At 59.6% G+C, this 161,709-nt stretch carries 139 protein-coding genes, 6 tRNA genes and 1 pseudogene (1 of these 146 cut by a window edge); 95 read left to right on the top strand and 51 right to left on the bottom strand.

All coding sequences use genetic code 11. The features are described from left to right. Positions 1-122: 122 nt before the first annotated feature. From HMPREF2651_RS11220 to HMPREF2651_RS05575, 4 genes are all read right to left on the bottom strand, one after another. Positions 123-266, bottom strand: coding sequence for a hypothetical protein (locus tag HMPREF2651_RS11220; protein WP_153246014.1), 144 nt, complete (start codon positions 264-266; stop codon positions 123-125). A 200-nt stretch (positions 267-466) separates the two neighbouring features. After that, positions 467-820: a hypothetical protein gene (locus HMPREF2651_RS05590; RefSeq protein ID WP_049180713.1), complete on the bottom strand. Its 354-nt coding sequence runs from the start codon at positions 818-820 to the stop codon at positions 467-469. A 758-nt stretch (positions 821-1,578) separates the two neighbouring features. After that, positions 1,579-1,655 (bottom strand) — tRNA-Pro (locus HMPREF2651_RS05580). A gap of 203 nt (positions 1,656-1,858) precedes the next feature. Beyond that, positions 1,859-2,794 (bottom strand): metallophosphoesterase, encoded by a 936-nt coding sequence (locus HMPREF2651_RS05575; protein ID WP_049180715.1) that lies wholly within the window; start codon positions 2,792-2,794, stop codon positions 1,859-1,861. Positions 2,795-2,833: 39 nt separating this feature from the next. Here HMPREF2651_RS05575 and HMPREF2651_RS05570 point away from each other — a divergent pair, with 39 nt between their 5' ends. After that, entirely contained in the window at positions 2,834-3,295 is a 462-nt protein-coding gene (locus HMPREF2651_RS05570; protein ID WP_005511696.1) for a GatB/YqeY domain-containing protein, read from the top strand. A 116-nt stretch (positions 3,296-3,411) separates the two neighbouring features. On the opposite strand, the gene HMPREF2651_RS05565 is transcribed toward HMPREF2651_RS05570, so the two are convergent. After that, positions 3,412-5,820, bottom strand: a complete 2,409-nt coding sequence (locus HMPREF2651_RS05565; RefSeq protein ID WP_049180716.1) for a transglycosylase domain-containing protein — start codon at positions 5,818-5,820, stop codon at positions 3,412-3,414. A 369-nt stretch (positions 5,821-6,189) separates the two neighbouring features. Here HMPREF2651_RS05565 and HMPREF2651_RS05560 point away from each other — a divergent pair, with 369 nt between their 5' ends. The 4 genes from HMPREF2651_RS05560 (at position 6,190) to HMPREF2651_RS05550 (ending at position 8,257) form a co-directional block, all read left to right on the top strand. Then, the gene (locus HMPREF2651_RS05560) at positions 6,190-6,552 is read left to right on the top strand and encodes a WhiB family transcriptional regulator (RefSeq protein ID WP_038627417.1); all 363 of its coding nucleotides are present in this window, start codon (positions 6,190-6,192) and stop codon (positions 6,550-6,552) included. Between the two features lie 71 nt (positions 6,553-6,623). Further along, positions 6,624-6,785, top strand: a complete 162-nt coding sequence (locus HMPREF2651_RS10900) for a Sp36 family protein (protein ID WP_005511670.1) — start codon at positions 6,624-6,626, stop codon at positions 6,783-6,785. A gap of 44 nt (positions 6,786-6,829) precedes the next feature. Continuing rightward, positions 6,830-7,306 carry a RidA family protein gene (locus HMPREF2651_RS05555; protein WP_049180717.1) on the top strand — a complete coding sequence of 159 codons (477 nt, stop codon included), beginning with the start codon at positions 6,830-6,832 and terminating at the stop codon, positions 7,304-7,306. A 135-nt stretch (positions 7,307-7,441) separates the two neighbouring features. After that, positions 7,442-8,257: an MBL fold metallo-hydrolase gene (locus HMPREF2651_RS05550; protein ID WP_038627422.1), complete on the top strand. Its 816-nt coding sequence runs from the start codon at positions 7,442-7,444 to the stop codon at positions 8,255-8,257. 591 nt (positions 8,258-8,848) lie between these two features. On the opposite strand, the gene glxR is transcribed toward HMPREF2651_RS05550, so the two are convergent. Beyond that, entirely contained in the window at positions 8,849-9,532 is a 684-nt protein-coding gene (gene glxR, locus HMPREF2651_RS05545) for a CRP-like cAMP-activated global transcriptional regulator GlxR (RefSeq protein ID WP_005511668.1), read from the bottom strand. Between the two features lie 637 nt (positions 9,533-10,169). Between glxR and nth the strand changes: the two genes are divergently transcribed. Genes nth through HMPREF2651_RS05525 form a run of 4 tightly spaced genes read left to right on the top strand, consistent with a single transcriptional unit; the run spans position 10,170 to position 13,816 of the window. Beyond that, positions 10,170-10,997, top strand: coding sequence for an endonuclease III (nth, locus tag HMPREF2651_RS05540; RefSeq protein WP_371325850.1), 828 nt, complete (start codon positions 10,170-10,172; stop codon positions 10,995-10,997). Positions 10,998-11,013: 16 nt separating this feature from the next. Then, complete coding sequence (locus tag HMPREF2651_RS05535) at positions 11,014-11,772, top strand: redoxin domain-containing protein (RefSeq protein WP_049180719.1); 759 nt, start codon at positions 11,014-11,016, stop codon at positions 11,770-11,772. Further along, positions 11,769-12,623, top strand: a complete 855-nt coding sequence (locus tag HMPREF2651_RS05530) for an NUDIX hydrolase (RefSeq protein WP_049180720.1) — start codon at positions 11,769-11,771, stop codon at positions 12,621-12,623. Before HMPREF2651_RS05535 ends, HMPREF2651_RS05530 begins: the two co-directional genes overlap by 4 nt. Beyond that, positions 12,620-13,816, top strand: a complete 1,197-nt coding sequence (locus tag HMPREF2651_RS05525) for a MarP family serine protease (RefSeq protein ID WP_049180721.1) — start codon at positions 12,620-12,622, stop codon at positions 13,814-13,816. The genes HMPREF2651_RS05530 and HMPREF2651_RS05525 overlap by 4 nt, the downstream gene beginning before the upstream one ends. Before the next feature lie 83 nt (positions 13,817-13,899). Here HMPREF2651_RS05525 and HMPREF2651_RS05520 read toward each other — a convergent pair whose 3' ends face one another. After that, positions 13,900-14,877, bottom strand: a complete 978-nt coding sequence (locus HMPREF2651_RS05520; protein WP_049180722.1) for an alpha/beta fold hydrolase — start codon at positions 14,875-14,877, stop codon at positions 13,900-13,902. 93 nt (positions 14,878-14,970) lie between these two features. Next, positions 14,971-15,471 carry a phage holin family protein gene (locus HMPREF2651_RS05515; RefSeq protein WP_038627432.1) on the bottom strand — a complete coding sequence of 167 codons (501 nt, stop codon included), beginning with the start codon at positions 15,469-15,471 and terminating at the stop codon, positions 14,971-14,973. Positions 15,472-15,675: 204 nt separating this feature from the next. Between HMPREF2651_RS05515 and HMPREF2651_RS05510 the strand changes: the two genes are divergently transcribed. Then, a complete protein-coding gene (locus tag HMPREF2651_RS05510) occupies positions 15,676-16,683 on the top strand; it encodes a Fic family protein (protein WP_080972794.1) in 1,008 nt (335 codons plus the stop codon). Between the two features lie 37 nt (positions 16,684-16,720). On the opposite strand, the gene HMPREF2651_RS05505 is transcribed toward HMPREF2651_RS05510, so the two are convergent. Then, positions 16,721-17,602 (bottom strand): HAD family hydrolase, encoded by an 882-nt coding sequence (locus HMPREF2651_RS05505; RefSeq protein WP_049180723.1) that lies wholly within the window; start codon positions 17,600-17,602, stop codon positions 16,721-16,723. 519 nt (positions 17,603-18,121) lie between these two features. Here HMPREF2651_RS05505 and HMPREF2651_RS05500 point away from each other — a divergent pair. The 7 genes from HMPREF2651_RS05500 to HMPREF2651_RS05470 all read left to right on the top strand — a co-directional run bounded on the left by HMPREF2651_RS05500 (position 18,122) and on the right by HMPREF2651_RS05470 (position 23,458). Further along, positions 18,122-19,525 carry a CpaE-like family protein gene (locus HMPREF2651_RS05500; RefSeq protein ID WP_239663035.1) on the top strand — a complete coding sequence of 468 codons (1,404 nt, stop codon included), beginning with the start codon at positions 18,122-18,124 and terminating at the stop codon, positions 19,523-19,525. Next, positions 19,518-20,675: a TadA family conjugal transfer-associated ATPase gene (locus HMPREF2651_RS05495; RefSeq protein ID WP_080972796.1), complete on the top strand. Its 1,158-nt coding sequence runs from the start codon at positions 19,518-19,520 to the stop codon at positions 20,673-20,675. The genes HMPREF2651_RS05500 and HMPREF2651_RS05495 overlap by 8 nt, the downstream gene beginning before the upstream one ends. A 73-nt stretch (positions 20,676-20,748) precedes the next feature. Then, the gene (locus tag HMPREF2651_RS05490; protein WP_224792298.1) at positions 20,749-21,621 is read left to right on the top strand and encodes a type II secretion system F family protein; all 873 of its coding nucleotides are present in this window, start codon (positions 20,749-20,751) and stop codon (positions 21,619-21,621) included. Continuing rightward, a complete protein-coding gene (locus HMPREF2651_RS05485) occupies positions 21,618-22,268 on the top strand; it encodes a type II secretion system F family protein (protein ID WP_049180727.1) in 651 nt (216 codons plus the stop codon). The genes HMPREF2651_RS05490 and HMPREF2651_RS05485 overlap by 4 nt, the downstream gene beginning before the upstream one ends. 290 nt (positions 22,269-22,558) lie before the next feature. Then, the gene (locus tag HMPREF2651_RS05480; RefSeq protein ID WP_275042050.1) at positions 22,559-22,750 is read left to right on the top strand and encodes a DUF4244 domain-containing protein; all 192 of its coding nucleotides are present in this window, start codon (positions 22,559-22,561) and stop codon (positions 22,748-22,750) included. Further along, complete coding sequence (locus HMPREF2651_RS05475) at positions 22,743-23,096, top strand: TadE family type IV pilus minor pilin (RefSeq protein WP_016421936.1); 354 nt, start codon at positions 22,743-22,745, stop codon at positions 23,094-23,096. Before HMPREF2651_RS05480 ends, HMPREF2651_RS05475 begins: the two co-directional genes overlap by 8 nt. Then, positions 23,093-23,458, top strand: coding sequence for an Rv3654c family TadE-like protein (locus tag HMPREF2651_RS05470; RefSeq protein WP_049180729.1), 366 nt, complete (start codon positions 23,093-23,095; stop codon positions 23,456-23,458). Before HMPREF2651_RS05475 ends, HMPREF2651_RS05470 begins: the two co-directional genes overlap by 4 nt. On the opposite strand, the gene HMPREF2651_RS05465 is transcribed toward HMPREF2651_RS05470, so the two are convergent. Further along, on the bottom strand, positions 23,442-25,778 hold the full coding sequence (locus HMPREF2651_RS05465) for a DEAD/DEAH box helicase (protein WP_049180789.1): 2,337 nt from the start codon (positions 25,776-25,778) through the stop codon (positions 23,442-23,444). The two genes, HMPREF2651_RS05470 and HMPREF2651_RS05465, sit on opposite strands and share 17 nt — an antisense overlap. 315 nt (positions 25,779-26,093) lie before the next feature. Between HMPREF2651_RS05465 and HMPREF2651_RS05460 the strand changes: the two genes are divergently transcribed. Next, positions 26,094-26,297 (top strand): cold-shock protein, encoded by a 204-nt coding sequence (locus tag HMPREF2651_RS05460; protein ID WP_005511370.1) that lies wholly within the window; start codon positions 26,094-26,096, stop codon positions 26,295-26,297. Between the two features lie 182 nt (positions 26,298-26,479). On the opposite strand, the gene HMPREF2651_RS05455 is transcribed toward HMPREF2651_RS05460, so the two are convergent. Both HMPREF2651_RS05455 and HMPREF2651_RS10960 read right to left on the bottom strand, forming a co-directional pair. Then, positions 26,480-27,658 (bottom strand): IS1249 family transposase, encoded by a 1,179-nt coding sequence (locus HMPREF2651_RS05455; RefSeq protein WP_048732261.1) that lies wholly within the window; start codon positions 27,656-27,658, stop codon positions 26,480-26,482. 288 nt (positions 27,659-27,946) lie between these two features. Then, on the bottom strand, positions 27,947-28,129 hold the full coding sequence (locus HMPREF2651_RS10960; RefSeq protein ID WP_141765244.1) for a hypothetical protein: 183 nt from the start codon (positions 28,127-28,129) through the stop codon (positions 27,947-27,949). 237 nt (positions 28,130-28,366) lie between these two features. Between HMPREF2651_RS10960 and topA the strand changes: the two genes are divergently transcribed. Then, complete coding sequence (gene topA / locus HMPREF2651_RS05450; protein WP_070585993.1) at positions 28,367-31,339, top strand: type I DNA topoisomerase; 2,973 nt, start codon at positions 28,367-28,369, stop codon at positions 31,337-31,339. A gap of 64 nt (positions 31,340-31,403) precedes the next feature. On the opposite strand, the gene HMPREF2651_RS05445 is transcribed toward topA, so the two are convergent. Together HMPREF2651_RS05445 and HMPREF2651_RS05440 are read right to left on the bottom strand one after the other, a co-directional pair. After that, positions 31,404-32,735 carry a DUF418 domain-containing protein gene (locus HMPREF2651_RS05445; RefSeq protein WP_371325849.1) on the bottom strand — a complete coding sequence of 444 codons (1,332 nt, stop codon included), beginning with the start codon at positions 32,733-32,735 and terminating at the stop codon, positions 31,404-31,406. 65 nt (positions 32,736-32,800) lie between these two features. Next, on the bottom strand, positions 32,801-34,327 hold the full coding sequence (locus HMPREF2651_RS05440; protein WP_180950665.1) for an adenylate/guanylate cyclase domain-containing protein: 1,527 nt from the start codon (positions 34,325-34,327) through the stop codon (positions 32,801-32,803). An 82-nt stretch (positions 34,328-34,409) separates the two neighbouring features. Here HMPREF2651_RS05440 and HMPREF2651_RS05435 point away from each other — a divergent pair, with 82 nt between their 5' ends. Beyond that, the gene (locus HMPREF2651_RS05435; RefSeq protein WP_049180732.1) at positions 34,410-35,783 is read left to right on the top strand and encodes a DNA polymerase III subunit delta'; all 1,374 of its coding nucleotides are present in this window, start codon (positions 34,410-34,412) and stop codon (positions 35,781-35,783) included. Between the two features lie 134 nt (positions 35,784-35,917). Further along, positions 35,918-35,990 (top strand) — tRNA-Thr (locus HMPREF2651_RS05430). A 38-nt stretch (positions 35,991-36,028) separates the two neighbouring features. Here HMPREF2651_RS05430 and HMPREF2651_RS05425 read toward each other — a convergent pair. Continuing rightward, entirely contained in the window at positions 36,029-36,997 is a 969-nt protein-coding gene (locus HMPREF2651_RS05425) for a hypothetical protein (protein ID WP_049180733.1), read from the bottom strand. Positions 36,998-37,072: 75 nt separating this feature from the next. On the opposite strand from HMPREF2651_RS05425, the gene HMPREF2651_RS05420 reads away from it, so the two are divergent. Both HMPREF2651_RS05420 and HMPREF2651_RS05415 read left to right on the top strand, forming a co-directional pair. After that, positions 37,073-37,672, top strand: coding sequence for a TetR/AcrR family transcriptional regulator (locus tag HMPREF2651_RS05420; protein WP_193393884.1), 600 nt, complete (start codon positions 37,073-37,075; stop codon positions 37,670-37,672). Positions 37,673-37,833: 161 nt separating this feature from the next. Then, entirely contained in the window at positions 37,834-38,805 is a 972-nt protein-coding gene (locus HMPREF2651_RS05415) for an N-acetylmuramoyl-L-alanine amidase (protein ID WP_049180734.1), read from the top strand. Positions 38,806-38,886: 81 nt separating this feature from the next. Here the strand turns inward: HMPREF2651_RS05415 and HMPREF2651_RS05410 are convergent, their stop codons facing one another. Further along, positions 38,887-40,938 (bottom strand): acyl-CoA dehydrogenase family protein, encoded by a 2,052-nt coding sequence (locus tag HMPREF2651_RS05410; protein ID WP_049180735.1) that lies wholly within the window; start codon positions 40,936-40,938, stop codon positions 38,887-38,889. Positions 40,939-41,153: 215 nt separating this feature from the next. After that, complete coding sequence (locus HMPREF2651_RS05405) at positions 41,154-42,497, bottom strand: MFS transporter (protein WP_049180736.1); 1,344 nt, start codon at positions 42,495-42,497, stop codon at positions 41,154-41,156. A gap of 832 nt (positions 42,498-43,329) precedes the next feature. Here HMPREF2651_RS05405 and HMPREF2651_RS05400 point away from each other — a divergent pair. Together HMPREF2651_RS05400 and HMPREF2651_RS05395 are read left to right on the top strand one after the other, a co-directional pair. Then, the gene (locus tag HMPREF2651_RS05400) at positions 43,330-44,619 is read left to right on the top strand and encodes an MFS transporter (protein ID WP_049180737.1); all 1,290 of its coding nucleotides are present in this window, start codon (positions 43,330-43,332) and stop codon (positions 44,617-44,619) included. Positions 44,620-44,748: 129 nt separating this feature from the next. After that, on the top strand, positions 44,749-45,714 hold the full coding sequence (locus HMPREF2651_RS05395) for a GDP-mannose 4,6-dehydratase (protein ID WP_038629306.1): 966 nt from the start codon (positions 44,749-44,751) through the stop codon (positions 45,712-45,714). Positions 45,715-45,775: 61 nt separating this feature from the next. Here HMPREF2651_RS05395 and HMPREF2651_RS05390 read toward each other — a convergent pair whose 3' ends face one another. From HMPREF2651_RS05390 to HMPREF2651_RS05360, 7 genes are all read right to left on the bottom strand, one after another. Next, entirely contained in the window at positions 45,776-46,771 is a 996-nt protein-coding gene (locus HMPREF2651_RS05390; protein ID WP_049180738.1) for a DsbA family protein, read from the bottom strand. Positions 46,772-46,820: 49 nt separating this feature from the next. Further along, positions 46,821-47,243 (bottom strand): DUF2304 domain-containing protein, encoded by a 423-nt coding sequence (locus tag HMPREF2651_RS05385; protein WP_038627495.1) that lies wholly within the window; start codon positions 47,241-47,243, stop codon positions 46,821-46,823. Beyond that, positions 47,240-47,932 (bottom strand): glycosyltransferase family 2 protein, encoded by a 693-nt coding sequence (locus tag HMPREF2651_RS05380; protein WP_038629309.1) that lies wholly within the window; start codon positions 47,930-47,932, stop codon positions 47,240-47,242. The genes HMPREF2651_RS05385 and HMPREF2651_RS05380 overlap by 4 nt, the downstream gene beginning before the upstream one ends. Positions 47,933-47,955: 23 nt before the next feature. Continuing rightward, positions 47,956-48,777, bottom strand: a complete 822-nt coding sequence (locus HMPREF2651_RS05375; protein ID WP_049180739.1) for a glycosyltransferase — start codon at positions 48,775-48,777, stop codon at positions 47,956-47,958. 81 nt (positions 48,778-48,858) lie between these two features. Next, entirely contained in the window at positions 48,859-50,208 is a 1,350-nt protein-coding gene (locus HMPREF2651_RS05370; protein ID WP_049180740.1) for a polysaccharide biosynthesis protein, read from the bottom strand. 18 nt (positions 50,209-50,226) lie between these two features. Next, positions 50,227-51,687, bottom strand: a complete 1,461-nt coding sequence (locus HMPREF2651_RS05365; RefSeq protein WP_049180741.1) for a M1 family metallopeptidase — start codon at positions 51,685-51,687, stop codon at positions 50,227-50,229. Between the two features lie 10 nt (positions 51,688-51,697). After that, positions 51,698-53,848: a prolyl oligopeptidase family serine peptidase gene (locus HMPREF2651_RS05360; RefSeq protein ID WP_080972798.1), complete on the bottom strand. Its 2,151-nt coding sequence runs from the start codon at positions 53,846-53,848 to the stop codon at positions 51,698-51,700. Positions 53,849-53,930: 82 nt separating this feature from the next. On the opposite strand from HMPREF2651_RS05360, the gene lpdA reads away from it, so the two are divergent. Then, complete coding sequence (gene lpdA / locus HMPREF2651_RS05355; RefSeq protein ID WP_038629314.1) at positions 53,931-55,346, top strand: dihydrolipoyl dehydrogenase; 1,416 nt, start codon at positions 53,931-53,933, stop codon at positions 55,344-55,346. 200 nt (positions 55,347-55,546) lie between these two features. Here the strand turns inward: lpdA and ramB are convergent, their stop codons facing one another. Together ramB and aceA are read right to left on the bottom strand one after the other, a co-directional pair. Next, positions 55,547-56,971: an acetate metabolism transcriptional regulator RamB gene (ramB, locus tag HMPREF2651_RS05350; protein ID WP_038629316.1), complete on the bottom strand. Its 1,425-nt coding sequence runs from the start codon at positions 56,969-56,971 to the stop codon at positions 55,547-55,549. A 215-nt stretch (positions 56,972-57,186) separates the two neighbouring features. Further along, a complete protein-coding gene (gene aceA / locus HMPREF2651_RS05345) occupies positions 57,187-58,479 on the bottom strand; it encodes an isocitrate lyase (protein ID WP_038627503.1) in 1,293 nt (430 codons plus the stop codon). 1,018 nt (positions 58,480-59,497) lie between these two features. Here aceA and HMPREF2651_RS05340 point away from each other — a divergent pair. The 9 genes and pseudogenes from HMPREF2651_RS05340 (at position 59,498) to HMPREF2651_RS05300 (ending at position 71,831) form a co-directional block, all read left to right on the top strand. After that, positions 59,498-61,708, top strand: a complete 2,211-nt coding sequence (locus HMPREF2651_RS05340; RefSeq protein WP_049180742.1) for a malate synthase G — start codon at positions 59,498-59,500, stop codon at positions 61,706-61,708. A gap of 357 nt (positions 61,709-62,065) precedes the next feature. Then, on the top strand, positions 62,066-62,839 hold the full coding sequence (locus HMPREF2651_RS05335) for an HAD family hydrolase (protein ID WP_193393885.1): 774 nt from the start codon (positions 62,066-62,068) through the stop codon (positions 62,837-62,839). A 15-nt stretch (positions 62,840-62,854) separates the two neighbouring features. Further along, entirely contained in the window at positions 62,855-65,470 is a 2,616-nt protein-coding gene (locus HMPREF2651_RS05330) for a glycoside hydrolase family 65 protein (RefSeq protein WP_049180743.1), read from the top strand. 417 nt (positions 65,471-65,887) lie between these two features. Then, positions 65,888-66,628, top strand: a complete 741-nt coding sequence (locus tag HMPREF2651_RS05325; protein WP_038627511.1) for a succinate dehydrogenase cytochrome b subunit — start codon at positions 65,888-65,890, stop codon at positions 66,626-66,628. A gap of 19 nt (positions 66,629-66,647) precedes the next feature. Beyond that, entirely contained in the window at positions 66,648-68,666 is a 2,019-nt protein-coding gene (locus HMPREF2651_RS05320) for a fumarate reductase/succinate dehydrogenase flavoprotein subunit (RefSeq protein WP_038627513.1), read from the top strand. Further along, the gene (locus tag HMPREF2651_RS05315; protein WP_016421966.1) at positions 68,666-69,415 is read left to right on the top strand and encodes a succinate dehydrogenase/fumarate reductase iron-sulfur subunit; all 750 of its coding nucleotides are present in this window, start codon (positions 68,666-68,668) and stop codon (positions 69,413-69,415) included. Before HMPREF2651_RS05320 ends, HMPREF2651_RS05315 begins: the two co-directional genes overlap by 1 nt. A 40-nt stretch (positions 69,416-69,455) precedes the next feature. Beyond that, complete coding sequence (locus tag HMPREF2651_RS05310) at positions 69,456-69,854, top strand: hypothetical protein (protein ID WP_038627515.1); 399 nt, start codon at positions 69,456-69,458, stop codon at positions 69,852-69,854. Between the two features lie 190 nt (positions 69,855-70,044). Further along, positions 70,045-71,395: pseudogene (locus HMPREF2651_RS05305) on the top strand (DUF445 domain-containing protein). 124 nt (positions 71,396-71,519) lie between these two features. Then, on the top strand, positions 71,520-71,831 hold the full coding sequence (locus tag HMPREF2651_RS05300) for a DUF2516 family protein (RefSeq protein ID WP_042388363.1): 312 nt from the start codon (positions 71,520-71,522) through the stop codon (positions 71,829-71,831). A 131-nt stretch (positions 71,832-71,962) separates the two neighbouring features. Here HMPREF2651_RS05300 and purU read toward each other — a convergent pair whose 3' ends face one another. From purU to HMPREF2651_RS05285, 3 genes are all read right to left on the bottom strand, one after another. Beyond that, the gene (gene purU, locus HMPREF2651_RS05295) at positions 71,963-72,868 is read right to left on the bottom strand and encodes a formyltetrahydrofolate deformylase (RefSeq protein ID WP_038627519.1); all 906 of its coding nucleotides are present in this window, start codon (positions 72,866-72,868) and stop codon (positions 71,963-71,965) included. Between the two features lie 17 nt (positions 72,869-72,885). Then, entirely contained in the window at positions 72,886-73,656 is a 771-nt protein-coding gene (locus tag HMPREF2651_RS05290; RefSeq protein ID WP_049180745.1) for an LmeA family phospholipid-binding protein, read from the bottom strand. Between the two features lie 125 nt (positions 73,657-73,781). Further along, positions 73,782-74,279: a DUF2505 domain-containing protein gene (locus tag HMPREF2651_RS05285; protein ID WP_070585992.1), complete on the bottom strand. Its 498-nt coding sequence runs from the start codon at positions 74,277-74,279 to the stop codon at positions 73,782-73,784. A gap of 85 nt (positions 74,280-74,364) precedes the next feature. Here HMPREF2651_RS05285 and HMPREF2651_RS05280 point away from each other — a divergent pair, with 85 nt between their 5' ends. After that, on the top strand, positions 74,365-75,540 hold the full coding sequence (locus HMPREF2651_RS05280; RefSeq protein ID WP_070585998.1) for a UDP-N-acetylmuramate dehydrogenase: 1,176 nt from the start codon (positions 74,365-74,367) through the stop codon (positions 75,538-75,540). Positions 75,541-75,839: 299 nt separating this feature from the next. Here the strand turns inward: HMPREF2651_RS05280 and HMPREF2651_RS05275 are convergent, their stop codons facing one another. Further along, entirely contained in the window at positions 75,840-77,675 is a 1,836-nt protein-coding gene (locus tag HMPREF2651_RS05275) for a long-chain-fatty-acid--CoA ligase (RefSeq protein WP_080972799.1), read from the bottom strand. 270 nt (positions 77,676-77,945) lie between these two features. Here HMPREF2651_RS05275 and mshA point away from each other — a divergent pair, with 270 nt between their 5' ends. The 5 genes from mshA (at position 77,946) to HMPREF2651_RS05250 (ending at position 82,708) form a co-directional block, all read left to right on the top strand. Then, complete coding sequence (mshA, locus tag HMPREF2651_RS05270) at positions 77,946-79,208, top strand: D-inositol-3-phosphate glycosyltransferase (protein WP_187402558.1); 1,263 nt, start codon at positions 77,946-77,948, stop codon at positions 79,206-79,208. A 59-nt stretch (positions 79,209-79,267) separates the two neighbouring features. Beyond that, positions 79,268-79,753: a type III secretion system chaperone family protein gene (locus HMPREF2651_RS05265; protein ID WP_038627527.1), complete on the top strand. Its 486-nt coding sequence runs from the start codon at positions 79,268-79,270 to the stop codon at positions 79,751-79,753. Positions 79,754-79,823: 70 nt separating this feature from the next. After that, entirely contained in the window at positions 79,824-80,570 is a 747-nt protein-coding gene (locus HMPREF2651_RS05260) for a phosphoglyceromutase (protein ID WP_038627529.1), read from the top strand. Positions 80,571-80,701: 131 nt separating this feature from the next. Beyond that, a complete protein-coding gene (locus tag HMPREF2651_RS05255; protein WP_070585991.1) occupies positions 80,702-82,009 on the top strand; it encodes a sensor histidine kinase in 1,308 nt (435 codons plus the stop codon). A gap of 3 nt (positions 82,010-82,012) precedes the next feature. Next, complete coding sequence (locus tag HMPREF2651_RS05250) at positions 82,013-82,708, top strand: response regulator transcription factor (protein ID WP_038627533.1); 696 nt, start codon at positions 82,013-82,015, stop codon at positions 82,706-82,708. Positions 82,709-82,761: 53 nt separating this feature from the next. On the opposite strand, the gene HMPREF2651_RS05245 is transcribed toward HMPREF2651_RS05250, so the two are convergent. After that, entirely contained in the window at positions 82,762-83,694 is a 933-nt protein-coding gene (locus HMPREF2651_RS05245) for a DUF3109 family protein (RefSeq protein ID WP_070585990.1), read from the bottom strand. Positions 83,695-83,728: 34 nt separating this feature from the next. Between HMPREF2651_RS05245 and HMPREF2651_RS05240 the strand changes: the two genes are divergently transcribed. From HMPREF2651_RS05240 to HMPREF2651_RS10780, 5 genes are all read left to right on the top strand, one after another. Further along, positions 83,729-84,667, top strand: coding sequence for a Ppx/GppA family phosphatase (locus tag HMPREF2651_RS05240; protein WP_161798944.1), 939 nt, complete (start codon positions 83,729-83,731; stop codon positions 84,665-84,667). 1 nt (position 84,668) lies between these two features. Beyond that, positions 84,669-86,117 (top strand): membrane protein, encoded by a 1,449-nt coding sequence (locus HMPREF2651_RS05235; RefSeq protein WP_038627539.1) that lies wholly within the window; start codon positions 84,669-84,671, stop codon positions 86,115-86,117. A gap of 102 nt (positions 86,118-86,219) precedes the next feature. Next, entirely contained in the window at positions 86,220-87,029 is an 810-nt protein-coding gene (gene proC, locus HMPREF2651_RS05230; protein ID WP_038629324.1) for a pyrroline-5-carboxylate reductase, read from the top strand. Positions 87,030-87,292: 263 nt separating this feature from the next. Beyond that, on the top strand, positions 87,293-87,484 hold the full coding sequence (locus HMPREF2651_RS05225; RefSeq protein ID WP_005509751.1) for a helix-turn-helix domain-containing protein: 192 nt from the start codon (positions 87,293-87,295) through the stop codon (positions 87,482-87,484). A gap of 243 nt (positions 87,485-87,727) precedes the next feature. Next, on the top strand, positions 87,728-87,829 hold the full coding sequence (locus HMPREF2651_RS10780; RefSeq protein ID WP_003855542.1) for a 30S ribosomal protein bS22: 102 nt from the start codon (positions 87,728-87,730) through the stop codon (positions 87,827-87,829). Between the two features lie 256 nt (positions 87,830-88,085). On the opposite strand, the gene HMPREF2651_RS05220 is transcribed toward HMPREF2651_RS10780, so the two are convergent. Beyond that, on the bottom strand, positions 88,086-89,210 hold the full coding sequence (locus tag HMPREF2651_RS05220) for an HAD family hydrolase (RefSeq protein WP_038627542.1): 1,125 nt from the start codon (positions 89,208-89,210) through the stop codon (positions 88,086-88,088). Between the two features lie 165 nt (positions 89,211-89,375). On the opposite strand from HMPREF2651_RS05220, the gene HMPREF2651_RS05215 reads away from it, so the two are divergent. The 17 genes from HMPREF2651_RS05215 to rfbA all read left to right on the top strand — a co-directional run bounded on the left by HMPREF2651_RS05215 (position 89,376) and on the right by rfbA (position 108,640). Next, positions 89,376-89,618, top strand: a complete 243-nt coding sequence (locus tag HMPREF2651_RS05215; protein WP_038627544.1) for a glutaredoxin family protein — start codon at positions 89,376-89,378, stop codon at positions 89,616-89,618. Between the two features lie 223 nt (positions 89,619-89,841). After that, positions 89,842-91,284, top strand: coding sequence for a glutamyl-tRNA reductase (locus tag HMPREF2651_RS05210; protein ID WP_049180749.1), 1,443 nt, complete (start codon positions 89,842-89,844; stop codon positions 91,282-91,284). Positions 91,285-91,299: 15 nt separating this feature from the next. Continuing rightward, entirely contained in the window at positions 91,300-92,232 is a 933-nt protein-coding gene (gene hemC / locus HMPREF2651_RS05205; RefSeq protein WP_038627547.1) for a hydroxymethylbilane synthase, read from the top strand. A gap of 204 nt (positions 92,233-92,436) precedes the next feature. Continuing rightward, on the top strand, positions 92,437-94,104 hold the full coding sequence (locus tag HMPREF2651_RS05200) for a bifunctional uroporphyrinogen-III C-methyltransferase/uroporphyrinogen-III synthase (protein WP_049180750.1): 1,668 nt from the start codon (positions 92,437-92,439) through the stop codon (positions 94,102-94,104). Between the two features lie 47 nt (positions 94,105-94,151). Next, the gene (gene hemB, locus HMPREF2651_RS05195) at positions 94,152-95,210 is read left to right on the top strand and encodes a porphobilinogen synthase (protein ID WP_070438168.1); all 1,059 of its coding nucleotides are present in this window, start codon (positions 94,152-94,154) and stop codon (positions 95,208-95,210) included. A 45-nt stretch (positions 95,211-95,255) separates the two neighbouring features. Next, positions 95,256-95,900 (top strand): hypothetical protein, encoded by a 645-nt coding sequence (locus tag HMPREF2651_RS05190; protein WP_049180752.1) that lies wholly within the window; start codon positions 95,256-95,258, stop codon positions 95,898-95,900. Then, positions 95,897-96,277 (top strand): hypothetical protein, encoded by a 381-nt coding sequence (locus tag HMPREF2651_RS05185; RefSeq protein WP_038627555.1) that lies wholly within the window; start codon positions 95,897-95,899, stop codon positions 96,275-96,277. Before HMPREF2651_RS05190 ends, HMPREF2651_RS05185 begins: the two co-directional genes overlap by 4 nt. Positions 96,278-96,296: 19 nt before the next feature. Continuing rightward, positions 96,297-98,888: a heavy metal translocating P-type ATPase gene (locus HMPREF2651_RS05180; RefSeq protein WP_038627557.1), complete on the top strand. Its 2,592-nt coding sequence runs from the start codon at positions 96,297-96,299 to the stop codon at positions 98,886-98,888. Between the two features lie 35 nt (positions 98,889-98,923). Continuing rightward, entirely contained in the window at positions 98,924-100,270 is a 1,347-nt protein-coding gene (gene hemL, locus HMPREF2651_RS05175) for a glutamate-1-semialdehyde 2,1-aminomutase (RefSeq protein ID WP_049180753.1), read from the top strand. Positions 100,271-100,277: 7 nt separating this feature from the next. Further along, positions 100,278-101,000, top strand: coding sequence for a histidine phosphatase family protein (locus tag HMPREF2651_RS05170; protein ID WP_246817331.1), 723 nt, complete (start codon positions 100,278-100,280; stop codon positions 100,998-101,000). 53 nt (positions 101,001-101,053) lie between these two features. After that, entirely contained in the window at positions 101,054-101,668 is a 615-nt protein-coding gene (locus HMPREF2651_RS05165) for a TlpA disulfide reductase family protein (RefSeq protein ID WP_038627561.1), read from the top strand. A 23-nt stretch (positions 101,669-101,691) separates the two neighbouring features. Then, the gene (locus HMPREF2651_RS05160) at positions 101,692-102,552 is read left to right on the top strand and encodes a cytochrome c biogenesis CcdA family protein (protein WP_049180797.1); all 861 of its coding nucleotides are present in this window, start codon (positions 101,692-101,694) and stop codon (positions 102,550-102,552) included. Positions 102,553-102,567: 15 nt separating this feature from the next. Beyond that, positions 102,568-104,256, top strand: coding sequence for a cytochrome c biogenesis protein ResB (locus HMPREF2651_RS05155; RefSeq protein WP_070585989.1), 1,689 nt, complete (start codon positions 102,568-102,570; stop codon positions 104,254-104,256). Between the two features lie 175 nt (positions 104,257-104,431). Beyond that, positions 104,432-105,442, top strand: a complete 1,011-nt coding sequence (gene ccsB / locus HMPREF2651_RS05150) for a c-type cytochrome biogenesis protein CcsB (protein WP_049180755.1) — start codon at positions 104,432-104,434, stop codon at positions 105,440-105,442. A gap of 51 nt (positions 105,443-105,493) precedes the next feature. Beyond that, the gene (gene rfbB, locus HMPREF2651_RS05145) at positions 105,494-106,486 is read left to right on the top strand and encodes a dTDP-glucose 4,6-dehydratase (protein WP_038627567.1); all 993 of its coding nucleotides are present in this window, start codon (positions 105,494-105,496) and stop codon (positions 106,484-106,486) included. A 568-nt stretch (positions 106,487-107,054) separates the two neighbouring features. Continuing rightward, positions 107,055-107,744 (top strand): dTDP-4-dehydrorhamnose 3,5-epimerase family protein, encoded by a 690-nt coding sequence (locus tag HMPREF2651_RS05140; RefSeq protein WP_049180756.1) that lies wholly within the window; start codon positions 107,055-107,057, stop codon positions 107,742-107,744. Between the two features lie 20 nt (positions 107,745-107,764). After that, the gene (gene rfbA, locus HMPREF2651_RS05135) at positions 107,765-108,640 is read left to right on the top strand and encodes a glucose-1-phosphate thymidylyltransferase RfbA (protein WP_049180757.1); all 876 of its coding nucleotides are present in this window, start codon (positions 107,765-107,767) and stop codon (positions 108,638-108,640) included. On the opposite strand, the gene HMPREF2651_RS05130 is transcribed toward rfbA, so the two are convergent. Continuing rightward, positions 108,637-108,939 carry a hypothetical protein gene (locus HMPREF2651_RS05130; protein WP_049180758.1) on the bottom strand — a complete coding sequence of 101 codons (303 nt, stop codon included), beginning with the start codon at positions 108,937-108,939 and terminating at the stop codon, positions 108,637-108,639. The two genes, rfbA and HMPREF2651_RS05130, sit on opposite strands and share 4 nt — an antisense overlap. Positions 108,940-109,133: 194 nt before the next feature. Between HMPREF2651_RS05130 and HMPREF2651_RS05125 the strand changes: the two genes are divergently transcribed. After that, the gene (locus HMPREF2651_RS05125; protein ID WP_049180759.1) at positions 109,134-109,493 is read left to right on the top strand and encodes a DUF4229 domain-containing protein; all 360 of its coding nucleotides are present in this window, start codon (positions 109,134-109,136) and stop codon (positions 109,491-109,493) included. A gap of 9 nt (positions 109,494-109,502) precedes the next feature. Here the strand turns inward: HMPREF2651_RS05125 and HMPREF2651_RS05120 are convergent, their stop codons facing one another. From HMPREF2651_RS05120 to menE, 3 genes are all read right to left on the bottom strand, one after another. Beyond that, positions 109,503-110,672: an alpha/beta fold hydrolase gene (locus tag HMPREF2651_RS05120; RefSeq protein WP_049180760.1), complete on the bottom strand. Its 1,170-nt coding sequence runs from the start codon at positions 110,670-110,672 to the stop codon at positions 109,503-109,505. Between the two features lie 9 nt (positions 110,673-110,681). Beyond that, positions 110,682-111,578 carry a 1,4-dihydroxy-2-naphthoate polyprenyltransferase gene (locus HMPREF2651_RS05115; RefSeq protein ID WP_038627576.1) on the bottom strand — a complete coding sequence of 299 codons (897 nt, stop codon included), beginning with the start codon at positions 111,576-111,578 and terminating at the stop codon, positions 110,682-110,684. An 85-nt stretch (positions 111,579-111,663) separates the two neighbouring features. Continuing rightward, on the bottom strand, positions 111,664-112,824 hold the full coding sequence (menE, locus tag HMPREF2651_RS05110; RefSeq protein WP_049180761.1) for an o-succinylbenzoate--CoA ligase: 1,161 nt from the start codon (positions 112,822-112,824) through the stop codon (positions 111,664-111,666). Positions 112,825-112,958: 134 nt separating this feature from the next. Here menE and msrA point away from each other — a divergent pair, with 134 nt between their 5' ends. Then, on the top strand, positions 112,959-113,615 hold the full coding sequence (msrA, locus tag HMPREF2651_RS05105; RefSeq protein ID WP_038627581.1) for a peptide-methionine (S)-S-oxide reductase MsrA: 657 nt from the start codon (positions 112,959-112,961) through the stop codon (positions 113,613-113,615). A gap of 99 nt (positions 113,616-113,714) precedes the next feature. Beyond that, complete coding sequence (locus tag HMPREF2651_RS05100) at positions 113,715-114,896, top strand: YkvI family membrane protein (RefSeq protein WP_049180762.1); 1,182 nt, start codon at positions 113,715-113,717, stop codon at positions 114,894-114,896. A gap of 33 nt (positions 114,897-114,929) precedes the next feature. Here the strand turns inward: HMPREF2651_RS05100 and HMPREF2651_RS05095 are convergent, their stop codons facing one another. The 6 genes from HMPREF2651_RS05095 to HMPREF2651_RS05070 all read right to left on the bottom strand — a co-directional run bounded on the left by HMPREF2651_RS05095 (position 114,930) and on the right by HMPREF2651_RS05070 (position 120,746). Continuing rightward, positions 114,930-116,363, bottom strand: coding sequence for an ABC-2 family transporter permease (locus HMPREF2651_RS05095; protein WP_049180763.1), 1,434 nt, complete (start codon positions 116,361-116,363; stop codon positions 114,930-114,932). After that, positions 116,360-117,103 (bottom strand): ABC transporter ATP-binding protein, encoded by a 744-nt coding sequence (locus HMPREF2651_RS05090; protein ID WP_049180764.1) that lies wholly within the window; start codon positions 117,101-117,103, stop codon positions 116,360-116,362. The genes HMPREF2651_RS05095 and HMPREF2651_RS05090 overlap by 4 nt, the downstream gene beginning before the upstream one ends. Before the next feature lie 116 nt (positions 117,104-117,219). Next, positions 117,220-117,927 (bottom strand): response regulator, encoded by a 708-nt coding sequence (locus HMPREF2651_RS05085; RefSeq protein ID WP_038627590.1) that lies wholly within the window; start codon positions 117,925-117,927, stop codon positions 117,220-117,222. 52 nt (positions 117,928-117,979) lie between these two features. Continuing rightward, positions 117,980-119,233 (bottom strand): sensor histidine kinase, encoded by a 1,254-nt coding sequence (locus HMPREF2651_RS05080; protein WP_222867120.1) that lies wholly within the window; start codon positions 119,231-119,233, stop codon positions 117,980-117,982. A gap of 33 nt (positions 119,234-119,266) precedes the next feature. Further along, entirely contained in the window at positions 119,267-119,947 is a 681-nt protein-coding gene (locus HMPREF2651_RS05075; protein WP_038627592.1) for an alpha-ketoglutarate-dependent dioxygenase AlkB family protein, read from the bottom strand. Positions 119,948-119,963: 16 nt separating this feature from the next. Continuing rightward, on the bottom strand, positions 119,964-120,746 hold the full coding sequence (locus HMPREF2651_RS05070; RefSeq protein ID WP_049180765.1) for an SDR family oxidoreductase: 783 nt from the start codon (positions 120,744-120,746) through the stop codon (positions 119,964-119,966). Positions 120,747-120,885: 139 nt separating this feature from the next. Here HMPREF2651_RS05070 and arfB point away from each other — a divergent pair, with 139 nt between their 5' ends. Both arfB and pdxY read left to right on the top strand, forming a co-directional pair. Next, on the top strand, positions 120,886-121,329 hold the full coding sequence (arfB, locus tag HMPREF2651_RS05065) for an alternative ribosome rescue aminoacyl-tRNA hydrolase ArfB (protein ID WP_049180766.1): 444 nt from the start codon (positions 120,886-120,888) through the stop codon (positions 121,327-121,329). Positions 121,330-121,370: 41 nt separating this feature from the next. Then, positions 121,371-122,297, top strand: a complete 927-nt coding sequence (gene pdxY / locus HMPREF2651_RS05060) for a pyridoxal kinase PdxY (RefSeq protein WP_236658469.1) — start codon at positions 121,371-121,373, stop codon at positions 122,295-122,297. 48 nt (positions 122,298-122,345) lie between these two features. Here the strand turns inward: pdxY and HMPREF2651_RS05055 are convergent, their stop codons facing one another. After that, positions 122,346-123,326: a 1,4-dihydroxy-2-naphthoyl-CoA synthase gene (locus tag HMPREF2651_RS05055; RefSeq protein WP_016422029.1), complete on the bottom strand. Its 981-nt coding sequence runs from the start codon at positions 123,324-123,326 to the stop codon at positions 122,346-122,348. A gap of 13 nt (positions 123,327-123,339) precedes the next feature. On the opposite strand from HMPREF2651_RS05055, the gene HMPREF2651_RS05050 reads away from it, so the two are divergent. From HMPREF2651_RS05050 to HMPREF2651_RS05030, 5 genes are all read left to right on the top strand, one after another. Continuing rightward, complete coding sequence (locus HMPREF2651_RS05050) at positions 123,340-124,365, top strand: o-succinylbenzoate synthase (RefSeq protein ID WP_038627598.1); 1,026 nt, start codon at positions 123,340-123,342, stop codon at positions 124,363-124,365. Between the two features lie 334 nt (positions 124,366-124,699). Beyond that, positions 124,700-126,448, top strand: coding sequence for a 2-succinyl-5-enolpyruvyl-6-hydroxy-3-cyclohexene-1-carboxylic-acid synthase (menD, locus tag HMPREF2651_RS05045; RefSeq protein WP_168162260.1), 1,749 nt, complete (start codon positions 124,700-124,702; stop codon positions 126,446-126,448). Positions 126,449-126,560: 112 nt separating this feature from the next. After that, positions 126,561-127,052, top strand: coding sequence for a DUF3592 domain-containing protein (locus tag HMPREF2651_RS05040; RefSeq protein ID WP_038627602.1), 492 nt, complete (start codon positions 126,561-126,563; stop codon positions 127,050-127,052). Between the two features lie 4 nt (positions 127,053-127,056). Beyond that, a complete protein-coding gene (locus tag HMPREF2651_RS05035; protein WP_038627604.1) occupies positions 127,057-128,265 on the top strand; it encodes a glycosyltransferase family 4 protein in 1,209 nt (402 codons plus the stop codon). Positions 128,266-128,275: 10 nt separating this feature from the next. After that, on the top strand, positions 128,276-128,968 hold the full coding sequence (locus HMPREF2651_RS05030) for a demethylmenaquinone methyltransferase (protein ID WP_070585988.1): 693 nt from the start codon (positions 128,276-128,278) through the stop codon (positions 128,966-128,968). Between the two features lie 51 nt (positions 128,969-129,019). Here the strand turns inward: HMPREF2651_RS05030 and HMPREF2651_RS05025 are convergent, their stop codons facing one another. Beyond that, on the bottom strand, positions 129,020-130,372 hold the full coding sequence (locus HMPREF2651_RS05025) for a geranylgeranyl reductase family protein (protein ID WP_224792234.1): 1,353 nt from the start codon (positions 130,370-130,372) through the stop codon (positions 129,020-129,022). Positions 130,373-130,490: 118 nt separating this feature from the next. On the opposite strand from HMPREF2651_RS05025, the gene HMPREF2651_RS05020 reads away from it, so the two are divergent. From HMPREF2651_RS05020 to HMPREF2651_RS04945, 16 genes are all read left to right on the top strand, one after another. Continuing rightward, positions 130,491-131,546 (top strand): polyprenyl synthetase family protein, encoded by a 1,056-nt coding sequence (locus HMPREF2651_RS05020; RefSeq protein WP_049180768.1) that lies wholly within the window; start codon positions 130,491-130,493, stop codon positions 131,544-131,546. Positions 131,547-131,725: 179 nt separating this feature from the next. After that, positions 131,726-131,807: transfer RNA gene (locus HMPREF2651_RS05015), tRNA-Tyr, on the top strand. A gap of 335 nt (positions 131,808-132,142) precedes the next feature. After that, positions 132,143-132,215 (top strand) — tRNA-Thr (locus tag HMPREF2651_RS05010). 39 nt (positions 132,216-132,254) lie between these two features. After that, a tRNA-Met gene (locus HMPREF2651_RS05005) sits at positions 132,255-132,328 on the top strand. 103 nt (positions 132,329-132,431) lie between these two features. Further along, a tRNA-Trp gene (locus tag HMPREF2651_RS05000) sits at positions 132,432-132,504 on the top strand. A 513-nt stretch (positions 132,505-133,017) separates the two neighbouring features. Continuing rightward, the gene (gene secE, locus HMPREF2651_RS04995) at positions 133,018-133,326 is read left to right on the top strand and encodes a preprotein translocase subunit SecE (protein ID WP_016422041.1); all 309 of its coding nucleotides are present in this window, start codon (positions 133,018-133,020) and stop codon (positions 133,324-133,326) included. Between the two features lie 191 nt (positions 133,327-133,517). Further along, entirely contained in the window at positions 133,518-134,366 is an 849-nt protein-coding gene (nusG, locus tag HMPREF2651_RS04990) for a transcription termination/antitermination protein NusG (RefSeq protein WP_049180769.1), read from the top strand. 333 nt (positions 134,367-134,699) lie between these two features. Then, positions 134,700-135,137: a 50S ribosomal protein L11 gene (rplK, locus tag HMPREF2651_RS04985; RefSeq protein ID WP_016422043.1), complete on the top strand. Its 438-nt coding sequence runs from the start codon at positions 134,700-134,702 to the stop codon at positions 135,135-135,137. 101 nt (positions 135,138-135,238) lie between these two features. Next, on the top strand, positions 135,239-135,943 hold the full coding sequence (rplA, locus tag HMPREF2651_RS04980; protein ID WP_016422044.1) for a 50S ribosomal protein L1: 705 nt from the start codon (positions 135,239-135,241) through the stop codon (positions 135,941-135,943). Between the two features lie 254 nt (positions 135,944-136,197). Further along, positions 136,198-136,830, top strand: a complete 633-nt coding sequence (locus HMPREF2651_RS04975; RefSeq protein ID WP_049180770.1) for a hypothetical protein — start codon at positions 136,198-136,200, stop codon at positions 136,828-136,830. 387 nt (positions 136,831-137,217) lie between these two features. Then, entirely contained in the window at positions 137,218-137,730 is a 513-nt protein-coding gene (rplJ, locus tag HMPREF2651_RS04970) for a 50S ribosomal protein L10 (RefSeq protein ID WP_005509856.1), read from the top strand. 124 nt (positions 137,731-137,854) lie between these two features. Next, positions 137,855-138,238 (top strand): 50S ribosomal protein L7/L12, encoded by a 384-nt coding sequence (gene rplL / locus HMPREF2651_RS04965; RefSeq protein WP_038627619.1) that lies wholly within the window; start codon positions 137,855-137,857, stop codon positions 138,236-138,238. Positions 138,239-138,461: 223 nt separating this feature from the next. Further along, positions 138,462-139,427: a cell envelope lipid trafficking protein PgfA gene (locus HMPREF2651_RS04960; protein ID WP_049180771.1), complete on the top strand. Its 966-nt coding sequence runs from the start codon at positions 138,462-138,464 to the stop codon at positions 139,425-139,427. A 435-nt stretch (positions 139,428-139,862) separates the two neighbouring features. Continuing rightward, a complete protein-coding gene (locus HMPREF2651_RS04955) occupies positions 139,863-143,351 on the top strand; it encodes a DNA-directed RNA polymerase subunit beta (protein ID WP_038627624.1) in 3,489 nt (1,162 codons plus the stop codon). A gap of 148 nt (positions 143,352-143,499) precedes the next feature. After that, positions 143,500-147,471, top strand: a complete 3,972-nt coding sequence (locus tag HMPREF2651_RS04950) for a DNA-directed RNA polymerase subunit beta' (RefSeq protein WP_005509745.1) — start codon at positions 143,500-143,502, stop codon at positions 147,469-147,471. Between the two features lie 316 nt (positions 147,472-147,787). Then, on the top strand, positions 147,788-148,513 hold the full coding sequence (locus tag HMPREF2651_RS04945; protein ID WP_049180772.1) for a type 1 glutamine amidotransferase: 726 nt from the start codon (positions 147,788-147,790) through the stop codon (positions 148,511-148,513). An 86-nt stretch (positions 148,514-148,599) separates the two neighbouring features. Here the strand turns inward: HMPREF2651_RS04945 and HMPREF2651_RS04940 are convergent, their stop codons facing one another. The 6 genes from HMPREF2651_RS04940 to HMPREF2651_RS04915 form a co-directional block, all read right to left on the bottom strand. Continuing rightward, positions 148,600-149,427 carry an urease accessory protein UreD gene (locus HMPREF2651_RS04940; protein WP_049180773.1) on the bottom strand — a complete coding sequence of 276 codons (828 nt, stop codon included), beginning with the start codon at positions 149,425-149,427 and terminating at the stop codon, positions 148,600-148,602. 2 nt (positions 149,428-149,429) lie between these two features. Next, positions 149,430-150,065 carry an urease accessory protein UreG gene (gene ureG, locus HMPREF2651_RS04935; RefSeq protein WP_141737478.1) on the bottom strand — a complete coding sequence of 212 codons (636 nt, stop codon included), beginning with the start codon at positions 150,063-150,065 and terminating at the stop codon, positions 149,430-149,432. A 63-nt stretch (positions 150,066-150,128) separates the two neighbouring features. Continuing rightward, positions 150,129-150,836, bottom strand: coding sequence for an urease accessory protein UreF (locus HMPREF2651_RS04930; RefSeq protein ID WP_038627626.1), 708 nt, complete (start codon positions 150,834-150,836; stop codon positions 150,129-150,131). A gap of 9 nt (positions 150,837-150,845) precedes the next feature. Continuing rightward, positions 150,846-152,972 (bottom strand): urease subunit alpha, encoded by a 2,127-nt coding sequence (gene ureC / locus HMPREF2651_RS04925; protein WP_080972809.1) that lies wholly within the window; start codon positions 152,970-152,972, stop codon positions 150,846-150,848. Continuing rightward, on the bottom strand, positions 152,959-153,888 hold the full coding sequence (locus tag HMPREF2651_RS04920) for a hypothetical protein (protein ID WP_049180775.1): 930 nt from the start codon (positions 153,886-153,888) through the stop codon (positions 152,959-152,961). Before HMPREF2651_RS04920 ends, ureC begins: the two co-directional genes overlap by 14 nt. Beyond that, positions 153,889-154,197, bottom strand: a complete 309-nt coding sequence (locus tag HMPREF2651_RS04915; protein ID WP_038627628.1) for an urease subunit gamma — start codon at positions 154,195-154,197, stop codon at positions 153,889-153,891. Positions 154,198-154,464: 267 nt separating this feature from the next. Here HMPREF2651_RS04915 and HMPREF2651_RS04910 point away from each other — a divergent pair, with 267 nt between their 5' ends. Further along, positions 154,465-156,159, top strand: coding sequence for a purine-cytosine permease family protein (locus HMPREF2651_RS04910; RefSeq protein WP_049180776.1), 1,695 nt, complete (start codon positions 154,465-154,467; stop codon positions 156,157-156,159). Between the two features lie 9 nt (positions 156,160-156,168). Here the strand turns inward: HMPREF2651_RS04910 and HMPREF2651_RS04905 are convergent, their stop codons facing one another. Continuing rightward, the gene (locus tag HMPREF2651_RS04905) at positions 156,169-156,816 is read right to left on the bottom strand and encodes an SDR family oxidoreductase (protein WP_038627630.1); all 648 of its coding nucleotides are present in this window, start codon (positions 156,814-156,816) and stop codon (positions 156,169-156,171) included. Positions 156,817-157,132: 316 nt separating this feature from the next. Between HMPREF2651_RS04905 and HMPREF2651_RS04900 the strand changes: the two genes are divergently transcribed. From HMPREF2651_RS04900 to rpsG, 5 genes are all read left to right on the top strand, one after another. Further along, positions 157,133-158,671: an FAD-binding oxidoreductase gene (locus HMPREF2651_RS04900; protein WP_080972800.1), complete on the top strand. Its 1,539-nt coding sequence runs from the start codon at positions 157,133-157,135 to the stop codon at positions 158,669-158,671. Between the two features lie 72 nt (positions 158,672-158,743). Then, positions 158,744-160,048 carry an SAM-dependent methyltransferase gene (locus HMPREF2651_RS04895; RefSeq protein WP_049180778.1) on the top strand — a complete coding sequence of 435 codons (1,305 nt, stop codon included), beginning with the start codon at positions 158,744-158,746 and terminating at the stop codon, positions 160,046-160,048. A gap of 50 nt (positions 160,049-160,098) precedes the next feature. Further along, on the top strand, positions 160,099-160,587 hold the full coding sequence (locus HMPREF2651_RS04890) for a hypothetical protein (protein ID WP_038627634.1): 489 nt from the start codon (positions 160,099-160,101) through the stop codon (positions 160,585-160,587). Positions 160,588-161,034: 447 nt separating this feature from the next. Then, positions 161,035-161,406: a 30S ribosomal protein S12 gene (gene rpsL, locus HMPREF2651_RS04885; protein WP_038627636.1), complete on the top strand. Its 372-nt coding sequence runs from the start codon at positions 161,035-161,037 to the stop codon at positions 161,404-161,406. A gap of 3 nt (positions 161,407-161,409) precedes the next feature. Next, positions 161,410-161,709, top strand: the 5' portion of a protein-coding gene (gene rpsG, locus HMPREF2651_RS04880; protein WP_016422052.1) for a 30S ribosomal protein S7. It continues 171 nt past the right edge of the window; only the first 300 of its 471 coding nucleotides appear in the window; the start codon lies at positions 161,410-161,412; its stop codon lies off the right edge, out of view.

Genomic DNA, 161,709 nt, shown 5'->3' with positions numbered 1-161,709 from the left:
GGGGGGGGGGGCACCCTTCTCCCCCGCAGCACAGCGAACCCTAAGTGCACCAACAAAGCCCAGAGCGAGGAATGCGGTGGCGGCGAAGAGCGACCACTGCGCGGCGTTGGCCATGCCTTCGCTTAAGGCCCGCACCGCTGCCCCAGGAGCACGGTGCTTTGCGTTGCGGAGGCTTGCCCGGAGTCATCGACGGGAATATCCCGCAGCACCGTGCCTGTCAGCTGCGCGGAGGCGAACCAGAGGTCCAAACCCAGGAAGGCACTCAAACCACCCGGTCCTAAAAACTAGCCCGGCCCAGATGCTGGTTAATTTCGATCCTGTATAAAATCACCGATTCTCCGTGCGATGGATTCGAGCGTCCCATTTCCAGACGGCGAAATGTTCTCCATTCTTCCTTTGCCTTCGCTAGGTGAGGCTAAATCTAACCTAACGGTATCAGCTGCGAAAACCCGTTGATTGATGAGGCCTACTGCTTTTTAATTGCATGTTCGATCGCCAATTCAATTCGAGTCCAATTTATGAGTTTTATCGCTTGAGGCTGTACCCATTCTTCGACGCAGGCTGGGAATTCCAGCGTGGTGCAGCGACGGTCTGTTAATAGACCATCTTTGGCTTCGTGTAGTAGGTGCTTGACGGTATTATGCGCTTGCTTGAGTAACTCTAGCTTTTTAGCAGCATCAGGTAGCTCAGTGGCAAAGAGCTGTTCTTCCAAATCCGGAGGCCAAAGTGACTGGGAGTTGTTCTCGAAATCATCGAAGTATGTAAATGGATCGAATCCGATCCATTGTGAAACCTCATCAATGAATGAAGTGATTGCCACCTGAATCGGAATTTGAACCCCTTTAAGTGCTTCATTCGTGAGTTTTTAATAAGTCTTTGGGGTGGGGGATTTCGCTAGTTCGTTGAGTGCGGTGGGGGCACTGGACATCAAGGTGCTGGTAGCACCTTCAAGCGAGGATCCGTCTCGTGTGATGACGTCTGGATATGTGGGGTAATTGCCATGGAACAACCACTTCTGGATGTTCCCTTCGGAACTGTTCCGATCGGCTCCGGACGGTAGTGGGCGCTTTTCCATTCCCAAGGATTCCCACGGTGTGACGATTGCCTGAATTGGTACTTGGTAGGCAACGGACAGCTGAACGAGTTCCTCAATGGTGATTGCTCTATCGTCGTTCTCGATTTTTTCGAGGATGCTGACAGCGAGTCGAGAGGTCCGAGCCGTGCAATGGCTCAATCTTGGGGCAGACCTCGAATTTCTCGAAGACGTCGAAGCTTGATGCGGACGACAAAGGAGCTCGAAACTTGGGAGTCGTGACGGCCGGTTCGTTGTGCACGATCTGCGGCATAGTGCGGCTTGTAACTGGCTCGGAAGGGAAGTGCCGGTAAATACCGTCCGATATTGGCCTGGACATGCAAATCTTGAAACTACTGCGATTCACGCCACTTATTCGGGGATGGGAATCGACCTGGCAGCATACGAACGGATGAATAGGTGACAAACGGGTGACAGGATGCGCATAGAAAAACAGGCTGGCAATCCACACTTCTGAAAAGTGCAAATCACCAACCTGTTCTAAATGGTCGGGGTAGCGGGATTTGAACCCACGGCCTCTTCGTCCCGAACGAAGCGCGCTACCAAGCTGCGCCATACCCCGAGGCCACAGACACAAGCTAGAGCATAGCTCCAGCGCTGTGCTTGCGAGGACTTACTTTAGCCCGACGCTGAGTCAGAATGCAAAACGCCTGCTTAACAGGCTGCGGGGCCAAGTCGCGGTCTCTGTCGCACCCGACGAACTACGGACTACGGACTACGAACTACGAACCGGACCCGTACGAACTACGAACTACGAACTGGAAACTACGAATCCCGCTCCACAATCTCAATCAAGGTCGCGGATGGGCGGCAGAACAGGCGCACCGGGGCGTAGGGGGAAGTGCCAAGGCCATTGGAGACGTGCAGCCACGTCTTCTCGGTCCAGCGCGACAATCCCGAGGCCCGCGAGCGGTCGATACCGCAGTTGGTCACAATGGCCTTCCCTCCGGGCAGGCACACCTGGCCACCGTGGGTATGACCAGAAAGCACCAGGTCGTAGCCATCGTCCGCAAAAGCATCCAACACGTGGGGCTCCGGCGAGTGCGACAGGCCGATAGCGATGTCGGCATCCGCATTCGGGGCACCGGCGATCTGCGAATAATCCTCCAACTCGTGATGAGGGTCATCCACACCGGACAGTGCCACCTTCACTCCGCCCGCGACAAACTCCAGTCGGGCATGGGTGGCATCCTGCCAGCCGTGCTCGATAAACGCAGCGCGCATGCCGCGCCACGGTAGTTCGACACGTGAGGGCTTGCGCTTCTTGCCCGTCAGGTACTTCAGCGGATTTACGGGCCGCGGCGCGAAGTAGTCATTGGTGCCAAACACGAAGGCACCCGGACGGTTCAGTAGGGGGCCGAGCGCTGCGAGGACACTGGGAACGGCCTTGTCGCTGCCCAGGTTGTCGCCGGTATTAATCACCAGGTCAGGGTTCAGAGCATCGAGGCTGGCAACCCACTTCTGCTTCAACTTCTGGTCGGGGAGCATGTGGAAGTCGGAGACATGCAGAATCCGGAAAGACTCGCCCTCGCGCTTTCCCGCCCGGGCGAGTGTGCCGGGTGTCAGCACGGGAACTTGAACGCGGTGGAGTTTAAATGCGCGCAATTCGATTTGGTTCGCGTAGATGAACGTCGTCAAGCCGAGCGTGGCGATAGCTGCGGCAGACCGCAGAATTCGGTTGGAAAAAGCGCGCGATGTCATGACAGAGACACTATCAACTACAGCGGTAATCTAGGGCGTATGAGTGAACTGAAGAACACAATTGTCTCCGATATGACCGCCGCAATGAAGGCCCGCGACAAGGAAACCGTTGCGGCGCTGCGCATGCTGAAGGCCGCCATCCAGACCGAGGAGGTCTCCGGCTCCAAGCACGAGCTCACCGATGAAGAAGTGCTGCGTGTGATTGAGCGGGAGGTCAAGAAGCGTCGCGAGTCCGCTGAGATGTACGCCGAGAACGGCCGCCAGGAACTTGCCGACGCCGAGCTCGCCGAAGCAGAGGTTTTCGCCCGTTACCAGCCGGAACAGCTTGACGACGACGCTGTGAAGAACCTCGTCGCAGAATCCGTGGCCGAGGTTGCTGGCGATGACGCGCCGAGCATGAAGATTATGGGGCAGGTTATGAAGGTGGCAAAGGAAAAGGCCGCTGGCCAGGTCGATGGCAAGCGGCTCTCCGAGGCCGTTAAGGCTGCCCTGCAGGGCTAGCGCGACCTCTCGGGGTTCCTTCAGTGTTTCAGTGCCGCGGTGACTTTTAGCAAGTTGCCGCGGCCATTTTTTTAAACCGGCAGCTTCTAGAACCGTAGCTTCGATAACGGCAGCTTTTAGAACGGCAGCAGCGGAATCAAATCCCGCAAGCTCGGCGCCGGTGGAGTGTTCGGGCGAGGGAACTGCGGTAGTGGATCCGGCCGGGGCGTCGTCGACTCCGGTCGCGGCGACGGCGCTGGTGGCGGGGTCGGACGACGGGTGCCATCGGCCACGCGGATTGTGACGGTGCCCCCCTTAAGAAGTAGTGGCGGCTGATCCAGCCCGACCACGATTCCGCGCGACTCACCCGTGCGGGACACCGTGCGTTCCTCTACCTTGTAGCCAGCCTTCTTAAGGGTCTCCCGAGCCTCGGCCTTCTGCATGCCCACCACATTCGGCATTTGGGTGATAGAGGTGCCCAGGCCGTAGTCCGAATCCAATGGGGGGAGGTTCTTTCCGCCATAGTCCTCGATAACCGGGCCGACTGCACCAAACCATGTCCGCGCGGGCTCACGACCACCAAAGAGGTTGCCGCTTGGGCACTGCCGCAGCGGTGACGTGCACAGCTCCGTGACAGTCGGGGTGTCGTTGTAGGCGTACACCGATCCGGCCAGACCGCCGGTGAAGCCCAGGAATGCCGCGGACTGGTTCGACTCGGTGGTACCGGTCTTAGCCGCGACTGGGCCGTCCCAATTCAGCTCTTTCGCGGCATCCTTCGCAGTGCCATCGGTGGCATCATTGCTGAGCGCATTAGCGATTGCGTGCGCAACCCCCGGCTCCACCGCCTGCTCGCACGGTGGCACATTCAGCTTGACCGCATTGCCCTTGGAGTCCGTGATCGACTCAATTGGAGAGGGCTCGCACCAGCGGCCATTACTGGCCAGGGTGGCAGCGACATTGGACAGCTCAAGGTTATTCACCGACGTTGGACCCAGCACGAACGAGCCGAGCTTGTGCTCCGAGACATAGTCCGCCACCGAGGACTCACCATCGAAACTGCCCGGCTCCGTGTATGAGCGCATGCCCAGGCGTACTGCCATGTCCATCACGCCATCAACGCCGACCAGCTCCGAAATCTGAATAAAAGGAGTATTCGGTGATCGCGCGAGCGTCTCACGCAGTGACATCGACTGCGGGAAACTGCCTACGTTCTCCACGCAGTACAGGCCCGGCGGGCAGCCCTCTGCGCCACCGGTGCCCAGCCCGGAGGCCTCATAACGACGCGGCACCGGGAAGTGGGTATCAATACCCAGCCCCTTTTCCACCGCCGACGTTGCCGCGAAAATCTTAAAAATCGAGCCCGCGCCATTGCCTACCGGCGTAAATGGCTGCGGCTGCACGGTCTGCATTTGCTCCGCATCGAGGCCGTATACGCGTGACGACGCCATCGCGAGCAACCTCCTGGAGTCATCCCCAGGCTCAAGCAAACTCATAACCTCAGCTGCGCCATCCGCAGTCGGTGACGCCTGCTGACGCAGAGACTCCTGCACGCTGTCCTGCACACGCGGGTCCAGTGTGGTCTTCACATGGAAGCCACCGCGCTTCAGCTTTTCGGCATCAATACCGTGGTTCTCCAGGTAAGAGACCACATAGTCACAGAAGAAACCGCGATCGCCCGCCGCGATGCAACCCTGCGGCAGGCGCTGAGGCTCCGGAAGAATACCGAGATCAGCTGCCTTGGCGTCCTGAGCCTCCTGCGGGCCAATTGCCCCCGTGGATTCCATAGCCGCAAGCACGTCGTTACGCCGTGCATGCGCACCTTCCGGATTTGTATACGGATCGAGCCCGGAAGACTGCTGAACCATGCCCGCGAGCAGAGCGGCCTGCGGAACATTCAGATCGGACGCGGGAATGCCGAAGTAGGTCTGAGCTGCAGCTTCCACGCCGAAAGCGCCATTGCCGAAGGGGACCAAGTTTAAATACTTGGTCAGAATCTCGTCTTTCGTCAGCTCATCTTCCAGATCCAACGCGATGCGAATCTCGCGGATCTTGCGGCCATAATCCGTGGCAGTAGCAGCGCGGCGCTCCGACTCCGACTGCGCGTCCACGAGCAGCGTGTGGTTCTTAATCAACTGCTGCTCAATCGTGGAGGCGCCTTCCTGCACCGACTGAGACATGAAGTTCTTTACCGCCGCACGAGCAGTACCCTTCCAGTCCACACCAGAGTGCTCATAAAAGCGCCTATCCTCCACGCTGACCAGTGCGTCCTTCATAGCTGGCGAGATGCGTTCCGACGGCACATTAACCCGCCTCTGATCATAGAGCCACGCAATTGGCTGATCATTACGATCCGTAATAGTGGTGACCCCTGGTGCGTCCTTAGAAATCACCGACCGCGACGCCGACGCGAATTCATCAGCCGTGCGCGCAACGAGGTAGGCCGAGCCGCCCACAAGAGGAAAGAGGGCGCTGGCCATAATCAACGCTGCCAACACAGTGGCAACGGAGAGCTTGAACAGCGTCGAACCTTTATTCACAGCAATCACACTACAAGGTAGGGCGGATTGAGCCGAAGTAGGTTTTCGAAAATCCACCTAGTGACATGCCCGGGGAGTCCAGTAAAACGCCTGGCGAGCGGGGAGGGGCGCTACGAATGCCTTTACAACACCGCGCAACTCGTCGTGTAGTAGTTTCCGGAAAAAGATTTTCATAGTGACGCAAATCACCCCCGTGCTTTTGTTGGAAAAAGTTGCCCCACCTGCATCGTTATATTTAGAGCTGCGCCACGTCCACCCTCCTAGTGTGACCCAATCGACATTATTTGGGTGGTGTGAATAGACTTACAACAAAATTTCAGCACTATTTAGTTGAAACTATTTCGAAATAACGAAAATCGCAGGCACGAGGAGGCTACAATGACCGCCACGATTCCAGATCGCAACCGCACTGCTACTACGCCAGAATACGAGCTCGGTGTAGAGAGCTTCCGCGATCGCCAGGAGTGGGTCCCGCGCGCTAAGTGTCGCGATATTGACCCGGATAAGTTGTTCGTTCGCGGCGCCGCACAGCGCGAAGCCGCCGTTATCTGCCGCCACTGCCCAGTGGTTCTGCAGTGCCGTGCCGACGCTCTGGATAACCGCGTCGAGTTCGGCGTCTGGGGTGGTCTGACCGAGCGTCAGCGCCGCGCAATGCTGCGCGAGCACCCGGAAATTACTTCGTGGGCCGACTTCTACGCTGAGCAGTACGCAGCTCAGCGCAAGGCAAAGCTGGCTAAGTAAAAACCCAACTTAGACCGAAGTAAAACTGAACCCCCAGCGCGCGAGGCTGGGGGACAGATAAAGTAGCTCCCATGACTACTAAATGGGAATACTTCACCGCACCGCTGCTCATTCACAACACCAAGGCCATCCTGGACAACTTTGGTGAGGACGGCTGGGAACTCGTCACCGTTCTCCCCGGCCCGACCGGCGAAAACCACGTTGGTTACTTCAAGCGCCCAAAGGCTGACTAACTTTATTCGTCCGGCCCTAGTCGCCGTGGAAAGGCTTAATTTAAATGAGCAACTCTGAATCTCGCACTCCTTCCCAGGCCCTCGAGGACCTGGGGCTTACCCTGCCTGCCGTTGCCGCGCCAGTTGCGGCCTACGTACCCGCAACGCGCACGGGCAACCTTGTTTTCACTTCCGGTCAGCTCCCATTCGTTAACGGCGAGCTCACCCACGTCGGCCACGTCGGCGCAGAGGTCACTGCTGAGGGGGCTAAGGAGGCCGCACGCACCTGCGCCCTTAACGCTTTGGCCGCAGTCGATGCCGAGGTTGGTCTCGACAATGTCACCCGCATCGTGAAGGTCGTCGGCTTCGTCAATTCCGCCGCCGGATTCACTGGTCAGCCGGGCGTTATCAACGGAGCCTCGGAGCTCTTCGGCGACGTCTTCGGAGAGCGCGGCCAGCACGCTCGCTCGGCAGTGGGTGTAAATCAGCTTCCGCTGGACGCTCCCGTGGAAGTAGAAATCATCGTTGAAGTAGCTCAGTAGCTGCTGTATTTGCTGCTGCAAGCAGCGAGGATGTTGCGTTCTCCGGGGCGTCGTGAAGCGTGCTTACACCCAAATGAGTCGATTTGGAGGACGTGGCGCGCTCCCCGGATTGCGCAACCACGTAGGATAGAGGACATGGAGCATCCTGCGTATAGCCAACTGCGTCAGATTTCTCAGTCTGTGGGCGTCGTTCTGTGCCCGAATCCCAGCTACTCTTCGCTGGAAGGTACGAACTCCTACGTTATTAAGGCTGAGGGGGATAGCCGCAGCATTGTCATCGATCCGGGTCCGGAGGACGAGGGACACCTGAACGTCCTCCAGCGTTATGCCGGTGACGTCGCGTTGATTCTGCTGACGCACCGTCATGGCGACCATGCTGATGGCGCCGCGCGTTTCCGCCAGCTCACCGGCGCGCCGATTCGAGAGCTGGAGTCTCAGTACTGTGCGGGAGGTCAGGATCCGCTTGTCGACGGCGAACGTATCGTCCTCGACGGAGTGACTCCGCAGATTGAGGTCGTGGCAACCCCTGGTCACACCGCTGATTCTGTCTGCTACTTCATCCATACTGGTGATGGCGAGGACGATGTTGAAGGCATCGTTACCGGTGACACTATCGCTGGCCGCCACACGACTATGATCTCTGAGACCGACGGCGACCTGGGTAAGTACATGGAAACCCTGGAAATGCTGGATACGCGCGGCAAGGGCGTACGTCTGCTGCCCGGTCATGGTGCTGACCTGCCGGACATCACTGTAATGACGCAGAAGTACATTGAGCGTCGTAAGCTGCGCCTGCAGCAGGTGAAGGACGCCGTTGCCAAGCTGGGCGACGAGGCTACGGTCGACCAGATTGTGGATGAGATTTACACCGATGTTGATCCGGTGCTGCGTCATGCTGCTGAGCAGTCGACTCGTGTGACCCTGCGCTACCTGCGCGATCACGGGGAGTAGTTGCTGGGCTTTGGCTTCGGCTGCGGCTTCGGCCGGTTGCTGGGCTGGGGTGGTCTCAGGTTGAGCTTGGGTTGGTCCTAGGTAGAGCTTGGGCTTGGGTTGTCGCTTGAAAAAGGGCGTGTGACCTGCAGTTGTGCAGGTTGCGCGCTTTTTGTTTGGGCGGGGGCGGTTTTGGGGTGGGTTGTCCTCGTCGGGGGTCAGCTCAATCACTTATCGATGAGGTATCCACTTGTCGATGAGCTATAGCGCACGCATAAGTGAACAGCGCATCGACAAGTGATTGATGCGGGGAGAAATCGGTGAATGGTGCATCGATAGGTGCCGGGAATGCGTCGATGAGTGGCAGAAAAGCGGGAAGCATCGACGGGAAGCATCGATAAGTGCGCCAAAATTGGCCATAATTCGGCCGGTGGGGTGGGGCTGGCATGCCAGGCCAGCATGCCAGGCCAAGCGGGGAAGACAACAAAAATCCCGCGAGCCTCATGCGTTTTATGTGCTCCTACGGGAACCGAGGAACCAAAAGCAGAGGCTGCGGGATGTGAGTCGTTTGGGCAGCTCCGCAAACGCCGCAAACGCCACAAGCGCAACTAGCTAGCGTGCGCGTCGAGCCAAACGCTCTGTATCGGAGATGAGCACGGACTTGCCCTCAAGACGGATCCAGCCGCGGTGGGCGAACTCTGCAAGAGCCTTGTTAACGGTCTCTCGGGAGGCGCCGACGAGCTGTGCGATTTCCTCCTGGGTCAGGTCATGGTTCACACGGAGAGCAGAACCCTCCTGAACGCCGAAGCGATTAGCGAGCTGAAGCAGGGACTTAGCCACGCGACCTGGGACGTCGGTGAAGATGAGATCAGCCAGCGAATTGTTGGTGCGACGCAGACGGCGGGCCAGCATGCGCAGCAGCTGGGCCGGAACATCCGGGTGTGACCCGACCCATTCCTGCAGCTGGTCAGCGCTCATGGATGCGGCGGAAACCTCGGTGACACAGACCGCCGAAGAGGTGCGCGGGCCCGGGTCGAAGATGGAGAGCTCACCGAACATGTCGGACGGGCCCATGATGGTCAACAGGTTTTCGCGACCGTCAGCTGAGCGACGAGCCAGCTTCACCTTGCCATCAATAATGATGTAGAGCCGATCGCCCGGCTCACCCTCATTGAAGATGGTGGTTCCACGCGGGAAGCGAACCGTCTCGAGCTCACCGAGCAAGGCCTGCACAGCCTCCTGGTCGACTCCCTGAAATACACCGGCCCGGGAGAGAATCTCCTTGACGTCATCCACGGTAAAATTCTCCTGTCTTGGGCCACTAACCACCGTAAATACAGGCCAGCGGCCACCAAATTAACACTCGACTACAGATTGCAGTGGTCAAACGGGAAGAGAAGCTGCCCCGTCCCACTAGTCCCACTACTTTCGGTCTTTCCCGGTAACGCCGCTGCCAGCTTTCAAGGCAGGTTCATCCCTGGACGAATTTCACGACAAAATCGCCTCTATAGATGCATCCCAAAAACTACGCCGTCACCAAGATGTGATAAACACCACTGTAGCAAAAGAGCCACTGCGTCTGTGGGGAATTCTGGTGAAAAGCCGCTGAACTGTGTATTTCTAAATAGCAATGAGCTAACGGTGTTCTAAGTTGTGGTTGGACGTGACCTTTTCGACTTTTCTGACCGATTGCGCCCGAGCTTCAACTGATTGCATCCGCATCTCTGGTGAACCTAAGGATCCCGTCCGCGAAAGGTATGACGAAAAGGTGCGCACGCGAATTGCAATCCGGGGTAGCCGATACACTACGACCATGGATACGACCGGCAAGGCATCGTCGATAAGCAAGCACCAGATAAGCAAGCACCAGGCGACGAGCAAACTCCAACCCACACACCCGGAGGGATCCCTGACGTCGAAGAAGCGTCGGGCGGTGGGGGCGCATCCGGCGGCGCGGGGGAAAGAGACGCGTCTGGGCATGGTGCGGCGTGCGCGGCGGATTAACCGCACGCTGGCGGTGGCGTACCCGAATGCGCACTGTGAGCTGGACTTTCGTAATCCGTATGAGCTCGCGGTGGCGACGATTCTGTCGGCGCAGTGCACGGATGCGCGGGTGAATATGACTACGCCGGCGCTGTTCGCTAGGTACCCCAGCCCGGCCGAATTGGCGGTTGCGAATCAGGAGGAGGTCGAGGAGCTCGTTCGGCCGACGGGTTTCTATAGGAATAAGGCCGCGAACATCATCGGTTTTGCGCAGGGCGTGATGGAGCAGCACGGCGGCGAGGTCCCGGGCACGTTGGAGGAGCTGGTGAAGCTGCCGGGCGTAGGGCGAAAGACAGCAAATGTGGTGCTGGGGAATGCTTTTGGGGTGCCGGGGTTGACCGTCGATACGCATTTTGGGCGTCTGGTGCGGCGCATGGGCCTCACGGAGCAGGAAGATCCGGTGCGCGTGGAGCACGAGATGATGGAGGTGCTGCCGCGCGCGGAGTGGACGTGGTTTTCGCACCGGCTGATTTTCCACGGGCGCCGGGTGTGCCATTCGCGCCGGGCGGCGTGCGGGGCGTGCTTCTTGGCGGCGGATTGCCCGTCGTATGGCGTCGCGGGTCCGGCGGAGCCGGAGACTGCGGAGAAGTTGATTAAGTCAGACGACAGAGAATGGCTTCTCTACCTGGCCGGTCTTAATGACGGCTACAGTGGGGAGGAACTTTCCGCGCTTGACGACGGGCACAGCGCGCGCAACACCACAGCGACACAGGACTAGTCGAGGAGCACTTTTCGTGAATGAGCAGGGCGGTCGTAGTCACAATGGTGGCCACATTGGGGATCGGCAGGCGGACGTTAACCGTTCGGCATCACTGATTACGCTGCTCATCGCGGGGATTAGCATTGTGGGGCTGGTGGTTTTCGCGATTGTGAATACCACTGGTGGCAATGACGAGGCCGACGGTGGTGGGACTGGAGCTGGTGTGAGTGCCGGTGCGAATGGTGCTGATAATGGTGGCACCGGCAGTGATGATGAGGTGGATAGCGCATCGGCGGCGCCAGCGATGTCGAAGGACGAGATCGCGGCGGTAGCGGGTAGTGGCTCGCTGGCCGGTGTGCGCTTGCCGCTGTTGGCAGAGTCGGGAGACTCAGCGGATCAGAGCAACGAGGTCGGCCAAGCGGAACTGGTAGACATGGGCCAGGTCGTCGAGGGCAAGCCAACCGTGCTTAATGTCTGGGCATGGAACTGTGCGCCGTGTCGCCAAGAGCTGCCGCTTATCGAGCAATGGGGCAAGGACAACCCAGATGTGCAGGTGGTGACGGTGCATGCGGCTCGCGAGGCGGGGCGTGGCCAGGCCCTCCTGCAGGAAATCGGAGTGAATCTACCGACCTACTCGGACACGGTCGATGTGGTCGGACCAGCGTTGAATCTACCGCGAGTTGTGCCCATTACCGTGGTGTTTAAGGCCGATGGCACGGTGGCGACCATTCATCCCGGTGAATTCATCGATGCGCAGCAGATTACTGATCTCGTGCGAGGTGCGTTGAAGTGACTAAGGGACAGTCGTGGAATCGCGACGCAAGCTCGGGGCTGTATCTGCCGAAGTGGTTGACCAATAGTTTGCCGCCGCATCTAGTCAGCGCTGATCATGACGCGGCGGGCCACACCAGCACCAGCCAAGACGCGGCAGGTCACTCGGAGCAACAGGTGGCCGGTCGCTCCGCTTCGTCGTCAAGCGTGAAGCGCGCGTTTGCGAAGTTGCGGCGAGACTCCTCGACGCAGGAGAAACCATTGCGGAACCCTGCGCGGTCGGCGGTGTTGGTGCTGATCAGCGGTGATGCGGAGGCGCACCAACGGCCGGAGGATGCCAGCGTGGTACTTACGCACAGGGCGACAACCCTGCGTAAACATGCAGGCCAGATGGCTTTTCCGGGCGGTCGTGTCGATCCCGAGGACGTGGATGAAATCGATACCGCGCTGCGTGAAGCCGAGGAAGAAACCGGCCTGAACCGAGAGACGGTGACGCCGGTGCGGGTGCTGGACTCGATTGACATTTCGCGGACTGGCTTCGCGGTCAATCCGGTGTTGGCGTATTGGCATGCACCGCATCCGCTGCGTGTAGTCGACCCTGCAGAGACGGAATCGGTGCTCAATGTGCCAATCAGCCACCTGACGAATCCGGACAACCGCATGATGCTGGGCTATCACGGCTGGACAGGGCCGGCATTTAAGGTTGGTGACTTCGTCGTTTGGGGCTTTACCGGCGGCGTGCTGTCCTACTTGCTGGATGTGGCCGGCTGGTCGGAACCGTGGGACGAGACCAACGTGCAGAAACTTTTGCCGGTGCTCGCGCGTTCCGCTAATGGTGAAAAACTGTCCGTACTGAAGGGAGGCCGACGATGATGCCTGCAATCGCTGTGTTTGACGTTGCGCTGCTGGCGATTTTTATTTTCACGCTTGTCGTCGGCTGGCAGCAGGGCGCCGTCTCGTCGATTATGGCTATTTTGGGCGTTGTCCTGGGCTTGGTTATTGGTGTGCCCTTGGCGCCGCTAGCTATGGCACAAGTCGAGAACCAGTCGGGAAAGGTTCTTCTGGGCCTCGGCACGGTGATCCTGTTCGCCCTGATTGGTCACGCGGTGGGAACAGTGGCGGGGCAGTCGCTGCGGAATACCATTCGCTCGCCGTTGGCAGTCGGCCTGGATTCGAGTCTCGGCGCCATCGTGCAGTCGGTGACTGCGCTGGTAGTGACATGGATGATCGCCGTACCCCTGGCCACCGCCGTGCCCGGACAATTCGCCGACTGGGTGCGTGAGTCCAAGGGCATGAACCTCATTGACCAGGTCGCGCCCGACGAATGGAGTGACGGCTTCAGTGGCATCCTCCGCCAGCTCCGCGATGATGGAATGCCTGCCATCGCTCCGCCATTCGGCTACAAGCAGAACGTCCCCGATGAACCCGCCGACCCCAATGTGATTTCACAAGGGGTCGTCGACAGTATTCGACCGTCCATCGTCCGCGTCTTGGGCGAGGCCCCGCAGTGCGAACGCTTGCTGCAGGGCACGGGCTTTGTCATCGCACCGGATCTGATTCTCACCAACGCGCACGTGGTCGCCGGCGCCACCACTGTTCGGCTGGAAACTGTGGTCGGCATGGCTGACGCAAACGTCGTGCACTACGATCCGCTTGACGACGTCGCCTTGCTCCGGACCACCGACCTACCCCTGGAGCCCATGCAGTGGGCGGACCAGGAAGCTCGTCCGGGCGATGACGCGGTAGTGCTGGGCTTTCCCGAGTCCGGCCCCTTTAAAGCCACGCCTGCGCGCGTGACGGAGAACATTATTATTCGAGGCCCGGATATTTATTCGTCGACTCGACACGAGCGTCAGTCCTATGTTCTGAAGGCAGATGTGCGCCACGGCAACTCGGGCGGCCCACTGATTACGCCGCAGGGCCAGATCCTGGGCTTGGTCTTCGGTGCCGGTGTGAACAATGACCAGACTGGTTACGCGCTGACGCACGCCGAGGTCCAGCCACACATTGATGAGGCGATGGATCACTACGGGGCCATCAGCACGCAAGAGTGCGTGGCGGGGTAAGCGGCAAGTTGTGTGTCTGTGGGCAGGGCAGCCCCCAGCCCCAGCCGCAGGAGAGTTCTGGCTAGCTTCAGCCGTGCCGGAGCCTAAGATCCCTCCGGCAACCAGTGCAGGTGATCTCTGATTGCCTGCACCACCGCCTGCGGTTTTTCTACCGGCAGGAAGTGCCCACAGCCCGGGATGACGCGCACGTGGGTGGAGCTGAGCTCCACGAGCGCAGGTGGGGTACGAGTGTCCTGCTCGCCGACGAGCAGCACCGTGTGCTCATCGCTTTTCGACGAGCCCTCCATCGCACTCAACCACTTGCGGAAAGCGACCGGAGCCGGTCGCGTCCACCAATTCATGTGAGCCAGTGCAGGGCGGAGTGTGCCACTGGCCAGACTGTCAGCCATGAGTTCCGCGGTCTGTTTCCCTTCAGGGGTCTCGGCGAACCCCTCCCCGGCGGTGGACATGGACTCGCGCACGATGCGGTCAATGAGCCGCTGCTGGCGAGCCTCAGCTGCCTGTGTGCTGAACTTATTGCGGCGCAACCGCGGTACCCGTGGCCGTGAGTCCCACCACGAACGGCGCAACAGTGGGGCAAGGCTATTGCGGAAGTCCTCCGACCACGGGCTCTTCAACTGGTTGAGCCACACCTTCGGATGCGCAGCACCACAACCAATGATTCCAGCGACAAGGTTCGGCTGCCGCGAAGCCAACGTCCACGCCACCCACGTACCAAACCCCTGACAGACCAGCAGCGCGGTCGAGTGCCCCAATGAGCGAATCGACGAGGCAATGTCCTGGGCCGCCTCAAACGGGTCGTAGCCATTCGGGGTGCGATCGGACTGATCGTAGCCACGCATAGAGATAGCCACCGCGTGAACGGGGAGGGGGTCGCCCGAGTCGTCGTTAAGCAGTGGCAAAACCTCGCGCCATTCAAACCAACCGCCAGTCGAGCCGTGAATAAACAACACGAGCGGATCGGAGGGGCGGCCGCACTCGGCGATGTGTAGGCGCTGGCCGCGGACGTGAATGAGACGATGACGCCAGGGGCCAGTGAGAGAATCGCTAAGGGAGGTCATGAGAGGAAATACCTTATCCGAAGGGCTTAAACCGGGACTGAATAAGACAAAAGGGCGAGACCAACAAGTCCCGCCCAATTTCTTTTTAAGCCTTTAGGTGTACATACCGTTCGACTGCGAAGACTTCTTCGCCGACCCCGACGGCACGACCCCCTTCAGTTCCTGCATCGACTCGATGGTCTTCTCCGGCTTGCGAATCGACTTGACCTTCTTCAGACCCAGCAGCGCCGCGACACCGGCGATGACCAGCATCAGAACGAAAACGATGAGGAATGCAGCCCAGGTCGGCAGCCAAAGATCCAGCAGCCAGCCGAGGAAGAAGAAAAAGAAGAACGAGGAGTACAGCGCGACGACGCCGGCAACCGCGAAGAAGCCACCGCCAACTGCACCCTTCTTAGCCTCGCCAGCAATTTCAGCCTTGGCCAGCTCAATCTCAGAGCGAACCAGAGCGGAAATCTGCGTAGAAGCATTAGACACGAGCTGGCCGATGCTGGCATCGCCCGAAGCGTTGCTATCCACATCACTCAGCGGGATAGCGGTAACACGCGGTTCGGTGCCGTCGGTAAAGAGACCCTTCGTATCGTCGTTGCTCACGTGTACTTCCTCCTACGCAGATGGTTGGAAAAGATGGTTTGAAACTTTAAAACTGCAGTTACAAACTGCCATACTACCTCTCATTGTGGGGAGAGCGCGCCACAAGGGCGAAAAAGCCAAGAACTCGTTGAAGTTTTTCTCATCTTTGACCATTTCTATATAAGTTTGTCACTTACTTAGCGGTGAAGAATTAGGGTGTGGGATATGAACAATCAGCCTGAGAACGTGCGTGGAGCCGATGGAATTGGTGCCGATGCTGGCAATGGTGTTGGCAATGGCGCTGGTGCCGGAAAGGGTGGCCTGGCTGGCATGAGCTTGGGGGTATCCTCCGTGTCGGCGAAGAAGCGCGCAGAGCGTGAGGCAGCGCGGGCGAAGGCATCTGAATCGGGTGCCGATGGAGCTGACAGCGCTCCCGCCGCTGCTATCCCGCAGCTTGACCCCAAGGACCCCCTTGCGCCCCTGTGGCAGCTCGACGGCGTTGCACATGCCGCTGATGTCTCGGCCAAGGCCATCCAGGCCGTCCACCGGCACAAGGCCAACCTGCGCAAGCACAACGTCACCGGCTCCGAGTCGGTCCTTCGTGGCGCTCGGGCATCGGCGTGGCTAGAAGGCGGCGAGCCATCGCTTCCCGACGACGGCAACATCACCGATCCCGTACTCGCAGCAGCCCTTCGGGTTGCCGACACCATTTCCCCGGAGTCAATTGGTGAGACCACCCGCGTGTGGCAGCGCGCTCCGCAGCAGGTGCTGGCCAAGTTTGCGTTGAACGCATCGCCCGCAGGTGAGACTGAAGACGGTTCCGAGGCACGGATGAAAGCCGGGCGTCCAGTCGGTGACGACAAGCTCTCGTCTGCGATGAAGGAGCAGCGTCTGCACGTGCTCGGTGACTTCATCACTGGCCGCAGCCAGATCCATGCTGGTGTGCTCTCGGCGATTGTGCACGGTGAACTGCTGACTCTGCGCCCCTTTGAGTACCACAACGGCATCATCGCCCGCGCCGCCTCGCGGCTGACGACTGTCGCAACCGGCCTGGATCCGCGTGGCTTGGCCGTGCCCGAGGTCTACTGGACCCGCCACCGCCAGGAGTATTTCGAGGCCGCAGAGGGATTCGCGTCGGGAAGCGCCGATGGCCTGCGTGCGTGGATTCTCCTGCACCTGGAGGGGCTGAAGGCCGGTGCCGTGGAAGCGCGCGGTATCGCCGAAGCGGTGTAGACGGGCCGGGTGGACGGTCTGCCTGCCGGATGGTGGGTTAGTCGGCCTTTGGCTCGTCGTCGTTTTTGCGCAGTGCCAACAGCGTCGCACCCGCGCCAAGCGCCAGTGTGACGCCGGCAAGAATTGCAGCATTGCGTTTCGACGGCGCGCGAAACAGCGGGACGGGATTCCGGAATTGGCGCATAGGCCACTCACGCTCCGCCGCAATCTTGCGCAGAGCGCGATCGGGATTGACCACAACGGGATGGCCGACTGCAGCCAGCATGGGCTCATCAGTGATGGAATCCGAGTACGCAAAGCATTCGGCCAGGTTGAACTGGCGCTTTTCCGCTATCCGACGCATCTGCACAGCCTTGTTTTCGCCTCGGCAGAAGAACTCCGTTTCACCCGTGAAGAGCCCATCGCGGACCTCCAGCTCGGTGGCCACCACGTTGTAGACACCGAGTGCCTGCGCAATGGGCTCAACAATCTGCCGAGCCGATGCCGAGATAATGAACACCTGATGCCCCCGTGCGCGGTGTTCACGAATGAGCTCCAAGGCCTCGGCGTAGATGTACGGCGTGATGTTCTGCTCTAGGGTTTCGATCGCGACCTGGCGCAGTTCCCTGGCGCTGTGACCAGCGATAAGAGCGGAAAACTGCTCGCGCGTGGCCTCCATTTGCGCCTCATCGTGTCCCTGTGACATGTACAGGGCGTGACTGAGTGCCATTTGCAACATGTCCGTCGGCGAAATGATGCCGCGCTCGAGGAATTGCTTGTTGAACGCATATGCCGAGCTCTTGGCAATAATGGTTTTATCCAGGTCAAAGAACGCAGCGACGCGAGAGTTAGCGGTGGCGGGGGCATCTTCCGTGATGCGTGTGTCCGTAGAAACGTGCGGCTGCGGCGTTGTTGAAGCCCTGTTCTCGCCGGTGTTCATAGACTCTGAGCTTACCCATGGATGTCGGGCTCGGGGAGACGTGACATCGAATATCGTGACATCGAACATATTGGGCATTAAATCCTTTAAAAGGTATTTGCAGATTCCTCGGGATATGTAATACTTGGACGTGGCTGGCCCCTTCTAGTTCTTTTTAGAAACAGACTGCGAGGCCGCCCCGGCTCAATCCCCCCCCGAGCCGGTTAAAGACGCCTCGCGCCAATCCCCCCCCGGCGCGGGGCGTCGCCCCTTTTTTGGCCCAATGTTGAGGGGCATGTAGTAAAAATGCGGGCTGCACATGTGAAACTGTGCGAGTTTATGACACTTTCAGGCCTTTTTCGTGCCATTTTTGACATAAACGCAGCCACTAACTTGTATTGGTGAGGCCGCGCAGCAGTCATAAGACCAGGGCAACGTAGCGTTCTGCAGTTATCCACAGTCTGAAAATTATCCACAGACAGCGAGGTTTTGGCCCCTTGCGAGCATCATTGAATCCGCCTTTTAGTGCACGCTATGGCCATGGCAATCAAGAAACTGTCCATGGCTCAGCGAACCGAGGCTCCAGCAAATCCAGTAGTCAACGCTGTCGATGATGAAGCGCTGCGTGAAGAGGTTGCACTCATAGTCGCTGCTACCGGTCGTGACTGTGTGCAAGAGACCGTGCCACCTGTGGCTGCAGCGCCAGTGGCCGCACAAGCATTGACATCGTCGCCAGCATCACCACCAGTATCAGCCACAGCGTCAGTGCCCGCATCGACCGGAGCGGGAGTTTCATCGGCCCTGTGGCGTCGGGCACCAGCGGTGTTCGTTGATGCGTCGGCAGCCCGAAGATTAGCCGGGCGGCCTCATTGCGAGGGAGCGATTTTCCTGGTCCGCAGCGATACTGAGGCGGAAGATGTACAGGTAGCGAAGGTTTTAGCTCCTGTTTACAGCGCCAGTTTGCCCGCGGATAACGTCGATATTGTCGAACTGCTCGGCCGAGCCGAGGTACGTCCGGATGGTCCGAGGCTCTCCGATTTCCAACACAGCTCGAGCCTCCTGAACCGCCAACACACCCCAGCGTCACCTGCGAGCGCAGACGTGATTACAGCACCAGGTACAGAACCCGCACCGAACGTGCCAGCAACTACAACCGATTCCACGGCAACGTGCCTGATGTTGGTTCCTGCGGTCGGCGGTGCTGGTGCTTCCATTACGGCGGCAGCGAGTGCATTGGTTCTTTCCCGCGAAAGGCCCATCTGCTTGGTGGACGCAGATGCGCTGGCGGGAGGTATTGATCTGGTGCTCGGGATGGAAACGGAACCGGGACTGAGGTGGCAAGACTTCTCGGCTGCTGATGGCCGTCTCGACGGGGCGGCACTCTACGAAGCACTGCCATCCTGCCCGCGATCACCCGCGCTGAAAGTGTTGACGTGGACTCGCAGTCGCACGCCCGAGACGGCTTACAACCACGCCTCGGCGGCCACCAAATTCGACAGTGCCGACAGACTCGGCAGAACCGACAGACCCGACGATGTTCGGCACATTGCCAGCACCATTAGCTGCCTTATTCATGCCGGAATTACGGTCATCGTGGACTGCCCGAAGCAGGTGGAGTACATCACCACTCTTGGCGCGCTTGCCGATCACACCGGCATAGTCCTGCCCACCTCCGTCCGAGCGATCGCAGCCGCTGGGCACTTGGCGAGCATCTGTGCACAGGCGGGATTCACACCAAATCTTGTAGTTCGGTGCCAGCAGCACCGCGATATCAGTGTCGAAGAGGTTGAGTACGCGCTCGATCTGCCCATTGCTGGTGAGATTGAGTACTGCAAGAAAGTAGCTCACGAGATAGATGTGGGCGGGCTCGCTGGGACCGTCGGCAAGCTGACGCGGGGATTGGAAGCGATGTTTGCCCTTGTCGGCGGTGGTGGCGATGGATGATGTAAGGCTATTGGCGGCGGTGCGGACGGCGCTTGCGGAGCGGCCTGGGGTGGCATCGCATAGCGAGGTCGCCGACATCATTCGCGCGGAGACCGCGGGAGTTGTCTCCGATGTGAAGGTGTTGGAGATTCTGCGCACGATTCGTGAGGAAACAGTGGGCGCGGGCGTGTTGGATGCGCTGTTGCGCCGCCCGGGTGTCAGCGATGTGCTGGTCACCGCGCCCGGCGAGGTCTGGGTCGACGCCGGCAACGGACTGGAGCGGGCCGAGATTTCCTTCGCGGACGAGGGCGAGGTGCGCGCGTATGCGGTGCGGCTCGCGTCGCGGTGCGGACGAAGGCTTGACGACGCGCAACCTTGGGCCGACGGCCATATTCCTGGTGGTGTCGGCGGCTGTGGTGTGCGAGTTCATGCGGTGCTTTCCCCACCGTCAGCGACCGGCACTCAGATTAGCCTGCGAGTGCTGCGTCCGGCTCGTCGCGGGCTTGCGGAGTTGTGCGATATCGGGCTGTTTCCACCGGAGATTCTGCCGGTGTTGCGGGGAATCGTGGCGGGACAGCTGTCGTTTATTGTCGCCGGAGGCACGGGTGCGGGAAAGACGACGCTATTGGCGGCGATGCTCTCAGAAGTTAATCCTGATCAGCGCATTGTGTGCATCGAGGACACTCCGGAGTTGCAACCGCAGCATCCGCATGTGGTGAAGCTGGTGACCAGAGCCGCCAACTTGGAGGGGGCCGGTGCGATTGGGCAGCAGGAGTTGCTGAAGCAGGCGTTGCGCATGCGTCCCGACCGCATTGTCGTCGGTGAGATTCGTGGCGCCGAAGTGGTGGATCTGCTGGCTGCGTTGAACACGGGGCATCGCGGTGGGGCAGGGACAATTCACGCCAACCGGATTGGGGATGTCGTCGCGCGCTTTGAGGCTTTGGGGTTGATCGGTGGCCTTAGTCGCGCCGGGCTGCATGCGCAGTTGGTCTCTGCGGTGCAGGTGGTGTTGGTAGTCGAACGCGCTGATGTTCGCCGGCTGGCGCAGATCGGGCTGCTGCGCGGTAACCCACCGGAGGTGGTGGAGGTTTGGACTGCTCGGGACGGGCCGGGGCCGGGGTGGGAAACGTTGCAGAAATTGCTGGTCGGCAGGGAACAGTCGGTGGAATAACCGGTGGAATAACCCGGGGGAAAAGTCAGGGGATTAGACGGGGAGATTAACAGCTATGGGGGAGGGATTTAGCGTGACCGTACTCATTGGGGGCGCGGCTGCGGCAGTCGCTATCTGGCCGGACAGCTCGGCGGCGGTGCGCTCGCGAGCGCTGGCAGGCCGTGCCCGTGAGGTGTCCTGTGGACTGAAGTGGTTGCAGCGCATGATTGGACTTGGTGCTGGTTCCACGGGGTCGAGCGCCGCAAGCACTGGCAGTGCGAATAGAGCTGCAGGGCTATCGATTCTCATCGTTGCCGGTCCGGCACTTGTGTTGCTGTGGCTCGCTGGGATTCCAGGTGTCATAGCCGGGCTATTGCTGGGCCGCACCGCAGGGGCCGTAGTGCGCGCTGTGGGGGAGAGGCGCTGTGAACGTCGGGAAGCGGACAGCGCTGCGGTAGCGCTGGAAACCTTGACCGCGCAGTTGCGCGCAGGTGCGGCGGCCTCAAGAGCGCTCAACGCGGCAGCAGCGGAATTGCGCAGGGCAGAGGACATGACTGTGTTGGCCGATCATCTTGCGCACGCGGCACACCGTGCGAACTTCGCCGACCCGTGGGAGACCGAAGAGTCTTCGGAACAACTGCGTCGGATTGGGCGTATGTGGACGGTGGCGCAGCAACATGGTCTGAGTTTGGCCGGGTTACTGGACTGCGCGCGGGGTGATCTGCAGGCTCGTCAGGCGCATCGCTCACAGACGTCTGCTGCGCTGGCGGGACCACGCATGACGATTGCCATTTTGGCTTCGCTCCCAGTCTTCGGGCTGATTATGGGGCAAGCTTTCGGAGCGTCCCCCTTCGAGTTCCTCAGTCGCGGTATTGGAGGAATTGTGCTGGTCATTGGTGTCGGGCTGGTGTGCGCGGGCATTGAATGGGCCGTCGCCATCATCGATCGTGCGGAGGCCGGACAATGATCGCTGCCGCACTTCTCATCGCCGTCTACCTCTGCTTGCCGACGTTCAATCCCGTCCGCAGCCGACTGCCCGAATTGGTAGCGGAGTCGGATGCTCGTACGCGAGGAGGCGTGTGGAGGCAGGTGACCAGTCGGGTGTCGCGGATTGTCGCACAGGTGCGGGAACGTGTGCGAACTGTCATTGGCGGGGAGCGCCTCAGCCCGGCTGTGCTTCTCGATGCCGCGGCGGCCCTCGACATCATCGGCGCTTGTTTGAGCTCTGGTATGCCATTGGCGCAGGCCATGGCCGCAGCTGCCGATGGCGCAAACCCGGAGTTGGCCGAGCCACTTCGACAGTGTTCCGCCAGGTTGTCTGTGGGCGCGCACTCCGCTTGGGAGAGCCTTGCTGCCACACCCGCGCTCGTGCCCCTGGCGACTGCTGGGCGTCGCGCAAGCGAATCCGGCACCGGCCTGGCGCAGGCAATGGAGGACACCGCTGCCACGTACCGCAGCCAAGCGCACGACGCGGCGCAAGCCGTCGCCGAAAAGGCCGGTGTCCTCATCGCCGGGCCGCTGGCGTTGTGCTTTCTACCCGCGTTTGTGGTGCTGGGTTTGGTGCCCACCATCGCCGGGCTTGCCGACGAAATGTTTGCAGGGCTGATGCCGTGATGATGCTTGGACACCTCTGCGCCCAGCCTCGCGCGCTGGCACGCGCCAGACGCAGAGTTGGTTGCGCTTTCGATTGCGATCTCGTTTGTGCGCGTGGGCCGCCGGCCACTCCGCAATCCACCATGCGTCAGCGCGGGTCAACGCGCGTCAATGCACATCACATCTCACAACTGACCTATCACTCGACTTCCACATAGGGGGAGACACTCATGACCACTCAAAACTCCAGCCGTCCGGCCAACCGTCCAACTAGCCTTCCAACCAATCCATTGACCACTGCACAGTCCCAGCTGCGCTCGTATTTGCACAAACGCCTGCGTGCTCTGGCAACTGAGGAAAATGGCATGTCAACCGTGGAATATGCTCTCGGAACTATTGCGGCCGCCGCTTTCGGAGCCCTGCTCTACACCGTCGTGACCGGCGGCGATATCACCCAGGCGCTCACCGACATCATCGAAAGGGCGCTCAACACCGATGTCTAGCCGCATCCGCTCTACGCTTCATCGCCTGTGCGTCGGCGACGAAGGCCAAACCACGGTAGAAACCGCTTTCGGTCTCGCGGCACTGGTCACGGTCATGGCCACGGCTCTGTCCGGGCTGGTCACCATCGCAATGTACCTAGGGCTTACCGACGCAGCCGGAGCCATCGCACGGGCTGAGGCACGGGGCGATGCGGAGACAGTAGCCGAGCTCCGCGCCGACGCGGATGGGCAGGTCGCGATATCGGAAACCTCCGGTACCGTGCGCGTGACCATTCGGCGCTCAGCGGGGCCATTTTCGCTGGAAGCACGCGCGGTTGCACTGCGGGAGAGAGCGGCATCGTCATGAGAAACGTGACAGCCCGCCTTCTCCGCGAAGAAGAAGGTTCCACCACAGTCGCAGCCGCACTGTTCATCGCCGCTTTCGTCGTTCTGACTTTGGTCGGAGTTACGGCCGGGGTGAGGGTGGTGCAGGTTCGGCAGGCAGCGGTAGCAGCGGACCTGGCCGCGGTGGCCGGCGCCGTGGCTGCGCAAGAGAGCGACGACGCCTGCAAAGCTGCGGGGTCAATCGCAAAAGCTAACCACGCACGCCTTGTGACCTGTGAGATTGATGGGGAGGATGTGCAGGTCAGCGTCCAACGAAAGGAGAGAAAAGCCACGTCCAGAGCAGGGCCGGTAGCGGTGGAGGATGCTGCTACTGGCCGTCGTTAAGCGCGCGCGACACCCCACTGAGCACCTTGATTGCGCCGGCCTTGTCCAACGGATCGTTGCCATTGCCGCACTTGGGCGACTGGATGCACGATGGGCAGCCGGATTCGCACTCGCAGGCGGCGACGGCATCGCGGGTCGCGCGAATCCACCGAGCGAAGGCCTCGTAGCCACGATCAGCAAAGCCCGCACCACCAGGGTGCCCGTCGTAAACAAAAACGGTGGGCTGCTGGGTATCGGCGTGCATGACCGTGGAAACACCGCCGATGTCCCAGCGGTCGCAGGTGGCAATCAGCGGCAGCATGCCGATAGCTGCGTGTTCCGCCGCGTGGAGAGCCCCCGGCGCGATGTCGGAGCCCACACCCCACGAGCGCAGGGTGGACTCGGGCATTGTGTAGGCCACGGCGCGCGTGACCAAGCGCTGCGGAGGGTAGTCAAGTTCAACACTGTCGAGAATCTCGCCGGTATCCAGGCGACGAAGATAGGAGGTGACCTGGTGAAAGACCTCGACCTGGCAGGAGGCGACCTGTAAGCCCTGGTAGTGGCGCATATCGTCAACATCGAGGATGCGGATGGTGGTGTCCATGCGCGAGCTGGTGGAATAGCGTGGCTGCTCGGGGTGGACCAGGGCGACGAGGCTGTCGAAGTCCAGCTGGTCGACAAGGTAGGACTCGCCGCGGTGCAAGTAGACGGCACCGTCGTGGACCTGCTGCATCGCACGGCCAAGATCGATGGTGCCAAGCAGTCGGCCATCGGTCTGGTCGACGATAGCCACTTCCTGACCATCGCCGCCACGGACGTTCACGGCATCGTGGGCAGTGGCAATGCGCGGTCCCTCATCGCGGTCGGTCGGGTAGTAGACGGGTTCTTGTCCTTCCCAGGTGCGCTTGCGCAACCAGCCTGCGGACACCATGTCTTCGGCTACGGGTAGGGTTCCCCATGTCTGAAGCTGGCTGGTGGTGACGGGTTTCTCCACAGCCGCGCAGTAGAGGTGTGACCACACCACATGTGGGTTGCGGGGATCGAAGACGGTCTTTTCCACCGGCCTGCCCAGCAGTGCGGACGGGTTGTGGACCAAGTAAGTGTCCATGGGGTCATCGCGAGCCACCAACACCACCAGCGCTCCCTGGCCACGACGGCCCGCGCGGCCGGCCTGCTGCCAGAACGAAGCGACCGTGCCCGGGAAACCGGCCTGTACCACCGCGTCGAGGCCGCCGACGTCAATGCCCAGCTCCAATGCATTGGTGGTGGCCACACCTAGCAGAGTGCCATCATCGAGCATGCGCTCGATGTCGCGGCGTTCTTCGGCTAGGTAGCCGGCGCGGTAAGATTCGATGCGCTCAGCGATATCGCTGCGGCGACGCTTCTCCAGGCGCTCGCGCACGCCGAGCGCTACCTTCTCAGCACTGCTTCGCGAACGGGTGAAGGTCAGGGTGCGGGCGCCCTCGACAAGCAGGTCGGCCATGATATCCGCGGCCTCGGTCGGGGCGGGGCGGCGCACGGGTGCGCCGTTCTCGCCTTGGAGGTCGGGGAGCAGGCCGGGTTCCCACAGGGCGATAGTTCGCTCGCCGACCGGGGCGCCGTCTTCGGTGATGGCCTCGACAGGCTCGCCGATGAGGCGACGAGCCTGGTCAGCGGGGTCGTTGGTCGTCGCAGAGGCAAAAATCACGGTCGGCGAGGCACCGTACTCGCGGGATAGCCGCAGGAGGCGACGCAAAATCTGAGAGACGTTGGCGCCGAACACGCCTCGATAGGCATGGCATTCGTCGACGACGATATAGCGCAGGTTGCGCAGCATCCGCGTCCACCGAACATGGTTGCCGAGCACCGAAACATGCAGCATATCGGGGTTGGTAAACACCCAACGGGCGTGGTCGCGGATGGCGCGCCGGGCGTCTTGTGGGGTGTCGCCGTCGTAAAGCGAAATCAGCGAACTCAGTGACGCCGGTGCCATCGCGCGTGCAGTGTCCAGCTGATCGGCGCCCAGCGCCTTGGTCGGAGAGAGGTACAGCGCGGTGGCCGCGGGGGTGGCGGACAGTTCTGTGAGCACGGGCAGCAGGTAGCCGAGCGATTTACCCGACGCCGTGCCCGTCGCGACGACGCAGTGCACGCCCTCGCGGGCGAGGTTCGCGGTTGTCGCCTGATGAGTCCACAGGTTTTCAATTCCGCGATCTACCAGCACTTCTTTCAGCCAACTTGGCACCCACTCAGGCCAAGGCGCGGTCACGCCAGCACGCGCAGGAAGATCCGCAATGTGCGTCACCGTCGCCCGCGGATGCGCACGAATAACCGGCCCCAGCAGCTCCCGCCCAAACGACTCCACCGACACCACCCTTTCCTGTAAACGCGCACTTCATATGTTTGACGACGCTTCCTATCAGCCACATTCTCGCTATTCGACACCCCAGTTTCTCCGGACTCCGAACACGGGTTTACGGGGGTGGCAAGAAGCTGTTCCTAATCGGCGCTCGCGCCCCAAACGTGGCAGACTTTTTGAGTGTATCGCCCGCCAACGGGCACCCAGCAAAAACTCGCACGAGGCGAAAGGGTGCTTTGGCCGTGTTTACCCCATCGTGTGTGGCCGGATGTGCGTGGCGAATACTTGTTTTATCGAATCCTGAAGTTGGGAAGTTTTGTAATGGCACAGGGTACTGTGAAGTGGTTCAACTCGGAGAAGGGCTTCGGGTTTATCGCCCCAGCTGACGGTGGCAACGACGTGTTCGTTCACTACTCCGAGATCCAGGGCACTGGTTTCAAGACGCTGGAAGAGAACCAGGCAGTCGAGTTTGAGATTGGTGAGGGCCAGAAGGGTCCGCAGGCTCTGGACGTGAAGCCTCTGTAAGTCAACCGTTTCCGGGGTGAACTGGGCGTTTGTTCAGTTTGGTTCGCGGAATTTTTGGCTTTTCAAGGCCCATGTTGTGTTCATGGGGTAAGCCTTGATTCTCCCACGCGGAAAGTAATTTCTGCGTGGGATTTTGGGTTAAACGACAAAATGTGTGTCTGGCTCGGCGTGTCGCGCGGGGGTTAGATTTGGCCTTTCTGGATGCCGATTGAGTGGGTGTAGTCGGTGTCGATAGCGTTGTCGTAGAGGGCTGGTCGTCCTGTTTCGTGGTCGGCTTGGTTCTCGTGTTGGGTCAGGGTGGAAACTTTGGCGAGTTGGTCCTGGCCCCAGTTGGACTGCCTGGCGATTCGTGCTGGATCGTCGGGCAGTTCGGTTTTTAAGTAGAGCCACCAATCCAGCATTCGGCGTTGTCGTTCGCCTGATCTGCCGCGGTGTGTTCTGGCAAGTAGTTTGATCTGGGAGTTGATGCCGCCTTCAAGGCTGTTGGTGGTGGATTTAATCCGGTTTTTCTCCAGCACACCTTCTGGTGGGGTGAGGTAGACAAACAGCAGTTCGGAGCGCCAGAGGTGGTTGAGGCTGTTGTAGGCCTTGCGCACGTTGTGATGTGTCCACGTGCGGGTCCATGTACCTGTTTTAGGGTCTTTGACCGTGGTTTTCTCGTCCATCCAGGAACGGTAGATCGTGGAGAATTCGTGCAGTTGTGCACCCCATGCTGCTGCTTGGTCCAGGGTGGTGATCCGGGTCAGTTTCAGCGCCAGTCGGTAGATGGTGCGCCCGGCATCAGTCCGGGGCCGTGAGGTGGTGTAGCGGCGTACAACGCGTTGGGCGTGGACGAGGCAACGCTGGATTTTCGTGGTGGGCCAGCACTTTTTGATCGCGCTAAACGCTCCCTGGCCGCCATCGATAACGGCGATAAGTGGGGCTTCGATGCGCTCGAGAAGTCGTTGGTAGTCGCGCGTGGTTTCGTGTTTGCACCAGTGCCAGGCGATGACATGGTCGATAGTTGCGGCAATGATCAAACAGCCGCCGGCGGTATATGTGCCGTCTAGAAACACCTGGTCGTAAACCCGCCCGATATGTCCGATGGTGGGATCTGGTACGTCAACGAGCCAGAAGGGTTCGAAGCGGCGTTGCAGTGTGCGCGGTGAGCATCCCACACGACTGGCAACGGTATCGAGGCTGGCGCCAGTGGTCAGGTGGTCAATGAAGGCGGCAAAAACCGTGGAATTGGTGATGTCGCTGCGGCGCTTCACACTCGACGCGCCGCAGTGTTTGCATCGCCACCTCGTAGTTCCTTTGCTGGTAGTGCCGTTGCGTTTCATCTCATCGCCGCAGTGGCAGCGTGGTTGGTTCTTTGACATTGCGACACCACACCACGCCGCGTGTAGCACATCACTGCTGCCACACCGCGGATTTACCGTCCCGGAGCCAAATATATGCTCCCGGAGCATATATTTCTCTGAAACCTAGAGGTCAACCACTACAAATCACCGAATCCAGACACACTTTCTGTCGTTTAACCCGGGATTTTTGCATTTCTGGGGGCAGTGGGTCAATCCGAGTTACTGACTACGTTTATGACAAAAATGGCCCGAAAAATGGCTTGAAAGTGTCATAAACTCATACAGTTTCACATTTGCAGCCCGCGATCACGCGGCCGCTGCGGCGGCTGCGCCCGCTGCGGCCTGTTGTGACCAGCCACTGACAGCCACGGGGATGATCATGGCCAGCCGCACAGCAGTCGTCGGGTCGGCAACTGCCGGCCACCGGGGATCCCCCACAGCAGCCCCTTCAGTCACACCCAAAATCCGCCCGATACTTGAGGAATCCACGCGACAAACTAGATTGTGTGTACGGTATTCCTTATATTCTTCATATTCTTTCCAGATAATCTTCCGGGGAGAACGCGGCCGGGAACTGATTTGCACTGATCGGAACCGGTTGGAACCGATTGCGGGCCTCTCACAGCTGAAGCCCAGCCAGAGTCCGGCCAAGAACCCCAAGATTTAAACGAAAACAAGAATCTAAACAGTCAAAAACATTCAACGTTGCAGGATAGAAAAACTTCTATGGCGAATTCAGACGGCCTCAAGCGCCTTGTAATTGTCGAGTCGGCGACGAAAGCTCGCAAGATTCAGCCGTATCTCGGCGATGATTACATCGTGGAGGCGTCGGTGGGCCACATTCGCGACTTGCCCCGTGGCGCAGCCGACGTTCCGGCTCGTTACAAGAAGGAGCCCTGGGCTCGTCTGGGTGTGAATGTCGACAACGGATTCGCTCCGTTGTATGTCGTCAGCGCTGATAAGAAGAAGAAAGTCGCTGACCTGAAGGCCAAGCTCAAGGAAGTCGACGAACTCTATCTCGCAACTGACCCCGACCGTGAGGGCGAGGCTATTGCCTGGCACTTGCTGGAGGTTCTGAAGCCCAAGGTGCCGGTGCGCCGCATGGTGTTCCATGAGATCACCAAGCAGGCCATCTTGGAGGCCGCGGCCAACACTCGTGAGCTGGACCAGAACCTGGTTGATGCCCAGGAAGGTCGCCGTATCCTCGACCGTCTTTACGGCTACGAGGTCTCCCCGGTGCTGTGGAAGAAGGTCATGCCGCGCCTGTCGGCAGGTCGTGTGCAGTCGGTGGCAACGCGGGTCATCGTCGAGCGTGAGCGCGAGCGCATGGCGTTTATCTCCGCTGAGTACTGGGATGTCGCCGCAACTTTGGACACCGGTTCGGCTTCTGCTGATGCCAACCAGCCGAAGGAATTTGTCGCAACCCTGACCAGCGTTGATGGTCAGCGCGTAGCGCAGGGCCGGGACTTCGATGACCGTGGCCAGCTGAAGAAGTCTGAGGGCATTCGGGTCGTCGATAAGCAGCTCGCCGAAACTCTGGCGGCGGACCTCGCGGGCTCTGAGCTCAAGGTCGCGTCGGTGGAGGAGAAGCCGTACACCCGCCGGCCGTACCCGCCGTTTATGACGTCCACGCTGCAGCAGGAGGCGGGCCGAAAGCTGCATTACACCTCTGAGCGCACGATGCGTGTGGCGCAGCGTCTGTACGAAAACGGTCACATTACCTACATGCGTACCGACTCCACGACGCTGTCCAAGGCCGGCATCGACGCCGCGCGTAAGCAGGCGCTGGAGCTCTACGGCTCGGAATACGTCGCCGATGCGCCGCGCCAGTACTCGCGCAAGGTGAAGAACTCGCAGGAGGCGCACGAGGCGATTCGTCCGGCTGGCGAGACGTTCGCAACGCCAGGTCAGCTGGCTGGCTCACTGGATGCCGAGGAGTTCAAACTCTACGAACTGATCTGGCAGCGCACCGTCGCCTCGCAGATGGCCGACGCACGCGGCACGTCCATGAAGGTCACTATCGCCGGTGCCACCGACACGCACGCCGTCGAGTTCGCCTCCACCGGACGCACGATTCGTTTCCCGGGCTTCCTCAAGGCATACGTTGAGGTCTCCGCGCTTTCCGACGGCCGCAAGGTCGCCGACAACGCTGAGAAGCGTCTGCCACAGTTGACTGAAGGCCAGGGCCTGACGGCCACGGACTTCAGTGCCGACAGCCACTCCACCAACCCGCCTGCGCGCTTCACCGAGGCCAGCTTGGTGAAGAAGATGGAGGACTTGGGAATTGGTCGTCCGTCGACATACGCGTCGATTATCAAGACCATTCAGGATCGCGGCTACGTCTACCCTCGCGGTAACGCACTGGTGCCCTCGTGGGTGGCCTTTGCCGTGGTGGGGCTGATGGAGGAAGCGTTCTCCGATCTGGTCAACTACGACTTCACCTCCGAGCTGGAGGATGAGCTCGACGGCATTGCTGCGGGCAATAAGGATCGCACGACCTGGCTGACCGGTTTCTACTTCGGTGATGACAAGGATCACCGCCACAAGGGAGCCGACGCCATTGCGACCCACGGTGGCCTGAAGAACATCATCGACGTGAACCTGGAATCGATTGATGCTCGGAAGGTCAATTCTCTCCACCTTTTCGACGATGCCGAGGGTAACCCAATCATCGTTCGCGTTGGCCGCTATGGGCCGTACCTGGAGCGCACTCGCCCGGGTACCGGTGAAAACGGTGCCGACGAGGTGCAGCGCGCCAACATCCCGGAGGCCATGACTCCGGACGAGCTGGATCTGGCCGCCGCCGAGAAGCTGCTGGCGATGCCGCAGGGCGGCCGTGAGCTGGGCATTAACCCGGCCAATGGTCGCATGATTGTGGCTCGTGATGGTCGCTACGGTCCCTACGTCACCGAGCTGGTCACCGATGAAGAGCGTGAAGGTGTCGTAGCCAAGGCTGAGGAGATCATCGCAGCTGAGCGCGCCGAAGAGGACGCTCAGCGCGCTGCGGAGGGCAAGCGAAAGAAGAACTGGGAAACCAAGACCGCTGCCAAGCAGAAGGAAAAGCGCACCGCGGAAATCATCGAGGAAACTCTGAAGCCGAAGACGGCCTCGCTGTTTTCCTCCATGGAGCCGTCGACTGTCACGTTGGAAGAGGCTCTGAAGCTGATGAGCCTGCCGCGTGAGGTCGGTGTCGACCCGGTCGATAACGAGGTTATTACTGCTCAGAATGGCCGTTACGGCCCGTACCTGAAGAAGGGCACGGACTCGCGTTCACTGGCTAACGAAGAGCAGATTTTCACCGTGACATTAGACGAGGCTCGTCGTATCTACGCTGAGCCGAAGCGCCGCGGTCGCGCTGCTGCGAAGCCGCCGCTGAAGCAGCTGGGCGACAACGATGTCTCCGGTCGCCCGATGTCGGTGAAGGATGGCCGCTTCGGTCCGTACGTCACCGATGGCGTCACCAATGCTTCGCTGCGCAAGGGGGATACGCCTGAGACTCTGACCGATGCCCGCGCCTGCGAGCTGCTGTCTGAGCGCCGCGCGAAGGAAGCCGCAAACGGTGGCACTAAGAAGGCTGCGAAGAAGTCGACTCGCAAGACCACGAAGAAGGCTGCGAAGAAGACCTCAAAAAAGACCGCTAAGAAGACGGTCAAGCGCACCACCAAGCGAGTGGTGAAGGCAACGCGTAAGGGCAAGTAGCGCATTGACCGTTAGCCGCGGCAGGGGCTAACTGGGTGCAGAGCACTTAAGCTGCCGCCGCGCCTTAAGCGCCCGCCGCGTCCGCCGCACCCGGCGCACCCGGCGCACCCGCTGAGACCAGTGCCCCTCGCGGAGCAGTCTTGGGGCCACCGAACCCGGCCAACTCCGCACGCATCGTCGGCCCGTACGACAGCCGCCGATGCACCTTCTCAAACGGTCCCTGCATCCCGCGTCGCTCCATCGCCCACGCGGCCAACAGGGTCACCAACCAGACGCCTACAGCGATGAGGGTTTGCACGAACGCGCCCATGTCTCGCGGGATGTCCAGCATAAACGGGTACACCAGCACAAAGAAGATCACCGACTGCATCAGGTAGCCCGTCATTGAACGCTTGCCGAGCGCCACAATCGGCACCAGCCAACCAGGCACAGCGGCGTCCTCGTTCAGGCGCCGCTGGAGCGGCTGCAGCGCTAACGCCAGCCCGGCTAAGATGCCAGGACCGGTAAAGGCTCCGGCAAAGCTATTGATGACTAGGAAGGCCATGTGCTGTCCGGCTGGAAGAACACCAATCGCGGTCAGCCCCATAGGGATACCGACACCGAAAGCCACGACCACAGCCACCACGAGCCACCGAATAAGCAGGGGGCGGTGCGCGTCGACGTCGTCAAGCACGCCCTTGCGAGCCCACACGAAGCCAATCATCATCACCGGCAGGTAGAGGAACAGCTGCAGCGGCAGGGTAGTGATGCTCATTGTCAGGACCTGGAGATTCGCGGCGAGCATATCCAGGTAACTCGCTTCAATCGCGCCGCCGTTGACGAGCTCGGTCATGTCGGAACCGTCCAACCCGACGTCGGGCATCACAATTGTGAAAACCAAAAACAGCAGGCTCAATACCGCATTAATTGTCAACGCAATCCACGCGAGAATCGTCAGCACTTTGTTGCTAAGCCCCATAAGCAGCCCCAGGATGATGCCGCAGATGCCATAGAGAAACATGATGTCGCCAAAGAACAGAAACAGCATGTGCGCGATGCCGAACAGCCCCAGGAACGCATAACGCTTTACGACGACCACTCGCGCCCGCGACCGTGGAAAGTTTCTCCTGGCCAAACTGCGGACGATGAGTCCCACACCGAAGCCGAGCAGCGTTGCGAACATCGGCAGCCCGCGATTGTGTGCGGTCACAGCGGTAAAAAGCACGGTGGCTTTGTCGGCGATGCTGTCGTTTATGACGCCGCCGAAGAATGCTCCGGGCAGCTCGGGGCTTGCAACCAGCCAGGCAGTGGCAATGTTCGCGATAGCGATGCCGAGAAGAGCGAATCCGCGCGCAGCGTCGGGGACGAGCATGCGAGGTCTGGGGTTGGTGCTAGAGCTGGAGCGGCTGTCAGTCATTCCTCCAACGTAAAGGATTTGTGGGAGGGTACGCAGGTTGGCGAGACCGACGAGTCCGCTGCCCCCTAGGCCTCGTCGGCAAGCGTCGGGCGCACCGGGCGCGCAAGCTGCGTCATGTGCGTACGGCCGCGCAGCTCCACAGACTTCAGAGTGGTCCAGCGAGCCTGCTCGTCCTCGTTGGCCAGGCGGATAGTGGAAGCTGTAGCGAGCACGCGGCCCGGGGTGTCCTTAGCCAACTCAGTCAGACGGGCAGCCTGGTTAACCGCGTCACCAATAACCGTGTATTCAAAACGGTCACGAGCACCGATGTGGCCGGCGACGACATGACCGGCGGAGACGCCAATGCCAGCGCTGAGTTGGAGATCGAGCAGTTCCTCGCGCAGTTCACGGGCTGCGGTGAGGGCGTGACCAGCCGTGTCGTCGAGGGGCAGGGGAGCGCCGAAGACAGCCAGAGCTGCGTCACCCTGGAACTTGTTGATAATGCCCTTATTGCGGTGCACACAGTCAACAACGTGGTCGAAGAAGGCATTGAGTTCGCGGACAACGACCTCTGGCGAGTTCTTCTCCGCGAAGTTGGTTGAACCAATCACGTCCACGAATAGCACTGCGACGAGGCGATTCTCGCCGCCTAGAGTCGGCTTTTCTTCCAGGGCCTTACGAGCGACTTCAGAGCCGACGTAGCGGCCGAAGAGGTCACGCACCCGCTGACGCTCCTGCAAGCCGCGCATCATTTCATTGAAGCCTGCCTGGAGAACGCCCATCTCGGAGCCGTCGTAAATAGGCACGCGCGTATCCACCTGGCCCTGGCGGACCTTGTTAATTGCGCCCGTGAGATCCCGAATCGGGTCAACGATGGACATGCTGGCCAGCATCGTGCCGAAATAGCCGGTAATCAGAGCCAGAATTGCCAGCGCGGTGATGGTGGGCAGCAAATCTGCCGCATCATCTGTGAATAGGCCACGGCGCTGACCAATCAGCACAAGCAGGATTGCCACCACTGGAACACCACTGGTCAACACCCATGTCTGGCGCAGGCGGTGACCAATCGGTGGCTCCAGCGAGGAATCCGGAGCCCTACGCGCCAGCGCCTCCACAGCAACCGGACGCACCATGCGCTCCGCAATCAGATAGGTCAACAGCGCCACCATTGCGCCACCGAGTACCGAGGTGAGCAGCACCATCATGCCAATCTTGCTGTCATAGGCGAACGCGACTCCGCTGAAGACAATCACGCCCAAAGACCAGATGACGGTACCCAAAAGTGCCTGGTAGACGGGCACGCGCATGACCAGATATCGCACCCGCCGCGGATCGTGCATATCCGGATGACGCTGCCACTTCACCAGCGGTTTGAACAGGATCCAGGTAGTGCCGATACCCGCGATAATCGCCAGAACCAGGTACCCAGCCAGGGCATAAATGACACCATTAGCCAACCGTGGCAAGTGAGTTTCTTGGTTCAGTGGCAACAGCATGCCGAGGAACAAGCCGACAATCATGGCTCCGACAAGGTTGCAGACGAAGATAAATGAGGCATAAGCAGGCCACATTGTCCCGCTTAGCCATTTCAGATTTCGCCAGAGCCGTTGCATGACTACTACCTTAGTGGCAACCCCGGATTGCAGGGAGTAGTTACCTCACAAGAGTCTTGTGGGGCGCGCTAGAGTTGTGGCCATGACAGAGCCCATGACAGAGCGCAGCGTGTTTTCTCGTATGCCCGAAACCGGTGGGGTTCGCCAGCGACTGCAGGCTGCTGTGCGCGCTGCGCATTATCGCTTTGCCAATGGTCAACCGCTGGCAGGCGATGGGGCGGAGGTTTCGCCGGAAGGTGGGGACGCGGGGTCGTCGTTAAGCGATGTGCCACGCGACTCGGACATGACGCACGCCTGGCTGTTCACTGGCCCTGCGGGGTCGGGGCGGTCGGTGACGGCGACGGCGTTTGCGGCGACACTGCTGTGCACGCGGCATGACAACCCCGGATGCGGCGAGTGCGAGGGCTGCCGGACGGCGCTGGCGGGAACGCATGGCGACATCAAAATCGTGCGCCCGGAGGGAACCATTATCTCGGTGGCGACGGTGAGGGACGAGCTGCGGCCCTGGGCTTACAAGATGCCCACGACGGCGGATTGCCGCGTGCTGATCATCGAAGACGCCGACCGGCTCAACGAATCCGCCTCAAATGCGCTGCTCAAGGTGGTGGAAGAGCCGCCTCTGCGCACCGTCATCATCATGTGCGCACCAACGACGAACGCGGAGGATTTCTCCGTTACGCTCCGTTCGCGCTGCCGCCATGTCTATGTGCCGACGCCGCATATCGACGACGTCACAAACCTCCTGCGCGCCGAGCGGCCAGAGCTTACCGACGAGCAAGCGGTCTGGGCCGCGATGGTGTCCAATGGTCACATTGGGCGTGCGCGTGGCTTTGTCTCCGATGAGGGCTCGCGTGCCTGGCGGGGCAAGGCTCTGGATTTCGTGGAGGCCGTGTTCGACCCGGCGAAGTCGTATTTGGCGGCGCGAGAGCTAGCCAACGAAGTGGCTGGCGAGGTGAAGCGGCGGATGGAGCCACTGGAGGCTGAGGAGCTGGAGAACCTCGAGCGTTCGCTGGGCGTCGGGGCGTCTGGAAAGGGTGCGCAGGCGGCACTGCGCGGCTCTAAAGGTGTGATTAAGGACCTGGAGGATAATCAGAAGCGTCGGCGTAGGCGTGCGGAGTCGGATCTGATTGACCTATCGTTGACCGACATTATGGGGCTTTACCGTGATGCTTTGGTGCTGGCGTTTGGGGCTGAACGTGCTGGTGGGACTGCTTCGGGGGATTTGAGCTCTGCCGCTGATTCCGAGTTTGGGGATGGCTCCGTCTACCTCATAAATCCAGACCGTCGCCGGACAGCCACGGAGCTAGCCCGACGCCTTCCGCCAGAGGCGATACTGGCCTCCATTGATGCTGTCACCGAGGTGCGCGGCATGCTCGTGACTGCAGTGAAGTTGACGGTCTTGATGGATGAATTGATGGCTAAATTGCAGATTGCAGGGCAGGTTGGCCGCAGGTAATCCGGGAGAAGCTCCCAATTTAGCGGCCTGTAGGCTCCATTTTGGTAGCGATGGGGGCAGTGCAGTAGTATTACCGCTTGTACATTTTGTGCAGGGTTATTTCTGCTTGCTTGAAAGCTCGGCGCAATGTGCGTGCCGCCTTAGCTCAGTCGGTAGAGCGTCTCACTCGTAATGAGAAGGTCGCGAGTTCGATTCTCGCAGGCGGCTCGGTGTGAAACGGGATCCTTTTAAAGGGGTCCCGTTTTTTATTTTTTGGAACGATCAAACATGAGTAGAGCAAATCCAGCGGCAACCCAGACGATGAGAACCCACCACGCTGCCCCAGCACCGTTGCCATCGAAAAATGACAGTGACCTGACTAGGTAGCCAGTCGCCCCAATGGGCATCCACTGGCCAAGGGTGGACCAACCGGCCGGAAGCAGCCAGGGGCCGGTGGACAGTCCAGAGAGCGGGTTCGCCAAGAAAATCGTCAAAATGGCGCCGATGCCCACACCGGGAGTGCCAATAATGGCCGCGAGCCCGGCGGTAAGCATTGAGGTAGCCAGGATTCCCAGAGAAATTGCCAGCCATTCCATGCCGAAGCTGCCCGAAAGCGTGCCGTAGACAGAGTGGAGCATCCACGTTGCCACGAGAGCCCCGAAGACTGCGATGCCAGTGAGGACGCTCAGTTTCGTCCACTTCTTACCGCGGAAAAGGAAGGTGGCTATAACTGCTGAAATGATACCGCCGAAAGCCAGCGGCAAGCCGAGGAGCGCGACACCGGAAGCTTGTGGGTCATCCTGGGTGGTTGGAGCCAAATCCTCCCGCTCTACAGGGATGTTTTGAGACTCGAGGGTCGTCGCAATGCCGTCGATAAGCTGCGAGTAAGGTGCGCCGTTGCCTGAAGCGGTGTAGGCGGTAGCGCCCGTCGGGGAAATGACGATGCCGCCAACAGTTTCGCGATTGAGGATTGACTCGCGTACGGCATCAGGAGTGTCCATCACCTGGATGTCAGGAGCATTGTCGCCAGCTTTGTGCTCGATGGCTTGGGTGATTTGTTCGGACATTGGGGCGGGGGCAGTCAGCGCAATGGGGACATCCTTCGGGCCGGAGGCAAATGTCGGTGCCAGGAACGCGAAGAGCATGAGCCCGATGACGAGCGGAATACCGAAGATCACGGCTACTGCTTTGGGGGCGGGTGAGGCTTTTTTCGTCTCAGTCGTAGCTGTTGACATGGCCTATCTCCTAACTAGAGCAGAGTGTTTCACTTACAAAGTGGAGCATAGTGTTCCGTTTGTTAGGATGCAAGTGTGAGACAAGATGCAGTGATGAACAGTGATGCCATCGTGGAAGCAGCGCGAAAACTCTTGATAGAGCAAGGAGCCGGTGTATCCATGCGTGCGATTGCCAGGGAGGCCGGTGCCGGTGTAGCTACGGTAAGCAGGCACTTTCCCAGCAGGATTGAGCTTCTCGGCGCAGTCGGTGCTCGTGTTGCAGCTGATATCGACAGGATTACTGAGGCAGCCGTAGCTCAGTTTGACGACGATCCGGACGGCGCTTGGCACGAAGCAGTCCACGCGATCGCGGAATTAAGTGTTGCGGCACTTGCCCAGGCATTATTCAGCGATTTCAGTACCAGTTTGGGGAGCGAGGCGAAAAAGATTGATGGCATTATCGAAAAGCGAATGACGGAGTTGCGTCAGAGCTATACGCGACTGCTGGATAAGGCAAAAGCAGCTGGGCTATGCCCGGAGGGCGTTGCACCGATTGATTTCCACCTTGGGCTCGCTGTGGTGTCGCGTCCCCTTCCTAACTCTGCAGCGGTCGAGCAGTACTTTCCCGGTGTGCAAGAAAAGCTTGTGGACTTAATGCTTACGGGTTTGGCAGCACAGGCGAAGGGGAATCACTAAACCCCTCGGTGATAAGTGCTGAAAAATCCTGCACACGTCCCGACGTGCGGTGATTCCCCGAAACGAAGGGGGAGGAAATCTCGGAGACGGCGACTCTCAATCGAGTGTTTGCTACTGTTATTCAACACATGGCAGGTATGCGGAAACTAGGAGAACGCACTATGCGGCAGCCCGGACACCAGGGACTAGCAGTGCAGCGATTAGCAAGACGACTAGCTGTGGCTTTGGTGGCTGCGGCAATCTTGCCAGCCGGTCTTGTAGCTTGCACCATCGACACGGAGGCTTCCAACGCAGGAAGCGCTCAGCAGGCTGCGTCTACGGAAACGCAAACGTCGTTGGCAGCTGAAGAAGAGGCCATGCAGATGCCGAATCCCACTCCGCCGAATGAGGAGTCTGCAATGTCTGATTCTGCTAACCCCGACGCGGTCGCTCCGGGCGATGCACCACAACAGCAAGCTAATCGCGCTACTTCGCGTGCCGACGGTTCCAGCGCTGTAGCTGGCAAGGTCATCTACCTCGATCCGGGACACGCCGGCACCCCACCACCTGCCGACTTGATGGTCACTGACGGCCGCGGTGGCCAGAAGCCATGTAATACCTCCGGTACCGCTTCCAACGACGGCTTCCCGGAGCACGAGTTCAATTGGCTGATGGCGCAGGAAATCAAGCAGCTGCTCGAACAGCGCGGTGCTCAGGTGCTGCTCAGCCGCGAGGATGACACCGGTCGTGCAGATTGCATCGATGCCCGTGCAGAGAAGGAAAATGCCTCCAACGCCGATGCCGTGGTGAGTCTCCACGCTGACGGCGCTGGAGAGGGCAACCGTGGATTCCATGTGTCTGCGATTTCGCAGCCGCTCGCCAATAATGACGAGCAGGGATCTACCGCGCTGGCAACCGCCCTGCGCGATGCTTTCGTCGCAGCCGGTTTTGCTCCATCCAACTATCTCGGCAGCGAAGGACTGAATCCACGCGCAGACCTCACCGGACTCAACCTATCGACGAAGTCAAAGGCACTGGTCGAATACGGCAACATGCGTGATAGCAGCGACATTGCCCTCTTGACCTCCAACGAAGGCCGTCAGCGCTTGGCAGAGGCCACTGTGGCTGGGCTGGAAGGTTTCTTGGCGCAGTAGCCAACCTGCTCATCCAGGCCGTAGCTACCTCACACCAGTCACCGCCACAGCAGCCACCACAGCGGCCAACCGGCCAACCCGCTAACTAGCCGGGTTTGCCTTAGCTTTCGGTGTCATCGCGTCGTAAGGCTCCATCATTGGGATATCCAGCATCGTGCTGGGGGTGCCAAAGGCGTCGACAAGCACCTCAGACCAGGGGCCAAGAGAATCAACAAGATCGGCCAAGCCCGCCCGCGCGCCCTTGGTGCGAGTACCGGTGAGCAGCGACTGCTCCAAGAACCAGCCGGCGTTATCGCAGACCACCGACAGGAAGAACACATCACGAACCTGCTCGAGCACCTCTTGAGAGCGCTCATCTGTGAGTGTGGATTCAGCTTCAAAGAACGCTTCCAAAATCATGCGATCGATATGCGCCCACGCGCAGGAAATCATGTGGTCCTGGACCTTGTCCACCAGCTTCGCGGCCTTTTCCACAGGCAGTTTCCGCGCCGGGCGCAGCCTGCGAGCAAGGGACTTGAGAAGTCGGTTCTCGCGCTCGATGAGCAATTGCATCTGGCTGGCGGGGTCAAAGAGCGAGGACTCATCAGCGTCGGTCAGCGCATCCAAGAGGTTCTGAACGACGGCATCCGCACCAGTGCGACGGCGCAAAATGCCACTGAAATTGTCGAGGCCGAAGCGCACCATTTCCAGATTGGAAAAACTCTGTACCTCCCGGGCAAAACCACCTAAGAGTTCCTTGGTGACCAGCTGCAACATCACCACGTTGTCGCCCTCAAAGGTAGTGAATACGTCGGAGTCCTCTTTGAGAATGGTCAACAGGTTCTCTGCCATGTAGCCAGCTCCACCGGTGGCCTCACGCATCTCCTGGATGGCATCGGTGGCATGCGCGGTGTTCGCGACCTTCAATGCGGCAGCATGCGCCTCCGCTTCACGCAGATCGCGAGCCTGCTCCGGGGTTAGATTCGCACGGTCCAGCCCTTCCGCTTCGAGGTCGTGAATCCGCTTGATTAGCAGGTTGGTGGCAAATTGCAGACCGTAAGAACGCGCAATGCGGGGGAGTAGCCGGATTCGGTGCTGGCGGTGCTCAATGAGTTTCTTTTCCGGCAGCGAATCGTCGGGAGCAAATTGGCGACGCAAGTGGGCATACTTGGTGCCGATGGTCAGTGCGGTGCGGGTTGCCGCACCAGCGGCCGCACCGACTGTCACGCGGCCGCGCACGAGGGCACCGAGCATCGTGAAAAACCGTGCATTGGGGCTGTCAATATCGCTGGTGTACTCGCCAGCGGCCGAGACATCTGCGAAACGGTTAAGCAGGTTCTCCCGCGGCACGCGGTAATGGTCGAACATGAGAGTGCCGTTGTCCACGCCCAAGAGGCCACCCTTGGTGCCGTGGTCGCCAATCGCAACCCCGTCGACAGGCGAACCGTCATCACTGCGGATCCGGGCAACAATGCAGTGCACACCATGGGATTCTTCTTGTTCTGGTGTGTAGAGCTGGCAGAAAACCGCCGCCCAGCGCCCATCGCGCGCGGCGTTGCCCAAAAACCATTTCTCAGAGGAAGCTGTCGGCGAATTGAGGATGAATTCTTCCGTCTCGGGGTCGTAATGTGCCGTGGTTTCGAGTGATTGCACGTCCGAGCCGTGGCCGCGTTCGGTCATCGCAAAGCAGCCGAGAGCCCGCAGCTCAATGAGGTCACGCACCAACTCGCCGTGACGCGCAGTCCCCAGATTGCTGACAGCGCCGCCGAAAAGGCCCCACTGCACTCCGGACTTCACCATCAACGACAAGTCGGTGTGGCCGAGCATTTCAATCCCGGAGAGTGTCCCGCCGGTATCTCCTGTGCCTCCCTGGTCAGTGCGGAAAGCACCATAGGGCATGCCGGTCTTAAGCACCTTGGACAACGCCTCGGTGGTGTGCTGCCTGGCCTCCTCCACGGTCAGCCCAGAGGTGGGCCGCAGGGTGGGGTCTTCTAAAAGGGCGCGGACATCAGCGCGCGCCTCGGGGAAATAGCCGTCCAGGACCTTTTGCAGTGCGCGTGCCACTTCCGGTTCCGGACGGGAGGGGAGTGTCTTCGGAGCGTCGGTCGAGCGCCGGCGGGGGATTCGCGTGGAGCTGGAAGAATTCTGTGCCATAACCCAACGTTAATGGGATATCTGGGGCTTGTCAGTCGCTTTCGACTGAGAAACTCATGAGGAAATCGGGACCGAGGAAAGAGAAAACGGGTTACCGGGAGAAAAAGAAGGTGGAAACGCGAAAGCCGTCGTCAAGCAAATGCTGCATTGTGCAGTGCTTAACGACGGCTTGCGTAATCAGACCCTCGGTGGGGCAGATCCCTTAGCTGTGGGAACTAGACGCGCGACTTAACTTCGTCGAGGTTAGTTTCCGGGTGCTCGATCAGGTCTCGGTCTTCGAGGCCCTTCGGCAGCAGGAACAGGGCGATCAGTGCCGGGATAGCCATGGCCATCAGGTAGACGGAGATGTAGAACGGGTTGCCGGTGGCGTCCATGATCATCTGGGCAATCATCGGAGCGAATGCGCCACCGAGGACGGCGCCGATGGCGTAAGCGATGGAAGCGCCGGAGTAGCGGACCTCAGCCGGGAACATCTCGGAGTACATGGCCGGCTGCGGGCCGAAGGTCAGGGCCAGCGGCAGGGTGAGAACTGCGACGGTCATGATGTACAGGAACGGACCCTTATCCAAGAGGTTCCACATGACGGCCTCCCAAATCATAATCACGACGTAGCCGATGATGAAGGTCTTAGCGCGGCCGATACGGTCGGACCAAGCGCCAGCAAGGAACATGAAGATGGTCCAGCAGATACCGGCGACGAGAGTACCGGTCCATGCAACGGTTGCCGGGTAGCCCAGTGTCTTCTGTGCGTAAGCGCCTAAGAATGCAATCACGAGGTAACCGGTAGCCTGCTGAGCAGCGAAGATCAGGGCACCCTGGATGACCTTGCCCCAGTGGTTGCGGAAGAGCTCTGGCAGTGGAGCGGAGCGCTCGGCGGACTCAGCCTGCATAGCCTGGAAGACCGGGGACTCGTCGACGCTGCGGCGAATCATGTAACCAATCAGAACCAGGATGAAGGACAGCAGGAACGGCACACGCCAGCCCCACTCCATGTAGGCTTCCTCGCCGACGATTGCCATAACAATCAGCATGGTGCCGGTAGCCAGGGTCAGACCCAGCGGAACACCGGCCTGCGGGAATGCGCCGTAGAGACCGCGCTTTTCCTTCGGTGCGTACTCCACGGACATCAGGGCTGCGCCGCCCCATTCGCCACCCGCGGAAAGTCCCTGGAAGATACGGAGCAGAACCAGCAGGATAGGTGCTGCGATGCCGATTGACTCATAAGTCGGCAGCAGACCGATACAGAAAGTAGCTGCACCCATGCCGATGAGGGTGAAGACCAGAATCATCTTGCGGCCGTAGCGGTCACCGATATGGCCGGCGACGATAGCGCCAAGCGGGCGGAAGAGGAAGGAAATACCCAGGGTTGCCCAGGCGAGCACCTGAGCGACCTGTGGGTTCGACTTCGCAGCCGGCTCGATGAAGTGCGGAGCGAGCACGATAGCTGCGGCCTGAGCGTAAATCAGGAAGTCATAAAACTCGATGGTCGTACCCACGAGAGTTCCCGTGAGCACCTTGCGGCGCTGCTTGGGATCATTCGCGATGATCGAAGTAGTCATAAATAACAAGACTTTCTTTACATACCCGTCCGCACGGCCATCGAGGACCTTGGCGATCTCAGCGGTCGTGCAGAAATCGCCCCAGGTTTTTCTCAGCCAGCGTTTGGGGAATGGACAGATTGTTTGACGGTGTCGAATTCTTACACAGCCAGACCGGTAGCGACCAGCGTTTGAACTTCAGCGAGCGATGACAAAAAGTGGGCAACGGGGGTAATGGGGGTTGGTGAATGGCGGTAGATTTCCTTTGTTTGTGACCGAATTCATTTTCTAGATGTCTGAAAAAGGTGGAATCGGGGGTATGTAAAGGGTGTGGAATGGATGCTACTTAACGATGGGCCGTTTCCGGCCTGATGTGCGCGAGCTGAGGGCCGTTCGTGTGTGAGACAGTCTTAAATAGGTGAAATCTGCGTTTTATGGCTGTTCGGCTACCCCCACATTGAACTAATTTGTAATTATATAATCAGAAATTGTGTGAATAGTGTGGCGAAAGTGACGCAAGATACGAAAGAAGTAACGGAACAATAACGATGTAGTGTCGAAAAGGTCATTGCCCCCGGATGGGGCGGGGATGCAAGGTCGGCAACATGCCACCCCGAGACGGGGGTGTGAGCCCCAGGTTTCAGGGGCATTTGTGCCGAGACCAACCCGAGGTGACCAAACTGGGCACGCCACCGCATTAGCCACCACTCCACTAGCCGCCACAGCACTAACCGACTCAGTTGCCCCGCCCCGCCTGCTCAACTATCTCGGCACACCTCTTGTGGTTAGCTCCGGTGGCTTAAATCTGCACCATTGTGCGTAAGGCGCTGGGGACCGTCGTAAAGTAAACGACATGTCTTCTCACGCAGGAACTAACGGCAATGAAAATGAGGTACCTCACGGCAGGGCCAAATCCAATAAGGGCACGCCGTTGTGGTTGCTTGCCGCAATTGCAGTTTTCGCCGTCGCGTGGGGTGGCAACGAATTCACGCCGCTGATGGTGATGTACCGCGAAAATGCCGACCTGGCGCCGGTGTTTATTGACCTTCTATTGCTGGTCTACGCCCTCGGTATCGCGCCGGCACTGCTGATTTCCGGCCCAATCTCGGACCGTATCGGCCGTAAGCCGGTGATGCTCGCCGCGCCGGTTCTCTCGATTTTGGGGTCGACTCTTATTGCGTTGGGCGAGACTACCGCCCCGCTTATCCTTACCGGTCGCTTTATCTCTGGCTTGGCAGTCGGCATTGTCATGGCCGTGGGCGGCTCGTGGGTAAAGGAGCTCTCTGATTCGCGCTTTGACCCCAAGGCCAAGTCAACCTCAGGCGCGAAGCGTCAGTCCATGGCGCTGACCTTGGGCTTTGGTCTGGGTGCGGGAATTGCCGGCACGCTAGCGCAGTTCGCACCGCTGCCGGGGCAGTTGGCTTATATCATCCACATCCTGATTTCTATCCCGACAATCTTCGGTCTGGTGGCTGTGCCGGAGACCCGCCAGTCTCCGCACCTGGGCGGCAGCAACGCCCCGCACGAAAGCGTCTGGGAGTCCCTGCGTACCCCTTCGGTAACTAACCGTCGCTTCCTGCTCGTCGCCGCGATGGGAGCGCCGTGGGTCTTCGGTGCAGCCGGTGTTGCCTACGCAATCATTCCGTCGTTGCTGCAGGACCACGTCTCCCAGCCAGTGTTCTACTCCGCGATGGTCACACTGTTCGCGCTACTCTGCGGTTTCGGTATTCAGCAGATTGGTCCACGCTTTGTGACCGAGCACAACGCCCGCGGTTCGCTAATCGCAATTGGCATCGTGGTTATCGGCATGGGAATGGCCGCATGGATGTCCGCCAACCCCACCGCAGTGACGGCGTTCATTGCAGCGCTGGTGTTGGGCGCCGGCTACGGTCTGTCCATGTTTACCGGCCTCAACGAGGTACAGCGCATCGCTGGCCCACGCGATATGGCTGGTCTGACCGGTATCTTCTACTGCCTGACCTACATTGGCTTCGCATTCCCGGCAATTCTGACCAAGCTCTCCGAGTCCATCTCCTGGATGACCTACCCGGTCATGCTCGGTGGCGGTATGGTCATCGCCATCCTGATGGGCTTGGTTATTTTCTTCAATTCCACTGTCAACCTGCCACAGCGCGCTGAGTAATCTCGCATTCCTCGGAAGACTAATCAACCCCGTCAATGTGAGGTTGGCACACGTATAAGCGGTTTTCCTTACTAAGCGCCTATAGTTCTTCCTATGGAGAAGCACAAGAACGAATCACCGGCCACCGCGATGACAGAATCGTCGGCAAGCGCGAAACCGCGCGCGCTGGTGACGGGTGGTGCGGGATTTATCGGTTCGACGCTGGTTGACCGGCTACTGGCTGAAGGGTACGCGGTCACGGCGCTGGACGATCTCTCCCACGGAAAGCTGGAAAACCTCCAGCAGGCATCGCTTAACGACGATTTTGAGTTCATAACCGCCGATGTGCTGGAGGTGGACTGGGACGAGCTGCTCGAGCAAAGCGGCCCGGAGGTTATTTTCCACCTCGCAGCGCAGATTGATGTGCGGATTTCCGTGGCCGACCCGGTGCGAGATGCGACGCTGAACATCATTGGCACAATCAAACTTGCCGATGCGGCCCGAAAGCACGGTGTCCGCAAGGTTGTGTTTACATCGTCGGGCGGTTCCATCTACGGCACGCCGGAGGAGCTTCCGGTGACGGAAAATGTGCCGGTCAATCCGATGAGCCCCTATGCCGCCTCAAAGGCAACGGGCGAACTGTACTTGAATATGTTCCGCAATCTTTACGGGCTCGAATGCTCGCACATCGCGCCGGCGAATGTGTACGGCCCGCGGCAGGATCCGCACGGCGAGGCCGGTGTGGTGGCTATTTTCGCTCAGCGACTGCTGGCGGGAGAGCCAACCAAGGTATTCGGTGACGGAGGAAATACCCGCGACTATGTCTATGTCGACGATGTGGTGGATGCTTTCTACCGCGCATCCGGCGAGGTCGGTGGTGGAATGCGCTTTAATATTGGCACCGGCGTAGAAACCTCGGATCGGCAGCTGCACTCGTTGGTGGCGCAGGCTGCGGATGCCGAGGATAATCCAGAGTTTGCACCGCCGCGCACTGGTGATGTGGCGCGGTCGGCGTTGGATCCCACGCGGGCGCGTGAGGTACTCGGCTGGGAGCCAGCTATGAGTATTCAGGAGGGCGTTGCCCGTACTGTGGAGTACTTCCGGAATCAGGGCTAGCGCAACTTGCGCGGGTGGCTTCGTGCACTCGCCCGCGTAAGTTAGCAGCGAGTCAGCCAGGTTACTTGCCAGCTTCCTCCGTGCGCTTGGCGTGGATGAGAGCCAGCTCGATATTGTCCTCGAACACATCGACAGGCTGTGCGCCCGAGACGAACTGAGTACCAACGAGGAAGCCTGGAGTACCGGAAATGCCCAGCATGGAACCGAACTGGGTGGCATTCTCGACCGCCTCGGTCCACTTGCCGTCCTTAAGCTCCTTTTCAAAGCGCTTCACGTCCGGCACACCGGCCTCACGAGCGACGGCAATCAGTTCCTTTTCAGTGAACTCCGGGTGGCCCTGGCCCTTCTCGCCGGCCTTCTTAAACAGCGCACGGGAGAATTCCCAGAACTTGCCCTGAGCTGCTGCGGCACGGCCGGCCTCAGCGTCCTTGATGGCCTTCTCGCCATTGATGGCCATGTCGTTCCACTCCAGGCGGACCAGTCCCTCATTGACGTACTTTTCCACGAGGGCAGGCTCGGTTTCGTTTGTGAACTTCGCGCAGAACGGGCATTCGAAGTCCGAGTAGATCGAGATTACGACCGGCGCATCCACTGCACCGAGAGCAAAAGGATCATTTTCATTGCGGCGGTGGACATTGTCCATATCCTCCGGGGACTTTAGCTGCGCTCCCGCCTTTGGGCCGTAGATGCTGGCGTCGAAAGAGCCATTCGGGCCAGGTACAGGCGCAATTTCCCCCTTGCCTGGTGCAACGCCCGCCATGTTGACGGTGCTCACGCCGTTGAAGCTAGCCGAACGCGAGCCAGCGAAGAAGCCCGCTGCGCCGACAACAATCAATGCGACGACAGCTAGCGCCCATGCGGCGTTCGGAATCGAGTACCACGACTTGGTTTTTCCATCACTGTCGGCAGACCAGGACTCCAAGTCCTGCTCAGTGGGTACCGGCTGAGAAGCCTGCTGGGGTTCCTGCTGTGTCCCCTGCGGCGCTGCGTCTGCCGAGGGCTGCTGCGAATCGCTGCTGTTGTCAGCGGCGATGTTGTCCTTATTTTCTTCGCTCATGGCTTCTATGGAACCACAGCCTCAGATTCACATGCGCTTAGCGTGCCGATTAGTCGGACGGAGCGTTGTTCTCGACGTTTGTCGCGCTGTCTTTTTGGCTGCTGTTCTGGCTGCCCGAAATCACAATTTCTTCTTCCGGACGCACAGCGGTCTTCAAGGCCACTGCACGAGCCAGTCGTGCGTAGCGCAGCTCCTGTTCGCGGAAGCGGATGTAGGACGACACCGTGGTAAACACGAACGCCAACACCAGTACGTAGAGCAGCAAATCGGTGCCTCGGTTCACACCAATCCAGTTGGCCACCACGGTCAGATCGTCGGGACGCACGATTGCCCACAGGCACGCGATGACGAAAACGACGAATCCCAGTTTCACGCCCGCCTTGGCGCGCGCTTTACGACGGTTAGCGACGAAGTAAGCCACCAGGCCCACCATCGCCAGCAGCAAAATAATTTGAACGATGGATGCGGTCATGGCAGCCTCTTCGAAATCAGGGAGTCGGCAAGGATATTGACACCGTTGAACAAGGATTGCCCTTTGGACATGGAGTATTCCGTGTAGAGGATATCCACCGGCTGCTCAGCGGTACGCCAGCCTCTGCTGTCCATGACCTCGACAAATTCGGAGGCATGGCTCATGCCGTTCATGCGCAGGTTCAGTTGCTCTGCCACCGTGCGGTTGAAGGCGCGCAGGCCGTTGTGGGCGTCGGTAAGCCCGAGTCGGCGCGTGCGTGGTGACAACATGACTACCGTCTTGAGGACAATTCGCTTAATCAGCGGCACCTGGTCATCCTCGGCGCGAGGGCGGCCGAAACGGGTTCCCACAATGATGTCGATTGGTTCGGTGCGTAGTCGCTGCACCATAGCGACGACGTCCTTGACCTGGTGCTGGCCATCGGCGTCGAAGGTGACAAAGTACTTCGATCCAGCCTGCGCGCGAGCGTATTCCACGCCGGTCTGGATAGCGGCACCTTGACCCAAATTGACAGGGTGGTTGACCAGGTGAGCGCCGGCCCTGTGGATCTCCAGGCTGGAGTTATCCGAAGAGCCGTCGTTGACCGCGACAATGTTGGGGAAGGTCTCGCGAGCGTGCTCGAGAACCTCACGAATAACCTGGCCCTCGTTGTAGCACGGCACAATCAGCCAGGTGTCCGAGAAATCCATGTTGTCAGTCATCGCTCCGAAGCCTACCGCACAAACAATCGTCGATATGCGCGTGACATGAGCTGAGTTGGCAAAAGTCGGAAAAGTGTCCGCACCGCCAAGTTAAACACCGCCCGCGGCCGGGAAATCAGTCCCTCAGCTACCAGCGTGCGCTGGAGCTGGCGTTCACCGCGGATGATGCCGCGCGAGGTCCGCCGCTCGAACATGCCGTCGGCGCGGAAGTACACCAGCGGCTCGGGCAGATTCTCAAACTTCGCGCCGGCGGCCCTGAGGCGCACCCAGAGGTCATAGTCTTCCATCAGACGGATGTCGCGATACCCGCCGACCTCACGCACCTTCGCCGTGCGCAGCATCGAGGAGGGGTTATTTACAGGCGAATTGATCTTGATATAACGCGCAATTTCGGCGTGCGTCTGCGGCAGAGTCCGCACGCGCACCACATTGTTCGGCGTGCCCTCGAACTCCGCCATTGCACTGCCCAATACATCCAACTCCGGGTCAGCGGTCAGCGCGTCCCACTGCTTTTCAAATCGGTCCGCACGCGCAATATCGTCTGCATCCAGCCGCGCCACCCATGGTGTTTCCACCAGCTGAAGACCCGCCTGCGAAGCCACTCCCGAGCCACCATTTTCCGCACACCGCAGCACTGTCATCTCCGAATGCGCCTGTTCATGCTTGACGACGACCCGGTCGAGTTCCTGCCCAATCGGGCCATCGATGACCACAATGACGTGCGCGGCCGGACGCGTCTGGCCCCACAGCGACTGCAGCGCAGTATCAAGCTGGTTGGGGGCGACGCGGTGGTAAACGGTCATGAGAACCGTGAGGTTAGTGATGGTAGACATGTGAGTCTCGAGCCTCGGGTTTTACAGGGGGATTTGGACGGTTTTTTTTGGGGGGGGGGACGGTATTGGACGCGGATGGTGCTATTCCACCGCAAAAGCTTCCGACACAGCTGACCTGGCAGCACGCGGGGAAAGCTTGCGCAGCGCAAGCAGATGAATGACAACACCTACCGCAGAGCCTACGGCGATAGCCGCGACCGTGCGTACCGACAGGTGCACAGGGAGGAAAAGAATGGCAACGGCAATCGTGGTCGCTGCCAACCAACCGAACAGATACATGTGATGCTTCTCCACGGCCAAGGTGACCGAGCCGGTGACCATCAACATGGCGGTCAAAGTCGCACCGAGCGTCAGCGCTGCGAGGACCGGCCCGGACACGTGATAGCTCTCGTCCAGGATCAGAGTCATAATCCACGGCCCGATGAGCCATGCCAGGCCGGCCCCGAAGGCGCCGAAAGCAGCCAGCGCTCCCAGCGGCTTGGCCAACGCTGCCAGCACGCCCTCGGAGCGATGCCGGACAAAGCTCACAATGATGGCGTTTTGGAACTTCTCCAGGGGCATGAGCAGCGGAGCGCGGGTTAGCGTTACGGCGTAGGCGATCCCCGCAATGGTCACCGCTGCGGTGAAGTTGTCGGCATGGGGTGGGGTGAGCGACTCGGCTATCCCGGCACCAGTGGTGACCGCTTCGCCGGCGATCTTGACGATTGTCGGAAAACCTGTAACCAGCACAGCAGATGCGCCGGATGCGCCCATGGCCGTGACCATAAGAGTGATGAAGCGGCGTACCGGGACGTCGGCACGCGCGAACATGACAGAACGGGTTGCTGAGGAAAACACTGCGAGAATAAGCCAACTGACAGTGCCGAACACCGTGATAATCAACCAGGCCAGCAGGCCCCAGCCGAAGTACCAGGCGATGAGTGCCAGCGCCACGCGCACGAGAATGTCGATCATGATTAGCGCAGCGTAAGGGCCCCACAGTTGGCGGCCGCTGAGCAGACCCGAGGTGGTTGCCTGCATGGAGTACAGCGCCAGACCAAAAGCCATAAGCAGAATTGCAGTGCCGGCGTCATCCTGCACGACTAGTGGGGCCCACAGCGGACCCGTCACTGCCATGGTGATGAAAGTAACTGCGGCGACGCCCAGGGAAACTGTGATGGGACGAGCGCCGAGAGTTTGACCCGCTTCCGAGGCTTCCCGCTCCCGCCCCTGATCGTGCTCTCGCTCCCGTGATTCCGCAGCACCGATTGCGCGCGTCGTCTCCTGCATCAGCCCGCCGAGAACACCCGTGAGCGCGAAGAACAGTCCCCAAAACGCCACGAACTGCAGATTTACTGCATTGGGAAGTGCGCGGGCCGAGATAATCAGCACCGCGAAGCTGCCTATCGCCGCGACAATCGTGGCCAGCGACAACCATTTGAAACCGGACATTGACGTGCCTCTAGCTCTCTAGTCCTTGGCCTTCGAGTAGCCGAGCTTTTCAAACTGAGCGGCCAGTTCCTCATCCACGATTGGAGCACCATTATCGTCGATGCCCTGGTCAGCAGGGGAGCGCGTCGGATCAGTGGGGAAGTCCGGCAAGGAGCTGCGTGACAGCCAAGAGTCAAAGATGACATCCAGGTGCGAGGTGGTGATGCCACGCTCACGGCATACGCGGTTGGCCAGTGCGCGGAAGTCCACTGCATCGACCACACTGTGGCGGTTGGTGGTGGTCCACTTGCGCACCAGGTCGAAGAACACCTCGTCTCCCAGCAGCAGACGCAGAGCGTGCACAGTCAGCGCGCCGCGCTTGTACAGACGGTCGTCGAACATCAGCTTGGGCCCTGGGTTGGCGATGACGATGTCCTGATCATCTTCAAGCAGGTCCAGGTAGTGCTTGCGGGCGTGCACATCCGCGCTGGCACCGCCGCTGACCTCGGACCACACCCACTCGGAATAGCAGGCAAAACCCTCGTTGAGCCAGATATCGCGCCACTGCGAAATGCCGACACTGTTGCCGAACCACTGGTGTGACAACTCGTGGGCAATCAGTCGATTCCACGTGTCCTTGCCGTCGGCGTGGTTGGCTCCGAAGATGGACAGACCCTGTGCCTCGATGGGGATCTCCAGGTCGTCTTCACAAATGACCACCTGGTAGGCACGGAAGGGGTAAGGGCCAAAGAGCTTGGCGAATTCATCGAGCATGCGTCCCTGGTCGCGGAAGTCGTGGCGGGCATTTGCCACCAACTCAGAGGGCACCCAGGCCACTACGGTCGAGGTCTGGCACGGCAGCTCCACCTTCTTAAACTGGCCGACATTGATGGTGGCCAAGTAGGAGGCCATGGGCTCCTCGGTGACAAACCGCCAGCGGCGGCGCGATCCGCCCACGTTCACCGGAGCGTCGGCAAGCCCTGGTGCGACGACCTCGTAGGGAGCGTCGGTGACCATCGTGAACTCGTAGAACGCCTTGACCTCGGGATCGTCATCGCAGGGGTACCACGACGCCGCGCCCACCGGCTGCGATGCCACGAGTGCGCCGTTTTCCAGTTCCTCCCAGCCAATTTCGCCCCACTTCGAGCGCACCGGACGTGGCGTGCCCGAGTAAGTGACAATCAGCCGCAGCGTTTCGTCGGGAGCCAACTCGCGGTCAAAGGTGACGCGCAGCTTGCGTCCCGAATGGCGCCAGCGCTTTACATCGATTGAGTGTGCCTGCGAATCGGAAATCGCATCCACCGAATCGGCCCCCAGCGCATCCGCAAAGTCGAGCGTGATGTGTGAGGTCCAAGCATTGATTTCGATATGCAGAGTCGCCGTCGCCTTCAGACGATTCGGCCCGACCCGATAATCGAGGTCCAGCTCGTATTTGTTCACCCGGAAACCCAGGTTGAACGCAATACCGGTATAAGGATTATTGAAATCAGCGCTACTCACGGCTGTTACCTTACTTGAGCTTGTTCCACAGCCACGTAGATATGAGTGCCTCGACGAACGCGACCTGCGAATTATCCGCCGCACCGGCGTGGCCTCCTTCGGTATTTTCGTGATAATCCACCGGCTGTCCCGCTTCCTCCAGCAGCCACGCCAGGCTCCTCGCATGTGCCGGGTGGACACGGTCATCCCTGGTAGACGTCGTAATCAACGCTGGTGGGTAGGCGCGCTGCTCTCGCTTGACGACGCGCTGGACCGGCGAATACTGCGCAATCGCAGCCCGCTCGGTGGGGTCGTCCGGGTTTCCATATTCGGCCATCCAGGAGGCTCCCGCGGACAGCTTGTGATAGCGCATCATGTCCGCCAGTGGCACCTGGGACACCACTGCGCCCACCAACTCCGGGTAGGAGGTTAGGCAGACAGCGGTCAGCAGCCCGCCGTTGGAACCACCGCGCACGCCCAGCTGCTCGCGCGTGCAGTAGCCGCGTTCAACCAGGTCGCGCAGCACGGCCTGATGATCCTCATAGACCCTCATCCGCTCAGTCTTGACCACCGAGGAGTGCCAGGTCGGGCCGAATTCGCCACCGCCACGCAGGTTGGCCTCCACGAAGTACCCGCCCCGCTCGAGCCAGGTCAGGCCACGAATCGCCGAGTACTGCGGGACCAGTGAGACCTCGAAACCGCCGTAGGCGTGCACGAGGGTAGGGGCTGGGTTCGGAGTGGGTGTGGCTGTGGTTGTCTCTGCACTAGCGCCTGCGTCGAAGCGGCCGGTGATGCGATACGGAATCCGCGTGCCATCGGCCGAGGTCGCCCAGTGCTGCCGCGTCTCCATCCCCTCACTGTCGAAGAGCGCCGGAGCACGCCGCACTTCCGTGAGCGGGTTGCCGACTTGCCCGTACCAGAGAGTTGCCGGCTGCGTTGCCGAGGTCGACACCAACCAGATTTCATCGTCGCGTTCAGAGGCCGTATCAATCACGCTCACAGTGGCCTGTGCCGGTAACTCGCCGAAAGCCTCCACCGGCTCCCACGAGCCCTCCCGCAACACGACCAACTTCGTCGCGACATCCTCCAACAGCGTCAACACCAGGAAGTTCTTCGTCCACGCCAGCTGCTGGAACGAGGTGTGCGCATCAGGGGTGAAAATCACCTCCACCTCACGCGAGCCCGCCAGCCACTTATCGAGCTCCACAACGGCCACGCCACCAGCCGGAATGCCATTGAACTCCGTGCGGGGCATCAGCACCAACCACTGCCGATGGACACTCGTGCGACAGTCCTGCGGCACCTCCAGGATCTGCAGGGAAAAGTCCCCATTCTGCTGCGCCGCCAACTTGCCCGGACGCTCCGCTGCCACGAACCGCTGCGAATTATAAAAATCATGCGCACGCTCGACAAACAGCCGCTCAAAACCCTCCGTCGCGTCGAACCAGCCGCCCACGGCCACATCATCACTGTGGCCCGAGAAAACCACATCCGCGCTTGACGACGGCGTGCCGCGCCGCCACCTACGCACCTGCCGCGGGTAGCCCGAATCCGTCAGTGACCCCGGACCAAAGTCACTGCCAACGAGAATTTCGTCACGACCCAACCAACAGACATCGGACTTCGCCTCCGGGAGGTAGAACGACTCATCCTCGACAAAAGTGCAGTTGACGAGGTCAAACTCCCGCACCACGGTGGCATCGGCGCCGCCGCGAGAGAGCAGAATTAACGCGCGGTCGTAATCCGGATAACGGCACACCGTGCCTTTCCAGACCCAGTTTTCTCCCTCGGCTTTCGCCAGCGCATCGAGGTCAATCAGTACTTCCCACTCGGTCGCCTGCGGATCTTCCTGGCCAGCCAGATAGCTCTGCAACGAGGTGCGCCGCCACAGGCCCCGCGGATGCCCGGCATCCCGCCAGAAGTTATAGAGGTACTCGCCGCGCCGCACCGGATACGCGATCCGGGCATCGGTGTTGAGCGCAGTCAGGATGCGTTGTTCCAGGTTGGTGCGGTCGCTGGTGTCGTCGGCAAGCGAATCGACGCCTGCGACGGTGGCCTCCGACTGCGCGCGAGCCCACGTCAGCGCCTGGGAGCCGTCGATATCGTCCAGCCAATCGGGGACAAGGTCAGTGGAGAGGAAGGAGAAATCGTTGCCCAAGTCGGTGTCCGTGTCGGTGCCCATGCCCACCACCGTAGCCGACCGCAGTAGGTAAAACCGGGACTCGCGCGTGAAGTAAAGACAAGTCGTGCGTAGACTTGTGCACGTGGCTGAACATTTTGATCTTGTAGTACTCGGCGGCGGTCCTGGCGGATACGTCGCAGCAATCCGTGCATCCCAGCTGGGTCTGAAGACCGCTGTGGTGGAGAAGCAATACTGGGGCGGTGTCTGCCTCAATGTTGGCTGTATTCCATCCAAGTCTCTGTTGAAGAACGCCGAGGTGGCGCACATTTTCAACCATGAGGCTAAGACCTTCGGTATCTCCGGCGATGTCTCCTTTGACTTCGGTGCCGCACACGCGCGTTCGCGCAAGGTGTCCGCGGGCATTGTCAAGGGTGTTCATTTCCTGATGAAGAAGAACAAGATCACCGAAATCAACGGTTTCGGTGAATTCACTGGCCCGACCTCCATGGCCATCACTGATGGCGATGACGAAGGCAAGGAAATTACCTTCGATAAGGCGATTATTGCGACCGGCTCTGTCGTCCGTTCCCTGCCGGGCGTTGAGGTCGGCGGCAACATCGTTTCCTACGAAGAGCAGATTCTCTCCGACGAGCTGCCGGACTCCATGGTTATCGTCGGCGCTGGCGCCATCGGTATGGAGTTCGCATACGTCTTGGCCAACTACGGCGTGGATGTCACCATCGTCGAGTTCATGGACAACGTTCTACCGAACGAGGACGCAGACGTCTCCAAGGTTATTGCCAAGGAATACAAGAAGCTGGGCGTCAAGCTCATGACTGGACACAAGACCACCTCCATCGTGGACAATGGTGACTCGGTTGAGGTCAAGGTCGAGGCCAAGGATGGCGGCGACGAGCAGACTCTGACCGTCGACCGCGTTATGGTCTCCATCGGCTTCGCACCGCGCACCGAGGGTATCGGCCTGGACAAGGCTGGTGTTGAGTTGGGCGAGCGCGGCGAGATTGTCATCGACGAGTACATGCGCACCAACGTCGATAACATCTACGCCATCGGTGATGTCACCATGAAGCTGCAGCTGGCACATGTCGCTGAGGCACAGGGCGTTATTGCAGCTGAGCACATGGCGGGTCACGAGACCGAGACTATCCCGGACTACAACATGATGCCGCGCGCAACCTTCTGTAACCCACAGGTTGGTTCCTTCGGTAAGACCGAGGCACAGGCCAAGAAGTGGGCAGAGGAGAACGGTCGCGAGATTAAGGTCTCCACCTTCCCGTTCTCTGCCAACGGTAAGGCGCAGGGTCTGGCGGAGCCGGTTGGTTTCGTGAAGCTCATTGCAGATGCCGAATACGGCGAGCTGCTGGGTGGCCACATGGTGGGCGCCAACGTTTCCGAGCTCATGCCGCAGCTGGTTCTGGCGGAGAAGTACGAGCTGACCACTGAGGAAATCGGCCGCGCCGTCCACATCCACCCGACCATGTCCGAGGCCATGAAGGAAGCAGCCGAGGGCGTTATGGGCAAGATGATTAACCTGTAAGAGGTTGTGGCTTTGGCCTAGGGCCAGTTTTCGCTGGTCCCGGCTCAGGTAGATACGAGTTAGTGCTTAAGTTTATGACAGTTTGACCGTGAAAATCGGTGCGAAAGTGTCATAAACTTAAGCACTTCCTTTTTTGGGGTCTTCCCCCGCAAACCAAGCCCCCCGCAAACAGGCCGACCCTGCGCCCGTCGTAAAGCGAATTAGTACGGTGAGACGGTGGAGCGGTGCATGTTGATGTCGATATCCCGATGAATCGGCGGGAACGCGCGCTGCGGACATGCCTCGCGGGAGCAGACCCTGCAGCCGGCGCCAATCGGGGTGGCGGCATCGAGGTCCGCGAGATCGAGACCATCGGCGTACACGGTGCGCTCGGCGTGACGGGCCTCGCAGCCCAAACCGATGGCAAAAACCTTACCTGGCTTGCCGAAACGCGCCGCATGATGCTCCACGGTACGGGAGATCCACATGTACGGCCGACCATCCGGCATGAGCGCGACCTGCCGCATGACCTTGCCGGGATAGGAGAAGGTCTCGTAGACGTTCCACAGCGGGCAGGTACCGCCCGAATGCGTGAAGTGGAAGCCCGTGGCGGATTGGCGTTTGGACATGTTGCCCGCGCGGTCGACGCGCACGAATGTCCACGGGATGCCGCGCAAGCTGGGACGTTGCATCGTGGATAGTCGGTGGCAGATGGTCTCGTAGCCGACTCCATACGTGCGCGACAACAGCTCGATGTCGTAGCGTTTCGACTCAGCCATCGCATGGAACGACTCATACGGCAGAATTAGCGCCGCAGCGTAGTATGTCGCGACACCGCGCTGTGCCAGTTTCCTCGACTCCTCCGACATGAAATGCCCGGACGCGACAGCCTCGGAAATGGTCTCGCCCTGCTCCAAAAACCCCAGCTCCGTGGCCATGCGGAAGGCCCGCTGCCCCGGCGAGAGGTGCCGCGCGAGGTAGAGCGTCTTCGTCCGCCGATCAAGGCTGTGCTGCACATCGCCTAACGACGATTCCAGCGCAATCCGAATCCCATGGTCGTTGGACAGCCTGTCGGCCAGCACAGAGACCACATCGGTGGTCTCGTCGGTGATGCGCAGCTCGCGGGCCAGTTCCTCGGCGGCCGTGTCGACCGAAGCGATGTAGTTCTGGCGGGCATAGAAGTAGTCGCGGACTTCCTCGTGTGGCATGGTCAGCGCCTGTGAGCCGGAGGCGGTGTCGGTGCTGTTGCCGAAGTTACGCTCCTCGGTGGCCAGGGAGAGTTTGTCGGTGACGTTGCGGTAGCGGCGGTGGATGTCCACCATGATGCGGGCGATATCAGGGTGGTCGCGAACCATTTCCGAGATCTCCTGCAGATCCATAGGGGACTTGGCGATCTCCTTGTCCATCACCACGTCCTGGACCTCAGCGAGGAGGCGGGAGTCGTCATCGCGGGAGAAGAAAGTCGCATCAACGCCGAATGTGTCTGTGATGCGAAGTAGCACGGGCACGGTTAGTGGGCGGACATCGTGCTCGATTTGGTTGACGTAACTAGCCGAGAGGCCCAACGCCTGCGCGAGCGCGGCCTGGCTGAGGTCGCGCTCGCGGCGGAGCTGGCGGAGGCGAGATCCGACATAGGTTTTCGACATACTGCCCAGCATATCGCGGGCTTTGCTGAATTTGTGTAGAAAGCCGTTGCAACCTTTGCTTAGGTGCGTAGGCGCTCAGGTTCTCTGGCACGCTTCACGACGGCCCGGAGTCGACACGTCGATGAACGCACAAAAAACACCCAGCGAAAGCTGCAGGTGCAGCCCTCGCTGGGTGTTGAAGTTAGGTTCTGGACCTAAGCCCTAAGCCGGGTGGCTTAGAACTGACCCTCCTCGGTGGAGCCCTTCAGAGCGGTGGTGGAGGAGTTCGGGTCGACGGTGGTGGCGATGCGGTCGAAGTAGCCAGCGCCAACCTCGCGCTGGTGCTTGACAGCGGTGAAGCCGCGCTTCTCGGCAGCCTCGAACTCGCGGTTCTGCAGGTCGACGAATGCGGACATCTGCTCGCGAGCGTAGCCGTAAGCCAGGTCGAACATGCCGTAGTTCAGGGCGTGGAAGCCAGCCAGGGTGATGAACTGGAACTTGAAGCCCATCTTGCCCAGCTCGTTCTGGAACTTGGCAATCTCGTCCTTCTCGAGGTGTGCGGACCAGTTGAAGGACGGGGAGCAGTTGTAAGCCAGGAGCTGATCCGGGTACTCAGCCTTGACGCCCTCAGCGAACTTCTTAGCCAGCTCGAGGTCCGGAGTACCGGTCTCCATCCAAATCATGTCAGCGTACGGAGCGTAGGACTTCGCACGATCGATGCACGGCTCCAGGCCGTTCTGGACGTGGTAGAAGCCCTCGGAGGTGCGGTCGCCGGTGATGAACTTCTGGTCGCGCTCATCAACATCGGAGGTGATGAGGGTGGCGGCCTCAGCGTCGGTGCGGGCGATGATGACGGTCGGGGTGTTGGAGACGTCAGCAGCCAGGCGAGCAGAGGTCAGGGTACGGATGTGCTGCTGGGTCGGGATCAGGACCTTGCCGCCCAGGTGGCCACACTTCTTCTCGGAAGCGAGCTGGTCCTCCCAGTGGGTACCAGCGGCACCAGCGTTGATCATGGCCTTCTGCAGCTCGTAGACGTTCAGAGCGCCACCGAAGCCAGCCTCACCGTCAGCGACGATCGGCAGCAGCCAGTTGTCGACGGAGTCGTCGCCCTCGATGCGAGCAATCTCGTCTGCACGGAGCAGAGCGTTGTTGATGCGGCGAACGACGTTCGGCACGGAGTTAGCCGGGTACAGGGACTGGTCCGGGTAGGTGTGGCCGGAGAGGTTAGCGTCACCAGCAACCTGCCAACCGGAGAGGTAGACAGCCTTCAGGCCAGCGCGAGCCTGCTGAACGGCCATGTTGCCGGTCAGTGCACCCAGAGCGTTGATGTAGGAGTCGTCCTTAACGTTGACGCCTTCCCACAGGATCTCGGCGCCACGGCGAGCGAGGGTGTTCTCCTCGACGACGGTGCCCTGGAGCTCAGCAACCTGCTCAGCGGTGTAGTCGCGGGTGATACCTTCCCAGCGCGGGTTCTCGTCCCAATCCTTCTGGATTTCGGCGGCGGTACGTGCCTTACCAACGTTAGACATAAACGGAGTCACTTCCTTTTGCTTGCTTTTCGAACTCCGGGTGCTGACTTAAGAACAATTCCGACAGAACCGATCTACATGCTGACCCGATAGTGACCGCGGTGTCACGTGAATGCAGGGGGTGCTAGCAAAATGCCGTACCCCTGCACACAAACACGCGAACAAAAACAATGTCCGCTTCCGCGTGCCATGTCTCACATTTTGGGGCATAGCGCTAAGTTCGTCAAGCAACTCTGGATGTGAATTCAAGTATGTAACCCGGATAACACTTGTGAAGTTTGCAAACATTGCAATGTGTAGCTTGGCTTTAGCTATTTTTGCCTGTGACCGGGCGGTACATTCGTACTGTTATTTTCCTGTGATGGCCCCGTTAATAATGTTCCCCCCACTTTGGGGTGATTTATATTTTGGTAATTATCAAAGCTGGTCGTTAACAGTGTTTGGGGTTTAGGGGGTGATTCGCTACCCCCGAAATCGCGGCCATAAAGGTAGAAACGGGCTTCTAAATACACTGCCGTTACACCGTCAATACCCCGCCGGAGCGTTCGTGGATGGTGGCCAGAGCTTCGGTTGCCATCTCGCTTTTATGGTCTGGTTTGAAGGTGGAGGCTGTCGCGACACGATTGGTTGGTGGCCGTTGATGTGCAGGTCGCAATAGTAAATGCCTGTGAGGCGCGACACTTTCCCATTGCGTGTGTTGTTTCGTGGCTGGAGGAAAGAGTGCGAGGGATGCTGCGGTCAAGGTGGGTGGGGGAGAGCTGGTTGTGGAGTCGGGATTGAATGCCCGAATGGTCATCGGGGAGGGGTAGGGCCTGTTCGCGGGGTGCTCGTCGTAAAGCGAATGAAATAGCAAATGTGAGCGGCGCTATACCGGGCTGGCGGTTGGGGGTTATGAAAAAAGACGGTCCATAAGTGCGCCGAATCACATACAGTAGGGGAACAACGCATCCAGTGCGTGAGCCGCTGACGTGGCTGTGGCTGGATGGGCAAATTGCAATCAATAGTTTTGAGGAGAGCAATGGCACAGCGTATTTCGGCAGGTGGAATGCAGGTTGCGAAGGTTCTTTACGACTTCGTTAATGACACCGCACTCCCCGCCGCCGGCATTGAGGACAAGGACGCGTTCTGGAACGGCTTCGGTGACATTGTCGCTAAGTACACTCCGCGCAACCGCGAGCTGCTGGCCAAGCGCGATGAGCTGCAGGAAAAGCTCGACGCTTGGTACAAGGAACACCCAGGTAAGCAGAACCAGGACGAGTACGTCGCATTCCTGAAGGAAATCGGCTACCTCGTTGATAACCCGGGCGACTTCCAGGTCACCACCAAGGGTGTCGACACCGAGATCACTTCCACCGCTGGCCCGCAGCTGGTTGTGCCGGTCCTCAACGCCCGTTTCGCCATCAACGCTGCGAACGCACGCTGGGGCTCGCTTTACGATGCGCTGTATGGCACCAACGCTATTGCTGAAGATGGCGGTGCGGAGAAGGACACCCCGGGCTACAACAAGGTCCGCGGTGACCGCGTTATCGCATGGGGTCGTGACTTCCTGGACAAGGCTCTGCCGCTGGTCGACGGTTCCCATGCGGACGTCACCTCTTATGACATTGTCGACGGTCACCTGCAGGCAACCCTGGAAGGTGGCGCTACCTCCGGTCTGCGCGAGCCGGAGACCCTGGTCGGCTACACCGGCGACAAGGACGCACCGGAGTCCATTTACTTCAAGCACAACGGTCTGCACATTCAGCTGCTGATTGACCCGGAGTCCCCGGTTGGCAAGACCGACAAGGCTGGTGTCAAGGACATCATCCTGGAAGCCGCTGTCACCAACATCATGGACCTCGAGGACTCTGTCGCCGCAGTCGACGCTGCCGACAAGACCCTGGGTTACACCAACTGGCTGGGCCTGAACGTCGGTGACCTCGCAGTAGAGTTCACCCGTGGTGGCAAGAAGCTGTCCCGTACCATCAACGACGACCGCACCTACACCGCTCTTGACGGTTCCGAGGTCACCCTGCACGGTCGTTCCCTGAACCTGGTCCGTAACGTCGGCCACCTGATGCAGAACCCAGCCATCCTCGACCGCGATGGCGAGGAGATTTTCGAGGGCATCATGGATGCCGTCATCAGCGCTGCTTGTGCAATCCCGGGCCTGGACCAGGATAACGCACGTAAGAACTCCCGTACCGGCTCCATCTACATCGTGAAGCCGAAGCAGCACGGCCCGGACGAGGCTGCGTTCACCAACGAGTTGTTCGCAGACGTTGAGAAGCTGCTGGGTCTGCCGCACAACACCCTGAAGGTCGGCCTGATGGACGAGGAGCGTCGTACCTCCGTCAACCTGGACGCCGCCATCAAGGCTGTTTCCGAGCGTGTCGTTTTCATTAACACCGGCTTCATGGACCGCACTGGTGATGAGATCCACACCTCCATCCAGGCTGGTCCGATGTTCCGCAAGGCTGTTCAGAAGACCGCTCCGTGGATGCTGGCTTACGAGGACAACAACGTCGACTCCGGTCTGGCACACGGCCTGCAGGGCAAGGCTCAGATCGGTAAGGGCATGTGGGCTATGACCGAGCAGATGGCCGAGCTGCTGGAGCAGAAGATTGGTCAGCCGAAGCAGGGTGCTTCCACCGCGTGGGTTCCGTCCCCGACCGGTGGTGTGCTGCACGCTACCCACTACCACGAGGTTGACGTCTTCGGCGTTCAGGACAAGCTGCTTACCGACGGTCGCCGCGACACCTTCGGTGATCTGCTCACCATCCCGGTAGCGGCAGCTAAGGCTGGCGAGCCGGGCGCTGACTGGTCCGATGAGGACAAGGCTAACGAGCTGGACAACAACTGCCAGTCCATCCTGGGCTACGTTATCCGCTGGGTTGAGCAGGGCGTTGGCTGCTCCAAGGTGCCGGACATCAACGATGTTGACCTGATGGAGGACCGCGCTACCCTGCGTATTTCCTCCCAGACTCTGGCTAACTGGCTGCTGCACGGTGTTGTCACCGAGGAGCAGATTATCGATTCGCTTCAGCGTATGGCCGAGGTTGTTGACCGCCAGAACGAGGGCGATGAGGCGTACCTGCCGATGGCCCCGGACTTCGACAAGTCCATTGGTTTCCAGGCTGCCAAGGAGCTCATCCTCGACGGTGTCAACCAGCCGTCCGGTTACACCGAGCCGATCCTGCACCGCCGTCGCCTGGAGTTCAAGAAGCGCGAGGGCATCGACCAGGATTAATTCTGGGTCAGGCTAGGGTTAGCAGGCGACTGCCGAGCCGAACTAACTAAATAACCACCAAACTGCCGGTGTGTATGTGTTGTTGGCTGATTTCTAAAGCCAATTCCGTATATACCCGGCAGTTTGTTTTGCTGTGGTGGTTGCGCGTGCTTAGAGGGCGTGCGTTGGAACTACCCGAGTTGGAAGCACCCGCGGTGTGTGCACTGAGAGCCCCAACCGTTGCCAGTGTGTGGCACCTGCGCGCTCAGAATTTGAGATACCCGGGTTCACAAGCGGGCTAGGGGCAACGTTGCTAGCGTTGATTGAGAAGTTAATTGCGAATATGCAGTCTGCAACGTCCAAGGAGCTGCGACCCCCATGACTAATTCCACGACCGACAGTGCTACCAACCTTGCCAAGGCCAAAGAATTCCTCCATAGCGCGGGCGCAATCCTCTTTGACCTCGACGGAGTGATTACCCCTACCGCCGATGTTCACGAGCAGGCGTGGGCGGACATGTTTAGCGACTACTTTGAGCACAAGGGTGTCTCGGCCTACACAGAGGAGGACTACTTCACCTACCTCGATGGCCGCCGCCGCGATGAGGGCATCGCAGCAATCCTGGAATCTCGCGGCATCTCGCTGCCACACGGTAGCGATGAGGATACAGCGAAAGACGAGACGATTGTGGGGCTCGGGAAGCGCAAGAACGATGACTTCTTGGCGCGAGTCGAGAAGGGAATTGAGGCCTACCCGGGCTCGGTTGCGCTGCTCGACGCGTTACAGGACGCGGGGGACTCGTCGGCAAGCGAAAAACCGCAGTTGGCGGTGGTCAGCTCGTCGAAGAACGCGGTGCCGGTGCTGACGGCCGCTGGGCTGCGTGAGCGGTTCGTGGAGATTGTTGACGGCGTGGTGGCGCACGAGAACAACCTGCCGGGTAAGCCAGCCGCCGATACTTTCGTGTACGCGGCGGAGAATCTGGGGGTGGCACCGCGCGATGCTGTGGTGGTTGAGGATGCCATCAGCGGTGTGCAAGCGGGTGCAGCCGGCGCATTTGGTCTGGTCATTGGTGTTGACCGCGGTGCTGGCGCAGAAGCGCTGCGCCGAGCGGGTGCCGACATTGTGGTCAGTGACTTGGCGGAACTCGTCTAGGCTGGCTCGTGACAAATGGCTGAGAGAAAACCGGAAGGCATCATGGCCAACGATTCGACCACGGCAGCAGTCGACGAGACCGAGCGTGTGATTCCGCAGGGGCAGGGTCACGACGCGGAGACCGCCGAGGCTGAAAAACAGGAGGAGACGGTGTCCCCAGTCCGTCGTAAGCAGCGTCGCAACTTCCCGGCGGGTCGTGCGGATAAGCACCACCACCTGGTGAATGCCGAGGGACTCATGGACCGAGACATCACTCCGGTCGATGAGTGGCGTCTGATTGAGACGAAGCCGAACGGCCTCCCGCTCGGTTTGGGCGAGACGCTGTTTGCGCTGTCGAACGGGTACATCGGCATGCGTGGCAATCCGCCGGAGGGTCGTGACTCCAGTGAACACGGCACTTATATCAACGGTCTGCATGAGACATGGCCGATTAGGCACGCCGAGGACGCCTACGGTCTAGCCCGCCAGGGGCAGACGATTGTCAACGCTCCGGACGCCAAGGCAATGCGTCTCTACATTGACGATGAGCCCCTGCGTCTCGGCAATGCTGAGGTCAGCGACTACGAACGTAGCCTGGATTTCCGTGAGGGGGTGCTGCGTCGTCGGTTCATTTGGCGCACCCCGGGTGGCAAGCACGTTCGCGTCACCTCTGAGCGCATGGTGTCTTTCCAGGAAAAGCATGTCGCCGCGATGAGTCTGGAAGTCGAGCTGCTGGATGCGGATGCTGCGGTGATGATCAACTCGCAGATCCTCAACCGCCAGGACGGCGAGGACGAGTACCACGATGCCGCCAAGGCGCAGGGCACCGAACTGGATCCCCGTCGCGCCGAGGCGCTGGAAGACCGCGTGCTCATTCCAGCATTTCAGTCGGAATCGGCGCACGGGCAGCGCTCGACGCTGGGCTACCGCTGCGCAAACTCCGGTATGACCGTGGCCACTTCCATGGACCACACCTTTACTGTCCGCACTCCCGACGGCACGGAGCCGTTCGTAGAGGTTTCGCAGTCGACCGAGCCGGATGTGGCCAGCTCCCTGTTCAACCTGGATGCGCCGGTCGGCACTGTCATCCGCCTGGAGAAGCTGGTCGCGTACCACTCATCCCGCAAGGTGCGTGCCGAAGAGCTGGCATTCCGCTGTGAGCGCACCCTGAACCGCGTCGGACGCATCGGCATGCTGAGGCTGATGGAGAACCAGGAGGAGTGGCTCGAACGCTTCTGGGAGCGCTCTGACGTGGTTATTTACAATCAGCCGGAGATTCAGCAGGCAGTGCGCTGGAACATTTGGCAGATTATCCAGGCCGCCGCCCGCGCCGAATTCCAAGGTGTGCCGGCCAAGGGAATGACCGGCACCGGCTACGGAGGCCACTACTTCTGGGACACGGAAATCTACGTGACCCCATTCCTTACTTATACGTCGCCGCAATTCTCACGCAATGCCATGCGCTTCCGCTGGGACATGCTCGAAGCCGCGTGGGCGCGTGCCGACGAACTGGCGCACGACGGTGCCCTCTTCCCGTGGCGCACTATCAATGGTCAGGAGTCCTCAGCCTACTTTGAGGCCGGCACGGCGCAGTACCACATCGATGCGGACATCGTGTACGCAATGATGAAGTACGTCTATGCCTCCGGCGATGAGGAGTTCCTGCTCAAGGAGGGCACGGACTTGCTGCTCGGCACAGCCAGATTTTGGATGTCGCTGGGATTCTTCGATGCCGAGCATCGCGAATTCCAGATTCACAGCGTCACCGGCCCAGATGAGTACAACACGGTGGTGAACAACAACCTGTACACCAACGTGATGGCGCAGTATAACCTGCGGGTTGCTGCGGACGTCGTCAGGCAGATGAAGCGTGATCGCCCTGCTGCCTATCGTGAACTGACCAACCGCTTCGACCTTACCGAGCGCGAGATTGAAGAGTGGGAGCAGGCCGCTGAGGCGATGTACATCCCGTTCGATGAGAAGCTCGGCATTCACCCTCAGGATGACCAGTTCCTACTGCGTAAGCGCTGGAATCTCGACAATCCCGAGGTCGGCCCCCTGCGCCCGTTACTGCTGCATTACCACCCGCTGACGATTTATCGTCACCAAGTCATTAAGCAGGCGGACGTCGTCCTTGCACTGTTCCTCATGGGCAATCGCTTTACGACGGAACAAAAGCGCGCAGACTACATGTATTACGATCCGCTCACCACTGGTGATTCCTCGCTGTCCGCTGTTGTGCAGTCCATTGTTGCGGCCGAGTTGGGCTTGCAGGAGCAGGCAATGGACTTCTTCCTACGCGGACTCTATGTGGACCTGGCGAACCTGCATGGCAACGCTGCCGATGGTGTCCACGTCGCATCTGCCGGTGGAGTATGGCAGTCCCTGGTCTATGGCTTCGGTGGTTTCCGTGACCACGATGGCCGCTACAGTATCGATCCGCGTCTGCCTGAAGACTGGAGTGGTCTGACGTACCGAGTCACTATTCATGGTTGTCGTATCCGGGTGACGGTGCGTGGCCGCACGGTGGAAGTCGCCCTGGAGGAGGGCGACCACCAGGTTGGACCGATTATGGTCGCGAGCCATGAGGTGATCATTGGTCCGGAGCCGTTGACCGTGGTGATGGCGAACTCGGATCAGAGCGAGGATTAGTCGGACGGCTTCGGCTGTGCACGGTGCCAATGGGGGGGGGGATTGCCTGTTGGGGGTGGCTGTTTGGGTTCTTTGGGGAATTCGGCAGGGGTAAAAATAAAGAATTTCGCAACATAATTATTGAGTATTAAAACCGTCCACCTGAGAAAAGTGGGCGGTTTTTTATTTTCGTGCTATTTATGTTGCGTTATTAGCTGGTTTGGGCGGGTGAAAAATCGGCAAAAGTCGGGGTAGGGGCGTTTTTATGGTGGGGAAGGGGATTTATACAGCGCCGACATCAGAAGTGGCTAAAATGCGATAACCTGAGAAAAGGCGGAGAAAAGCCCTAGGTAACCTGTGAAAATCCCCACCCAAAAGGGGGAAAAATGTTTACCAGGCGCTGTGTGACTTTAGAGTGAATATGACACTGGAGGTGCCATGACTGTTAAAAGTTCAAACCGTGACGCAATCGCGCACGGCAAAATTAATGTAGAACCGCTGCGCGAGCAGCCTAAATACCCCTCATGGGCTCTGAAGCTGACCATGGCCGTCACTGGCGTGCTGTTTGGCCTCTTCGTTATTGTCCACATGCTGGGTAACCTGAAAATTTTCGCTGGCGCGGAAGATTTCAACGCATACGCGACCTTCCTGCGCACTGTCGGTGCTCCGGCAGTTCCGAACGAGGGCATTCTGTGGATTTTCCGCATTGTCCTGCTGGTAGCTATTGTCCTGCACATTTTCGGTGGCCTCACCCTGGCTGCACGTGCTAAGCAGTCCCGCGGCAAGTTCCGCCGTCAGGGCATGGTGTCCAGCTGGAACACCTTTACTGCACGTTCGATGGTGATCACCGGCATCGTGCTGCTGGCCTTCATCATCTTCCACCTGCTGGACCTGACCATCGGTGCTGGCGTTGCTCCGTCTTCTTTCGAGCACGGTGAGGCGTACCAGAACGTGATTGCGTCCTTCTCGCGTCCGGGTGTTGTTGTTTGGTACATCATTGCGCAGCTCGCTCTGCTGCTGCACCTGTCCCACGGTCTGTGGACTGCTACTTCCGACCTCGGTATCACCGGTAAGCGCTGGCGCAAGGTTCTGCTGTTCCTGTCCGGCCTGCTGCCGCTGCTGGTTGTTGTCGGCAACATCTTCATCCCAGTCGCCGTCCTGACCGGTCTGGTCTCGTAGGTCGAGGAGGAAATTTACTATGACTAACACTGAAGCAACCGTCGCTGCGGACTTCCGCGCGCCGGAAAGCGTTGTCGACGGGGTCAAGATCGGCAAGGTTCTGTCCGATAACTCCCCGGGTGACAAGGTCTCCATGAAGGACCACTGGCAGTACCAGAAGGATCACGCCAACCTGGTTTCGCCGCTGAACCGTCGTAAGTTCCGCGTCATGGTCGTCGGTACCGGCCTGGCTGGTGGCGCTGCCGCAGCTGCCCTCGGTGAGCTCGGTTACGACGTGCAGGTTTTCACCTACCACGACGCTCCGCGCCGTGCGCACTCCATTGCTGCACAGGGTGGTGTCAACTCCGCTCGCGGTAAGAAGGTCGACAACGACGGCGCTTACCGCCACGTCAAGGACACCGTTAAGGGCGGCGACTACCGCTGCCGCGAGAACGACTGCTGGCGTCTGGCTGTCGAGTCCGTCCGCGTCATCGACCACCTGAATGCAATTGGTGCTCCGTTCGCTCGCGAGTACGGCGGTACCCTGGCAACCCGTTCCTTCGGTGGTGTGCAGGTCTCCCGTACGTACTACACCCGTGGTCAGACGGGTCAGCAGCTGCAGCTGTCGACTACCTCGGCTCTGCAGCGCCAGATTGGTCTCGGCAACGTCGAGATCTTCACCCACAACGAGCTGGTTGACATCATCGTCGCCGACGGCCGTTGCCAGGGTGCCATCATGCGTAACCTCATCAATGGTGAGCTGACCGTTCACACTGCTCACGCAGTTATTCTGGCTACCGGCGGTTACGGCAACGTCTACCACATGTCCACGCTGGCCAAGAACTCCAACGCTTCGGCCATCATGCGTGCATACGACCAGGGTGCTTACTTCGCATCCCCGTCCTTCATCCAGTTCCACCCGACCGGTCTTCCGGTCAACGCGCACTGGCAGTCGAAGACCATTCTGATGTCCGAGTCCCTGCGTAACGACGCACGTATTTGGACCCCGAAGAAGAAGGGCGACGAGCGCCCGGCCAACGACATCCCGGAGGACGAGCGCGACTACTTCCTGGAGCGTCGCTACCCGGCATTCGGTAACCTCGTCCCGCGTGACGTCGCTTCCCGTGCCAACTCTCAGCAGATTAACGCCGGCTACGGTGTTGGTCCGCTGAAGAACTCCGTCTACCTGGATCTGCGTGACGCAATTGAGCGCCTGGGCCAGCCGGTCATCAAGGAACGCTACTCGAACCTGATTCAGATGTACGAAGAGGCAATCGGTGAGGACCCGTACAAGGTTCCGATGCGCATTGCTCCGACCTGCCACTTCACCATGGGTGGTCTGTGGTCTGACTTCAACCAGATGACCTCCATCCCGGGTCTGTTCACCGGTGGCGAGGCATCCTGGACCTACCACGGTGCAAACCGCCTGGGTGCAAACTCCCTGCTGTCCGGTTCGGTCGACGGTTGGTTCACCCTGCCGTTCACCATTCCGAACTACCTTGGCCCGCTGCTCGGTACCGACCGCCTGGCTGAGGATGCCCCGGAGGCCAAGGAAGCACTGGACCGCGCTCAGGCTCGCCTGGACAAGCTGATGAGCATCCAGGGTAAGCACGGCGCTGAGTACTTCCACCGCCAGCTCGGTGAGATTCTCTACCGCGACTGTGGTGTGGCCCGTAACAAGGAAGACCTGGCTCGTGGTATCGAGGAGATCCGCGAACTGCGTAAGGCATTCTGGTCTGACCTGTTCATCCCGGGTGAGCCGAATGAGATGAACCAGCAGCTCGAGTACGCTAACCGTGTTGCTGACTACATCGACCTCGGTGAGCTCATGTGTGTCGACGCCCTCGACCGCGATGAGTCCTGCGGTGCTCACTACCGCGATGACCACATCTCCGAAGATGGCGAGGCAGAGCGCGATGACGCTAACTGGTGCTTCGTTTCCGCATGGGAGCGAGGCAACAATGGTCCTGCATGGGATCAGTCCGGTCACGAATTCATTCGCCACGCCGAGCCGCTCACCTTCGAAGCCGTCCCGCTCATGACAAGGAACTACAAGTAATGAAACTGCACCTTGAAATCTGGCGCCAAGCAGGTCCGAACGTCGAGGGACACTTTGAATCCGTTGACGTTGACGACGCCGTCGCAGAGATGTCGATCCTGGAGCTGCTTGACCACGTCAACTCCAAGTATGTCGAGTCCGGCAAGGAGCCGTTCGCGTTCGCATCTGACTGCCGTGAGGGTATCTGTGGTACCTGTGGTCTGAACGTCAACGGTCGTCCGCACGGCCCGGGCCAGAACACCCCGACCTGTCAGCAGCGCCTGCACCAGTTCAGCGATGGTGACACCCTGAAGATCGAGCCGATGCGCTCCGCCGCATACCCGGTCATCAAGGACATGGTCGTTGACCGCTCCGCTCTGGACCGTGTCCTCGAGCAGGGTGGCTACGTCTCCATCAACGCTGGTACCGCTCCGGATGCAGATACTCTGCACCTGAACCACGAGACCGCTGAGTTCGCACTTGACCACGCAGCCTGCATCGGCTGTGGTGCTTGTGTCGCAGCTTGCCCGAACGGTGCTGCACACCTGTTCACCGGCGCAAAGCTGGTTCACCTTTCCCTGGTCCCGCTGGGTAAGGAAGAGCGTGGCAAGCGTGCCCGCAAGATGGTTGACGAGGTCGAAGGCACCTTCGGTCCGTGCTCCCTCTATGGTGAATGTGCTGACGTCTGCCCGGCAGGTATCCCGCTGACTGCGGTTGCCGCCGTCACCAAGGAACGAGCTCGTTCGTTCTTCCGCGGTAAGGACGACTAGACTCTTTCTCGATTAGAGTTTTCCAGAAGGGACATAGATTATGGCGAATGCAGTCAAGCGTTACCAGGGCGAAGAGCACTTCGTCGACGGTTACGTGCCTCAGAGCATGAATGCCGAATACTCCTCGCTTCACAAGAGCATTACCTGGATTGGCATGGGTCTCATTCTCGCCTCTCTGGCGGCTTGGGGTACCTTCATTTTCGGTCTTGCAACGACCGTTTTTGCCGACCAGACTGCTGCCTCTCACAGCAATGGTTTCCTGGCTAAGGATGCCGCCAACTACACCGACTACACCGGTGGTTGGAACTTCGACGGCAGCGTGTTCATGTGGGCTGGCCTGGTAGTCGCACTGGTTATGGTTATTGCGGGTGTGGCCTGCATCTCCATCGGTCGTCGTGACTACAAGGCTTACCGAAAGGAATTCGGCACTCACCACTAAAGGCTTGCCCCAGTTTAAAGGGGCTCGCCTCTAGGCGGATGCAACGCTAGCCTTTTGAACTAGCACCTCCACAGTTGATGCCACTGTGCACAGTGTGCTGGGGTAGGGAAGTACTGAGAAGTACCTCTCTCACCAACAGCGGACTGCGGCGCGGTGGCATTTTCGCGTTTTCGGCGCCTAATCTATACACATGGATAACAACCCCGCTAAGCTCTCGGCAGCTGTAGATACGGTCTCGGACCGTCTTGAAGTTCCCGGGCCATCACCTGAGGTTGAAGCGGAAAAACGTGCGCAACTGCGTAAGGCCAAGGCTTTCGCTACAATGCTGCTGGTCATCGCAACCGCTGTGTATTTCACATGCCGCGGTATTGAGTCTTCACACTTATCCGCAGGCGAAGTTGTGCCCGCGTGGGTGGGCTACGTTCGCGCTGCTTCTGAGGCCGGCATGGTCGGTGCCCTCGCCGACTGGTTCGCGGTCGTAGCTCTGTTCCGCCACCCGCTCGGCATTCCTATCCCCACACACCGCTATCGTCCGCCGTAAGAAGGACCAGGTCGGTGAGTCCCTGGCGCAGTTCGTCGGAGACAACTTCCTGAACCCCGCTTTGATTGTGGACAAGGTGCGTAAGGCCGAGCTCCCTGAGCGTATCGGCGAATGGCTGGTAGCGCCGGGAAACGCCGACAAAGTGTCAGCAGAGGTCGGTAAGTTCACCGGAAATGTGCTGGAGGCGATTAATCCCGACGATGCCGCCGCAGTGCTGAAGTCAGCAGTCATCGACGAAGTTGCAGCTCCGGAGTGGGGGCCACCAGCGGGTAAGGTTCTCGAGCAGCTGATTGAAGAGGGGCGCACCGAGCCCATCGTCCAGCAGATGGCTGAGTGGCTGCACCGGAAGTCGCTGGGCTCGCAGAATCTTATCGACCGCCTCGTCGGAGAGCGCGCCCCATCCTGGGCGCCGAGCTTTGTCAACGATCTCATCGGCGACAAGGTCTATCGCGAGTTGGTTGATTGGACCTGGCAGGTGCAGCATGACTCTAAGCACGACGCGCGCCTGGCACTCCACCGCTTCCTCACGCAGCTCGCCATAGACTTGCAGAACGACGAGAAGACCATCGCCAAGGTCGAAGAAATTAAGACTGACATTCTTTCGTCCGCCGCCGTCACACAGGCGCCGGCGAAGATTTGGGCATCAACATCCGCAAAGCTTGTCGACGCTGCCCGCGACCCGGACTCCCTGCTCCGTCGGAAGGTCTCGGAAACGGCCGCCCGCTACGGCGACCGGATCCAGTCTGATCCTGAGTTGCGCAAACGAATGGACCGCCGTTTGGAAGCGGCTGTCGTCTTCATCGCTGAGAATTACGCGGGCGAGATTACCTCGATCATTTCCGAGACCGTCGAGCGTTGGGATGCCGATGAAGCTTCCGACAAGATTGAACTGATGGTCGGTCGCGATCTGCAGTTCATTCGCGTTAACGGCACAGTTGTCGGATCGCTGGCCGGTTTGGCCATTTACACCCTGTCGACCTTGGTGTTTGGGGCTATTTAGCAGCACAACCCAGCACATCAGACGGTGTGCGTTAGCATGTAAAAAGCAATGCATCCCTGTTAAAGGAGTTGTTCCCCCGGTGCGCCTGTTACCATCTTTGCCCAGTCTTGCGGACTCGCCGCTAATGGCGATTTCCGTCTATGTGGACGTCCTGTTTCAGTTCGCCATTCCGTTTGTCATCGGCATCTTGGCGCTAATCGGTGCGGTGCTTGTCATCACCACCCGCGCGGATGCCTTTGACGCTGCAGACCGCAAGAGCCGCAACGTCTGGGCCGGCATGCTGGTCGGTTCGGCTATCTTCCTGCTCCTGCCGTGGCTGGGCTGGGCAATGCTGGGCATCCCGCTGATTGCCGGGCTAGTCATCACGGGTATTTACTGGTTGGATGTCCGCCCACAGATCAAGGACATTTTGTCGAACGCTCAGGGCGGTTATTAGTCCCGGGCGGGTGCTAGGCTGCACTACTGAGAAAGTGTCTGGGTTTATGACAGTTTCTGGGTGAAAAACCCGGTTATTTTGTCATAAACCCAGACACTTTCTTTTTTTGGGGGGGCTGGTTCCTTGAAAACCTACTGGAACACCACGGTGCGGTTGCCGTAAACCTGCACACGGTCCTCCAGGTGCCAGCGCAAACCGCGGGCGAGGACCTGCTTCTCCGCATCGCGCCCCTCACGCTGCATGTCCGCAGCGGTGTACTTGTGGGAGACACGCATGACGTCCTGCTCAATAATCGGACCATCGTCGAGGTCCTCAGTGGCGTAGTGGCAGGTGGCACCGATGAGCTTCACACCACGTCGATAAGCCTGCAGGTACGGGCGCGCGCCCATGAACGACGGCAGGAAGCTGTGGTGGATATTGATCGCGCGGCCTTCCCACTTCTCGCACAGATCCGGCGGCAGAATCTGCATGAAACGTGCGAGCACGATGGCATCCGGGTTTTCGGCGTCGACAATCTCGGCGACCTCATCGAATGCCTTACGCTTGCCGACGGCATCCTTGGGGAAGGGCACGTGGTGGAAAGGAATGTCATACGCTGCGACCAGTGGCTCCAGATCGCGGTGGTTGCCAACTACTGCAGCGATTTCCATCGGGTAGTCCGACTGTGCGACGCGGCCGAGCAGATCCTGCAGGCAGTGGCCTTCCTTGGTCACCAGGATGACAGCGCGCTTCGGGACAGCGTTGTCGGTGACCTTCCAGCGGACCTCAGGGCCCCAATCGCCGATGAGCTCAGCGAACTTCTCGCGCAGCTCTTCTACAGTCAGGTCGAGCGCGTCGGCGCGGACCGCCTGGCGAGTGAAAAACCATCCGGTCTCCGGGTCGGAGAAAAAGTCCGCCTCGGTAATCCACGCACCAATGTCGGACAGGAAGGTCGACAGGGTGGAAACGATACCGGTACGGTCTGGACAGCCGAGCGAGAAGATGTACTGGCGCTCGGTGGGAGTACCGCTTTTTGCGGTGATGAGAGAGCGAGTCATTCTCGGTATCTTACCTGCTAGCTAAAGGTAAGTTCGCTCACGGTCGACAAAGGAAGATTTGCGCCCGTCAGGGTCAACGCCAGGCCCTTCCCGGTGACGTGCGCTTCCTCCACCTGCATGCCGTGGCCGATGTCGTAGCTCAACAGCGTACCGCTCGCTTCTCCCAGCCAGCCGGCCAGGCCATCGAGGTTTAAGCCGAGGATTGAGCCGCCCTCCAGGTTGATTTCGATATGACCGCCGTTGGCAATCGGGCGGAACTTGGAGGTCGCAAATCCGGAGGCGAATTCAATATTGAACAGGCCTTCGTCCGGCAGCGGCGTGATTGTGGAAGCGCGTACATCGCTTTCCCGGTTAATCAGCGCCTGCAGCAGCTGAGGTGGGATCGTGACATCTACTCGCAGCGACTCTGCCGTCGGATCCGCGCGATTGCTCAGATCCACGTTTTCCAGGTGCACTTCCGCTGCCGGGTCACCGTTGATCTCCGGTGCGCCACCCAGCGCCTCCGGGTTCTTGACCTCCAGTGTGTTCGGAGTGGACAGATCCATCGAGGGCACCGACTTCGTGGCCAAGGCGAGCAGCATCGGGCGGGTGCCGAAAGAAATCTTGGGGTCCTCAGTGACCGTCGCACCACGCTCCTCGGCGGAGGTGCGGTAACCGTCGGAAATCTCCTTGCTCACGAACATCCGGACGCCGATTTCGCCGGCAATCGCAATAAGCGCCACCACGATGATGACACCGAGGACGGTGGGCAGGACTTTGACGCTCGAAGAGCGTTTAGCAGAACTCATAGTTCCCAGTCTTGCTTAACGACGGCTCCGTCGCTACCACCTTTCTTCGCCAGGTATCCGCCGGGGAGCCCGGCAAGCCTGGCAAACCCTTTCCCGGTGCCACCCGGTGCCCCCCGGTGCGCAACCTACTTAGCGACGTAGTCCGCCAGTACCGCGGTCTCAGCGTTGAGGACGCGCTCCAGGTACGGAGCTGCCTTCTCCTCGAGCTTGCCACCGAGCAGTGGCACGTTGATGGCGAACTCGGAGTTGGTGGTCAGCACTGCACCTTCGCCCTGGGCGGTGAGCTTCTGGGACGCACTGAAGGACGCCGGTACGCCCGAGGCTTCTGTGGTCACGGTGGAGGTCGCGCCGTCGTCGTTAAGCGGGCTGATGACGAACGTGCGCGTCATGCCGACCCCGGACTTAACGAACTTCTGCGCCTGCGCCGGAATCTTGTCGGCAGCGACGGTCTGGCGAATCACGACGGTGGTGCCAGCGTCGGTGGTCTCGAACTTTTCCACCTTGCCGTCAACTGCCGAGAAACGGTTTGCGACCTTCTCCCAGAAACCGGCGTCGGTGAGGGCCTCGTAAACCCTCTCAATCGGCTGGTCGAAGTTGACGGTGTGCGTGTTAGTCGTAGTCATGCGCTTGATGATACGTAATTTGCACTACGCTAGGGGCGTGGAAAATCTCGACCAATCGCCGAACCCAATTCACCTGACCTCCGACATGGAAGAAGCCATCGATGGGCTTGCGGGGCTAGAGGGGGTGGAGCTCAGCACGCGTACCGCTTTCTCGGATCTGACGACGCTCCGCCTCGGCGGGGTGCCGCGTGCCGTCGTCCGGTGTAGCACGACGGACGCTGTGGTCGATGTTGTACGCACGCTTGACGACGCTAACGTGCCCCTCCTCATCGTGGGAGGCGGATCCAACCTGGTGGTAGCCGATGAACTCGAGCCGCTGGTGGCTGTGGTGATTGAGGCTGACAACGTGACCATGAGCACTCGCGGACACGGGTTGGAGTCCGTGTCGGCAATCGTGGAGGCCGAGGCCGGTGCAGTCTGGGACGAGGTCGTGGAGATGAGTGTCGACGCCGGTTTTGGCGGCCTGGAATGCCTGTCGGGTATTCCGGGATCGGCCGGAGCCACGCCGGTGCAAAACGTTGGTGCCTACGGTGCTGAGGTATCGCAGGTTCTGGACGCGGTGCAGCTTTACGATCGCGCAACCGGCTCGGTCGAGTGGGTGGAACCGGAGTCCCTCGACCTTTCCTACCGCTACTCGAACCTGAAGTTCACCGCACGGGCAGTGGTGCTGGCCGTGCGGTTCGAGCTCAGCGTGGATGGGATGTCCGCGCCACTTCGCTATGGCGAACTGGCGCGGCGCCTGGGCGTCGATGAGGCCGAGGCTGCGGCTGGCGAGATTCGCAGGCCGGCTGAGCTGGTGCGCGAAAAGGGGCTTGAGCTGCGCCGGGGTAAGGGCATGGTGCTCGAGGATGCTGACCGCGATACCTGGTCGGCGGGTTCTTTCTTTACCAACCCGATCATTCCGGAGAACTCGGTGGAGGCCGTGCGCGAAAAGGTTGCCGCGCTGCGTGGGACCGATGAGGCCGCGAATATGCCCGCTTTCCCCGCTGGCCCCGGCCACGAGGGGGCCGTGAAGCTCTCGGCGGCGTGGCTTATCGAGCGCGCCGGGTTCCCCAAGGGCTACCCCGGGGACGGTGCGCCCGCACGACTGTCGACTAAGCACACTCTTGCCCTGACCAACCGCGGGATGTCCGGGGATGGTACGCCCACGACCGCCGCCGACTTGGTGGCTTTGGCGCGCGATGTGCGCGCTGGTGTGGAAAAGGCATTCGGCGTGACCCTGGTGCCCGAGCCGGTGTGGGTCGGCGTGAGCATTGATTAGGCCCGCGGCGGGTGGCTGATGGCCAGGGGGCGGGCTGGAGAGGTTGGCGTGACTGATGGGGCCGCTGGGGCTGACAGAACCACTGAGTAGTCCTCAGCTTGCGCTCCCGGGCCTTCTCTCAATGGGCGGGGATAGAGAAAGTGACTAGGTTTATGACGCGTGAATTGCATTTACCCGCAGTTTTTTGCCATAAACCTAGTCACTAAGTCTGGGGGGGAGGGAGCCGGGAATCCGCCTTAAGGGGAAGGGAGGAGCCAGCTCTACCCAGGCTCCTATCCCGGCTATAAACCCACCGTGAACTAATGGTGCTTGCGGTGGGAAAGCGAATCCACGCTCTGGCCCTTCTGCTCCAGCTGCGTGAGCAGCACGTCGCGGACATCGCGGCGGCGGACCTTGCCCATCTGGTCGTGAGGTAGTTCCTCCAGGTGGAAGAATGCGCGCGGCACCTTGTACCGGGTCAGGTTTTCGTAGCAGTGGTCGCGGTAGGCGTCGGAATCCAGTCGGGCGTAGTCAGCAAGGGTGATCGCGGCCACGACCATCTCGGAACCGTCGCTCTTTGGCAGACCGACGACCGTGGCATCGGTGATATCCGGGTGGGAGAGCAGTACTTCCTCGACCTCGGCCGGGTAGACATTGAAGCCACCGGTGATGATGACTTCCTTGATGCGGGCAACCAACTTGATGAAGCCGTCCGACTCCATGACTCCGACATCGCCGGTGCGGTACCAACGGTCGCCAGCGGGTAGCTCAGCAGGCCCATCGGTAAAGGACTTCTCCGTTGCCTCGGGGAGGTTGAGATAACCGGCGAAAACCTGTGGGCCTCGGACGATGACCTCGCCCTCCTCGCCGTCAGCGCGGAGTCTGGTGGGATCATCGGGGTCAACGATGGCGACCTCGGTGTCAGGGAACGGCAGGCCAACGTATCCCGGGCGGCGGTTACCGTCCATCGGGTTGCCGACGATAATCGGAGAGGTTTCGGTGAGGCCGTAGCCTTCGACAAGGCGACCACCAGTGAGCTTCTCCCACTTCTGCACGAGGGAAACCGGCAGGGTAGCGGCGCCACAGAAGGCGAACTTCACGCCGGAGAGGTCGACATTATCCAGCTCGGCCGCTTCGACAATTTTCTCGTAGAGGGTCGGCACACCAGGAACCCATGTTGGGCGATTGTTCTTCATCACCTTCATGATCAGCGGAATCTCCGGTGACGGCACCAGCACCAGTTCAGCGCCAATCAGCATGGACAAGTTAGTGACAATGGTCAGGCCGTAGGCGTGGAACATCGGCAGGATGCCAAGGGAGATTTCCCGCTCCTTGCCAAGGCCCGGTACCCAGGCCTTACCCTGCAGAATGTTGGCGACCAGCCCGCGGTGGCTCAGCTGCGCGCCCTTCGGCGAGCCCGTGGTGCCAGAGGTGTACATCATCACTGCAGTGTCATCGGCAGTGATGGACTCATCGGCCTGGAGGTCGTGGCCGTCTCCGCCGACGGCGTCGTGAAGCAAAGCATCAAAACCCATGACCTGCGGTGCGGAAGAGTGCAGCTTAGCGCGGGCGGCGCGGAGTTTCGGCAGCGGGATCGACAGGGCGGTGCGCATGACAAACGGCAGGTCCTGCAGCATGTTGACCGCAATGATGGTCTCGAGCGGGGTGTTGCTGCGAAGGTCTTCAAGTACGGGGACGATCTTGTCCCAGCAGATGGCAAAGCGGGCACCGTGGTCGTTGAACGGATGGCGCAGCTCGTGGGCGGTGTAGAGGGGGTTGTGCTCTACGGCAACAGCGCCGAGGTGCAGAACTGCCCAGTAGGCGATGACGTGCTGCGGGCAGTTCGGCATGAGCAGTGCCACGCGATCGCCTTTGCGTACACCGAGTGCGCGCAGGCCGGCGGCAACGCTGCGAACCTTGGCATCCAGCTCGGCATAGGAGGTGGAGCGACCGAAGAAGGTCAGTGCCTTGCGGCGCGGGTGGTTGCTCAGAGTGTGGCGGTAGACATCTAGGAGGGTGTCGAAGTTGTAGGCGATGTGGGGTGGGGTCCACTCCGGATACAGGTTCAGCCAGGCTTTGGAAACCGCAGCGTTGGGTGTGGAACCGTGAGCTGGGGCAGAGTCATTTTCAGCGCGCGAGCTGGATGTATCGGCCATGGGGTCCTCCTAGTTTTTGTGTGTGACCTGACCACGTCGTGAGGTGATAATAACTTACGACGTAGTAGGTATCGACCCCTATTGTGCCGTACGTCGCACTGCATTGTCAGGATTTCTATACACGTATTTGAGGTACTCATTTGCGGGGTTGCCCTTGGAATAGGCACTCTGGGCAGTATGACCGAAACATTTCCGTCGGCAACGGCGGGCGCAGATGCCGCCACCCCAAGCACCACCTCTAATACCCCGGCGTGGCCGAACCGCATCGCGATGATCTCCATGCATACCTCTCCGCTGGAGCAACCGGGCATCGGTGACGCTGGCGGCATGAATGTCTACGTGCTGCGCACCTGCGAGGAGTTGGCGCGACGCGGTGTGAAGGTGGATGTTTTCACTCGCGCCACGCGTTCCAGCGATGGACCGGTGATTCAGGTCAGTGAGAATTTCCGTGTCATCAACATAGTGGCTGGCCCATATGAGGGGCTGGAGAAGTCAGACCTGGCTACGCAGATGCCGGCTTTTGCTGGCGGGGTTATTGAGTTCGCCCGCAAACAGGGGATTGAATACGACCTGATTCATTCGCACTACTGGCTCTCTGGCCAGGTGGGGTGGTTGCTGTCGGATTTGCTTGATATTCCGTTTGTGCACACGGCGCACACGCTGGCGGCGGTGAAGAACCTCCATCTAGCAGAGGGGGATACGCCAGAGCCTGAATCGCGTCGTATTTGTGAGCAGCAGATTGTGGACAATGCATGCCGGCTCATCGTCAATACAGATGCCGAAGCTAAGCAGCTCGCGGATCTCCACGATGCCGACCCGTGGCGCATCAATGTCGTGCCGCCCGGGGTGGACGTGGAGCTCTTTTCGCCGGGCAGCGATCGTGCCACCGAGCGATCCCGTCGTGAGCTGGGCATCCCGTTGCACACTAAGGTCATTTTGTTCGTTGGTAGGCTGCAGCGGCTGAAGGGGCCGCAGGTATTGCTGCGCGGTGTTGGCGAGCTCATGCGTCGCTATCCCGCCACTAATGTCCGAGTGATTATCTGCGGTGGCCTGTCCGGTTCTGGGGTGCACGCGCCCGACGAGTTCACCAATCTCGCCGCGGAAGAGGGGATCGATCACCTAGTCCGTTTCATGCCCCCACGCCCGCCGCAGGACCTGGCGAAGCTCTACCAGGCCGCAGACATCGTCGCCGTGCCCAGCTACAACGAAACTTTCGGGTTGGTGGCGATGGAGGCTCAGGCCACCGGCACTCCCGTTGTCGCGGCGAATGTTGGCGGGCTCTCCATCGCTGTCGACGATGGGGTCAGCGGTTTGCTTGTCGACGGTCACGAGCCCGCAGCCTGGGCCGATGCCCTCGGTCGCCTGGTGGAGGACGACGAGCTGCGCATTAAGTTGGCCACCCAGGCGCGCGAGCACTCCTTGGAGTTTTCCTGGCAAAAGACCGTGGATCGGTTGGCCGATGTCTATCATCGAACCGAACTCCAAAAGGAAAATTGTCCCGGCTCTATCCGGGATGCGGGTGGCTCTCGGTAGGTTTCGTTAGCTTCAGAATCGCCAGGGCCGTAGCCACATAAACAGGGAGATGATTCACGATGAGCACGGACATCCAAGGACTGCTGAAATTCCTCGGTGAGCAGCTAGAACGTCTCGGTGTTGAGCATGGCATTGCCGACAATGCCGCCGTGGTGGTTCTGCCTGGTAAGAAGAAGCTAAAGACCGTCGTTGGTCTCATCCCGGCGCCTGACTCCCTGCGTGTCGAAGCCTTCGTTTGTCGCGCTGTCGAAGAAAACCACGAGGCCGTCTACAAGTGGTTGCTGCAGCGCAATCGTCGTCTGTTCGGCATCGGTTACACCATTGACGCCGCAGGCGACATCTACCTGGTTGGTCAACTGCCGGCTCAGCTTTCCGACGATGACCTCGATCGCCTCCTTGGTCAGCTGCTGGAGACGGCCGATGGGGACTTCAACCAGATCCTCGAACGCGGCTTTGCATCGGCCATTAAGCGCGAGTGGGAGTGGCGGGTTGACCGCGGGGAAAACCTGGCCAATCTGGAGCAGTTCCGCCACATGGTTGAGTAGCCGGGGGTAGTAACCCACATAGCGGGGCAACGAACGGCGGGCTGTCCAGTTTTGGGGCACAATTGGGGGTATGAGCAATGGAAAACTGATTCTTGTCCGTCATGGCCAGAGTGAGTGGAACGCATCCAACCAGTTCACGGGCTGGGTCGACGTTGCACTGACCGACAAGGGCCGCGCTGAGGCAGTACGTGCCGGTGAGCTGCTCGTAGAGGCAGACCTGAAGCCGCAGGTGCTCTACACGTCGCTGCTGCGTCGCGCAATTAACACCGCACACATTGCCCTGGATACCGCTGACCTGGTGTGGATTCCGGTTATCCGTGACTGGCGTCTGAACGAGCGCCACTACGGTGCTCTGCAGGGTCTGAACAAGGCAGAGACCAAGGAGAAGTACGGCGAGGACCAGTTCATGTCCTGGCGTCGCTCTTACGACACTCCGCCGCCGGAGCTGTCGGATGACAGCGAGTTCTCGCAGGCTAATGACCCGCGTTATGCCAACCTGGATGAGGTTCCGCGCACGGAGTGCCTCCTGGACGTCGTCAAGCGTTTCATTCCTTACTTTGAAGAGGAAATCCTGCCGCGTCTGAAGGCCGGTGAGACTGTCATGGTGGCAGCTCACGGTAACTCGCTGCGTGCACTGGTCAAGCACCTGGACAACATCTCGGACGAGGACATTGCCGCTCTGAACATCCCGACCGGTATCCCGCTGGTTTACGATTTTGATGCTGAGGGCAAGGTTTTGAACCCGGGTGGCACCTACCTGGATCCGGAAGCTGCAGCTGCAGGTGCTGCTGCTGTTGCCGCTCAGGGCAACAAGTAAATATGTAGGTGATTGATAGGCCGATAAGGGGCGCAGCCAAGTGAGGCTGTGCTCCTTGGTTTATTTAGGGCTAGCGAGCGCAATAGTTTTTCAGCGCGCGCGGATTGTGAAAAGAGCTTAGGGTAAGACCCGTGTCAAAAATCATTATCGCTGCTCTACTAGGTGCTGCGGTTATGGCAGCTGTGCTGATTCTTGGTGGAGTTGTCTCAGGTGCCTATAACGCCGCTCGGCGCCAGAGGAGCGACGAGGAAAGTACAATAACCACCATGGCGCAGGTCATGCACCTGGCCATTCAGAAGTCTCCGACGGGGGTGGTGGTCGTTGACATCTCCCGTGATTTGATTTTGTCCAACTCCATGGCGCACAAGTTGGGGCTGGTTTATGAGCGCCGCCTGAATGATGTGGGCTGGGAAGCTGCAGAAAAGGTTTTTGACTCGCAGGAGGACCAGGAGCTGACACTGGTGTTGCCGTCGCGCCGGGCAGGGGCGCCGGACACGATCGTCCGTTGCCAGCTGACTCCGCTGTCACTGGTGGATGACCGTTTTGTGGTGATTTACGCGGCGGATGTCTCCGAACAGGCTCGCATGGAAGCCGCACGACGTGACTTTGTGGCCAACGTTTCCCATGAGCTTAAGACTCCCGTGGGGGCTATCAGTCTGTTGGTTGAGGCGTTGAATGAAGCTACCGACGACCCGGTGGCAGTGCGTCACTTTAGTGAGAGTCTGACGCAGGAGTCCAAGCGGATGTCGACGATGATTACGGAGCTCATCTCGCTGTCGAAGCTGCAGGGGGCGGAGCCGCTGCCGGACATGTCGCCCGTGAAGGTTGAAGAGATCGTCCAGGCAGCGGTGCGTCGTAATCAGATGCTCGCGGAGCAAGCGGGTATTGAAATCACCGTTGACTGTGAGCCGGAGTTGGTCGTTGAAGGTGATCGCAGCCTGCTGATCACTGCGGTGGCCAACCTGATTTCAAACGCCATCAACTACTCGCCAGAGGCCACGCCTGTGTCCGTGACTGCAGTCACGGAGGATAACGACACCGTCGCTATCCGTGTAACTGACCGCGGTATTGGCATTTCTCAGGCGAACCAGAAGCGCATCTTCGAGCGCTTCTTCCGTGCGGATAAGGCACGCTCGCGGGCGACAGGTGGTACAGGTCTGGGCTTGGCAATTGTTAAGCACGTCGCAGCGAACCACAAGGGAACCGTCAAGCTGTGGAGTCGACTGGGCACTGGATCGACCTTCACCATTGAGCTACCGCTGATGGACAAGACCGGTTCCGCGTCGAATGACGGCGATGTATCTGCACGTTTGCCAATCGGGCACACTCCGCCTGCGGGTAAACTTGTGGCTAAGAAAAGCGCGCAGCGTGGTACGGGCAAAACCCGCGGCAAGGATAAGGATTCCCAGAACAAGGATTCCAAGGAAGGAATGAAGTAATCCGTGACTGAGGTACTTATTGTCGAAGACGAGACGGCTTTGGCGGAGCCGCTAGCGTTTCTGCTGCAGCGCGAGGGATTCGAGGTGCGGATGGCCGCTGACGGCCAGGAAGCACTTGCAGAATTTTCCAAAGCAGAACCGGACATTGTGCTGTTGGATCTCATGCTGCCAGGTATGAGTGGCACCGAGGTCTGCAAAAACATCCGCTTAAAGTCCTCTGTCCCAGTGATTATGGTCACCGCCCGTGACACTGAGATTGACAAGGTCGTCGGCCTCGAAATTGGTGCGGATGACTATGTGACCAAGCCTTATTCCTCTCGGGAGCTTATTGCCCGTATCCGGGCTGTGCTGCGACGCGGTCGTCACGACGACTCCGACGATGTCGAGGAGATCTACGAGGAGGTCTTGCGCGGCGGCCCGGTCGTGCTGGATGTCGAGCGCCACGTTGTCACCGTTGACGGCGATGATGTCGCAATGCCGCTCAAGGAGTTCGACCTGCTGGAGTACTTGCTGCGCAACCGTGGTCGTGTGCTGACCCGCGGCCAGCTCATCGATCGCGTCTGGGGCTCCGACTACGTCGGCGACACCAAGACGCTGGACGTACACATCAAGCGCCTGCGCTCCAAGATTGAGCGCAATCCTTCCTCGCCTGAGTTCCTGGTCACCGTTCGCGGCTTGGGTTACAAGTTCGAGGACTAACGCAGCTAACTGCTGCCGATGCTCTCCGCCGGCGATCTGATGAATCCTCGACGTTAAACCTCGTCCGGTGCCAGCCCCTCGGCCGCTGCGCGTGTGGCCGGGTGAATCGCCAGCAGTGGGTAGCCGCTCGGCCCGAAGGCCTTGGCCGCGCCCGCTGCCTCTCGAGCCCGGCAGTGCTCCGCCAGAATTTCGTAGCACTCTTCGCCGATGAGCTCGATTAGCTCAGACTTGTGCGTGCGCCACATCGGTTCGCCACTGGCATGTGTGGCCGGCGCGCCCGTGCAGAACCATTCAAAGTCCTCGCCGCCATCGCCCCAGCCGCGACGGTCGTACTCAGTAATAGTCGTGCGCAGAATCTCCTGGCCGTCTGGGCGTTCCTCCCAGTCCTCCAGTCGACGTAGCGGCACCTGCCAGCACACATCCGGCTTGACCTTCACTGGGTCAATGTCGTTGGCCATCGCCCACTGGTGGATGGCACAGCCCGCACCATTTCGCCACCCCTCACGGTTGGCAAAAATGCAGGCATTCTTCACGACCTTCGTTTTCAGAGCAGGCTCAGGATCTCCGTTTTCGTCGTCAAGCTCGTCCCACACTAACCACGGTTCCAACGGCTCGGAGGGATCGGTTTCGTAGGTTTCGAGCCACTTCAGCGTTTGTTTGGGGCGGTTCTGCCACCACTGGGGGTCTGCGGAGTCGCCTTCCATCCGCTTTACGACGTCAATAACCCTCTCGCGGTCTTTGTCGTCGGTGATAAAGGCGCCATGGCCGCAGCATCCGACATCCGCGTTCGCGGAGTCGATGCCCAGGCAAGCGGAGGTGCCGAAGGCGCATTGATAGGAGCTCATCAACCAGGTTAGGTCGCAGGTGATGATGTGTTCTGGGTCCTCTGGGTGGGCGAACTCGAACCACTCTCGGGGAAAATCATAGGCGACTTCAGCGGGAGATGGTTGTGGTCCGCGACCGGGGCGGGGGTGGGGTTGATTCACACCAATACACCGTAGACCGTCTAACCTACTAAGAGTGAGATTAGGTGTATTAGATGTAGGTAGTAATACCGTCCACTTGGTGATGGTGGACGCCCGCCGGGGCGGACATCCGACTCCGATGAGCGATTCCAAGTCGACGATGAAGCTGGTCGAGTACCTGGATAAGGACAACAACCTGTCCAAGAAGGGCATTGACAAGCTGACGGGCTACGTCGCTGAATCCAAGGAATTGGTTGAGCAGATGAAGTGCGAAGAGATGATTAGCTTCGCCACTTCGGCTGTTCGCGATGCCGCCAACGCGGACGAAGTACTCGCTCACGTCGAGAAGGAAACTGGCATTAAGCTGCAGATTCTCTCCGGTGAGGACGAGGCTCGTCTGACCTTTTTGGCAGTACGGCGCTGGTACGGCTGGTCTGCTGGTCGTCTAATCAACCTGGATATCGGTGGCGGCTCTCTCGAGCTGACGTCGGGTACCGATGAGGATCCGGAGGCCGCGTACTCACTGCTGCTCGGTGCGGGCCGTTTGACCCACGAGTGGTTCGAGACCGACCCGCCGGAGCGTAAGAAGATTGACCTGCTGCGCGACTACATTGATGCTGAGCTCGCTGAGCCAGCTCGTCATCTGCGTACGCTTGGTGAGCCGGACTTGGCTGTCGCCACGTCGAAGACTTTCCGCACTCTCGCCCGCCTGACTGGTGCGGCGCCTTCCGCCGCTGGTCCGAGGGTTAAGCGCACTCTGACTGCGGCTGGTTTGCGTCAGTTGATTGCGTTTATTTCACGCATGACGGCGGCTGACCGTGCTGAACTTGAGGGTGTTAGTGCAAATCGTTCTCACCAAATTGTCGCAGGTGCTCTCGTTGCGGAGGCTAGTATGCGAGCATTGGGATTAGAGAAGGTCGAGATTTGTCCTTGGGCTCTGCGCGAGGGCATTATCTTCCGACGACTGGACAGTGACCTATACGGAAAGGGTTGAGATGAGCGAGGAAAAGCTCACCGTTGCCGAACTGCTGGCGCGGCGGCAGAAGGAGGGAGCCCCCTCTGAACCACCGCGGCGCCGCCGTCGACGCAGCCTTGAAGAAGGCGGTGTGTCCGTTCAGGAACTCACTGGCTCAATCCCTCGCGTTAAGGCCGGCGAACCACGACGCGGTGCGCACGCTCTTTCCAACGCAGACGACGGTCAGACGACCACGAGCGATCTGCTTGCCGACGAAGCTGCGACCAACGGCACCGAAGAAGCACGGGCATCCGAACCGGAGGCAGAAGCTCCGGAGCACTCGGAGGCCGTTGCTGAGTCAGTGATAGTTGCTGAAGAGGCGGATTCTTCGGAGCATGAGGTTCAAGCTGAGGCCGAGGCTGAAGCTGCTGCTCCGGAAGAGGACGAGCCGGAATTAATTGAGGCTGACACCGAGGTCGCTGATGCCGAAGTAGCTGACGCCGAGGTCGCTGACGTCGAAGCTGACGAAGTTGCCGAAGAACCGGCTGCTCCGGCTGTTCCGGTTGCTCCGGCAACTCCGCAGCAGGAACAAGCTGCGCCGAGCACGCCAACTACGCAGCCAGCAGCCACTGCAGTGCCATTGGCAATTCCGATGGAACCCCGTCCGGTCATGGTCAACTCCGAGCGTTCGGAGATTACCTACACCTTCACCGAACTGCGTGACATGGCAGACGAGTCGCAGCAGATTGGGGAACCGGGGCCAGTCGCTCGTGCAGTACTCACCGGTTCCAACGCTTACGACGACCGTCCGACTGCCTCCATTCCGGTTGTCCAGGGCAGTGTCGACGAAGAGGCTGCGGCATCCGCGGAATCGGATGACGTCGACGGTGAACAGCTTGCTGAGGCCGAAACAACAGAAGCTCCGGAAGAACAAACCCGTGTGCTGCAGCAGGCGGAAGAGGCAGACGCAGTCGGTGAGACTGAAGCTGCTCAGGAAACGGATACCTTCGAGGCTGCCGACGCTGACGCCGATACCGGGGCCGCTTCCGAGGCAGCAGTGGCAGCCGCTGTCACTCCTGAAGTAGCACAGCCAGAAGACGTACAGGCCGAGACCACACCGACCCAGGTCGCAGCTGACGAGAAGCAGTCGGAGCCCCGGGACGTCGTTAAGCGTGAGGAACCCAAGAGCTCCAAGGGCAAGGTCGCCGCGCGTGATGGCTACGCCGAGGACAATTCCCTCTCGGTGCCGTTGCTGCTGATTCAGGTCTTCGTGGGTCTGATTGCTGGTGCATTGGTGTTCCTGGGCTTCACCATGGCCTGGTCGTCGTTGCCAAAAATCGTGGTTGTCATCATGGCTCTCGTGGTCTCTGGTGGCTTCGCGGGAATGGCTAACTACCTGCGCCGTGAGAAGGACAAACTGACACCGATTCTCGCGGGGCTTGTCGGTTTGGCACTGACATTTGGCCCCTGGATTCTCTTTCAGTTGTAGTGGGGCCAACAAAATAATCATCACCTGATGCAGGGGCCGGAAGCGAAGTTTTCCGGTCCCTGCATTCGCATGTGTGGGCCAGTTTTGGCACACTTAGCGTCCATGACAAGAATTGCTGTAATTGGTGGCGGAAAGATTGGTAGTGCACTCGTCGGTGGTCTCATCGACGGTGGTGTCTCGCCCTCCTCGATTTATGTGGTGGGGCGCACCAAGGAGAGCCTGGCTGGTCTGAAAGAGACCTACGGCATTGTCGATACCGACGACCCGGTAGGGGCAGTCGACGGTGCCGACGTGGTGTTCTTGTGCGTGAAGCCGTACTTGATTGTCGACATGCTCGAGAAGATTGCTGACGTGTTGGATGACTCTGAGGTCGACACTATCGTGGTGTCGATGGCGGCTGGCATCACGCTGGACAAGATGGAAAGCGTCTGTGCTGTCGGCACCCCGGTGATCCGCGTTATGCCGAATACTCCGATGCTGGTGGGCAAGGGAGTCTGTGCAGTCGCGCCGGGTCGCTTTGTCACGGAGAGCCAGACCGACGAGGTTGTCGGACTACTGGAGAAGGTCGGCAGCGTTGAGGTTGTCGATGAGTCGCTGATGTCTGCAGTCACTGCAGTCTCGGGCTCTGGTCCGGCTTACTTCTTCCAGTTTGTCGAGGCGATGACCGATGCGGGTGTGAATCTGGGCCTCAAACGTGATCAGGCTAAGCGTCTGGCGTCGGCTACGGCTGCTGGTGCGGCCGAGATGATGATGCAGGAAGGTGCGGACCCGACTGCGCTGCGTGCTGATGTCACTTCGCCGGGCGGTACAACGGCAGCGGCCACCCGAGTTTTCGAGGAAGAGGGTATTCGCCGCGCGGTGCATCGCGCGCTGCAGGCTTGCTATGACAAGGCCAATGAGATGGGTAAATAAGTATTTCGCCGAGTGGTCGCGGGTGTACAAGTAACCCCAATATTTGGGGCATTGGAAATGGCCAGGGGCAGTAGCTAATCCGATACGCAGGGACGATGGGCTAGTCACAACTGTCACACCATTCGCCAATGCCCCTATTTTTTATCAAAAATCGCACCGGTACCTTGCCTACCGGTAGGATATGAAAAGCACGTGCGTGTCACGATTTTCTGCAGGAGGGGAAGCCTGCAGCGCGTCGCGTGCGCTGAAGGGAATATTAACTAATGCAGAATGCAGATAAAGGCACCTTTCTGACCGTTGCGGAAGTTGCTGACATCATGCGCGTATCCAAGATGACCGTCTACCGCCTGGTTCACGCTGGCGAGCTGCCGGCAGTGCGCGTTGGCCGTTCTTTCCGCGTCCATGAGTCCGCAGTCAAGGAATACCTGGACTCCTCTTTCTACAACGCGGGTTAATTTTTTCTGCCTTTTAAGCGGGGCTGTTTGACCTGAACGCATATGTCCCCGCTATGATTAATCCGATTAGTACATGGTGCTGTGCTGCGCCCCTGTTTCCTATCGTCTTCAAGTCATGAAGTATCTAGCTGTGAAGGCGGAAGGAAAAAGGGCGTGACATCTCGGCGGTTGTAAGGCCGCATTGAGTACGCCGCCATTGTGCAAGAAAAGAAATTTCCGTCAACGAATAGCGAGGTCGAGCCGATGGGTTCCGTCATTAAGAAGCGTCGCAAGCGCATGTCGAAGAAGAAGCACCGCAAGATGCTTCGCCGTACCCGCGTGCAGCGTCGTAAGCTCGGCAAGTAAGCCAGCATTCCTGCCTTTATCGCAGGAGCGCGCGTGCTGCGTCGCGTACACGTTTTAAAAGCAAAACCCGCCCGGTCTCGTTGAGATAGGGCGGGTTTTGTCGTTTTTTTGGGGGGAGCTGCTGAGTACGGATTAAGTAGCAAAAGATCGCGGGCTGCAAATGTGAAACTGTGCGAGTTTATGGCACTTTCAGGCCATTTTTCGAGCCATTTTTGTCATAAACGCGGTCACTACTCTCGAGTACTTCTAGCAGCGCTTAGCTTTCCTTGTTCGCGTCCCACAGTCGCTTGCCGACGAGTCCCGCGCCCCCAGCAACTCCTGCCAGTAGTGCTCCGATCGAGAGCCACCGCATCGTGGCGAAGGTTACGGAGCGGAAGTGACGGTAGTCGTAGATCGTCCAACCCATCTTCTGGGCGTAATTCCGCAATTTGCGATCCGGGTTGATGGCCACGGCGGTGCCCACCATGGACAGCATGGGAATGTCGTTGGCGGAATCTGAGTATGCCGTGCAGCGAGACATGTCCAACCCGGAGGAGGCCGCCAGAGCTGCTACCGCGTGCTTCTTACCCGGGCCGTGGAGGATATCGCCTACCAGGCGGCCGGTGAACTTTCCATCTTTGACCTCGGCGACTGTGCCGAGGGCGCCGGTCAGCCCGATGTGCTTAGCGATAACCTGGGCCAGCTGCACCGGGGTGGCGGTGACCAGCCAGACCTCTTGGCCAGCCTGGATATGCAATTCCGCCAGATCGCGGGTGCCCTGGTAAACGCGGTCGCTGATCTTTTCTTCAAAGATCTCTTCGCCGAGTTTGACCATTTCATCCACATCGTGGCCGGCGAAAAACTCCAATGCCTGTTCGCGGGCCTTAGCTACGTCGGCGGCGTTTTCCGCGCCCGAGATTCGGAATTTAAGCTGTTTCCAAATCATCCCGGCCAAATCGCGCTTCTTGATGAACCCGCGCTCGACCAACCCCATGGCAAAGAGGAAGATTGATGCGCCCTGGACAAGCGTGTTGTCCACGTCGAAGAAAGCGGCTGCGCCTTGATCTCGTTCGACACCCGGAATGGGCTGCGAGAGCACACGTGCACCGCCAGCGGCATCTTCGGCACCCGCTACACTGCGAAATCCCGTAGCCAGTTCTTCGCCGCCGACGTCGTAGACCTCGCCGAGAGCTTCCAGCGCATTGGCAGCTGCTGCAGTACCAGCTTCCTCCTGTGCTTCATCATTGAGCGGAGCGAGAACTATCTGCTCGAGGAAGTTGCGGACGTTCCCCTGCGAGGAAGCAAGGTCGCCCAGCATGTCGATGGGGAAGGGGGAGCGGTTGTTGGCACTGAACTCACTCACGGTACGAAAATCTCTTTCCACGGTGTATGCAACTGATATCCGTTATCGGAAGCTCTTGTTGAATAGTATCCGCTCTTTAGGCAAAGCTGCGCGCTGAGATTCAAGGAGCGGATAGGGGCAAAGATAAGAAGGGTCACTTTTGCAAGGGAATTGTGGGGAGGGGGACGTCGTAAAGCGAAACAGTCGACCTTTAGACTGACCGTTATGGTGACTGTGACGGTGATGAGTAGGAAGACGTGCGGTTCGTGCGCTCGCGTGATTGCGCAGATCGAGCCGCTGGTTCGGGACCAAAATGCGCAGTTCCAGGTGGAAGACGTGGATACCGATCCGAACTTGGCCATGGAATTTGGCGATCGCGTGCCGGTGATTTTGGTCAATGATGAGGAAATCGCTTGCTGGGAAATCGATGACGATGAGCTCCTGGAAGCGATAGCGGAGGTCGAATAAGTTCCCGAGACAGCTCTGCCGAACTGCTAGGAGCTGGGGGAACATGGCAGAATGTGGAGTAGCGGCAAAGAAGCAGTAGAGCGCTGCGAACACCGAGGTAGAGGCTAAGTAAAGTATGCCTTTGTTGTGGCGAGATGGCAGAGTTGTCTAGCGTTAACAGTCATAGCTGTGTGAAAAACCCGTAGCGGGGACTGTGAAGGAGCAATAGAGCGGTGATTGAGCGGTGAGTGTGCTTCTCGTCGGAATGTCGTACCGGTCTGCACCGGTGACCCTTCTTGAAAAGGTCTCTGTCGGTGAAACTGAGCGAGAGGCCATTTTGGCCCGTCTGGTCGCGGATGAAGCAATCAGTGAAGCGATGCTGTTGTCGACCTGTAACCGCGTTGAGTACTACGTGGTGGCCAACGGCTTCCACTCTGGGCTATCGGCTGTGGTCCGTGAAATTGTCGGTCGTACTGGGCTCGAACTCGATGAACTGACGCCGCACCTCTATGTGCGGTATGCACAGGCTGCGGCGGAGCATGCTTTTTCGGTGTGTGCTGGTCTCGACTCGATGGTGCTGGGCGAACAGCAGATTATCGGTCAGATTCGCAATACCTACCAGGAAGCGGACGAAGCCGGCACAGTCGGTCGCATGCTGCATGACTTGGCACAGAAGGCGCTGCACACAGGCAAGCGAGTCCACAGCGAAACGCTGATTGATAACGCGGGCGCATCGATGGTCTCCGTGGCCATCGACGAGGCGGTTGCTGCACTGCAACCCGGATTCAACTCTGGTGTTGACGTCGCTGAGGGTACCGATATCCTGGCCGGACGTTCGGCTCTGATCCTCGGCGCCGGTGCGATGAGTTCGCTGGCCGCTAGCTACCTGGGGCGCTGCGGTATTGACCGTCTGATTATTGCCAACCGCACCGTTGACAGGGCGCAGAACCTGGCCAACCACTCCATCGAAGCAGGCATCCCCGCTACTGCTATTGCGTTGCATGATTTCGCCGATGTCCTCGATGATGTGGACATTCTCGTCAGCGCCACTGGGGCCATGACTCCCGTCGTTTCAGCTGCTGATGTCATCGACCACGGCCCGCTCGCCATCGTCGACCTGTCTATGCCTCGCGACGTTGCGGAGGATGTCTCCGGGCTTGAGGGGATTGCACTATTCAACATCGAATTGCTGCAGATGACTCGCACGGAGGTCCCGGGCCGTGATGATGAGGCTGCAGCGCGCGACATTGTGGCCGAAGAGTTGGAGTCCTACCTCACGGCGCAGCGTGCAAGCGAGGTAGCACCGACTGTTCGCGCTCTGCGTGAGCGTGCGGCAGATGTGGCGGCGGCTGAGCTCGCTCGCCTGGAGGCGAAGACACCAGGTCTTACGCAAAAGGAACGTCGCGAAGTCGAGTCCACGGTTCGCCGCGTCGTCGATAAGCTCTTGCACGCGCCAACGGTGCAGGTCAAGAAGCTTTCTAGCCAGCAGGGTGGCGGCAACTACGCGCTTGCGCTGCAGAAGCTCTTCGACCTGCCTCTATCTACGCCCTCTGGCCTGTATGCTGACACCGATATCCCCGCAGATCTCATGGTTGAGGGCCGAATTGGGCGGATGCAGGGATTTGAGCAGTATGGTCTTGACAGTAGTGCCATCATTGAAGGCGTTGCTGAAACCACCAAAAATTAACACCCGGAGGGAAACATGCCTGACCCAGCGACTATTCGTATCGGTACCAGGGGCTCGGAACTGGCCACGACACAGGCCGGCCACGTCCGTGATGCACTGATTGAGCTGGGGCAGCCTGCAGAGCTGGTGATTGTAAAGACCGCCGGTGACCATAACCGCCACGACCCGGTGGAAAAGATTGGTATCGGTGTCTTTACCCAGGCGCTGCGTCATGCACTCCGCGAGGGGGTGTGCGACATTATCGTGCACTCGTTTAAAGATCTGCCCACGTTGCCGGAAGACGACATGATGGTCGCAGCCGTGCCGGAGCGCGTCGACCCGCGAGAGGCGCTGATTTCCCGCGATGCCACGCCGCTGATGGACCTGCCTGAGGGGGCTCGAGTGGGTACCTCCGCGCCGCGTCGTGTCTCTCAGCTGCGTGCGCTGCGCTCCGACCTGGAACTTGTACCACTGCGTGGAAACATCGAAACCCGCATGGGGCGCGTCTCTGAGGACTTGGACGCTGTCATTCTGGCTCGCGCCGGACTGGAGCGTACGGGGCGTCTCGGAGAGATTGCGGAATCCCTGGACGTGGACGTCCTCATGCCGGCCCCGGCGCAGGGCGCCCTGGCGCTGGAGTGCCGCACTGCTGACCGCGAAATTGTGGATATTCTGCGGAAGATTGACCACCCGGTGTCCCATGCCCGCGCTGTCGCTGAGCGCGCTGTACTCAATGAGCTGGAAGCGGGCTGCACCGCCCCGGTTGCGGCCTACGCAACCGTGAGCGATAGCGGTGAACTCACCCTGCGGGCGGGGGTGTTCGCAGTCGACGGATCGCGCCAGTTGCTCGAGACCGCTACCGCAACCGTGGATAAGGCCGATGAGCTTGGCCGGAAGGTTGCGGCGGCCCTGCTTGAACAGGGTGCTCATGAGGTAATGGGCGATACCCTGCGGGAATCTCAAAAGTAGCCGGTTAGTTAATTTGGCTCAAACCCTTTATGCTAATAGGCCTGTATGCATGCCGTTGGGATAAGGGTTTCCTTCGTGTGCTCGCATGTGAGATTCAGGTGTCTACCTGCCCCTCACATGTGTTGGCGCATGTCCGCTTTCTTCCTTAGTGACTCATCGGCACGAAAAGTGAACAACCAATAGAAAAGAAATCACTCCGCAACGATGAACACCTCCCTCCCCGCAGCAACGGGACGCATCCTGTTCGTCGGCGCTGGTCCTGGAAATCCCGACCTGCTGACGCTTCGCGCCCGTGAGATTCTCGCAGACACCGCTATCGCCTACGTCGACGCCGATGTCATGCCGGGGGTTCGAGAACTCGTCGCAACCGATGTGCCTGTTCCTCCCAAGCTGCTGAAGGAAGCCGAGGAAGAGTACGAGCGCATGTGCGCCGCAGCCAAGGCCAAGGGATCTCGTCGTAAGCCACCGCGTCCGGCACCGCCGACCGCCGCAGATTTGCGCGAGCCTATCGACGATCCCAAGAAGATGGCCGCCCTGCTCGTCGAAGAAGCAGCCAAAGGCAATGACGTAGTGCGTTTGGTGGCCGGAAATCCGCTGACCAACGATTCGCTGCTGGCCGAAATCAACGAGGTCTCGCACGCCGAGGTTGAGTTCCAGATCGTCCCTGGTATGTCCGTGCCCTCCACCGTCCCGGCATTTGCCGGTATCGCGTTGGGTTCGACGTACACGGAGACCGATCTCGGTCGCGCCGATGTGGACTGGGACGAGTTGGCGCAGGCACCGCAGCCGCTGGTGCTGCAGGCCGTGCAGGATGACCTGTCCGCGATTGCCTCCAAACTCGGTGAACGCGGTCTGCCGTCGGCGTTGCCGGTGTCGGTGACTGTCAACGGTACTACTCGTCTGCAGCGCACCTACGACGTCACGCTGGGCACCTTGGCGCAGCTTTCGGGTGACCTGACCGGTCCGCTGGTGGTTACGCTTGGCAAGGGTGTGGACAATCGCTCGAAGTACTCGTGGTGGGAAAACCAGGCCCTCTACGGATGGAAGGTGCTGGTCCCACGCGCCAAGGCGCAGGCAGGGCCGATGAGTGCTCGTCTCGTTGGGCACGGCGCCATCCCGATTGAGGTCCCGACCATCTCAATCGAGCCACCACGTAGCCCAGCGCAGATGGAACGCGCCATCAAGGGGCTTGTCGACGGCCGTTACCAGTGGGTTGTCTTCACTTCCGTCAACGCTGTCACCGCAGTGTGGGAGAAGTTCCAGGCATTCGGCTTGGACGCGCGCTCGTTCGCTGGAGTCCGCATCGCAGCCGTCGGGCATCGCACCGCTGCTGCCATCCGTGATCTCGGCATTACCCCGGAGCTGCTTCCGGACGACACTCGTCAGAACGCCGCGGGCATCGTCGACGTGTTCCCGGAGTACATCGAGGATCTCGATCCGGTCAACCGCGTATTGCTGCCACGCGCCGACATCGGCACCGACGTGCTTGTCGACGGTCTGATTGACCTGGGCTGGGAAGTCGATGATGTGGTCGCTTACCGTACCGTGCGGGCAGCGCCACCGAGTGCGGACATCCGCGACATGATTAAGTCCGGTGGCTTCGACGCAGTGTGCTTTACCTCGGGGTCGACGGTGAAGAACCTGGTCGGCATCGCGGGTAAGCCGCATGCTCGCACCATCATTGCCTGCATCGGGCCGATGGCCGCAGCTACGGCTCGCGAGTACGGTCTGCGTGTAGATGTCGTGCCGGAGCGGGCAAGCATCCCGGAGCTGGTGGACGCGCTGGCAGAGCATGTTGCGCAATTGCGGGCTGCAGGGCAACTGCCACCGCCGCGCAAAAAGCGTCGTCGTTCGCGTAAAACCAAGGCCTAAACCAGGGCGAATCGGGGCGAGTTCGCGTTTTGATTAAGGTTGTCTTTATGACTACATCTGGAGCTTCTGAATCATCCCGCGAAATCGATCTCGAACAGTTTGGATTTCCTCTCCCGATTCGTCGCCCACGCAGGCTGCGCACCAACCCGGTGATGCGTGCGATGACGGCAGAGACGACACTGACTCCGAAGAATCTCATCCTTCCCATGTTTGTTGCAGATGGGATTGATGAGCCGAAGCCAATCAGCTCCCTGCCCGGGGTAGTGCAGCACACCGAAGACTCCCTGGTGGAAGCTGTGCGCGAGGCTGTTGAGGCAGGTATCTCGGCGGTTGACCTCTTCGGTGTCCCGCTCGATGCGGATAAGGACGGCGAGGGCTCTGAATCCTGGAATCCGGAGGGCGTTCTCAACCGCGCTCTGCGTCGTCTCCGCGACGAGTTCGGGAATGACATTCTGATCATGGCCGACACCTGTCTGGATGAGTTCACTGACCACGGCCACTGTGGCGTACTGGGCACGGATCGCTTCGGCAACACGGTCGTTGAGAATGACCGCACGCTGATTAACTACGTCAAGATGGCCGTTGCCCAAGCCGACGCCGGTGCACATATCGTGTCCCCGTCGGGCATGATGGACGGCCAGATTGCCGCTATTCGTGAGGGGCTGGACGCCGCTGGCCATGAGGATGTCTCCATCATGGCGTACTCGGCAAAGTACGCCTCCGCCTTCTATGGTCCATTCCGTGAAGCCGTGGGCAGCTCGCTGCAGGGTGATCGCCGTACCTACCAGCAGGATCCTGCAAATCGTCGTGAGTCCCTGCTCGAAGTGCAGCTCGACGTTGACGAGGGCGCAGACATGGTGATGGTAAAGCCGGCCATGAGCTACCTGGACATTCTGCGTGAGGTCGCGGATATGTCGCCGGTGCCGGTTGCTGCCTACCAGGTCTCTGGTGAGTACGCGATGATTCACGCCGCTGCCGCCAACGGGTGGATTGACCTGGATGCTGCGATGATGGAAGCAGTACTGAGCATTCGCCGTGCCGGTGCGGAGCAGATTTTGACCTACGCAGCGGTGGACTTGGCGAAGAAGCTGCGTGCCCAGTTCTAATCCGCTGGGGTGAACGTGCAGTAATAAGTATCGAGAAGTGGACGGATGACTAAAGAAGAGAAGAAACCCGCAATTCCCGAGCAGGTCGAGGGAGCTAGGCAGGCGTGGCGGGTTACGGCCGTGATGCAGCTGCTCCTCGCTGCAGTAGCCACGGTGACCTACTGGCTGCATCCGGAAATGCTGATGAGCCCCTCAACCGCTAAGGAGAATTTCCCGGGTTTCAGCGAGGGCCAGATTGATGCCGCCATGAAGGCGAGTATCGTTATCGCGTTCTTTTTCGCAGTGGGGCTTTGCATCGCGTTCTTCGCCATCATCGAGCGAATGCGCAAGGGGAGCGAAGGTGCTCGCACCGTGCTGGTTATCGGCTCGCTTTACCTGGCACTGTCGGCGCTGATGTCCTTCTTCTCTTCTACGGCTTCAGAATCGGGAGTGCCATCATCCCTTGTTCTTATCAGCGGAATTGTGCGAATCGCCTCTGCCACTGCCGCGGTAGCTGGCCTGGTGCTCGCCGCCTCGAAGGAGTCCAAGGACTACTTCAATCATCAGCGCCCCTCGAAACCGTGGACTCCGTCCGCGCCGAAATCGCATCTGCCGGGAGCGTCGAAGCATGGCGCTGATACAAAGCAGCAACAGCAGCTGGACCAGTCACAGCCCAAGCAGCCCAAGCAGCCTGAGGAGTCCAAGCAATGATGTCCCTGCCGAGTCGGCCCTGGCAGTGGGTGCTCTTCGTCGCGCTCATCGCCCAGATTGTCCTGAGCTTGATACTGGTCACCGGAGATTACTCGCAGGCTCCCGCTGCCGTTGGCCGCGATATCTACATCGTCGCCGGTGTGACGCTGGTCTGCTCGCTCATTGGTAGCGGCTGCTTGCCGACGGCCACTGAGTTCAAACTCTCCCGGAACTGCCTGCTCATCATGGTGATTGTCACGGCTCTCGCCATGTTCTTTGCCATTATGGCCGGTGCGCTGACTGTATGGGTTATCGTGCCCAGCCTGGCGATGGCGTGTGGACTACTGTTGCTCTATCGTGAATTAGCGCTCACGCGCGCCAATCAGCCACAGGATTAGACGGAAAGTTTCAAAGGCCATGAGTGACACCGGTGAGTTTGATTTCTCTCTGGACAATCGCGTTGAACAGGCGATTGTGGATGCCAAGGTCGCTGCTCGTAAGGCATTGCCACGAAGCCGTCAGGATATCGACGAAGAAAGTGCCCATCAGCGGCTTGCACACCGCAGAGGCCAGTCCAACACAGCTTTCGCACTCATCCTGGAAAACTTGGAAAACGCCGAGAGCGCTGAGCGTGCTGAGCATGTTTTGGAATCCTTTCCAGATGTGACAGCCTCTGTGGTTTACAAGCCCGGACGCGCGTGGATTACAGCGCCCGATACCATCGATCCGAATCAGTTCATCGAAGCTCTCCGCGAAATCGGGGTCGAGTCGTACCTCACGCGCAGCACGCTTCGTCGTCGTGCAACTCGGCTGGATGTGTCACAACATCGCCGTCCCGCTGTTCCGGCTGCCGCTCAACAGAATGAGGAGGAGCGCATTCGCCGTCGTGAAGCGGCCTTGCGCCGAAGCGGCGGCGGTGCGGAGGTACTGTTCACGGCGCGTGAACTGGTGACCAAGCAGCGCTTTTGGGGCAGCCTGTTCCTATCGATTCCGGTGCTGGTGACGTCGTTGAACGTCAACTGGCAGTTCCCGGGCTGGCAGTGGATGTGCCTTGTGCTGACCACGATTGTGGTGTGGTGGGGTGGCTGGCCGTTCCACCGGGCAATGGCGGCGTCCCTGCGTCGGCGGATGTCGGCGCTGGATGGGGCGAGCTCCATTGCCATTCTGCTGGCGTGGCTGTGGTCGCTGGCGCAGCTTATCTTTGGTCCCGCGGGACAGATTGGATATACCACTGCGCCCACGTGGTTTGCTTTCAACTACCGGGAAAGCGCCTCGGCAGAGGTGTTTTTCGACGTTGCTTGCGGCCTGACCGTGCTGTTGCTAACAGGCCGTATGTTTACGCGCTACAACAAGGTGCGTACTGGACAGATTTTGCGCAACCTGCGCATTCCAGCTGAGCGAAATGTGACGGTCGTGCGCAAGAGCGCCAAATCCGCGGAGCCGAAACGAGTGGAGGTAACGGTCGCCGAGCTCAATATCGGTGATGACATCGTGGTTCCACCGCACTCGGTGATTCCGGTCGATGGCTCAGTCATCGGTGGTGCGTCCACGATGGATGCACAGCTACTCGGTATTGGCGTTGAACCGCAGAAGGTCAAGGTCAACTCCAAGGTTTGGGCCGGCGCAATCAACCTGGATTCGGAGCTCAAGGTGCGCGTGGAGCGCACCGGTTTCAAGACCCGGGCGTCATCGATAGCGCGCTGGCTGCGTCAAGCGGTTCGAGAAGAAACGGTGATGCACCAGACCGCAGTGCACTCGGCATCAGAGCTGGTGCCGTGGACGCTGTCATTGGCAGGCGTGGCATTTTGCGGCTGGTGGCTGGCGACGGGCACGATGAGCGGTGCCCTCGCGGTGGCGCTGGCCATACTCTCGGGCATCGCGCCAGTGGCATTGGCAATGTCTACGTCGACCGTGCAGCGCATCGGGATTCTGGCCGGTGCTAGTAACGGAATTTTGATTCGTGGCAATGAGACTTTCCGGAAGTTGGCTACCGCCAATGTGGTGATTTTTAACCGAGTTGGAACCCTGACCGAGGGTGACACCCACGTGCTCGGTGTCGCCGCAGAGCGCAATGAAAATCCGGATTTGGTTCTGCGTGTGGCGGGCGCTCTCATGATGGAGAGCAACCACCCGGCATCGGCGGCCATCGTGCGCGCGTGCCGTGCATCCCGCGACGCCGGTTCCGGCGGTGGCGAGGTGCCGCACTGGATTGAGACCGTGCATGTCGCAATTGCGGAAGACGGTGCGTTCGTTGGCCAGGTAGAGATTCCGGTGAAGGACTCCGACGACAAGTTGGAGATGCGCTTTGTTGAGGGGCGTGTTTGGCGTCCACGTGATCTCACTGCACTCAGCGAGAAAATGGCCGTGGCTGCGCTCAGTGGCGGTACACCGATGGTGGTGTCGTGGCGTGGCAAGGTCCGTGGTGTTATCACCATTGGTGAGGACATTAAGCCCGATGCGGTCGAGAGCATTGACCAGCTGGAGGATATGGGCGTGGACACCATGATGATCACGCGAGATCCGTACCCAGTAGCTCGTCGTTTCGCTGACCGGCTGAATATCTCGCGAGTATTCGCGGGCATCATTGCCTCCCGCAAGGCCATTGCGGTGCGTTCGGTCCACAGTGACGGTGAGACAGTCGTGATGGTTGGCGACAAGGACATCCGGGACTCTCTGCGTGCCGCTGATGTGGGTGTTTTGATGGACAACACCGAAGGCAACCAGAATCTTGATGTCGATTACGCCGATGTCGTGGCACTGCGCAACAACGTGTTGTCGATTCCGGAGGCCATTGAAATCGCACGTGCTGTGGTGCGGATGATGGACTCCAACATCTACTTTGCGTGGTTCTACAACGTTGCAGTCATCCTGCTGGGTATGACCGGTATGATTCACCCGCTCCTGGCATCGCTATTGATGATTTTCTCCAGCTTGTGGATCGACTGGCGTTCCCGTCGAGTGTCGTCCCGCAGGAAGCATCTATTCAGGGTGAAGCTGGGACGTTGGTAGGGCAGGGTAGCCCTTAATCCAAGTGGCCGTCTACGATGGTCACCGTGACTCAAGACATTAATGCTCCTCATGTCCCAGAAAACGTTGAGCTCACCGAGCGTTCGGCAGAGTTCTTTACGCAGGCTCAGGCAGTGACGCCGGGTGGCGTGAACTCGCCGGTCCGCGCCTTCGGTTCCGTCGGTGGCACCCCACGTTTCATTGACCACGCCGCGGGCTCTCGTCTCGTGGATGTTGATGGCAACGAATATGTGGACTTGGTCTGCTCGTGGGGTCCAATGATTCTGGGCCACGCCCACCCGGCAGTGGTGGAGGCCGTTCAGAGTGCCGCCACTCGCGGGTTGTCTTTCGGCGCTCCGACGACGGCTGAGACCGATCTGGCTCGTCACATCGTTGAGCGCACGTCGGTAGATGAGGTGCGTCTGGTCAACTCCGGCACTGAGGCCACCATGTCCGCAGTTCGCCTGGCTCGCGGTTTCACTGGCCGTTCCAAGATCATCAAGTTCGCCGGCTGCTACCACGGTCACGTGGACGCGCTGCTGGCATCGGCCGGTTCTGGTGTCGCTACTTTCGGTCTGCCGGATTCGCCGGGTGTCACCGGTGCATCGGCTGCCGACACCATTGTTGTTCCTTACAACGACATTGAGGCGGTCAAGGCCGCATTTGCTGAGAACCCGGGCGAGATTGCCTGTGTCATCACTGAGGCGGCAGCGGGCAACATGGGTACCGTCACACCGCAGGACAACTTCAACGCGAAGCTGAAGGAAGTCTGCCACGCAGACGGCGCTCTGCTGATCCTCGATGAGGTTATGACTGGCTTCCGCGCTTCCTACAACGGCTGGTACGGCATTGATGGTGTGGCCGGTGACCTGACCACCTTCGGCAAGGTCGTCTCCGGTGGTTTGCCGGCCGCTGCCTTCGGCGGTCGCCGCGACATCATGGAGTACCTGGCTCCGAACGGTCCGGTGTACCAGGCAGGCACACTCTCCGGTAACCCGGTCGCTATGGCAGCTGGCCTGGCCAACCTGGAAAACGCCACGAGGGATGTCTATGACACCGTTGCGGCCAACGCAGATCGCCTGGCCACGATTCTGTCCGATGCCCTGACCAAGCAGGGCGTGGCCCACCACATTCAGCGTGCGGGCACGATGCTATCGCCGCGCTTCGCCGAGGGTGAGGGGCACAACTTTGAGCAGATGCAGGCAGCGGATACTTTCCGCTACCCGGCCTTCTTCCACGCACTGCTGGCCAATGGTGTCTACCCGCCGGCTTCTTGCTACGAGACCTGGTTCGTCTCCGCCGCACTCACCGACGCCGACTTCGAAATCATCGAGCGTGCAGCAGCCCGCGCGGCCGAGGCGGCGGCAGCCGCCAAGCCGGAGTAGGTGACACGTGTCGAACAAGACCGATTCGCAGGCCGAGCAGCAGGCAGCACAGCAAGCCACACCGCAGGCCGCGCAGCCGGTACAGCCGGAGAATCAGGCAGCTAAGCGTGCGACAAAGCACGCCAAGACCACGGTTGTGCATCTCGTCCGCCACGGCGAGGTTTATAACCCGGATAAGATTCTCTACGGACGTCTGCCCGGCTGGCACCTGTCAGAGCGTGGTCAGCGCCAGGCAGCGGCCACGGCCTCGTCCTTCGAAGGCCACGACATCCGCTACTTCGCCTGCTCTCCACTGCAGCGCACGCAGGAAACATCACGGCCATTCACCGAGGTAATCGGCACGAAGCCGACCCTGGATGAAGATTTGCTAGAGGCGGGTAACTCCTTTGAGGGGGTGCACATCAAGGGCATTGACTCCGCACTGTGGAATCCGAAGTACTGGCCACGGCTGCGTCGTCCGAGCGTGCCCAGCTGGGGCGAGCCCTACGAGGAGATTGCGGACCGCATGTTCCATGCCATCGAGCGAGCCCGCGAGGCCGCCGAGGGAGCGGAAGCGGTGCTGGTGACCCACCAGCTGTGCATCATTGCCGCTCAGCGTCGTGCGCGGTACTTGAAGCTCGCGCACAACCCGGCAAACAGGCAGTGTGATCTGGCGAGCGTGACCTCCTTAATCTTCGTCGGAGACACCATTGTCGACGTGCGCTACAGTGAGCCGGCAAGTCACCTGTAAGGTGAATAAATAGTTTTGTTGAAGTTTCACTGACCCCGGAAGGTGGCACCCAGGTGGCCAAGGTCTCATCGTCCCGAATTGCAGCAACGCTGGTGGCAGCAACTCTGTCTCTGTCGCTCGCGGCATGTAACCCCGGAGAGTCGGTGGGACACGACGCCGTCGCCGTTGGCGGTCAGTTCGAGTTTGTTTCTCCGGGTGGTCAGCAAATCATTGACTACGCACCAGAGGAGCGCAAGCCGGTCGGCAATGTCTTCGGTCCTTCTCTCGAGGACGATGACAAGGAAATCTCTCTTGATGACTTCAAAGACCAGATTGTGGTTCTGAACGCCTGGGGCCAGTGGTGCGCACCGTGCCGCTCCGAGTCTGATGACCTGCAGTACGTTCAGGAACAGATGGAAGAGCAGGGAATCGGCACCGTCCTCGGCATTAACGTCCGCGACAACGTCCGCCAAGCTCCAATCGACTTTGTGAAGGACAACGGCATCACCTACCCGTCGATCTATGACCCGGCTTTCGTCAACGCCGGTGCACTCGGCGGCATCCCGGCGTCGGTGATTCCGACGACCATCATCCTGGACAAGCAGCACCGCCCGGCGAAGGTATTCCTCCGCGAGGTCGATCACACGATGCTGATGAAGGCTGTCGATGAAGTGAAGGCGGAGGGCTAGGCCCCGGCATGGGAACTTTTGCCATGGACACGATCTATTTTGCCGATGGCATCGGCCAGCAGTTCGCCGACGTCGCCACCGGCGGTCCCATTGTGTTGGGGCTGCTCGCCGCTGCACTGGCCGGTCTCGTCTCCTTCGCTAGCCCGTGCGTTATCCCGCTTGTGCCAGGTTATGTCTCCTATCTCACCGGTATTTCCGGAGCATCGGGGGCGCAGGGCAACGGCGTGACGACGGGAGTTGCGGACGCAACCTCCGTCGATAAGCATGACGGCGATGGAGGTCGTGGCCAGCGTTCCTCAACAGCCCGCGTCGGCCTGGCCGCGTTGCTGTTCGTGTTGGGTTTTACTGTCATTTTCGTGCTGGGGTCGGCCTCGATTTTCGGGCTCGTGTCCACGTTGCGTCTGCAGGCGCGCACGCTGACGATTGTCGGTGGCGTGGTGACCATCGTGATGGGGCTTGCCTTCATGGGCATGGTGCCAGCGCTGCAGAAAGACACCCGCATGGCGCCGAAGCGCTGGACCACCTGGCTGGGAGCGCCACTGCTCGGCGCGGTGTTCGCGCTGGGGTGGACGCCGTGTCTGGGCCCGACGCTGACTGCAATTATTTCGGTGTCCGCAGGTACACAGGGCATGACTGCGGCCAGGGGAGTGGCGCTGATTATCGCTTACTGCCTGGGGCTGGGGCTGCCGTTCATTTTGGTGGCGCTGGGGTCGGCACGTGCGATGCGGGGAGTGGACTTCCTGCGTAAGCACTCGCGAACCATTCAGATCATCGGCGGCGTGGCGCTGGTGCTGGTCGGAATTGCCCTGGTTACTGGACTATGGGATGTTTTTGTTGCCTGGGTTCAGGCCGCTTTTATTACTGATACGGTAACGCCAATTTAATGAAGGAATCCTTCGATGTCGGTGAATTGGAATAAGGTACGACAGCCCTTCCAGCAGGTCTGGAACTGGTTGACCAGCATGCGCACGGCGCTGATTCTGCTGTTCATCCTCGCTTTCGCAGCGGTTCCGGGTGCCCTGTTGCCGCAGCGCTCGCTGAATAAGGACAAGGTCGACCAGTATCTTGCCGCCAACGGCAAGACCGCCGAGATCATGGATAAGCTGCAGCTTTTCGATGTCTTCTCGGCCGTCTGGTTCGTCGCCATCGTGGCGTTACTGCTGATTTCCCTGGTCGGCTGCATTATTCCGCGCACTATCGACCACTACAAGGCCATGAAAACGCCGCCGGCTAGGGCGCCGAAACGGTTGGCGCGTCTTCCGCTTCACGACGAAGCCGTCGTCGATGCCCCCGCGGACGAAGTTTCTAAGCGGGTGCGTGAGCGCCTGAACAAGTGGGCATTGACCGAAACTCCAGCAGATGAAGACCGCGCCGGGGCACGCTCCTTTTCTGCAGAGAAGGGCTACCTGCGCGAGTTCGGCAACCTGGTATTCCACCTGGGCATTGCGCTGCTGATTATCATCGTCGGCTTGGGCCGCATGATTTATTACGAGGGCCAGGTCATTTTGCTGACCAACACCGGCACCGAAATTTCTGATGACAACGTCAACAGCGCGGTGGGCGTTCCGTTCTGTAACACCGCAGCGGCAAACTATGACTCGCTGCGCTCGGGCAACACTTTCGACGGTACGACTCTGAACCCGTTCTGTATTCAGGTGGAGGACTTTGCCGCCGATTACCTGCCGAACGGCCAGGCCAAGATGTTCACCTCGCACATCCGATTCGCAGAAGAAGAGGATATGCGTAAGCCTGTCGATGAGTGGGAGAAGACCACGCTGCAGGTCAACCACCCTCTGCGCATCGCCGGTGACCGCGTCTACCTGCAGGGGCACGGCTTTGCCCCGGCCTTTAAGGTGACCTGGCCGAATGGTGAGTCGCGTACGTCGATTGTCCAGTTCCGCCCGGATGACCCGACCTTCTTCCTGTCCTCTGGGGCGCTGCGCTTCGACCCACCAGCGGGCATGTACCCGGACTTGTTCGAGCGCCGCCAGAACCAGATTGCAATCGAGGGCCTGTTCGCTCCGACCGCGGAGTTTACTGGTGAAAAGGGTGCTCTGCTGCAGTCCTCTTACCCGGCGATGCAAGACCCGGCCGTGGCTGTCGACATCTACCGCGGCGACGCGGGCCTGGACACTGGTCGCTCGCAGGGGCTGTTCTCCCTCGACCGCGACCTGATGCACTCGGGTCAGCTGGCTAAGGAAGCCCGCGTCAACCTCAAACAGGGCGAATCCACCGAGCTTGCCGACGGCACCAAGATTGAATTCCTCGGTGCGAAGGAATTCGTCAACTTGCAGGTTTCGCACGATCCCACGCAGTTCTGGGTGCTGGTGGCAACTGTGGCCGCACTGGCGGGCATGGTGATGTCGCTGGGTATTAAACGCCGGCGTGTTTGGGTGCGCATGTTCCCGCTGGAAGATGGCCGCACTCGCGTTGAGTTCGGTGGCCTGGCCCGCACTGACAAGGCCGGTTGGGGCGAGGAGTTCCAGTACATCGTTGACGACATCCTGGAACGTGACAGTGATGACGAGGATGCTGCCGACAACAATACTGCGACCAACGAGAGCGCGGACAACAAGGCCAAAAGCTAACTGACCACTAAGCCTGGTCCATCCCTGCCACAGGCTGAATGCGCGGAGGCGGAAAATGCGCCTCCGCGCAACTTTTTGCGTCCCCCGTGTCTCCGGTCCCCTTTTGCTTAGTCCCGCTTTAGTACTAGGGTTTGAAGAAGTATTCCGCTAATTCCACATTTTTGGAGCCAAGTACATGCTCGTCAATAAGACACTGGCGCAGTTTTCGGACTGGTCGTACTTCACGGCCTTCGCCTTTTATCTTGTGGCCTTTGTTGTATCCATTGCCTACTACAGCCGTCGTATCGCGGCCGCTGAAGCTAAGAGCCAGGTTGCAGAGCGCGAGCTGGTAACCGCAGGTGCTGGTGATGGAGCTACCACTGCTAGTGTCGCTGACTCGGGGGAGTCGGAGACGAAAGCGTCGGCAAGCGAGCCTAAGAACCAGGCGCTGACGAACCGACTCGGCGTTGTGACGGAAATGCTGATTTACGTCGGTGTAGCCGTGCACTTTGCATCGGTGCTATTGCGTGGCCTGGCCGTGCAGCGTTTCCCGTGGGGCAACCTCTACGAGTACGTATCAGTTTCAATCCTCTTTGCTATGGCAATTGCAGCTGGCGTACTGCATCGTGAGGCCATGCGCGTGTTCTGGCCGTGGATGCTGGCACCGATTCTGGCGCTGATGTTCTACGGGGGTAAGAACCTATATGTTGAGGCTGCTCCAGTGGTGCCGGCACTGCAGTCGATTTGGATTCCGATTCACGTCTCGATTATTTCTATCGGCTGCAGTATTGCACTGATTTCCGGTGTCGCGTCGATTCTCTACATGCTGCGGATGTACAACCGCAAGGACAACGAAAAGGGTTTCCTGGGCAAGCTGGTCGCGCCGCTGCCGGACGCGCAGAAGCTGGATGCCATTGCTTACCGCACCGCTATTTGGTCCTTCCCGCTGTTCGGTCTGGGCATTGTGCTGGGCGCTATTTGGGCGGAGTCCGCATGGGGCCGCTACTGGGGCTGGGATCCGAAGGAGACCACGGCTCTGATTACCTGGATTATCTACGCTCTGTACCTGCACGCTCGCGCAACCTCGGGTTGGCGTAATACCAAAGCCGCGTGGATTAATATCTTCGGTTTCGCGACCATGGTGTTCAACCTCTTCTTCATCAATATGGTGGTTTCGGGTCTGCACTCGTACGCTGGCCTGAACTAAGCTTTCATACTTGTACAAGCCGGTATCGCCGGGTGAACTAGAATCGCTTCCATGCGTGTTCTCGTCACCGGTGGTGCCGGCTTTATTGGTTCCAACTTTGTCCTCCGTACTCTGGCCACGCGGCCGGATGTGAATGTCACGGTGCTGGACGCTTTCACCTATGCCGCGAACCCTGCGAGCTTGGAAGGCGCGGACTGTGAGATCATCCGCGGCGATGTTCGTGACGCGGAGCTGATCGATCGCCTCGTGCCCCGCTTCGACGCCGTCGTCCACTTCGCCGCCGAGAGCCATAACGACAACTCGCTAGTGGATGCCGATCCCTTCGTCACCACCAACGTCATGGGCACTGTGAATCTGGCGAAGGCCTGCGCCACCCACGATGTTCGCCTCCACCACATCTCCACAGACGAGGTCTTTGGCGATCTCGCTCTCGACGACCCAGCACGCTTTACGACGGCCACCTCGTACAAACCCTCCAGCCCCTATTCGGCCTCCAAGGCGTCTGCGGACCACTTTGTCCGGGCTTGGGTACGTAGCTTTGGACTGGCTGCGACTATTAGTAACTGCTCGAATAATTACGGCCCGCGGCAGCATCCGGAGAAACTGATTCCTCGGCAGATTTGTGGTCTGCTGCGCGGTCGTAGCCCTCGCGTGTACGGCACCGGCGAGAATATTCGGGACTGGATTCACGTCGATGACCACAACGATGCGGTCTGGACAATCCTGGATTTCGGCGAGGTGGGGGAGACCTACCTCATCGGTGCCGATGGTGAGCGTTCCAACCTCGACGTGGTCGGAGACATCCTGGAGGGATTCGGGCGTGAGCGATCCGATTTCGTTCATGTCACTGACCGCCCGGGGCATGACCGTCGTTATGCGATTGATCCTGCATCCATCCGCAGCCTTGGCTGGCAGCCGCGCTACCAAGACTTTTCCGCAGGCCTCGCCGAGACCATCGACTGGTATCGCGCCAACGAGTCCTGGTGGGCTGCGGCCTATGATGCCGCTGAGGCTGGCTACGCTGAGCGCGAGCAGGAGTTGTAGTTCTGATTGGGCTGGTTTGGGTTGGGTGGGTTGGTTTGGGTTGGGTGGGCTCTGCCTAGCCAGCACCCCGGTTACTTGGTGCACCCCGGTTACTTGGTACGCCCCATGCGTCACTTCAGCCACGCCTGCAATATAGTTCCCATGCGCACCAGGTAAAGGGCTCAAAACAGGCCCAAAATACCCAGACTCGCATGTTTGGTGGCATTTTCGGGCTTTTGGGTGAATCTGACCTGGGAGTTTCTAATCTGAAGCCCACCAAACATGCGAGTCTGCGTCAAAACACCCCTTGTGAATGTCGTTAAACGTTGTTTTCGTATTCAGGATTAACAAATAAGCCTCAAATTCGGGCCATTTTCCCTAAGGTCTCGATTTGTGTGGGCTTCAGATTAGAAACTCCCAGGTCAAGAAGTGTGGATTCACTTAAAAGGGCACACAAATCGAGACCTTAGGGCAACAACCCCCCCCCGCATGAATGTCGTTAAGCGCTAATTTCGGCTCGGCGACTACCCAGCTCACACCCAACCCACCACCAGCCCGAACCTGTCCCTCGCGTCTACACTTGTTATCCATGAGCCCTAAGAGCACATTCCAGCCCACTTCCATCGACGGCGTTTTCACCTTCGAGCCGGTCATCCACGGCGACAGCCGCGGTAGTTTCCACGAGTGGTATCGCCTCGACGCATTCGCCGAGGCCACGGGCTACCCGTTCTTTCCGGAGCAGGCCAACATGAGTATCTCCGCGGCGGGCGTTGTCCGTGGCCTTCACTTCGCCGACGTCAGCACCGCGCCAGATGGTCATCCCGGCCAGGCGAAGCTGGTCACCTGTCCCGCGGGCCATATCCTCGACATTGCGGTTGACCTGCGTCGCGGCTCGGATACCTTCGGCAAGGTTGAGGTCTTCGAGCTCGACAGCAAGACCCGCCGAGTGGTCTATCTGCCCAACGGCATCGGACATGGTTTCGTCTCGCTTGCCGACGACTCCGTGCTCACCTACCTCACTTCCACCGGCTACAATCCGGAGGCTGAACGCGCTGTTAGCATCCAGGACCCGACGCTGGGAATCGACTTGGCCGCGTTGCTGGCCAAGGGTGGTCTCACCGAAGCGGACATGATTCTCTCCGAGCGCGATCAGAAGGCCCCGACGATCGAGCAGTTCGAGGCGCAGGGCAATAAGCTCCCCAGTGAGTTTGACTGCAAGGACCTCGAAAACATGGCTCGCGACGAGTGGGCAATCGCCAACGAAGCGGCCGGGCAGTAAGGCAGAAAGGCGCGAGCACTATGAAGGGCATCATCCTCGCAGGTGGCACGGGCTCTCGGCTGTTTCCAATCACGCTTGGTGTCAGCAAGCAGCTGGTTCCCGTCTATGACAAGCCCATGATCTACTACCCGCTGAGCACGCTGATGCTCGCGGGAATCAGGGACATCCTCGTCATCACCACGCCACATGATGCCCCGCAGTTTGAGCGCCTACTTGACGACGGCTCGCAGTGGGGTCTCAACCTCACCTTTGCCACCCAAGACGAGCCCCGTGGTCTCGCGGAAGCATTCATCATCGGTGCTGACCACATCGGCGATGACTCCGTTGCGCTCATCCTCGGCGACAACATCTTCTACGGCGCCGGCCTGGGCACACAGCTGCGCCGCTTCCATGACGTCGATGGCGGAGCAATCTTCGCCTACTGGGTCGCAGATCCCACCGCCTATGGAGTCGTGGACTTCGACCAAAGCGGCAAGGCCGTGGCGATTCAGGAGAAGCCGAAGAAACCACGCAGCCACTTCGCGGTGCCTGGATTGTACTTTTATGACGCCGATGTTGTTGAAATAGCTCGCTCGCTGCAACCGTCGTCACGCGGCGAATTGGAAATCACGGATGTTAACCGCGCCTACTTGGAGCGTGGAAAACTGCAGGTAGAGGTGCTGCCGCGCGGCACGGCGTGGCTGGATACCGGCACGGTGGACAATCTGATGGCCGCGGGCGATTTCGTGCGCACGATTGAGCAGCGCCAGGGGCTAAAGATTGGCTCGCCGGAAGAGGTGGCGTGGCGCATGGGATTCATCGACGATGCAGCGTTTAGCGCGCGTGCCGACGCCCTCAGCGCCAGCGGCTACGGGGAGTACCTGCAGCAGTTGTTGCTGCGAGGCAAAGACGTTTAGTCGGTTTCGCCGGGATTGTCTGGGCTATCGGGCCTATTTGGTTTATCTCCCTGGTTATCCCGGTCACGAGTCTCGCGTTCGCGCCGTTCCTGTAGCTCCTGCTCACGCTTGCGGCGATCGAATTCGGCCTTCTTGAGCTTCCAGAGGAACTCCGGATCATCGTCGGGAGCAAGCGGGCGGGGCTCCGGTTGCGGAGCAGAAATACGACGCATGCCGTTGCCACGACTGCCAGGGCCAAATGCCTTCCACAGCATGACTACGACAAGGATGATGAACAGCAGCAGAATGAGCCGACCCATGTAATAGCTAACCTCCTGGATTTACCGACTAGAATACGCAACGAGTCCCGTAGTGCCCACGAGGGGTATCGCAACGCAAGGCGGTACGGCGTACAGAGTTCGTTAGGGTACAAAGGAACGTTGGACACGAACGGCCATGGGGCGCTAACAACGTCGGGCGCAGCACAGGCGTAATACGTAGAGGTGAGGGTGTAATGACCAATCCAGAAGAGCAGGACAAGTTGGCTTCTGACGCTCAGACGCCAGTAGCTCCGGTGACCAAGAATGCTGGTCGCGGCAATGCCATGAAGGGACTGTTCTGGTACGGCCTTGCGCGTCTGCTGCTGTTCCTGGTGCTGTTCTTCATCCTGCTCGCGATTATCTACCTTGTTGGCGTGCGGATTCCGGCCGCAATTACGGCTGTGTTTGCACTAATTATTGCGATGCCACTGTCGGTGTTTGTGTTCCCGAAGCTGCGCGTTCAGGCCAATGAGTCGGTTGCCGTGTGGTCGGAGAACCGCCGTGCGCACAAAGAATACATTGCGCAGCAGATTAAGGACCGCGAGGAAAACTAGCGCTCCGCTCTAGCTTCTTTTCTGAACTTTCTCCAGCACCCGCTCGATTGCCTGGTTCACCACATCCGGAGCCTCCAGCGGCAACATGTGGCCGGCCCCGTCGACTTCAACTAGCTCGGCGTCCGGCCACTTTTCCATAATTAGGTCTGCTTGCTTGCGGGGAGTGACATCGTCCTTCGTGCCCACCAGTACCGCTCCCGGCAGACCCTCTAAGTGAGGCCCGGCCGCGAACTCGTCATGGTCCTGCAGGTCGTCGAGGTATCCCACGAAAGTTTCCAGCGGTGTTTCATTAATCATGGCCGCGTGGAACTCGATGATCTCGTAGTCCGTGCGCCGGGCGAACACCGCAACTGCCAACGACGGCGCCATCAGTGACGCGATTGCCTCGCGGAACTTGCGGATCTCCTTCGGCGAGGACTCAATCGCATTGCGCGCCGCATCCGCCACCGGGGACGCGAGAATCTGCGGTACCCCCTGGGCGGCAAGCTTGTCGATAGACGTGGAAATCAGCACTACGCCTGCGATCCGACGGCGAATACTTTCCTCGGCAGCGCGCACCATGTGCAGTGCGATCAAACCGCCCAGTGAATGCCCAACCACGATGAGTTTTCCGGTCCCGGCGCGCTCTGCAATCACGGCCAGCGCATCGGTCGCAGCACCTTCGACCGTGCAGAGTGAAGCCGGAACCGCGCCGGTCTGGCCGTGGCCGCGTAGATCCATGGTGAGCAGGCGTGCTTCCGGGTGTGACTTCCGCAGTGCGTTGAACTGTCGGTACCAGGACTCGCCAGCCAGGGTGAAGCCGTGGATAAAGACGATGGTCACAGGTTCTTTGGCGGGCTCGCCTGGTTCAACCTCGTACCAGTGCACCGGAATATCGGTGGTGACAGCATCCGGTTTGTCGCTGGCCTTTCGCTCGTCATCCTTGGCCGCAATGTCGGCTGTGACCGGTGTGGTCTTGATATGTACTACGCCGGTGGCCGTAAGATCAGTCAGGCCTGGTTCACGGGTCTGTGAATGCAGCGCGCCGTGCTCCAGTGCCAGTCGCCGACGCCCCGAACTGGTCAAACGCAGAGCAGCGCTGCGGACGAAAGCTGGAGCCTTGGCTGCTGTGTCACCTACTCGGGTTGCGGCCTTCTGGACGTCGTCAAGCGTCTTGTGCGTCAGTGCGCGGAAGTCCATCGGTACCCCTTAGCTGAGTGCGAGTGCGAGTGCCGTGATGACGGACCAGGCAAGCATCATCTTGCCGGTAAGCCCCAGTACCGGGATGAGCTCCTTGCCCTTCTTATGCATGCGGATTGGCTCGGAGGCCCTCACCCACAGCGGCACGATGAGCAGACCCACCAGCGCCCATGGGTGCCAGAAAGCGATAAAGATACTGGCCAGGGCAGGCATGATGGAGAGAATCTGCCAGACGATGCGGGTGCGGAAGTCGCCCAGGCGAACTGCCAGGGTGATCTTGCCGGTGGCAGCGTCGGTGGGAATATCGCGCAAGTTGTTCGCCAGGTTTACGGCAGAGGACACCGAACCGATACCGATTGCGCAGGCCAGGCCGACCCAGGACAGGGAGCCGGTCTGGGTGAACTCCGTACCGAGCACCGCGACGAGACCGAAGAAGACGAAGACCGAGACCTCGCCAAGGCCGCGGTATCCGTAGGGATTCTTGCCGCCGGTGTAGAACCACGCCGCCGCAATGCACAGCGCGCCGACCAGAATGAGCCACCACGCGCTCATCAGAGATAGCGCTACACCGGCAAGACCCGCGACACCAAAGGCGCCGAACGCCGCGTACTTCACAACCTTCGGCTCCACCAGCCCAGAACCAGTCAGGCGCAGCGGGCCCGAGCGGTCATCGTCAGTACCGCGGATGCCATCGGAGTAGTCGTTGGCGAAGTTCACGCCCACAATCAGCGCCCACGCGACAACCAGCGCGAGCACCGCACGTCCCCAGATAATCGGCGCGTGCGTCGATGCCGCTCCGACACCGACGATGACCGGCGCAAACGCATTCGCCCAGGTATGGGGGCGCGCGCCTTCCAGCCAATCGCTTAACGACGCCGTTGCAGGACTCTTTGGTGCTTCAGACATGAATTAATAATAGGACGTGACACCAAATGCCTTGAACTAATGCGGGTTCGAGTGGCTTAAAGGCTGGAGGACACAAGTCCAAAGGCTAAAAGAGCGCCGCGACTTTCTTCCGGTCGACCTTGCCCGGCCCAATTAGCGGTAGGGCCTCCACGCGACGCAGGTCCTTGGGAATCATCCAGTGATTGATTCGCCCGGCGTCTTCAGCATCGCCGAGGCCGTCCATAATATCGCCGAGCTCAGCGGTACCTTCATACGCTGCGACAATGGCCTGGCCGAGCCGCGGGTGTGGCACGCCGACCACGCAGGCTCCCGTAACGCCGTCGATGGCGAGCAGTTCACGCTCGAGAACCTCTGGGTGCAGTTTCAGCCCGCCGGAGTCGATGATGGTGTCCAAGCGTCCCGTAATGACGAGCCGACCGTCGCGGATTTCTCCCGCATCCGAGGTGGCGAACCAACCTGGCTTGTGGAAAGCCTCGTGACCGGGCGCATTGCGGTATCCGTGTGCAATCATCGGTCCGCCCAGCCAAACGCGACCATTTTCGATGGCGACCTGTGCACCTTCGATGGGCTGGCCGTCATAGACGCAGCCGCCGGCTGTCTCGGAGGAGCCATAGGTGGTCACGACGTTAATGCCGAGCTCTTCCGCGCGTGCTGCCACCTGCGGATTCAAGGCCGCGCCGCCGACGAGGATGGCGTCGAAGAGACGCAGGGCTGCCACGCCAAAGGGTTCTTCCATGGCCTTCGCCAGCTGCATGGGAGCCAGCGAAGTGTAGGCGCGGTCGCCGGCACCGGCACCAGTGAGGGCCTCGGCGCCGTCGGCGAATGCGGCTACATCAAAACCATCGGTCACATCCACACACACCGGATCCGTGCCCGCGAGCAGCGAACGGATGAGAACCTGCAGGCCAGCGATATGGTAGGCCGGCATCGCCAGCAGCCACTGTCCTTCACCACCGAGCCACTGATGTGTAGCGGTAGCAGAGGAGACCAAGTTATCCACCGTCAGCTGTGCACCCTTCGGTGTGCCGGTGGAACCGGAGGTGCCGACAACAAGTGCGATGGACTCATCAATTGGCTCACCTGCGCGTTGCGAGTTCCGCAAGATTGAGGCTCGCGTGCCGTCGTGAAGCGGAACGGGGAGCAAAGAGACCTCGCCGTCCAGCGCGGCACGGAGGTCGGGCAGGATATCGGTCGAGTCGTGGGGATTGACGGAAAGCAGGCTGAGCGTACGCACAATCCAAACCATAGCCCGTGTTGTGCCGTAGTTTCTGGTGACGAGGCGTGTGAAACGTGAGTGTGGCGGTGGTGACGGGCGGAACAATCGTCGCCGCGGACGCGTTGCGCAGAGCATAGGAAGTCATAGATAGAAAGGCATCGAAGATGGGTTGGTTTTTTGGTAGGTCGGCGGAGCTTGTGCCGGAAGGTGAGGCGCTAAAGGGCGGCTCGCACCCGGTGCTGGAGAATCCGAAGCCGCATGCGGTGCTCGGCACGCCTATTACCGGCCCATGGGAGGATGGCCAGGAGGTTGTCTACATCGGTATCGGCTGCTACTGGGGTGCTGAGAAGCTGTTTTGGGAAACCCCGGGCGTGCTCAGTACGTCGGTCGGGTTCGCCGGTGGCGTGACGCCAAATCCCACTTACCGAGAGTCCTGCACCGGTCGGACCAACCACACTGAGATTGTGGAGGTTGTCTACGACCCGGAGCAGATTAGCTTCGACCAGCTGATCGCGAAGGCCTTCGAGGCCCACGATCCCACTCAGGGCTACCGTCAGGGTAATGATGTCGGCACGCAGTACCGTTCCGCGATTTACACGACGACGCCCGAGCAGGCGCGCCGGGCGCAGGAAATCTCCGATGCGTACGCGCCGAAGCTTGCCGATGCTGGCCTGGGGCCCATTACCACGGAGATTAAGCCACTCGCGGAGACTCCGGCAGGGGAGTACTACCGAGCCGAGGACGAGCACCAGCAGTACTTGTTTAAGAATCCGAACGGCTACTGCCCGGTGCATTCAACCGGCGTGGCCTGCGGGATTTAAAGGCGAAATTTCGTAGAACGCTTAATCGCGATTAGTAAAACTCACTGAGAAAAGTAAGGTGGTTATATCAATCAGATAGTTGAATAGGAGTGAACCCTTGTGGTGAAGCAAGTACTGCGCGTTGCATTTGCTTTTGTCGGCGTAGTCGTCGGCGCGGGCTTTGCGACGGGTCAGGAAATCATGCAATACTTCGTCGCCTTTGGCATCAATGGTGTCTGGGGTGCCGTTCTCTCAGCGGTGATTATGAGCCTGATGGCGATGATCATTTTGCAGCTGGGAAGCTATTTCCAGGCCAGCGAGCACGGCGAAGTATTCCGACGCGTATCGCATCCCATCTTTTCGCGCGTACTGGACATCGGCGTGATTATCACGCTCTTCGCCACGGGGTTCGTCATGTTCGCCGGTGCGGGTGCCAACATGGAGCAGCAGTGGGGCATCCCCGTGTGGATTGGTGCCGTGATTATGATGCTGGTGACCATCGCGGCTGGTTTCCTCGACGTCGATCGCGTGACCACCGTGATTGGTTCCATCACGCCGTTTATCGTTGGCTTTATCCTACTGGCCAGCATTTATACGCTGGCATTCACCGATGCCACCCCGGCCGCGGAGCAGGCAGCTGCCGTTGCGGAAGTCCCGACCACTCTGCCGAACTGGGTTGTCGCCGCGGTGAACTACGTGGGCTTTAACCTGATGGTTGCGGTCTCCATGGCGATTGTTATTGGCGGCAGCCTGTTCAACCCTCGCGCTGCAGGAGCCGGTGGCTTTGTCGGCGGTTTGGTGTACTCCGCAATGCTGCTGATTACCACCATCACGCTGTTCCACACCGTTGGTACCGTCGCCACTGATGCCGTGCCGATGCTCACCGTCATCAACCGCCTGCACCCGTGGCTTGGTCAGGCAATGGCCGTGGTTATCCTCGGCATGATTTTCAACACAGCGCTTGGCATGTTTTACGCGCTGGGCCGTCGCGTCACCGCTAAGCACCCGGAAAAGTTCAAGATTGTCTACGTCGGCCTGGTTCTGCTCGGTTTCGCCTTGAGCTTTATGGGCTTCCAGAACCTAATCGGTTGGGTGTACCCAATCCTGGGCTACATCGGTCTTTTGCTCATTACCGTCATGCTCGTTGCTTGGCTGCGCGGTCGTGAGCGCATCAGCGAAGAGACTTCCCGCCGTAAGCGCATCTTCCGCCTTGTTCGCCGTGGTCGGAAGAAGGAAGCTCGCGAGGAAATTGAAGACTCCAACCTCAGCGTCGAAGAGGTCCGCGAAGCTATCGAGGAGTAGGGGGCTGGCGCGTGGCTGCAGTCAGCGTCGCTGTCAGCTCAGGAATCGGATGGCTTTCAGCGACGTTGCCCGCGCCCAGGCCACGAATGCCCCGGTCACAATGGTGGATACGAGAACCATCAACGGCCACCGCTCGGGGTAATCACGGACCACCCAGGTCCATCCCCATTCCGAGGTCCACCACAGCGGTGAAGCACTGAGGACATCACCGCCAACCAGCACCGCCCAACCGCCGAGCGCGACCGAGGCAAAAATCGCCGCTGCCACACTTCGACGCGCAATCAATCCGGTCACGGCCACAATCATTGCGGCCACAAGAGGCGCGATGACCGCCTGGTACGGCCAAGGGTTGATGTCGGTCTCGCTGCTGGCTTCGCCGCCCGCGCCACTGATAATCACCGCAACCACGAGCACCGGTACGAGAAACGCCATATCCAAGGCAAACAGCCGGAGCGTGATGCTCCCCCGCGAGCGTCGATACATCAGCGCTGGCCAGGCATCAGCTTGCGAGGTCCACGTCATGATGGCGACCACGGTTGCGGCCGTCGGCACGCAGACGAAACTCAGCAACCCCATCGCATACTCCGGGTTCCACACCACACGCACGACCGCAAGCCCGGCAAGCATCAGCGCTGCGAGGCTCCACCAGGTGCGCCAGGGCAGGGTCGCGCTCATGCCATGGCTTAACGACGAAGTGCTGCGTTCCCGGCCCGTCGGCAAGCGGAGAGCTCTTCCGTGAGCAAGCAGTGCGATGACGAAGAAGCCTAGTCCGAGGAGTAAATGCAGCAGCGCGGGCGGCAGGATGGCGATGTCCCAGATTTCGCTGTCTGCGGGAGCCGAGATGGAATTAGCCTGCACTCCGTGGATAGGTAACGTTGGGCGGATGGCCCAGGTCCACGGGAGAACTTGCCAGTTTGGGCTCATGGCATCCAGTGTTCCCGCGATGGCCCAAGCGATGGCAGTCAGCGGAGCAAGGAAGAGAGCTGCGCGTGGCACAAGGCGCCATAGGGTAAGGCCGAATGCCCAGAACACGAAGAATGACAACGTGTTGAAGATCGTGAATTGCAATGCGGTGCTCACGCTCCGGGCAAGGAGAGTGGCCATCAGTGCGTGGCCGAGGGCCGTGGAGGCGATGACAGTGGCTGCGCGTGCCAGGAGTACCCGAATGCTCGAAATATTGCGCCAGATTAGGCCACCTTGGCGGAGCTTTTCTTCACGTTTTTGGCCAATGACGGACGTAATAGCAGCCAGGGGAGGAAGCAGGATAAGCGAGTAGATGTGGGCGCTCGCCATGGCGGTGGCATCAACGCCTGTAGAAAAGACCATGCTGACCAGAGCGATTGCCACCATGATGATGGGCAGGAACATGGTGAGCGACCACTTCGCCCGCAGTAGTTCGGCGCGGAAGTAGTGTCGCGTAGGAACAGCGCGCGTGTTAAAAGTGCGTGTGTGCGGTTGAGCGCTCATCGGGCAACACCTACTGCGGTGAAGAAAGCTTGCTCGAGGGATTGACCAGCAGCCGCAAAGCCCGTCAGCGGGCCTTCGTAGACCAGCCGGCCACCAGCGAGAACTCCCAGGTGGTCAACACTCTTTTCGACCTCACCGAGCTGATGCGAAGACACCACAACTGCTTTGCCGCTATCGGCGAGATTCCGCAACAAGGTACGCAGGCTCACGATAGCTTCGGGGTCGAGGCCGTTAGTGGGTTCGTCGAGAAGCACAATGTCGGGGTCGGTGAGCAGCGCCATCGCCAGTGAGAGACGAACCTTCATGCCCGTTGAGAAAGCGCGGACACGCTTGTTACCAGCATGAAGCCCGACCAAGTTGAGGACTTCGGCGATACGGCTCCTGTCCGTGCCGGTCAAGTGTGCGTGCACTTTGAGGTTGTCGGTGGCCGAGAGTTGCGGGTAGAACGCCGGGCCATTGATAGAGGCGCCGATGTGGTCTAGGTCGGCAATGGACCACGGGCGTCCCGCAATACTGATTTCACCGGAGTAGGGAACAAGGCCAAGCACAGTACTCATCAGCGTGGACTTACCTGCGCCGTTGAGTCCCAATAGTCCGTAGACCTCACCGGCGCGAACGCTCATGTCGAGACCGTTCAGGACCGGTTCGTTCTTGCCGTAGGCGACGGTGATGCCGCGCAGTTGGAGGAGAGGAGCAGCGGCATCTGCGGAAGGGCCTGGGGTAGGAGTTGGTGCGTTCATGCCTTAAGTAATAGGAGTGCTTGGAGCGGTTCGCGCCCTCCCTGAGGATGAGTTGGTGGAAATATCCTCCCCAGGGAGGAGGCGCTAGCGAGGGTGACGGCACCAGCGAGGAGAATCTAAAGCATCCCGTTTTTCGCAGCCCAAATGACAAGATTCACGCGACTGCGTGAGCCCGTTTTTGTTAGTAGCGCTTTCACATGGGTTTTCACGGTCGTCGTGGCGACCACCAACCTGCGAGCGATCTCATCATTGGAAAGCCCCTGGCAGACGAGGTCCAAAATCTCCTGTTCTCGGGGTGTGAACTGGGTTTCTGCGTCAGTGGGGTCTGAGCCATCGCCATGTGTCGAGGAAGCGCTTGCTGACTGCTCGAAGTGGGTTGTGCGCGGTGAAACGTGTCGCAACACCATTGGCGTCACCTTCGGATCGATGACTCCTTCACCGCGGTGGATACGCATGATGGCCGAAAGTAACTCACGGGGATCGGAGTCTTTGAGTAAAAAGCCTGCGGCTCCAGCCTCTAAAGCGCCAAGTACGAGGGATTCTTCGCGGAAGGTGGTCAGTACCAGGACTTTCGGAGCGGATGCGTGGGTCGCGCCTCCGGACGATGCCCCTCGCACGATTTGCCGCGTGGCCTCGATACCGTCCATCACTGGCATACGAATGTCCATGACGACCACATCTGCGCCGGAGGCAAGACGCACAGCCTCAGCACCGTCGCCCACGGCGCCAATGACTTTCATCTGCGGGTGGGCATCAATAAGCTGCGCAAAAGACTGCCGAATCAGCGCTTGATCTTCAGCGACTAAAACTCGAATTACACCCATTGCTCGTCTTTCTATGCAGTGTCAATAGTTAGACCTGCTTTGGCCAAAGCACTTATAGCTGAATGCTGACGCGGAACATACCGTCGCTTTCACCATAAGTCATCTCGCCACCGAGCTGCGCCACGCGTTCATCCAGACCAATCAGGCCAGCACCAGCTCGCTTCCTGTGTGCCAAGGCGTCGCTCACAGCCCGATTTGCGGTCACCAAATGAACCCGCGCCGGGCTGATATCGGCATCGGCAGATGGGGCAATAGGCGACTCAGTAGGCGATTCAATCGTCAACGTGAACTGACCAGCGCCCGATGAGTGCTTGGCCATATTCGCGGCCAACTCCGTCACTGCCCGCACCAGAGTCAAACGCTTCGCGAGTGGCCAATCCGCCAGCGCCTCATAAGACTCCGGCAGAGTCACCGAAACATCGCGACCCGGCGGACAAACAGCCGCAACCAGACGTGGAATCTCATTCGGGTCAGCGCTAATCTCGCCGCCTTCACGTAGTGCATCGACAAGCGCATGCACATCTCGCAACGATTGTTCTGCGGTCTCGGCAATACCTTCCAGCGTGGTCTTTTCAGCAGCGCGTTCCGCTCGTGAGTCATTCATCTCCGCCAGGTACAGTGCGGTTTGGGCCTGAACTTTAATAGAGGTGAGTCCGTGACCCACGACATCGTGAAGCTCCCGGGACAACTCCAACTTGTTGAGCGCCACGACGTTCTCCAACTCCGCGGCATGTTCCTCGGCGTTGATGCGCAGCCACAGCGGCACTGCGTACGCGCTCGCCGTGATGAGCACCGCGGGCAGACCGAAGACCAACAGCCGTTCCGGAGTAAAACCGAAGGCTGGAACCGCTGGGTTGAGGAAACTGCCAATCAACCCTAAAAAGAGCCCAACTATGCCCCAGGTGCGATTCTGTTCCCACCTGGTCACAGCCCATAACGATAATGGGGCGGCAACAATAATAGGGTCTACCCCAAGGTTCACCGGGGATAGCCACACCAGCAAGGCGAGGCCCGCTAGGGCACTGTATGTAACCACAAACGATGCGCGCACTGCTTTACGACGAAACGCTGCGGCGCCGGCAATCATCGCGGACAGAACCAGATTGGTGACATAAGTGAAGCTCGGGCCATAAGTAAATAGCGGCGTCGTGCTCAACCAACAGCACAGCAGGAAAGCAGCCGCAATAGCGAGATCGGCAGCTGGGAACGAGCCGACGAAGTAACGCACCCGGCTGTGCCAGTCGAGTGGGGCAGGAGTCTGCGCGGTGGCAGACTGCGCGGGTGTAGGAGCAATGGTGCGCTGCATGTGTCTAGGCTAGCGGTCGGTGACTTGCGCGGTTTAGTGTGAGTTTTCCACTTGCCGAAAAGTGATATTGATGCGGCCCTCTTTAAGCCCGCACCCCTCCGGCAAAGTGTCCGGACGAGTCTTGGGCACACCATGAAACGCAAGCCGCTTGGGACCACCAAACACAATCACATCCCCGCTGGCGAGAGTCACGTCATCCCAGGGTTTGTTGCGGTTTTCAGTCCCGCCAATGCGGAACAGGGCCTCGTCACCGATAGAGAGCGACACAATTGGGGCAGGGGAGTTTTCGTTGCGATCCTGGTGCATCCCCATGGTGGCCCCGGGTGGGTAGTAGTTGACCAACGCCATGTCGGGCCGAAAAGTGGCAGGCCACTGGCTGAGGGATTCGTCGTAAAGCGCGGCGGCACGAAGTGCTTCGGTGGCGAGCTGCAGCAGATTGTCAGGCACAGGCGGGACGCGAACGCCGCCTGCGTGCGTGACGTAGCGGTACGGATTCGTGGCCCACATGCGCCCCAGATGCAGCATGAAGACCTGCATCTGACCACTTTTGAGCTGCGGGCGAGTCATGGCCAGGGGAGTGCCGGCAACGTCGCGGGCGATGTCGCGGAGTTGCGTGATGATGCCGGCCTGCCGCTCCAATGGAAGCCACCCCGGAAGATGAACAACTCCCGGCGTGATGCGGGCATCGTCGCGCGGGAGCTGATCGAAGAGCATAGGTCTAGTTTGCCTCTTAACCCGCGATGATTGCGTTAACCGGGCGGGACAGGAACTGCGGACCAATCTTGCCCAGGTAGCGCAGGATAAAGTCCGCTGCCGACACCGAATAGAAGTGCCGCTGGCGCTCAATGAAGTTCTGCGGATGCGTTGCCTTCCACACGGCATCTGCGACCTGATCCGGCGTGATGCGCACGCCAAGACGGCGGGTCGAACCAGCGGAAACGTCCGCCAGCTTGGTCTTCGCCCACAGCGGCATGATGGCGACGACGCGGATCTTGTCCTTGCGCCATTCCAAATCCAGAGCTTGCGTTAGACCCGAGACGTAGAACTTCGACGCAGAGTACGGCGCGATGTGCGGCTGACCGTAGATACCCGAAGCCGAACTCATGTTGACCAGGTGAGACCCCTTGGTGCGCTTCAGGTACGGATGCGCCGCCTTCGCACCCAGCGTCAGGCCGGTGCAGTTGATGTCCACCTGCGCGCGAATAATCTCCGGCGACTGGTCAGTGATATCGCCATCGCCGATGATGCCCGCGTTATTGTCCAGCACCGTCAGCTTGCCGCCGGTGTGGGAGGTGAAGTCCGCAAGCGCGTCCTCCCACTGCTTAAAGTCCGTCACGTCCAGCTTGCCGACGATTACCTCCGGGCGCTCAGCCTTAAGCTTCGCCAGGGCATCCTCGTTGATGTCGTAGACGCCTACGGTCCAGCCCGCGGCCAGGAACTTCTCGGCCACCGCGCGGCCAATGCCCTGCGCGCCGCCGGAGATGAAAATGGACGGGGAATCAGAAGCAGCCATAGCGCCTCAATCCTGCCTTTTCTTGCTGTTTTTATAAGTGGATAAATGTTATTCGCCAGCTTAGATGAGCATTTGTTGTTTAACAGCGGATTGGAGGAAACGCGCCCTGATTACAAACGCGCCCTCTACACTGGCCATCATGAAACCCCTGAAGATCCCACCAGGTCCCGGCATCCCAAAGGGCCTTGTCATCCCCGCAGCGGAGCTCACTGAACGCTTCGCACGCTCCGGAGGGCCGGGCGGTCAGGGCGTTAACACCACGGACTCCAAGGTGCAGCTATCGGTCGATATTGCCGAGCTCACCGTGCTTTCCGACATCCACCGCCGCCGCGCTCTCCAGAACCTCAGCCACCGACTGGACGGCACCACACTCACCGTGTCCGTCACCACCCAGCGCTCCCAAGTGCGCAACCGCGCGGAAGCCCGGCGTCGCTTGGCGGATCTCATTCGGGAAGCCGTGCAGCCACCGCCTCCGAGGCGCCGGCGGACTCGACCAAGTCGGGCCTCGATTGCGCGTCGTAAAGCGCAGAAGCAACGCCGCTCTGAGCTCAAAGCCAGCAGGCGCCGACCCAGCGCCTACTAGGGGAATATGGGATTTTCACGCATTCGTTGCAATATAGAGGAATGAGCGAAAATCAGGCCCCTACCGAAAAGGCAGCTGAAGCCGTCGCGGAGTTCAACCGCGTGCCCTCGATCCTGTCCATCCAGTCGCATGTGAGCTACGGCCATGTGGGTAACTCCGCTGCCGTTTTCCCGCTGCAGCGCGCAGGTTTTGAAGTGTGGCCGGTCCACACCGTCGATTTCTCCAACCACACCGGCTATGGCCAGTGGCGCGGCCCGATGATTCCGGCCACGGATGTGCGCGAGGTTATCAAGGGTATCGATGAGCTGGGAAAGCTTGACGACGTCGATGCGATTATCTCCGGCTACCAGGGCGGTAGCGATATTGCGGATGTCATCATCGAGGCCGTGGCGATAGCCAAGCAGCGCAACCCGAAGGCCATTTACTCGTGTGACCCGGTGATGGGAAATGCCAAGAGTGGCTGCCACGTCTCGGATGACATTCCGCCGCTGCTGCGCGACAAGGTCGTGCCGGTGGCAGACGTGATTACGCCGAACCAGTTTGAGCTGGGATACCTGACAGGCCGCGAGGTCAGCGACCTGGAGTCCACCATTGCGGCAGCCCATGCTGCTCGTGAGATGGGCCCGGAGGCCGTGCTGGTCACCAGCGTGCTGCGTCCGGAGCGCAAGGAGGGCGAGATTGAGATGCTCGCCGTCAACGGTTCGGGCGCATGGCTGGTGGCGACACCGTACCTGCCGCTGAAGCGCAACGGTTCCGGTGATGTCACGGCCGCGCTGTTCGCGGGTAACCTGCTGCGTGGTCGCGGTATTGACGGTGACCTTTCGGTCGCACTGGGCAACACAGCGGCCAGCGTCTTTGAACTGCTGAAGGTCACGCACGAGTCCGGCTCTGGCGAGCTGGAGCTCGTTCGTGCGCAGGAGGCCTATGTCAACCCGGAGCAGCGGTTTGAGGTTACGAAGGTGGCGTAAGGCTGGGCAGTAGGGCTGGGGCAGTAGTGCTGGGTTCAGCCCCCGTGCCTAGTAATAGAACGGGAACTCGTCCCAGTTCGGGTCGCGCTTTTCCAGGAACGCTTCCTTGCCCTCGACGGCCTCGTCGGTCATGTACGCCAAGCGAGTGGCCTCACCTGCGAAGACCTGCTGGCCCATCAGGCCGTCATCGGTCAGGTTGAAAGCGAACTTCAGCATGCGCTGCGCCGTCGGGGACTTACCGTTGATCATGCGGCCCCACTCGACCGCGACATCTTCCAACTCAGCGTGGTCGGCGACCTCGTTGACGGCCCCCATGCGGTGCATGGTCTCAGCGTCGTAGGAGCGGCCGAGGAAGAAAATCTCGCGGGCAAACTTCTGGCCAACCTGCTTTGCCAGGTAGGCCGAGCCATAGCCGGCGTCGAAAGATCCCACGTCAGCGTCGGTCTGCTTAAAGCGGGCCTCCTGGCGCGATGCGAGCGTCAGGTCACACACCACGTGCAGGGAGTGTCCGCCACCTGCGGCCCAACCGTTGACCACGGCAATGACAACCTTCGGCATAGTGCGAATTAGGCGCTGCACCTCCAGGATGTGCAGGCGACCTCCCTCGACCTTGGCTCGCGCGGTATCGATGGTGGATGCGTCCGCGGTGGCGTCGTCATGCTCGTGAGACGTTGCGTACTGGTAACCGGAACGACCACGAATGCGCTGGTCGCCGCCCGAACAGAATGCCCAGCCACCGTCCTTGGTGCTCGGGCCGTTACCGGTCAGCAGCACAACGCCGACATCCGGAGTGCGACGCGCGTGGTCGAGCGCGCGGTAGAGCTCATCGACGGTATGCGGGCGGAATGCGTTACGAACCTCCGGGCGATCAAACGCAATACGCACAATGCCGTTCTCGCGGCCCTCGCCGACGTGGCGGTGGTAGGTGATGTCGGTCAAATCCTCAAAACCATCAACCGTCTTCCACTGCTCGGGGCGGAAGGGGTTATCGGTCGAGTACTTCGCGGTATCAGTCATGGCTTCCAGCATAAAGGTCTCTAGCATGAGGGGTATGTCTGTGTCCGCTGCGCCCAACATCCAGTTTCCGCCAATCGATGGCATTCTCGACCGCGCCCACGTCGTGGCGCTACCCATGGCGGTGAAATTCCGCGGCGTCACCACCCGCGAGGCACTCCTCATCGACGGCCCCGCCACCTGGGGCGAGTTCGCGCCCTTCCTGGAGTACGAGGCGCCCGAAGCTGCCGCGTGGCTGCGCTCGGCCATCGAATGCGCATACGTTGGCCTGCCCACCCCGAAGCGCGAGTTTGTCGAGGTCAACGCCACCATCCCCGCCGTCACGCCCGAGCAGGTGCCGGAGGTCGTGGGGCGTTACCCCAGGTGTCGCACGTTCAAGGTCAAGGTCGCAGAGAGCGGCCAATCGCTTAACGACGACATCGAGCGCGTAGCCGCCGTCCGCACCTCAGTGGCCGAAGCCTATGGCTATGAACCTGTGGTGCGGGTGGATGCGAATCGTGGCTGGTCGGTGGAGCAGGCCATCCGCGCCGCCCATGAGTTGGGCCCGCTGGAATATATGGAGCAGCCAGTTGCGACTGTCGCCGAGCTTCGCGAGGTCCGCGACGCAGTGGGGGAGTTTTGCCCGATTGCTGCCGATGAGTCGATTCGCAAGGCCGAGGATCCGTATTTGGTTGCGCGCGAACAGGCGGCGGACGTGGGCGTAATGAAGGTCGCACCGCTTGGCGGGCCACGCCGTTTGCTTCGGTTGGCCGAGGAGCTGGCGATAAAGGTGACCGTCGCCAGCGCCTTGGACACCGGTGTTGGCATGGCCGCGGGATTGTTCACGGCGGCGGCCCTGCCTGCCACCGAGCTGCAGCCGGAGCCAAACGCGGCGGGTTTGGCCACGTCGTCGCTGTTTATTGAGGACGTCATCGAGCCCCGGCCACTTATCGATGGCCGTCTGCCCGTCACCAACCCCGCGCCCGACCCTTCCCGCCTGGCCGAGCTCGCCGCGCCGGGTCCCCGCCGCGATTGGTGGTTCGACCGTCTCCGCGCGGCGTATGTGCACCTGTAGCGGCGCAGTGCAGTGGCGCAGTGCAGTGGCGGCTCACGATCTGCTCCAACTCACGGAGCATCCAGAGATACTGACCCCGTTTATGACACTTTGAGTTCGAAAAACGGCTCCAAACTGTCATAAACGGGGTCAGTAACTCCCAACGAGCCCGATATCCGGCCTGACAAGTAGCCTATTGAGTGTGAACGACAACCAGGACACCTCCCAGACTTCGCACGCTCAGGGCGCCAACATCACCAATGCCGCCGGCACCGATGCTGGCACCCCAGCCTCGGCAACCGACGCCACGCCCCACACCTCCGCAGCCCATACAGCCCCCACGGCCCCATCCGCAGTGGTAGCGGGCCTCATCGTCGATGAGCTGCTGCGTCTCGGCATGGTCGATGCCGTAGTGTGCCCGGGTTCCCGGTCCGCCCCGCTGGCCCGCGCTCTGGTCCAGGCCGCCGATGCGGCGAAGGTCCGCCTCCATGTGCGCATCGATGAACGCTCCGCCGCCTTCCTCGCCCTCGGCCTGGCCTCGCGCACCCGCAAGGTGACCCCGGTAATTACAACGTCCGGCACGGCGGTGGCGAACCTCGTTCCCGCCATGGTGGAAGCCACCGCGTCGGGTATTCCGCTGCTGGCACTGACCGCTGACCGCCCCGCGCATTATCGCGGCACCGGCGCGAACCAGACCATCGTCCAGGACCGCCTGTTCGCCGATGCTTCCGTCGTCGAGTTCGATCTGGACGGCACCGCCCCGGTCACGAAGGCCACCGCCGCGCAGATTCGTGCCCGCATCGACCGCGTCGTCGCTGCCATGGCATCCGGCGCCGGCCACCTCAACGTTCGTTTTGTCGAACCGCTCGTGCCTGGCGACGACTCCGTCGCCGACATCCCCGAGGGCCGCGCAGACGGCGGCCCCTGGACCACGATTGCGTCTACCAACAGCAACAACGTCGGCGCAGCTGCCATCGCAGCCCACTCAGCCAACTCGGCCCCTACCAGCCCGGCCGACGCAGCTAGCACAGCCACAATTGACATCAGCCGCCGCACACTCGTGATTGCGGGCTCGAATGCCCCGCATCTGCCAGAGTTGGAGGATTTGCCAACCATCGCTGAGCCGAATGCATATGCGCCGGCGCACCCGGTTCACCCGCTTGCGGCGGGTACTTTTGCGCAGATTCCGCCGGAGCAGATTGTATTAGTCGGCAGGCCGACGCTGCACCGAGGAATCTCTAAGCTGCTGGCCAATCCTGATATCGAGTTGACGGTTGTCTCGGATGCGGAAAACCACGGCTTTGGAGTGGAGTTCCCGGATGTGACAGCGAACGCAAGGGCCGTCGTAAAGCATGTGCAGACTGTGGGGGACCAGGACCCGCAGTGGACGAAAATCTGTGAGGCCGCCAGCGAATTGGCGGTGAAGTCCGTGCGGGAGACGCTTACCGAGTCGATTGAAGCGGAGGAGCCACTGACCGGATTTCATGTAGCGGCGGCTCTGACGGATAGCCTGCGCACGGGTGACAATGTGGTGTTAGGCGCGTCGAACCCGGTGCGCGATGCGTCGTACACGGGCCTGCCTTTCCCGGGGGTGAACACGTATGCGGGACGAGGTGCCGCGGGCATCGACGGCACGGTGGCGACGGCGATTGGTATTGCGCTGGCGTCCGACCGCGAGCATGCCGACGAGATCCGCCCGCCAAGGACGATTGCGCTCATGGGGGACCTGACGTTCCAGCACGACTCCGCAGCGCTAGCGATTGGGCCGCTGGAGCCGAGGCCGGAAAACCTCACCATCGTGGTGGCCAATGATGCCGGTGGCGGTATTTTCGAGACGCTGGAAGCGGGCAGCCCGGCTCTGCGGGGAAGCTTTGAGCGCATCTTCGGCACCCCGCAGGACGTGGATTTTGAGGGCATCTGCCAGGCTTACGGGGTCGAGCACGTGCGCGTTGACCGCCTCCCAGATCTGCTCGCGCAGCTGCACCCGGATACCGACGTCGACGGCATTCGCGTCATCGAGGTGGCGACCACGCGTGCGACACGTCGGCAGTTGCATCACAAGCTGGCATACAATGCGGAGATTGGGGTGCTGGACAAGCACTAGCTGGACAAGCACTAGCTGGGCAAGGCTCGCTGGACAAGAACTAGCTGGCCGGCAGCATCAGATTAGAGCTGGAAACAATCAAGGACAGAAGAATAAGGAGGTCGCGACCGTCATGCAGTGGAAAACTGCCCTGGCCAATTGGCCGCGCTTCCTTCGTCAGGTGCTGCTCTTTGTAATTATTTGCCTGTTACTTTCGTGCCTGGCCATGGTGGTTGGCTGCTTCATTAATGACCGCAATATCGAGTCGAACATGGGGCAGTCCGTAGCCAATGTGCGCTCGGTCGAGCTTCTTCGCACCACGGTCGATTTCGTCGACGAGAATGGTGACTTTCAGTCGCCACCAACCGGCTTGCTCTATCCCGTTGGTCTGGAAGAGGGGCAGCGCGTCCGCGTCGAATACGACCGCACTGACCCCAATGTCGTCCGCGTCGCCGGACGCACTTGGACGCTGTCGCTTCTCCCGGCTGCCAGCATCGCTGTGGTTGCGTTTATCGTCGTCGCGCCGTTGTGGTGGTTGTCGTTGCGCGCAACCCGTCGTTTACAAAGAGATCCCCAAAAGGTAAACAGAGGGTCACTTTCGCTTTCCGACGAGATGGAAAACTAGCACCATGCGCGTTGCCATCATTGCTGAAAGCTTCTTGCCCAACATCAATGGAGTGACAAACTCCGTGCTGCGGGTGTTGGAACACTTACGCCGTGAGGGGCACGAGGCGCTGGTGATTGCGCCGGGTGCTCGGGACTGGCAAGAAGAAGCAGAGTTCTACTGCGACTACCGCATTGAGCGTGTGCCCACCGTGATGGTGCCGTTGATTGATTCGCTACCGATTGGTGTGCCGAACCGCAGGGTAGCGTCGGCGCTGACGCAGTTTAAGCCGGACGTGGTTCACCTGGCCTCACCGTTTGTGCTCGGTGGTGCGGGCGCGCTGACCGCCAAGGCGCTGGGCATCCCGGCTGTGGCTATCTATCAGACGGACGTTGCGGGTTTTGCCAAGAACTACAAGTTGGCGGGGCTCTCCACGGCCGCGTGGTTGTGGACGCGCGTGATTCACAACTCCTGCGCCCGAACGCTGGCGCCGTCGTCACCGACTATTGAGGACCTGCAGAATCACAAGATTCGTGACGTCTACCGCTGGGGTCGTGGTGTTGATGCGGTTCGCTTTACTCCGACAAAGCGTAGTGAAGAGCTCAGGAAGCAGTGGAGCCCGGAGGGCAAGCCGATTGTTGGTTATGTCGGCAGGCTGGCGGCGGAGAAATCCGTGGAGCGGCTGGCAGCGCTGAACGGCCGCGATGATATCCAGGTGGTCATTGTTGGTAATGGCCCGGAGCTGCCGAAGCTGCAGAAGCAGATGCCGAATGCCGTCTTTACCGGGCAGCTCACCGGCGATAAGCTGGCAGCGGCATTCGCCAGTCTGGATGTGTTCGTCCACACCGGTGACTTTGAAACCTTCTGCCAGGCGGTACAGGAAGCCCACGCCTCCGGTGTGCCGGCCATCGCTCCGAACGCAGGCGGTCCGCGCGACCTGATTACCAACGACGTCAACGGCTATCTGCTGGAGCCCAAGACTTTCACCCGCGATCTGTCTGAGGCGGTCGACAAGCTGCTGCTCGTCGACGATGAGCTGGCTCGCAAGCAGCTGCGCAACCGCTGCCGCGACACCGTGACCGAACGTACCTGGGGAGCACTGTGTGCAGACCTTGTTCGCCACTATGAGGAGGTTTCTGGGGTCTCCGCGGCCGAGACGTCAAGCAAGGTCGCAGCAGATACGATGGACGCTTCCCGTACAGGTGCTGCTACGCGTCAGAAGTCGGTCGCGTAATCTGGACAGCGTGTCTAGGGCTGATTTAACGAAAAATCCCAGCGAAGTCGCCTCGATGTTCGACGGCGTGGGAAAGAATTACGACATCACCAATACCGTGCTCACCGGTGGTATTGACCACTACTGGCGCGTGCGCACGGCAAAGCGCCTGAACCTGCAGCCTGGCCAGAAGGTTCTCGACCTGGCCGCCGGTACGGCTGTTTCCTCAGTGGAGTTGGCAAAGTCTGGCGCATACGTCGTTGCCTGTGACTTCTCCCGAGGCATGCTCAAGGCCGGTGCGCACCGCAGTGTTCCCAAGGTCTGCGGTGACGGCATGAAGCTGCCATTCCCGGACAACACCTTCGACGCGGTGACCATCAGCTTCGGTCTTCGCAACATCGTGGACTACAAGGCGGGCCTCGCCGAACTAGCCCGCGTGACCAAGCCCGGTGGCCAGCTAACAGTCTGTGAGTTCTCCACCCCTGTGGTGCCAGTGTTTAGCACCTTCTACAAGGAGTACTTGATGCGGGCACTGCCGCAGATCGCCAAGGTCGTCTCCTCGAACCCGGAGGCCTACGTGTACTTGGCGGAGTCGATTCGCGCCTGGCCAAATCAGCCGCAGCTCGCCCGCGACATCAATGCCTCGGGCTGGGAGGATGCTGGTTGGCAGAATCTCACCTTTGGCATCGCGGCGCTGCACTCGGCAACCAAGCCCGCGCAGTAGCTCGCGAGCTCGCAATCGGGCTGGGGCGCGGGGCCCGTCGTAAAGCAGTTTTTACCGCCAGGGCTGGCGTCCAAACCACTTATCGGAGGCCAGCGCCGCCTGCCCCGAAGCGCGCCACAGTCGCGCTACCACATCCCGGTCGTGTTCCGTGACCAGGTTTCCCATCAGGCGTGCGGCAACACCCATGAACTGGCCGCCCCACGGGGCGCCGATGGTCATCGGGCCGACGGTCGGCAGGAAGCTCGGGTACGTCAACGTCAGTGCCAACTTGCGAGCCAGCGAGAAGCCGGTGCCGTAGTGTTCGCGAAGCAGGGCGGGCCAGGAGTGAGTCAGCCCATCGCGACCCGCACCAATCGAACTCATCAGCTCCACCGCTAGCCGCGCCGACTCCATGCCGTAGTCAATGCCCTCGCCGTTGAGCGGGTTGACCAGGCACGCAGCATCACCGAGCAACGCCCAGTTCGGCCCCGCCACATTCGACACGGCACCACCCATCGGTAGCAGCGCCGACGTCACGTGCTCCGGTTCGCTCATCTGCCACTGCTCACGCACCTGCCCGTGGTACTCGCGTAGCAACTTCTTCACGTTCGCGCGCGCCGGGCGTGCCGACGTCGCCAGCGCCCCGCACCCCACGTTCGCCCGGCCTTCTCCCAGCGGGAAAATCCAGCCATAGCCCGGGTGCGTCTGCCCCTCGGAGTCGCGCAGTTCCAGGTGCGAGTGAATCCAGCCATCCGCTACGTCCGCGCTGTCGAAGCTGACGTATGACCGCGCGGCCACGCCAAAGACGCTGTCGCGATGCCACGCACGCCCCAGCTGCTTACCGACAGTACTTCGGACCCCATCGGCCACGAGCAGCCAGCGGGCCGAGATGGTGTGTGGCTTGCCTTCGCGGTCGGAAAGTTCCACCTCGCGCACGCCGTGACCCCGCGTGCCACCACTGCTTAGCGCTCCGAGAACCACCTTCCGCGCAGTGACCCCATCAAAGACTTGTGCTCCGGCATCAGCGGCGGCATTGAGCAAGAAAGTGTCGAGCTCAACACGCGGCATCGCGGATCCGACAGCGGGAAAAGTGCCGGAGGCATCATCTGGCCAAGGTGCGGTGATGGAGCCGCCGAAGCCGTGCAGCTTGAGTCCGCGGTTGCGGTTGCGGCGCAGGAGCTCGTCGTCAAGCCCTAGGCGACGTAGCTCAGCGATAGCGCGAGGAGTGAGTCCGTCGCCACAAGTCTTGTCGCGCGGGAAGCGCTGCGAGTCGACCACAGTGACCGAAAAACCGGCGCGGGCGGCGTGAATTGCGGCTGCGGAGCCGGTGGGGCCAGCGCCAACAATGAGCACGTCAGTGCTGCTGGGTAGAGCGACGGCGCCGTCGAACGTGGGGGAAACTCGCGAAATCGGGCTTGAGGTCATTGCCCCAGCGTATAACGACGTTGAAACAAATATGGGAACTGGTCTGCTAGCCACTATGCTCGTAGGGTAGTTTATTTAGCAGTTTCTTATCTTTTATCGTCAGTTAGGCAGGTCTCGAATGCGTACTGGAGACTACTCCGGGCTTAGTTCCGGAAGTGCTCAGGGCACTGGTGAGCACACCGCCACTAGTTCTCACTTCGTTGATGAGGCGCTGGAAGCAACAATCACCGAGGGAATGCGCAAGAGCGAGGACCTCCTGATTACTGAGCTGGGGCGCGGCGAGGACTTCCTAGCCGAGCGGGTTTCCCACCTAGCTCAGGCTGGTGGTAAGCGCTTCCGCCCAATGTTTACCATGCTGTCCGCGCAGTTCGGTGAGCAGCCCGAGAGCGATAACGTCATCACGGCTGCGACTGTGCTGGAGTTGACGCACCTGGCGACGCTCTACCACGACGACGTTATGGATGAAGCGGACAAGCGTCGCGGTGTGCCCTCCGCAAACTCGCGCTGGGACAACACCGTCGCCATTCTGGCCGGTGACTACCTCTTCGCTGCTGCATCCCGCCTGCTGGCGGAGCTCGGTTCCGAGAGCGTAGCCCACTTCGCCGAGACCTTCGGTGTTCTTGTCACAGGTCAGATGCGTGAGTGCCTCAACGACTTGGACCTGCCGATTGAAGAGCGCATCGAGCGCTACCTGAAGGTCATTGCCGAAAAGACCGGTGTGCTCATCGCATCGGCTGGTTATCTCGGTGCCTATCACGCCGGTGCGTCCGCCGATATTTCCAACGCACTGCGCCGCTATGGCGAACTAATCGGCATCGTTTTCCAGATCGTCGACGACATCATCGACATCTCCTCCAACACAGATCAGTCCGGCAAGACTCCGGGCACTGACTTGCGCGAGGGCGTCTTCACGCTACCGGTTCTCTACGCGCTGCAGGAGGACACCCCAGCCGCTAATCGCCTCCGTGAGATTCTCGTCGGCCCAGTCTCCGAGGACGCGCTTGTCGACGAGGCCCTCGAGCTCCTGGCTGAGACCAACGGCGTGGCTCGCGCGATGGAGAAGGTCAATGAACTGCTGGATGAGTCCGACCGCGTCATCGCTGACCTTCCCGACTGTGCGGCCAAGGATGCTCTGCGTCACGTTGCTCGCTACACCGTGGAGCGCGTGGGGTAGTGGATTGAGCTCCACTGTCGAGACGAACCTAGGGGCGAGCTCTGCTGAGAGTTGGGCCCTGCTGGGGGTGAGCCCTGCTGAGGGGTGAATCCAAGTAGGAAAATGTCCTCCTTACCTGCTGATTTGTGTAAATGACAGAGTAGTGGGTAGCATTCCATTCGCACCGTTTAAGAGTGCACGCCAGATTGCCCGAGCGGCCAAAGGGAGCGGATTGTAAATCCGTCGGCATTGCCTTCGTTGGTTCGAATCCATCATCTGGCACAGTGAAATCACCGCGAGATTTTTCTCGCGGTGATTTTTGTTTGTAGGGGCTGTTGGTGGGGATACGGGGCAGGGTTTGGGTTAGGGGGCGGCCACCCATCGATGAGCTATTCACTTATGGTTCCGCTGGGGCTCATCGATAAGTGAATAGATTATCCATAAGTGCGCGCCAAAATGTCAGCAAACGTGACAAGAAATACCGCTGCCTACCTGCTGATTTGTGCTCAGTGGTGATTTCGGGTTAATCTTTGCAAGGCTTCACGGAGAGCACAGAGCGAAACGAAACGGTCAACAATTGGCCACGGAGTTACGTGCTGAGTTCAATGGATGCTGATGCCCCCTTAGCTCAGTCGGCAGAGCGTTTCCATGGTAAGGAAAAGGTCGACAGTTCGATTCTGTCAGGGGGCTCTGTTCTTTTATACGGACTTATGTCCGGTAGAGAATAGGGGCGATGTAGCTCAGATGGTGAGAGCGCACGACTCATAATCGTGAGGTCGGGGGTTCGATCCCCCCCATCGCTACTACGGACAGTGATGTTCGTCGAACCCCGCCTTGATTATGCAGCAATGCAGTAAGGTGGGACATTGTCAGCTAAGGGCTGGAAAGTTCTTTTGCTGGTGGTGAAGGGGCGTGGCTCAATTGGTAGAGCAGCGGTCTCCAAAACCGCAGGTTGCAGGTTCGAGTCCTGTCGCCCCTGCAAGTACCCGTCATCCAGGGCGTATGAAAATGCGTCTGGGTGGCGGGTTTTTCGTTTATATTCGGCGGCGGTGGGTCAATGCGAGTTACTGACTGCGGTTATGTCAAAAATGGCTCGAAAAATGGCTTGAAAGTGTCATAAACTCGCACAGTTTCACATTTGCAGCCCGTAGTCTGGTGGGTCGTCCTTTTTGCAGCCCAAGCTTGCAGCACGAGCGAGCAGCCCAAGCTTGCAGCACGAGCTAGGGCGAAGCAGCAGTGAAGTGGCCGTCAGTGAGTATCGCTGCAAGGCCAGCAGCGGAATCGAATCTCGAAGCCTGCGGTTCCCACGAAGCGCATTTCTTCGATAGTGTGGATAATCGGCTAGAATTTACGCACTGAACCAGACTTGCTCTGCACAGTGGGGGCTCGGCTCCGGAGATTATCCCTGGAGTTTGCTCTTGAAGAATTCACGTTTGAGTTTCACTGTGCAGTATCTTTAGGTCTCATATGCACGAAGTAGCGAAGGAGCATCGTGTCTGAGGAAAACCAGACTTTCCAGGCGGCGGCTCGCCCGTCCGGTAAGCGCCAGGCGACGGGCGCGCAGACCACCGTGGCGAAGAAGCCTGCGCGTGAGAAGGAGACCAACGAGCTTTCGACTCGTAACCCTTTGGTTTTCATCAAGCAGGTTGTTGACGAGCTGCGCAAGGTGATTTGGCCGACCGGCCGCCAGATGGTCACCTACAGCATCATCGTGATCCTGTTCCTGATTGCCATGATTGCTCTCGTGTGGGGTGTGGACACGCTGGCCGGTCTGGGTGTCCGATCGGTGTTGGGCAAGTAATCGGTTATACTGTTTCGCAGTGATGCTTTTCATCCCGCCTCCGAGTTCCGGACGGCGGGATTATTCGTTAGCGCAGCTGGTGTCTTGCTGTGCGAAGTGATTGCGGATGGCATATTGGCTCTTAAGACTCTTTGAGCGAAGATGCCAATGTCGCGAACCGTTGATGTAGATACAAGAGGGGTTAGCACGACATGAATGATGGTCAGAATATTTTCTCCGACGCCCAGTCCGCGGACGCTGCCGCAACTGAGCAGGATGCGCAGGGCGCACCGGCTCAGGTAGAAGCTCCGGCCGAGGGTGCAGCCGCAGCTAACACTGCCGCAGCAGAAGCAGCGCCGGCAGAGGAGACCGCCGCTGACGCTGAGGCGCAAGCAGCTGCTGACGCAGACGCCGAGTACCGTAAGCGCCTGCGCGAGTTCCAGCGTGAGCTCAAGCGTCGTCCGGGCGACTGGTACATCATCCAGTGCTACTCCGGCTACGAGAACAAGGTGAAGACCAACCTGGAAATGCGCGCCCAGACCATGGGTGTCGATGAGCAGATTCACGAGGTCATCGTTCCGGTTGAGGAAGTCGAAGAGCGCAAGGACGACGGCAAGAAGAAAATCGTTAAGCGCAAGCTGCTGCCGGGCTACGTTCTGGTCCGCATGAGCCTGGATGACCCGTCCTGGTCCGTCGTCCGCGACACCCCGGGTGTTACTTCCTTCGTCGGTAGCGAGGGTCAGCCGTCCAAGGTCAAGATTCGTGAGGTCGCTAAGTTCCTCATGCCGAAGGAGACCATCACCGCGGACGCCGCTGAGGAAGCTGCAAATGCCGACGGTGAGCTGGCTGTCGCAGCGGCTCCGCAGGCAGAGAAGAAGGCCGTAGCCATCGACTACGAGGTCGGCGAGTCCGTCACCATCCTGTCCGGCCCGTTCGCATCTGTGGCTGCGACCATCTCCGAGATCGACCCGGACACCGGCCGCATGAAGGCCCTGGTTTCCATCTTCGGCCGTGAGACCCCGGTCGAGCTGGGCATCGATGAGGTCGAGAAGCTGAACTAGGCCTCGCACTAAGCGGACCTCGCACTAAGCCGGGCGGCAAGCCAAGCGCCGAGCAAAGGCACCAGCTAGCTTTCTCGAGCAACCAGTCTGGTAACGGATTTTGATGCACGCCATACGCTGCGGTAACGTAGCCAGGCGTGCATTTTTGTGCCTTGAGCACAGATGCGCCAAGTAATTCGTATCCCCGGTGGCTGGCACCAACTCGATGACCAGCGCCAGCGGCCATGATGGTCGTGGGCGCAAGGGTCGTCGTAAAGCGTCGGCATCCGGACGGGGTGAGTCGCCTTTTCATCGGGGCGGCGTGCCCCGGTAACTAGGAAGTAGGTTAATCCGATGGCTCCGAAGAAGAAGCTTTCTGCGATTATTAAGCTGCAGATCCAGGCTGGTCAGGCTAACCCGGCTCCGCCGGTTGGTCCGGCACTGGGTGCCCATGGTGTCAACATCATGGAGTTCTGCAAGGCTTACAACGCAGCAACTGAGAACCAGCGTGGCAACGTTGTCCCGGTTGAAATCTCCGTCTACGAAGACCGCTCCTTCACCTTCGTTCTGAAGACCCCGCCGGCAGCTAAGCTGCTGCTGAAGGCCGCTGGCATTCAGAAGGGCTCTGGCGTTCCGCACACCAACAAGGTCGGTTCCGTGACCTGGGAGCAGTGCAAGGAAATCGCCGAGCTGAAGAAGCCGGACCTGAACGCTAACGACATCGAGATGGGTGCACGCATCATCGCCGGTACCGCTCGCTCCATGGGCATCACCGTCGAGGGCGCTAAGTAAACCGTCAGCGTTTAGCTGCACCTTCATCAAGTGGTAGGGCCAGCTTCGGCCCGCTAAACACCACAATCCAACCATTTCACTTAATTGAGATTGGACTTTTCATGAGCAAGAACTCTAAGGCATACCGCGCCGCCGCCGAGAAGATCGACGCCGGCCGCATCTACTCTCCACTCGAGGCCGCTAACCTGGCCAAGGAGACCTCCTCCAAGAACTACGACGCCACGATTGACGTTGCTATCCGCCTGGGCGTTGACCCGCGCAAGGCTGACCAGCTGGTTCGCGGCACTGTCTCCCTGCCGAACGGCACCGGTAAGACCGTTCGAGTCGTCGTTTTCGCCGCTGGCGAGAACGCCACCAAGGCTGAAGAGGCCGGCGCTGACTTCGTCGGTTCCGAGGAACTGATCGAAAAGATTCAGGGTGGCTGGACCGACTTCGATGCTGCAATCGCGACCCCGGACCAGATGGCCAAGGTTGGTCGCGTGGCTCGTATCCTCGGCCCGCGTGGTCTGATGCCGAACCCGAAGACCGGCACCGTTACCCCGGATGTCGCTAAGGCTGTCACCGAGATTAAGGGCGGTAAGATTTCCTTCCGCGTTGATAAGGCTGCAAACCTGCAGGCTGTTATCGGTAAGGCTTCCTTCGACGCCGAGAAGCTGGCCGAGAACTACGGTGCGCTTATCGACGAGCTGATGCGTCTCAAGCCATCCGCTGCTAAGGGTAAGTACCTGAAGAAGATCACCGTCTCCGCCACCAATGGCCCGGGCATCCCGGTTGACACCAGCGTGATCAAGGACTACACCGCCTAAATCAGCATCAGCCGATAGGCGAGTGTGCTCTTCACAAGTCGCTCGAGGGTGACTCAGAGCCAAGCTCTTTAAAACCGCCGCCACGCGCACTTTCTCCCGGTGTGTGAGGCGGCGGTTTTGCATTCTCATAAGGGATACCGATAGCGCGGTGGGGGTTTGGGCGCGGTAGACGTCGTAAAGCGAATTGCTAATCCAAAGAACTAATCGAGCCGAAATGGACTCACAGCCAAAGTTTGTTGCTTAAAATCGCGACTATGACGTTGATTTTGGAACCCGAAGAAGGGCTGGAGGCGCTTGGCGAGATTAATCGCCTGGCGCAGCTCGACGACGGTTCCGGAATTATTGAACCGCAGCTCATCTCGTACCTCGACTCGTTGGGCGACGACGCCTATGACATGCCTTGCCTGCGCATCGCGGGGCAGACGCTGCTGGGCGAGGTACTGACGGGGCTAGGGGAGGACGAGCGCGTAGCTGAGGTGCTTCGCCGCAATATCCAGGATTCTGTGGTGCTTCCGGGGATGAGTGAGGAGGAAGCTCTGCAAGCTCGGGCGGCGCAGGTCGTGGTCGTGCGGTTGCTGCGCATCATTGCGCGGATGGAGGCCGTGGAGCTTCGCAACGCCGTGGCGCAGCAGTGCCTGGCATCGCAGATCCCGCCGGTCGTGCGTGTGGCATTGACACTCACCGTGGATATTCTCGATGCCGCCAGGTTGGACGCGCATCCCGACGACATGGTGCGCGTAGTACTCGACTATGCAGACCAAGTGCTCTGGCTTGCCGACGATGACCTGAATGCGTACTTTGCCGAGCTCGAGATGATTGTGCAGCAACGTGAGAAGGACCTGGAGTTCGGCCGCTTTGGAGAGCCTGGTGCGGCGCGCTTTGGATAGGCGATTTGATTAATTTCCTGGGTCTGGTATAGAGTTTCTTCACGAAGTTTGACCGGCTTCCAATCGGTACCAACATTAAGTTGGGACGATGGAGGTTGGTACTCAAGTTTCACCGAAGACCGTCGGTCATTCGCTTTGAAAGAAGCGGATTGAAGGTTTCATTGTAGGAATACAGTGAGCGGCCCACGCAGGAGGACTTGGAAGCGCTTGCGCAGTTTGGCTTCACCTGCTGGCCCTGGGGTCGGCGGAGTTGAAGTGGAACATGCCAAAAGAATTGTGCGCCCCATCCTTGTGCGAGGATTGGGGCGTTTGTTGTATTTGCGCAAAAGAATCCTTCACTTGGCCGAGCGGAAAATTGCAAAGACCAGGAAGGAGGCGAGAGTACACATGGCAGCAAATGCTGAGAAGATTGCAGCTGTTGCAGCGCTGAAGCAGGACGTCGAAGAGTCCAACGCTATCGTGCTGACTGAGTACCGCGGCCTGTCCGTTGCGGAAATCACGGAACTGCGTCGCGCCCTCGGTGCTGATGTTAAGTACTCCGTCGCCAAGAACACCATGATCAAGATCGCTGCCGACGAGGCAGGGATTGAGGGTCTTGATGAGCACCTGAACGGCCCGACTGCAGTCGCCTTCATCAAGGGCGAGGCTGTGGATGCGGCTAAGGCGATTAAGAAGTTCGCCGGTGACAACAAGAACCTCGTGATCAAGGGCGGCTACATGGACGGTGCTGCAATCGATGCAGCACAGTTCGAGGCTCTTGCGGATATGGATAACCGTGAGACCACGCTGGCAAAGCTGGCTGGTGCCTTCAACGGCGTTCTGGCGAACGTCGCTGGCCTGCTCGATGCTCCGACCTCCTCGGTTGCCCGCCTTGCTGCGGCACTCGAGGAAAAGAAGTAATCCCGAGCGGCTCGCGAACTACGCGAACTAAATCACGCGAAAAACTTTTAAATATCACTTTGACGGCTTCGACCCCAGGGATCTCTGAGGGGAGCGGCCGCACCACACTCATAGGAGAATATCCATGGCTAAGTACACCACTGAGGAACTGCTCGAGGCTTTCAAGGAAATGACCCTCGTTGAGCTCACCGAGTTCAAGAAGGCTTTCGAGGAAGAGTTCGACGTCACCGCTGCTGCTCCGGTCGCAGTTGCTGCTGCAGGCGCTGCTGGCGGCGAGGCTGCTGCTGAGGAGAAGGACGAGTTCGACGTCGTCCTCGAGGACGCTGGCGCTAAGAAGATCGGCGTTATTAAGGCTGTCCGCGAGATCGTCTCCGGCCTGGGCCTGAAGGAGGCTAAGGAGATGGTTGAGTCCGCTCCGAAGGCTATCCTGGAGGGTGCTTCTAAGGACGACGCTGAGGCTGCTAAGGCTAAGCTGGAAGAGGCTGGCGCAAAGGTCTCCCTCAAGTAATTCAGTTACTTGCTTCGGCCCCGGTAGTGGCCTAAAGCTGCCAATTCTGACCGCCAATTCTGGGCTTCTTGCCCGGGGTTGGCGGTTCTTTTGTTTCTGGGGCCTTTGCTAACCCACCTGACCCGGGCAAAACCTCACTAATCTCACCCGTCACAGAAAGTTGGGGCAAAAACCAGCCCACTCATTGTCTTGATTGCCCTTATTGGCCTGTAAAGTATCTAACATGCTCTCACGGCCGAGAATTTTGTCTATCCTTCTATTGGGTCTAGGCACTGCACTGCTTGCTGCTGGCATCTTGCTGCCCAAAGTGCTCAATGTTGATCCCAAAATGCCGCTTAACCTGCCGCCGGTGTCGTACACCCTGCGGGCGGAAGACGGCGTATCCACCAGGATTAACGAAGAAGGCAAGCGCGAAGAAGTGCACTCGCCGCTGCAGAGACAGCTCCACGGCGTACTCATCGAACCTGCCGATGCGGACAAGGTTTCGCTCCGTGTCGGTGTGACTGAAATGCGTGAGCTTCCCCCGGAGGTCATGGGCACCGACCCGCTGACCGAGCTTATCGAGGCCAATATCTGGACAGTGACCATCGACCGACTCACCGGCGAGGCGCTGGCTCCTGCGACGCTTGTCGACCGCATGGCGGGCGTTCCGCGGTCTGTGGCTTTCGAGGGGAACTGGGTGAAGCTCCCGGCCGACACGGAGGAAAAGGAATATCTGATCTTTGATGATTTCCTCCACGATTCCCTGCCAGCAAAGTTTGTCGGGGAAGAGGAACGCGGCGGCAACCGCGTTCTGCATTTCCGTCAGGATATTGAGAAGACGAATCTCGCCCAGAAGTACCGTTCTTACGTCTCTCAGCTAACTCAGGATGACAAATCCGGGTTCCTCCAGTACCAGGGCACCCGTGATTTTTGGGTTGAGCCGAAGTCTGGCTCGGTCATCGATATGGCCGAGGACATCCACCTTTGGTGGGAGACTCGCGATGGCGAGCCGATCATGGACTACCTGCGCTTCAACGGAAAGATGGACGAAGGCCTTTCCAATCAGCTTCTCTTCGGCGCAATACAGAATTTCCAGCGCCCGGCTCTAGAGCCGTGGTCAATCGGTCTCATTACGTCCGGTTCGATTCTGGTATTCATCGCAATCGTGGGCATCGTGCGTCCTTCGACCCGTCGTAAAGCAGAGTAACGCTTTACGACGGCCATAGCGCCCAGGCCTCACCCTTTATATCGGTGACGGGTGAATGCGACACGCCCGATTTGTCAAGTTGTACTAGACAACTGTCAGTTTTTGATATAGGCTAAATCGTTGCGCTGGAATTAGTGTATCTGTCGCCAGCTCTTTTATAGTTTGCGCTCGGGGCTCGGGGCTATTATGTAGCACCGTTTTTCGTGCATCTAGCTGTTAAAGGAGTTGCCGCGGCGCCGCCGTTAGGGCTCGGGGGCTCGCCTTTTAAAGGCTGGTCTTGGAGGCCAAGTGGCGGGGGAATCACTTTCGTGTGTGACCAAAGGTTAGACGCAAAGTATCCCGGTGCGCAACAGAAATAATTCCTGCAACTTGAATCGCGTATAAACCAAGCGGGCGGAGCGCACCACCGGTTGCCGGTGTGCTCCACCGCGTGAGGTGCTGGAAGGACGCATCTTGGCAGTCTCCCGCCAGACCAAGGCAGTAACCGGTATTCCCGGAGCTTCGAAGAGGTACTCGTTTGCAAAGATTCAGGAGCCGATTGCGGTTCCTGGTCTGCTCGACCTGCAGCGTGAGTCTTTCGCATGGCTCATTGGCACGCCTGAGTGGCGCGCTCGTCGCCAGGAGGAGCTCGGAGAAGACGCTCGGGTTACCAGCGGTCTCGAAGATATTCTAGAAGAGCTCTCTCCGATCGAGGACTACTCCCAGAAGATGTCCCTGACGCTGTCGGACCCATGGTTCGACTCCGTCAAGAACACCGTGGATGAGTCCAAGGATAAGGACATCAACTACTCGGCTCCCCTCTACGTCACCGCGGAGTTCACCAACCGCGAGACCGGTGAGATCAAGAGCCAGACTGTCTTCATCGGTGACTTCCCGATGATGACGGACAAGGGTACGTTCATCGTCAACGGAACTGAGCGTGTCGTTGTTTCTCAGCTGGTGCGCTCTCCGGGCGTCTACTTCGATGAGACCATCGACAAGTCCACCGAGCGCCCGCTGCACTCGGTGAAGATTATTCCGTCGCGCGGTGCGTGGCTGGAGTTCGACGTCGACAAGCGGGACACCGTCGGCGTTCGTATTGACCGTAAGCGTCGCCAGCCGGTCACGGTTCTGCTGAAGGCTTTCGGCTGGACCACTGAGGAAATCAAGGAGCGCTTCGGCTTCTCTGAGATCATGATGGCCACCCTGGAGAAGGACGGTGTTGCAAACACCGACGAGGCTCTGCTGGAGATTTACCGCAAGCAGCGCCCGGGTGAGCCGCCGACGCGCGAGTCCGCGCTGGCTCTGCTGGAGAACAACTTCTTCAAGCCGAAGCGCTACGACCTGGCCAAGGTCGGTCGCTACAAGGTCAACCGCAAGCTGGGCCTGGGTACTGAGGTCTCTGGCGAGATGGTCCTGACCGAACAGGATATCGCTACCACCATTGAATACCTCGTGCGCCTGCACGACGGCGAGAATGTTATGACCTCGCCGGAAGGGGTCGAGATCCCGGTTGAGACCGACGATATCGACCACTTCGGTAACCGTCGTCTGCGTACCGTAGGCGAGCTGATTCAGAACCAGGTTCGCGTGGGCCTGTCCCGCATGGAACGCGTGGTTCGTGAGCGCATGACCACTCAGGACGTGGAGTCGATCCAGCCGACCACTCTGATTAACGTGCGCCCGGTCTCCGCGGCTATCCGTGAGTTCTTCGGTACTTCCCAGCTGTCCCAGTTCATGGACCAGAACAACTCGCTGTCGGGTCTGACCCACAAGCGTCGTCTGTCCGCACTGGGTCCGGGTGGTCTGACCCGTGACCGTGCTGGTCTCGAGGTTCGAGACGTTCACCCGTCCCACTACGGCCGCATGTGTCCAATTGAGACCCCAGAGGGTCCGAACATTGGCCTGATTGGTTCGCTGTCCTGCTACGCACGCGTGAACCCGTTCGGTTTCATTGAGACTCCGTACCGTCGCGTCCGCGATGGTGTCATCACCGATGAGGTCGACTACCTCACCGCTGATGAGGAAGACCGCTACGTCGTTGCGCAGGCCAACACTCCGATCGACGAGAACGGCCACTTCGTTCAGGAGACCCTGTCTGTTCGTAAGAAGGGCGGTGACGTCGAGTCCGTCCGCGCTGATGAGGTCGACTACCTCGATGTTTCCCCGCGTCAGATGGTCTCCGTGGCTACTGCCATGATTCCGTTCCTCGAGCACGACGACGCTAACCGTGCCCTGATGGGTGCGAACATGCAGCGTCAGGCTGTGCCGCTACTGCGTTCGGAGGCTCCGTTCGTCGGTACCGGTATGGAGCAGCGTGCTGCTTACGACGCGGGCGATGTCATTGTCGCTTCGGCCGCCGGTGTGGTCGAGACCGTGTCGGCAGACTTCATCACCATCATGGACGATGAAGGCCAGCGCCACACCTACCTGCTGCGCAAGTTCGAGCGCACCAACCAGGGCACCTGCTACAACCAGAAGCCACTGGTTGACGAGGGCCAGCGTGTTGAGGCCGGCCAGGTCATCGCTGACGGTCCGGGTACCGACAACGGTGAGATGGCACTTGGTAAGAACCTGCTCGTGGCATTCATGCCGTGGGAAGGTCACAACTACGAGGACGCCATCATCCTGAACCAGCGCATGGTTGAGGAGGACATCCTGACCTCGATTCACATCGAGGAGCACGAGATCGACGCCCGCGACACCAAGCTGGGTCCGGAGGAAATCACCCGTGACATCCCGAACGCGTCCGAGGAGATGCTGAAGGATCTGGATGAACGCGGCATCGTCCGCATCGGTGCCGACGTTCGCGACGGTGACATCCTGGTCGCTAAGACCACGCCGAAGGGTGAGACTGAGCTGACTCCGGAGGAGCGCCTGCTGCGCGCTATCTTCGGCGAGAAGTCCCGCGAGGTCCGTGACACTTCCATGCGTGTTCCGCACGGTGAGTCCGGCAAGGTCATCGGCGTCCGTGTCTTCTCCCGTGAAGACGATGACGACCTGGCACCGGGTGTCAACGAGATGGTCCGCGTGTACGTTGCGCAGAAGCGCAAGATCCAGGACGGCGACAAGATGGCAGGTCGCCACGGTAACAAGGGCGTTATCGGCAAGATCCTGCCGCAGGAGGACATGCCGTTCCTGCCGGACGGCACCCCGGTCGACATCATTCTGAACACCCACGGTGTTCCGCGTCGTATGAACATCGGCCAGGTCCTCGAGGTTCACCTCGGCTGGCTGGCGAAGGCCGGCTGGAGCATTGAGGGCGACCCGGATTGGGCTAAGCGTCTTCCGGCCGACCTGCACGACGTTCCGTCCGACTCCCTGGTTGCAACCCCAGTGTTCGACGGTGCTGAGAACGAGGAGCTCGCTGGTCTGCTCGCGTCGTCCCGCCCGAACCGTGACGGCGAGGTGCTGGTCAACGCTGACGGTAAGGCCACGCTGTTCGACGGCCGCTCTGGCGAAAAGTTCCCGTTCCCGGTTTCGGTGGGCTACATGTACATGCTGAAGCTGCACCACCTGGTCGACGAGAAGATTCACGCTCGTTCCACCGGTCCGTACTCCATGATTACCCAGCAGCCGCTGGGTGGTAAGGCTCAGTTCGGTGGTCAGCGCTTCGGTGAGATGGAGGTGTGGGCAATGCAGGCATACGGCGCTGCCTACACCCTGCAGGAGCTGCTCACCATCAAGTCCGATGACGTGGTTGGCCGCGTCAAGGTCTACGAGGCAATCGTGAAGGGCGACAACATTCCGGATCCGGGTATTCCGGAGTCGTTCAAGGTGCTTCTGAAGGAACTGCAGTCGCTCTGCCTGAACGTTGAGGTCCTTTCGGCCGACGGCGTTCCGGTTGAGTTGGGCTCCTCCGACGATGAGGAACTCGACCACGCGACCGCTTCCCTCGGCATTAACCTGTCCCGCGATGAGCGTTCCGACGCTGACTCCGCATAGTTTCTCGCTTAACGACGAAACATTGCGTGAGTATCAGGGTCGGGAAGCCCTAACTCGCGAATAACCCAACACAGACGACAACGTACAAAAACCTCCGCAGAGAATTTGGTTTCCGCATTACTTCGATGCGGAGGGAAAGGGAAAACAGGTGCTCGACGTCAACAACTTTGACGAGCTCCGGATTGGGCTCGCTACCGCCGACGACATCCGCCGCTGGTCTCGCGGTGAGGTCAAGAAGCCCGAGACGATTAACTACCGTACGCTGAAGCCGGAAAAGGATGGCCTTTTCTGTGAGCGTATCTTCGGCCCGACCCGTGACTGGGAGTGTGCTTGTGGTAAGTACAAGCGCGTTCGCTTCAAGGGCATCATCTGTGAACGCTGTGGCGTTGAGGTGACCAAGTCGAAGGTTCGCCGTGAGCGCATGGGCCACATTGAGCTGGCCGCTCCGGTCACTCACATCTGGTACTTCAAGGGTGTGCCGTCCCGCCTCGGCTACCTGCTCGACCTGGCTCCGAAGGATCTGGAAAAGATCATCTACTTCGCTGCCAACATCATCACCTCCGTGGATGAAGAGGCTCGCCACAACGACCAGGAAACCCTCGAAGCAGACATGCTCGTGGACAAGAAGCTGGTTGAGGACGATCGTGACCAGGAGCTGGCCGAGCGTGCCCAGACCCTGGAAGAGGATCTGGCTGAACTCGAGGCAGCGGGTGCCAAGGCTGATGCCCGTAAGAAGGTTCAGTCCGCAGCCGAGCGCGAGATGCGCCACATCCGTGAGCGCGCCCAGCGCGAGCTGGATCGTCTCGACGAGATTTGGAACACCTTCATCAAGCTCGAGCCGAAGCAGATGATTATCGACGAGGGTATTTACACCGAACTCGTCGACCGCTACGAGGATTACTTCACCGGTGGTATGGGTGCTGAGGCTATTCAGACCCTGATCCGCAACTTCGACCTGGCCAAGGAGGCCGAGGAGCTGCGCGAGATTATTCGCGACGGCAAGGGACAGAAGAAGATGCGCGCCCTCAAGCGCCTGAAGGTTGTCACTGCATTCCTGCAGTCCGGCAACGACCCGGCCGCTATGGTGCTCGACTGCATTCCGGTGATTCCGCCGGAGCTGCGCCCGATGGTGCAGCTCGACGGTGGCCGCTTTGCGACCTCGGACTTGAACGACCTCTACCGTCGTGTCATCAACCGAAACAACCGCCTGAAGCGCATGATTGACCTGGGCGCTCCGGAAATCATCGTCAACAACGAGAAGCGCATGCTTCAGGAATCCGTTGACGCACTGTTTGACAACGGACGTCGTGGCCGCCCGGTCACTGGTCCGGGTAACCGCCCGCTGAAGTCCCTGAGCGACCTGCTCAAGGGCAAGCAGGGTCGTTTCCGTCAGAACCTGCTGGGTAAGCGTGTTGACTACTCCGGCCGTTCGGTTATTATCGTCGGCCCGCAGCTGAAGCTGCACCAGTGTGGTCTGCCGAAGCTGATGGCTCTTGAGCTGTTCAAGCCGTTCGTTATGAAGGAGCTCGTGGCCAAGAGCTACGCGCAGAACATCAAGAGCGCGAAGCGCATGGTTGAGCGTCAGCGCCCAGAGGTGTGGGACGTCCTCGAAGATGTCATTACCGGACACCCGGTCCTGCTGAACCGTGCACCTACGCTGCACCGCCTGGGTATTCAGGCGTTCGAGCCGGTCCTGGTTGAGGGTAAGGCAATTCAGCTGCACCCACTGGCATGTGAGGCTTTCAACGCCGACTTCGACGGTGACCAGATGGCAGTTCACCTGCCGCTGTCCGCTGAAGCACAGGCCGAGGCTCGCGTCCTGATGCTGTCCTCGAACAACATTCTGTCGCCGGCTTCCGGTAAGCCGCTGGCTATGCCGCGTCTGGATATGGTCACTGGCCTGTACTTCCTGACACTGGAGAAGCCGGAGCTGCCGGGTGGCCACCAGGATGCCACCGAGGACGCACCGGAGCAGGGTATTTACACCAGCCCGGCCGAGGCCATCATGGCTTACGACCGCGGTGCAATTGGCCTGCAGAGCCCAATTAAGGTTCGCATCAGCCACCTGCGTCCGCCGGCCGAGATTGAGTCCGAGCAGTTTCCAGATGGTTGGAACAAGGGCGATACCTGGCTGGCTTCCACCACGCTGGGCCGCGTTATGTTCAACGACCTGCTGCCGTGGAACTACCCATACGTCGAAGGCGTTATGGCTAAGAAGCCGCAGGCTGCGATCATCAACGACTTGGCTGCCAAGTACCCGATGATTACGGTCGCTCAGACCGTCGACAAGCTCAAGGATGCTGGTTTCTACTGGGCTACCCGTTCTGGTGTCACCATTGCTATGTCTGACGTGCTGGTTCTCCCGAACAAGCGTGAGATCCTGAACGGCTACGAAGAGAAGGCCGCCACGGTGGAGAAGAAGTTCCGCCGCGGTAAGCTCTCGGCCGCTGAGCGTCACGAGTCGCTGGTTAACCTGTGGAAGGCTGCGACGGCTGAGGTCGGTGAAAAGGTCGAGGCTCTGTACCCGGATGACAACCCGATTCCGATGATCGTGAAGTCGGGTGCTGCCGGTAACATGGGCCAGATTCACTCGCTGGCCGGCATGAAGGGCATGGTTACGAACCCGCGTGGTGAATACATCACCCGCCCGATTAAGACCTCCTTCCGCGAAGGCCTGTCGGTTCTCGAGTACTTCAACAACTCGCACGGTTCCCGTAAGGGTCTGGCCGATACCGCGCTTCGTACCGCTGACTCGGGTTACCTGACCCGTCGTCTGGTCGACGTTGCACAGGACGTCATCGTTCGCGAAGAGGACTGTGGCACCCACGACGGTGTCGTTGTCGAGATTGGCGAGGATGTTCTGGACGCAACCGGCAACCCGACCGGCGAGATCCGTCGTGCGAAGTACGTCGAGACCGCCGCGATTGCTCGCGTACTGGCAGCAGATGTCACCGACGCTGAGGGCAATGTCCTTATCGAGGCTGACACCGACCTGAACGACGACCACATCACCCTGGCTCTCAGCCACGGTGTCAAGGAAGTCAAGGTCCGCTCGGTTCTGACCTGTTCCACCGCAACCGGTGTCTGTGCCAAGTGCTACGGTCGTTCGATGGCAACCGGCAAGCTGGTCGACATCGGAGAGGCTGTCGGTATTGTCGCTGCGCAGTCCATTGGTGAGCCGGGTACCCAGCTGACCATGCGTACGTTCCACCAGGGTGGTGTCGGTGGCGACATTACCGGTGGTCTGCCGCGTGTCCAGGAGCTGTTCGAGGCCCGAGTGCCGAAGAACAAGGCTCCACTGGTTCGCGAAAACGGTCGCGTGCGCCTGGAGGAGGACGAGCACTTCTACACGCTCACCCTCATCCCGGATGCCAACAGCGAGGACGAGGTCGTCTACGACAAGCTGTCCAAGCGTCAGGGTCTGGCTGAAATCACCGTCGATGGCCGTCGTCGCGCCATCCGCGATGGTGACCATGTGGTTAAGGGGCAGCAGCTGCTCAAGGGCGCTGCCGATCCGCACGAGGTCCTCGAGGTCCTGGGGCGCCGCGGTGTCCAGCGTCACCTCATTGAGGAAGTCCAGTCGGTCTACCGTGACCAGGGTGTGGCCATTCACGACAAGCACATCGAGGTTATTGTCAGCCAGATGCTGCGCCGCGTGATTGTGTCCAAGCCGGGTGACTCCGACCTGCTGCCAGGCGCATTGGTCGAGCGCTCCACGGTCATGGCTAAGAACCGCGAGATTGTTGCCTCCGGCGGCAGCGTCATCGAGGGCCGTCGCGTGCTGATGGGTATTACCAAGGCATCGCTGGCCACCGAGTCCTGGCTGTCCGCGGCCTCCTTCCAGGAGACGACGCGCGTGCTTACCGACGCCGCTATCAACAAGCGCTCGGATAAGCTCATCGGCCTGAAGGAGAACGTGATCATCGGTAAGCTAATCCCGGCTGGTACGGGTATCTCGCGCTACCGCAACATCACTGTTGAGCCGACTGAGGAAGCTGCCCGCCAGGCAGCCGCACCATTTGCCTCCTTCGGTGAGGGCTTCTACGGTGCCGAGGACACCTACGGCATCGACCAGGTTGGTTCCGCAGTTCCGCTGGATGACATCGGAACCTTCGAGTAAAAATCAATAGCTTTGCGGCCGCGGCTGGGGGTGGCAATCCTTTGAGATCCCCCAGTTCACCGCTGAGCAGAGCCACGCTCCTAACAGGGCTTACTGGTTAGCAATACGCGGTTAACCGAGCCCGACATTAGGCGGCAACCCAAAAATTCCCCCGACACCACAGTTGGTCAGTTGTTTTTAAACAGCTAGCCAAAAGGTGTTGGGGGATTTTTTGCTATTTACTTAAGTAATTTGCTATTGAAATGCGTAATTTGTGGCTACAATAAACAGTACGTTCGTACGGTAGACATAGCAGCGCGCATGAGAGGTGCCCGCCATGACTGAAATCACCATCATCCAACCCGATCCGACAGTCCCCATCGGCCGAATCGCACCATGGCTCGAAGAAATCGGAGCAACGTACACCACCGTCCGCCTATGTCGCGAACCAGTTCCGGCAATCACTGACTGCGGCGAGGGCATTATCATTCTGGGCGGCGCAATGGACGCCCTCAATGAAGAAAAGGCACCGTGGCTGCCCGCACTACGCACACTGCTTGACGACGCTCTTACCACCCACATTCCCGTTATCGGTATCTGCCTCGGACACCAAATCATTGCCAATTGCTTTGGCGGTACGGTGACAGTGGCAGCACCTGGTCAAGGTCAAGAAGGCGCAGCGGAGGTCACGTTGACCTCGGAAGGTGCGTGCGATCCACTTCTCGGTGCGCTACCTACAACCTTCGAGGTGGCAGAGTCCCACTTTGACGCAGTCGATGTACTCCCACCGCAGGCGACGTTACTGGCCACTGGTGAGCCATGCCCCGTCCAAGCCTTCCGGCTTGGCAGCATCGTCGGTGTGCAGTTCCACCCAGAGGCCACCCCAGAGTTAGTGGAGGAATGGTCAAAGACCAATGGCACGGATTCGGAGGCGATTGTGGCCAAGCTCCGAGCCGTCGATAAGCAGGTGGAAGCCAATGGGCGTGCGTTGATTGCGGCATTCGTCGAGCAGGTGGGTGCCAATCAGCCCAAGCGTGCCTGCAGTGTTGATGCGGGTGTCTAAGCAGGCTGCCTGATTAGACACAGCACGCACCCCGGGGCCGCGGTGGGGGCGGGAAAGCAGATGACTACCGCGGCACTCGCGACGTGCTACATCTTGCGCAGCGAAAACGCCGGTGCATTAAGGACTATGCGCCGCGCTAGATTCCAGTAATCATGTTGAGCGTCTGTTACATGCTCGATTGAATTGCCCATGAACCTGGCCCAGATGCCAAGGCCATCGGGAAGTGAAGACGCGCCGATAAGCGGGGCAGTGTCGCTGTGTGGATAGTCCTGCCAAGAGGTAAGGACATCGTCGACAAGCGGTGGCGAACATATGACCCAGAGGTTTGCCCAGGCGCGGTAGTTGCCATGCGCGATGGGCGAGGAGAGGTCGCGTTTGCCGAGATAGTGAGCCTTTTCGATAAATGCGGGAACACTGTCGTGCGCGTGTAACTCTGCACGCAGATCAATCTCGGCGGCATCGTGGAGCTCTCCGTGAGCGACGCGACCAGCGGTAAAGCAGTCGCCGACAATTGCAGTAGCACCGGGGGAGACAGTCACCTTTGTGTGCTGGCGGAAGTGGCAATCACGCGAAGGAATTGCCGGGTCCGGCAGGTATTCGAGGACGGCATCCGGCTCAACCGTGAATTCAGTCAGCTGTTCGGCGTAGCCGCTGGTCATTGAGTGCACTCGAGTAGCCGCCTGAGAGGTGACAATCGCATGTGCGCCACTTCGAACCTGTATCCGCTGGCGAACATGGTCGCCCTGGGCGAGACCGCCGCCGGTGGCACGAATATAGACCACGTGGGCATCGGGGAAGGACGGGTCGGAATGGAGAATGCGCCCCAGAGACAGCGGTGCACGAACACGCCGGGTACCGGGGCCAGCAGGCAGAATCTCCAGGTCGAGTAAGCCGTCCTTGCCAGGTCGTAGCATGGTTATGCCTGGTCAGAGGAGGAATCAACCGACGCAGACTTCGCCGCAGCCTCAATGAGATCGGCGAACTCCGCAATGCCGGAGCCGTCTAGACAATTGGTCAGCATGACCGGCTTGTCAGAGCGCACGGCAAGCGCATCAGTGTGCATCTGGTCCACATCGCAGCGGACATAGGGCGCGATGTCAATCTTGTTAATGACAAGAACATCGGAGTCCGTGATGCCAGGGCCACGCTTCTTCGGCATCTTCTGCCCCTCGGCGGTATCGAGCACAAAGACAAATAGGTCCGCCAGTGCAGGTGAGAAAGTCAGCGTGAGGTTATCGCCACCGGATTCGTAGAAAACAATGTCGATATCTGGGTGCTCCTCCAGCAACTCGGCGCTGGCCATGAGGTTCATAGTGGGATCATCGCGCACCGCAGTGTGTGGGCACGAGCCTGTCTCCACACCGATAATGCGCGAGGAGTCGACCACGCCGTCCAGCGCCTGCCGGATGTGATGAGCATCCTCTTGGGTGTAGATGTCATTGGTAATGATGCCCGGTGTGAAACCACGGGAAATCAGCTCAGGTACGAGCGTTTCAATCAAGGCCGTCTTGCCGGAGCCGACTGGTCCACCAATGCCAACGTGAAAAACCATTGTCAAAAATTCCTTCTTAATAGTTAACTTGCTAGTTGCTTGTCAGAGGCCAAAAGCCGAGCTTTAGGTAATAAACAATCGGGCCGCCGCAGTCTCGTGGCGCGCAGAGGCAATATCTAACAGCGGCGTACAGGCACCAATATCGTCGGTGCCAATCGTCCGCGAAGTCTCAACAACCTCCGTGACCACTGGAGCCAGCTGTCGAATCAGACGCTGCGCACCGACAAAATCAGCCACCTGCAATCGCACCGCCGCTGATGCCACAGCAGAGACGAAACCAAAGGCCTCGGCCTGCGCCGCCTCATCGGAATCCAGTCCAGCGGACCGATGAATCAACGCCATCACCACCGGGCTGTGCCCATACGCCAAGCGGCTGGACGCATCCGGGCTGCTCACCGCTTTCGAATACGCGCGCAGGGTATCGTCGTCAAGCCCTAACTCACGCGCCATAAACAGCATCTGCTTGCCGACGCGCACGCTGCCCCTCCGCTGCGAAAACGTCGGTCGTGCCGCATGCACCATCGCGTCGATTCGCATTATCCCAGCGACCGAATCCTGCTCCCACGTGCGAAAATGCGCAGCCAGATCGACCGGCGCGAAGGAATAACGCAACATGTCCTCGGCGACGGTGGCAAGTGCTGCCTCGTCACGCTTGCCGACGATCCCCTCGGCGACCAGCCCCTCGAGACCATGCGACAGCGTATAGCGACCGGAGGGGAATGCGGTGTCAGACCACTGCAAGGCCTGGTAAAACGACGAAGTCAAGCTCATCACCAGAGCCTAGAAGAGATAGTGCAGGCGCGTTAGCGGAAGCTCCTGGGCAGGCTCGATGCTGACGGGCTCGCCATCGACGGTGACCACATAGGTTTCCGGATCGACGTCAATCTTGGCCAGAGTGTTGTTTCGCACCATGTTTGCCTTGCCAATTCCGCGGCAGTCCTTTACCGGCAGAACACGGCTTTGCAAACCGAGCTCTTCCGGCACACCGGCATCAATTGCGGCCTGGGACATGAAGGTAATGCGAGTAGCCGTGAGAGCGGAACCGTAATTGCCGAACATATTGCGGAAATAGCAGGGTTCAGGAGTCGGGATGGATGCATTGGGATCGCCCATTTGTGACCAGCAGATTACCCCGGAGCGCAGAACCACATCCGGTTTTGCGGCAAAGGAATCGATTGGCCACAGCACCAAATCCGCAATCTTGCCGACTTCCACCGAACCCAGATAGTCATCAATTCCAGCGGAAATGGCGGGATTGATGGTCAGCTTCGCCAAGTAGCGCAGGACGCGTTCATTGTCATCGCCATTGGTTTCATCAGCACCGGGAAGTGGGCCGAGCTGGGCGCGGCAGTGATGAGCAGTCTGGAATGCGCGCGTGAAGGACTCGCCGACTCGTCCCATCGCCTGCGAATCGGAGGAGAAAATGGAAATGATGCCCATGTCATGGAGCACGGTTTCAGCTGCGATGGTCTCAGGTCGAACACGCGAATCGGCAAAAGCGACATCTTCCGGCACCGAGTGGGAAAGGTGATGACAGACCATCACCATATCCAGCAGTTCTTCGGCGCTGTTGATGGAGTAGGGCAGCGTCGGGTTCGTCGAAGCCGGCAGAACATTCGGAATCGCCGTGACCTTCAAAATGTCCGGGGCGTGACCGCCACCGGCGCCTTCAGAGTGGAAGGTGTGGATGGTCTGGTCACCAATGGCTTTGCGCGTGTCCTCGAAGAAACCTGACTCGTTGAGCGTATCCGTGTGGATGGCCAGCTGAACGTCGTACTTATCGCAGATGTCCAGCGCATTGTGAATAGTCGCAGGTGTCGCGCCCCAGTCCTCGTGAATCTTGAGCCCGGCAGCGCCAGCGAGTAGCTGTTCAACCAGCGCGTCCGGCTGACTGCCCGAACCCTTGCCCAGGAAACCAGCATTGACCGGCAGACCCTCTGCCGCGCGCAGCATGGTGTGAATATGGAATTGACCAGGCGTACACGTCGTGCCCTTTGACCCCTCCGCAGGCCCGGTACCGCCACCGAAGAACGTCGTAATGCCGTTGGAGAGACCCTCTTCGGCCTGCTGCGGTGCCAGGTAGTGGATGTGCGTATCGATGCCACCGGCCGTCAGCAGTCGATGCTCACCGGCAATAACCTCGGTACCAGCACCAATGACCAGGTCGGGGTGAACTCCGTCCTGCGTATGCGGGTTGCCCGACTTACCAATTGCGACAATCTTGCCATCTCGCAGACCCACGTCTGCCTTGACGACGCCCAGGAGAGCATCAACAATAATCGCGCTCGTAATAACCGTATCGGGCGTGCCTTGTGCGCGAGTTGCCTGCGGATCTTGGGCCATGCCGTCACGGATGGACTTACCGCCGCCATAGATGGACTCGTCGCCGGGGAAGTTGGCCGTGTAGTCCTTCTCGATTCGAATGACCAGATTGGTATCCGCCAGCGGTACTACATCGCCGGTTGTGGGGCCGTAGAGCTCCGCGTATCTCGACGAGCTGATCGTCGTTTCCTCATCCGCGGCAACTGGCATCGGTTCTGCAGGCTCGTGCGCAAAACCGTAGTCGGCAATTCGCTGAAAGGCAGCTTCCCGAGTGGCTTCATCATCCAGCGGGCCCTCAGTCATCCCCGCGAAGCCGTGGATAATGCGGTCTCCACCGAAGTCGACCAGTGTGACCGTCTTGGTATCGCCGGGTTCAAAGCGCACTGCCAGGCCGGCGGGGATATTTAGGTGCATTCCCCAGGCCTGATGGCGATCAAAGCAAAGGGCCGCATTGGCTTCGAAGAAGTGATAGTGAGAACCGACCTGGATTGCGCGGTCGCCGGTATTGGCCACCTTTAGTCGCAGAGCGCGGCGGCCTTTATTCAGAACTATTTGTCGACAATCTGTGTTGTTACTCGGTTGCATCTGCATCGATATTTCCTAGGTCAAACTCAGTGTGGACATCTGCGCTGTGATGGTGGTGATGATGGTTGTGACCATGACCGTGACTGTGCCCATGCACGTGGCCGTGGTGATGATGACCGTGGCCATGCACGTGGCCGTGACTGTGTCCATGGCCGCCATCCTCCTCGCCGTGACTATGGGCATAACCGTGCTCATGATCGGCAAGTAATGCTGCCTCAATGCCGTCATCATCATGCGACTGCAAAAGATGCAGAGCGGTTTTAGCAGACTGGGAGATGGCCGTCGCCAGTGCAGTACTGGTGATGAGTGGTTTTTGATTCTCGGCTGTCTGCAAATCAGCGCGGATTACTGTGCTCCGACGGGTTGGGCGCAAGGACTCGTCGTCAAGCGTGGCTTTATACGGTGCCAGCGTCTGCGAGACGGATGGGTAGACATCGTCGAACGCGACCACTACATCGGCGCCAGAACTGTGCGTCCACGCCAGACGAGCGATACGGAACAGCTCCGCGTCCGCGAACGGATCGATGGCAGCGGAACATATGACCGCGATATCGTCGGCCGAGGTCTCGCGCCGGAGCGTTGCGCGTAGAAACGCCAGCGTGGTGGTGGCACCCAGCGGCGGTGCCGCGAGTGCAATGCGCACATTCGAGTGATTGCGCTTGAACCACTGACAAGTCTTGGCCGTGTCGGCGATGAGTGGCAGATTGCGGCCACTTGTCATGGGCATAACGACGATATGGAGATTCTCGGTGTCCTCGCGGCCCAAATCCGCCAGTGTGCTGCGCAGCTCGGTGCCTGTGGAGGTCACGATGGTCTGATCAAAAGTGTCGAGGCCCTCTACTGCGGTGGTGATGAACTCTGGGCTGGCATCGACTCCGCAGTGAGCGATGAGGATACGTGGGGTCTGGGCTGCCATCTATTTGCCGCCAATTGGGTCATGGACGGATACGAGCTTTGTGCCATCGGTGAAGGTGGCCTCGACCTGTACCAGCATGATTGCCTCGCGGACACCATCGAGGACATCGTCAGGTCCGAGTACCTCGGTGCCAATGGTCATGGCTTCGGACACGGTCACACCATCTCTGGCGGCTTCGACGACGGCATCGCTAATCAGTGCTACTGCTTCGGGCCGGTTGAGTTTTAGACCGCGGTTCTTTCGTCGCTCGGCGACACGAGCTGCAAGAAAGAGCATGAGTTTATCTTGCTCGCGCGGGGTGAGGCGCATGTGTTACCTGCCTAACTGCTCAAAATGTGTGCTCATTGAGACTCAACGCCAGTTCGTACTATATCTGATTTCACAGCAAATAATTGCTGCACTACCGAATCATGACTGGTTACTTGCAGGCTATGCCTAAGCCAGCCGTATGGGTTTTCGGCGCTGAGGCAGCAATTTGCTGGGCAGCATTACAGCTGATGACCGGCCTATAGTTGGGCGGCTGGTGTGGGGTAGCTGAAGGAAGTAGCTGTCGTGAACTGACATCAGGGGTATCTCATGACGACCACAATGGCCGACGCTAAGCAGGGAAAGCGGAGGGCGGGAAATACTGGGTCGTCATCGAAGTTGGGTGACGACTATCCGCTCCGATTCGCGCCACGACACTACCGAACGTGGACACCAGTAGCAGTTGCCGGCTCGGCACTGGGAGGAATGGCCTACTTGGCTGACTTCTCCATCGGTGCTGGAATCGGCATTGCTCACGGAACAACAAACGCTGTGGTTGGCATTCTCATCGCCGCAGTCTTGATTTTTCTCTCCAGCGCGCCGCTGGCAATCTACGCCGCAAAGTTCAATCTCGACCTCGACCTCATCACACGCGGTTCCGGCTTTGGCTACTACGGCTCCGTAATCACCAACGTCATTTTCGCGACTTTTACATTCATCTTCTTCGCCACCGAAGGCGCAATTATGGCCCAGGGCCTAAAGCTCGGGCTCGGGATACCACTTTGGCTGGGATACCTGGTGAGCGTGCTCATCATCATCCCCGTAGTGGTTTTCGGAATGAAGACGCTACAGAAGATGCAGACGTGGACCAACCCACTCTGGCTAGTCATGATGGTGCTACCGATGGTGTATCTCGTCGTCAGGCACCCTGACTCCGTGGACGCTTTCTTGCATTATCAGGGGCAGGGAGAAGGTCCTAGCCTGGCGGCAATGATGGCTTCTGCCGGTGTGTGTTTGGCGCTGGTGGCGCAGATTGCCGAGAACATTGACTACATCCGTTTCATGCCGCCGAAGACAAAGGACAACGCCACGTCGTGGTGGGCCTCGGTCATCATGGCTGGGCCGGGATGGGTTATCTTCGGTGCAGCTAAGCAGATTATCGGTGTGTTTCTCGCGGTCTACATGATTTCGGTGGTCGGCGGCGGCATGACCGAAGCCGTTGAGCCAGTGCATCAGTTCATGACGGTGTACCAGGAAATGGTGCCCACGTGGCTGGCAATCACGCTGGCGGTCGTCTTGGTGGTGATGAGCCAAATCAAGATCAACGCCACGAATGCATACTCTGGCTCGCTGGCGTGGACTAACGCCTACACGCGAGTGGCAAAGTCCTATCCGGGACGCATTGTCTTCGTCTTCGTCAATCTCGGCATCGCACTGGCGCTTATGGAGTTCGACATGTTCTCCATGCTCAATGCGGTTCTGGGGTTCTACTCAAACCTCGCCATTGCGTGGATTTTCACAGTGGCTACGGACATTGCAATTAACAAGTGGGTCCTGAAGATCTCGCCGATTTATCCCGACTACCGACGCGGAATGATTCACGACTTCAACCCCGTCGGCATTACCTCGCTCGTTGCTTCCGCGACAATCTCAATCGCCATGTACTTCGGCGCTTTCGGCGAGAGCTTGGTGCCGTACTCCGCACTCGTCGCCGCAGCAATCGCCTTCGTCGTCACGCCGACGATGGCAATTCTGACTAAGGGGCGCTACTACCGACGTCGCTTTGACGACGGCATCGCCGCACCGCTTTTCGACGAGCACGGGAACCCATCCAATGAGTCTTTCACCTGTGTCATCACCGGTGAACAGGTCGAACGACCTGATGTAATCCTTTCGGCGGAGCGTGGCGACGATGGCGCGGAGCAGTACATATCCTCGCTCGCACTGACAATGGACCGCGACGGCCGACATGTTATGCCGGCTCAATCGCGGCGGGGGCGTAGCGCATCAGTGCGAACGTCCTGAGAGGAGGCGCTAGGCCTTTAGCGCCTCTGAGATGGGGGTATCGCCCTCATTGAAGTTAATGGTGCGACCAATCGTTTGATCGTTGAATACGGTCTGCGCGATGACATTGGCAACCGTTGCACGGGCAACCTTTGTGGCCTTTGTGGCATCGGTGTCAATGGAATCCTGGCCTTCGTCGAAGGTCAGCGTGCTCGGTCCCAGGATTGTCCAGTCCAAGTCAGATTCGCGCAAAGCTGTATCCGCGGCGGCCTTGGCCTCGGCGTAGGCAAAGAAGGAATTATCCTCAGGAACTCCGTGGTTCGGGCCGGCACCAAAGTAGGACACCATTACGTAGCGGTTAACTCCGGCGGCCTTGGCAGCTGCCATCGAGGTGATTGCGGCATCGCGGTCGATTGCGTAGGTGCGCTCTGATGAACCGCCGCCTGCGCCAGCGGACCAAACGACGGCATCATTGCCGCGTAGCAGGTCAGCGAACTTCTCGGTCGAGAGCTCGGTGATGTCATAGACAGCTGGGGTGGCACCGAGCGCTTCAATGTCCGAGACCTGATCAGGGTTACGAATAACTGAGGTTACTTCGTAGCCTTCATTGATGAGTAGGGGAGTAGCGATTTGGGCCACCTTGCCGTGGCCGCCGATAACAATAACTTTTTTAGCCATGCCCCACCTATACGTCAGCTCGCTGGTACTAGCAATGCAGTTGCCTTCGCTGGCAGTGAACATGACGAACGGTGAGCGACGAACGGTGAGCGCTGAGTATGGCGAGGCGTACTTCTTGCCACCCCATTTGCAGGGTACAAGAACGCCTAGTTAAGTCGTCCTAAATCAAGTTATATATGTAGACGTAATTTACCTGTTCAATCCGGGTATTTTTCGATATTGGTAGCCCAGCAGAGGCCCTTAGTTTTTCCAAAAAGACAAAATTAGGGCGAATTCGCGTAGAAAATACCTGTGAAATGCCGTTGCGGTATTCACCATGGCTCATCGACCAAATTCTGATGTCGGCACGTTGCCACGACTAATCGGAAAAATTACTTCTACGGTGGCGCAAATGGCGCCGGGGCGAGGAATTGATTCAGTGCGCATTGAGCCTGTGGGCTGGCATGCGCATGAAGAAGGCGTGCGGAAGCTAGTTGATAGCTTTCAAGCTATTCCTGCTGACCAGCGGGTCAGGTTGGCGAAGCGCACATCAAACCTTTTTCGCGGGCGTAGTAAAACTCTCGTACCAGGTCTAGATGTCAGCGGTCTCGGCGGAGTAATCGCCGTCGATCCAGTTGAAAAGACTGCCGACGTGCAGGGAATGTGTACCTACGAAGACCTGGTAGATGCCACTTTGCCCTACGGTCTGATGCCTTTGGTTGTGCCAGAGCTAAAGACAATTACGCTCGGTGGAGCTGTGACCGGTATTGGCGTGGAGTCAACGAGTTTCCGTAACGGCCTGCCACATGAGTCCGTCATCGAGATGGATGTCCTAGTCGGTACCGGCGAAATTGTGACCTGCTCGCGCACGGAAAATGTCGATCTTTTCCGTGGCTTTCCAAACTCCTATGGTTCCCTCGGCTACACCGTACGGTTAAAAATCGAGCTCGAAGAAGCACTTCCATACGTCGAGCTGCGACACGTTCGGTACAACTCCACGACGGAAGCGGCAGAGGATCTGGCAAAGATTTCCGTGGAAAAGGAGTTCCAAGGCGAGCCTGTTCACTTCCTTGACGGTGTCGCTTTCTCGCCGAATGAGATTTACCTGGTGCTGGGACGCAAAACTGATGAGGAAGGTCCCGTCTCGGACTACTCCCGAGACAAGATCTACTACAGGTCCCTGCAGCACCCCTCCGGCGTTACTCGAGATCGCCTGAAGATTCGCGATTACATCTGGCGCTGGGATATTGACTGGTTCTGGTGCTCTAGAGCCTTCGGTACCCAAAATCCCGCAGTTCGTGCAATGTGGCCGCGCGAGCTCAAACGATCCTCGGTGTATTGGAAGTTCGTCGGCCTCGATCGCAAGTACGACATTGACGCGAAAATGAAAGCACGAAAAGGCCTGCCGGCCAATGAGCGCGTCGTCCAAGATATCGAGGTCACTGTTGACCACTTGGCTGAATACCTGGATTGGTTTTTCCAAGCCTGCGATATCCAGCCTGTGTGGCTATGCCCGATTCACCTTCGTGATGGCTCCAGCGAGCTAATTGGTACTGGCGACAAGCTCGCTGGCAGCAGCAGTGCTTGGCCACTGTATCCGCTAGATCCCGAGACCACCTGGATCAATGTCGGGTTCTGGTCTGCAGTGCCGAACAACCATGTCCCAGGAGATACTCGCCTCGGCGCGTTCAACCGCGTTATTGAGGCCAAGGTCAGCGATTTGGGCGGTCACAAGTCACTGTATTCCGAGGCGTTCTACTCACCAGAACAATTCGGAGCACTCTACGGTGGCAACCTACCCGATGAGCTCAAAGCAATCTACGACCCTGATTCCCGGTTCCCGCGGCTGTATGACAAGACCGTCACTGGTGCCTAACTAGAAGCCCAACCACTTCAAGCGGCTTTTCTCCAATTCTTCGAAATAGCCAGTTAATAGCAAGGATTCACCATGGCATTTACTCCAATGAACGTTGCAGAGATTTTCGAGGCCTTCATCGATACCTCGGAGAAGCCTCTGCCAATTCGCCTGACGGCTTTTGATGGTTCAGTCGCTGGCCCCGACGATGCAAAAGTAGGCTTGAACGTCCGCTCGCTCGATGCGCTGAACTACATCGTTACTCATCTGCGTGATGATGTCGGATTCGGTCGCGCATTCGTCACCGGTGAGATCGAGCTGACTCGCGTCCGTCTCGGACACCCAATTGAAGCGTTCGACGCTCTGATGAAATTGCACGAACAATTCGTGATGCCACCTGCAGCAACTTTGGCGAAGATTGTTCGCTCCCTGCGTTCGATGGGGCTGCCATATGTTCCTGTTGTGCCCGAGATTGAACGTACTGCATGGTGGAAGAAGCGCCTGCAAAACGGTCTAGCACGTCACTCTAAGGAACGCGACGCAGACTCGATTTCGTCGCATTACGACGTCAGTAATGAATTCTACGAGATCATCCTGGGCCCATCGATGACGTACACCTGCGCCTACTACCCGAATGAGAACTCCACGCTCGAAGAGGCACAGGAAAACAAGTACCGCCTGGTATTCGATAAGTTGCGCCTGAAGGAAGGCGATAGGCTTCTCGACGTTGGCTGTGGTTGGGGCGGCATGGTTCTCTATGCGGCAAGGCGCGGCGTTAAGGCCATCGGCGTGACTCTGTCGAAGCAGCAGGCAGAGTACGCACAGGCCAAGATTAAGGAAGAGGGCCTGGAAGATCTTGCTGAGGTGCGCTTCCAGGACTACCGCGATGTTCCTGAAGAAGGCTTCGATGCCATCTCCGCAATCGGTCTTTTGGAGCACATCGGTGTGGAGAACTACCCGAGCTTCTTCGGCTTCCTCTATGGCAAGTTGAAAGAAGGCGGTTTGATGCTGAACCACTGCATCACCTACTGGGATAACCACCGCACCCGCAAGGGCACCTTCATCGACCGTTACATCTTCCCAGACGGTGAGCTCACCGGTGTCGGAACTATCATGCGAGCAATGCAGGATCAGGGCTTTGAGATGCTCGATCAGCAGAACCTGCGTTTCGACTACGAGCACACTCTCTATGACTGGTGTGAACGACTGGACAAGGATTGGGACAAGGCCGTCGAGCTGGTTGGTGAGCAGACCGCAAAGCTGTGGGGCATGTACATGGCTGGTTCCGGGTACAACTTCGCATGTAACCAGATCCAGCTGCACCAGGTTCTGGGTGTAAAGGTGTTCCCGGACGGCTCCCGTGGTGATGTCCCGCAGCGTCAGTGGTGGAAAGACTAATTGTCTTAAGCGTCGATAATTCTCATGTCCGCTAGCTAGCCTGAAAGTATATGAAGGTAGAAAAAGTTGGCGTAATCGCATTATCGGCAGTTGTATGTGCGGCTGCCCTGGCTGGTTGTGGGGGACAGGACCAGCAACAGGTCGGCCGTGAGGCCGATGACGGCAGTCATGATACGCAGTCGGAGGCACCTACAACGCCTGCCCCGAGTGCTAATAATGCGCACAGCAGAAAGCCCGATGAGCCGATTCTGGGCAATATCGGGCCTAATGGCGCCTGTGATGAAAGCGTCATCGCAATCGACCACGAAAAGCCCACAGCGCGGATCACATATCACGGTCAGCCTGGTGACCACATCAAGCTGACCATTAATAGCAATAGTCCGGAGCGAGAAGCAGAAACCCAAGGGTTTGAGCTTTCGAGCACGCTGACCGAGATGCAAATTCCAACAGACATCCCCAACGACACCATTCCGAACATTCAGGTGGAAGCCGATGGGCGAGTGGGGCTCGCCGGCAACTGTGTCATCGAAGTGAATTAGAGGCGTAAAACCGGCTATAAATAAGGCCACAGAACTAGTCGTCGTAAAGCATGCGCGTGACTGCAGTGACGAAAGAGAGCGCGTGGGGAGGCGCGCCGTGCTTTACGACGATAATTTGTGAGTCGGCCTTCGCACTGATCAAAGTGGCTGAAATTTTTACGCTATTACCTGGGTGTTTGGAGTAAAGCCCCAGCTCGCGTACTGTTATACAACGATCCCAGAAAAGAATTGGGAACTTGAGACATTACCCAGTAGGCCAGCGAGAGCGGCTGACTGGGTTTCGCACGTTCAAAATCCCTCCGCTTTTCTCGTGTTAAACCGATGGGCTCACCACTGGATGAGTAATAACTTTTCTTGTGAAGCATTCACACGGATGGTGGTTACTCCGCTGCGGTCGGCATCGGGCACGAGAATCTCAGGCGGCGAGAGAAAGAAGAAAGAGGCTTCATGCCCACTATTCAGCAGCTGGTCCGTAAGGGCCGCCATGACAAGAAGGCTAAGGTTGCAACCGCAGCTCTGAAGGGTTCCCCTCAGCGTCGCGGCGTTTGCACCCGTGTTTACACCACCACCCCGAAGAAGCCGAACTCGGCTCTTCGTAAGGTCGCTCGTGTGCGCCTGACCTCCGGCGTCGAGGTCTCCGCTTACATCCCGGGCGAGGGCCACAACCTGCAGGAGCACTCCATGGTGCTCGTCCGCGGTGGTCGTGTTAAGGACCTCCCGGGTGTCCGCTACAAGATCGTCCGTGGTTCCCTCGACACCCAGGGTGTCAAGGACCGCAAGCAGGCTCGTTCCCGCTACGGCGCAAAGAAGGAGAAGTAAGCCATGCCACGTAAGGGCCCAGTACAGAAGCGTCCTGTCGTCAACGACCCGGTCTACGGCTCCCCTCTGGTGTCGCAGCTGGTCAACAAGGTTCTGATTGACGGTAAGAAGTCGACCGCAGAGCGCATCGTCTACGGTGCACTTGAGCTGTGCGAAGAGAAGACCGGTACTGACCCGGTGCTGACTCTGAAGCGCGCAATCGAGAACGTCAAGCCGGCTCTTGAGGTTCGTTCCCGTCGTGTCGGTGGCGCCACCTACCAGGTCCCGGTCGAGGTTCGTCCGGGCCGTGGCACCACTCTGGCG

The sequence above is a fragment of the Corynebacterium sp. HMSC063A05 genome, from assembly GCF_001809695.1.
In the GTDB taxonomy this organism is placed as follows: Bacteria; Actinomycetota; Actinomycetes; order Mycobacteriales; family Mycobacteriaceae; genus Corynebacterium; species Corynebacterium amycolatum.
This window is presented reverse-complemented; position numbering and strand designations above follow the sequence as displayed.

What these genes read in the sequence shown, in the direction of transcription:
- HMPREF2651_RS05410 (WP_049180735.1), bottom strand. Translation starts at nt 40,938, where the DNA reads ATGGCACAGAATTCTTCCAGCTCCACGCGAATCCCCCGCCGGCGCTCG.
- HMPREF2651_RS04920 (WP_049180775.1), bottom strand. Translation starts at nt 153,888, where the DNA reads ATGGCAGCCCAGACCCCACGTATCCTCATCGCTCACTGCGGAGTCGAT.
- HMPREF2651_RS05440 (WP_180950665.1), bottom strand. Translation starts at nt 34,327, where the DNA reads ATGCAACGGCTCTGGCGAAATCTGAAATGGCTAAGCGGGACAATGTGG.
- HMPREF2651_RS05560 (WP_038627417.1), top strand. Translation starts at nt 6,190, where the DNA reads ATGACCGCCACGATTCCAGATCGCAACCGCACTGCTACTACGCCAGAA.
- hemC (WP_038627547.1), top strand. Translation starts at nt 91,300, where the DNA reads ATGCCTGACCCAGCGACTATTCGTATCGGTACCAGGGGCTCGGAACTG.
- topA (WP_070585993.1), top strand. Translation starts at nt 28,367, where the DNA reads ATGGCGAATTCAGACGGCCTCAAGCGCCTTGTAATTGTCGAGTCGGCG.
- rfbA (WP_049180757.1), top strand. Translation starts at nt 107,765, where the DNA reads ATGAAGGGCATCATCCTCGCAGGTGGCACGGGCTCTCGGCTGTTTCCA.
- HMPREF2651_RS05335 (WP_193393885.1), top strand. Translation starts at nt 62,066, where the DNA reads ATGACTAATTCCACGACCGACAGTGCTACCAACCTTGCCAAGGCCAAA.
- ureC (WP_080972809.1), bottom strand. Translation starts at nt 152,972, where the DNA reads ATGCAACCGAGTAACAACACAGATTGTCGACAAATAGTTCTGAATAAA.
- purU (WP_038627519.1), bottom strand. Translation starts at nt 72,868, where the DNA reads ATGACTCGCTCTCTCATCACCGCAAAAAGCGGTACTCCCACCGAGCGC.
- HMPREF2651_RS05155 (WP_070585989.1), top strand. Translation starts at nt 102,568, where the DNA reads ATGTCGGTGAATTGGAATAAGGTACGACAGCCCTTCCAGCAGGTCTGG.
- HMPREF2651_RS05225 (WP_005509751.1), top strand. Translation starts at nt 87,293, where the DNA reads ATGCAGAATGCAGATAAAGGCACCTTTCTGACCGTTGCGGAAGTTGCT.
- HMPREF2651_RS05390 (WP_049180738.1), bottom strand. Translation starts at nt 46,771, where the DNA reads ATGAGCGAAGAAAATAAGGACAACATCGCCGCTGACAACAGCAGCGAT.
- HMPREF2651_RS05455 (WP_048732261.1), bottom strand. Translation starts at nt 27,658, where the DNA reads ATGTCAAAGAACCAACCACGCTGCCACTGCGGCGATGAGATGAAACGC.
- HMPREF2651_RS04905 (WP_038627630.1), bottom strand. Translation starts at nt 156,816, where the DNA reads ATGGCTAAAAAAGTTATTGTTATCGGCGGCCACGGCAAGGTGGCCCAA.
- proC (WP_038629324.1), top strand. Translation starts at nt 86,220, where the DNA reads ATGACAAGAATTGCTGTAATTGGTGGCGGAAAGATTGGTAGTGCACTC.
- HMPREF2651_RS05445 (WP_371325849.1), bottom strand. Translation starts at nt 32,735, where the DNA reads ATGACTGACAGCCGCTCCAGCTCTAGCACCAACCCCAGACCTCGCATG.
- HMPREF2651_RS04910 (WP_049180776.1), top strand. Translation starts at nt 154,465, where the DNA reads ATGACGACCACAATGGCCGACGCTAAGCAGGGAAAGCGGAGGGCGGGA.
- HMPREF2651_RS04945 (WP_049180772.1), top strand. Translation starts at nt 147,788, where the DNA reads ATGACTGAAATCACCATCATCCAACCCGATCCGACAGTCCCCATCGGC.
- HMPREF2651_RS05025 (WP_224792234.1), bottom strand. Translation starts at nt 130,372, where the DNA reads ATGACCTCAAGCCCGATTTCGCGAGTTTCCCCCACGTTCGACGGCGCC.
- HMPREF2651_RS05190 (WP_049180752.1), top strand. Translation starts at nt 95,256, where the DNA reads ATGACTAAAGAAGAGAAGAAACCCGCAATTCCCGAGCAGGTCGAGGGA.
- HMPREF2651_RS05275 (WP_080972799.1), bottom strand. Translation starts at nt 77,675, where the DNA reads ATGGCCGATACATCCAGCTCGCGCGCTGAAAATGACTCTGCCCCAGCT.
- HMPREF2651_RS05425 (WP_049180733.1), bottom strand. Translation starts at nt 36,997, where the DNA reads ATGTCAACAGCTACGACTGAGACGAAAAAAGCCTCACCCGCCCCCAAA.
- HMPREF2651_RS05570 (WP_005511696.1), top strand. Translation starts at nt 2,834, where the DNA reads ATGAGTGAACTGAAGAACACAATTGTCTCCGATATGACCGCCGCAATG.
- HMPREF2651_RS04890 (WP_038627634.1), top strand. Translation starts at nt 160,099, where the DNA reads ATGAAGGTAGAAAAAGTTGGCGTAATCGCATTATCGGCAGTTGTATGT.
- HMPREF2651_RS05400 (WP_049180737.1), top strand. Translation starts at nt 43,330, where the DNA reads ATGTCTTCTCACGCAGGAACTAACGGCAATGAAAATGAGGTACCTCAC.
- HMPREF2651_RS05380 (WP_038629309.1), bottom strand. Translation starts at nt 47,932, where the DNA reads ATGGATTTCTCGGACACCTGGCTGATTGTGCCGTGCTACAACGAGGGC.
- HMPREF2651_RS05265 (WP_038627527.1), top strand. Translation starts at nt 79,268, where the DNA reads ATGAGCACGGACATCCAAGGACTGCTGAAATTCCTCGGTGAGCAGCTA.
- HMPREF2651_RS05130 (WP_049180758.1), bottom strand. Translation starts at nt 108,939, where the DNA reads ATGGGTCGGCTCATTCTGCTGCTGTTCATCATCCTTGTCGTAGTCATG.
- HMPREF2651_RS05040 (WP_038627602.1), top strand. Translation starts at nt 126,561, where the DNA reads ATGCAGTGGAAAACTGCCCTGGCCAATTGGCCGCGCTTCCTTCGTCAG.
- HMPREF2651_RS05525 (WP_049180721.1), top strand. Translation starts at nt 12,620, where the DNA reads ATGATGCCTGCAATCGCTGTGTTTGACGTTGCGCTGCTGGCGATTTTT.
- HMPREF2651_RS05260 (WP_038627529.1), top strand. Translation starts at nt 79,824, where the DNA reads ATGAGCAATGGAAAACTGATTCTTGTCCGTCATGGCCAGAGTGAGTGG.
- HMPREF2651_RS05185 (WP_038627555.1), top strand. Translation starts at nt 95,897, where the DNA reads ATGATGTCCCTGCCGAGTCGGCCCTGGCAGTGGGTGCTCTTCGTCGCG.
- HMPREF2651_RS04975 (WP_049180770.1), top strand. Translation starts at nt 136,198, where the DNA reads ATGACGTTGATTTTGGAACCCGAAGAAGGGCTGGAGGCGCTTGGCGAG.
- arfB (WP_049180766.1), top strand. Translation starts at nt 120,886, where the DNA reads ATGAAACCCCTGAAGATCCCACCAGGTCCCGGCATCCCAAAGGGCCTT.
- HMPREF2651_RS05510 (WP_080972794.1), top strand. Translation starts at nt 15,676, where the DNA reads ATGAACAATCAGCCTGAGAACGTGCGTGGAGCCGATGGAATTGGTGCC.
- HMPREF2651_RS05140 (WP_049180756.1), top strand. Translation starts at nt 107,055, where the DNA reads ATGAGCCCTAAGAGCACATTCCAGCCCACTTCCATCGACGGCGTTTTC.
- hemB (WP_070438168.1), top strand. Translation starts at nt 94,152, where the DNA reads ATGACTACATCTGGAGCTTCTGAATCATCCCGCGAAATCGATCTCGAA.
- HMPREF2651_RS05370 (WP_049180740.1), bottom strand. Translation starts at nt 50,208, where the DNA reads ATGTCCGGTTTCAAATGGTTGTCGCTGGCCACGATTGTCGCGGCGATA.
- HMPREF2651_RS05280 (WP_070585998.1), top strand. Translation starts at nt 74,365, where the DNA reads ATGGAAGAAGCCATCGATGGGCTTGCGGGGCTAGAGGGGGTGGAGCTC.
- HMPREF2651_RS05050 (WP_038627598.1), top strand. Translation starts at nt 123,340, where the DNA reads ATGAGGGGTATGTCTGTGTCCGCTGCGCCCAACATCCAGTTTCCGCCA.
- nusG (WP_049180769.1), top strand. Translation starts at nt 133,518, where the DNA reads ATGAATGATGGTCAGAATATTTTCTCCGACGCCCAGTCCGCGGACGCT.
- HMPREF2651_RS05090 (WP_049180764.1), bottom strand. Translation starts at nt 117,103, where the DNA reads ATGAACGCACCAACTCCTACCCCAGGCCCTTCCGCAGATGCCGCTGCT.
- rplL (WP_038627619.1), top strand. Translation starts at nt 137,855, where the DNA reads ATGGCTAAGTACACCACTGAGGAACTGCTCGAGGCTTTCAAGGAAATG.
- menE (WP_049180761.1), bottom strand. Translation starts at nt 112,824, where the DNA reads ATGGTTTGGATTGTGCGTACGCTCAGCCTGCTTTCCGTCAATCCCCAC.
- aceA (WP_038627503.1), bottom strand. Translation starts at nt 58,479, where the DNA reads ATGTCTAACGTTGGTAAGGCACGTACCGCCGCCGAAATCCAGAAGGAT.
- HMPREF2651_RS05385 (WP_038627495.1), bottom strand. Translation starts at nt 47,243, where the DNA reads ATGACCGCATCCATCGTTCAAATTATTTTGCTGCTGGCGATGGTGGGC.
- HMPREF2651_RS05290 (WP_049180745.1), bottom strand. Translation starts at nt 73,656, where the DNA reads ATGAGTTCTGCTAAACGCTCTTCGAGCGTCAAAGTCCTGCCCACCGTC.
- HMPREF2651_RS05495 (WP_080972796.1), top strand. Translation starts at nt 19,518, where the DNA reads ATGGATGATGTAAGGCTATTGGCGGCGGTGCGGACGGCGCTTGCGGAG.
- HMPREF2651_RS05460 (WP_005511370.1), top strand. Translation starts at nt 26,094, where the DNA reads ATGGCACAGGGTACTGTGAAGTGGTTCAACTCGGAGAAGGGCTTCGGG.
- msrA (WP_038627581.1), top strand. Translation starts at nt 112,959, where the DNA reads ATGGGTTGGTTTTTTGGTAGGTCGGCGGAGCTTGTGCCGGAAGGTGAG.
- HMPREF2651_RS05310 (WP_038627515.1), top strand. Translation starts at nt 69,456, where the DNA reads ATGGCGAATGCAGTCAAGCGTTACCAGGGCGAAGAGCACTTCGTCGAC.
- HMPREF2651_RS05235 (WP_038627539.1), top strand. Translation starts at nt 84,669, where the DNA reads ATGAGCGAGGAAAAGCTCACCGTTGCCGAACTGCTGGCGCGGCGGCAG.
- HMPREF2651_RS05075 (WP_038627592.1), bottom strand. Translation starts at nt 119,947, where the DNA reads ATGCTCTTCGATCAGCTCCCGCGCGACGATGCCCGCATCACGCCGGGA.
- HMPREF2651_RS05085 (WP_038627590.1), bottom strand. Translation starts at nt 117,927, where the DNA reads ATGGGTGTAATTCGAGTTTTAGTCGCTGAAGATCAAGCGCTGATTCGG.
- HMPREF2651_RS05405 (WP_049180736.1), bottom strand. Translation starts at nt 42,497, where the DNA reads ATGACTACTTCGATCATCGCGAATGATCCCAAGCAGCGCCGCAAGGTG.
- HMPREF2651_RS05375 (WP_049180739.1), bottom strand. Translation starts at nt 48,777, where the DNA reads ATGTCTACCATCACTAACCTCACGGTTCTCATGACCGTTTACCACCGC.
- HMPREF2651_RS05470 (WP_049180729.1), top strand. Translation starts at nt 23,093, where the DNA reads ATGAGAAACGTGACAGCCCGCCTTCTCCGCGAAGAAGAAGGTTCCACC.
- HMPREF2651_RS05340 (WP_049180742.1), top strand. Translation starts at nt 59,498, where the DNA reads ATGGCACAGCGTATTTCGGCAGGTGGAATGCAGGTTGCGAAGGTTCTT.
- rplJ (WP_005509856.1), top strand. Translation starts at nt 137,218, where the DNA reads ATGGCAGCAAATGCTGAGAAGATTGCAGCTGTTGCAGCGCTGAAGCAG.
- HMPREF2651_RS05475 (WP_016421936.1), top strand. Translation starts at nt 22,743, where the DNA reads ATGTCTAGCCGCATCCGCTCTACGCTTCATCGCCTGTGCGTCGGCGAC.
- HMPREF2651_RS05500 (WP_239663035.1), top strand. Translation starts at nt 18,122, where the DNA reads ATGGCAATCAAGAAACTGTCCATGGCTCAGCGAACCGAGGCTCCAGCA.
- rplK (WP_016422043.1), top strand. Translation starts at nt 134,700, where the DNA reads ATGGCTCCGAAGAAGAAGCTTTCTGCGATTATTAAGCTGCAGATCCAG.
- HMPREF2651_RS05360 (WP_080972798.1), bottom strand. Translation starts at nt 53,848, where the DNA reads ATGGGCACCGACACGGACACCGACTTGGGCAACGATTTCTCCTTCCTC.
- HMPREF2651_RS05020 (WP_049180768.1), top strand. Translation starts at nt 130,491, where the DNA reads ATGCGTACTGGAGACTACTCCGGGCTTAGTTCCGGAAGTGCTCAGGGC.
- HMPREF2651_RS05285 (WP_070585992.1), bottom strand. Translation starts at nt 74,279, where the DNA reads ATGACTACGACTAACACGCACACCGTCAACTTCGACCAGCCGATTGAG.
- HMPREF2651_RS05550 (WP_038627422.1), top strand. Translation starts at nt 7,442, where the DNA reads ATGGAGCATCCTGCGTATAGCCAACTGCGTCAGATTTCTCAGTCTGTG.
- hemL (WP_049180753.1), top strand. Translation starts at nt 98,924, where the DNA reads ATGGTCACCGTGACTCAAGACATTAATGCTCCTCATGTCCCAGAAAAC.
- HMPREF2651_RS05320 (WP_038627513.1), top strand. Translation starts at nt 66,648, where the DNA reads ATGACTAACACTGAAGCAACCGTCGCTGCGGACTTCCGCGCGCCGGAA.
- HMPREF2651_RS05395 (WP_038629306.1), top strand. Translation starts at nt 44,749, where the DNA reads ATGACAGAATCGTCGGCAAGCGCGAAACCGCGCGCGCTGGTGACGGGT.
- HMPREF2651_RS05555 (WP_049180717.1), top strand. Translation starts at nt 6,830, where the DNA reads ATGAGCAACTCTGAATCTCGCACTCCTTCCCAGGCCCTCGAGGACCTG.
- HMPREF2651_RS04930 (WP_038627626.1), bottom strand. Translation starts at nt 150,836, where the DNA reads ATGAGCTTGACTTCGTCGTTTTACCAGGCCTTGCAGTGGTCTGACACC.
- HMPREF2651_RS05055 (WP_016422029.1), bottom strand. Translation starts at nt 123,326, where the DNA reads ATGCTGGAAGCCATGACTGATACCGCGAAGTACTCGACCGATAACCCC.
- pdxY (WP_236658469.1), top strand. Translation starts at nt 121,371, where the DNA reads ATGAGCGAAAATCAGGCCCCTACCGAAAAGGCAGCTGAAGCCGTCGCG.
- HMPREF2651_RS05035 (WP_038627604.1), top strand. Translation starts at nt 127,057, where the DNA reads ATGCGCGTTGCCATCATTGCTGAAAGCTTCTTGCCCAACATCAATGGA.
- HMPREF2651_RS10780 (WP_003855542.1), top strand. Translation starts at nt 87,728, where the DNA reads ATGGGTTCCGTCATTAAGAAGCGTCGCAAGCGCATGTCGAAGAAGAAG.
- HMPREF2651_RS05330 (WP_049180743.1), top strand. Translation starts at nt 62,855, where the DNA reads ATGGCTGAGAGAAAACCGGAAGGCATCATGGCCAACGATTCGACCACG.
- ramB (WP_038629316.1), bottom strand. Translation starts at nt 56,971, where the DNA reads ATGTCGAAAACCTATGTCGGATCTCGCCTCCGCCAGCTCCGCCGCGAG.
- HMPREF2651_RS05520 (WP_049180722.1), bottom strand. Translation starts at nt 14,877, where the DNA reads ATGACCTCCCTTAGCGATTCTCTCACTGGCCCCTGGCGTCATCGTCTC.
- HMPREF2651_RS10900 (WP_005511670.1), top strand. Translation starts at nt 6,624, where the DNA reads ATGACTACTAAATGGGAATACTTCACCGCACCGCTGCTCATTCACAAC.
- ureG (WP_141737478.1), bottom strand. Translation starts at nt 150,065, where the DNA reads ATGGTTTTTCACGTTGGCATTGGTGGACCAGTCGGCTCCGGCAAGACG.
- HMPREF2651_RS04940 (WP_049180773.1), bottom strand. Translation starts at nt 149,427, where the DNA reads ATGCTACGACCTGGCAAGGACGGCTTACTCGACCTGGAGATTCTGCCT.
- HMPREF2651_RS05080 (WP_222867120.1), bottom strand. Translation starts at nt 119,233, where the DNA reads ATGCAGCGCACCATTGCTCCTACACCCGCGCAGTCTGCCACCGCGCAG.
- mshA (WP_187402558.1), top strand. Translation starts at nt 77,946, where the DNA reads ATGATCTCCATGCATACCTCTCCGCTGGAGCAACCGGGCATCGGTGAC.
- rfbB (WP_038627567.1), top strand. Translation starts at nt 105,494, where the DNA reads ATGCGTGTTCTCGTCACCGGTGGTGCCGGCTTTATTGGTTCCAACTTT.
- HMPREF2651_RS05125 (WP_049180759.1), top strand. Translation starts at nt 109,134, where the DNA reads ATGACCAATCCAGAAGAGCAGGACAAGTTGGCTTCTGACGCTCAGACG.
- HMPREF2651_RS05485 (WP_049180727.1), top strand. Translation starts at nt 21,618, where the DNA reads ATGATCGCTGCCGCACTTCTCATCGCCGTCTACCTCTGCTTGCCGACG.
- HMPREF2651_RS05095 (WP_049180763.1), bottom strand. Translation starts at nt 116,363, where the DNA reads ATGAGCGCTCAACCGCACACACGCACTTTTAACACGCGCGCTGTTCCT.
- HMPREF2651_RS04900 (WP_080972800.1), top strand. Translation starts at nt 157,133, where the DNA reads ATGGCTCATCGACCAAATTCTGATGTCGGCACGTTGCCACGACTAATC.
- HMPREF2651_RS05505 (WP_049180723.1), bottom strand. Translation starts at nt 17,602, where the DNA reads ATGAACACCGGCGAGAACAGGGCTTCAACAACGCCGCAGCCGCACGTT.
- ccsB (WP_049180755.1), top strand. Translation starts at nt 104,432, where the DNA reads ATGCTCGTCAATAAGACACTGGCGCAGTTTTCGGACTGGTCGTACTTC.
- HMPREF2651_RS05160 (WP_049180797.1), top strand. Translation starts at nt 101,692, where the DNA reads ATGGACACGATCTATTTTGCCGATGGCATCGGCCAGCAGTTCGCCGAC.
- HMPREF2651_RS05435 (WP_049180732.1), top strand. Translation starts at nt 34,410, where the DNA reads ATGACAGAGCCCATGACAGAGCGCAGCGTGTTTTCTCGTATGCCCGAA.
- HMPREF2651_RS05215 (WP_038627544.1), top strand. Translation starts at nt 89,376, where the DNA reads ATGGTGACTGTGACGGTGATGAGTAGGAAGACGTGCGGTTCGTGCGCT.
- HMPREF2651_RS04895 (WP_049180778.1), top strand. Translation starts at nt 158,744, where the DNA reads ATGGCATTTACTCCAATGAACGTTGCAGAGATTTTCGAGGCCTTCATC.
- HMPREF2651_RS05070 (WP_049180765.1), bottom strand. Translation starts at nt 120,746, where the DNA reads ATGGCTGCTTCTGATTCCCCGTCCATTTTCATCTCCGGCGGCGCGCAG.
- HMPREF2651_RS04915 (WP_038627628.1), bottom strand. Translation starts at nt 154,197, where the DNA reads ATGCGCCTCACCCCGCGCGAGCAAGATAAACTCATGCTCTTTCTTGCA.
- HMPREF2651_RS05200 (WP_049180750.1), top strand. Translation starts at nt 92,437, where the DNA reads ATGAACACCTCCCTCCCCGCAGCAACGGGACGCATCCTGTTCGTCGGC.
- rpsL (WP_038627636.1), top strand. Translation starts at nt 161,035, where the DNA reads ATGCCCACTATTCAGCAGCTGGTCCGTAAGGGCCGCCATGACAAGAAG.
- HMPREF2651_RS05315 (WP_016421966.1), top strand. Translation starts at nt 68,666, where the DNA reads ATGAAACTGCACCTTGAAATCTGGCGCCAAGCAGGTCCGAACGTCGAG.
- HMPREF2651_RS05415 (WP_049180734.1), top strand. Translation starts at nt 37,834, where the DNA reads ATGCGGCAGCCCGGACACCAGGGACTAGCAGTGCAGCGATTAGCAAGA.
- rplA (WP_016422044.1), top strand. Translation starts at nt 135,239, where the DNA reads ATGAGCAAGAACTCTAAGGCATACCGCGCCGCCGCCGAGAAGATCGAC.
- HMPREF2651_RS05180 (WP_038627557.1), top strand. Translation starts at nt 96,297, where the DNA reads ATGAGTGACACCGGTGAGTTTGATTTCTCTCTGGACAATCGCGTTGAA.
- HMPREF2651_RS04960 (WP_049180771.1), top strand. Translation starts at nt 138,462, where the DNA reads ATGCTCTCACGGCCGAGAATTTTGTCTATCCTTCTATTGGGTCTAGGC.
- HMPREF2651_RS05300 (WP_042388363.1), top strand. Translation starts at nt 71,520, where the DNA reads ATGGCGATTTCCGTCTATGTGGACGTCCTGTTTCAGTTCGCCATTCCG.
- HMPREF2651_RS05120 (WP_049180760.1), bottom strand. Translation starts at nt 110,672, where the DNA reads ATGGACTTCCGCGCACTGACGCACAAGACGCTTGACGACGTCCAGAAG.
- HMPREF2651_RS05575 (WP_049180715.1), bottom strand. Translation starts at nt 2,794, where the DNA reads ATGACATCGCGCGCTTTTTCCAACCGAATTCTGCGGTCTGCCGCAGCT.
- HMPREF2651_RS05115 (WP_038627576.1), bottom strand. Translation starts at nt 111,578, where the DNA reads ATGTCTGAAGCACCAAAGAGTCCTGCAACGGCGTCGTTAAGCGATTGG.
- HMPREF2651_RS05325 (WP_038627511.1), top strand. Translation starts at nt 65,888, where the DNA reads ATGACTGTTAAAAGTTCAAACCGTGACGCAATCGCGCACGGCAAAATT.